This window comes from Phenylobacterium sp. RIFCSPHIGHO2_01_FULL_69_31, from assembly GCF_001824475.1.
Taxonomy (GTDB): domain Bacteria; phylum Pseudomonadota; class Alphaproteobacteria; order Caulobacterales; family Caulobacteraceae; genus Phenylobacterium.
This window is the reverse complement of the sequence record NZ_MHXN01000032.1, coordinates 1-177,258: the sequence shown is the minus strand read 5'-3', so window position 1 is coordinate 177,258 and position 177,258 is coordinate 1. Positions and strand designations below refer to the sequence as shown.

The 177,258-nt window shown below is 69.2% G+C and carries 169 protein-coding genes, 2 tRNA genes, 1 pseudogene and 1 riboswitch; of the genes and pseudogenes, 103 read left to right on the top strand and 69 right to left on the bottom strand.

The genetic code is table 11. The features are described 5' to 3' along the window. Positions 1 to 81: 81 nt before the first annotated feature. Together A2790_RS17480 and pyk are read right to left on the bottom strand one after the other, a co-directional pair. Positions 82 to 420: a hypothetical protein gene (locus A2790_RS17480; protein ID WP_293394123.1), complete on the bottom strand. Its 339-nt coding sequence runs from the start codon at positions 418 to 420 to the stop codon at positions 82 to 84. 61 nt (positions 421 to 481) lie between these two features. Then, positions 482 to 1,897 (bottom strand): pyruvate kinase, encoded by a 1,416-nt coding sequence (gene pyk / locus A2790_RS17475; protein ID WP_293394138.1) that lies wholly within the window; start codon positions 1,895 to 1,897, stop codon positions 482 to 484. 167 nt (positions 1,898 to 2,064) lie between these two features. Here pyk and A2790_RS17470 point away from each other — a divergent pair, with 167 nt between their 5' ends. Then, on the top strand, positions 2,065 to 2,415 hold the full coding sequence (locus A2790_RS17470) for a DUF1428 domain-containing protein (RefSeq protein ID WP_293394120.1): 351 nt from the start codon (positions 2,065 to 2,067) through the stop codon (positions 2,413 to 2,415). 160 nt (positions 2,416 to 2,575) lie between these two features. After that, entirely contained in the window at positions 2,576 to 4,408 is a 1,833-nt protein-coding gene (locus tag A2790_RS17465; protein ID WP_293394117.1) for a PBP1A family penicillin-binding protein, read from the top strand. A gap of 73 nt (positions 4,409 to 4,481) precedes the next feature. Here A2790_RS17465 and A2790_RS17460 read toward each other — a convergent pair whose 3' ends face one another. After that, on the bottom strand, positions 4,482 to 7,313 hold the full coding sequence (locus A2790_RS17460; RefSeq protein WP_293394114.1) for a TonB-dependent receptor: 2,832 nt from the start codon (positions 7,311 to 7,313) through the stop codon (positions 4,482 to 4,484). A 151-nt stretch (positions 7,314 to 7,464) separates the two neighbouring features. On the opposite strand from A2790_RS17460, the gene A2790_RS17455 reads away from it, so the two are divergent. Continuing rightward, the gene (locus tag A2790_RS17455) at positions 7,465 to 7,785 is read left to right on the top strand and encodes a helix-turn-helix transcriptional regulator (protein ID WP_293394111.1); all 321 of its coding nucleotides are present in this window, start codon (positions 7,465 to 7,467) and stop codon (positions 7,783 to 7,785) included. On the opposite strand, the gene A2790_RS17450 is transcribed toward A2790_RS17455, so the two are convergent. Together A2790_RS17450 and A2790_RS17445 are read right to left on the bottom strand one after the other, a co-directional pair. Next, positions 7,782 to 9,206 carry a mannitol dehydrogenase family protein gene (locus A2790_RS17450; protein WP_293394108.1) on the bottom strand — a complete coding sequence of 475 codons (1,425 nt, stop codon included), beginning with the start codon at positions 9,204 to 9,206 and terminating at the stop codon, positions 7,782 to 7,784. The genes A2790_RS17455 and A2790_RS17450 overlap by 4 nt on opposite strands. Next, positions 9,207 to 10,691, bottom strand: a complete 1,485-nt coding sequence (locus A2790_RS17445) for an altronate dehydratase family protein (protein ID WP_293394105.1) — start codon at positions 10,689 to 10,691, stop codon at positions 9,207 to 9,209. Between the two features lie 132 nt (positions 10,692 to 10,823). Between A2790_RS17445 and A2790_RS17440 the strand changes: the two genes are divergently transcribed. Further along, positions 10,824 to 11,876, top strand: a complete 1,053-nt coding sequence (locus A2790_RS17440) for a LacI family DNA-binding transcriptional regulator (RefSeq protein ID WP_293394102.1) — start codon at positions 10,824 to 10,826, stop codon at positions 11,874 to 11,876. An 8-nt stretch (positions 11,877 to 11,884) separates the two neighbouring features. On the opposite strand, the gene A2790_RS17435 is transcribed toward A2790_RS17440, so the two are convergent. Beyond that, entirely contained in the window at positions 11,885 to 13,162 is a 1,278-nt protein-coding gene (locus A2790_RS17435; protein ID WP_293394099.1) for an MFS transporter, read from the bottom strand. Further along, complete coding sequence (locus tag A2790_RS17430; RefSeq protein WP_293394096.1) at positions 13,140 to 14,009, bottom strand: 2-keto-4-pentenoate hydratase; 870 nt, start codon at positions 14,007 to 14,009, stop codon at positions 13,140 to 13,142. The genes A2790_RS17435 and A2790_RS17430 overlap by 23 nt, the downstream gene beginning before the upstream one ends. 234 nt (positions 14,010 to 14,243) lie before the next feature. On the opposite strand from A2790_RS17430, the gene uxaC reads away from it, so the two are divergent. Genes uxaC through A2790_RS17405 form a run of 5 tightly spaced genes read left to right on the top strand, consistent with a single transcriptional unit; the run spans position 14,244 to position 19,073 of the window. After that, the gene (gene uxaC / locus A2790_RS17425) at positions 14,244 to 15,692 is read left to right on the top strand and encodes a glucuronate isomerase (RefSeq protein ID WP_293394093.1); all 1,449 of its coding nucleotides are present in this window, start codon (positions 14,244 to 14,246) and stop codon (positions 15,690 to 15,692) included. Positions 15,693 to 15,705: 13 nt separating this feature from the next. Continuing rightward, on the top strand, positions 15,706 to 16,542 hold the full coding sequence (gene kduI, locus A2790_RS17420) for a 5-dehydro-4-deoxy-D-glucuronate isomerase (protein ID WP_293394090.1): 837 nt from the start codon (positions 15,706 to 15,708) through the stop codon (positions 16,540 to 16,542). After that, complete coding sequence (gene kduD, locus A2790_RS17415) at positions 16,539 to 17,300, top strand: 2-dehydro-3-deoxy-D-gluconate 5-dehydrogenase KduD (RefSeq protein WP_293394087.1); 762 nt, start codon at positions 16,539 to 16,541, stop codon at positions 17,298 to 17,300. The genes kduI and kduD overlap by 4 nt, the downstream gene beginning before the upstream one ends. Positions 17,301 to 17,331: 31 nt before the next feature. Further along, a complete protein-coding gene (locus A2790_RS17410) occupies positions 17,332 to 18,003 on the top strand; it encodes a bifunctional 4-hydroxy-2-oxoglutarate aldolase/2-dehydro-3-deoxy-phosphogluconate aldolase (RefSeq protein ID WP_293394084.1) in 672 nt (223 codons plus the stop codon). Further along, complete coding sequence (locus A2790_RS17405; RefSeq protein WP_293394081.1) at positions 18,003 to 19,073, top strand: sugar kinase; 1,071 nt, start codon at positions 18,003 to 18,005, stop codon at positions 19,071 to 19,073. The genes A2790_RS17410 and A2790_RS17405 overlap by 1 nt, the downstream gene beginning before the upstream one ends. Before the next feature lie 4 nt (positions 19,074 to 19,077). Here A2790_RS17405 and A2790_RS17400 read toward each other — a convergent pair whose 3' ends face one another. Further along, on the bottom strand, positions 19,078 to 20,595 hold the full coding sequence (locus A2790_RS17400; protein ID WP_293394135.1) for a carboxylesterase/lipase family protein: 1,518 nt from the start codon (positions 20,593 to 20,595) through the stop codon (positions 19,078 to 19,080). A gap of 143 nt (positions 20,596 to 20,738) precedes the next feature. Between A2790_RS17400 and A2790_RS17395 the strand changes: the two genes are divergently transcribed. Further along, positions 20,739 to 22,361 (top strand): pectate lyase, encoded by a 1,623-nt coding sequence (locus tag A2790_RS17395; protein ID WP_293394078.1) that lies wholly within the window; start codon positions 20,739 to 20,741, stop codon positions 22,359 to 22,361. Between the two features lie 10 nt (positions 22,362 to 22,371). Here A2790_RS17395 and A2790_RS17390 read toward each other — a convergent pair whose 3' ends face one another. After that, positions 22,372 to 23,334: an alpha/beta hydrolase gene (locus A2790_RS17390; protein WP_293394075.1), complete on the bottom strand. Its 963-nt coding sequence runs from the start codon at positions 23,332 to 23,334 to the stop codon at positions 22,372 to 22,374. 68 nt (positions 23,335 to 23,402) lie between these two features. On the opposite strand from A2790_RS17390, the gene A2790_RS17385 reads away from it, so the two are divergent. The 3 genes from A2790_RS17385 to A2790_RS17375 are packed head-to-tail and all read left to right on the top strand — an operon-like array spanning position 23,403 to position 27,700. Then, the gene (locus A2790_RS17385; RefSeq protein WP_293394072.1) at positions 23,403 to 24,368 is read left to right on the top strand and encodes a DUF885 family protein; all 966 of its coding nucleotides are present in this window, start codon (positions 23,403 to 23,405) and stop codon (positions 24,366 to 24,368) included. Further along, positions 24,365 to 27,022, top strand: coding sequence for a phosphoenolpyruvate carboxylase (gene ppc / locus A2790_RS17380; RefSeq protein ID WP_293394069.1), 2,658 nt, complete (start codon positions 24,365 to 24,367; stop codon positions 27,020 to 27,022). Before A2790_RS17385 ends, ppc begins: the two co-directional genes overlap by 4 nt. Positions 27,023 to 27,061: 39 nt before the next feature. Next, entirely contained in the window at positions 27,062 to 27,700 is a 639-nt protein-coding gene (locus A2790_RS17375) for a hypothetical protein (RefSeq protein WP_293394067.1), read from the top strand. On the opposite strand, the gene A2790_RS17370 is transcribed toward A2790_RS17375, so the two are convergent. Next, entirely contained in the window at positions 27,697 to 28,626 is a 930-nt protein-coding gene (locus A2790_RS17370; RefSeq protein WP_293394065.1) for an aldo/keto reductase, read from the bottom strand. The genes A2790_RS17375 and A2790_RS17370 overlap by 4 nt on opposite strands. A 61-nt stretch (positions 28,627 to 28,687) precedes the next feature. On the opposite strand from A2790_RS17370, the gene A2790_RS17365 reads away from it, so the two are divergent. Continuing rightward, positions 28,688 to 29,497 (top strand): enoyl-CoA hydratase/isomerase family protein, encoded by an 810-nt coding sequence (locus A2790_RS17365; protein WP_293394063.1) that lies wholly within the window; start codon positions 28,688 to 28,690, stop codon positions 29,495 to 29,497. 77 nt (positions 29,498 to 29,574) lie between these two features. Beyond that, positions 29,575 to 30,654, top strand: coding sequence for an alpha/beta hydrolase (locus A2790_RS17360; RefSeq protein ID WP_293394061.1), 1,080 nt, complete (start codon positions 29,575 to 29,577; stop codon positions 30,652 to 30,654). 21 nt (positions 30,655 to 30,675) lie between these two features. Here A2790_RS17360 and A2790_RS17355 read toward each other — a convergent pair whose 3' ends face one another. The 5 genes from A2790_RS17355 to A2790_RS17335 all read right to left on the bottom strand — a co-directional run bounded on the left by A2790_RS17355 (position 30,676) and on the right by A2790_RS17335 (position 34,162). After that, positions 30,676 to 31,440, bottom strand: a complete 765-nt coding sequence (locus A2790_RS17355; protein ID WP_293394059.1) for an SDR family NAD(P)-dependent oxidoreductase — start codon at positions 31,438 to 31,440, stop codon at positions 30,676 to 30,678. Next, on the bottom strand, positions 31,437 to 32,165 hold the full coding sequence (locus tag A2790_RS17350) for an SDR family oxidoreductase (RefSeq protein WP_293394057.1): 729 nt from the start codon (positions 32,163 to 32,165) through the stop codon (positions 31,437 to 31,439). The genes A2790_RS17355 and A2790_RS17350 overlap by 4 nt, the downstream gene beginning before the upstream one ends. A 3-nt stretch (positions 32,166 to 32,168) precedes the next feature. After that, positions 32,169 to 32,981, bottom strand: a complete 813-nt coding sequence (locus A2790_RS17345) for an enoyl-CoA hydratase-related protein (protein ID WP_293394055.1) — start codon at positions 32,979 to 32,981, stop codon at positions 32,169 to 32,171. 83 nt (positions 32,982 to 33,064) lie between these two features. Continuing rightward, entirely contained in the window at positions 33,065 to 33,448 is a 384-nt protein-coding gene (locus tag A2790_RS17340) for a nuclear transport factor 2 family protein (RefSeq protein WP_293394053.1), read from the bottom strand. A 120-nt stretch (positions 33,449 to 33,568) separates the two neighbouring features. Continuing rightward, on the bottom strand, positions 33,569 to 34,162 hold the full coding sequence (locus A2790_RS17335; RefSeq protein ID WP_293394051.1) for a TetR/AcrR family transcriptional regulator: 594 nt from the start codon (positions 34,160 to 34,162) through the stop codon (positions 33,569 to 33,571). 120 nt (positions 34,163 to 34,282) lie between these two features. Between A2790_RS17335 and A2790_RS17330 the strand changes: the two genes are divergently transcribed. From A2790_RS17330 to A2790_RS17290, 9 genes are all read left to right on the top strand, one after another. Beyond that, the gene (locus A2790_RS17330; protein ID WP_293394049.1) at positions 34,283 to 35,248 is read left to right on the top strand and encodes an alpha/beta hydrolase; all 966 of its coding nucleotides are present in this window, start codon (positions 34,283 to 34,285) and stop codon (positions 35,246 to 35,248) included. Positions 35,249 to 35,250: 2 nt separating this feature from the next. After that, positions 35,251 to 36,048, top strand: a complete 798-nt coding sequence (locus A2790_RS17325; protein WP_293394047.1) for an enoyl-CoA hydratase/isomerase family protein — start codon at positions 35,251 to 35,253, stop codon at positions 36,046 to 36,048. 1 nt (position 36,049) lies between these two features. Continuing rightward, entirely contained in the window at positions 36,050 to 36,685 is a 636-nt protein-coding gene (locus A2790_RS17320) for a glutathione S-transferase family protein (RefSeq protein ID WP_293394045.1), read from the top strand. After that, complete coding sequence (locus A2790_RS17315) at positions 36,682 to 37,476, top strand: glutathione S-transferase family protein (protein ID WP_293394043.1); 795 nt, start codon at positions 36,682 to 36,684, stop codon at positions 37,474 to 37,476. Before A2790_RS17320 ends, A2790_RS17315 begins: the two co-directional genes overlap by 4 nt. Positions 37,477 to 37,549: 73 nt before the next feature. Next, entirely contained in the window at positions 37,550 to 39,961 is a 2,412-nt protein-coding gene (locus A2790_RS17310) for a M1 family metallopeptidase (RefSeq protein ID WP_293394041.1), read from the top strand. After that, positions 39,958 to 40,464, top strand: a complete 507-nt coding sequence (locus tag A2790_RS17305) for a DUF6702 family protein (RefSeq protein WP_293394039.1) — start codon at positions 39,958 to 39,960, stop codon at positions 40,462 to 40,464. The genes A2790_RS17310 and A2790_RS17305 overlap by 4 nt, the downstream gene beginning before the upstream one ends. Positions 40,465 to 40,604: 140 nt before the next feature. Then, complete coding sequence (locus A2790_RS17300; protein WP_293394037.1) at positions 40,605 to 42,452, top strand: AMP-binding protein; 1,848 nt, start codon at positions 40,605 to 40,607, stop codon at positions 42,450 to 42,452. Then, a complete protein-coding gene (locus A2790_RS17295; protein WP_293394035.1) occupies positions 42,453 to 43,364 on the top strand; it encodes a glutathione S-transferase family protein in 912 nt (303 codons plus the stop codon). 12 nt (positions 43,365 to 43,376) lie between these two features. Further along, the gene (locus tag A2790_RS17290; RefSeq protein ID WP_293394033.1) at positions 43,377 to 44,234 is read left to right on the top strand and encodes a crotonase/enoyl-CoA hydratase family protein; all 858 of its coding nucleotides are present in this window, start codon (positions 43,377 to 43,379) and stop codon (positions 44,232 to 44,234) included. A 4-nt stretch (positions 44,235 to 44,238) separates the two neighbouring features. Here the strand turns inward: A2790_RS17290 and A2790_RS17285 are convergent, their stop codons facing one another. Then, positions 44,239 to 44,520 (bottom strand): hypothetical protein, encoded by a 282-nt coding sequence (locus A2790_RS17285; protein ID WP_293394031.1) that lies wholly within the window; start codon positions 44,518 to 44,520, stop codon positions 44,239 to 44,241. A 260-nt stretch (positions 44,521 to 44,780) separates the two neighbouring features. After that, entirely contained in the window at positions 44,781 to 45,524 is a 744-nt protein-coding gene (locus tag A2790_RS17280; RefSeq protein WP_293394029.1) for an SDR family oxidoreductase, read from the bottom strand. Positions 45,525 to 45,587: 63 nt separating this feature from the next. On the opposite strand from A2790_RS17280, the gene A2790_RS17275 reads away from it, so the two are divergent. Together A2790_RS17275 and A2790_RS17270 are read left to right on the top strand one after the other, a co-directional pair. Beyond that, the gene (locus tag A2790_RS17275) at positions 45,588 to 47,594 is read left to right on the top strand and encodes a TonB-dependent receptor (protein WP_293394027.1); all 2,007 of its coding nucleotides are present in this window, start codon (positions 45,588 to 45,590) and stop codon (positions 47,592 to 47,594) included. Between the two features lie 85 nt (positions 47,595 to 47,679). Further along, positions 47,680 to 48,627 carry an alpha/beta hydrolase gene (locus A2790_RS17270; protein WP_293394025.1) on the top strand — a complete coding sequence of 316 codons (948 nt, stop codon included), beginning with the start codon at positions 47,680 to 47,682 and terminating at the stop codon, positions 48,625 to 48,627. A gap of 7 nt (positions 48,628 to 48,634) precedes the next feature. Here the strand turns inward: A2790_RS17270 and A2790_RS17265 are convergent, their stop codons facing one another. Both A2790_RS17265 and A2790_RS17260 read right to left on the bottom strand, forming a co-directional pair. After that, positions 48,635 to 49,849 carry an LLM class flavin-dependent oxidoreductase gene (locus A2790_RS17265; RefSeq protein WP_293394023.1) on the bottom strand — a complete coding sequence of 405 codons (1,215 nt, stop codon included), beginning with the start codon at positions 49,847 to 49,849 and terminating at the stop codon, positions 48,635 to 48,637. An 87-nt stretch (positions 49,850 to 49,936) separates the two neighbouring features. After that, positions 49,937 to 50,947: a DNA topoisomerase IB gene (locus A2790_RS17260; protein WP_293394021.1), complete on the bottom strand. Its 1,011-nt coding sequence runs from the start codon at positions 50,945 to 50,947 to the stop codon at positions 49,937 to 49,939. A 71-nt stretch (positions 50,948 to 51,018) separates the two neighbouring features. On the opposite strand from A2790_RS17260, the gene rlmJ reads away from it, so the two are divergent. From rlmJ to A2790_RS17230, 6 genes are all read left to right on the top strand, one after another. Beyond that, the gene (gene rlmJ / locus A2790_RS17255; protein WP_293394019.1) at positions 51,019 to 51,846 is read left to right on the top strand and encodes a 23S rRNA (adenine(2030)-N(6))-methyltransferase RlmJ; all 828 of its coding nucleotides are present in this window, start codon (positions 51,019 to 51,021) and stop codon (positions 51,844 to 51,846) included. Positions 51,847 to 51,916: 70 nt separating this feature from the next. Beyond that, complete coding sequence (locus A2790_RS17250) at positions 51,917 to 52,441, top strand: hypothetical protein (protein WP_293394017.1); 525 nt, start codon at positions 51,917 to 51,919, stop codon at positions 52,439 to 52,441. 37 nt (positions 52,442 to 52,478) lie between these two features. Then, entirely contained in the window at positions 52,479 to 53,042 is a 564-nt protein-coding gene (locus A2790_RS17245; protein ID WP_293394015.1) for a sugar transferase, read from the top strand. A gap of 43 nt (positions 53,043 to 53,085) precedes the next feature. After that, the gene (locus tag A2790_RS17240; RefSeq protein WP_293394013.1) at positions 53,086 to 55,194 is read left to right on the top strand and encodes an AsmA family protein; all 2,109 of its coding nucleotides are present in this window, start codon (positions 53,086 to 53,088) and stop codon (positions 55,192 to 55,194) included. Between the two features lie 46 nt (positions 55,195 to 55,240). Further along, the gene (locus tag A2790_RS17235; protein WP_293394011.1) at positions 55,241 to 55,747 is read left to right on the top strand and encodes a cytochrome c; all 507 of its coding nucleotides are present in this window, start codon (positions 55,241 to 55,243) and stop codon (positions 55,745 to 55,747) included. Positions 55,748 to 55,749: 2 nt separating this feature from the next. Beyond that, on the top strand, positions 55,750 to 56,421 hold the full coding sequence (locus A2790_RS17230; RefSeq protein ID WP_293394009.1) for a cytochrome b/b6 domain-containing protein: 672 nt from the start codon (positions 55,750 to 55,752) through the stop codon (positions 56,419 to 56,421). A gap of 41 nt (positions 56,422 to 56,462) precedes the next feature. Here A2790_RS17230 and A2790_RS17225 read toward each other — a convergent pair whose 3' ends face one another. Further along, a complete protein-coding gene (locus A2790_RS17225; protein ID WP_068878108.1) occupies positions 56,463 to 56,795 on the bottom strand; it encodes a hypothetical protein in 333 nt (110 codons plus the stop codon). Between the two features lie 172 nt (positions 56,796 to 56,967). On the opposite strand from A2790_RS17225, the gene A2790_RS17220 reads away from it, so the two are divergent. The 4 genes from A2790_RS17220 to A2790_RS17205 all read left to right on the top strand — a co-directional run bounded on the left by A2790_RS17220 (position 56,968) and on the right by A2790_RS17205 (position 59,953). Beyond that, positions 56,968 to 57,723: a hypothetical protein gene (locus tag A2790_RS17220; RefSeq protein WP_293394007.1), complete on the top strand. Its 756-nt coding sequence runs from the start codon at positions 56,968 to 56,970 to the stop codon at positions 57,721 to 57,723. 53 nt (positions 57,724 to 57,776) lie between these two features. Next, positions 57,777 to 58,919 (top strand): L-lactate dehydrogenase, encoded by a 1,143-nt coding sequence (locus A2790_RS17215; RefSeq protein WP_293394005.1) that lies wholly within the window; start codon positions 57,777 to 57,779, stop codon positions 58,917 to 58,919. Between the two features lie 111 nt (positions 58,920 to 59,030). Next, the gene (locus A2790_RS17210; protein WP_293394003.1) at positions 59,031 to 59,210 is read left to right on the top strand and encodes a hypothetical protein; all 180 of its coding nucleotides are present in this window, start codon (positions 59,031 to 59,033) and stop codon (positions 59,208 to 59,210) included. A 38-nt stretch (positions 59,211 to 59,248) separates the two neighbouring features. Beyond that, entirely contained in the window at positions 59,249 to 59,953 is a 705-nt protein-coding gene (locus A2790_RS17205) for a phosphatase PAP2 family protein (RefSeq protein ID WP_293394001.1), read from the top strand. On the opposite strand, the gene A2790_RS17200 is transcribed toward A2790_RS17205, so the two are convergent. Then, positions 59,950 to 61,230, bottom strand: coding sequence for an amidase (locus A2790_RS17200; protein WP_293394000.1), 1,281 nt, complete (start codon positions 61,228 to 61,230; stop codon positions 59,950 to 59,952). The genes A2790_RS17205 and A2790_RS17200 overlap by 4 nt on opposite strands. A gap of 47 nt (positions 61,231 to 61,277) precedes the next feature. Between A2790_RS17200 and A2790_RS17195 the strand changes: the two genes are divergently transcribed. Then, complete coding sequence (locus A2790_RS17195; protein ID WP_293393998.1) at positions 61,278 to 62,693, top strand: AMP-binding protein; 1,416 nt, start codon at positions 61,278 to 61,280, stop codon at positions 62,691 to 62,693. A 44-nt stretch (positions 62,694 to 62,737) separates the two neighbouring features. Further along, on the top strand, positions 62,738 to 63,508 hold the full coding sequence (locus tag A2790_RS17190) for an SDR family oxidoreductase (RefSeq protein ID WP_293393996.1): 771 nt from the start codon (positions 62,738 to 62,740) through the stop codon (positions 63,506 to 63,508). A gap of 3 nt (positions 63,509 to 63,511) precedes the next feature. Here A2790_RS17190 and A2790_RS17185 read toward each other — a convergent pair whose 3' ends face one another. Then, the gene (locus A2790_RS17185; protein WP_293393994.1) at positions 63,512 to 63,913 is read right to left on the bottom strand and encodes a hypothetical protein; all 402 of its coding nucleotides are present in this window, start codon (positions 63,911 to 63,913) and stop codon (positions 63,512 to 63,514) included. Positions 63,914 to 64,066: 153 nt separating this feature from the next. On the opposite strand from A2790_RS17185, the gene A2790_RS17180 reads away from it, so the two are divergent. The 4 genes from A2790_RS17180 to A2790_RS17165 all read left to right on the top strand — a co-directional run bounded on the left by A2790_RS17180 (position 64,067) and on the right by A2790_RS17165 (position 70,384). After that, a complete protein-coding gene (locus A2790_RS17180; protein WP_293393992.1) occupies positions 64,067 to 64,885 on the top strand; it encodes an acyl-CoA thioesterase domain-containing protein in 819 nt (272 codons plus the stop codon). Positions 64,886 to 64,983: 98 nt separating this feature from the next. Then, a complete protein-coding gene (locus A2790_RS17175; protein WP_293393990.1) occupies positions 64,984 to 67,095 on the top strand; it encodes a M13 family metallopeptidase in 2,112 nt (703 codons plus the stop codon). A gap of 4 nt (positions 67,096 to 67,099) precedes the next feature. After that, positions 67,100 to 67,912, top strand: a complete 813-nt coding sequence (locus A2790_RS17170) for an RNA methyltransferase (protein WP_293393988.1) — start codon at positions 67,100 to 67,102, stop codon at positions 67,910 to 67,912. A 66-nt stretch (positions 67,913 to 67,978) separates the two neighbouring features. Then, complete coding sequence (locus tag A2790_RS17165; protein WP_293393986.1) at positions 67,979 to 70,384, top strand: ATP-binding protein; 2,406 nt, start codon at positions 67,979 to 67,981, stop codon at positions 70,382 to 70,384. Between the two features lie 3 nt (positions 70,385 to 70,387). Here the strand turns inward: A2790_RS17165 and cysN are convergent, their stop codons facing one another. Both cysN and cysD read right to left on the bottom strand, forming a co-directional pair. Next, positions 70,388 to 72,292 (bottom strand): sulfate adenylyltransferase subunit CysN, encoded by a 1,905-nt coding sequence (gene cysN / locus A2790_RS17160; protein WP_293393984.1) that lies wholly within the window; start codon positions 72,290 to 72,292, stop codon positions 70,388 to 70,390. Further along, positions 72,292 to 73,245 carry a sulfate adenylyltransferase subunit CysD gene (gene cysD, locus A2790_RS17155; RefSeq protein WP_293393982.1) on the bottom strand — a complete coding sequence of 318 codons (954 nt, stop codon included), beginning with the start codon at positions 73,243 to 73,245 and terminating at the stop codon, positions 72,292 to 72,294. Before cysD ends, cysN begins: the two co-directional genes overlap by 1 nt. A gap of 288 nt (positions 73,246 to 73,533) precedes the next feature. Between cysD and A2790_RS17150 the strand changes: the two genes are divergently transcribed. Continuing rightward, positions 73,534 to 74,838, top strand: coding sequence for an MFS transporter (locus tag A2790_RS17150; RefSeq protein WP_293393980.1), 1,305 nt, complete (start codon positions 73,534 to 73,536; stop codon positions 74,836 to 74,838). A gap of 143 nt (positions 74,839 to 74,981) precedes the next feature. On the opposite strand, the pseudogene A2790_RS24455 reads toward A2790_RS17150, so the two are convergent. Then, positions 74,982 to 75,086, bottom strand: a pseudogene (locus A2790_RS24455) (N-acetyltransferase); the annotation flags it as partial. 422 nt (positions 75,087 to 75,508) lie between these two features. Next, entirely contained in the window at positions 75,509 to 76,372 is an 864-nt protein-coding gene (locus A2790_RS17140) for a glycosyltransferase (protein ID WP_293393976.1), read from the bottom strand. Between the two features lie 141 nt (positions 76,373 to 76,513). On the opposite strand from A2790_RS17140, the gene A2790_RS17135 reads away from it, so the two are divergent. From A2790_RS17135 to A2790_RS17115, 5 genes are all read left to right on the top strand, one after another. After that, entirely contained in the window at positions 76,514 to 78,025 is a 1,512-nt protein-coding gene (locus A2790_RS17135; RefSeq protein ID WP_293393974.1) for an AlkA N-terminal domain-containing protein, read from the top strand. After that, positions 78,006 to 78,524: a methylated-DNA--[protein]-cysteine S-methyltransferase gene (locus A2790_RS17130; protein WP_293393972.1), complete on the top strand. Its 519-nt coding sequence runs from the start codon at positions 78,006 to 78,008 to the stop codon at positions 78,522 to 78,524. Before A2790_RS17135 ends, A2790_RS17130 begins: the two co-directional genes overlap by 20 nt. Positions 78,525 to 78,754: 230 nt before the next feature. Next, positions 78,755 to 80,764, top strand: coding sequence for a right-handed parallel beta-helix repeat-containing protein (locus A2790_RS17125; RefSeq protein WP_293393970.1), 2,010 nt, complete (start codon positions 78,755 to 78,757; stop codon positions 80,762 to 80,764). An 82-nt stretch (positions 80,765 to 80,846) separates the two neighbouring features. Then, entirely contained in the window at positions 80,847 to 81,812 is a 966-nt protein-coding gene (locus A2790_RS17120; RefSeq protein ID WP_293393968.1) for an endonuclease/exonuclease/phosphatase family protein, read from the top strand. 82 nt (positions 81,813 to 81,894) lie between these two features. Continuing rightward, positions 81,895 to 82,128 carry a hypothetical protein gene (locus A2790_RS17115; RefSeq protein ID WP_293393967.1) on the top strand — a complete coding sequence of 78 codons (234 nt, stop codon included), beginning with the start codon at positions 81,895 to 81,897 and terminating at the stop codon, positions 82,126 to 82,128. 205 nt (positions 82,129 to 82,333) lie between these two features. Here A2790_RS17115 and A2790_RS17110 read toward each other — a convergent pair whose 3' ends face one another. Continuing rightward, complete coding sequence (locus A2790_RS17110) at positions 82,334 to 83,191, bottom strand: hypothetical protein (protein ID WP_293393965.1); 858 nt, start codon at positions 83,189 to 83,191, stop codon at positions 82,334 to 82,336. 101 nt (positions 83,192 to 83,292) lie between these two features. Between A2790_RS17110 and A2790_RS17105 the strand changes: the two genes are divergently transcribed. The 5 genes from A2790_RS17105 (at position 83,293) to A2790_RS17085 (ending at position 90,953) form a co-directional block, all read left to right on the top strand. Next, positions 83,293 to 84,606 (top strand): SLC13 family permease, encoded by a 1,314-nt coding sequence (locus A2790_RS17105; protein ID WP_293393963.1) that lies wholly within the window; start codon positions 83,293 to 83,295, stop codon positions 84,604 to 84,606. A 107-nt stretch (positions 84,607 to 84,713) separates the two neighbouring features. After that, positions 84,714 to 85,139 carry a hypothetical protein gene (locus tag A2790_RS17100; RefSeq protein WP_293393961.1) on the top strand — a complete coding sequence of 142 codons (426 nt, stop codon included), beginning with the start codon at positions 84,714 to 84,716 and terminating at the stop codon, positions 85,137 to 85,139. 50 nt (positions 85,140 to 85,189) lie between these two features. Next, positions 85,190 to 86,497, top strand: coding sequence for a TolC family protein (locus A2790_RS17095; protein ID WP_293393959.1), 1,308 nt, complete (start codon positions 85,190 to 85,192; stop codon positions 86,495 to 86,497). After that, positions 86,497 to 87,759, top strand: a complete 1,263-nt coding sequence (locus A2790_RS17090) for an HlyD family efflux transporter periplasmic adaptor subunit (protein WP_293393957.1) — start codon at positions 86,497 to 86,499, stop codon at positions 87,757 to 87,759. Before A2790_RS17095 ends, A2790_RS17090 begins: the two co-directional genes overlap by 1 nt. Before the next feature lie 11 nt (positions 87,760 to 87,770). After that, positions 87,771 to 90,953, top strand: a complete 3,183-nt coding sequence (locus A2790_RS17085; protein WP_293393956.1) for a CusA/CzcA family heavy metal efflux RND transporter — start codon at positions 87,771 to 87,773, stop codon at positions 90,951 to 90,953. Between the two features lie 62 nt (positions 90,954 to 91,015). On the opposite strand, the gene chrA is transcribed toward A2790_RS17085, so the two are convergent. From chrA to A2790_RS17060, 5 genes are all read right to left on the bottom strand, one after another. Then, positions 91,016 to 92,389, bottom strand: a complete 1,374-nt coding sequence (chrA, locus tag A2790_RS17080; protein ID WP_293393954.1) for a chromate efflux transporter — start codon at positions 92,387 to 92,389, stop codon at positions 91,016 to 91,018. Then, the gene (locus A2790_RS17075) at positions 92,386 to 92,520 is read right to left on the bottom strand and encodes a hypothetical protein (protein WP_293393952.1); all 135 of its coding nucleotides are present in this window, start codon (positions 92,518 to 92,520) and stop codon (positions 92,386 to 92,388) included. Before A2790_RS17075 ends, chrA begins: the two co-directional genes overlap by 4 nt. A 258-nt stretch (positions 92,521 to 92,778) precedes the next feature. Then, positions 92,779 to 92,853, bottom strand: a tRNA-Val gene (locus A2790_RS17070). 18 nt (positions 92,854 to 92,871) lie between these two features. Next, on the bottom strand, positions 92,872 to 93,582 hold the full coding sequence (gph, locus tag A2790_RS17065) for a phosphoglycolate phosphatase (RefSeq protein WP_293393950.1): 711 nt from the start codon (positions 93,580 to 93,582) through the stop codon (positions 92,872 to 92,874). Continuing rightward, the gene (locus A2790_RS17060) at positions 93,572 to 95,830 is read right to left on the bottom strand and encodes a transferrin receptor-like dimerization domain-containing protein (protein ID WP_293393949.1); all 2,259 of its coding nucleotides are present in this window, start codon (positions 95,828 to 95,830) and stop codon (positions 93,572 to 93,574) included. Before A2790_RS17060 ends, gph begins: the two co-directional genes overlap by 11 nt. Positions 95,831 to 95,941: 111 nt before the next feature. Here A2790_RS17060 and glmU point away from each other — a divergent pair, with 111 nt between their 5' ends. The 6 genes from glmU to A2790_RS17030 all read left to right on the top strand — a co-directional run bounded on the left by glmU (position 95,942) and on the right by A2790_RS17030 (position 103,556). After that, positions 95,942 to 97,291, top strand: coding sequence for a bifunctional UDP-N-acetylglucosamine diphosphorylase/glucosamine-1-phosphate N-acetyltransferase GlmU (gene glmU, locus A2790_RS17055; protein ID WP_293393948.1), 1,350 nt, complete (start codon positions 95,942 to 95,944; stop codon positions 97,289 to 97,291). Next, on the top strand, positions 97,288 to 97,974 hold the full coding sequence (gene rpiA / locus A2790_RS17050; protein ID WP_293393947.1) for a ribose-5-phosphate isomerase RpiA: 687 nt from the start codon (positions 97,288 to 97,290) through the stop codon (positions 97,972 to 97,974). Before glmU ends, rpiA begins: the two co-directional genes overlap by 4 nt. A 9-nt stretch (positions 97,975 to 97,983) precedes the next feature. Next, a complete protein-coding gene (gor, locus tag A2790_RS17045) occupies positions 97,984 to 99,369 on the top strand; it encodes a glutathione-disulfide reductase (protein ID WP_293393946.1) in 1,386 nt (461 codons plus the stop codon). Between the two features lie 34 nt (positions 99,370 to 99,403). After that, the gene (locus A2790_RS17040) at positions 99,404 to 100,600 is read left to right on the top strand and encodes an O-antigen ligase family protein (RefSeq protein ID WP_293393944.1); all 1,197 of its coding nucleotides are present in this window, start codon (positions 99,404 to 99,406) and stop codon (positions 100,598 to 100,600) included. Between the two features lie 73 nt (positions 100,601 to 100,673). Continuing rightward, on the top strand, positions 100,674 to 102,053 hold the full coding sequence (locus A2790_RS17035; RefSeq protein ID WP_293393942.1) for a class II 3-deoxy-7-phosphoheptulonate synthase: 1,380 nt from the start codon (positions 100,674 to 100,676) through the stop codon (positions 102,051 to 102,053). Between the two features lie 147 nt (positions 102,054 to 102,200). Beyond that, positions 102,201 to 103,556 (top strand): MATE family efflux transporter, encoded by a 1,356-nt coding sequence (locus A2790_RS17030; protein ID WP_293393940.1) that lies wholly within the window; start codon positions 102,201 to 102,203, stop codon positions 103,554 to 103,556. Here the strand turns inward: A2790_RS17030 and A2790_RS17025 are convergent. Together A2790_RS17025 and A2790_RS17020 are read right to left on the bottom strand one after the other, a co-directional pair. Beyond that, a complete protein-coding gene (locus A2790_RS17025; protein ID WP_293393938.1) occupies positions 103,553 to 104,461 on the bottom strand; it encodes a cobalamin biosynthesis protein CbiG in 909 nt (302 codons plus the stop codon). The genes A2790_RS17030 and A2790_RS17025 overlap by 4 nt on opposite strands. 70 nt (positions 104,462 to 104,531) lie before the next feature. Continuing rightward, positions 104,532 to 105,533, bottom strand: coding sequence for an NADP-dependent oxidoreductase (locus tag A2790_RS17020; RefSeq protein ID WP_293393936.1), 1,002 nt, complete (start codon positions 105,531 to 105,533; stop codon positions 104,532 to 104,534). Positions 105,534 to 105,621: 88 nt separating this feature from the next. Here A2790_RS17020 and A2790_RS17015 point away from each other — a divergent pair, with 88 nt between their 5' ends. Genes A2790_RS17015 through A2790_RS17005 form a run of 3 tightly spaced genes read left to right on the top strand, consistent with a single transcriptional unit; the run spans position 105,622 to position 107,429 of the window. After that, positions 105,622 to 106,545 (top strand): Gfo/Idh/MocA family oxidoreductase, encoded by a 924-nt coding sequence (locus A2790_RS17015; RefSeq protein ID WP_293393934.1) that lies wholly within the window; start codon positions 105,622 to 105,624, stop codon positions 106,543 to 106,545. A 39-nt stretch (positions 106,546 to 106,584) separates the two neighbouring features. Further along, positions 106,585 to 107,061, top strand: a complete 477-nt coding sequence (locus A2790_RS17010) for a glutathione peroxidase (protein ID WP_293393932.1) — start codon at positions 106,585 to 106,587, stop codon at positions 107,059 to 107,061. Positions 107,062 to 107,063: 2 nt separating this feature from the next. Then, positions 107,064 to 107,429 carry a globin gene (locus A2790_RS17005; RefSeq protein ID WP_293393930.1) on the top strand — a complete coding sequence of 122 codons (366 nt, stop codon included), beginning with the start codon at positions 107,064 to 107,066 and terminating at the stop codon, positions 107,427 to 107,429. A gap of 43 nt (positions 107,430 to 107,472) precedes the next feature. Here the strand turns inward: A2790_RS17005 and A2790_RS17000 are convergent, their stop codons facing one another. Next, the gene (locus A2790_RS17000) at positions 107,473 to 110,217 is read right to left on the bottom strand and encodes a TonB-dependent receptor (protein WP_293393928.1); all 2,745 of its coding nucleotides are present in this window, start codon (positions 110,215 to 110,217) and stop codon (positions 107,473 to 107,475) included. Between the two features lie 493 nt (positions 110,218 to 110,710). Here A2790_RS17000 and ilvD point away from each other — a divergent pair, with 493 nt between their 5' ends. Beyond that, the gene (gene ilvD / locus A2790_RS16995) at positions 110,711 to 112,441 is read left to right on the top strand and encodes a dihydroxy-acid dehydratase (RefSeq protein ID WP_293393926.1); all 1,731 of its coding nucleotides are present in this window, start codon (positions 110,711 to 110,713) and stop codon (positions 112,439 to 112,441) included. Between the two features lies 1 nt (position 112,442). After that, the gene (locus A2790_RS16990) at positions 112,443 to 113,132 is read left to right on the top strand and encodes an aspartate/glutamate racemase family protein (RefSeq protein WP_293393924.1); all 690 of its coding nucleotides are present in this window, start codon (positions 112,443 to 112,445) and stop codon (positions 113,130 to 113,132) included. On the opposite strand, the gene A2790_RS16985 is transcribed toward A2790_RS16990, so the two are convergent. From A2790_RS16985 to xth, 3 genes are read right to left on the bottom strand one after another with little or no spacing between them, the layout of a single operon-like run. Continuing rightward, positions 113,129 to 113,821 carry an NnrU family protein gene (locus A2790_RS16985; protein ID WP_293393922.1) on the bottom strand — a complete coding sequence of 231 codons (693 nt, stop codon included), beginning with the start codon at positions 113,819 to 113,821 and terminating at the stop codon, positions 113,129 to 113,131. The two genes, A2790_RS16990 and A2790_RS16985, sit on opposite strands and share 4 nt — an antisense overlap. A gap of 31 nt (positions 113,822 to 113,852) precedes the next feature. Next, positions 113,853 to 114,515 carry a hypothetical protein gene (locus tag A2790_RS16980; protein WP_293393920.1) on the bottom strand — a complete coding sequence of 221 codons (663 nt, stop codon included), beginning with the start codon at positions 114,513 to 114,515 and terminating at the stop codon, positions 113,853 to 113,855. Positions 114,516 to 114,558: 43 nt separating this feature from the next. Beyond that, positions 114,559 to 115,338: an exodeoxyribonuclease III gene (gene xth / locus A2790_RS16975; RefSeq protein WP_293393918.1), complete on the bottom strand. Its 780-nt coding sequence runs from the start codon at positions 115,336 to 115,338 to the stop codon at positions 114,559 to 114,561. Between the two features lie 123 nt (positions 115,339 to 115,461). Here xth and A2790_RS16970 point away from each other — a divergent pair, with 123 nt between their 5' ends. Then, on the top strand, positions 115,462 to 116,217 hold the full coding sequence (locus A2790_RS16970) for a hypothetical protein (protein WP_293393916.1): 756 nt from the start codon (positions 115,462 to 115,464) through the stop codon (positions 116,215 to 116,217). Here A2790_RS16970 and erpA read toward each other — a convergent pair. After that, positions 116,209 to 116,541, bottom strand: coding sequence for an iron-sulfur cluster insertion protein ErpA (erpA, locus tag A2790_RS16965; RefSeq protein ID WP_293393914.1), 333 nt, complete (start codon positions 116,539 to 116,541; stop codon positions 116,209 to 116,211). The genes A2790_RS16970 and erpA overlap by 9 nt on opposite strands. A gap of 78 nt (positions 116,542 to 116,619) precedes the next feature. On the opposite strand from erpA, the gene A2790_RS16960 reads away from it, so the two are divergent. The 13 genes from A2790_RS16960 to A2790_RS16900 all read left to right on the top strand — a co-directional run bounded on the left by A2790_RS16960 (position 116,620) and on the right by A2790_RS16900 (position 127,942). After that, positions 116,620 to 117,801: a deoxyguanosinetriphosphate triphosphohydrolase gene (locus A2790_RS16960; protein WP_293393912.1), complete on the top strand. Its 1,182-nt coding sequence runs from the start codon at positions 116,620 to 116,622 to the stop codon at positions 117,799 to 117,801. A gap of 3 nt (positions 117,802 to 117,804) precedes the next feature. After that, entirely contained in the window at positions 117,805 to 118,029 is a 225-nt protein-coding gene (locus A2790_RS16955; RefSeq protein WP_068874117.1) for a hypothetical protein, read from the top strand. A 110-nt stretch (positions 118,030 to 118,139) separates the two neighbouring features. Beyond that, the gene (locus A2790_RS16950; RefSeq protein ID WP_293393910.1) at positions 118,140 to 118,961 is read left to right on the top strand and encodes an SPOR domain-containing protein; all 822 of its coding nucleotides are present in this window, start codon (positions 118,140 to 118,142) and stop codon (positions 118,959 to 118,961) included. Then, positions 118,958 to 119,965 (top strand): beta-N-acetylhexosaminidase, encoded by a 1,008-nt coding sequence (gene nagZ / locus A2790_RS16945; RefSeq protein WP_293393908.1) that lies wholly within the window; start codon positions 118,958 to 118,960, stop codon positions 119,963 to 119,965. Before A2790_RS16950 ends, nagZ begins: the two co-directional genes overlap by 4 nt. Next, a complete protein-coding gene (locus A2790_RS16940) occupies positions 119,962 to 120,771 on the top strand; it encodes a ScpA family protein (protein ID WP_293393906.1) in 810 nt (269 codons plus the stop codon). The genes nagZ and A2790_RS16940 overlap by 4 nt, the downstream gene beginning before the upstream one ends. After that, positions 120,768 to 121,406 (top strand): SMC-Scp complex subunit ScpB, encoded by a 639-nt coding sequence (scpB, locus tag A2790_RS16935; protein ID WP_293393904.1) that lies wholly within the window; start codon positions 120,768 to 120,770, stop codon positions 121,404 to 121,406. Before A2790_RS16940 ends, scpB begins: the two co-directional genes overlap by 4 nt. A gap of 102 nt (positions 121,407 to 121,508) precedes the next feature. Further along, positions 121,509 to 121,712 carry a twin-arginine translocase TatA/TatE family subunit gene (gene tatA / locus A2790_RS16930; protein WP_293393902.1) on the top strand — a complete coding sequence of 68 codons (204 nt, stop codon included), beginning with the start codon at positions 121,509 to 121,511 and terminating at the stop codon, positions 121,710 to 121,712. A gap of 73 nt (positions 121,713 to 121,785) precedes the next feature. Beyond that, positions 121,786 to 122,319, top strand: coding sequence for a Sec-independent protein translocase protein TatB (gene tatB, locus A2790_RS16925; protein ID WP_293393900.1), 534 nt, complete (start codon positions 121,786 to 121,788; stop codon positions 122,317 to 122,319). Continuing rightward, positions 122,316 to 123,206 (top strand): twin-arginine translocase subunit TatC, encoded by an 891-nt coding sequence (gene tatC / locus A2790_RS16920; protein WP_293393898.1) that lies wholly within the window; start codon positions 122,316 to 122,318, stop codon positions 123,204 to 123,206. Before tatB ends, tatC begins: the two co-directional genes overlap by 4 nt. Positions 123,207 to 123,277: 71 nt before the next feature. Next, a complete protein-coding gene (gene serS / locus A2790_RS16915; protein ID WP_293393896.1) occupies positions 123,278 to 124,558 on the top strand; it encodes a serine--tRNA ligase in 1,281 nt (426 codons plus the stop codon). Then, entirely contained in the window at positions 124,555 to 125,328 is a 774-nt protein-coding gene (gene surE, locus A2790_RS16910; protein ID WP_293393894.1) for a 5'/3'-nucleotidase SurE, read from the top strand. The genes serS and surE overlap by 4 nt, the downstream gene beginning before the upstream one ends. 2 nt (positions 125,329 to 125,330) lie before the next feature. Then, the gene (locus tag A2790_RS16905; protein WP_293393892.1) at positions 125,331 to 125,993 is read left to right on the top strand and encodes a protein-L-isoaspartate(D-aspartate) O-methyltransferase; all 663 of its coding nucleotides are present in this window, start codon (positions 125,331 to 125,333) and stop codon (positions 125,991 to 125,993) included. A 107-nt stretch (positions 125,994 to 126,100) separates the two neighbouring features. After that, positions 126,101 to 127,942: a LysM peptidoglycan-binding domain-containing protein gene (locus A2790_RS16900; RefSeq protein WP_293393891.1), complete on the top strand. Its 1,842-nt coding sequence runs from the start codon at positions 126,101 to 126,103 to the stop codon at positions 127,940 to 127,942. A 7-nt stretch (positions 127,943 to 127,949) separates the two neighbouring features. Here the strand turns inward: A2790_RS16900 and A2790_RS16895 are convergent, their stop codons facing one another. Beyond that, positions 127,950 to 128,789 (bottom strand): ATP-binding protein, encoded by an 840-nt coding sequence (locus A2790_RS16895; protein WP_293394132.1) that lies wholly within the window; start codon positions 128,787 to 128,789, stop codon positions 127,950 to 127,952. Positions 128,790 to 128,910: 121 nt separating this feature from the next. Between A2790_RS16895 and yajC the strand changes: the two genes are divergently transcribed. The 6 genes from yajC (at position 128,911) to A2790_RS16865 (ending at position 133,647) form a co-directional block, all read left to right on the top strand. Further along, a complete protein-coding gene (gene yajC / locus A2790_RS16890; protein WP_293393889.1) occupies positions 128,911 to 129,261 on the top strand; it encodes a preprotein translocase subunit YajC in 351 nt (116 codons plus the stop codon). 18 nt (positions 129,262 to 129,279) lie between these two features. Continuing rightward, positions 129,280 to 130,881, top strand: coding sequence for a protein translocase subunit SecD (gene secD / locus A2790_RS16885; protein WP_293393887.1), 1,602 nt, complete (start codon positions 129,280 to 129,282; stop codon positions 130,879 to 130,881). Between the two features lie 14 nt (positions 130,882 to 130,895). Next, a complete protein-coding gene (gene secF / locus A2790_RS16880; protein WP_293393885.1) occupies positions 130,896 to 131,858 on the top strand; it encodes a protein translocase subunit SecF in 963 nt (320 codons plus the stop codon). A gap of 8 nt (positions 131,859 to 131,866) precedes the next feature. Next, positions 131,867 to 132,226, top strand: coding sequence for an Mth938-like domain-containing protein (locus A2790_RS16875; protein ID WP_293393883.1), 360 nt, complete (start codon positions 131,867 to 131,869; stop codon positions 132,224 to 132,226). Between the two features lie 82 nt (positions 132,227 to 132,308). Then, positions 132,309 to 132,923 carry a hypothetical protein gene (locus tag A2790_RS16870; RefSeq protein WP_293393881.1) on the top strand — a complete coding sequence of 205 codons (615 nt, stop codon included), beginning with the start codon at positions 132,309 to 132,311 and terminating at the stop codon, positions 132,921 to 132,923. A gap of 61 nt (positions 132,924 to 132,984) precedes the next feature. After that, on the top strand, positions 132,985 to 133,647 hold the full coding sequence (locus tag A2790_RS16865) for a squalene/phytoene synthase family protein (protein WP_293393879.1): 663 nt from the start codon (positions 132,985 to 132,987) through the stop codon (positions 133,645 to 133,647). A 3-nt stretch (positions 133,648 to 133,650) separates the two neighbouring features. Here A2790_RS16865 and trmFO read toward each other — a convergent pair whose 3' ends face one another. Then, positions 133,651 to 135,054 carry a methylenetetrahydrofolate--tRNA-(uracil(54)-C(5))-methyltransferase (FADH(2)-oxidizing) TrmFO gene (gene trmFO / locus A2790_RS16860; RefSeq protein WP_293393877.1) on the bottom strand — a complete coding sequence of 468 codons (1,404 nt, stop codon included), beginning with the start codon at positions 135,052 to 135,054 and terminating at the stop codon, positions 133,651 to 133,653. Between the two features lie 121 nt (positions 135,055 to 135,175). On the opposite strand from trmFO, the gene A2790_RS16855 reads away from it, so the two are divergent. Beyond that, on the top strand, positions 135,176 to 136,048 hold the full coding sequence (locus A2790_RS16855) for a hypothetical protein (protein ID WP_293393875.1): 873 nt from the start codon (positions 135,176 to 135,178) through the stop codon (positions 136,046 to 136,048). Between the two features lies 1 nt (position 136,049). Here A2790_RS16855 and A2790_RS16850 read toward each other — a convergent pair whose 3' ends face one another. Continuing rightward, positions 136,050 to 136,661 carry a glutathione S-transferase family protein gene (locus tag A2790_RS16850; protein ID WP_293393873.1) on the bottom strand — a complete coding sequence of 204 codons (612 nt, stop codon included), beginning with the start codon at positions 136,659 to 136,661 and terminating at the stop codon, positions 136,050 to 136,052. Between the two features lie 79 nt (positions 136,662 to 136,740). Here A2790_RS16850 and A2790_RS16845 point away from each other — a divergent pair, with 79 nt between their 5' ends. Next, positions 136,741 to 138,519 carry a DUF885 family protein gene (locus tag A2790_RS16845; protein ID WP_293393871.1) on the top strand — a complete coding sequence of 593 codons (1,779 nt, stop codon included), beginning with the start codon at positions 136,741 to 136,743 and terminating at the stop codon, positions 138,517 to 138,519. Between the two features lie 30 nt (positions 138,520 to 138,549). Here A2790_RS16845 and uvrA read toward each other — a convergent pair whose 3' ends face one another. From uvrA to A2790_RS16820, 5 genes are all read right to left on the bottom strand, one after another. After that, entirely contained in the window at positions 138,550 to 141,450 is a 2,901-nt protein-coding gene (gene uvrA / locus A2790_RS16840) for an excinuclease ABC subunit UvrA (RefSeq protein WP_293393869.1), read from the bottom strand. A gap of 180 nt (positions 141,451 to 141,630) precedes the next feature. Then, positions 141,631 to 142,221, bottom strand: coding sequence for a DUF4893 domain-containing protein (locus A2790_RS16835; protein ID WP_293393867.1), 591 nt, complete (start codon positions 142,219 to 142,221; stop codon positions 141,631 to 141,633). 25 nt (positions 142,222 to 142,246) lie between these two features. Then, the gene (locus tag A2790_RS16830) at positions 142,247 to 142,582 is read right to left on the bottom strand and encodes a hypothetical protein (protein ID WP_293393865.1); all 336 of its coding nucleotides are present in this window, start codon (positions 142,580 to 142,582) and stop codon (positions 142,247 to 142,249) included. Between the two features lie 80 nt (positions 142,583 to 142,662). Further along, positions 142,663 to 143,202, bottom strand: coding sequence for a DUF1203 domain-containing protein (locus tag A2790_RS16825; protein ID WP_293393863.1), 540 nt, complete (start codon positions 143,200 to 143,202; stop codon positions 142,663 to 142,665). Positions 143,203 to 143,230: 28 nt separating this feature from the next. Continuing rightward, on the bottom strand, positions 143,231 to 143,923 hold the full coding sequence (locus tag A2790_RS16820) for a 2OG-Fe(II) oxygenase (protein ID WP_293393861.1): 693 nt from the start codon (positions 143,921 to 143,923) through the stop codon (positions 143,231 to 143,233). Positions 143,924 to 144,099: 176 nt separating this feature from the next. Between A2790_RS16820 and A2790_RS16815 the strand changes: the two genes are divergently transcribed. Further along, positions 144,100 to 145,686 carry an ABC-F family ATP-binding cassette domain-containing protein gene (locus tag A2790_RS16815; protein ID WP_293393859.1) on the top strand — a complete coding sequence of 529 codons (1,587 nt, stop codon included), beginning with the start codon at positions 144,100 to 144,102 and terminating at the stop codon, positions 145,684 to 145,686. On the opposite strand, the gene A2790_RS16810 is transcribed toward A2790_RS16815, so the two are convergent. From A2790_RS16810 to A2790_RS16800, 3 genes are read right to left on the bottom strand one after another with little or no spacing between them, the layout of a single operon-like run. Continuing rightward, positions 145,683 to 145,973 (bottom strand): DUF1330 domain-containing protein, encoded by a 291-nt coding sequence (locus A2790_RS16810; RefSeq protein ID WP_293393857.1) that lies wholly within the window; start codon positions 145,971 to 145,973, stop codon positions 145,683 to 145,685. The two genes, A2790_RS16815 and A2790_RS16810, sit on opposite strands and share 4 nt — an antisense overlap. Beyond that, the gene (locus tag A2790_RS16805) at positions 145,970 to 146,398 is read right to left on the bottom strand and encodes a PaaI family thioesterase (RefSeq protein WP_293393855.1); all 429 of its coding nucleotides are present in this window, start codon (positions 146,396 to 146,398) and stop codon (positions 145,970 to 145,972) included. The genes A2790_RS16810 and A2790_RS16805 overlap by 4 nt, the downstream gene beginning before the upstream one ends. Further along, the gene (locus A2790_RS16800) at positions 146,398 to 146,904 is read right to left on the bottom strand and encodes a 6,7-dimethyl-8-ribityllumazine synthase (RefSeq protein WP_293393853.1); all 507 of its coding nucleotides are present in this window, start codon (positions 146,902 to 146,904) and stop codon (positions 146,398 to 146,400) included. Before A2790_RS16800 ends, A2790_RS16805 begins: the two co-directional genes overlap by 1 nt. Positions 146,905 to 146,988: 84 nt before the next feature. Then, positions 146,989 to 147,140, bottom strand: a riboswitch (FMN riboswitch). A 134-nt stretch (positions 147,141 to 147,274) separates the two neighbouring features. Between A2790_RS16800 and A2790_RS16795 the strand changes: the two genes are divergently transcribed. Further along, the gene (locus A2790_RS16795) at positions 147,275 to 147,652 is read left to right on the top strand and encodes a VOC family protein (protein WP_293393851.1); all 378 of its coding nucleotides are present in this window, start codon (positions 147,275 to 147,277) and stop codon (positions 147,650 to 147,652) included. Between the two features lie 4 nt (positions 147,653 to 147,656). Here the strand turns inward: A2790_RS16795 and A2790_RS16790 are convergent, their stop codons facing one another. Next, entirely contained in the window at positions 147,657 to 148,037 is a 381-nt protein-coding gene (locus A2790_RS16790) for a group 1 truncated hemoglobin (protein WP_293393849.1), read from the bottom strand. A 104-nt stretch (positions 148,038 to 148,141) separates the two neighbouring features. Here A2790_RS16790 and A2790_RS16785 point away from each other — a divergent pair, with 104 nt between their 5' ends. Continuing rightward, complete coding sequence (locus tag A2790_RS16785; protein WP_293393847.1) at positions 148,142 to 148,573, top strand: Rrf2 family transcriptional regulator; 432 nt, start codon at positions 148,142 to 148,144, stop codon at positions 148,571 to 148,573. Here A2790_RS16785 and A2790_RS16780 read toward each other — a convergent pair. Genes A2790_RS16780 through A2790_RS16770 form a run of 3 tightly spaced genes read right to left on the bottom strand, consistent with a single transcriptional unit; the run spans position 148,570 to position 150,436 of the window. Continuing rightward, the gene (locus tag A2790_RS16780; RefSeq protein ID WP_293393845.1) at positions 148,570 to 149,013 is read right to left on the bottom strand and encodes a flagellar basal body protein; all 444 of its coding nucleotides are present in this window, start codon (positions 149,011 to 149,013) and stop codon (positions 148,570 to 148,572) included. The two genes, A2790_RS16785 and A2790_RS16780, sit on opposite strands and share 4 nt — an antisense overlap. Continuing rightward, entirely contained in the window at positions 149,013 to 149,327 is a 315-nt protein-coding gene (locus A2790_RS16775) for a rod-binding protein (protein ID WP_293393843.1), read from the bottom strand. The genes A2790_RS16780 and A2790_RS16775 overlap by 1 nt, the downstream gene beginning before the upstream one ends. After that, positions 149,327 to 150,436, bottom strand: a complete 1,110-nt coding sequence (locus tag A2790_RS16770; RefSeq protein ID WP_293393841.1) for a flagellar basal body P-ring protein FlgI — start codon at positions 150,434 to 150,436, stop codon at positions 149,327 to 149,329. The genes A2790_RS16775 and A2790_RS16770 overlap by 1 nt, the downstream gene beginning before the upstream one ends. 189 nt (positions 150,437 to 150,625) lie before the next feature. Here A2790_RS16770 and A2790_RS16765 point away from each other — a divergent pair, with 189 nt between their 5' ends. The 4 genes from A2790_RS16765 to A2790_RS16750 all read left to right on the top strand — a co-directional run bounded on the left by A2790_RS16765 (position 150,626) and on the right by A2790_RS16750 (position 154,241). Continuing rightward, positions 150,626 to 151,060 (top strand): flagellar assembly protein FliX, encoded by a 435-nt coding sequence (locus A2790_RS16765; protein WP_293393839.1) that lies wholly within the window; start codon positions 150,626 to 150,628, stop codon positions 151,058 to 151,060. 93 nt (positions 151,061 to 151,153) lie between these two features. Continuing rightward, on the top strand, positions 151,154 to 151,582 hold the full coding sequence (gene dksA, locus A2790_RS16760; RefSeq protein WP_068874152.1) for an RNA polymerase-binding protein DksA: 429 nt from the start codon (positions 151,154 to 151,156) through the stop codon (positions 151,580 to 151,582). Positions 151,583 to 151,709: 127 nt separating this feature from the next. Beyond that, complete coding sequence (locus A2790_RS16755; protein ID WP_293393836.1) at positions 151,710 to 152,129, top strand: VOC family protein; 420 nt, start codon at positions 151,710 to 151,712, stop codon at positions 152,127 to 152,129. A gap of 66 nt (positions 152,130 to 152,195) precedes the next feature. Continuing rightward, positions 152,196 to 154,241, top strand: a complete 2,046-nt coding sequence (locus A2790_RS16750; protein WP_293393834.1) for an NAD(+) synthase — start codon at positions 152,196 to 152,198, stop codon at positions 154,239 to 154,241. Between the two features lie 9 nt (positions 154,242 to 154,250). Here the strand turns inward: A2790_RS16750 and A2790_RS16745 are convergent, their stop codons facing one another. Beyond that, the gene (locus tag A2790_RS16745) at positions 154,251 to 154,397 is read right to left on the bottom strand and encodes a hypothetical protein (protein WP_293393832.1); all 147 of its coding nucleotides are present in this window, start codon (positions 154,395 to 154,397) and stop codon (positions 154,251 to 154,253) included. 98 nt (positions 154,398 to 154,495) lie between these two features. Here A2790_RS16745 and A2790_RS16740 point away from each other — a divergent pair, with 98 nt between their 5' ends. Then, positions 154,496 to 155,443: a LysR substrate-binding domain-containing protein gene (locus tag A2790_RS16740; RefSeq protein WP_293393830.1), complete on the top strand. Its 948-nt coding sequence runs from the start codon at positions 154,496 to 154,498 to the stop codon at positions 155,441 to 155,443. On the opposite strand, the gene A2790_RS16735 is transcribed toward A2790_RS16740, so the two are convergent. Further along, positions 155,440 to 156,264 (bottom strand): outer membrane beta-barrel protein, encoded by an 825-nt coding sequence (locus tag A2790_RS16735; RefSeq protein ID WP_293393828.1) that lies wholly within the window; start codon positions 156,262 to 156,264, stop codon positions 155,440 to 155,442. The genes A2790_RS16740 and A2790_RS16735 overlap by 4 nt on opposite strands. 137 nt (positions 156,265 to 156,401) lie before the next feature. Continuing rightward, positions 156,402 to 157,004 carry a TIGR00730 family Rossman fold protein gene (locus tag A2790_RS16730; RefSeq protein WP_293393826.1) on the bottom strand — a complete coding sequence of 201 codons (603 nt, stop codon included), beginning with the start codon at positions 157,002 to 157,004 and terminating at the stop codon, positions 156,402 to 156,404. Between the two features lie 176 nt (positions 157,005 to 157,180). Here A2790_RS16730 and A2790_RS16725 point away from each other — a divergent pair, with 176 nt between their 5' ends. Then, positions 157,181 to 159,010 (top strand): ABC transporter ATP-binding protein/permease, encoded by a 1,830-nt coding sequence (locus A2790_RS16725; protein WP_293394129.1) that lies wholly within the window; start codon positions 157,181 to 157,183, stop codon positions 159,008 to 159,010. Here the strand turns inward: A2790_RS16725 and A2790_RS16720 are convergent. The 5 genes from A2790_RS16720 to A2790_RS16700 form a co-directional block, all read right to left on the bottom strand. Beyond that, positions 159,007 to 159,435: a group III truncated hemoglobin gene (locus tag A2790_RS16720; protein WP_293393824.1), complete on the bottom strand. Its 429-nt coding sequence runs from the start codon at positions 159,433 to 159,435 to the stop codon at positions 159,007 to 159,009. The genes A2790_RS16725 and A2790_RS16720 overlap by 4 nt on opposite strands. Then, positions 159,435 to 160,127 (bottom strand): alternative oxidase, encoded by a 693-nt coding sequence (locus A2790_RS16715; RefSeq protein ID WP_293393822.1) that lies wholly within the window; start codon positions 160,125 to 160,127, stop codon positions 159,435 to 159,437. Before A2790_RS16715 ends, A2790_RS16720 begins: the two co-directional genes overlap by 1 nt. 128 nt (positions 160,128 to 160,255) lie before the next feature. Then, complete coding sequence (locus A2790_RS16710) at positions 160,256 to 160,729, bottom strand: GNAT family N-acetyltransferase (protein WP_293394126.1); 474 nt, start codon at positions 160,727 to 160,729, stop codon at positions 160,256 to 160,258. Positions 160,730 to 160,795: 66 nt separating this feature from the next. Then, positions 160,796 to 164,032 (bottom strand): efflux RND transporter permease subunit, encoded by a 3,237-nt coding sequence (locus A2790_RS16705; RefSeq protein WP_293393820.1) that lies wholly within the window; start codon positions 164,030 to 164,032, stop codon positions 160,796 to 160,798. Positions 164,033 to 164,059: 27 nt separating this feature from the next. Beyond that, positions 164,060 to 165,124, bottom strand: a complete 1,065-nt coding sequence (locus tag A2790_RS16700) for an efflux RND transporter periplasmic adaptor subunit (RefSeq protein WP_293393818.1) — start codon at positions 165,122 to 165,124, stop codon at positions 164,060 to 164,062. Positions 165,125 to 165,391: 267 nt separating this feature from the next. On the opposite strand from A2790_RS16700, the gene A2790_RS16695 reads away from it, so the two are divergent. Next, a complete protein-coding gene (locus A2790_RS16695) occupies positions 165,392 to 165,832 on the top strand; it encodes a VOC family protein (protein ID WP_293393816.1) in 441 nt (146 codons plus the stop codon). Here A2790_RS16695 and A2790_RS16690 read toward each other — a convergent pair whose 3' ends face one another. The 3 genes from A2790_RS16690 to A2790_RS16680 all read right to left on the bottom strand — a co-directional run bounded on the left by A2790_RS16690 (position 165,833) and on the right by A2790_RS16680 (position 167,462). Then, complete coding sequence (locus A2790_RS16690; protein ID WP_293393814.1) at positions 165,833 to 166,660, bottom strand: hypothetical protein; 828 nt, start codon at positions 166,658 to 166,660, stop codon at positions 165,833 to 165,835. 31 nt (positions 166,661 to 166,691) lie between these two features. Then, the gene (locus tag A2790_RS16685) at positions 166,692 to 167,273 is read right to left on the bottom strand and encodes a DedA family protein (RefSeq protein WP_293393812.1); all 582 of its coding nucleotides are present in this window, start codon (positions 167,271 to 167,273) and stop codon (positions 166,692 to 166,694) included. A gap of 113 nt (positions 167,274 to 167,386) precedes the next feature. Beyond that, positions 167,387 to 167,462, bottom strand: a tRNA-Asn gene (locus A2790_RS16680). 362 nt (positions 167,463 to 167,824) lie between these two features. On the opposite strand from A2790_RS16680, the gene A2790_RS16675 reads away from it, so the two are divergent. After that, the gene (locus tag A2790_RS16675; protein ID WP_293393810.1) at positions 167,825 to 169,240 is read left to right on the top strand and encodes a Mur ligase family protein; all 1,416 of its coding nucleotides are present in this window, start codon (positions 167,825 to 167,827) and stop codon (positions 169,238 to 169,240) included. On the opposite strand, the gene A2790_RS16670 is transcribed toward A2790_RS16675, so the two are convergent. Next, a complete protein-coding gene (locus A2790_RS16670; protein WP_293393808.1) occupies positions 169,237 to 169,575 on the bottom strand; it encodes a gamma-glutamylcyclotransferase family protein in 339 nt (112 codons plus the stop codon). The genes A2790_RS16675 and A2790_RS16670 overlap by 4 nt on opposite strands. A 1-nt stretch (position 169,576) precedes the next feature. Further along, a complete protein-coding gene (locus A2790_RS16665) occupies positions 169,577 to 170,929 on the bottom strand; it encodes an acyl-CoA dehydrogenase family protein (RefSeq protein ID WP_293393806.1) in 1,353 nt (450 codons plus the stop codon). A 115-nt stretch (positions 170,930 to 171,044) separates the two neighbouring features. On the opposite strand from A2790_RS16665, the gene A2790_RS16660 reads away from it, so the two are divergent. From A2790_RS16660 to A2790_RS16650, 3 genes are all read left to right on the top strand, one after another. Further along, positions 171,045 to 172,040 carry a phosphotransferase family protein gene (locus tag A2790_RS16660; protein ID WP_293393804.1) on the top strand — a complete coding sequence of 332 codons (996 nt, stop codon included), beginning with the start codon at positions 171,045 to 171,047 and terminating at the stop codon, positions 172,038 to 172,040. After that, positions 172,037 to 172,402 (top strand): DUF6285 domain-containing protein, encoded by a 366-nt coding sequence (locus tag A2790_RS16655; RefSeq protein WP_293393802.1) that lies wholly within the window; start codon positions 172,037 to 172,039, stop codon positions 172,400 to 172,402. Before A2790_RS16660 ends, A2790_RS16655 begins: the two co-directional genes overlap by 4 nt. 134 nt (positions 172,403 to 172,536) lie before the next feature. Continuing rightward, a complete protein-coding gene (locus tag A2790_RS16650) occupies positions 172,537 to 172,938 on the top strand; it encodes a hypothetical protein (protein WP_293393800.1) in 402 nt (133 codons plus the stop codon). Positions 172,939 to 172,953: 15 nt separating this feature from the next. On the opposite strand, the gene A2790_RS16645 is transcribed toward A2790_RS16650, so the two are convergent. Then, positions 172,954 to 173,505 carry a hypothetical protein gene (locus A2790_RS16645; protein WP_293393798.1) on the bottom strand — a complete coding sequence of 184 codons (552 nt, stop codon included), beginning with the start codon at positions 173,503 to 173,505 and terminating at the stop codon, positions 172,954 to 172,956. Between the two features lie 372 nt (positions 173,506 to 173,877). On the opposite strand from A2790_RS16645, the gene A2790_RS16640 reads away from it, so the two are divergent. Next, positions 173,878 to 174,672: a serine protease gene (locus tag A2790_RS16640; protein ID WP_293393796.1), complete on the top strand. Its 795-nt coding sequence runs from the start codon at positions 173,878 to 173,880 to the stop codon at positions 174,670 to 174,672. 245 nt (positions 174,673 to 174,917) lie between these two features. Here A2790_RS16640 and A2790_RS16635 read toward each other — a convergent pair whose 3' ends face one another. Further along, positions 174,918 to 175,391: a GatB/YqeY domain-containing protein gene (locus A2790_RS16635; RefSeq protein ID WP_293393794.1), complete on the bottom strand. Its 474-nt coding sequence runs from the start codon at positions 175,389 to 175,391 to the stop codon at positions 174,918 to 174,920. A 99-nt stretch (positions 175,392 to 175,490) separates the two neighbouring features. Between A2790_RS16635 and A2790_RS16630 the strand changes: the two genes are divergently transcribed. Beyond that, on the top strand, positions 175,491 to 175,835 hold the full coding sequence (locus A2790_RS16630; protein WP_293393792.1) for a TfoX/Sxy family protein: 345 nt from the start codon (positions 175,491 to 175,493) through the stop codon (positions 175,833 to 175,835). Positions 175,836 to 176,139: 304 nt separating this feature from the next. After that, a complete protein-coding gene (locus A2790_RS16625; protein ID WP_293393789.1) occupies positions 176,140 to 176,391 on the top strand; it encodes a hypothetical protein in 252 nt (83 codons plus the stop codon). Positions 176,392 to 177,258: the final 867 nt, after the last annotated feature.

Here is a 177,258-nt window from a genome sequence, read left to right as displayed (position 1 = left end):
AGCCCCGCGGAAACGCGGGGCTTTTTTGTTGGCCGGCGATCAGACCGATCGACAGCGCCACGCTAGCGGCCCCCGCGGCCCTCAGCGGCGCGGCGACAGGCCGAGCGGCGCGGGGGTTTCGCGCCTTTCGCGACCCCACAGGGGATCGTCTTGTCCGCTGCGGATCGTCGTCTGGACGTCGCCGAAGCCATAGGTCGTCGTATTCCGATAGACGGACGTGGAGCCCGAAAAGCCTGACGGGCCCCCGGCGGCGGGGCGCCCACCGCCGGCCCACCCGTCCTGCAGGCGAGGCGCGGAGCCATCGGCCGGCTTAAGGTGCTGCGCGGCGTCGCGGCTGGGCGGGGCGGAAGAGATCGTCAGCGCCAAGCAAGGCGTGGCGGCCAGCGCGGCGAGACCGGAGACGAGGGCGAACAGCCGCATGTGATGCTCCTTGATGTCGGCGCCGAGCCTGTGGCCGCGAGGCGTGCGCGTCAAGCGCCGCTCAGGTGACCTGGGCGACGCGGAGCGAGTTGGTGCCCCCGGAGCGGCCGAACGGGACGCCGGCGATGACCACGATCTCCTCGCGCCGCTTGGCGAAGCCGCTCTTCAGGGCGAGCGCCGCGGCCTGGGCCACGGTCTCGGTCATGGTGTGCGCCGTCTCGGACGTCAGGGCATGCACGCCCCACACGAGCGCCAGCCGGCGGGCGGTATCTAGACTTGGCGTCAGCCCGAGGATCGGCACGTCGGGACGCTCGCGGGCGATCCGCATCGCCGTGCGGCCCGACAGGGAAAAGGCCGTGACCGCCTTGGCGTCGATCGTCTCGGCGACCTGGCGCGCGGCGGCGCAGATGGCGTCGCCCGCCGACTTTTCCGGCGTCGGGCGCATGGCGGCCCGGGCGGCCTTCAGGTCATCGTCGTCCTCGGTGCGGGCGATGATGCGATCCATCATCCGGACCGTTTCGACCGGATACTTCCCAGTGGCGCTCTCCGCCGAGAGCATCACCGCGTCGGCCCCGTCGAAGACGGCCGTCGCGACGTCGGACGCCTCCGCCCGGGTGGGCGTCGGGTTCTCGATCATGCTCTCCATCATCTGGGTCGCCACCACCACCGGCCGACCGTAGCGATGGGCGGCGCGGATCAGGCGCTTCTGGATCAGCGGCACGTCCTCGGCCGGCAATTCGACACCCAGGTCGCCGCGGGCCACCATGATGGCGTCCGACAGGCGCAGCACCTCGTCGATCGAGGCCAGCGCCCCCGGTTTTTCGATCTTGGACAGGATGAAGGCGCGGTCGCCGACCAGCTCGCGCGCCTCGGACACGTCTTCGGGACGCTGGACGAACGACAGGCCGATCCAATCGCAGCCATGTTCGAGGGCGAACGCCAGGTCCGAGCGGTCCTTCTTGGTGAGCGCCGGAATGGGCAGGGTCAGCCCCGGCAGATTCACACCCTTGTGGTCCGAGAGCCGGCCCCCGGCGATCACCCGCGTGTCCAGGAACTCCGGCGTCTGGCGCGTCACCTCGAGGCGCACCCGGCCATCGTCCAGCAGCAGCACCGAGCCCGGGCTGGCGGCCGTCATGATTTCCGGGTGCGGCAGTTGCACCCGCTGGCCATCGCCCGGCCGCTCCTGCAGGTCGAGGCGAAGGGTCCGGCCCCATTGCAGAACGACGGCGCCCCCGGCGAAGCGGCCCACGCGCAGCTTGGGCCCCTGCAGGTCGGCCAGGATGCCGATCGGCCGGCCGGTCTTCTTCTCCACCTTGCGGATCCGCTGGATGACCTCGGCGTGGCCCTCCTGGGCGCCATGGCTGAAGTTCAGGCGGAAGACGTCCGCGCCCGCGCGAAACAGCTCCTCGAGCCGCTCGGGACTGGAGGACGCCGGCCCGATCGTGGCCACGATCTTCACCCGCCGGCGCCGTCGGATCGCTTCAGCCACGCGGTTTCCTTTTCTGTCCCCGAATCCAGGTCCGTAACCTTACGTCACGGGCATCTGCCAGCAAGGAACCGCCGGCGAAACATTCTGTTTCGCGATGTCGGACATTCGCCGCGTTCTGCGTCCTAGGATCAAGTCACAACGGATGGAGGATCCCGATGCCCTACGTCGATGGTTTCGTGCTCGCGGTGCCCAAGACCAATATCGAGGCTTACAAGGCCATGGCTCGGACGGCGGGCGACGTGTGGATGGAGCACGGTGCGCTCAGCTACGTCGAGACGATTGGCGACGACGTGCCGTACGGCGAACTGACGTCGTTCCCCCGCGCCGTCCAGGCGAAGGACGACGAGGTGGTCGTGTTCTCGTGGGTCACCTATGCCGACCGCGCGACGCGTGATGCGGTGATGGCCAAGGTCATGGCGGACGAGCGCCTGAAGAGCCCCGACCAGATGCCGTTCGACGGTAAGCGGATGATCTTCGGCGGGTTCCAGAGCTTCATGGAGCTCTGAAGGCCGAGGCCGGCCGTGGAGGCGGCGTGCAGACGGCGTCCGGTTGCCGCGCAGCCGCCTCCATTACCGCGAATTATGTTGGCCCCACCGGCGGGGCGGGACACACAAGAGCCGCAAGGGCGGGCTTGAGGGAGCTTCGCCCTGAGGAGCTGCCTGAGCCTTGCTGTCCCTTCTCGCCGCTTCGTCCCTGCAGTTCGCGCAGGCGCCCGAGTTGCCGCGCATGCCGCCGATCGAGCGGGCGCCGCAGATCACCTACCTCGACCGCAACGGCGGACAGATCGGCGTACGCGGCGGGCGGTATGGGCTGCCCGTGGACGTCGGCAAGCTGCCTGCCCACGTGCCGGCCGCCTTCGTCGCCATCGAGGACCGGCGGTTCTACGAGCACACCGGCTTCGATCCGCGGGGCATAGCGCGGGCCGTGGTGGCGGGGCTGAGCGAGGGGCGGGCGACCCAAGGCGCCTCCACGATCACCCAGCAGCTGGCCCGCAATCTGTTCCTGACCCAGGAGCGGACGCTGGAACGCAAGGCGACAGAGCTGGTGTACGCGGTCGAGCTGGAGCGCACCTACAGCAAGAAGCAGATCCTCGGCCTCTACCTCAGCCGCGTCTATTTCGGCGCCGGGGCCTACGGGTTGGAGGCGGCCGCCCAGCGCTATTTCAACAAACCGGCGGCGAAGCTCTCGATCAAGGAAGCCGCCATGCTGGCCGGCGTCCTGAAGTCGCCGAGCGGCTATAATCCGGTGGACCAGCCCGAGCGATGCCTGGAGCGAGCCAACCTGGTGCTGGCCGCCATGGTCGAGACCGGAGCGATCACGCCCGCGCAGCGTGCCAAGGCCGCGGCCCAGAAGCCGAAAGTCTGGAAGACGCCCCCGGCGGGCCCGTCGCAATACTTCGTGGACTGGGTGGATGGCGAGGTGCGCCGGATGGTCCCGAAGCTGACCCGCGATCTCGTCGTCGAGACGACCCTGGACCAGACCATGGAGCGTGCGGCGGGCGAGGCGGCGCGCAGCGTCACGGCCCGCTACAAGGCGCAGTCGGCCGAGCAGGCGGCGATCGTGGCCATGGACGGCTCGGGCCGGGTGAGGGCGCTGGTCGGCGGCACGGACCACGCGGCCGCGCCGTACAATCGCGCCGTCAGCGCACGGCGGCAGGCGGGGTCGGCCTGGAAGCCGTTCGTCTATCTGACCGCCCTGGAGCAGGGGCGTACGCCCGAGACGCCGGTGATCGACGAACCGGTGACGATCAACGGTTGGACGCCCAGCAACTATGAGGTGGGCAACTATCTGGGCCCGATCACGCTGGAGACTGCGCTGGCCAAGTCGGTCAATACGGTGGCTGCGCGCCTGGCCGACGAGGTGGGTCGCCCGCAGGTGGCGGCGACGGCCCGCCGCATCGGTATCGCCTCGGCCGTGAACACCGATCCCGCCATGTCGCTCGGCACGACGCTGGTCTCCCCGCTGGAGATGACCCAGGCCTATGCGGCGTTCTCGAATGGCGGCGCCCGGGTGCAGGCCTATGGGATCGAGCGCATCCGGCAGGGCGGGACAGTGATCTACCAGAAGCGGCCGCCCGCGCCCGTCCAGGCGGTCGCCAACCCCGCGCTCAGCGACCTGAACCGGATCCTGCGGACGGTGATGGTCTCCGGCACCGGTAGCCGCGCCGTCGTGCCGGGCTACGACCTAGCGGGCAAGACGGGGACGACCTCCGACTACAAGGACGCCTGGTTCTGCGGCTACACGGGCGGGTTCGCAGCCTGCGCCTGGATGGGGCGCGACGACGCCCGCCCCATGGGGCGGATCAGCGGGGCGACCGCGCCGGCCGAGATGTGGCGCAGCTTCATGACCACGGCGCTGAAGCGTGTTCCGGCGCAGGCGATCCCGCCCGGCCCGCCCGCGCCCGTGCCGACCCCACCCGTGGAGGTGGCGACGACGCATGTGGAGGAGGCGCCGCAGCCGGCCCAGGCGGCCCCGCCTACCGAGCCGCCGACGGACTGAGCGGCGACAAAAAAGGCCGGGCGAAGGATCGCCCGGCCTGTTCTGCTTCCAAGAGCCGTTGCGGCTTTCGAGACTACATCCGATAGCGGACGCCGAAGATGATCGTGCGGCCGAAGTGGTTGTTCTCGTACGCGCGGTTGGCCTCCTTATCGACGTAGCGGTCACGGTAGTCGTCGGTCAGGTTGATCCCCTCCAGCGACAGCTCGAGCTGCTCGGTCACGCGATACTTCACCGAGGCGTCGACGTTCACCGACGAGTTGTAGCCCTCGAAGATGTTGCCGGTGCCGCTCGCGTTGTCGACGAAGCCCGAGCGATAGGCGATCGAGGCGCGGGCGCTGAACTTGCCCTCTTCGTAGTAGAGGGTGGCGTTGTAGGCGCGCTTGGCCAGGCCATAGAGCGTTGAGTCGACGTCGGTGCCCGGCAGGGCGCCGCCCGGCGTCGTTGCCGGACCCGAGACGCGATAGGTGACGTTAGAGTCCACGAAAGTGGCGTTCGCGATGCCGCCGAAGTTGGCCCAGAAGCCCGGCAGGAAGCTGAACGGCGCCTGGATGGCCAGTTCGACGCCCTTCAGGCTGCCGCCGCTGCCGTTCTCGATCGAAGAGATCGTCCAGGCTTGTCCCTCAGGGTTCGACGCCGCCGGCGAGCTCGGGTTGATGATCGAGGTCGGGAGGCCGGTGGAGGCGAAGGTGCCGGTCCGCGTGACGCCCAGGGGGAAGGACTGGATATCCTTCTTGAAGAACGCGACGGACGCCAGCGCCTGGGGCGCGAAGTACCATTCCAGGCCCACGTCGTAGGCCTTCGCCCGGAACGGATCCAGGTTCGGGTTGCCGAAATTGACGCGGTAGTTGAAGCCGTCGACGGTGCCGCCCGGCGTCAGGTTACCGAGGTTCGGCCGGGTCATCACCTCGGACGCCGCGGCGCGGATGATGATGTCCTCGGTGGGGAAGATGGCGAGGTTCACGGCCGGAAGCCAGTCGTGATACTTGCGCTTCACCGTAACGGCGACGCCGTTGTTCAGGCCCGTGGAGGACTGGTCTGTCTCCATGTAGCGGAGACCGGCATTGGCCGCGAAGCGCAGGCCGGCGATCTCGCCCTTGAAGTTCCCCTGCACGAACCCGCCGGTGTCTTCCTCGCGCACCGAGCGGATGTTGCCGGCGTCGATGGCGGCGGTGCGGCCATAGAGGCCCGTCAGGTTCGCGGCGGCGTCGATGTCCGGCACGATCCAGGTCGTGGTGGTCCCCGACGGCTGACCGGCGCTGCCCAGGTTCACGGTCCGGCTCAGCGCCGAGGTCGCGCGATAGCCGTAGACCGCGTTGGCGCCGAACACGCTGGAGGGCGTGCAGGTGATGGTTCCGAGCACCACGTCCGGTCCCGCCGTCGTGCGGGTCGGGCAGACGACGGTGTCGCGGGTGTAGGCCTCCAGGTCGAAGTCGAAGCGGCGGTAAACGGCGCCCGCGACGATCTGAATGCCGTCCGTGAGGTCCCACTCGACGTTGCCGGACAGGGTTTTGAACTTGTTGGTGTTGTTCGATGGCCGGTCGCGCAGCTCGGAGAGCTGGAAGTTCGCAGGATCGGTCACGCTGGTGCCGAAGGTGAGGAGCGGGCTGCGGGAGTCCGTATAGTCGTAGCGGTAGCCCGCCGCGTCGCGATCATCGAACACGAAGGTCGTTTCGACGGGGATGTCGGCCGCCGACTTCGAGATACCGGCCAGCAGGGTTCCCCGGAAGTTGTCCGTGAACTCGTGCGTGGCGTTGACGCTGAACTGGTAGAATTCGGTCTCGGACTTGCGCAGGTAGTTCTCGGTCCGCACCCAGGCGTCGTCGAACGTGCCGGCGACGATGTCGTTGGTGGTGGGATCGATGGTCAGATTCCGCGCGTCGATCGAGCGCTCGTTGGAGCGGAACAGGACCTCTGCCCACTGCTCGGTGCGCGTCTCGCGGAACCGCGAGTAGAGGCCGTCCAGCGAGACCTTGGTGCGTTCGGTCGGCGCCCACTGCAGGCTGCCGGTGAGGCCGATCCGCTCACGATCGTGGCCCACCTTGCCATAGCGCGGGATCCGGGGGTGGAACGCCAGGGCGGCGGCGTTGCAGCCGGCGCTCGGCACATAGGTCCCGCCGCTGTTTGGCGTCGTGAAGCAACGGACGCCGTCGACCGAGTCAAACCGCGCCTGCGCCCAGCGGACGGTGTTGTTGCCGAGCTCTAGCGTGTTGTTCTGGGTGTAGGCGGCCGAGAGCGAGGCGCCGAAGACGCCGTCCTCGGAACGCCACGCCACCAGGCCGGCCAGTCGCGGCCCGATGTCGTCACTGAGGTCGTTGTACTGGCCCTGGGCCGAGGCCACGAAGGTCAGGCCGTCCTTGCCGGCGAGGGGGTTGCCCGTGTTGAGGTCGACCACGGCGCCCAGCGAGCCCTCGTCGAGCGAGGCCTCGGCGGTCTTGTGAACGACCAGGGAGTTGAAGAGCTCGGAGGCGAAGACGTTGAAGTCGAACGCCCGCTCACGGTTGGGGCTGGCCCCGTCGGTCGAGGTGGCGATGGCCTCGAGGCCGTTGACGCGGACGCGCGTGAACTGGCCGGAGAGGCCGCGAACCGTGATGGCCCGGCCTTCGCCGCCGTCGCGCTGGATCGAGATGCCGGGAATGCGCTGCAGCGACTCGGCGAGGTTCTGGTCCGGGAACTTGGCGATATCCTCGGCGACGACCACGTCGACGGAGGAGACGGCTTCGCGCTTCACATTGATCGCGGCGTCGAGCGATTGCCGGAAGCCGGTGACGACGATCTCGTCGACCTCAGCCGGCTCGGCTACCGGCGCCGTCTGAGCGGCGGCTTGGCCCGCAACGCTCACGCCCAGGGCCAGAATGGACGCGCCGCAAACCAGCTGGCGCAGGCGGATGTCGCCCGGTCGCATCATAGATACCTCCCCTGCCACGGAAGCTACGCCCCCGGGTGACCGTCCTCGCGGCCTTGTTGTCCTCGGCCGGCGCACGTTGCCATGACACCGGTGTCATATTAGCCTGGAATCATGCGCTCCGATTTGGAACCAATCCAGGCGTGGAGGGAACATGCCTTTGGCTGACACCGGTGTCAACATCATGACGGCGTCACTTGCCCGGACGCCCAGACGCCCGAACCCCGTGTTCTCCGACGAGTACGAGGTCGTGCGCGCCGTACTGATCGGCGCCCGCCGAGAGGCGGGGCTGAGCCAGCGCGCCCTGGCCGCGCGCCTGGGCAAGACGGGGTCGCACGTGGCGATGATCGAGCGGGGCCAGCGCCGTGTCGACCTGCTGGAGTTCTGCCGCATCGCCGACAGTCTGGGAGTTTCGGCCGACGCGCTGGTCTGCCGGATCGCCGAGCGGCTGGGCGCGCTGAAACGCGCCGCCTAGAGCTTGAGCGCGGCTTCCAGGTCGGCGTAGGCGTGGGCCGCGGCGCTGCGGAACGGGTGTTGCCCGACGAGCGCCGGCGGAAAGACGCTCTCCAGCGCCAGGAAGCGGTCCACGTCCGCGTCCGAGCCATCGCAGGATGCAGCGACCGCCGCCAGGGTGTCGGCCAGAGGGTCGACCAGGGCGGCGCCGGCGCGATGCTGGCGGACCACGAAGCGCATCCAGGCGGCGACGCCCACCGCCAAGCGGTCCACCGGACGGCCGGCCGCCAGGGCTTCCGAAGCCGTTTCCAGCAGGCGGAAGCGCAGCTTCTGGGAACCGTCCCAGGCGATCTGGGACAGCCTGTGGACGATGGCGGGGTTGCGGAATCGGGTCAGCACCTCGCCGACATAGGCGGGGACATCGAGTTCCGGAGCGTCGAGGCTGGGCGCCACGTCCTGGCGCATCATCCGTTCGACGAAGCTGGCCAGACGCGGGTCGCCCATGGCGCCGGACACCGTCTCGTGGCCGAGGTCCAGCCCGGCGTAGGCCAGGGTGGAGTGGGCGCCGTTCAGCAGGCGCAGCTTCGCCCGCTCGAAGGGCGCGACGGCGCGGGCGACAGTGACCCCGGCGCGCGCGAACAGGGCAGCGTCGGCGCCCAGGCTGTCTTCCACGACCCATTGGACGAAGCGCTCGCGCTGGACCGGCCAGGCGTCCGTGAGGCCGAGCGCGGCCGCGACCTGCTCGCGCAGGGCGTCGTCGGTCGCCGGGGTGATCGAATCGACCATGCTGCACGGAAAGGCGGCCTTGGCCTCGATCCACGCCGCCAGGTCGACCTCGCCGCGCGCTTCGGCGAAGCGGATCACGCCGCGCCGCAGCTTCAGGCCGTTGTCCGAGAGGTTGTCGCAGCTGATCGTCGTGAACGGCGGCCGGCCGGCGGCTTTGCAGCGACGCAGCGCCTCGGTGATCCAGCCCACGAGACTCACGGGCCGACCGGGCGTTTCGAGGTCGCGGCGGATGTCGGGGTGACCGAGGTCCAACTCGCCGCCGGTCGTCAGGCAGTAGCCCTTCTCGGTCACGGTCGAGGTCACGTAGCGCGCTTGGTCGAGCCGGGCGAACACGGCCTCCGGATCCTCCGGCGCCACCAGCACCTCCGCGATGGAGCCGATGACCTGCACGGCCGGGTCGGCTTCCTTCTCCGCCAGGGCGTAGAGGCCGTTCTGCGGGGCGAGGGCGTCCCGGACATCCGGGCTGCGCAGGGATACGGCGCAGATGGCCAGGTCCGGCTGCCAGGCCAGCATCCGGTCGAAGTACCAGGCCTGGTGCGCGCGGTGGAACGCGCCGGGGCCGAAGTGGACGACGCCAACACGGGTGGCCGTCCGGTCATAGGCGGGGGTCCGGACGGGCGCGCGGACCTGCGCGAGGGTGAGGTTCGAGAGACGCATCTAGAGGGTGACGCCGCGCTTCCAGAGGGCGATCTCGCGCTCCCCGTTCTCTTCGGCGCGCGTCGGTTGCCCGGAGGCCGTGGCCAGGACGAGGTCCATCAGCCGGTCGGCGGCGGCCTCGACGCTCTCGCCGGCGACGATGCGGCCGGCGTCGAAGTCGATCCAGCGCGGCTTGCGCTGGGCCAGGCCCGAATTGGTGGCGATCTTGAGCGTGGGAGCCGGGAAGCCCAGCGGCGTGCCGCGGCCGGTGGTGAACAGGATCACCGTGGCTCCGGCGGCCGTCAGCGCAGTGGATGAAACGGCGTCGTTGCCCGGCGCTTCCAACAGCACGACGCCCCGCGCGTGCGCCTGGCCCCCATAGCGCACGACCTCGGTCACCGGACCACGGCCGCCCTTCTGCACGGCGCCCAGTGACTTCTCCTCGAGGGTGGTGATGCCGCCCTCGATGTTGCCGGGGGAGGGGTTCTCGCTGACCGGTTCGCCATGGCTCAGGAAGTAGCCCTTGAAGTCGTTGACCACGGCGGCGACGTCCTCGAACACCTCGCGGTCGGTGGCGCGGGCCATCAGCAGGCGTTCGGCGCCGAAGATCTCGGGGATCTCGGTGAGGATCGTGGTTCCGCCCGAGCCGCACACCTGGTCGGCGATGCGCCCGACAAGGGGATTGGCGGTCAGTCCGGAGAAGCCGTCGGACCCGCCGCACTTCACCCCGAGGACGAGGTCCGAGACGGGGCAGGGCTCGCGCCGGTCGTGCTCGGCGACCGCCACCAGTTCCCCGACGGCCGCCAGGCCTTCCTCGATCTCGTCGCCGGCCGACTGGGCCGTGAAGGCGCGCAGGCGGGAGCGGTCCAGGTCGGGGGCGGCGTCGAGCAGCGCCTGCAGCTGGTTGCTCTCGCAGCCGAGGCCCAGGATCAGCACGCCGCCGGCGTTGGGATGCCCCGCCAGGGCTGCGATCATCGTGCGGGTGGCGTCGAGGTCGCCGCCGAGCTGGGAGCAGCCGAGCGGGTGGGTGAGGGCGTGCACGCCGTCGACCCTGCCGCGGAACCGGCGGTCGGCGGCCTCCGCGATCTTCTGCGCCGTCCGCGCCACGCAGCCCACCGTGCACAGCACCCAGATCTCGTTGCGGACGCCCACCCGGCCGTCCGCGCGGCGATAGCCCTGAAAGGTGGCGGGCGAGGGGGGCGGCAGCGTCTCGGCGGGGGCCGGCTCGTAGGCATAGGTCTCCACGCCCGCAAGCGCCGTGGCCAGGTTGTGGCTATGGACGTGGGCTCCCGGCGCGATGGCCTGGGTCGCCCGGCCGATGGGCCAGCCGAACTTGCGCACCGGCTCGCCGGCGGCGATCGCCCGCAGCGCCACCTTGTGTCCGGCCGGGATGTCTCGCGCAGCGACGACGCCGTCCGCGACCCGATCCCCAGCCGCGACCGGACGCAGGGCGACCGCCACGTCGTCCCGCGGATCGATCACGAGGGTTGCGGAAAGGTCGCTCATCGCGCGATGGTAACCGGTGTCATCCAAATCTCAAGCTTGGCCGGCTTGCAGTTGCGGCCCGGCGCAGGCCAGGGAATATGGATAGCGCGCTGCGCGTTCGAAGGATCGGTCCGACTGCCCGTGAAGCCTCCTATGAGCAAACCGCGCGCGCCTGAGGACGGGGGCGTGGAGTCGCGCCGCCGGCCGACCATCAACGACATCGCGCGCCTTGCCGGGGTTTCGAAGAAGACGGTCTCGCGGGTCATCAACGCCTCGCCCTTCGTGCGCGCCGACACCCGCGAGCGGATCGAGGCGGTTATCGCGGAGCTGGGCTATGCGCCGGATCCCCAGGCCCGGGGCTTGGCCTATGGCCGCGCCTTCCTGATCGGCCTAGTCTACGACAACCCCAACCCGCAATACGTCGTGAACATGCAGCTCGGCCTGCTCGACGGCATGAAGGGCTCGGGGTTCGAACTGGTGGTCCATCCCTGCGATCGCGCGAGCCCAACGTTTCTGGACGACCTGCGCAGCTTCGTGGAACGGCAGCGGCTGTTCGGCGTGGTGCTGACCCCGTCGGTCTCCGAGGACGAACGGGCCGCGGCCCTGATGGCCGAGATCGGCTGCGCCTATGTCCGCGTGGCCTCGGTCAGCTTGGACCGGCCGGAACACATGATCGAGACCCGCGACCGGCTGGGCGGTCGCGAGGCGGCGGCGCACCTGGCCGAGCTGGGCCATACGCGCATCGCCTTCGTCTCGGGCCCCCCGACCTTCCGCTCGTCGCACGAGCGGCGCTCCGGCTTCGAAGAGGCGCTCGAGGAGCGGGGCCTTCACCTGGCGAAGGCCTACGCGGTGGAGGGCGCCTATACCTACGAGTCCGGGATCGAGCGCGGCCGCGAACTGCTGGCCATGTCGCCCCGCCCGACGGCGATCTTCGCCGGTAACGACGAGATGGCCGCCGGCGTCCTGCAGGCGGCGCGCCAGGCGGGACTGCGGGTGCCGGAGGATGTCTCGGTCATCGGCTTCGACGACTTCCAGATCGCCTCGCGGCTATGGCCGACGCTGACCACTGTCCGCACCCCGACCCGCGAGATCGGCCGTCTGGCCGTGGAGCGGCTGATGGGCCGCGACGACGATGGACGCGATCCCAAGAGCCGCCTGCCGTCCCTGGTTGTGCGGGACTCCACCGGAGCCCCGCCGAACGACTGAGCCGCGCCTCAGAGCTTCACCGGCTCCATCTTGGGCGTCAGCAGGTGCACCACCAGCAGCGCCAGCAGATAGGCCGAGGCGGCCAGGATGAAGATGGGCGTATAGCTGCCGATCTGCTCCAGGACGTAGCCGGCGTACTTCGACATCGCCATGCCGCCGACGGCGCCGACCATGCCGCCGATGCCAATGACCGAACCCACCGCCGAACGGGGGAAGACGTCGCTGGGCAGGGTGTAGAGGTTGGCCGAGAAGCCCTGGTGGGCCGCCGTCGCCACCCCGATGATCAACACCGCGACCCACAGGTTGGAGGCCATGGCGGCGCCTGCGACCGGAACGGCCAGCAGGGCGCAGATTAGCATGGTGGTCTTGCGGGCCCGGTTGATCGACCAGCCCATCTTCATGAACCGCGACGACAGCCAGCCGCCACCCACGCTGCCCACGTCGGACAGCAGGTAGATGGCCACCAGGGGCGGACCGAAGGTCTTCAGGTCCAGACCGTGGCGCTTGCCGAGGAAGTCCGGCAGCCAGAACAGGAACATCCACCAGATCGGGTCGATCAGGAACTTGCCGATCGCGTAGGCCCAGGTCTCGCGGTAGCCGAGCAGGCGGGTCCACTTCACCTTCTCCACCGGATCCGGCGGGTCGCTCTCGATGTGGGCCAGTTCCGCCGCCGAGACCTTCTTGTGCTCACGGGGCCGGCGATAGACCAGGAGCCAGATCGGCAGCCAGATCAGTCCGAGCAGCCCCGTAACGATGAACGTCATCTGCCAGCCGAACGCCAGGGTGAGGCCTGGGATCAGGAGGGGGGTGACGATCGCGCCGATGTTGGTGCCGGCGTTGAAGAGGCCTGTGGCGAAGGCGCGTTCCTTCTTGGGGAACCACTCGGCCACCGCCTTGATCCCGGCCGGGAAGGCGCCGGCCTCGCCGAGGCCCAGGATAACGCGGCTGGCGATGAAGCCGCCGAAGCCGCGGGCGCCGGCCGTGGCCATGTGGCCGATCTGCCAGATGAGGAACGCGATGCCGAAGCCCCACCGGGCCCCGATGCGGTCCATGATCCCGCCCCAGGCGAGGTAGGCCACCGCGTAGGCGGCCTGGAAGTAGAGGACGAGGTCCGCGTAGTCCGTCTCGCTCCAGCCGAACTCGGCGGTCAGGTCGGCCTTCAGGAGGCCGATCGTCTGGCGGTCGACGTAGTTGATGACCATCGCCATGAAGAGCAGGGCGACGACCACCCAGCGGTAGCGGCCCATGGCGGCGGGGGGAGCGTCAGTCCGCGCGGCGGTGGTCATGGGTCTCTCCTCCAGGACCTTCGGTCGGAACGGCGGGAACCGCGAAGCAGCGGATCTCGTTCAGGTCGCCGAAGGTGATGCGGGCCGTTTGTCCGACCTCGATGTCATGAATGCCGCTCGCCGCGCCGGTCGTCACCAGCTGGCCGGCTTTCAGCGGGCGGCCGCGGGCGGCGCAGGCGGCCAGCAGGAAGGCCAGCGAGCCCGGCGGGCCGCCAGGGATGGACTCGGGCGAACCTTCGCCGACGAGCTGCCCTTCGACATAGGCGTGGCAGGGCGGGATCAGGTCGGGGCGCTCGCGCCACCCGGGCACGGCGCGGCCCAGGATCAGGCCGGCGTTGTTGCCGAAATCGGAGGCGACGATCCGAGGCCCCAGGACGTTGATGGTGGCGAGCGGGCTGCCGGCGAATTCCACCCCGACAAGGAGGTCGCCGACGTAGTCCAGCGCCTCCTGCGGCGTCCACTCCAGCTTGTCGGCCGGCGCGTCGCGCCCCATGCGATAGATGTACTCGGCCTCCACCGCCGCGAAGCCGCCCGGGATGACGGGCAGGGGCGTGGGGTTGGCGGCGTCGGCCTGCCAGACGTTGCGCGCGAACACCGGGCCCATGACCCGTTGGGCGTTGAGCTCCGCCTGCAGCTCCAGCGGAATGCGGCCGACCTTCCAGCCTGCGACCTGGTCTGGCCACAGGCCGATAGCCTGTTCCTGGACCTGGTAGCCGGCGTCCATGTCCGTGGGCAGCGGGCCGGGGAAGTCGGGCAGCGCGCGCGCGCCGAGGCGCGCGTCAACGAACTGGCGCGCGACGGCCGGCGGGTCAAACGCGGTCGCGGCCTTCGCCGCCGGAACGGTCACTTGCTTCTTATCCTCCGGCCGGTCCGTCTCGAAGGACTTAGCGGCGCTGTTCTCTTCCTTGGGCCAGGACTCCCTGGCCGGGTCGGCTGCACATTGTGCGAAGAGGTAACCGGTGTCAATTTGGTCCGGAGAAGACAATCGGCACAGGACGCGGTAGTCGGATACGGCGGGCGCAATTGGCTTGCGCGGCAGAATGACACCGGTTACCTACGCGCCAATAGGGAGGAACGGCCGATGACAAGGCCCCTGACGCTGAACCCGGACCGGCTGTTCCCTGCCGAGCCCGCCACCCGGGCCGTGGCGCAGCCCCTCTATGCGCAGGTCAAGGACCTGCCGATCATCAGCCCGCACGGCCATACCGATCCTGAGTGGTTTGCGGGCGATGCGCCGTTCGCCAACGCCACCGAACTGCTGCTGGCGCCCGACCACTACCTCTACCGGATGCTCTATTCGCAGGGCGTCGCGCTCGAGGACCTGGGCGTGCCGTCGCGCAAGGGGCCCAGCGGCGCCGATCCGCGCGCGGCTTGGCGGATCCTGGCGGCCAACATGCACCTGTTCCGCGGCACGCCCTCGTCCATGTGGCTCGACCACGTGTTCGCCGAGGTGTTCGGGTTCGACGTGCGCCTGAGCGCCGAGACCGCCGACCTCTATTTCGACCGCATCGGCGAGGCGCTGGCCACGCCGGCCTTCCGGCCGCGGGGGCTGTTCGAGCGGTTCAACATCGAGCTCCTGGCGACCACCGAGGCGCCGACCGATCCCCTGAAGCACCACAAGGCCATGCGCGCCTCGGGCTGGAAGGGGCGGGTGGTCACCGCCTATCGCCCCGATCCCGTGCTGGACCCCGAGCACGAGGACTTCACCGCAGAGATCCAGCGCTTCGGCGAGATCAGCGGGGAGGATGTGCAGTCCTGGAGGGGCTACCTGGCGGCCCATCGGGTCCGCCGGCAGGCGTTCATGGAGATGGGCGCCACCTCAACCGACCACGGCCATCCCACGGCCCAGACCGCCGACCTCTCGGAAGCCGAGGCCGAGGCCCTGTTCCGCAAGGTCCTCGGCGGGACGTTCACGCCGGCCGAGGCTGAGCTGTTCCGCGCCCAGATGCTGACCGAGATGGCGAAGATGAGCCTGGACGACGGGCTGGTCATGCAGATCCACCCCGGCAGCTTCCGCAACCACAACCGCGGGCTCCACGGCGCCTTCGGCCGCGACAAGGGCGCCGACATCCCGACGCGGACGGACTACGTCCGCGCGCTGAAGCCGCTGCTCGACCGGTTCGGCAACGACCCGCGGCTGTCGATCATCGTCTTCACCCTGGACGAGAGCGTCTATGCGCGAGAGCTGGCCCCGCTGGCCGGCCACTATCCGGTGCTGAAGCTGGGCCCCGCCTGGTGGTTCCACGACAGCCCGGAGGGCATGCGCCGGTTCCGCGAGCAGACCACCGAGACGGCGGGCTTCTACAACACGGTCGGCTTCAACGACGACACCCGGGCGTTCCTGTCGATCCCCGCACGCCACGACGTGGCCCGGCGGGTGGATGCGAGCTTCCTGGCGAAGCTGGTGGCCGAACACCGCCTGGACGAGGACGATGCGGCCGAGACCATCGTCGACCTGGCCTACAACCTGCCCAAGCGGGCTTACAAACTCGACGAGCCGGCGGCGGAACGCACGCCCGAGCTGGTCTGACGGGAGAGCGCAAGTGTTCAAACGCATCTATCACGCCACCCATCCGGACATGATGGAGGGCGTCGACAACGAGACCCTGCGTCAGCGCTACCTGGTCCAGGACCTGTTCGTCGCCGGCGAGGTGGTGCTGAACTATACCCACTACGAGCGCTTCGTGATCGGCGGCGCGGCCCCGGGTGCGGGCGCCCTCAGGCTGCCCGATCAGACCGAGCCTGAGAGCGCCAAGGGCCATCCGTTCCTGGAACGCCGCGAGATGGGCGTGATCAATGTCTCGGACGTGGCCGGCACGGTGACGGTGGACGGGACGGCCTATCCCCTGGCGCCAAAGGACTGCCTGTACGTGACCATGGGCGCCAAGAACGTGACCTTCGAAGGTGAAGGGGCGCGCTTCTACATCGTCTCCACCCCGGCCCACGCGGCGTTCGAGACCAAGAAGCTGGCCCTGGCCGACGCCGTCCCGCTGGAGCGCGGCGCGCTCGAGACCTCGAACGAGCGGACGATCTACCAGCTGGTGGTGCCGCAGACCTGCAAGTCGGCGCAGCTCTTGCTGGGCCTGACGATCCTCAACACCGGCAGCGTGTGGAACACCATGCCGCCGCACCTGCACGACCGCCGTAGCGAGATCTATTTCTACTTTGGCCTCGGCGAGAACGACCGGGTCTTCCATTTCATGGGCGAGCCGGACAATGCGCGCCACATCGTGATGGCCAACGAGGAGGCAGTGATGTCGCCGCCGTGGTCGATCCATATGGGCTCGGGCACCTCGAACTATGCCTTCATCTGGGCCATGGGCGGGGAGAACCTCGACTACACCGACATGAACGTCCTCGACATCTGCCAGCTGAAATGAGCGCGAACCCCTTCGATCTCACGGGGCAGGTGGCGCTGGTCACCGGCGCCAACACGGGCCTCGGCCAGGCGATCGCCGTCGGCATGGCGCAGGCGGGGGCCGACATCGTGGCCGTGGGCCGCAGCGCGCCCGACGAGACGGCCGAACTGGTGGCCCAGGCGGGGCGCAAGCTGCACGCGGTGGGCGCTGACCTGTCCACCACCGAGCCGATCGGCCGGGTCGTGTTCGAGGCCTATGCCGCGGCCGGCCGCCTGGACATCCTGGTCAACAACGCCGGCATCATCCGGCGGGCCGACAGCCTCGACTTTACGGAAGAGGACTGGGATGCGGTGATCGACACCAACCTCAAGACCGTCTTCTTCCTGAGCCAGGCGGTGGCCCGGCGCTGGGTGGCCGACGGCCGCGGCGGCAAGATCATCAATGTCGTCTCGATGCTCAGCTTCCAGGGCGGAATGCGGGTGCCCTCGTACACGGCCGCCAAGAGCGGGCTGGCGGGCGTCACCAAGACCCTCTGCAACGAGTGGGCGGCCAAGGGGATCAACGTCAACGGCCTGGCCCCCGGCTATTTCGCCACCAACAACACCGCGGCCCTGCAGGCCGACGAGACCCGCAACCAGCAGATCCTGGACCGGATTCCGGCCGGGCGCTGGGGGCAACCGGCCGACCTCGCCGGCGCGGCGGTCTTCCTCGCGAGCCGCGCAGCGGATTACATGCACGGCGCCATCGTCCCCGTGGACGGCGGCTGGCTGGCCCGCTGAGCCGGCTCCAAGCGTAGGGAAGGACCGCCCAATGGCCCGCGATCGCCTCGCCGTGCTGAACGCCATGATGGACCAGGGGGTGATCCCGGTCTTCTACCACCCGGACCCCGAGGTCTGCGTGCGGGTGATCCAGGCCTGCGCCAACGGCGGGGCCAAGTGCATCGAGTTCACCAACCGCGGCGATTTCGCCAGCCAGGTCTTCCTCGATGTGACGCGCCACTTCGCCAAGGCCGACCCCAGCGTGATCATGGGCGTGGGCTCGGTGGTGGATGCGCCGACGGCGGGGATCTACATCGCCAATGGCGCGAACTTCGTGGTGGGGCCGCTGCTGAACCCCGACGTGGCCAAGGTCTGCAACCGACGCATGATCCCCTATTCGCCGGGCTGCGGCACGGCCAGCGAGATCGGCCAGGCCCAGGAACTGGGCTGCGAGATCGTGAAGGTCTTCCCCGGCGGCTCGGTGGGCGGGCCGGAGTTCGTGAAGGCGGTGCTGGGCCCCATGCCCTGGACCAAGATCATGCCCACCGGCGGCGTCGACGTGGCTGAGGCCTCGCTGAGGCCCTGGTTCGACGCCGGCATCGTCGCCTGCGGCATGGGCTCGAACCTGATCACCAAGGCGCTGCTGGACGCCGGCGATTATGCGGGCATCGAGGCCCGGGTCCGCGACACGGTGCAACTCATCAAGACGATCCGGGGCAAGTGATGGCGGGCGGGGGGCTGACGATCCGGCCGGCGGCGGACTGCCGCTGGGACTGCGCGGCCCTCGGCGAGGTCATGCTGCGGTTCGACCCGGGCGAGGGGCGCGTGCGCAATGCGCGCAGCTTCCAGGTCTGGGAAGGCGGCGGCGAGTACAACGTGGCCCGCGCCATGCGCAAGGCGTTCGGCCTGCGGGCGACCGTGGTCACCGCCTTTCCGGACAATGACGTCGGGCGCCTGGCCGAGGACTTGATCCTGCAGGGCGGCGTCGACGTCAGCCACGTCATCTGGCGTGCGTACGACGGCGTCGGCCGCAACACCCGGGTCGGGTTCAATTTCACGGAACGCGGCTTTGGCCTGCGCCCGGCGCTAGGCGTCTCGGACCGGGGCTACTCCGCGGCCTCCCAGATCGCGCCGGGCGAGGTGGACTGGGACGGCCTGTTCGGGGCCGAGGGCGTTCGCTGGTTCCACACGGGGGGCATCTTCGCCGCCCTGGCGCCCCAGACGCCGCAGGTCGTGCTTGAGGCGGTCCGGTCCGCCCGCCGTCACGGGACGGTGGTGTCCTACGACCTCAACTATCGCGCCTCGCTTTGGAAGGCGCTGGGCGACCCGGCCGCGGTCCAGGCCCTGAACCGGGAGATCGCCGCCCAGGTGGACGTGATGTTCGGCGACCCGGCCGGCTTCAAGGCCTGCCTCGGCTACGACGCGCCGACCGACTTCCCGGCCTTCGCCGAGGCGGTGGCCGGCGAGTTCGGTTTCAAGGTCGTGGCCAGCACCCGGCGCACCGCCCAGTCGGCCAGCGCCAACGACTGGGGCGCGGTCCTGTGGATGGACGGGACGGTGGTGAGCTCGGAGACGCGCGCGAACCTCGATGTGTTCGACCGGGTGGGCGGCGGCGACGCCTTCGCCTCGGGCGTGGCCTATGCGCTGCTGCAGGGCAAGGGCGCCCAGGCGGCGGTCGACTACGGCGCGGCGCACGGGGCGCTGGCGATGACGACGCCGGGCGACGCCTCGATGGTCGACGTGCGCGAGATCGAGGCGGCGATCGGCGCCACCGGCGCCGCGGTCATCCGCTGAGGCCTCAGGTCCCCGCCTGGACGAACGGGACCTTCTCGAACAGCCGCCGCTCGGCGCCGCGCGGGTCGTCGACCAGCTTCGACGGCGTGTCGAACACCATCGTCTGCCGCCGCTTCAGGTCGTAGCGCGCCCACCGCGGGATGGCCCGGCAGTTGGGATCCCCGCTGCGGGCGAAGGCCAGGAAGGCCTCGCTCATCTGGTCGGCCATCGCCTGCGCCTGTTGGCCCTTGGCCGAGGCGCCGGGCTTGGCGAGGTTGTCGAACACCATCTGGATGTCGCTGGCGTGGGGCGCCCGCAGTCGTTCGCCGGCGGCGGGGAAGTCGAACTGGTAGACGAAGGCGGGCGTGCCGGCCCTGGCGCGCTCCTCCGCCTCGATGATCGCCGCGCGCCAGGATCGGGCGGCGGTGGTGGCGCTGAACAGGACATCGGAGGGGTTGTAGGTCGGGTAGAGCCGCCGATATTCGGCGATCACCGGCTCCGGCAGGATGTCGATCCGCATCGTCTCCTGGGTCAGCCGTCCGGGCAGTTCATCCCAGGTCACCGAGAAGTTCCGCGGATCGCCTCCCAGGAAGGCGCGGGTCTCGTCATGCGTGTTGCCGATGATCATCGGGATCTTCGCCGACTGGGCCGGGGCGTCGGGATAGAACGGGTGGCGCTTCAGGGAGCGCTCGTCCAGCACGGGCCCGAAGTACAGGCCGCCAAAGCCGAGGACGGGATCCTCGGCGGCCAGCGCCTCGACTAGGCGCTCGACGGGCAGGGTTCGCAGGGCGCCGGCCGCCTCGGGCTTCAGCTTCAGCGCGTCCAGATAGGCCAATGTGCGCCGGGTCGCGTTGCCGGGACCCGAGGCGGTGACCTGCTGGCCGCTCATGGTGGCGGCGCGGTGGAAGAGGCCGGCCGCCGTGGGGGTGGCCATCATGGTGGCGATCTTGGCCCCGCCGCCGGATTGGCCGAAGACCATCACCTTGCCCGGGTCGCCGCCGAACTCGGCGATGTTGTCGCGGACCCACCGCAGCGCCAGGATCAGGTCGAGCTGGCCGGCGTTGCCGCTGTCGGCAAGCTCGGGGACCAGGCGGGCGAGATAGGCGTAGCCGAAGGCGTTCAGGCGGTGGTTCACGGTCACCACCACCACGTCGCCGCGCCGGCACAGACGGACCCCGTCGTAGAGCGGCGACGAGCCCGAGCCGCTCGAATAGGCGCCGCCATGCAGATAGACCATCACCGGTCGCCGGCCGCCGTCGCGCAGGGCGGGGGTCCAGACGTTTAGGAACAGGCAGTCTTCGCTGACCGGCTCGCCGACGCGTCCCCGCTGGGGCGAGGCGGGGCCATAGGCGGTAGCGTTCGCGACCTCGGTCCAGGGCGCGGGGGCGACAGGAGGCTGGAAGCGGCGGGGGCCCGTGTCGGCGCCGTAGCGGATGCCGCGAAAGCCGATGACGCCGTCGTCCACATAACCTCTCACGGGGCCATGCCGGGTCGTGGCTACGGGCGAGGGCTGCGCCTGCGCGGCGCGGGGGCTCAGCGCCATCGCCGCCACACCGAGACCGGCCACGACCGCGCCGCGCCGGGTAAGCTCACCAACCATGGAATCCGCCCTGTTTGCGTGTTTTGAGCACTATGACACCGGTAGCAATCCGCGCTACATCCGTTTCAACGAGAGAGGAAACAGGCATGGTTCGGGGCGTATTGGCCGGGCTCGTCGGCGCTTTGGCCTTGGTTCTTTCGGGCGCCGCGTTCGCCCAGTCCCCGACGCCGGCCCCCAGCCGCGATCAGGCGCTGGCCGCCATGAAGACGGCCACCACCTTCATGGTCGAGAAAGTCGCCTACAACGGCGGCTACGTCTGGTCCTACACGCCCGACATGAAGCGCCGGTGGGGCGAGCTGGAGGCCAAGCCCACCATGATCTGGGTGCAGCCGCCCGGGACGGCGACCATGGGCCACCTGTTCCTCGACGCCTATCACGCCACCGGCGACGACTATTACTACCGCGCGGCGGAGAAAGCCGCCGAGGCGCTGATCTGGGGCCAGCACCCCAGCGGCGGCTGGCACTACATGATCGACTTCGGCGGCGAGGCCTCGATGAAGGACTGGTACGCCACCTATGGCCGCAACGCCTGGCGGATGGAGGAATTCCAGCACTACTGGGGCAACGCCACCTTCGACGACGCCGGCACGTCCGAGGCCATGCAGTTCCTGCTGCGGCTGTACGTCGAGAAGCGCGATCCGAAGTGGCGTCCGGCCCTCGAGAAGGCGGTCAACTTCGTGCTGGAGAGCCAGTACCCGATCGGCGGCTGGCCGCAGCGCTATCCGCTAAAGAACGAGTTCAGCCACCACGGAAAGCCGGACTACACCAGCTTCATCACCTTCAACGACGACGTGGCCGGCGAGAACATCAAGTTCCTGGTCATGGTCCACCACGCGCTGGGGGACGCGCGCGCGATGGACGCCGTGACCCGGGCGATGAACAGCTTCATCGTCACCCAGCAGGGTCAGCCCCAGCCGGGCTGGGGCCTGCAGTACACCGTCCCGGACCTCAAGCCCGTGGGCGCGCGCACCTACGAGCCGACGGCGCTGGCCACCCACACCACGGCGAACAACGTCAGCCAGCTGATGAGCTTCTACGAACTGACCGGCGACACCAAGTTCCTGGCCCGCGTGCCCGAGGCTCTGGACTGGCTGGACAAGGTGAAGCTGGCCAAGCCGCGGCCGGACGGCCGGACCCATCCCACCTACATCGAGATCGGCACGGACCGGCCGATCTACGTCCACCGCCGCGGCTCGAACGTCGCCAACGGCGAGTACTACTGGGACTACAGCGATCAGAAGACCCTGGCCCACTACGGCGCCTGGCGGAAGATTGACGTCGCCGGCCTGCGCGCCCGCTACGAGCGCCTGAAGCGGACGCGCCCCGAGGACGTGACCCGGGACTCGCCATTGATGGCCAAGGGCCTCGTGCCCCTGCCCAAGTACTTCGCCACGCGCGATTTGGAGACCTATGACCTGAACGTCCGCGCGCAGGGCGGGACCAAGGCGGTCGGCGGCGAGGCGGCCGGCAAGCTGATCGCCGGGCTGAACGCGGAGGGCTATTGGCCGACGCCCCTGGTCGCCACGAGCAATCCCTACACCGGCGCCGCGCCGCCGGCGAAGGCCGACGGGGACTATTCGACCACCCACGTGGGCGACGCGACCGACACCTCGCCGTACCCGACGGACAAGCCGGTCCTGGGGATCTCCACCGGGACCTACATCCAGAACATGACCACCCTGATCGACTATCTGGACCAGGCGCGCTGACGGCCCGGACTCAGGCCGTCTTGAGCCACCCCCGCCGCGCGGCCCAGGCCAGGAACAGGTCGGGCCAGCCATGGGCGGGCTTGCCACGCGCCAGATAGATCCCGAACCCGTGGCCGCCTTCCTCGAAGATGTGCGCCTCGGCCGGGACCTTGGCCGCGTGCAGGGCCGACAGGTAGTTCAGGCTGTTCTCCACCGGCACCGAAGCGTCGTCCGCCGCATGGATGAGGAAGGTCGGCGGGGTCCCGGCGGTGACCTGGCGGTGAGGCGAGTAGGCCGCCTCCGCCTGTGGCGACGGTGCGGCGCCCAGGAGCGCGGTCCGCGATCCGCCGTGGGCGTGAGGCAGGGACATGTCGATCACGGGATAGAGCAGGGCCGACAGGTCCGGCCGCGCCGACAGGCGGTCGGCTTCGTCGACCAAGGCATAGACCGCGCGGCCGTAGCCCGTGGCCAGGCTGGCCGCCAGATGGCCGCCCGCCGAACAGCCCAGGAAGGCGACGCGGGCCGGGTCGACCCCGTAGCGCGGCGCGGCGGCGCGGACCAGGCGGACGGCGCGCTGGGCGTCCTGGAGCGGGGTGTCGGAGGGGCTGGCCCACCCCTCGGCCGGCAGCCGGTAGCGCAGCACGAAGCTGGTCACCCCAGACTCCGCGAGGCGCCGGGCGATCTCGAACCCCTCCTTGTCGATCACCACCCGGATGTAGCCGCCGCCGGGTGCGATCACGCAGGCCGCGCCGTTGGGCCGGGCCGGCCGGAAGACGGTCAGCAGGGGCTCGCCGATGCCGGTGACGTAGCGGTCCCGGAACCCCGAGGTGGGCGTGCGGTCGGTGATGACCTCGCGGGGCAGGGCGGCCAGCGCGCCGGGCGGTCTACCGGGCCAGAGCTTGAGGGTCTCCGTGGGATCGGCGGCCTGGGCCAGCGCCGGCGTGGCGGCGGCCGTGGAGGCGAGGGCGAGGAGCGTTCGGCGGTCCAAATCCATAATGACACCGGTAGCATTCGTGTTTTCCGGGGGCTAGACACATCCCCATGTGGACTCGCCGATCCCTCTTGGCCTCCGCCGTCGCGCTGAAGTGCAGTCCTGCCGGCGCCGCCGACTATGCGCAGGCCCTGGCGGACGCCTGGGGCGCTCCGGTGGACCCGCGTATGGCTCACAACCACGCCCTCATCGAGATCCGACGGCTGCGGGCGCGGGCGGATCGGCTGCTTCGCGCCCAGGGGCTGGCGGGCGGGAGCGTGGCCGAGCGGATCCGCACACTCTTTGCAGACCAGCGCCATCTCTATGCCGACGGCGACGCGGGCCGCGACCGCGCCGTGGCCGACATGAACGCCCGGCTCGTCGCGCTGCGTCCCCGGCTGGCGCGGGCTTTCGGCGAGCTCGCGATCCCCGCCGCCGAGGTCCGCCGCATGTCGCCCGCCGACGAGGCCCAGGGCCGCGGCGGCTATCGCGAGCCCGCGGCCTACTTCGTCGACCTGAAGGCGATCCGCGAGCGGCCGGCGTGGACCCTGCCCAGCGTCGCCTTCCATGAGACCGTGCCGGGGCACGCGCTGCAGGTCGCGCTTCAGTCGCCGGATCTGGCCCGGCAGCGCTTTCTCAGCGTCTATTCCGAAGCCTGGGCGACCTATGCCGAACAACTCGCCGCCGACCTGGGCGCCTACGCCGGCGATCCCCTGGGCGAGATCGGCTACTTGCACTGGCGGCTGTTCCGGATGGCGCGGATCGTCGCCGACACCGGGCAGGGCGCCTTGGGTTGGAGCGCGGACCGGGCCGTGGAAGCCATGACCGAGTTGCAGGGGCGGTCGATCGCCTTCACCACCATCGAGGCGGACGTGGCGCGGATGCGGCGGCAGCCGGGCGTCTATGCCGCGCAGGGACTGGGCGCCCTGGAGATCGCGCGCCTGCGGCCGAAGCGCATGGCCGCCTGGCCGGCCTTCCACCGGGCGATCCTGGCTGACGGCCCCTATCCCTGCGCTATGCTGCGCGCCGTGGTGCGTTCGAAGGAGCTGGGCCGATGATGGACATGAAGGTCGCCCCGGTCCCGGAAGCCGCCGCCGGCGCGGCGGTTCACTACCTCGAGGACCTGTTCGAGGAGGTCATCCGCTACCTGGACGGCGAGGACGCTGCCGCCCTGGTCAAGCGCGCGCGCGAGGTCGCCCGGCAGGACGATGAGGAGGCGCTGGAGGCGCTGTTCTCGACCCTGCGGCCGGACCAGGCGGTCTATCTGGCCCGCGCCTTCACCTGCGCCTCGCTACTGTCGAACCTGGGCGAGGACGTGGTCGGCCGCCGCCGCTCGGTGGAGGCGGAGATGGAGGCGGGTGAACTGCCTCACACGCTCACCGACGCCGCCCAGCGTCTGGGCCCGAAGGCTGCGGCGCGGATCGTCCCGCGGATGGCCGTGGCGCCGGTGCTCACCGCCCACCCCACGGAAGTCCGCCGCCGGGCGGTGGTGGAACGGGAGGCCGAGATCGCGCGGCTGATGTCCCTGCGCACCCATCACCTTCTGCCGCCTATCGAGAAGCGGCTGCGCGAGGACCTGTTCCGCGAGCTGGCGCTGCTGTGGAAGGCGCGGATGCACCGGCCGGACCGGATCAGCCCGGCGGACGAGATCCGCAATTCCCTGGCCATCGTCCGGCGGTCCATCCTGCCGGCCCTCTCCGAGCTCTATGAGGGCTGGAGCGAGCAGTTCGAGATGGCAACGCCCCTGACCCTCGGATCGTGGCTGGGCGGCGACCGCGATGGCCATCCCGGCGTGACCGGCGAGACCCTGAAGCTCGCAATGCGCTCGCAGGCGCGCCTGATCCTCAACCACTATTCGGACGAGGTACGCCGGCTCTGGTTCGACCTCGCCGTCAGCGTCGACCTGACCCCGGCCAGCGCCGGCGTGCTGGCCCTGGCCGAGGCCTCGCCGCACGCGGGCCGCGACGACGCCCATCGCAAGGACGAGCCCTATCGGCTGGCGCTCCAGGAGGTCTGGGACCGGCTGTCCGCCACCGCCAACCGCCTGGCGGGCGGATCATGGCCGACCACCTCGCCGCACTATGAGGCGTCGGCGGACTTCGTGGCGGACCTGGAGACGATCCGCCAATCCATCCGCACCCACATGGGCGAGCGGGTCGTGGGCGCGCGCCTGCGGACCCTGATCGCGGTGGCGCGGGCCTGTGGCTTCCACCTGCTGTCCATCGACCTGCGCCAGAACGCCGACGTCCACGAGCGGATGATCCACGAGCTGTACGTTCGGGCCGGCGTCAACATCGACTACCTGGGCTCGGACGAGGCCGAGCGGGTGCGCGTGCTGACCAAGGAGCTCAGCCACGACCGTCCGCTGCGCTCGCCGTTCCTGGACTACAGCGACGAGACCATGCGCGAGCTGGGCGTCCTGGACGCCGCCGCCGAGGTGGTCCGCCTCTACGGCGAGAAGGCGCTGGGCGCCTACATCATCTCCAAGACCGCGACGCTCTCCGACGTGCTGGAGCCGCTGGTGCTGCTGAAGCAGGCCGGCCTGGTGCAGGGCGGCGACAAGGGCCGCAGCGCCATCCGGGTCGCCCCCTTGCTGGAGACCATCGGCGACCTGGAGCACGGACCCGTGCTGCTGAAGGAGTGGCTGTCGCTGAGCCTGCCGCCCGAGATGTTCGGCGAGCCGAAGTGGCGCGAGGTGATGCTGGGCTATTCCGACAGCAACAAGGACGGCGGCTACGTCGCCTCGCGCTACAACGTCACCAAGGCCGCGGCCGTGCTGGCGGCCCAGGCGCGGACCCAGGGCGTCGACCTCTGGTACTTCCACGGTCGCGGCGGCTCGGTGGGACGCGGAGGCGGGCCGGCCGCGCAGGCGGTGATGGCCCAGCCGACCGGAACGGTGAAGGGCCGGTTGCGCCTGACCGAGCAGGGCGAGATGATCTCCCGCCGGTTCGGGGACGAGCCCACCGCGCGGCGGAACCTGGACAGCCTGGTCGCCGCCGTCGCCATGGCCAGCGCCCGATCCGCTGACGATGCGGAGGCCGGCTCGGAGCGGCTGGAGGCGCTCAGCCACGCCTCGTTCGAGGCCTATCGCGAGCTGGTCTACGACACGGCCGGCTTCGAGGACTTCTTCTGGGGAGCCACCCCCATCGCCGAGATCGTCGGGCTGAACATCGGCAGCCGGCCCGCCTCGCGCACCGCCAGCCGCCGGATCGAGGACCTGCGGGCAATCCCCTGGGTGTTCTCCTGGTCTCAGGCGCGCTTCATGCTGCCGGCCTGGTACGGCTTCGCCGGCGGGGCGGCCAAGGCGGGCATGTCGGCGGACGACCTCCGCGCGCTGGCCGACGACAACCTCTTCGCCTCGATGATCTCCAACATGGAGGTGGCCCTGGCCCAGTCCGACATGGCGATCGCCGCCAAATACGCCGCCCTGCATCCGGGTGCGGCCGGCAAGGCGATCTTCGAGCGGATCCGGGCCGAGCATGAGGCGGCCTGCGAACTGGTGCTGGCGATCCGCGGCGGGACCCGCCTGCTGGACAACCACCCGCAGATGGCCGAGTCGGTGGCGCTCGCCGCCGAGGTGGTGGATCCGCTGAACCACTTGCAGCTCGAACTGCTTGCGCGCCGCCGCGCCGGGGACGACGACCCGCAGCTGAAGCTGGCGATCCAGCTGACGGTGGCTGGCGTCGCGTCCGGCCTCAGGAACACCGGCTAGTCGCCACACCGGCGCCGCGATGCTAGGCGAACCAGCGCCATGCGAACGCTTGCCCTTGCCCTGATCCTGACGGTCCCCGCTGCCGCGGCCACGGCCGAACCGCTGCAGGAGGCGCGCTCGGCAACGTCGGCCTGCCTTGCCGCGGTGATCGACAATGCGCCGGTGGAGGACATCGACGGCGACGACGTCACCATCCGCCGCGGCAAGGACCCGGTGAGCTGCACCGTGCGGGTGACAGCGGGCGAGCCCGTTCAGATCCAGGATGCGGTGCAGGCGGCCATCAAGCGTCGGCCCGAACTGCTGGTCCCGGCCAAGACGCGCTGGGAGGCCGGCAGCTGGGCGTTCCGCGAGACTTGGTGCAACCTGCCGGGCCGCCGGGCGCTGGCCGTGTTCGTCAGCACCAACAAGCCGGGCCACCAGCCGGTGCTGACCGCCACCGTGTTCGAGACGCCGAAGCGTGACGAGCGCTGCGATCGCGACCTGGGCGTGCAGGCGGTGGCGGTGAACGACCCGCCGCCCGCCGAGGCCGCTCCGCCGCCCACGGCGTCGAACGCGCAGGGCCATGCGACCGCGCCGGTCGAAACGGCCGCCGCGGCGGCTCCGGCCGAGACTGCCAAGCCGAAGAAGAAGCAGAGCTGGCTGCGGAAAATCCCGGGGCTGGCGCGCCCCGAGAACTAGGCGGCGGCCACGGCCTCCACGATCCGGCGCCGTTGCGCCGCGTCAGGAAGCGGTCCGGTCGCGGCGCCCAGGTTGTCCAGCACGTAGCATGGGTTCCGCGTGCCCGGGATGGCGCAGGTCACCGCGGGATTGGCCAGCACGTACTTCAGCAGCACCTGGGCCCAGCTGGTCGCCCCGATCTCGGCGGCCCAGCCCGGCAGCGGCAGCCGGCGCACGCGCCCAAACAGGTCGCCGCCGGCGAAGGGGCGGTTGATCAGCACGGCCAAGCCCCGCTCCGCGGCCAGGGGCAGGATCCGCGCCTCGGACGACCGCTCGGCCACCGAGGCGTTGATCTGGATGAAGTCGAGCTCGTGCCGGCGCATGGCGGCTTCCAGGGCGTCGTAGGCGCTCTCGTCGTAGTGGGTGACGCCCACGTACCGGATCGTCCCGGCCGCCTTGGCCGCGCGCAGGGTCGGCATGTGCACCTCGAGATCGAGCAGGTTGTGCACCTGCATCAGGTCGATGACCGGCGCCCGCAGCTTGTCGTGTGACGCGGCGATCTGGGCCTCACCCGCCGCGCGTCCCCGGGTCCAGACCTTGGTCGCGAGGAACAGATCCGGCCGCAGCCCGCGCTCGGCGGCCAGGGCGCCGATGGCCGCCTCGGCGCGGCCGTACATGGGCGAGGAGTCCACCACCCTGCCGCCGGCGCGGGCGAAGGCGGCCAGCGCCTCGCCGGCCTGGTCCCAGTCAGGGCCGCCGGTCGCCACGTCGAACGCCTGCCAGGTGCCGAGGCCGACGACGGGCAGCGCTTCGCCCGAGGCGGGGACCTTGCGCGTCAGCAGCGGCTTGGTCGGCATCTTCGGCTCCTGCGCCTCGGCGTGTGCGCGACCGCAGCCGGCCACGGCGAGGGCCGCGGCCGAGACGATCTCGCGTCGGTTCCAGCGCATGGGGGCTACCGCCGGACGGCGGCTCCGTTCCAAGATGGCGCAAATCCTGGGGGAAGCGACGATGGGCGACAAGCTGTTCGACACCGATTGGCGGACGATCCGCGTGCAGCGGCGAGAGGCGATGGTCGAGGTGGCCCTGGCGCGGCCCGGGGCCCGTAACGCGCTGAACGGCGAACTGATGGAGGAATTGACCGAGGCGGCGGCGCTGCTGCGGCTGCGCACCGACGTGCGCGCCGTGATCCTGACGGGGGCGGACAGCTATTTCTCGGCCGGGGCTGACCTGTCGGCCAGCCAGGCGCGGACGGCGCTGCCGCTCATCGAGAGCCGCCGCGCCGTCATGGCCGGTCCCGACATGTGCCGGGCCTGGCGCGAGATCGAGGCGGTGACCATCGCAGCCGTCGAGGGCTATTGCATCGGCGGCGGGGCGGCGCTGGCGCTGTCGTGCGACTTCCGGGTGATGGGCGAGGGCGCCTACCTACGCCTGCCGGAGGTTCCGCTGGGCATGAACATGAGCTGGCGCAGCATCCCCGGGATCGTCGCCCTCGTGGGTCCGTCGCGGGCCAAGCAGTTCGTGATGTTCGGTGAGACGGTCGATGCGGCCAGATGCCTGGATTGGGGCTTCGCCGACGAGGCCGTCGCCGCGGGTGAGGCGCTCACGGCCGCCCGCCGGTGGGCCGAAAAGGTCGCGGTCCTGCCGCCGATCCCCGTCCGGATGACCAAGGAGGCGGTGAACGCGGTGGCCGGCGCCACGGCGCAGGCGTCCATCTACATGGACCGCGACCAGTTCCTCCTTGCCACCTCCACCCAGGATTACCGGGAGGGCGTGGCGGCCTTCCGCGAGAAACGGCCGGGCAGGTTCACGGGCGGCTAGACGCCCGGGGCGACGCACCCGAATCTTGGCGCGCCCGTCGTTGGAGTCTGCCGTCCGTGGTTCTTGTCCCCGTTTTCATGGCCGCCGCTGTCGCCGCCACCCCGCCCTCGGCGCCGGACACCTATGCGCCGGGCCGGGCCGCCATCGCGGACCATCACAAGCTGGTGTCCCCCAAGGCGGTGCAGGAGCGCTTCGAGGTCGAGCTGAACGGGACGAAACAGGCGGTCAGCGTCCGCGGCGCCGATCGCGACAACCCCATCCTGCTTTGGGTTCACGGCGGGCCGGCCGCGCCGGAGACGCCCACAGCCTGGATGTGGCAGCGGCCCTGGGAGGACTTCTTCACGGTCGTGCAATGGGACCAGCGGGGGTCGGGGCGGTCGTATCAGCTCAACGATCCGGAGGCCCTTAAACCGACCCTGAAGCCGGAGACCTATGTCGAGGACGCCGTCGCGCTGATCGAGCACCTGAAGGCGCGCTACGGCAAGCGCAAGGTGATCCTGCTGGGCCACAGCTGGGGCTCGGTGGTGGGCCTGAAGGTGGCCGCGCAGCGTCCAGACCTGCTCCATGCCTATGTCGGGATGGGCCAGGTCATCAGCTTCCGGGAGAACGAGCGCGTGGGCTACGCCTGGTCGCTGGAGCAGGCGCGGAAGGACGGCAACGCCGAGGCCGTCCGTGAACTGGAGGCCATCGCGCCCTATCCCGGCGACGGCCCGCTGGACGTGGCGAAGATGACCACCCAGCGGAAGTGGTCGGTCCACTACGGGGGCCTGGCCATGCATCGCAAGGACGCCGACTTCTACTTCCGCGCCCGGCGGCTGTCGCCCGAGTACACGCCGGAAGAGCGGGTCGCGATCGGGGCCGGCAGCGAGCTCACCATCGGGACCATGTTCCCCACGCTGGCGACCACCAGCATGGCGGAGATCGGGCGACTCAACGTCCCCGTCTACATGCTGCTGGGCCGGGGCGACTACACCACGCCCTCGACCATCACCGCGGCGTGGATGAAAGCGCTGAAGGCTCCGCGCAAACAGGTCTTCTGGTTCGAGAACTCGGCGCACCTGCCCATGGTCGAGGAGCCGGGCCTGGTGCTGCGCGCCGTGGTCGCGCACGTCCGGCCCGAGGCGGTGCGTGCGGGCGACGGGCCGAAGCTGGATTGACGCGCGGCCGAGGGCTGGGCCTCAGGCGTTGCGGGCCATCAGGCCTCCGTCGACGGGTATCGTCGTCCCGGTGATGAAGGACGCCGCCGGCAGGCACAGGCTTAGCGTCATATGGGCTACTTCTTCCGGCCGGCCGTAGCGGCGCAGCGCCGTGCGGCGGCGGGCATAGGCCTGCTTGTCCTCTTCGGAAATCGCCTCGGTCATGCCGGTCAGGATCGGGCCGGGGCAGATGCAGTTGACCGTGATCCCTTCCGGCCCGAGCTCCACGGCGAGCGCGCGGGTCAGGCCGGTGACCCCCGCCTTGGCGGCGGCGTACGGGCTGTCGCGGCTGGTGGCGCCCAGGGCCTCGGTGGAGGCGATGTTGACGATGCGGGGGGCGTGCGACTTGCGCAGATGGGGCAGGGCGGCGCGGATCAGCCGCTGCTGCGCGGTCAGCAGGATCGCCAGGGACCGTGTCCAGATCGCGTCGTAGCCCTCGGAATCGATGGGCGAAAACGCGGAGATCCCGGCGTTGTTGACCAGGATGTCCAGGCCGCCGAACCGCTTCGCTACGGCCTCGACGGTCAAGGCGATGGCGGCGGCGTCCGCCACGTCGAGGGTCCAGGCCTCGGCGCTGTAGCCGCGGTGGACCAGGTCGTCAGCGACCTCACGCACGCTCTCGGCGGCGATGTCGGTGCAGGCGACATGCGCGCCCTCCGCGGCGAACACCTCGGCGGTGGCCCGGCCCATGCCCGAGGCCGCGCCGGTGACGAGGACGACGGAGCCCGCGACGGAACGGCTGGTCATAGCGAAAGGCCTCCATCGACGATCAGGGTCTGGCCGACCACGTAGCCGGCCAGCGGCGAGGCCAGCAGCAGGGCGGCGCCGGCCATGTCCTGAGGCGTGCCCATGCGGCCCAGAGGGATCGAGCGCAGGGCCCCTTCGAGCCGCTCGGGGTGTTCGGTGGTCACCTTGGTCAGCTTGGTGTCCACCAAGCCGGGCGCGAGGCCGACGACCCGGATGCCTTCCGGCGCCCACGCCTCGCCGAGGGTCTTGGTCAGGCTGACCGCGCCGGCCTTGGAGGCGGCGTAGGCGGGATTGCCCCGGTTGGAGGTATAGCCGGACACCGAGCTGACGATGATGATCACGCCCTTGCGCGCGGCCAGCGTCGACCGGAACTTCCGCGCGCAGTCCATCAGGCTGTCGAGGTTCACGGCCATCACCCGGTCCCAGCCCGCGGGCTCGAACTCGGCTCTGCGGTACTGGACCGTGCCCTGGCAGAGGACCAGAACGTCCAGGGGCTCGATCGCCGGGGCGGCGGCGATCTCCTCGCGCACGCCGACGTCGACCTTGGCGTAGCCCAGGCCCTCCAGATCGGAGCCTTCGATCCCGTCGTAGTCGGCCGCCGAGGGCCGCGTGCCCCAGACATGCACCTGAGCGCCCCGCTGGCGGAAGCCGTGGGCCACGCCGTTGCCGATGCCGCTGGAGCCGCCCACCACGAGGACGGTCTTGCCGGTGAAGTCGAGGTCCATGCCTTAGCGCCCCTGGAAGACCGGCTGGCGCTTCTCAAGGAAGCTGGCGACGCCTTCCCGGTGGTCTTCGGTCTGCATCAGGAGGCGGATCTTCTCTATGGCCCAGGCCCCGATCTCTCGCGGGTCGCCGTAGGCGAAACGGCTGAGACCTGCCTTAAGGTGACGCACGGCCAGGGGCGGGTTGGCGGCGATCCGGCCGGCCAGGTTGCGGGCGGCGGGCAGCAGCGCCTCATGGGCCGTCACCTGGCTGACCAAGCCGATACGCAAGGCCTCGGCGGCGTCGAACACATCGCCTGTGAACAGCAGCTCGGCGGCCTTGGCCGGGCCGACGACGGCGGGCAGACGGTAGAAGCCGCCTACGTCGCAGACCAGGCCGCGCTTGACGAACAGCTCGCCGAACTTCGCCTTCTCGGACGCGAGGCGGATGTCGGCGAACAGCGCCAGTTCCATGCCCCAGCCGACGGCCGCCCCGTTCACAGCGGCGATCACCGGCTTGTCGCACTCGAGCGCGGCGATGGCCGCTGGCGTGGCCTGATAGGTGACGGGCAGCGAGCGCTTCGACACCGGCTTGGGCCCGGCCATGATCTCGCCGACGTCGTCGCCTGAGCAGAAGGCGGGGTCGGCCCCGGTCACGATCACGCAGCGGACCTCGTCGTCCGCCGCGCTCAGCCGAAACGCCTGCTCAAGCTCGTCATAGGCTTGGTAATTCAGGGCGTTGCGCCGCTCCGGGCGATCCAGCGCGACGGTGGCGACATGGTCATCCAGCGTGCAGCGGACGTGCGCGAAACCGGCGCTCTTCTCGGTCAGCGAGACCATGGGCGCTCCTCCCTTGCCGGCCGACTGTTCGTCCGGGGGAGGGCAAGGTCAACGGTGACGCCCCGTCACCGCCGACCACCACGTCAGGCGAGACCGGCGCCCGCGAGCGCCGCCTGGGCCTCGGCCGGGTCCAGGAAGACTTCCTTGCGCGTGACTTCGCCCGCCGCGTTCACGTCCACGACGTCCACCATCTTCACGCGGGCCTTCTTGTCGGCGGACCCCAGAACCATGGTGTAGTCGAAGACCCAGCGGCCATCGCCAAACAGCGTGCGATGGGCGGGCTCGAACGCCAGGCCAGGATACGTCTCGAACAGACCCTCCACGTGGCGGCGGATGTTCTCGCGGCCAACGACGGCAGGCGAGCCGTCGTGCAGAAGGAATACGGAATCGATCGAGTGCAGGCTGGCGATGCGGGCCGCGTCTCTCGTCTCCCATCCCACGTGGTAGCGGTCGAAAGCTGCTTTCATCGCGGCTTGGGCGGAAGGGACTTGAAGGGTCGCCGTCGACATGGGGGTGCTCCGTCTGGGGAACGCCATGTTGCATACTCGCAGTATGCAAGGCAACTTGCAGACCCGAAGTATGCAACACTAGTTGCTTGCAGCCAGGCCTGCGAGGAGTGACTCGATAGTGCGCCCATAGCGCTCCACGACCGGCTCCGGGTCGGCGGCGCTGCCGCTGGCGAGGGCGGCCTCCATGATCGCGCCCATGATCACGCGGGTCGCCGCCTCAGTCTGCTCGGCGTCTGCAGCCGGCCCCAGCAGGTAGGCGACACCAGCCCTGACGCGCCCGGCGAAGTGCCGGTCGTCGGTCTCGCGCCAGCGCTGCCATCCCATCACCGAGGGGCCATCCGCGAGCAGGAGCCTGCGGATCCGAGGGTCGTTCGCCAGGCGCAGATAGGCCACCGCCCCTGTCGCGATGGATCGCGGCGAGGGTGGTCCCCGCGATCCTGCCGCCAGCTCGTCGAGCCGCGCGGCGATCGTGGCCTGCACCTCGTCGATCAGGTGTTCGAACAGATCCTGCTTGGAGGCGAAGTGGTGGTAGCAGGCGCCCTTCGTCAGGCCGGCCGCCGCCGCGATCATATCGATGCTGACGGCCTCGTAGCCCTGCGTCGCGAACAGCTCGCGCGCGGTGTCGAGGATCCGCCGAATGGTCGCGGCGCTACGGTCTGCCTGTCGAGCCATGCTGAACCATGCATCGGGTCGCCGCCGCGCCGGGTCAAGCTGCGTCTGATCCTGCCGCACGGTCAGCCTTGCCAGCGTCCGACGGCCGGGGAACATGGGTCAAACGATACGGGGAAACGCATGCCGGAATTCCGCACCATCGACACCGGTCGGGCAAAGCTACGCGCCGCCGTCGAAGGAGAGGGGCCGCTGGTCGTCATGGTCCACGGCTTCCCCGAGAGCTGGTATTCCTGGCGTCACCAGATCGGTCCCGTCGCAGCGGCCGGCTACCAGGTAGCCGCGATCGACGTACGCGGCTATGGCGGCTCGGATAAACCCAAGCGCGTTGACGCCTACTCGATGCAGGAGCTCACCGCCGACGTGGCCGGCGTGGTTGAAGCGCTGGCGCCGGGCCAAAAGACGATCCTGATCGGCCACGACTGGGGGGCGCCCATTGTCTGGAACACCGCGCTGACCCGTCCGGACGTGATCTCCGCGGTTGCGGGCCTGTCGGTGCCCTACACGGGCGTGCCGACCCGGCCGTTCACCGAGATTTTCACCGAGCTGTTCACCAGCAAGGGCCACTTCTTCTACCAGGCCTGGTTCCAAGAGGTGGGGCCGCCGGAGGCCGAGGCGGAGGCGGACGTCCGCGACTTCCTGCGCAAGTTCTACTACGGCATCGCGGGCGAGGCGCCCGACGGCTCGTGGCCGCAGAAGAAGCACGGCGCGAGCATGCTGGAGGGCATGACCGACCCCGAAGTGTTCCCGGCCTGGATGAGCGCCGAAGACCTCGATTACTACGTCGGCGAGTTCAAGCGGTCGGGCTTTTTCGGTCCCATCAGCCGCTACCGGAACCACGAGCGCGACTTCGAATGGCTGCAGGCCTTCAAGGATCGCAAGATCGAGCAGCCCAGCCTGCTGATCGGCGGGGATCGTGATCCGGCGTTCAATGGCTTCGGCCGCATCCCCGATCCGTCGGCGCTGATGCGCATGCACGTGACGGACCTGCGGGGCGCCCACGTGCTGCCGGGCGTCGGGCACTGGACCCAGCAGGAGCGGCCCGCCGAGGTCAACGCACTCCTGCTCGACTGGCTGAAAGGGCTCTGAACATGGCCGATCTGGAACTGCGCCAGGAAGGTGAGGTGGTCTGGGCGACCATGAACCGGCCCGACCGCCTGAACGCGCTGAGCCGTAACCTGGTGACCGAGCTGCGCGAGTTCTTCGTCGGCCTCTACTGGCGCCGCGACGTGCGGGTGGTGGTGCTGCAGGGGGCGGGGAACGCTTTCTGCGCCGGCCTCGATCTGAAAGAGCGGGGCGATCCGCAAGGCTCGCGCTCGATCGGCGCCGGCCTGACCCGCCAGCGGGAGATCAGCGAGATCGTCATCGCCATGCGGCGCTGCCCGCAGCCCATCGTGGCCTGCGTGAACGGGGCGGCGGCCGGCGGCGGCTTTGCCCTGGCCCTGGCGTCCGACGTGCGGATCGCGACGCCGAAGACGCGCATGAACGCCGCCTTCATCCGCATCGGGCTGTCCGCCTGCGACATCGGCGTGAGCTACTTCCTGCCGCGAATGGTCGGCTCATCCGTGGCGGCCGAGTACATGCTGACGGGTCGCTTCATCGACGCCGAGCGGGCCTATCAGCTGGGCCTCGTCAGCCGGATCGTCGAACCCGAACAGTTGGAGGCGGAGGCCAGAGGGTTCGTGGACGACATGCTGCACGCCACGCCGCTAGGCCTGCGCCTGACCAAGGAGGCGCTGAACCACGCCATCGACGCCCAGGGGCTGGAGGCGGCCATCGCCATGGAGGACCGCAACCAGATCCTGGCCAGCTCGGACGGCGACTTCCAGGAGGGCGTGCAGGCGTTCCTGGAGAAGCGACGGCCGAACTACGCGCAGCGGGAAAGCTAGGATGATCGAGCTTTGGCATTGTCCGGACGCCCGGTCGTTCCGGCCGCTGTGGGCGCTGGAAGAGCTGGGGCTGCCCTACGAGCTGCACCTGTTGCCGTTCCCGCCACGCGTGCGACAGCCGGAATACCTGGAGGTCAATCCGCTGGGAACCATTCCGGCGATGAAGGACGGCGAGACCTTCATGACCGAGAGCGCGGCGATCGTGCAGTACCTGGTCACCCGCTACGGCCCCAGCGATCTGGCCGTGCCGGCGGACGATCCGGCCTATGGCGCCTGGCTCAACTGGCTGCACTTCGGCGAGGCGACCCTGACCTTTCCGCAGACGCTGGTGCTCCGCTACCGCCAGTTCGAACCGGGCCAGGCCGAGGTGGTCGCCGACGACTATGCGAAGTGGTTCCTGAGCCGCCTCCGGCACGTGGATCGCGCCCTAGAAACGAGCGACTGGCTCTGCGCCGGGCGCTTCACGGCCGCTGATATTTCCGTGGGTTATGCGCTGTTGCTCGCGCATTCGCTGAAGCTGGACGACAGGATCTCGCCCGCGACCAAGGCCTATTGGCAGCGCCTCAAGTCGCGGCCGGCGTTCCTGGCGGCGAAGGCGGCGCAGAAGATGGATCTTTCGGAGGCGCTGTCGTCGTGATCACGCTCTACGACCACCCGTTCTCGCCCTACGCCCAGAAGGTCAAGATCTCACTCCGCGAGAAGGGCTTGGCGTTCGAGGCGCCGACGCCGGGCGGGCTCGGGGCGGGCGGCGCGCAGGGTGCGTTCGTGGAGGCCAGCCCCCGGGCCGAGGTGCCCGCGCTGGTGGACGGCGACGTCCGGATCTTCGATTCAACCATCATCCTGGAGTACCTCGACGACGCGTATCCGGAGCCGGCGATGCGTCCGGCGTCGGCCGCCGAGCGCGCGCGGGTGCGGATGCTGGAAGAGGTGATGGACACTCACTTCGAGGCCATCAACTGGGGGCTCTCCGAGATCCGTTGGTTCCGCCGCGCGGAAGGTGAGGCGGCAGAGGCGCTCATCGCTGCGGCCCGGGCGCAGACGGACGGCTTCTACGCCTGGCTGGAGAAGGAACTCGCCGACCGTGAGTGGTTCAACGGCGAGGCGTTCGGCTGGGGCGATCTGTCGGTGGTTCCCTATCTCAACGGCTCGGTCGGCCACGGCCATCCGCCGCCGGACGGCTCGAAGCTGGCGGCCTGGCTGGCGCGGGCAAATGCCCGGCCGTCGGTGGCGGCCTGCGTCGCCGACATCGCCGCGCTCAACGCGGCCGGCGTCTCCATGACTGACGTGGCCGAGCTGGTGGAGCGGGGGCTCTTCAGGCGCGAGTATCGCGACCATCGCCTGGAATGGATGATCAAGTCAGGCGGCGTGGAGGTGGTGCTGAAGGGACTTGACCGCGGAAACATCCGTTTCGCGCCGCCGTTCGGCTGAAGGCCTCCGACCGCTTGCCAGCGGGCCGGTTTTGCCCGAATGCACGTCCAGTAGCCGGGGGCGTGACAGGTCGATGAACAGGTTCGTTGTTTGGGTGTGCGCGGGCCTCGTGGGCGCGCTGGCGGCTTCGGCCGCGATGGCTGATCCGGTCCGGCAGACCAAGGCCCCGTTCCAGGACGCCTTCCGTCAGCTGGAAGGCGAGGAGTGGCCGACCCCCAACGACTATCGCACCGCGAGCGGCGCGCCCGGCCACCGCTACTGGCAGCAGAAGGTCGACTATCGGATCCAGGCCCGCCTGGACGAGGCGACCAAGACGGTCACCGGCAAGGCGACGATCACCTACAAGAACAATTCGCCGGATCGGCTGACCTATCTGTGGCTGCTGCTGGACCAGAACATCTTCCGGCGGGACAGCATCGCCGAGCGCACGGCGACGGTCGGCTCCGCGGACGAGGTCAGTCTCGCGGCCCTGCGGCGGATCCAGATGTTCAAGGACTGGGAGGGCGGCTTCAAGCTGACCTCGGTGAAGGACGGCAGCGGCCGGACCATCCCCCACAAGGTGGTGGACAGCCTGATGCGGCTGGACCTGGCCCAGCCCCTGGCCTCGGGCGCCTCCACGACCTTCACGATCGAATGGTCCTACCGGATGGTCGAGACCAAGGTGGTGGGCAGCCGCGACGGCTATGAGTGCTTCACCAAGCCGGACGAGGACGGCAACTGCCTGTTCCTGGGCGCCCAGTGGTTCCCACGACTGGCGCGCTACACCGACTACGAGGGCTGGCATAACAAGGCCTTCTTGGGCGCCGGCGAGTTCACCCTGGAATTCGGCGACTACGAGGTGGCCCTGACGGTGCCGAACGACCACGTGGTGGCGGCCACCGGCGACCTGACCAACCCGGGCGCGGTGCTTACCGCCGCCCAGCGCCAGCGCCTGGAGCAGGCTCGCACCGCGAAGGAGCCGGTCTATATCGTCACCCCGCCCGAGGCGCTGGCCGCCGAAGGCCGCAAGCCCACGGGCGAGAAGACCTGGGTGTTCCAGGCCGACAACGTGCGCGACTTCGCCTGGGCCTCGAGCCGCAAGTTCGTGTGGGACGCCATGGGCGTGCGCCAGGACAGCGCCGAGCGGCCGCTGGTCATGGCCATGAGCTTCTATCCGAAGGAGGCGCGGCCGCTATGGGACGCCTGGTCGACCAAGGCGATCGCGCACACGCTGGACACCTACAACGACTTCGCGTTCCCCTATCCGTACTCAAAGGCCCAGTCGATCAACGGCATCAACGGCGGCATGGAGTACCCGATGATGACCTTCAACGGGCCGCGCCCGACGAAGGACAAGAAGACCGGGGACCTGACCTATACCGAGCGCACCAAGGCCGGGCTGATCGGCGTCATCATCCACGAGATCGGGCACACCTACTTCCCGATGATCGTCAATTCCGACGAGCGCCAGTGGACCTGGATGGACGAGGGCTTGAACACCTTCCTGGAGTTCCAGGCCGAGAAGCGCTGGTCCAAGGACTTCCCGGCCTACGACGGCGAGCCGCGGCACATCGTCGAATACATGGTCAGCCAGAACCAGGTGCCGGTGATGACCCAGTCGGACTCGCTGCTGCAGTTCGGCCCGAACGCCTATTCCAAGCCCGCCACGGCCCTGGTCATCCTGCGCGAGACCGTGCTGGGGCGGGAGCTGTTCGACAAGGCGTTCAAGGATTACGCCACTCGCTGGCGGTTCAAGGGGCCGACGCCCTACGACTTCTTCCGCACCATGGAGGAGAGCAGCGGGGTCGACCTCGACTGGTTCTGGCGCGGCTGGTTCTATTCCACCGACCACGTGGACATCGCCCTGGACGGGGTGACGGCCGGCAAGGTGGAGCCCGCGGACGCCGAGGCCCGCGCCAAGGCGCGGCGCGAGCGGGTCGCCGCCGAGCCGCCCAGCCTGACCGAGAGCCGCAACACCGAGCCCACCTATGCCGAGCGCGACCCGAAGGTCCGCGACTACTACGACACCATCAACCGGAACGACGCGACCGCGGCCCAGCGCAAGAAGGCCAAGGAAGCCGACGAGGACCTGACGCCGCAGGAGCGTGTGGCCCGGAACCAGACCGACACCTTCTACCGCTTCCGCTTCCGCAACGTTGGCGGCCTGGTGATGCCGGTGATCCTGAAGCTGGACTTCACCGACGGCAGCACCGAGACGGTTCGCATCCCGGCCGAGATCTGGCGGCGCAACAGCAAGCAGGTCACCTGGCAGTACGTCACCGCCAAGACCCTGAAGCGCGCGGAGCTGGACCCGCTTTGGGAGACGGCTGATGCGGACCGGGACAACAACCTGTTCGAGGGTTCGGGCGTCGACAAGATCCTGAAGCTGTCGCCGTCCCGCCCGGACGACGAGAACAAGCTGAAGGACAACGAGCTGCGCGTCGCGCCCGACAGCCTGGCGCCGCTGCCCGCGACGAAGCCCAAGACGGCGGACGCACCGAAGTGAGGCGGCTGCTCGCCGTCGGCGTCGCCGCCTTGCTGGCGCTGCCGGGCGCGGCCGCCGCGCACCGGGGCCATGCCTCGCTGAGCGTGGTGGAGATCGACGCCGCCACCGGCGCGGTGACGATCACGCACCGGATGGCCGCGCACGACGTGGAGCCGGCGCTGGCGGTGATCGCGCCCGACGCCCAGCAGAGCCTGGACGACGCCGACGCCCTCAAGGCGCTGGAGGTCTATGCCGGGCGGGTGTTCAGGCTGTGGGACGCCGAGGGCCGGGCCGTCAGGCTCCAGCATCGCCGCACGAACCTGGCCGGCGACAGCGTGGAGCTGGTCTATGCGGCGCAGTTGCCGGCGCCGGTGCAGGCGGTGACGGTGGACTCCGGGCTTCTGGAGGAGGCGCACGCCGACCAGGAGAACCAGGTCAACGTCCGGCGGAGCAAGGTCACCCGAACCGTGCTGTTCCGGGTCGGCGATGCGCCCCAGCAGGTGGTTTTCGAAGGCGGTCGCTGACCGCGGCTGCAAGGCTCCGGTCGCCCGGCAAGGTTTCCCAGGCGGCGCCCAATCGGCGCGTCGTTGACGTGGCGTCCCCGTTGCAGGCGCGCGCCGTTGGCATAGGCTTGGGACAACCAACCATAACCGGGAGGACGGGCATGAGCCCCGCCGACGATCAAGGCGCCGCCGTCGCCGCGCCGCCGCCCTTCAAGCCGTTGCCCCAGAAGGCGCCGGACGTCAGCATCGAGCGATCCGCCGACGGGACCTACTACGTCCGTTCGAACCACCCGCCGGCCGAGGGTCCGCGCTCCATCGCCCACCTGCTGGCTGAACGCGCCGCCGCGCACCCCGACCGCCCCTACATCCTGCAGCGCGCGCCGGGCCATGGGCCCTGGCAGGGCGTGACCTATGGCGAGGCCAAGCGCGCCGCCGACGGCATCGCCCAGTGGCTCCTGGACCAGGGCCTCACGGGCGAGGACAGCGTGATGGTGCTCTCCGCCAATTCGGTGGAACACGCCCTGATGATGCTGGGCTGCTACACCGCCGGTGTCCCGATCGCGCCGATCAGCCCGGCCTATAGCCTCATCTCGAGCGACCACGCCAAACTGAAGCACTGCTTCGCCACGGTGAAGCCCCGGGTGGTGTTCGCCCAGAACAGCGAGATGTTCGCCCGCGCCTTCGAGACGCTGAAGGCGCAGGATCCGACCCTGCGCTTCGTCACCGTCGACGGCGGGGCCGGGACCACGGCGCTGTCCGAGCTGACCGCCACCGCGCCGACGGCGGCGGTCGAAGCCTCTCGCGAGGCGCTGAACCACGCCACCGTGGCCAAGTACCTGTTCACCTCCGGCTCGACCGGCATGCCCAAGGGCGTCCCGCAGACGCATGGCATGTTCGCCGGCGTGATCGCCGGGATGGAGGGGCTACGGGACGAGCCCTCGGACCCCGAGGTGATCCCGCAGGGGCTGGAATGGATGCCCTGGAGCCACATCTCGGCCGGCAACATCAGCTTCAACGGGGCCATGTGGTCCGGCGCGACCCTGCACCTCGACGAGGGCAAGCCGATCCCGGGGATGTTCGAGACCACCATCAAGAACCTCTACGAGATTTCGCCGATGACCTTCGGCTCGGCGCCTGTGGCGTTCGGCATGCTGGTCGAGGCGATGGAGCGCGACCCGGCGCTCCGGAAGAGCTTCTTCAAGAACCTGCGCAGCGCCGGCTATGGCGGAGCGACCCTGTCGACCGACGTCTCCGAGCGGCTGCAGGCCCTGGCGATCGCCGAGACCGGCCACCGCATCCCGCTGACCACCATGTACGGCGCGACCGAGACTCAAGGGATCACGGTGGTCCATTGGATCACCGAGCTGGTCGGGCTGATCGGCCTGCCCCTGCCGGGCATCACGCTGAAGCTTGTGCCGAACGGCTCCAAGCTGGAGGTGCGGGTGAAGGGCCCGACGGTCACCACCGGCTACCACAACGACCCCGAGAAGACGGCCGCGGCCTTCGACGAGGAGGGGTTCTACAAGCTGGGCGACGCCTGCCGGTTCCTGGACCCCGAGCGCCCGGAGCTCGGCCTGGTGTTCGACGGGCGCGTGACCGAGGACTTCAAGCTGGACAGCGGCACCTGGGTGTCGGTCGGCACCCTGCGGCCGGACCTGGTGGCGGCCTGCACGCCTTACGCCTTCGACATGGTCATCGCCGGCCAGGACAAGCCTTTCGCCAGCGCCCTGATCTGGCCGTCCCCGGCGGCCCTGCCGACCCTGGGCGACAACCCCATCGAAAAGCTCAAGGCCGAGCTCAAGGAACGCATCGCAGCGTTCAACGCCACGGCGGGCGGCTCGTCGCGCCGGATCGGCCGCTTCATCGTCATGCTGGAGCCGCCGTCGATCGACGCGGGTGAGATCACGGACAAGGGCTATGTGAACCAGCGGGCCACTCTGGAGCGCCGTCACGCCCTGGTGGAGGCCATATACGCCAACCCGCCAGGCGAGGGGGTCGTGGTCGTCTAGATGACCGCCGAGCTCATCCTCCACCACTACGACACCTCGCCCTTCTCGGAGAAGGTGCGGTTGCTGTTCGGCATCAAGGGCCTGTCCTGGCGCTCGGTGATCCAGCCGGTGATCATGCCGAAGCCCGACCTGATCCCTCTGACCGGCGGCTACCGGCGCATCCCGGTGATGCAGATCGGGGCGGACGTCTACTGCGACACCCAGGTGATCCTGGCCGAGATCGAGCGGCGCCATCCCGAGCCGCGGGTGGTCACCGGGGTCGACTGGGCGGTGAACCTGTGGGCCGACCGCCTTTGGTTCCAGGCCAGCGTGGCTCTGATCTTCGCGGAGATGGGCGAGCGGGTCCCCAAGGAATTCATCGCCGACCGCGAGAAGCTGTCGGGCCGGCCGTTCGACGTGTCCGCCATGAAGGCGGCGGCGCCGTTCATGCGCCAGCAGTGGCGGGCCTATGCGGGCTGGATGGAGGACGGGCTGGCCGACGGGGACTTCCTCGGCGGGGCGAAGCCGTCGCTGGCGGACGTCGCCGCCTGGATGAACGTCTGGTGGCTGGGCGCGGCAGCGCCCGCCGTGGCGGACGAGATGATGGTCGGCCTGCCGCGGACCCAGGCCTGGCGCGACCGACTGGGCGCCATCGGGCACGGGAAGCGCCAGGAGATGGCGCCGTCCGACGCGCTGCAGGCCGCCACGGCGGCGGCCCCGGCGGACGAGGGGGTCTGCGCTGCGAACGATCCCACCGGGCTTCGGAAGGGCGACGCAGTGGTCGTCCAGGCCGACGACTATGGGCGCGACCCCGTCGAGGGCGTACTCGTGAACCTGACCAACGACCGGATCACCCTGGCCCGCGAATGCGGCGAGCTGGACGTGATCCACGTGCATTTCCCGCGCGCGGGCTACGTCCTCGTGAAGCGGTAGGAGGAGCAGACCATGAACGACCGCGTGAAGGTGGAGATCCAGGACGGCGTCGCCGACGTGCGCCTGGTGCGGACCGACAAGATGAACGCCCTCGACAACGCCATGTTCGAGGCCCTGATCCAGACGGGCGAGCAGCTGAAGGGCGAGCAGGGTCTGAGGGCGGTGGTGCTGTCGGGCGAGGGGCGGGCGTTCTGCGCCGGGCTCGACATGGGCAACTTCCAGGCGATGGCCTCGGGCGAGCGCGAAGGGGGCAAGGGCACGGCCGGACCGCTGCTGACCCCGAAGCGCACCCCCGGCGGATCGAACCGCGCGCAACACGCCGTGATGGTCTGGCGCGAGATTCCGGTCCCGGTGATCGCGGCGGTGCACGGTGTGGCGTTCGGCGGCGGCTTCCAGCTCGCCTTGGCGCCCGACATGCGCTTCGTGGCGCACGACACCAAGATGTCGGTGATGGAGATCAAGTGGGGCCTGGTGCCCGACATGGCCGGCATGGTGCTGATGCGCGGCCTGGTGCGCGACGACGTGGCCCGCGACCTGACGTACTCAGGCCGAATCTTTACCGGTGAAGAGGCGCTGGCCATGGGTCTGGCGACGCGGGTGTCCGAGCATCCGCTGGCCGAGGCGTTGGCCTATGCGAAGGACGTCGCAGGCCGCAACCCGCACGCGATCCGGGCGGCCAAGCGGCTCCTGAACTTGGCGGCCCAGGGCGATCAGCACGAGATCCTGCTGGAAGAGAGCCGTGAACAGGCGGCGCTCATCGGCTCGCCCAATCAGGTCGAGGCCGTCATGGCCAACATGCAGAAGCGTGCGCCGAACTTCACCGAAGCCGAGGTCGAGACCCCGGCGCCGGTTCCGTTCGGCGCTCGCTAGGGTCTTAGCGCGAGGCCAGCTCGAGGCCGGCGGCGGCGGCGAGCGCCGGGTCGTTGGCGCGCGTCACGGCGTCGGCCACCGCGTGCTTGAAGCACGAGGCGTACATTTCGCGCGGGAACGAGGCGCCCACGACGGCCTGCTGGCAGACCTTCTTGGCGGCCTTGGCGATGTCGGCGTGCAGTTGCTCGGTGGTCTTGCCGGCGACGGCGACCTTCATCGACTGAGCGCTGGCCGGCGCGGCGACGAGCATGGCGGCCGCGGCGGCGATGGTCAGGGTACGGATCATGATGTTCTTCCGGGACAAGGGTTTGCCAAACCCCTTTCCGGCGTTCCCCTCGATGGGCCGGGAGACTGACGCTCACCGTGTCCACCACCGATGCGCCATGATTCCGCCGCTCCGCGCCCGACGCAAGCGCTAAGTTGCTGCGACGCAGCAACAATGGTGCGATGCAAACAGAACGGCGTTAAGTTACGGGCGCCTGCCCCTCGGACGCCCGTTAATTTGGGCGCCTTTCCACGGCTAAGGTTGCGACGCCCTGTCGCAACTCAGCCACGGCCCACGAACGGCATCTGAGTCGCCATAACGGTCATGAACTGGACGTTGGCCGACAGCGGCAGCCCCGCCATGTAGAGGACCGCGTCGGCGACGGCCTGCACATCCATAGTCGGCTCGACCTTCAGCGAACCGTCCGGCTGGGGGACGCCCTTGGCCATGGCGCGGGTCATGTCGGTGGCGGCGTTGCCGATGTCGATCTGGCCGCAGGCGATGTCGTAGGCGCGCCCGTCCAGCGAGGTCGAGCGGGTCAGACCGGTGATCGCGTGCTTCGTGGCGGTGTAGGCGATCGAGCGCGGGCGGGGCGCGTGCGCCGAGATCGAACCGTTGTTGATGATCCGCCCGCCGCGCGGATCCTGATCCTTCATAAGGCGAAACGCGGCCCGGGTGCAGAGGAAGGCGCCCGTGAGGTTCACGTCCACCACTCGGCGCCAGTGCTCGATGGAATGATCCTCCAGCGGCGTGGGCGGCGCGCCAGTCCCGGCGTTGTTGAACAGCAGATCCAGCCGCCCGAAGCGGGCCTTCGTCGCCTCGAACAATGCGTCGACCGAATCGGGATCGGCCACGTCCGTCGGCTGGACCAACGTGGCTTCCGCCCCGGCAAGATCGGCTGTTTCCTGCAAGACATCGGCGCGTCGACCGGCGAGTGTAACGCTCCATCCGGACCGAACGAGCGCCAAGGAAACTGCCCGCCCGATTCCGCTGCCCGCCCCCGTGACGATGGCGACCTTAGCCATTGCGCTCTCCATCCCGCCTCATTAGCCCTCGCGGCGCCTGCCGCACCAGCCAGACGAGCCAGCATGCCCGATATCCCGCCGCCCCCGGCTCCGGAAGTCGAGATCGTGGTCGTCCATCCGCCCCGGCTCGCGCCGCTGGGCGGGGAAGCCGCGTTCAGCGCCATCCGCATTGCGCCGGAGGCCCTCCGAGGCGAGCCGCGCCTGGACGAGGCGCTGAAGAGCGCTCCGGGCGTCTCGCTGTTCCGCCGCACCGGCTCGGGCGCCGCCAATCCGACGACCCAGGGCCTGTCGCTTCGCGCCATCGCGCCCTCCGGCGCCGGCCGGGCGCTGGTGACCCTCGACGGCGCGCCGCAGAACGATCCGTTCGGCGGCTGGGTGATCTGGAGCGGCCTGCCGTCCGAGGGGATCGAGAGCGCCACCGTCGTGCGGGGGGCGGGGGCCGGCCCTTATGGCGCGGGCGCCCTGACCGGCGTCGTGGCGCTGGAGGAGCGGGCCACGCCTGAAGGCCTGGCAAGTTTCGATGTCTCGGCCGGGGAGCGTGGCAGCTACCGCGCCGCCGTGGTGGCCGGCGCCCCAGGTGTTCTGGTGACGGCGGCGGGCTCCAGGACGGACGGGTACTATGCCGTGCGCGGCGCCCGGCGCGGGGCCGCCGACACGCGCCTCCGCCTCGACGACGCCTCGGTGGCGGTGCGGTTGCAGCGCGAACTCGGGGACGTGCAGGCGGCGGTTCGTCTATCGGCCTTCCAGGTGAACCAGGAGGCGGGCCTGCGCGGCGCGCGATCGAACAGCACAGGGATGTCGGCCGCAGTCACTCTGGCGCAGCCTGCGACCGAGGGCGTCGGCGGCTGGCGGCTGCAAGGCTGGGTGCGCAAGAGCGACCTGGAGAACAGTTCGGTGGCGGTCGCGGCGGGCCGGGTCGCCACGACGCCGGCCAACGACCAGTACAACACCCCCGCCACCGGCTACGGCCTGAACGCCGCCTGGCAGGGTCGGCAGGGGCCGCTCAACTGGGAAGTGGGCGCAGACGTGCGCCTGGCGGACGGGACCGAGCACGAGCGGTTCCGGTTCATGAACGGAGCTTTCACCCGCGAGCGCGAGGCCGGCGGCAAGACCCTGGTGGCCGGCGCCTATGTCGAGGCGGCGCTCGACCAAGGGCCGTGGCTGCTCACCGGCGGCGTGCGGCTGGACCGCTCGCGCGCCTACGACGCCGTCCGCATCGAGCGCGACACGGCCACGGGCGCGGTCACGCTGGACCAGGCCTCGCCGAACCGCTCGGACACGACGCCCACCGGCCGCGTGGGGGTGCGCTATGCGTTCAGCGACGACCTCCACCTGCGAGCCGCGGCCTACGCGGGTTTCCGCGCCCCGACCCTGAACGAGCTGCACCGGCCGTTCCGGGTGGGCAATGACATCACCGAGGCGAACCCGACGCTGAAGCCGGAGACGCTGCAGGGGATCGAGGCGGGCCTTGGCGGGACCGCGGCGTCGGTCCGCTGGTCGGCAGGCGCGTTCTACAACCTGCTCAAGGACCCTATCGCCAACGTGACGATTGGCGCCGGGCCGGGGACCTTCCCGGTGGCCGGCTTCGTGCCCGCCGGCGGAACCCTGCGCCAGCGCCGCAACGCCGGCGAGATCGAGGCCTGGGGGCTGGAAGGCGAGGCGTCGGGCGATATCGGCGCCGCCTTCGGGTGGCGCGCCGCAGCGGCCTATACCGACGCCGAGGTGGATGGCGGAACCGCCACGCCGCAGCTCACGGGGCTCCGCCCGGCCCAGACGCCGAAATGGACGATCACCGGGGGGCTGCGCTTCCAGCCGCTGGAAGCCCTGACGCTGAGCGGCGACGTCCGATACGAGAGCGCCCGGTGGGAAGACGACCTGAACAGCCGTCGGCTCTCCGCCGGGTTGCAGGTCGACGCGCGGGCCGCCTGGCGGATCGCGGAACACGCCGAGGTCTACCTGGCCGCCGAGAACCTGTTCGACGAGACCATCGAGGTGGGCGAGACGGCGGACGGGGTCGAGAGCTATTCCGCGCCCCAGACCCTCCGGATCGGGTTCAGCTACCGGCGCTGACGCGCGCCGGCGGGTGAGATGGATCAAGGCGGGATGGCGGCCCGGCTGCGAAGCTGGTGACCTCTGACGCGGGGATCGCAGCACCATGCGCCGTTCCTTCTATGCCGCGCTGGCCGTGCTGGCGATCGGTGGCGCCGCGATCTTCGCCGCCTTCCGCCACGATCTATCGGCGGCGCAGGATCGGCTCGCGGGGCGCAGCGAGATCATGCCGACCTCGCACGGGCGGCTGGAATACGCGGTGGCGGGGACCGGGCCGGCCGTCCTCGCCATCCACGGTGCGGCCGGCGGCTTCGACCAGGCGCTGGACATGACCGGCGCCCTCACGACGCGGGGCTATCAAGTCATCGCACCCTCTCGGTTCGGCTACCTGCGCTCGGATCTGCCGTCGGCGCTCACGACGGAGATGCAGGCCGACGCCTATGTCGAGCTGTTGGACCGGCTCGGCGTGGAGAAGGCGGCGGTGGTCTCCATCTCCGCTGGCGCCTGGTCGGCGCTGCAGTTCGCCGCGCGCCACCCGGATCGATGCCGGGCGGTCATCCTGCTGGTTCCGGCCGATTTCCTGCCGGAGGGGACCAAGATCCGCGGCGGCCCCTTGGCGGACGCGATGTTCAAGTCGGACTTCGTGGCCTGGGCGCTGCTCAAGGCGACGCCCGTCGCGCCCGGGGCGTTGAGCGAGATGATGCTCGGCACGGACGCCGCCGTCGTGCGGAGCGCATCCGCGCAGGAGCAGGCCCGCGTGCAGCAGGTGCTGGACCACCTGCTGCCGATCCGCGCGCGCAGCGCCGGGATGCGGTTCGACATCGAGACGGCGGCGGGCCGCAGGGCCTATCCCATCGGAGAGGTCGACTGCCCGCTGCTCGCGATCAGCGCAGAGGACGACAGGTTCGGGACCGCCGCCCGGGCCCGCGAGATCGCCCGGCTAGCGCCGGACGGCCGCGCCCTGGTCTTCTCCACCGGCGGCCATGCGCTGGCCGGCCGCTTCGACGAGACCCTGAACGCGATCACGGCCTTCCTGGGCACGACGTCGCCTTAGGCGGGGGTCACTCGCCCTTGGCCGGTGGCGTCGCAGCTCCGACCAGGGCGGCGAGCTCCGGGCGGATGTCGGCCGCGCCCTTCTCGGCGATGTGCTGGGCGATGCGGGCGCCCATGGCGGCCATGGTCTGGCCCGTGAACTCCGCCTTGTTCCCGCCAACCCAGGCGATGGAGGCCTCGCGGTTGTCGTTGAGCTGCTGGAACCGCGGCGCGACATAGCGGGCGAAGAGCTCGTAACTGCGCTTCTTGGCCTCCCAAGGCGCCCAGTTGTGGTCCATCAGCAGGAAGGCGCCGAAGCCGCCGCTCTGGTCGACCAACTGCTGGATGCGGGCGGCCGCATCGTCCGGCGTGCCGATGATGGCCGTGCCGCTCTCGACCAGCGCCTTCACCGGATCGGGGCCCTCGGGGACCACCGGCAGGTTGGCGATCTCGCGGAAGTAGTAGATCCACTTGTCCAGGCCGAACCGGCACTCTTCCATGGCCTGCTCGCGGGTGGGAGCGATGTGCATCGGGCCGACGAGACGCCAGGCCGAACGGTCCATGGTCTTACCGTGGTCGCCGGCCATCTCGGTGGCGATGTGCCAGTTGGAGGCCAGGGCGTTAAAGGCCGCCGTGCCGGTGGCCCCCAACGACAACAGGCCGAGCCCGTGCCGTCCGGCCGCGCGGGCGCCGGTGGGCGAGACCTGGCTGGCCACGGCGATCTCCACCGAGGGCCGGGAGTAGGGCGTCATCTGCAGGCGGGCCTGCCAGAGCTCGAACCAGTCGGACTTGTGGGTGACTTCCTCGCCCCGCAGCAGGCGGACGATCACCTCCAGCGCCTCGTCCATGCGGTCGCGCTGCTTATCCGGCGGAATGCCCATCATGCGGGCGTCCGAGATCAGGGCGCCCGGGCCGACGCCGAACATCATCCGGCCACGGGTCATGTGGTCGAGCTGGTTGATCCGGTCGGCCAGCATCAGCGGATGGTGGTAGGGCAGGGACGAGACGCCCGTGCCCAGCCGGATGTGCTTCGTCCGTTCGGCGGCGAAGGCGATGAAGACCTCGGGGCTCGCGATCAGCTCGTAGCCGGCCGAGTGGTGCTCTCCGAACCAGGCTTCCTCGAAACCCAGGGCGTCCATGTGCTGGACCAGCTCCAGGTCGCGTTCCAGGGCGAGGGTGGGGTTCTCTTCCACCGGGTGGAAGGGCGCGATGAAGGCGCCGAAGCGCAGGCGCGGGGCGAGCATGAGTATCCTCCGACAGCGCGGTTCGCCCGCGCCTTATCGGCGATCACCATAGCCATGGTTGCCGAGGGCGGCGAGACTGCCGCAGCGTCAGCGCGCCGCCTCCAGGAACCGGAGTACCGCGAGCTCGAACGCGCGCTCCTCCTTGCCCGGCTTCAGGTCGAGATTGCCTTCGGCGTACGCGTCCAGGATGGCGGGGTGGATGTAGGCGCTGCGGGCCACCGCCGCGGTGTTCCCGAGGAGGCCGGCCACGGCCTTCACGCAGGTGTTTACGTTGCGTTTGGCCGCCGACAGGTCGGCGCACTCCGGCATGGTGAGGGCGCGGGCCGCCGCGACGGTGCCGGCCCAGGTTCGGAAGTCCTTGGCCGAGAAGTCGTCGCCCAGGGCCTCGCGGATGTATGCGTTGACGTCGGCGCTCTCGACTGCTCGGCGCTGGCCGTCCTCGTCGAGGTATTGGAACAGGCGCTGCCCCGGCAGATCCTGGCAGGCCTTGACGACCCGAGCCAGGCGGCGGTCGTTGAAGCGGGTCTGGTGGACCTTGCCGCTCTTGCCCTTGAACTCGAACACCGCCCCCGTCGTCCTCACCTTGGCGTGGCGATCGCGCAGGGTCGTCAGGCCGAAGCTCTTGTTGGTCTTGGCGTATTCTTCGTTGCCCACCCGGATGAGGGTCATCTCCATGACGCGGATCACGGCGGCGAGCACCTTCTCGCGGGGCAGGCCGCGGCGGGCGAGGTCCTCCTCCACCCGCTTGCGCAGGCGAGGCAGCGCCCGGCCGAAGGCGAGCAGGCGGTCGTACTTGCCTGCGCCGCGCTCGGCCTGCCAGCGGGCGTGATAGCGATACTGCTTGCGTCCCCGCGCGTCGCGACCGGTGGCCTGGATGTGGCCGTTGGCCCGCGGACAGATCCACACGTCCGTCCAGGCCGGCGGGATCGCGAGCGCGCGGATGCGGTCCAGGGTCTTCTCGTCCGAGACCGGCTTGCCGTCCGGGTCGACGTAGTTGAAGCCGTTTGCGCGCGCGGGCTTGCGGCGCAGGCCCGGGTCCTGGTCGGTGACGTAGGTCAGTCCCGCGGGGACCGGCGTTTCGTTCATGTCCTTCGGCATCCCAGCCCTCCACCGGAGCTGCGGCAACGTGGTATGGCCACGCCGGTTCCTCCCTCAACCCCCGGATCGCCTTGAACTATCGCCACGCCTTCCACGCCGGGAACTTCGCCGACCTGGTGAAGCATGCCGGACTGCTGCGCTTCCTGGCGGACCTGACGGTCAAGGGCCCGCCGCTGACCGTGATCGACACCCACGCGGGACGCGGGCTCTACGACCTGGCTGGCGGCGAGGCGAAGAAGTCGGGGGAAGCGGAAGCTGGGGTCGTGCGCCTGATGGACGCGAAGGACGCCCCAGCCGAGTTTGCGCCCCTCATCCAGGCGGTGAGGGGCCTCAACGCCGACGGCGGCGTTCGGCGCTACCCGGGCTCGCCCTGGTTGATCGCGGACGCGCTGCGGCCCGCCGACCGCTACATCGCCTGCGAGCTCCGGGCCGACGAGCACGATGCGCTGCGCGTGGCGCTGCGGGGACGCCAGAACATCCGCACCCTGAACCAGGATGGCTACGCGGCGGCGGTGGCGGAGTGCCCCCGGGCCGGGCGGGTCCTCGTGCTGATCGATCCGCCGTTCGAGAAGCCCGACGACTACCAGCGGATCGTGGAGACCCTGGCTGCGCTGCGGCGGAAAAACGCCGACGCCCAGGCGCTGGTCTGGCTGCCCATCAAGGACCTGGAGACCCTCGACAGCTTCCTCCGCGACCTCGAGGACGAGGTCGACGCCCCGATGGTGGTGGCCGAGACCCGCATGCGGCCGCTCAACGACCCGATGAAGATGAACGGTTGCGCCCTGGTGGTGATGGGCGGCTCCGACCTCACCGCGCCGCTTGCCGCCATCTGCGGCTGGACCGCGCAAGTCTTGGGCGCCGGCGGGAGCGCCCGGGTCTACCGCCTTTCGCCACAATAGTTTCGCAACTGCGAAGCCACGGCAGGTGTTATGTTGCGGCGCACAATTCCGTGCCGCAAGGAACTCTTCCATGGCGTCCTTCGACCTTCCCGAAATCCCGCAACCCCGCGTGAGCCCGGCGCTTCTGGTCGGCGTGGCCTCGCCGCTCTGGAGCTACTTCGGGGCTGCCGCCGCCGGCGGGCTGGCCTATTGGTGGATGACCCAGTGGGCCCGCCCCGTGAACCTCGAAGCGCTGATGGGCGCCGCGAAGGCGCTGCCCACGCCCGAGCCGCTGTTCGAACCCGCCGTCGAGGTCGTCGAGGCGCTGGTCGAAGCGACCGAGCAGGTCCTGGAAGATGCCGGCGACGCGCTGCTTGAGGCCGCGCCCCTGGCCGTCGGCGGCGAAGCCGCGCCGATCAGCCCGCTGATGGAGTCCGCCGCAGCGCCGGCGATCGACCCGGGACCGGAGCTCATCGCCGACCCCGCCCCGTTCGAACCGGCCGCCGAGCCGGTGCTCGAAGCCGCCCCCGAGCCCGTGATCGAGGAGCCGGCTCCCGTCGGCAGCGAGCCCGCCCTCAAGCCTCGGGGCAAGAAGGCGCCTTCCACCGAAGCCTGACGTGGCGCGGCGGCCCGCCGGACGCTAACAACGGCGGGTGGCGAAGCGGGCTTTCGATATTGTGGTGGCGCTGGCCGGGCTGGCCATAGGCTGGCCGGTCCTGCTGGCGCTCGGCCTCGCGGTCCGGATGACCAGCCCCGGCCCGGCCATCCACTGGTCCCGACGCGTTGGCCAGCACAACCGCGAATTCGTCATGCCGAAGTTCCGCTCCATGCGGACCGACACGCCGGACGTCGCCACGCACCTGCTGGAGGACCCGGGCCGTTGGGTCACGCCCCTGGGCCGCTTTCTGCGCAAGTCCAGCCTGGACGAGCTGCCGCAGCTCTGGAGCGTTCTGGTCGGCGACATGAGCCTGGTGGGGCCGAGGCCCGCGCTGTTCAACCAGTACGACCTCATCGAACTGCGCACGCAGTCGGGTGTCGAACGCCTGCGCCCCGGGGTCACCGGCTGGGCGCAGGTGAACGGCCGCGACGAGCTGCCGATTCCGGAAAAGGTGAAGCTGGACCGCGAGTACCTGGAGCGGCAGTCGTTCGGCTTCGACCTGGCGATCATCCTGGCCACCGCGCGGGCCGCGCTGACGGCGCGTGGCGTAAGTCACTAGATTTTCGGCGAAACGGACCGGAGCGCGGCGCGTTGAAGCGCCCGTGAGCCAGCAACCCGTTCCCTCCGCCCCGCCGCGCCGCGGGAGCAAGGCGCGCCCCCAGCCGGGCGCACGCCGACCCCTGCGGGAGCGGCTGTCGCATCCGCGGCTCACGCCCCCGAAGCTAACTCCGCCGACGAAGAAGGCCCTGGGATGGACCGGCGGGATCCTGGCCGTCCTGGCGCTCGCGATCGCCATACTCATCCTCATCTGGGACTGGAACTGGTTCCGTGGGCCGCTGGAGCGCATCGCCTCGGCGCGGATGCACCGCGAGGTGACCATCGCGGGGGACCTGAACGTCAATCTCTGGTCCTGGCGGCCCAGCGCCACGGTCGACGGGATCTCCATCGCCAATCCGGCCTGGGCTGGGCAGGGGAAGATGGGCACCATCGACCGCCTGCGGGTCCGCGTCCGGCTCGTGCCGCTGCTGTGGGGCAAGGCCGACATCCGGGTGCTGGCGGTGGAGCGGCCCAACTTCAGCCTGTTGGCCGACGCGAAGGGCCGCAAGAACTGGGACTTCTCGGACGGCCGGGCGAAGGCGCCTATGAACCTGCCGCCGGTCCAGCGCTTCGTCATCCGGGATGGCCAGCTCAAGTACCTAGACGCCCAGCGTGACATTCGTTTCCAGGGCACGATCAACGCCCGCGAACGGCTGGGCGCCGACAATCGTGGGTTCGAACTGACCGGCCGCGGCACGATCAATGGCGCCCCGTTCCGCGCCGACGTGGTCGGCGGGCCGCTGCTGAATATCGAGCGCGACAAGCCGTATCCTTTCGATGTGGACCTACGGGCGGGTCAGACCTACATCACCGCTCGTGGCGCGGTGCCAAAGCCCTTCGACATGGGCCGCTTCTATATGAACGCCACGGCCCGCGGGCCCGACATGGCCCAGCTCTTCCCGCTGACGGGCGTCGCCCTGCCCAACACTCCGCCGTACAGCCTGCGCGGGCGTCTCTCGCGCGACGGCCTGGTATGGAAGATCGACAACCTGGGCGGCCGGGTGGGTGACAGCGACCTGTCGGGCGACGTCTCGGTCGATACCGGCCGCGAGCGCCCGTTCCTGAAAGCCGACCTCAGCTCCCAAAGCCTGGACTGGGACGACCTGGGCGCGCTCTTCGGCGCGGCGCCGAAGGTGGGGCCTGGCGAAACCATCTCGCCGGAGCAGGCCGCCATCGCGCGCACCATGACCGCGCAGCAGCGGCTGCTGCCGGACGCGCCGCTGGACGTCAGCCGGATCCGGGCCATGGACGCGGATGTGAGCTACCGCGCCGTCTCGATCCGCGACACGCCGGTGAAGCTGAACTCCGGTTCGGTGCGGGTGCGCCTCGAGGGCGGGCTGCTGCGGGCCCAGCCCCTGAAGCTGGATCTGCCACGCGGCCAGGTCAGCGGGCACGTCAACCTCGACGCCCGCAAGGCCACGCCGGTGACCGATCTCGACCTGCGGCTGACGAATTCACGCATCGAGACCCTGATACCGGTCCAGTTCCAGGGTGCGCCGGCTCTGACGGGCTCGCTCGTGGGCCGCGCCAGGCTGACGGGGGAAGGCAACAGCGTTCACAAGGCGTTCGCCAGCGCCGACGGGGAGGTTATGGTCGTGGCGCCGGGCGGGGAGATCCGCAAGGCGTTCGCCGAACTGATGGGCGTCAACGTCGTCAAGGGGCTGGGACTTCTGAACAAGAAGGACACCACGCCGATCCGCTGCGCCGTGGCGCAATTCGAGACCCGCGACGGGGTGATGCGGGCCAACAACATCGTCTTCGACACGGGGCCGGTGCTCGTGACCGGCAAGGGCTCGGTGAACCTTGGCGCGGAGCGGATGGACCTGCGCTTGCGCGGCCAGGATAAGAAGTTCCGCCTGGTCCGTGTGCTGATGCCCGTCACGATCAAGGGACCACTGATGGCGCCCAAGCTTGGCGTCGAGCCTGGGTCGGCCATCGCCCAGGGCGGGGCGGCGGTGACCCTGGGGTCATTGCTGTCGCCTCTGGCCGCGATCCTGCCGTTCATCGACCCGGGCCTGGCGAAGGACGCCAACTGCGCAGCGTTGCTGGGAGAAGCGCAGGCGGACGGCGCGCCGGTCAAGTCCGCGCCGAAGGCGTTGACGGCCAAGCGTTGAGACCCTCAATCTCGACCGCATCAATAGGCCAAAAAGGATGAGCGGCATGGCGTGGGCGATGAGCAAGGGGTGGGCGCTGGCCCTCGCGGTCGGCATCGGCGCGGCGGTGGCGGCCGGCGGGGCCGTGGCCCACGACGACAAGCTGCCGGCCAACGCCAGTCCGGCCACCAAGGCTGCCTACGCCCGGCATGAGAACTTCCGGAAGATGGGTGCGAGCTTCAAGGCCCTGAACGACGAGCTCCGGAAAGGTGCGCCCAACAAGACGGTGGTGGCGACGAACGCCAAGGCGCTGTCCGGCCTGGCCAACCAGCTCCCCACCTGGTTCCCGCGAGGCAGCGGCGTGGAAGCTCGTCCGATGAGCGAGGCCCGGCCCGAGATCTGGCGCGACGCCGCCGGTTTCACCGCAGCGTCCTCCAACCTGCAGACCCAGACCAACAAGCTGAACCAGCTGGCGGCGGCGGGCGACATCGACGGCGTGAAGGCGCAGGTCCGCGCCACGGGCGGCGCCTGCAAGGCCTGCCACGACAAGTACCGCCAAGAGAAGAAGGACTAGCGGTGGCCGAGCCTTCGGGCGGGGTCCGGGCCACGCTGTGGGACGGTCCGGTGCGGATCGTCCACTGGCTGCTGGTCGTGCTGATCGCGTTTTCCTGGTGGGCCTCCGAGGACCACATGAACTGGCATCGGTGGAGCGGCTACGCGATCATCGGGCTCGTGGTGTTCCGCCTCTACTGGGGCGTTGCCGGGGGCGGGGCCGCCAGGTTCTCCAGCTTCGTGAAGGGGCCGAGGGCCGTGGCGGCGTACGCTGCTACGGTGGGACGGCGGGACGTGGCGACGACGCCGGGCCACAATCCGCTCGGCGCGCTCAGCGTCCTGGCTATCCTCGCCGTGCTGCTTGTGCAGGTCGGCACGGGGCTCTTCGCGGTGGACGTCGACGCGTTCGAGGGTGGGCCGCTCTCGGATCGGGTCAGCTTCGATCTCGGCCGGCAGATCGCGGAGTGGCACGAGCTCAGCTTCCGGGCGCTCCAGGCGCTGGTTGTCCTGCACGTCGCCGCGGTGCTGTTCTACTGGATCTGGAAGCGGACGAACCTGATCGGGGCCATGGTCACCGGCAAACGGACGCTCCCCAGCGATCCAGGCCTGACTCGCGCCCCCGCATGGCGACTGGCCGCAGGCGTCGTCCTGGCGACCGCCATCGCCTGGGCGCTTTCGAAGGGCTTTAGGTTCTAGCTTGGGCGGATGGCCGGGCGGGCCCGGCCATCTTCCAGAGATCAGCTGCGGCCAGCGGCGTCGCGCAGGCAGTTGAGCCAGGCGTCCTCGCGCAGCTTCTCGGCTTCACGCAGCTTGGTTTCGGCCTCGCGGACCGCGGCGTCATGCTTGCGCCATTCCAGGACCGCGCCTTCACGCGCCTCGCGGGCCGCTTCCAGCGAGCCGAAGCGGGCCAGGACTGCGCGGGTGGAATAGTTCACCGGCGGCCCCACCGTCTCGCGATCGGGATAGAAGCCGGTGATCGAGTCGGCGGTTTCGCTGTCGATGTGGAACACGTCGGCCCAGCCCGCGTGATGGCGCATCAGGGCCCAGGGTCGTTCGATCCGGTCGCTCACCGATAGTCTCCGTCGAAGGTGTCCGATTCCGCCGGGGCGGTTGTCACATGCCCTTTAGCGCGACCCTTGGTCCCGTCCAACGCCGGGATGAGGTTTTTGGCTTCCCTCGCGCCGCGTCAGCGTGAGAAATCCGGCCCATTGATTTGATCCATTGAGCGTGTGGGCTTCGACTTTGAGCAAGATCACGATCGGCCGCCAATTCTGCGGCCCGCCGAACTCCGGCAATGGCGGCTATGTGTGCGGGGTGCTTTCCAAGGGACTGGACGGTCCGGTGACAGCGGTCCTCCGCGCGCCGATCCCCCTCGACTCCGAATTGAATCTGGAAACGCGGGGCGGCGCCAACGTCCTGCTGGGCGAGGCCGATGCGGTCATCGGCCAAGGGGGGCCGGCGACCCAGGCGCTGCCCGAGCCACCGCCGGCGCCGAGCCTGGAGGCGGCCCGCGCGGCGGCCGAGCGCCATATCGGTCTGACGAACCGCGTGCATCCGATCTGTTTCACCTGCGGCACGGGGCGGGAGGAGGGTGATGGCCTGCGCGTGCTGCCCGGCCAGCTGGAGGGTGCGGAGACCGGCCTCGTGGCCTGCACCTGGACGCCGCATCGCAACTTCGCCGCCGCCGACGGGACCGTGGGAGCAGAGGTGGTCTGGGCCGCGCTCGACTGTCCGGGCTACTTCGCCTGGGTCGAGAGGGAAGGCCGCCACGGGGCCCTCTTGGGCACCATGACCGGCGAGGTGGTCGCGCCCATCAGGGCGGGGGAGGAGTACATCGTCCTCGCCTGGCCGATCCTGAAGGACGGCCGCAAAGAGATCGCCGGCACCGCCTTGTTCGACGCCCAGGGGCGGCTAGTGGCCCGCTCGCACCAGGTGTGGATCGTGCTGGGTCCCCGGCCCGCGACGGCCGCCCCGGCCGCGGAGGCGGCAGGCGCCTGAGCCTTGCGCCGCGCGCCGGGGGGTTCCACAACCGCCCGGCGGGGAGGGCCCACATGAAGGCGGCTTCGGTCTCGGACTATCGCGAGCTGGCGCGGCGCAGGCTGCCGCACATCTTCTTCGAATACATCGACGGCGGCTCCTACGCCGAGGAGACGCTGCGGCGCAACGTGGCCGACCTGGAAGCGATCGCCCTGCGCCAGTTGGTGATGCGCGACACCACCAAGCTCGACATGACGGTCCAGACCCTGGGCCAGACCTTGAAGATGCCCGTGGGGCTGGCGCCGGTCGGCATGGCCGGCATGTACGCCCGGCGCGGCGAGACCCAGGCCGCGCGGGCGGCGGCGGCGGCGGGCGTGCCCTTCTGCCTCTCGACCGTAGGCGTCTGTTCCGTCGAGGAGGTCGCGGCCACCGGCGCGCCGCCCTGGTTCCAGCTCTACATGCTGAAGGACCGCGGCTACATGCGCGAGCTGCTGCAGCGGGCCAAGGCCGTGGGCTCGCCGGTGCTGGTGTTCACGGTGGACCTGCCGACCCCGGGCTCGCGCTATCGGGACATCCGCTCCGGCTTCTCGGGCGCTGGACCCTTGCGAGCGGCGCTGACCCAGGCCTGGGACGGGATCACCCACCCTGGCTGGACCTGGGATGTGTTCGTCCATGGGCGCCCCCATACCCTGGGCTCGGTCCAAGGCGCTGTGACCGAGGGGCGGCGGGTGACGGACTTCCTGGCCTGGATCGCCAAGAACTTCGACCGGTCGGTCACGTGGAAGGACATGGACTGGGTGCGAGAGACTTGGGACGGCCCGATCGTGGTCAAGGGCGTCCTGGATCCCGAGGACGCGCGCGACGCGGTGCGCGCCGGCGCTCAGGGCCTGGTGGTTTCCAACCACGGCGGCCGCCAGCTCGACGGCGTGAAATCCTCGATCTCCGCCCTGCCGCGCATCGCCCAGGCGGTGGGGGGCGACGTGGAGGTCTACATGGACGGCGGCGTCCGCTCCGGCCTGGATGTGCTGAAGGCCCTGGCGCTGGGTGCGAAGGCCTGTTTCGTCGGTCGCCCATGGGCGTGGGCGTTGGGTGCGGGCGGACAGCCGGCGGTCGAGAAGATGCTGGACGTCCTCAGGGCCGAGTTGGCGGTCGCCATGATCCTCACCGGCTGCACCGATGTCCGAAACGCGGGCAGGAGCCTGCTCGACGAGGGGTAGGATCGCGCCTGGCGCGAGCGTTGTTCGCCATCAGGCGAATTCTATTGTGCAGTGCGAAACCCTTTGCCTACCTTGCGAGTTCTGGACCCGCTTGGGTTTCGGAGGACGGGCATGCGTGACGAAAAACTCCTCGCCTATTCCCTCAGCCATGACGCCGATGTCTGGCGCTGGTCCGTATATGACGAGGATGGCGTGACGGTGGCCGACGGGGCGCACGATACGCAGGCGGCCGCGCAGGCCGCCGTCGACAACACCCTCCGGTCGGCCGGCAGCGACTTCCTGACGGCGTGACCGTTGCCCGGACAGGACGGGATCACTAGCCTGACGACATGGTGAGGCTGACGCCGGCGCAGCTGTGGCGTTTCGTGAAGCGTTTCGAGGCGCGCGTCCTGATCGGACTCGTGCTGGCCACAGGCGCGCTCTGGACATTCCTGAATCTCGCCGAGGAGATGTCGGAGGGCGAGATCGATGCCGTCGACCGGCGGCTGATCCTCATGCTGCGCAATCCGGCGGACCCCAGCGACCCCATCGGCTCGCGGAACGTCGAGGAGGCGGTCCGCGACATCACCGCGCTGGGCGGCACCGCGCTGGTGGTGGTGATCACGGTCGTTTCGGTCCTGGCCTTCCTTTTCCATAAGAAGCGCATCCACGCGCTCGTCATGGCGGGCGCGGTGCTGGCGGCCTGGGCGTCGAGCGACCTGAGCAAGATGCTGTATGGACGGCCGCGGCCCGACCTCGTCCCGCATGAGGCCTATGTCTATTCGGCGAGTTTCCCGAGCGGTCACTCGACCATGTCGACGGCCGCCTTCCTGACCCTGGCCATGCTGGTCGCGAGCCTGGAGCCGCGTCGGCGCAGCAAGGCGCTGGCCTATGTGCTGGCCGCGTTGGTGGTCGTGGGCGTCGGCTTCAGCCGGGTCTATCTCGGCGTCCACTGGCCCAGCGACGTGCTGGGCGGCTGGTGCCTGGGCGCGCTCTGGGCCCTGGTCGGCTGGATCGTGCTCCGAGCGCTGCACGCCCCAACGCGGGGCAGCTAACTGGTGAAACCCGCCAAGTCGGGCGTGCGGCCATTCCAGCCTGAAACCTTCTCGAAGGCCGCGCCCATCGCCACCACGGAGGCCTCATCGCGCGGGCGACCCAGGATCTGCATCCCCACCGGCAGGCCGGCGTCGGTCAAACCGCAGGGCACGCTGATGCCCGGCAGGTCCAGGTAGTTGGCCGCCCGCGTGAGGCGGCTGAGCGGCGAGACCGTCTCGTCCACGGCGTCGATAGGCGGCGCCGGGATCGGGCAGGTGGGGCAGGCCAGGGCGTCGTAGCCCGCCAGCCAGGCGTGAAACTCTTGCTGGTCGGCCTCACGGCGCAGATGCGCCTCGGCGAGGCGCTCGTCCGAGATCTCACGGCCGGCTTCGAACCGGCGGACGATCCAGGGATCCATGATCTCGCCGTAGGCCTCGATCCGGTCCTTCCAGATGCGCCAGCCTTCGCCGGCCATCAGCATGCCGTTGGGCGTGAACGAGTGATCCAGGGTCTGTGGCGGGCTGACGATCTCCACGGCAAGGCCGGCGCTGCGCAGGCGGTCGAGCGCGTCCAGATAAAGTCGTCCGATTTCCGGATGGACCTCGCCCAGCGCGTCCAGTGGGATGGCGGCGAGGCGACGTCCGCGGACGTCGGTGCTGAGCGCCGTCTCGGCGTCGAACGGGCCGCGCACGGCCGCCTCCCCGTCGGGGCCGGAGATGACCGCCAAGGCCCTCGCCGCCGTCGCCACGTCGCGCGCCAGCACCCCCACCGTATCGAGGGCCGGGCTGAGCGGATGGACGCCTTTCAGGCTGACCAGCCCGCGCCCGGGCTTCAGGCCCACCACGCCGCAGGTCGCCGCCGGGATGCGCACCGAGCCGCCGGTGTCGCTGCCCAGGGCCGCGTCGCAGAGACCTGCCGCGACCGCCACGGCCGACCCGGACGAGGAGCCGCCGGGCGCGCGATGCACCTCGGAGTCCCAGGGATTCCACGGCGCGCCGACCGCCCGGTTGGTGCCCCAGCCGCCGTAGGCCAGTTCCACCGTATGGGCCTTGCCTACCGCCACATAGCCGGCCTGCAGCAGCCGCTCGACGACCGCGGCGTGGTGCGCCGGGCTGGGATCCAGCGGTACGCGCGCACCCCCGCCGGTGGGCACGTCGGCCACGTCGAACAGGTCCTTTATCGCGATGACAGGGCCGGTGGCTGCATCGCCCGTCAGCGGCGGGTCGAACACCTGCACGAAGGCCTTCAGGCGGCCGTCGTAGCGGCGGATGCGGGCGAGCGCCTCGTCGGGAGTCATGAGTAGGACTATCGCAAGCGCCGTTCCGGCGCGCTAGGAGGGCCGCCATGCCGCAAGCCTCCGCCAATCTCTACGACCTACTGGCCAGCCGCTTCCCCGCTGACCGTTCGAGACCCTGTTTCCTGCTGAGCGACGGTGGGGAGATCAGCTACGGGGCGCTGGAAGCGGGCGCCGCGCAGGTGGCGGGGCGGCTGGTCGCTGAGGGCGTCCAGGCCGGCGACCGCGTGGCGCTGCAGGCCGATAAGAGCGCCGAAGCCATCATGATCTACCTGGGCGTGCTCAAGGCGGGGGCCGTGTTCCTGCCGCTCAACAGCGCCTACACGCCGAGCGAGGTCGACTATTTCCTGCAGGACGCCGAGCCGAAGGTGTTCGTCACCGACCCGCCGGCCTGGATCGCCGAGGCCGCGGCGTTCGCGCCTCTCGAAACGAGCGTGCCCCGCGCCGGCGGTGACCTGGCCTCGCTGATCTACACCTCGGGCACCACGGGGCGCTCCAAGGGGGCGATCCTGAGCCACGGGAACCTGGCGGAGAACGCTCTGGCGCTGCATTCCGCCTGGGGCTTCACCTCCGACGACGTCCTTCTGCACGCCCTGCCGATCTTCCACGTCCACGGGCTGTTCGTGGCGCTGCATTGCGCGCTGCTCAGCGGCTGCCCCATGGTCTGGCTGCCGAAGTTCGCCGATGCGGAGGTGCTGGCCGGTCTCGACCGTGCGACGGTCATGATGGGCGTGCCCACGTTCTACACCCGGCTCCTCACCAACCCCGGCTTCACGCGAGAGAAGGCCGACGGCGTGCGGCTGTTCATTTCGGGCTCTGCGCCCCTTCTGCCCTCGACGTTCGCCGAGTTCGAGGCGCGAATCGGCCAGCGCATCCTGGAGCGCTACGGGATGAGCGAGGCGGTGATCATCACCACCAACCCGCTGCGCGGCGAGCGGATCGCAGGCTCGGTGGGCTATCCGCTGCCCGGCGTCGAGCTTCGCATCGGCGGCGGCGAGGAGACCGGCGTCATCCAGATCCGTGGGCCCAGCGTCTTCTCCGGCTACTGGCGGATGCCGGAGAAGACGGCCGAGGAGTTCACCGCCGACGGCTTCTTCATCACCGGCGACGTGGGCCGCCAGGACCCCGATGGCCGGGTCTGGATCTCGGGCCGCGCCAAGGACCTGATCATCTCGGGCGGCTACAACGTCTATCCCAAGGAAGTGGAACTGGTGCTGGATGAATTGCCCGGCGTCGTCGAGAGCGCCATCATCGGCGTGCCGCACCGGGATTTCGGCGAGGGCGTTGTGGCGGTGGTGATGGGGCAGGGCGACGAGGCGGCGATCATCGCCGAGGCCCGGCGGCAGCTTGCCGCCTACAAGGCGCCCAAGCGGGTGGTGTTCGTGGACGATCTGCCGCGGAACGCCATGGGCAAGGTCCAGAAGAACCTGCTGCGCGAGCGCTACGAACGCCTGTTCGAGGACTGAGAGTTCGGGCAGGTTCCCGGCCGCAACCAAGGGAAGGGAACGGTATGGACCTGCAGCTCAAGGGCAAGAACGTCGTGGTCACCGGCGCGACGCGCGGCATCGGGCGGGCGATCGCCGAGTGCTTCGCCGACGAGGGCGCCAACGTGGCCATCTGCGCCCGCAAGGCCGATCAGGTCGCCGAGACGGTTGGGGCGCTGGAGGCCAAGGGCGTGAAGGCGTTCGGCCAGGTGGTGGACATCGTCGACGGTCCGGCCCTGAAAGCCTTCATCGGCGCGGCCGCCGAGGCGCTGGGCGGGATCGACGTGCTGGTCTCCAACGCCAGCGCCCTGGTCAATGGCAACGGCGAGGACACCTGGAAGGCGATGTTCGACGTCGACATCCTGGGCGCCGTCCGAACCTTCGAGGCGGCTCGTCCGCACCTGGAGAAGGCCGCGGCAGCGACTGGCGACGCCTGCTTCCTGATCACCTCGTCGATCTCGGCGGCCGAGGCCAGCCGGCCTGACGCCTACGGGGCCATGAAGGCGGCGCTCATCCACTTCGCCAAGGGCGTGGCGCGGGAAGAGGCCCCGAAGAAGGTGCGCTGCAACGTGGTCTCGCCGGGCACGGTGTTCTTCGAGGGCGGCGTCTGGGGCCAGGTGAAGGCCGGCATGCCCGACTTCTTCGAACAGATGATCAAGCGCAATCCCACCGGCCGCATGGCGACGCCCGAGGAGATCGCGGCGGCCGCGGTGTTCCTGGCCAGCCCGCGCTCGGCGTTCACCACCGGCATCAACATGGTGGTCGACGGCGCGATCTCGAGCCGCGCGAACTTCTAGGCTCTAGCCGGCCTCGGTGGCCCGGCGCCCGCCGGGCCGCACGTCGCCCTGCTGGACCTGTCGCAGCCGCGCCACATAGATCGGGCCAGCAGCCATCGCCACGCCCAGAACGTCGGCGGTGACCTTGATGGGGGAGATCATCTCGCCCGCCACGCAGGGCGCCAGTTCGGCCAGCAGCACCACCCACGCCGCCACCAGCGGGATGTCGCCGCGACGGATGTAGGGCATCAGCGCGTAAGCGGCGGCCGTGCCGACGTAGAACAGCAGCAACCGCGCCAGAAACGGCTCGGTCAGCGGGCTGAGCGATAGCGCGAGCATGACCGCGCCCATGGCCGCGCCGACCGGCGCGTAGAAGGCGCGGGGGAGGGCTGACGGGGCCGGCAGGGAGAGGGGCCGTTCGAACATCTTGGCCCACAGGGTAAATGACGCCCGTCACCTCACGCTTAATCTTCTTGGTTAGGAGGGTCTGAGCGAGTTCCCGCCATGCGTGTGTCGGCAGCCGTCGCACGTCGAGAGCGGCACTTGCGTCGGCGCGGGCGACGCGCTTTCAGAGTGCCGATGGACAAGCTCTTCTTCGACCTGCGGCCCACGCACAATCCGCATCGCTGGTACCTGCCGGTGGATCCGTCGATCTGCGTGGGGCCGCCGGGCAGCCTGTTCATGTTCGGCGGCGTGGGCATGGCGTCCGCTGTCGCTGCGCTTGAGAGGACCACGGGGCGCCCGCTGATCTGGGCGACGGCGCAGTACCTGGGCTTCGCCCGGCCGGGGAGCGTTGTCGACATCGACGTCTGGACCCCGGTCCAGGGCAAGTACAACACCCAGGCCAACACCAAGGGCCACGTCGACGACAAGGAGATCATCTCGGTGAGCGCCGCCCTCGGCAGCCGTCCGAGCGAGATCTCGGGGCAGTGGTCCGAGGCGCCCGTCGTGCCGCCGCCGGAGGACTGCGAGCCCAGCAACCACTGGCGCGCGGCCACCGAGGGCCTGCACAGCCGCATGGAAGTGCGGATCGCCAAGGGCCGCTCGGGCGTGGACCGGATCGGCAATCCGGAGCCTGACGGGCGGACGCTGCTCTGGGCCCGGCCGCGGGAGGGCTTCGCCATCGACGCCAGCATGCTCGCGGTCATGGCGGACTTCGTGCCCCAGGGCGTGGGCAACGCGCTGGGCAAGAACGCCGGCGGCAACAGTCTCGACAACACCCTGCGGATCCGGCGGATCGTGCCCACGGACTGGGTGCTGTGCGACATCCGGATCAGCGGCGTCTATGGCGGCTTCGGCCACGGCTCGATGCACCTCTATGCCCAGGACGGCGAGCTGATGGCGACGGCCAGCCAGTCGCTCATCGTCCGGGTGCGGGACAGCGCGGAGGACCGCTGACCATGACAAACCTGTAACCCACAGCGCCTGTTACGGCGGGGTATGGAGACGAAAACCGGGTGCGGCCAACGTCCCGCGCCCCAGGGAGCCTCGTCCGCATGATCCTTCGCCCGTTCTGGTTCGCCGCAGCATCGGCCGCCGTCCTCCTGTCCGCCTGCGCCACCACTGCGCCGCCTTCGACCGAGGCGCCGATCACCGCGCCCGCTCCGGCCCCGAAGCCGCAGGCCCAGGTGGGGACCTTCGGCTTCGACGTCGCGGGCATGGACACCTCGGCCGCGGCCGGCGACGATTTTTTCCGTTACGCCGTCGGCAAGTGGGTGGACCGCACCGAGATCCCTGCCGACCGATCCAGCCTGACCAGCTTTGCGATCATCAGCGAGACGGCGGCCACCCGCACGCGAGCGATCATCGAGGAGGCCGCCCGGGCCAATGCGCCCGCGGGGTCGGACGCACGCAAGATCGGCGACTATTTCGCGAGCTTCATGGACGAAGCGCGGATCGAGGCCCTGGGCGCCGCGCCGCTCAAGCCCGAACTGGACGCTATCGCCGCCATCCGCAGCCGCACGGACTTGTCGCGCGCCCTTGGCGCGAGCGTCCGCGCCGACACAGACGCCCTGAACGCGACCAACTTCTACACCGAGCGGCCCTTCGGGGTCTGGATCGCCGAGGACCTGGACGACACCTCGATCTACCGGCCCTACCTCATGCAGGGCGGCCTCGGCATGCCGGACCGTGAGTACTACCTCGCCGATACGCCGCGCTTCGTCGAACTGCGCGGCAAGTACGTGGCCCATATCGCGGCGATGCTGAAACTGGCCGGCTATTCCGACCCAGAGGCGCGGGCGAAGCGGGTGATGGCGCTGGAGACCGCCATCGCCAGGACCCACGTCCCGGTGGACCAGAGCGCCGATGTGGCCAAGTCCAACACGGTCTGGACCCGCGCCGAACTGCCCACGAAGGCGCCGGGGATCGACTGGGATGCCTTCCTGGGCGCCGCGGGCATGGCGGATCAGCCGCGCTTTGGCGCGTGGCAAGCCAGCGCGATCTCCGGCATGGCCAAGCTGGTGGACGGGCAGCCGATCCAGGCCTGGCAGGACTACCTCGCCTTCCACACAGTCGAGCGGGGAGCCCCATACCTCTCCAAGGCCTTCGTGGACGAGCACTTCGCCTTCAATGGCCAAGCCCTCTCGGGCGCGCCGCAGCAGCGGGAGCGGTGGAAGCGCGGCGTGGACTTCACGTCCAACGCCCTGGGTGAGGCCGTCGGCAAGCTCTACGTCGAGCGCCATTTCTCGCCGCAGGCCAAGGCTGAGGCGCAGGAGATGGCCGAGAACGTCCTCAAGGCCTTCGGGCAGCGGATCGACCGCCTGGAGTGGATGACGCCCAAGACCAAGGCGCGCGCCAAGGCCAAGCTGGCGAACTTCCGGGTCTATGTGGGCTATCCCGACCGCTGGCGGGACTATTCCGGCCTGTCGATCGTCCCGGGCGACGCCTACGGCAACTGGAGCCGCGGCGTGCTGTTCGAGTACCGGCGCAACCTGGCCAAGCTGGGCAAGCCGGTGGATCGGACCGAGTGGTTCATGACCCCCCAGACCGTGAACGCGCTGTTCGCGCCCAGCCAGAACTCGATCATCTTCCCGGCCGCGATCCTCGAGCCCACCTTCTTCGACCCCAATGCGGACGCCGCCGTGAACTACGGGGCCATCGGGGGGGTGATGGGCCATGAGGTTAGCCACGGCTTCGACGACACCGGCGCCCTGTTCGACGAGGAGGGCAACCTGAAGAACTGGTGGGAGCCGGAGGACATGGCCCGCTTCAAGGCCGAGGCCCGCAAGCTGGCCGACCAGTACAGCGCTTACGAGCCGCTGCCCGGCGTGCGCATGAACGGCGAGCAGGTGCTGGGCGAGAACATTGCCGACGTGGCGGGCCTCGCAGCGGCTTACGACGCCTATCGGCTCTCGCTGAAGGGCGCCGCGCCGCAGACCATCGACGGGTTCACGGCCGACCAGCGCTTCTTCCTCGGCTGGGCGCAGAATTACCGCTCGAAGTTCCGCGAGCCGACCCTGCGGCGGATGGTGGTCACGGGCGTGCACTCGCCGGGCCCGTGGCGGGCGTTGACGGTGCGCAACCTCGACGCCTGGTACCCGGCGTTCGACGTCAAGCCGGGCCAGAAGCTGTACCTGGCGCCGGACGACCGCGTGAAGGTCTGGTAGCGGCTTGCCGACCATCGTCCGCATCCGCGACGCAGGCGATCCGCGCCTCGAAGTCTATCGCGCCGTCCGCGAGCGAGACCTCGCGGGTCGCGAGGGCCTGTTTGTCGCCGAGGGCCGGGTCGTGCTGGAAAAGGCGGTGGCCGCCATGCCGGAGGCCATCGCCTCCGTCCTGGTGACCGACGCGCGGCTCGAAAGCCTGGCGGAGATCCTCGCGGGGCTGCCCGCCGGCACGCCGGTCTATGCGGCAGGCCAGGGGGCCATGGACGAGGTGGTGGGCTTTCCCATCCACCGCGGCATCCTGGCCGTCGGGCGGCGGCCGGACCGCGACCCGGCCACGCTGCTGGCGGGCATGCCGCCCGAGGCCCTTGTGGTGGGTCTGGTCGGCATCGCGAACCACGACAACATGGGCGGAATTTTTCGCAACGCGGCGGCGTTCGGCGCGGCCGCGGTCCTGCTGGACGACACCTGCTGCGATCCGCTCTACCGCAAGGCGATCCGGGTCAGCGTGGGCGCCGCCCTGACTGTGCCCTTCGCGCGCGCCGGCACGGCGGCCGCCCTGATGGCCGGCCTGGGCCGCGCGGGGTTCGAGACCCTCGCCCTGTCCCCTCGCGGCGCGGTCGAACTGGCCGACTTGCGCCGTCCTCCAAAGGCCGCCGTGCTCTTCGGGGCCGAAGGGCCCGGCCTGCCGGAGGCGGTTCTGGCGGAGGCTCGGGGCGTACGCATTGCGATGGCCGGCGGCTTCGACTCCCTTAACGTCGCAACTACCAGTGGCATCGTGCTGCATCACCTGGCCGCGCAACGGAATAGGCCCGTTTAAAGAGGCGCTTAACGGAAACCATCGATACTCCAGCCGGATCGTCGGAAAGACGGTCGGGGGGAGTGAATGGGCCGCGAGCCGGGGCGAAACGCAGCGACGACACCGATCGATCTGGAGGGGTCCAGGGCGGTGTTCGACCGTGCGACACGGCTCGCGCGGTCGCTGTTCGGCGACGTCGACAGCCAGGTCACCCTGAAGCTCGAGACCGGTTTCTGGCGCAGCCGCAGCCAAGAGACGGTGCCCGACGCGGCGTCGGTCCGCGAGGTGATGCGGCGGGGCGAGGTGGTCTGGTCCGCAGACTGCGCTGCCGACCCGCGGTTCCGGAACGACCCTGCTGTGATCAATCCGCCCCACGTCCGCTTCTACGCCGGGGCGCCGATCCGGCTTGCGGACGGCTCGACGCCGGGCGCGCTTTCGGTGCTGGGCCTGGAGCCGCGTCCCTACGACCCGTCCCTTGCGCGCCGGCTGCAGGACCTCGCGGATTTCGTCGCCGACGAGTGGGCGCGGGTCAGCGCCACCCGCGGGCAGGTTGGCGCAGAGCGAACCATGTCGGCCGTGGTGAAGGCCATGCCCGTGGCGGTGGTTCTCACCGACCGTGATGCCCGGGTGCAGTACGCCAGCCCCGCGTGGATGAAGGCCCGCGGACTCGAGGGCGTCGAGGTGGTGGGCAAGACGCTCTTCGAACTGCGTCCGGACATCTTCGAGCCGTGGCGCGAAGGCATCTTCTTCTGCATGGATGGCAACAACCGCTCGATCGAACGTGTGCCGTTCCCGACGCCCGACGGCGGCCAGGGCTGGGCCAAGGTCGAGCTCGCCCCCTGGGTCGACACCGAGGGGGACGTCGGCGGCCTGATCATCACTTCCTACGACATCACTCACATCGTCGAGGCGCTGGAGCGCACCGAGCGGTCGGAGCAGCGGCTGAAGGTGGCGTTGGAGAGCGCCGAACTGCACGTCTACGAGATGGATTACGTGCGCCGCGAGCTGTTCAAGGCGGGGGCGGAAGACACCTTCTTCGAGGAACCGAAGACCTACCAGGATCTCTTCGACGACATCTTCGCGTCGGTCGATCCCCGCGACAGGGCGTCGGTCGTCGAGGCCTGGGCGCGCCACGAGGCCAAGGGCGCGCCGTATCGGCCCGAGTATCGGGTCGCGCGGTCGGACGGGCGGGAGGTCTGGGTCCAGGGGTCGGCGCGCCTGGTCACCAACTCGGAGGGCAAACCGATCCGGCTGGTCGGCGCCCTGCGCAACATCACCCGCCAGAAGGCCGACGAACTGGCGCTGGTCCGAGCCAAGGAAGAGGCGGAGGCCGCAAACCGCGCCAAGAGCGCCTTCCTGGCCACCATGAGCCACGAGATCCGCACGCCGCTCAACGGGGTGCTGGGCATGGCCCAGGCGATGGCTGCGGACGAGGCGCTCTCCCCCCTTCAGCGCGAGCGGATCGACGTGATCCGCCAGTCCGGCGAGAGCCTCCTGACCATCCTCAACGACGTGCTCGACCTTTCAAAGATCGAGGCTGGCAAGCTCGATCTGGAGAGTGCGCGGTTCGATATCGACGAGGTCGCCAAGAGCGTCCACGCCACCTTCCAGGCCATTGCCGAGACCAAGGGGCTGGACTTCGAATTCTGCGTCGATAAGGCCGCGAAGGGGATCTACGAGGGCGACCAGGTTCGCGTGCGCCAGATCCTCTGGAACCTCGTCTCCAACGCGCTGAAATTCACCGAAAAGGGTGGCGTGAAGGTTCGGATCGGCCGTCGGGACGAGGCCCTGTCTCTGACGGTCTTCGACTCCGGCATCGGGATGACCGCCTTCCAGCTCGCCGGCCTCTTCCGCAAGTTCGCCCAGGCCGACGCGTCCACGACCCGCAAGTACGGCGGCACGGGCCTGGGCCTGGCCATCTGCCGCGAGCTGGCCGAGGCGATGGGGGGCACGGTCAGCGCCACCAGCGCGCCCGGGATGGGCTCGACCTTCACGGCCGTCCTGCCGCTGAAGAAGGTCGCCGGCGCGGCGGCCAAGCCGCGGAAGCCTCCGAAGGCCAGGACCCACCGCGCCGCGCCCGCCGAGGACCGGCCGGTCCGCGTCCTCGCCGCGGAGGACAACACGATGAACCAGTTGGTGCTCAAGACCCTGCTGGCGCAGATCGGGATCGAGCCCGAGATCGTCGCCGACGGCCGGGCCGCCGTGGAGGCCTGGGAGCGGGAAGCGTGGGACGTGATCCTGATGGACGTCCAGATGCCCGTGATGGACGGGCCGACGGCGACCGGGCTGATCCGCGCACGCGAACGGTCGGAAGGCCGCGCCCGCACCCCCATCGTCGCCCTCACGGCCAACGCCATGCCCGACCAGATCGCGGAATACCTGCAGTCTGGAATGGACGCCTTCGTCGCCAAGCCGATCGAAGCCCAGCGACTGTACGAAGCCCTCCAGATCGCCATCGACGGCCGCCGCAACGACGAAACCGCGGCGGCTTGACCCTCAGATCCCCGGATCGAACCCGGCCTCGAGCCAGCCGAAGATTGCTTCGGCTGCCTGTTCGGCGGTGAGTTGGGTGGTGTCGATGCGGATCTCGGCGTTCTCGGGCGCCTCGTAGGGGCTGTCGATGCCGGTGAAGTTCTTGAGCTCGCCCTTGCGGGCCTTGGCGTAGAGCCCTTTCACGTCCCGCTTTTCGGCCTCGGCCAGGGGGGTGTCGACAAAGACCTCGACGAACTCGCCTTCGCCCAGAAGCTCGCGCGCCAGCCGCCGTTCCGCCCGGAAGGGCGATATGAACGAGACCAGTACGATCAGGCCGGCGTCCACCATCAGCTTGGAGACCTCTGCCACGCGGCGGATGTTCTCCACGCGATCCTCGTCGGTGAAGCCGAGGTCGCGGTTAAGGCCATGGCGGACGTTGTCGCCGTCCAGCAGATAGGTGTGGCGACCCTCGGCGGCGAGACGCTTTTCCAGCAGGTTGGCGATGGTCGACTTGCCGGAACCGGAGAGACCGGTGAACCAGACCACGCGCGCCTTCTGCCCCTTGGCCGCCGCGCGCGCGGCCTTGGAGATGTCGGTGGCCTGCCAGTGGATGTTCTGGCTGCGGCGCAGGGCGAAGTGCAGCATGCCGGCGCCCACCGTGCGATTGGACATCCGGTCGATCAGGATGAAGCCGCCCAGATCCTTGTTCTCGGCGTAAGGGTCGAAGGCGATCGGAGCCGAGAGCGAGAGGTTGGCGACGCCGATCTCGTTCAGCTCCAGCCGGGTGGCCGCCAGCTTCTCCAGCGTGTTGACGTTCACCTTGTGCTTGGGCTCGGCGACCTGGGCCGATACCGTCCGCGTCCCCAGCTTCAGCAGGTAGGGTCGCCCCGGCAGCAGAGGCTCGTCGTCGAACCAGACGATGGTCGCCTCGAACTGGTCCGCGACCTCCGGCGGCTGACCGGCGATCGACAGCACATCGCCGCGGCTGATGTCGATCTCGTCGGTGAGCGTAATGGTCACGGACTGGCCGGCGACGGCCTCGGGCAGGTCGCCGCGCAGGGTCACGATACGCTCGACCGTGCTCTCGCGGCCGGAGGGCAGGGCCTTCACCCTGTCGCCCGGCTTGATGACGCCGGAGGCCACCAAGCCCGAGAACCCGCGGAAGTCGAGGTTCGGACGGTTCACCCACTGTACCGGCATCCGGAACGGCTTGGCCTGCAGGTCGTCCTCGATGGGCGCCTCTTCCAGCCACCGCATGAGCGGCGGGCCGGAATACCAGGGCGTCTTGTCCGAGGGCTCGGTGATGTTGTCGCCCTTGAGCGCCGACATCGGGATGGCCGTGAAGGCCTTGATGCCGATCTGGGCGGCGAAGTCGTGGTATTCGGCCAGGATGGAGTCGAACACCTCCTGGCTCCAGCCCACTAGGTCCATCTTGTTGATCGCCAGCACCACGTGCCGGATGCCCAGCAGGCTGACCAGGTAGCTGTGGCGGCGGGTCTGGGTCAGCACGCCCTTGCGCGCGTCGATCAGGATGATGGCCGCGTCCGCCGTCGAGGCGCCGGTGACCATGTTGCGGGTGTACTGCTCGTGGCCGGGGGTGTCGGCGACGATGAACTTGCGCTTGTCGGTGGAGAAGAACCGGTAGGCGACGTCGATGGTGATGCCCTGCTCACGCTCGGCGGCGAGGCCATCGACCAGCAGGGCGAAGTCGATATCGCCGCCCTGGGTGCCCACCCTCTTGGAGTCGGCCTCGAGGGCCGCGAGCTGGTCCTCGAAGATCATCTTGGAGTCGTAGAGCAGCCGGCCGATCAGGGTCGACTTGCCGTCATCCACCGAGCCGCAGGTGAGGAACCGCAGAAGGCTCTTGTGCTCGTGCTGGTGCAGGTAGGCGCCGATATCCTCGGCGATGAGCGCAGACTGGTGGGCCATCAGAAATAGCCCTCCTGCTTCTTCTTCTCCATCGAGGCGGCTTGGTCGTGGTCGATCATGCGACCCTGACGCTCGGACGTCGTCGTGAGCAGCATCTCCTGAATGATCTCGGGCAGGGTGGCCGCCGTGCTCTCGACGGCGCCGGTGAGGGGGTAGCAGCCCAGGGTGCGGAAGCGGACCGACTTCATCATCGGCGCCTCCCCCTCGCGCAGGGGCATCCGCTCGTCGTCCACCATGATCAACGTGCCGTCCCGCTCCACCACCGGCCGTACGTCGGAGAAGTAGAGCGGCACGATCGGGATCTGCTCCAGGTGGATGTACTGCCAGATGTCCAGCTCGGTCCAATTGGAGATCGGGAACACCCGGATGCTCTCCCCAGGGTTTTTGCGGGCGTTGTACATCCGCCAGAGTTCGGGCCGCTGGTTCTTCGGATCCCAGCGGTGCTGGGCCGAGCGGAAGGAGAAGATGCGCTCCTTGGCGCGGCTCTTTTCTTCGTCGCGCCGTGCGCCGCCGAAAGCCGCGTCGAAACCGTACTTGTCCAGCGCCTGCTTCAAGCCCTCCGTCTTCCATACGTCGGTGTGGACGGCGCTGCCGTGCGTGAAGGGGTTGATGTTCTGGGCGACCGCGTCGGGGTTCTTGTGGACCAGCAGCTCGAAGCCGAGCTCCTTGGCCATCCGCTCGCGCATCTCGTACATCGCCCGGAACTTCCAGGTGGTGTCCACGTGCAGGAGCGGGAAGGGCGGCTTCGACGGATAGAAGGCCTTGGCCGCCAGGTGCAGCATCACGGCCGAGTCCTTGCCGATCGAATACAGCATCACGGGCCGCTCGCACTCGGCCACCACCTCACGCATGATGTGGATGCTCTCGGCTTCCAGGCGCTGGAGGTGGGTCAGGGTCTTGGAGGACAAGGCGCCTTCCAGGTTTTCTGAACGGGTGAGGACGCTGGCGTCCATGGGCGGACCTTACATCAAAGCGAATGAAACCCGCGCGCTAAGGCGGGCGGGGCGGCCCCGGTCGTTGAGTTAGCGGCGGGACCGAGACGAGGCAAGGCGAGCGGCCCCCAGGAATTCTTGGGGTGACGACAGCGTAGGTGGACGCTGCAGGCGGCTTGCAGCCCTGAAACGCAATGCCGCTTGGCGGTCGCCACTGGGGCATGCCACAACCTTTTCCATGGAAGCGCGTACCCGTTTTTCGAGCCGGAACGCCGGCCGGGGCGGCCAGGGTTGGGGGCGGTTTTTCAAATGAGCGCAGCGACTTCGACGCCGGCGAAGGCGTCCCCAGGGTACAGCTACTTCGTCGTCTGGTTCCTGGCGATCGTCTACACGCTCAACTTCCTGGACCGGCAGATCGTGTCGATCCTGGGCAAGCAGATCTCCGCCGAACTCAATCTCAGCAAGACGGAATTCGGGCTGCTGGGCGGGACGTCCTTCGCCCTCCTCTACACCACCTGCGGCATCGGTGTGGCCTACCTCGCCGATCGGATGAGCCGCACCTGGATCATCGCGGCGGCCTGCGCGATCTGGAGCCTATTCACCGCGCTCTGCGGCACGGCGCAGAACTTCCTGCAGATCCTCCTCTACCGGATGGGCGTCGGCTTCGGTGAGGCCGGCGGCTCTCCCCCGTCCTACTCGCTGATCTCGGACTATTTCCCGGCGGAGCGGCGCGGGACGGCGCTCGCGATCTATTCGCTGGGCGTGCCGATCGGATCGATGCTGGGGGCCTTCGCAGGCGGAAAGCTGGCGCTCGCCTATGGCTGGCGTACGGCGTTCTTCGTGGTCGGAGCGCCGGGAATCGTTCTGGCCGTCCTGATGCTGCTGCTCGTTCGCGAGCCGAAGCGGGGCGGCCTCGACGTGGTCATGGACGGCGCGGCGGAGCATCCTCCCGCCCCGCCGCTGCTGAGCGCGATCGGCAGCTTCTTCGCCAACCGCACCCTGGTCCTGACGGCTGTGTCCAGCGCCATGTCGGCCTTCGTCGGCTACGCCGGCCTGGTCTGGAACCCGCAGTTCCTCGAAGGCGTGAAGGGCATGTCGGCCGCCGACGTGGCCACATGGTACGCTCTGGCGCTGGGCGCCACCGGCGTGGTGGGCACGGTGGCGTCCGGCTGGCTCGTCGACAGGCTGGGCCACAAGGATCGCCGCTGGTTCGCCTGGGTGCCGGCCATCGCCTTCGCCCTGTCGATCCCGTTCTGGTTCGGCATGCTCTGGGCGCCCACCTGGGAGCTGGCCATGCTGTTCCTGCTGGGGCCGATGCTGATGAACCAGGCCTATCTCGCGCCGGCGCTGACGGTCGCCCAGAACGCGGTGGCCCCGGCGCAGCGCACCATGACCGGCGCCATCCTGCTCTTCGTCCTGAACCTCGTGGGCCTGGGCGTCGGGCCGGTCTACGTGGGCTGGATCGCCGACAAGATGGAACCCGCGCACGGCGACCAGGCCCTCGCCTACGGATACGCCGGCGTCATCCCCTTCGTGGTGCTGACCGTGGTCGCCCACCTGGCCGCCTCGGTGTCCATCGCCCGCGACAAGCGGCTGGCGGCAGCGCTGGGCTAGGCCCGGGGCAATCCCAACTGCGCCAGTTTGGCGGCAATCGGATGCATGATCGCATCGGGCGCGCGGCGGACGAGCTCCGCGAGTTCCGCCTTGTCGAGCTCCCACCAGCGGGAGGCTTCGAGGGCCGCCTGAGTCTCAGGATCGAAGCGATATCGGACGACCTTCGCTGGCATGCCCGCCATGATCGCATAGGCCGGCACGTCCTTCGTCACCACGGCCCCCGCGCCGATGATCGCGCCGCGCCCGATGTGCTTGCAGCCCGGAGTGACGGTGACGTTGTGCGAAAGCCAGACGTCGTCCTCGATGATCAGCCAGGGCGGATCCAGCGGATTCTCGGAGACGACTCCGAGAGCTGGATCATAGAGGTAGGGGTGGGTGGTCAGCGCATCCATTGGATGGTTGGAGTCCAACACTCGGGCCGACCTCGCGAACGAGCAGTAGCGCCCGATGCGCGTGCGCGCGGGAAACCGCCAGCGATCAAAGCAACCATAGGAATAAAGGCCGACCTCGACTCCGAAGCTCTCGGAGAACCACTTCCGCAGTTCGAGATTCTCGTACTCGTTTCGCGTCAGAAGCTTCAACTTGACCTTCTCGAGCGCCGACCTCATCAGACCCATGCGTGTTCCTCAGGTGAGATTGCGATACTGCAGTCAACGCCGTAAGCGACCCGCTAACGCGCATTCATCAAGATCCGGATGTAGTCCAGTCCGCGCCAAATCCGCGCGCGGAACAACATGACGCTCGCCTTCAATCGGTCGCCGGGTTTTGAGAGAGCGGGACTGAGCAGGACTTTGGGCAAGTGCGCCACTGCGGACAACGGCATCGCCAGGGCCAGGATCAGCCACTTAAGGCGCCCTCCGGGTTTGGCTGACGTCAGGCCGAAGGTTTCCTCGTTCAAGCGCCGCCATTTCCGCACGAGCTCCGGCCAAGTGCGGCGTGCCGGATGTCCGACGACCGCGTCGGGGGCGTAGCGGATCCGGTACCCCAGGTCGCGGGCGCGGAGGCACCAGTCGAGGTCTTCGGATACGCCTGTCCGGAATCCGCCGACCGCGTCGAAGACTCTCCGCGGGCACAGGAGATTGGCCGTTACCGTAAAGCGCTTGCGAAGGACGTACATGCGGTTGTCGAAAGCGAACACGCGCTCGAACGCCTCGGCTGCGGTTAGGTCTTCCTCGTCTGCGACCAACACCCGCATGCCGCCGCCGACGAAGTCGGCGTCGTCGAGCGCAGCCAGGCCACGTTCCAGCCATTCTGGCGCGGGCAGGCAGTCTGAATCGGTGAAGGCCAGCACCTCCCCAGTGCAGGCGGCGACGGCGCCATTTCGCGCTGGACCGGCGCCCTTCTCGGTCACGATGACCAGGCGGGCTCGGCCATCGATAACGCGGGCGATCTCCGCTTCACCTTGAGGCGAGTCGTTGTCGGCAACGACGATCTCGTCGGGCGCCACGCTCTGTGACGTCAGCGCGGCCAGACAGGCGTCCAGGCCCGCCGGGTCGTTGTAGTGAGGGACGATGACGCTGACGCTTTGTCGCATGGTGATCGTTCCATAGCCCAATTCGATTGCGGTGAGTTAACCGCGGCGGCGCCGTCCGGCGGCAGCCTCGGCTCCCCTTCGATCTATGTCCGAAAACCGCGAGACATCGGCGGGCCCCGCGCCCATCTTCCGGCCATGGACATGGATTTCGAAGCCTGCCGCCGCGCCTTCGTCACCCGCGACCCGCGGTTCGACGGTCGGATCTTCGGCGCGGTGAAGACGACCGGCATCTACTGCCGGCCGATCTGCCCTGCGCGCACGCCCAAGCCACAGAACATGACCTTCTATCCGACGGCGGCGGCCGCGCAGGAGGCGGGTTACCGTCCCTGCCTGCGCTGCCGGCCGGAGGCGTCCCCGGATCTCGGCGCCTGGCGCGGCACCTCCAACACCGTCTCGCGCGCCCTGGCCCTGATCGAGGGCGGCGCCATGGACACCGGCGACGTGGACGCCCTGGCCGGCCGGCTGGGGGTCGGCGAGCGCCAGTTGCGGCGCCTGTTCCGCCAGCACCTGGGCGCCTCTCCCGTGGCGGTTACGCAGACGCGACGCGTCCTGCTCGCCAAGCAATTGATCCAGGAAACCCGCCTGCCGATGGGCGAGGTGGCGCTGGCGTCGGGCTTCGGCAGCGTGCGCCGGTTCAACGAGACGTTCCAGCAGCTGTTCGGCCGCCCCCCCGGCGAGCTGCGCCGCTCGAAGCAGGCGGAGACCCCCGCGGCCGACGGCATCCTCGTGCGCCTTCCCTACAAGCCGCCCTACGACTGGGACGCGATCATCCGCTTTCTCACCGATCGCGCCATCCCGGGGATCGAGCGGGTGGAGCCCGGGCGCTATGCCCGAACCCTGGCCATCGACGGCGCCTGCGGAGTCGTGATCGTCACGCCCCGCAGCGACGGCGCCTTGCAGGCTGAGGTCCGGTTCCCGAAGCTCAAGTCGCTGCCGGCCGTGATCGCGCGCGTGCGCCGGGTCTTCGACCTGTCGGCCGACCCCACGCTGATCGGCGCTCACCTGAGCCAGGATCCGGCGCTGGCCCCCTTGGTGGCGGCCCGCCCGGGCCTGCGCGCGCCCGGGGCCTGGGACGGGTTCGAACTGGCGGTTCGCGCCATCCTGGGCCAGCAGATCACGGTGAGCGCCGCCCGCGGCCTCGCGGCCAAGCTGGTGGCGGCCTACGGCGAGCCGATCGAGGACCCCGCCGCGGCGGACCTGGGTCTGACCTGCGTCTTTCCGTCGCCGGGGCGGCTCGTCGGCCAGGATATCGCGGCTCTCGGCATGCCGAAGGCCCGCGGCGCGGCGCTGGAGGCCCTGGCCCGGACCGTGGCGGCCGACCCGGCGATCTTCACGCCCCGCGCGGACCTCGAAAGCGCGATCGCCGCGCTTAAGGCTCTGCCCGGCGTCGGCGAATGGACCGCGCAGTACATCGCCCTGCGGGAGCTCCGCGAGCCCGACGCCTTCCCCCAGGCCGACATCGGCCTGATGCGGGCGATGGCCGACGAGGCGGGGCTCCGGCCCACCGCCGACCAGCTCCTCGCCCGCAGCGAGGCCTGGAGGCCGTGGCGGGCCTATGCCGCCCAACACCTGTGGGCCGCAGACCCGGGCCTCGCGGCCGCCAAGGGCGCCGCCTCCAAAAGGACTAAGATCGATGACCGCCAGGCTGCCTGAAACCCTCACCCTCGACCGTATTCCCACCCCCATCGGCACGGCGCTGGTGGTCACCGACGAGGCCGGCGTGCTGCGCGCCTTCAACTGGACGGACTATGAGCCGCAGATGCGGAGCTGGATCGGGCGCCGGTATCCCAAGGCCACATTGGCCGAAGGGCAGGGGCCGCTTCGGCCGAGGTTCGAGGCCTACTTCGCGGGCCGGACGGATGCCGTCGACGGCATCCGGTGGGATGGCGGGGGCACCGACTTCCAGAAGAAGGTCTGGGAGACCCTCTGCACAATCCCGGCAGGGCAGACCTGGAGCTACGCCCAGCTCGCCGAGACGATCGGGCGGCCCACGGCGGTCCGCGCCGTCGGGTTGGCGAACGGCTCCAACCCGGTAGCTCTGGTCGTGCCCTGTCATCGGGTGATCGGGTCAAATGGCTCGCTGACCGGCTACGGCGGCGGCCTTCATCGCAAGCGCTGGCTCTTGCAGCATGAGGGTGTGCTTTCAGTCTAGGAGCTGCCGATCAACTGAATACCGAAGATACGACAACTGGTGAGGCAATGAATATCAATTGCGGTGAACCTTGAGCATGGTTAGCAAATCTATAACCTGTAGATAAGTTAACCAGCCAGATAAACCATTCCGAAATCGCGACGCCGTACCTTCCAGAGTGAATGGTGGGGTACGAGCTGGCGGCGGAGATCGCGCCTCGCACCCATGGGAATACTCTCTGGAGGTGTTAGGTGGTCAGTATCATCGTCAAGGATTCGGCGGGCTTGGTCAGCGCTCTGAAGGCGGCGCAGAGCGGGGATGTCATCCAGTTGGCGCCGGGGACCTACTCGCCGTTTGTTCTGTCAGGCCTGAAATTCGATGCGCCTGTGACGATAACGTCTCTCGATCCCGGCAACCCCGCCAAGCTGACGGGGTTGAATGTCAAAGGCTCCGAAGGGCTCGAATTCAACAGCCTGGAGTTCGTCGTCGGCGGCACGGTGGACAATCCATTCCAGGTCAGCGGCTCGGCCAATATCGGCTTCGACAACTTGAACGTGCATGGCTCGCTCGACGGAAACGCGCAAAATGACGTCGCTGCGTTCCTGATCCGGGACAGCAAGAACGTTGAGGTGACCAATAGTGAATTCCAACAATTACGGCACGGCGTTGCGCATCTTAATACCGACGGACTGAATGTCTCGGATAACTACTTCCATGATATACAAACGGATGGTGTTCGAGGCGGCGGTTCATCGCACGTAGTCGTCAGTGGAAACTACTTTACGAATTTTGATCCGGTGGATGGTGATCATCCTGATGCCATTCAGTTCTGGACTGGAAACACCTCGGCGTCCGCCACTGACATTGCCGTCACTGGAAATGTGATTGTGCGTGGCTCCGGGGCCGCGGTCCAGGGCATCTTTTTCCGCGATCAGGTTGGCAACCTCCCCTACGAGGGTGTCGTTGTGAGTGGCAACCTCGTCGTCGGTGGAATGCCGAACGGCATTGCAGTGAGCGGTGGCAACAACGTCATCGTCGACAACAACGTTGTTGTCGGCCTGCCCGACCAACGATCATGGATCAGCACCGGCGGTGCGAGCAACGTCACCCTCTCGAACAACACGTCGACCTACTACCTCACGGACGGTACCTCCGGTCTTGTGCAGGACAACAATGCGACGATTGCTTCGCCAACGGACGGTGGCCGTGCTGCGCAGGTGGACTGGCTGTCGAGCCATAGCATGGATTTCAGCAGGATTTCCGGCGCAGCGGCCTTTGGAGACGCTGCTACGAGCTCAACGATCCTGAGCGCCAGCAACCTGACCACTTCGGTTCTGGACGCGGCGGCCTTGGATGCCGTGAAGCAGATGGAGTTGGCGCGCCTCCAGTTGGTCAAAATCGCCGGTACAGCGGCGGGGGACCGGCTCGGCGCTGACGGCCTCCACGACATGATCATCGACGGTGGCGCCGGCAACGATGTTCTTACCGGTGGCGGCCTTGGTCACAACACCCTGATCGGCGGAGCGGGAGACGACACCTTCTACGTAGGCTCGGTCTTCGATGTCGCGGTGGAGGCCGCAGGCGGTGGAACCGATCTGGTTGTCGCAAGCATAGACTTCTCGCTTGCTGACAATATCGAGGGCCTTCGTATGACCGGCGGAGCCACGTATGGCGCAGGCAACGAGTTGGATAACCGTATCACGGGTACGAGCGGCGACAACGAGATACGCGGCGCTGGTGGCGCAGATCTGCTACAGGGGATGGACGGGAACGACGGCATCGATGGCGGTGCGGGAAACGACAACCTCAACGGTGGGGCGGGCCAGGATACCCTCCTGGGCGGCGCCGGCGCGGATAAATTGCTAGGCGGAGACGACGCGGACACCCTGGCTGGCGGCTCGGGCATCGATACGTTGGAAGGCGGTACCGGAGCCGACACGATGTCTGGGGGCGCTGACGCGGATCAATTCTTCTTCCGCCAAGGTGATCTGTCGATGAATCCGGATTTCATCGTCGACTTCAACGCAGGGGAGGGGGACAGGATCGCAGTCTCCATGATCGACGCGAACGTCAACCTCGCCAATGACCAGAAGTTCATCTTCATCGGTACGTCGGCCTTCCATAAGGTGGCTGGCGAACTGCGCTACGAGGTAAGCCAAGGGCACGCGACGGTGATGTTCGATACAAACGGAGATGGCGCCGCCGATATGATGCTGCGGGTAGGCGCGACCAGTCTCCAGGGGTCAGACTTCATGCTTTAACGGGCGCTTGGGTCCGCCTGGCAAGATGGCTGGATCCAAGCGTAGTCTTGACACGGACTTTGGCGCTGTGGCGCATCGCTTGATGCCGATCTTGATTTTGGTCGCGACAAGCTGCGCCGCTGCGTTGGGTGTTTCTTCGGCAGCCTTGTCGCTTTTGGCGCATGGCGGCCGCGTATCGACGCGGCTCGACATCCTGACCCATTTCGCGCCGATCTACCTTGCCATGGCGCTGGTCGCCTTGCCGATGTGCTTTGCCGCAACGCGCGAGCTGCGCTTAGGACTTGCCCTTTGCGCCGTTGCCGGCCTTGTGACGAGTGGGGCGCTCCTTTTTCCGGAGTACCTTCGGGAAGGCCGCGCCGGTTCGCCAGCTGAAGGCGGGCAGCGCCTGAAGGTGGTCCAGTTCAATGCTTGGGGCGGCAATGCCGCGCCGGAAGCGGCGGCAGCGTGGATCTTTGCTCAAGATCCAGATGTTGTAGTCCTGCAGGAAGGTGCTGCGGTCGCTGCGGCTTTGTCCGCAATGGGAAAGCTCCATGGGACCTGCGTCGGTTGTCCGGTGACGATCCTGACCCGGGGTAAACCCCTAAGCAGCGCTTCAGGTGTCCCCATTGGCCGCGACTTCAGCTATCTGCTTGCGGTGAACGTGGAAAGCGAGTGGGGCGCCTTCACGGTGGTCGGGGCGCACTGCTTCTGGCCGGTGTTTAGAACGCTGAGCGAGGCGCAAGCTGTCGACCTGCGGAAGCTGGTCGCTCGCTACCCCCGCGAGCGGATGATCATCGCCGGCGACTTCAACTCAACGCCCTGGTCCTTTGCACGCCGCCGCGATGACCGCGACTTCGGACTGATCCGCCGCACGCGTGCGCTGTTCACGTGGCCTGCCGGCAAGATCAGCCACAATCGGTTGCCCGCGCCATTCCCTTATCTTCCCATCGATCACGTCTATGCCGGGCCCGGCTGGGCCACGGTCAGTGTCGAGCGGGGGCCCCGTCTCGGCTCGGATCACTATCCCGTGGTCGTCACCCTGGCGCCTCGGGACGTCGCCGCCAGATGACAAACATTTCACGTTCCGGCCGCTCCCGTTTTCCGCGGACCTGCCGTATAGCAGCGGTAGGCGGAATCGCGGGGGTGGGCCCATGGCGACATTGACGGAAATGGTGGCCGCGGTCGTCGTGCATTCGTCGGCGGCCGCCTTCTCGCATTTCGGTGTGACCATCGACACGCCGAAGGTCGAGGCGCCCCGGCCGGCCGCCTCGGCGGCGGACCAGCGTACGATCGCCCGTTCGCCTCGGCAGGCCCCGCCTGCCGAACGGGTCCTAAAGGCGAACTGCTCCGAGCCGCACGCCCGGACTCCGGTCGTCAGGGCCTGACGTTCCGCGGCGCCGCCGCTCCCGGTCATTTACGGCTTGAGTTGGCCCTGCGCGCCGAAGACACAGCGGCAAAGTAATAGCTGCTCGTGGCGAGTGTATCACGGGGATGATGTGTCTCATCCGCCCCTCTCGCGGTGATCCCACCGCCAGACAATCATTCCCCGGTGCGTCAGCCGCCAAAGTCGTCGAAGTATCCGACCACAACCTAATCCCGCCATTCGGCGAGCAGCTCGCCGTCGGGTGTTTCGAACGCGACCCGATCGAGCGCCACAGCATAGACGCAGACGGGCCGATGTTCGGAGGACTCGCTCCAGCAACGGATGGCGCCGCCCGTGGGGAAGGCGGCCAGTCGGCCCTCCAGCACAAGGCTGTAAGAGGCGGAGAGCGGGAGCGGTTCGTCGTCGGGCACCTTGCGGACGAGTTCGTAGGGGCGCTCGGCGCGCCGTCGCAGCCGCGAGGCGCCCACCTCGGAGATCGTGGCCAGTCCCAGTGTCGGGGGCGAGGGCGGCGTGGGGGTGGCGGAGGCGGGCCGGTCCCGGCGCGGCGGGCAGGTGTCTGTGCGCGTCCAGGGGCGCGGAACCCAGAAGGTCTCGAGCGCCTCGATGGTCTTGGCCTCGGGCGACTGCGTCACCAGCGGGTGGCGGGCAAGGTCGACCGGCCGGGCGACAAGCTTGAGCGTCCGCCGCTCGGCATCCACCTCATAGTGCGCCTGAGCTCTCCCGCTACCGATCTGCGGCCCCTCGCAGCCAAAGGGTATCCGTAGGCTGAAGCGGCGGTCGACGAGCGTGTCCCGACCGCCCGACGGCGCTCCCGGCGAGGCGGCGGCTCTGGCCTCCGCTTCCAGAATGAGATCGGTTCGGCTCAAGGGCGGCGGCGTCGTCTTCACCGGGGGCAGGGCGGTGACGGGGGGCGGCGCGTCGGGCGCCGCGGCGACCGGCGCGGCGGGCGGCTGCCGCGATGGCGCCCACCAGGTCGCCCAAAGGGCCAACCCCGCAACGCCGATGATCGCCAGCAAGGCCAGAAGGCCGAGGCGGCCACGAACACCACGTCTGTTGTCTGCCATGCGCCCATAGTAGCAGACGTATCGAAGGCCGCACGATGGCGGCGCAGTCGAGCCCAGGGTTTCGCCATGACCGCTCTCAAGTCGAAGCTCGCCATCGTGCGATGACGCTCCCCCAGGCCATCTCGCTAGCGGTTCTGCTCCTGGTGGTCGCCGCCCTGATCCAGGGGAAGGTGCGGGCGGACGTGGTCGCCCTGTCCGGCGCGGCGGTGCTGCTGGCCACCGGCACCCTCCGGCCAGCGGAAGTCCAGGGCGCGTTCGCGAGTCCGGCGATCATCGCCCTCGCGTCCCTGTTCGTGATCGCCTACGCGATGGAGATCTCGGGCCTTCTCGACCTGATGATCCGGATGGGCGGCCGTCTCTGCGCGCGGATCGGCGCGGCCGGAATCTGGATCATGATCGTGTTTTGCGGGGCCGCGTCTGCGTTCCTGAACAACACGCCCATCGTGGTGCTTGCCGCGCCGGTCGTGCGCGACGTCTCGCGGTCCATCGGCGCCTCGCCCCGGCGGTTCCTCATGCCGCTGTCGTACGTGACGGTGCTTGGAGGCTGCTGCACCCTCATCGGCACCTCCACCAACCTGCTCGTCAACGACATGGCCCGCAGTGGTGGGCAGCCCGCGTTCGGCCTCTTCGAGATCACCGGGCCGGCTCTGGCCGTGGCTGCAGTGGGCGGCCTCTACCTGCTGCTGTTCGGCGCCCGGCTCATGGGCCAGGACCCCGGCGGCGAGGACGTGACCATGGAGGCGGCCTTGAAGACGAGCGAGGCGCGCCACGCGGACGTCTCCGTTGGCGACCCGCGCCTCTTCGCGGGTCACCGGCCGTTCCAGCCTCGCAAGGCGCTTGCGGCGCTCGCGGTCTTCGTCGGCGTCGTTGCCGTCGCGGCGGCGAACCTCGCCCCCATCGCAGCGGCCGCCTTCACCGGCGCCGTCGTCCTCATCCTCCTCCGGATCATCACCGCCGAAGAGGCCTACAGCGGCATGCGTCCCGAGATCCTGCTGCTGATCGCAGGCATGGTCGTGATCGGCATCGCGCTGGACGTGACCGGGCTTGCGGCGGCCTCCACGGACGCCCTCATCGGCGTTACCCGCGACCTCAGCCCCTTCTGGGCGCTGGTCCTGCTCTATGGCGGGACGCTGTTCCTGACGGAGGCGCTCTCGAACGCGACGGTGGCGGTGCTGATCACCCCGGTCGCGGTGGCCCTGGCGGAGAGCCTCGGCGTCAGCCCGCGGCCCTTCCTGGTGGCCGTGATGATCGCCGCCAGCGCCGCCTTCGCCACCCCGTTCGGCTACCAGACCAACGTCCTGGTCTACGAAATGGGGCGCTACAGCTACATGGATTTCGTCCGCGTCGGCCTGCCGCTCAACCTGATCACCTGGGCCGCCGCCGTCCTGGCCATTCCCGTCTTCTTCCCGTTCTAGCGCTCGGCCGACCGAATCGCGCACCCCTCTGCGCCGAGGCCCGGAGTCGCCGCAAACGCTCTTGCGGCGCCCCGTCGCGCGATCTACGACGGCAAGACGGGAGTTCCATGCTCGCATCCTTGCGCCTCAGGTCCGTGCGGCACGCGCTGGTCATCATGCTGATGATCCTGAGCGGGCTTGTGGTCGTGGAACGCGCGCAGGCGGTGATCAACGGCGTTCAGCACGCCCTGGCCATCGACCATGTTTCTCCCCTGCTGGAGTTGGCCGCGGCTGACCATGATCACGACCATAGTCATGAGCACGGTCAGGCCAGCGCGACCGGCTCCGCGGACGCGGACGATGAAGACCAAGGGCCAGGCCCTCATCACCACCATTCGGAAGGCCCCCAGGTCGCCGCCCTGACTTCGCCGCTCGTCGTCGAGGTTGCCCGGGCGCGCTCCGAAGCCCTCTTCATACCTGCCGATGCGGGCTCGCCGCAGTCCCGGATCTTCGGCCTCGAACGGCCCCCCAAGACTCTCAGCGAACGAGCCTGACTGGCGCGGCGATCAGGCCGCGCGTCTGATTCGCAGCTTCGAGAGAGACCATGCACCTTCGATACCGCGGTCGCGCATCGGCGCGGCCAGGGTTGGCGTTGATCGCCGGCCTGCTTCTCACCGTGACGGGCCCCTCGGCCGCGCTCGCGCAGTCCTCGGCCGTCGCGGCCCCTCCGATCCTCGACCTCGGCGAGGCCCTGGCGCGGGCCAGCGCGGCCGATCCCGCGGCGACGGGCTGGGACGCGCGCCTCGGCGCGGCCCAGGCGAGCGTCCGCCAGGCGGGGGTCAAGCCGAACCCCTCCCTTGGCTTCGAACTGGAGGATCTCGCGGGCAGCGGCACGTACTCCGTGCTGGATCGCACCGAGGCGACGCTGAGCTACCAGCAGACGCTGGAGCGCGGCGGTAAGCGGGAAGCGCGGATCGGGCTCGCCCGCGCCGGCGCCGAGGTGACCCGCCGCCGCCGCGACGTTCGCCGCCTCGACCTCCTGCGCGACGTCCAGGTCGCCTATGCCGAGGCGCTGTCCGCCGAGGCGGATCTGCTGATCGCCGAGGCCCGGCTCGTCGCGGCGCAATCCGCACAGACTGACGTCGACCGGCGTGTGCGCGCCGCCCGCGATCCGCTGTTTGCAGGCTCCCGCGCCGAGGCCGCCACGGCCCAGGCCGAGATCGAGCGCGACCAGGCGCGCGCCGCGGCCCGAAACGCGCGTGACGTCGTCGCGCGGTACTGGGGCGGCGCCGCGGATTTCGCCCTGAACCTCGAGACGTTCTTCGGCGCCGTCCCGCCGTCTGGCGACCGGGCGGTCGCGGTCGCCGACCTTGCGCTGCTGGAGGCCGAGCGCGACGTGGCCACGTCCAATGTGCGGCTAGAGCAGTCCCGCGCGGTGACGGATCCCACGCTCCGGGCCGGCTTCCGGTACTTCGGCGACGGCAACGACGTGGCGCTCGTCGTGGGCGGGACCCTGCCGTTGCGGCTCCACGACAACAACAAGGGCGCGATCGACCGGGCCATCTCAGAACGAAGCGCCGCGGAGGCCGACATCACGGCCGAGCGCGTGCTTCGCGAGCGCGAGATCGCCCGGCTCATGGCGAGGATGGCGGCCTCGGCCACCGAGTCGGAGCGGCTGCGCGCCGAGGTCATTCCGGTCGCTATCCGGGCTGTCGAACAGGTGCGCGACGGCTTCAACCGGGGCGGCTTTCAATACATGAACGTGGCCGATGCCGAGCGTGCGCTGGCCGATGCGCGGGCCCGCCGCGTGGCGGTCCTGCGGCAATTCCATCTGGATCAGGCGGCGCTCGACCGCCTGACCGGGCGCCATGCGGCGCTCGCTTCCTCGAACCTCAATGCGGAGCGTCGCTGATGCGCGCCAACCAAACCCGGCGGCGCGCCCGCCACTCGGCCGTGCTGCTGCTGCTGTCCGTGACCCTCGCGGCTTGCGGCCAGGGGGCGCCCAAAGCCCCCGACGCCGAAGCCCACAAGGCGGCGGCCGCCGAGTACGAGCGGGGCCCGCACCGCGGCCGCCTCCTGCGCGACGGCGACTTCGCCCTGGAGATCACCCTCTACGAGGAGGGGCCGGCCCCGCTGTTCCGGCTCTACGCCTACCGGGACGACAAGCCCATCGATCCCAAGGGCGTGCAGGTGAGCATCGCGCTTACCCGCCTTGGGCCGAAGGTCGACCGCTTCACCTTCGTGCCGGAGGCGGACTATCTGACCAGCCCGGCCATCGTTCATGAGCCGCACTCGTTCGATGTGAGCGTCTCGGCCACCCATGCGGGCAAGGCGCACAAGTGGGCCTATTCCTCCTACGAGGGGCGCGCCACGATCAGCGCCGATGCCGCCCGTGCGGGCGGCGTGACGACCGAGAAGGCGGGTTCGGCCGTCCTCGGCGAGAGCCTGCCGATCAACGGACGTGTGGAGATCACCCCTGAGGGGCAGGCCGACGTCATCGCCCGTTATCCCGGCCGGGTGGTCAGCCTGAACGCCGAGCTCGGTCAGCGCGTGAAACGGGGCCAGGTGCTGGCGCGCGTGGAGTCCAGCGAGAGTCTGCAGACCTATTCGGTGACGGCGCCCATCTCCGGGGTGATCGTGAAGAAGAACGTCACGGCGGGCGGCATCACCGGCAATGAGCCGATCCTGGTGGTCGCCGATCCGAACCGGCTGCATGCGGAGTTCTTCCTCTATCCGCGCGATGCCGAGCGGGTCCGCGTGGGGCAGGCCGTGGACGTGGTGAGCCTGGCCGGCGACCACCGCTACACCGGCCGGATCGAGGCGATCCTGCCCACGGCGGACCTTACCAACCAGACCCTCATAGCCCACGTCGACCTGCCGGGCGCCGGCGAGGCGTGGCGGCCCGGCCTGGGGGTCAAAGGGACAGTCTCCGTGGGCGCCACGGCCGCGCCGCTGGCGGTGCGCACCAAGGCTATCCAACCCTTCCGCGACTTCGAGGTGGTCTACGCCAAGGTCGGGAACACCTACGAGGTGCGGATGCTGGAGATCGGCCGCCGCACCCCCGAGTGGACCGAGGTTCTGGGGGGCCTCGAGCCCGGGACCGAATATGTGGTCGACGGCGCCTTCCTCATCCGCGCGGACATCGAGAAGTCCGGCGCGAGCCACGACCACTAGGAGCGCGCACCATGCTTGAACGCATCATCGCGCTCTCGATCCGCTTCCGGTGGGCCGTGCTCGCGCTCGCGCTGATGTTCGGGGCGGTCGGCGTCTGGAGCTTCCAGCGCCTGCCCATCGACGCCACGCCGGACATCACCAACGTGCAGGTGATGATCAACACCGAGGCTCCCGGCTTCTCGCCGCTGGAGTCGGAGCAGCGCATCACCTTCCCGGTGGAGACCGCCGTCGCCGGTCTGCCGGGCCTGCAGTACACCCGCTCCGTCTCGCGCTACGGCCTCAGCCAGGTCACGGTCGTCTTCGAGGATGGCACGGACATCTACTTCGCCCGCCAGCTCGTCAACGAGCGGCTGCAGGCGGCGCGGAGCCAGTTGCCGGAGGGCCTGACGCCCGAACTCGGGCCGATCGCCACCGGCCTCGGCGAGATCTTCATGTACACGCTCGAGGCCAAGCCGGGCGCGCGAAAGCCCGACGGCACGGCCTATACCCCGGAGGACCTGCGCACCCTGCAGGACTGGGTGATCCGGCCGCAGCTCCGCAACACTCCCGGCGTCACCGAGGTGAACACCATCGGCGGCTTCGAGCGGCAGTACCACGTGACGCCCATCCCCGAGCGGCTGGCTGCCTACGACGTCAGCATGTCGGAGATCGTGGAGGCGCTGGGCCGGAACAACGCCAATGTCGGCGCCGGCTACATCGAGCGGTACGGCGAGCAGTATCTGGTCCGGGTGCAAGGCCAGGCCGGCACGCGCGAGGACCTCGGCGCGATCCTGGTCGCCAACCACAATGGCGTGCCGGTCCGCATCGCCGACGTGGCAGACGTGATCATGGGCGAGGAGCTGCGCACGGGGGCGGCGACCGAGAATGGTCGCGAGGTGGTGCTGGGCACCGTCTTCATGCTGGTCGGCGAGAACAGCCGCACGGTGGCCCAGGCCGCGGCCAAGCGTCTGGAGGAGGCCGCCAAGGCCCTGCCGCCCGGCGTGGTGGCCGAGCCGATCTACGACCGCACCGACCTCGTGGAGCGCGCCATCAGGACGGTGGAGACCAACCTCGTGGAAGGGGCGCTGCTGGTCATCGTGGTGCTGTTCCTGCTGCTCGGGAACATTCGGGCTGCGCTGATCACCGCCGCGGTCATTCCGATCACCATGCTGATGACCATCACCGGCATGGTGCGGGCCGGGGTCTCGGGCAATCTCATGAGCCTGGGGGCGCTGGACTTCGGCCTGATCGTCGATGGGGCGGTGATCATCGTCGAGAACTGTCTGCGCCGCTTCGGCGAGGCGCAGCACAACCTCGGCCGCCTGCTGACCCGCCAGGAGCGGTTCGACCTGGCGGCGTCCGCGTCGGGCGAGGTCATCCGCCCGTCGCTGTTCGGCGTGCTGATCATCACCCTCGTCTATGTGCCGATCTTCGCCCTCACCGGGGTGGAGGGGAAGATGTTCCACCCGATGGCGATCACCGTGGTGATGGCGCTGAGCATTGCCCTTGTCCTGTCGCTCACCTTCGTCCCAGCGGCGGTGGCGCTGTTCGTCACCGGCAAGGTCGCGGAGAAGGACTCCGTCTTCATGCGGGGCGCCCGCCGGCTCTACGAACCTGCACTGGACATGGCGCTGCGCCTCCGCGTGCCTTTCGTGGCCGCCGCGGTCGCGCTGGTCGTGATCTCGGGCCTTGCCGCCAGTCGGATGGGGTCGGAGTTCGTGCCGAGCCTCGACGAGGGCGACATCGCCATGCACGCGCTGCGCATTCCCGGGACCAGCCTGAGCCAGGCCATCCAGATGCAGACCGCGCTGGAGAAGCGCATCGCGCAGTTCCCGGAGGTGGAGCGGGTGGTCGCCAAGATCGGCACCGCCGAAGTCGCCACCGACCCTATGCCGCCGTCGGTCGCCGACACCTTCATCATGCTGAAGGATCGCAAGGACTGGCCGGACCCACGCAAGCCGAGGGCGAAGCTGGTGGAGGAGATGCAGGCCGCCGTCGCCCAGATCCCGGGGAACAACTACGAGTTCACTCAACCGATCCAGATGCGGTTCAACGAGCTCCTGTCGGGCGTGCGGGCGGACGTCGCGGTCAAGGTATTCGGGGACGACCTCGACCAGCTCCTGGCGCTCGGCAATGAGATCAAGGGCGTGGTCGAAGGGGTCGAGGGCGCGGAGGACGTGGGCTTGGAACAGGTCACCGGCCTGCCGGTGCTGCAGATCACGCCGGACCGCGCCGCCCTGGCGCGGCTCGGCATCGCCATGGCCGACGTGCAGGAGGTGGTGCAGACCTCGGTGGGCGGCGTGGTCGCCGGCCAGGTCTTCGAGGGCGACCGCCGCTTCGACGTGGTGGTTCGGCTGCCGGAGGCGGTTCGCGAGAACACCGACGCCATCGGGCGGCTGCAGATCCCGGTCCGGAGCGCCGGCGGACGCTCGTTCGTGCCGCTGGAGGAGGTCGCGACCATCGCGGTGGAGAAGGGGCCGAACCAGATCAGCCGCGAGAACGGCAAGCGCCGGGTGGTGGTCGCCGCCAACGTCCGCGGCCGCGACCTGGGCTCGTTCATCACCGAGGCGCAGGCCAAGGTCGGCGCGGAGGTGGAGGTCCCGGCCGGCTACTGGATCAGCTACGGCGGCACCTTCGAGCAGCTGATCTCGGCCGCCAAGCGGCTGCAGCTGGTGGTGCCGGTGGTGCTGGCGCTGATCTTCGGCCTGCTGTTCGCGCTGTTCCGCTCGGTGAAGGACAGCGCCATCGTCTTCTCCGGCGTGCCCCTGGCGCTGACCGGCGGGATCGCGGCGCTGCTGATGCGCGGCATGCCGCTCTCGATCTCGGCCGCCGTCGGCTTCATCGCGCTTTCGGGCGTGGCGGTTCTGAACGGCGTGGTGCTGGTGAGCTTCATCCGCGGGCTGATCGAAGAGGGCAAGTCGCCGTTGGACGCCGCCAGGGAAGGGGCTCTGACCCGGCTCCGCCCGGTGCTGATGACGGCGCTGGTGGCGAGCCTGGGCTTCGTCCCCATGGCGCTGAACGTGGGCCCTGGGGCCGAGGTCCAGCGGCCGCTGGCGACGGTCGTCATCGGCGGCGTCATCTCGTCCACCCTGCTGACCCTGCTGGTGCTGCCCGCGCTCTACAGTCTCGTGCACGGGCGGGACCGGGCGGGCGACCGGCGGGCGCCAGCGTGGCTCGACCACCTGCCGTTCCGCAACGGCCGCAAGGCAGTGTGATCGCCCGTGGTCGGGTGGCGGTCGGCCGGGCGTCGAAGAGGTCTTCCGGTGGCAGGCGTGCGCTACCCCTGTACGACGCCGGTCAGGTAGAGGCCCACGCCGGCCGCCGCGCAGCCGAGCAGCAGCGGAATCACGCCCACCTTGAAGCGGAAGGCGGCGATGGCCGCGGCGGCGGCCAGCAGCAGGCTGGGCAGGTTCACCGAGGCGGGCACCGGCAGGTCTAGCGACAGCGGGCCGGCCGCCACCTCCCGAACCTCGGCGAAGAGCACGTGCAGCCCGAACCAGATCGCCAGGTTCAGGATCACGCCCACCACTGCCGCCGTGATGGCCGCCAGGGCCGCATTCAGCGCCCGCGCCCCGCGCAGGGCTTCCACGAACGGCGCGCCCAGGAAGATCCAGAGAAAGCAGGGGACGAAGGTCACCCAGGTGGTCAGGACGCCGCCCAGCACGCCGGCCGTCAGAGGGCTCATGCCGCTCGCGCCGCGATAGGCGCCCATGAAGCCCACGAACTGGGTGACGATGATCAGCGGGCCGGGGGTCGTCTCCGCCATGCCGAGACCGTCCAGCATCTCGCCCGGCCTCAGCCAGCCGTAGGTCTGCACGGCCTCCTGGGCGACATAGGCCAGCACAGCGTACGCGCCGCCGAACGTCACCACCGCCATCTTCGAGAAGAAGACCGCGATCTCGGCGAAGACGTCGTCCCAGCCGAGCGCGAAGCCGAGGCCGAGCACGGGAATCGCCCAGAGGAGGGCCAGGACGGCCCCGATCTTCAACGCCCACGCCAGGTCCGGGCGGGCGTGGTCCGGTGTCTCCTCACCCAGGATCGTATCGGCGTCCGCCACCTCGTTCGTCATCTTGGGGCCATGCCCGCCGCCGATGAGGAACGCCTTCACCCCGGCGCGCCCGCCGAAGAAGCCGATTACCCCGGCCGCGAGGATAATGACCGGGAAGGGGAGGTCGAAGGCGTAGATGCCGATGAACGCCGCGGAGGCCAGGCCGATCATGACCGGGTTCTTCAGCGACCGGCCCCCGACCCGGATCACGGCCTGGACCACCACCACCAGCACCGCCGCCTTGAGACCGAAGAAAAGGGCGCTCACCGCACCGACGTCGCCGTACAGCGCGTAGAGGATGCTGAGGCCCATGATGGCGACGAAGCCCGGCAGCACGAACAGCACGCCGGCGATCAGGCCGCCCAGCGTCCGGTTCATCAGCCAGCCGATGTAGATGGCCAGCTGCTGGGCCTCGGGCCCAGGCAGGAGCATGCAGTAGTTCAGCGCGTGCAGGAACCGGCGCTCGCCCAGCCACCGCTTCTCCTCCACGAGGATGCGGTGCATCACCGCGATTTGGCCCGCGGGGCCGCCGAAACTCAGCGCCGCGATGCGGGCCCACGTCCTGGTCGCCTCGGCCAGCGACACCTTGCCGCCCGCGTTCACGAGCAGACCTCTGCGCGACGCAGCTTCGCCGCGATGGCGTCGTCCAAGGTCATCACGATGTCGGCCAGCGCCGCATCAGCGAGCGCAAGCATGGTCGTCCGTCGGCCGAGGTATATGGGGAACAGGCCCATTCGCGTCTCCAAGCGGAGGTGCGCGGTGGTTGGGCCTCAGCCTGACCGGGACACCGCTTCATCCCGGGCTCCTGAAAGCTACGGGGCGGCGGGGGACAATTCAACATCTGACGCGGATCGCCGCCGTGATCGCCTCATCGCGTCGAGGGGGGCGCGACGTTCGACCCTTCGAGCCTGGCGGGCAGCCGCCTGTTGCCTCGCTTCCCGGGCCGCAAAGGCCAGGCGAGGATAGAAGCCCATGGAATGTCGGGAAGAAAATGGTGGATGCGACAGGGATTGAACCTGTGACCCCCTCGGTGTGAACGAGGTGCTCTCCCGCTGAGCTACGCATCCGCCGCAGGAAGGCGGGGGCTATAACCGACCGGCTTGCGCGCCGCAAGCGCCCAACAGCCGCACGCAGGCGTCGGGCAGTTCGTCGAAGCTGTGGATAAGGATGTCCGGGTCGAGGTCGGCCGCCGGGACCTCGGTGTAGCCGAAGCTGACCAGGATCAGGCCGGCCTTGGCCGCGCGGGCGGCACCGGCGTCGGTGAAGGCGTCGCCGACCATGATGGCGCGGGTCATGTCCCCGCCTACGGCGTCGACCGCGGCCTGCAGGTGGCGCGGATCGGGCTTGATCGCGGGGGCGGCGTCGGCCCCGATCACCGCCTCGAAGCGGCTGGCGAGGCCCAGTGTCTCCAGCAGCGCCACCGACAGGTCCGTGCGCTTGTTGGTGCAGACGCACAGCTTGGCGCCTGCGGCCCGCAGCGCGTCGAGGGCGGCCTCGCACCCGGGGAACGGCCGGCTCTCGTCGGCGATGTGGTCCAGGTAGTGGGCGATGAAGCGGTCGAACAAGGGCTGCACGCGGGCGGGGTGCAGATGCTGGCCCGCCGCCTCGAAGCCCCGCTCGATCAGCCACCGGGCGCCGCGGCCGATGAACGGGCGCGCCTCGTCCAGGGGCAGGGCGGGCAGGCCCTCGTCCCCCAGGAGGACGTTCAGCGTGCCGATCAGGTCGGGCGCCGTATCCACCAGGGTGCCGTCGAGGTCGAAGGCGACCACCGCGCCGCGCAGGATGTCAGCCCCCATTGATCACCGCCGTCGCCGCCTCGAGCCCGGCGGCGTAGTCGCTCAGCGCCTCGGCGGTGAGGCCGATGTAGCGGGTCGCGTCCTCGAAGCGCCGCTCCTCGATGGCCTCGCGGATGCCAGGCAGGGTCTTGGCTCCGTAGCCGGTGAAGCGGCCGGGGGCGTAGATCATGTTCTTGTAGTACGGCCGGAACGGTAGGCCCTGCTCCCGCAGCAGCCGCTGTTCCAGCGGCAGGAGCGCGGCGCCCAGCTTCGTCTTCTGCGCAGCGGACAGGCCGGAGCCCTTCGCGGCCAGGGCGCCGTCGAACGTCGCGGCGCTGGCCTTCAGGCGGGCCAGGGCGGCGTCCATCGGCGTGAAATCCAGCGCTGGCGAGGCCGGCAGGGTCGCTGGGTCGCCGCGCGGAATCGTCGGGTCGTCGGCGAGCTTGTAGGCGCCCGAGGCGAGCAGGCGGCTGCGGGCGGCGGCCTGGTCGCGCGTCGTGTCGGCCAGGCGCTTCACCTCGTCGAGGTAGCCCGCGACGGTCCCGGCGAAGTCGCCGTAGCGCTGCACCGTCGTCTCGGCGTCGGCCATCCGCAGCACCATGCGGCCGGCCACCTTGGCCAGGGCGCCGGCATAGGCGTGGCCCGGGTCCACGAACCGGCTGTGGTGCTCGTAGGTGTCGTAGGCCGAGTGGTAGACGCCGCCCGAGTCGCCTTCACCGCCGAAGCCCACGTTCAGCGAGGCGATGCCCAGGTTCTGCAGGAAGGTGGAGTAGTCCGAGCCCGAGCCCAACGGATCCAGGGGCAGGTCCCGGGCGGGATCGGCCGCGATCTTGGCCAGGGCCACGGCCCGCGGAGTGGCGCCGGGCGCCTCGCCCTGGACGGCGAGGCCGGCGCGGGCCCGTTCGCCCACGCTGACGCCGGTCTGCGGGTCCTTCACGTCGGCCGCCACCTGGTTCACGAAGTGCTGCAGCGAGTGGCTGCCGCCCACGTCCAGGAAGCCGCGGCTGTTGCTGTCCGAGTTGATGTAGACGAGCGCCTTCCTCTTCAACTCGGCGGCGTGGGTCTCGGCCCATTCTGTGGATCCCAGCAGCATCGGCTCCTCGGCGTCCCAGCTGGCGTAGACGATGGTCCGTTTCGGCTTCCAGCCGGCCTTTGCCAGGGCGCCCAGCGCCTTGGCCTCGCCCATCATGGCCACGTGGCCCGAAAGCGGGTCGGTGGCGCCGAACACCCAGCCGTCACGGTGGTTGCCTCGGACGATCCATTCGTCCGGCCTTTGGCGGCCCTTGAGGGTGGCGATCACGTTGTAGGCCGGCTTCAGGCTCCAGTCGGAGGCGACCTTCAGCCGGACCTTGGCCGTCTCGCCGCCGCCCACGTGGTAGGTGAGGGGCAGGCCGCCGCGGAAGCTCGGCGGCGCGACCGGCCCGTCCAGCGCCTTCAGCAGCATCTGCGCGTCGCCGTAGGACAGCGGCAGGGTCGGGATCTTCAGGATCGTCTCGGCCTGTTCTCTGGGAACGCGCTTGGCGTCCTTGGTCGAGCCGTAGCCCGGCGTCGTGGGATCGCCCGGAAAAAGGGTCATGTCCGCGACCGAGCCGCGCTGGACGCCGTTGGCCGGCCGCGCCGCGCCCTTGGGATAGACGTCGTCCGCCGAATAGCCGTCGTCGCGCGGGTCGGAATAGATGATTGCGCCGACCGCGCCGTGCTCCTGCGCCAGCTTGGGCTTCAGCCCGCGCCAGCCCTGGCCGTAGCGGGCGATGACGATCTTGCCCTTCACCGAGACGCCGAGCCGCTGCAGCGCCTCGTAGTCGGCCGGCATGCCGTAGTTCACGTAGACCAGCGGGGCAGTGACGTCGCCGTCGCCCTGGAAGGCCACATAGGCCGGGAGCTGGTCCTTGGTGCGGCTCGAGCTCTCGTCCCCAGGGATCGGCGCCTCGGTCAGGGTGGCCTTGAAGGGCGCGCCCGCGCCGGCGGTCAGCTCGAGCAGCACCTCCTTGGGCGTCGGATACAGCACCCAGGCCGTCTCGATCCGGGCGTCCCAGCCCCAAGCCTTGAACTGGGCCAAGGTCATCTCGGCGTTCTTCTTGTTGTGCGCCGAGCCCACGTGGATCGGCTCGGCCGACATGGTCTTGAGCCAGCCGCCCATCTCGGCGTTGTCGATCAGGCCGTCGAACCTGGCCTCCAACGCCGCATCGGCCGATTGCGCCGCGGCCGGGGCGAGCGCGACGAGCGCGGAGGCGGCCAGGAGGGTGGCGAGACGCGGGCCGATTTTCATGGAGACTCCCTGACAGGACGGGGCGGAGGCTAGCCCGCGGTCGCGCGCCGCCACAAGGCTTGCTAAGCGGGGGGGCGAACGAAGACTCGATGACTGCCTTGGGAGCGCCGAATGACCGCCAGAGCCGCCGTGATCATGGCTGCCGGCCACGGCACGCGGATGAAGTCACGGACGCCCAAGGTGCTGCACAAGGTCGGCGGCCGCACCTTGCTGGACCGGATCATCGACACGGTGCAGGCGGCGGGCTGCGAACGCATCCACGTGGTGGTGGGTACGATCCCCCAGGTCCGGGACCTGGTGGTGAAGCGCCTTGGGGAGGCCGCCGTGGTGGTCCAGGACCCGCCAAAGGGCACCGGCCATGCGGTGCTCTGCGCCGAGGCGGCGCTGGCCGATTTCGACGGCGACGTGCTGGTGGTCAACGCCGACCCGCCGCTGCTGCAGGCCCAGGACCTGGAACCGCTCTTCACCCTCCGCCAGAACGGCGCCTCGCTGGCCTTGCTGGCGTTCGAGCCGGTCGACCCGCTGCTCTATGGGCGGGTGATCCGCGGCGCGGACGGCCATGTGATGCGCATCGTCGAGCCCAGCGAGGCCAGCGATTCCGAGAAACAGGTCCGCCTGTGCAACGCCGGCATGTACCTGGCCGGCCGCGACGACCTGTTCCGCTGGCTCTCGCGGCTGACCGACGACAACCCGAAGCGCGAGTATTTCCTGACGGGCATCGTGGCCGAGGCGGTGGGGGAAGAGCGGCTGGTCCGCGCGCACACCGCGCCGGAGACCGCCGTCATGGGCGCCGACACGCCCATGCAGCTCTCGCAGGCCGAGGCCGAGTTCCAGAGGCGGCGGCGCGCGCACTTTCTGGCCGAGGGCGTGGCCATGACCGCGCCGGAGACGGTGTTCTTCGCCTGGGACACGCAGGTCGCGGCAGGCGCCACGATCGAGCCCTATGTGGTCTTCGCGCCGGGCGTGACGGTCGAGACGGCGGCGGTCATCCGCGCCTTCAGCCACCTGGAGGGTTGTGTGGTCCGCGAAGGCGCCCTGATCGGCCCCTACGCCCGCCTGCGGCCGGGCGCCGACATCGGCGAGGACGCCCACATCGGCAACTTCGTCGAGGTCAAGAAGGTGACGGTGGGCAAGGGCGCCAAGGCCAATCATCTCAGCTACCTGGGCGACGGCACGGTGGGCGCGGGCGCGAACATCGGCGCCGGGACGATCTTCTGCAACTACGACGGCTTCTTCAAATACGACACCCACGTAGGCGAAGGCGCGTTCATCGGCTCGAACTCGGCGCTGGTGGCGCCGGTCAGGATCGGGGCGGGCGCCTACACGGGCTCGGGCTCGGTGATCACCGAGGACGTGGAGCCCGACGCCCTGGCCATCGGGCGGGGCAAGCAGGCGCAGAAGGAAGGCTGGGCGGCGAAGTTCCGCAAGAAGATGGCGGAGAAGAAGGCGGCCCGGAAATGAACGACGCCGACGCCCAGAAGCGGGCCGCCGGCGAGGCTGCCGCGGCCCTGGTGGAGAGCGGCATGGTCGTCGGCCTGGGCACCGGCTCGACGGCGGCCTGGTTCGTCCGCGCCCTGGCCGCCCGGGGACTCGACATCGTCGGCGTGCCGACCTCGCAGGCCACCGCGGACCTGGCGGCCAGCCTCGGCGTCCGGCTGGGCGAGCTGGGCGAGACGCGGACCATCGACCTCACCGTGGACGGCGCCGACGAGATCGGCCCCGGCCTGTCGCTGATCAAGGGCGGCGGCGCGGCCCTGCTGCGCGAGAAGCTGGTCTGGGAGGCCTCGAAGTCCTGCGTGGTCATCGCCGACGCGGCCAAGACCGTGAAGACCCTCGGAAAATTCCCGCTTCCGATCGAGGTGGTGGCGTTCGGCCACAAGACGACGGCGCTCAGGATCTGCGACGCCCTCTCGGAATGCGAGATCGGCATCGCGCCGGTGCTTCGCCGAAAGGACGGCGAGCCTGTAAGAACCGACGGCGGAAACCTTATCTATGACGCTCACTGCGGTCGGATCGAGGAACCGGCGGCCCTGGCGGCGGCGCTGAAGAGCGTCACTGGCGTCGTGGACCACGGGCTGTTCCTCGACCTCGCCGATCGCGCACTTGTCGGCACGCCGGACGGCGTCGTCGAGCTGGAACCTTAGGAGCTGCCGGTGGCGGACTACGACTACGATCTTTTCGTCATCGGCGCCGGCTCTGGCGGCGTGCGCGCGGCCCGGGTGGCGGCCATGTCGGGCGCCAAGGTGCTGGTGGCGGAGGAGCACCGCGTGGGCGGCACCTGCGTGATCCGCGGGTGCGTGCCGAAGAAGTTCATGGTCTACGCCTCGGAGTTTTCAAAACAATTCGAGACGGCGCGGGGCTATGGCTGGACCGTCGGCGAGACCAGCTTCGACTGGCCGAAGTTCCTGATGGCCAAGGATGATGAGATCGCCCGCCTGTCGGGCATCTACGTCCGCAACCTGCAGAACGCCGGCGCCGAGCTGGTGCACGGCAAGGCCTGGCTGGTGGACCGTCACACGGTCGAGGTGGAGGGGCGGGGCCGCGTCACCGCGAAGAAGATCCTGATCGCCACCGGTGGCCGCCCGTGGATGCCGCATGACCTGCCGGGGATCGAGCACGCGATCACCTCGAACGAGGCCTTCCACCTCGAAGAGCTGCCGAAGCGGATCGTGATCGTGGGCGGCGGCTACATCGCCGTGGAGTTCGCCGGGATTTTCAACGGCCTGGGTGTCGAAACGACCCTCGTTCATCGGGGCCCCAACCTGCTGCGCGGCTTCGACGACGACGTCCGCGCGTTCGTGGCCAGCCAGATGGAAGAGCGCGGGATCAAGATCCGGCTGGGCGCCCAGATCGCGAAGATCGAGAAGACCGAGGGGGGCCTGATCGGCGCTTGCGTCGACGGCCACAACCTCACGGCCGACGTGATCATGTTCGCCGTGGGACGGGAGCCCTACACCGAGGGGCTGGGCCTGGAGGCCGCGGGCGTCGCACTGGACGACACCGGCGCGGTCAAGGTGGACGACTACTCGAAGACCAACGTGGACAACATCTGGGCAGTGGGCGACGTCACCAATCGGATCAACCTGACCCCGGTGGCGATCCGCGAGGGCCAGGCCTTCGCCCTGACCGAGTTCCACGGTCAACCGACCCGCTTCGACCATGAGATGGTCGCCTCGGCGGTGTTCTCGCAGCCGCCGGTGGGGTCGGTGGGCCTGTCCGAGGCCGACGCCCGCCACCAGTACGGCCCCAAGATCGACATCTACCTGGCCAACCTGCGGCCGATGAAGGAGACCTTCTACGGCGGCCACACCCGCGCACTGCTCAAGCTGGTCGTGGAGCAGGGCAGCGAGAAGATCTTGGGCTGCCACGTGGTGTCCCCCGACGCGCCCGAGATCATCCAGATGGCGGCTGTGGCCCTGAAGATGGGCGTGACCAAGCCTCAGTGGGATTCGACCTGCGCCGTGCATCCAACGCTCGCGGAGGAACTGGTCACCATGCGCGAGAAGCACCTGCCGCCGTCCCTCGGCCAGGTGGCGTGATCCTGCCGCGCGAAGGCCTTGCGGGGCGGCGCCGGTGAGTCTGGCGTCGGACGGCGACCCGCCGCGCGCCGCGTCCTGGAGCGCAGGCGTGTGGTGCGGCTGGGTGCTCGTCGGCGCGGCGGCGCTTACGCCGCTGTTCGCATGGCTGGGACCGCTGGGGTTTGCGCCGCTGCTGGGCCTGGTCGGGCTGTTGTGCCTGGGGCCGTTGCGCATCGGCCCGCGGGAGGCGCCGCTTGCGGTCGTGTTGCTGGCGGGCGTCGCCTGGGCCGCGTTCTCGACGTTCTGGAGTCCGCACCGGCCGTCCGAACTCGAGGACAGCGTCGCCCTCAAGCTTCTGCTGCAATTGCCCCTCTACTGGGCGGCCTGGGTCGCGGCGCGGCGCGCCGATCCGGCCCTGCGCCGGCTGGCGCTGCGCATCTTCGCCTGGGGCCTGGCGGCCTATGGCGCCGTGCTGCTGGTCGAGGCCTTCACCGGCGCGGCGATCTACCGGGGCCTGCGCGAGCTGATCAACGACCCGATCCGGCCGGATCTGGGGCGCAAGAACGTGGCCCAGGGAAGCTTCGTCCTGGCCCTGCTCTGGCCGGTGGCTGCGGTCGGCGGATATAGGGCAGGGGCGCCGGCGTGGCTGGCCGCGCCCATGGCGCTGGGAACCCTGTTGCTGGCGCACAATTTCGGGTCGGATGCGCCGGTGCTGGCGGTCGGCCTTGCCGTGCTCGTCGGGGCCCTGGTCTGGATCTGGCCGCGGAGGGCGCCCAAGGGGCTGGCGCTGGGCGCCGCCGGCCTCGTGATCGCCATGCCGCTCCTGATCCTGGCCATGCTCGTGTTGGGGCTCGGTCGGGGCCTGCCGGAGTCGTGGGAACAGCGGGTCGGATACTGGGGCTACGCTATTGCCCGCATAGCGGACCACCCGTTCCGCGGCTGGGGTCTCGACGCCAGCCGGGCGTTCAGCCCCCACATCCAGCTGCACCCGCACAACGGGCCGCTGCAGGTCTGGCTGGAACTGGGCATGGTCGGCGCCGCGGCCGCGGCCCTGGCCTGGGCCTTCGTCTTCCGCCGTCTCGCCCGGGACGCGCGCAGCTTGACCGCCGCCGCGACGGCGGGCTCAGCCTCGGTCTACCTGCTGTTCGGTGTCGTCAGCTTCGGCGTCTGGCAGGAGTGGTGGCTGGCCCTGGCGGCGCTCACTGCGGTCATCGCCACCCTGGCCGACGCCGAGGAGACTGCGGCAAGCTAGGCATCGACGCCCGGGGCCGTTCCGAGTAAAACGCCCGGCCCGCCGAACAACCGGCGGTTCCTGAGTGAAGACGATGACCGAACACTGGACGCCCGCATCCTGGAGAGGAAAACCCGCCAAGCACATCCCGTCCGATTATCCGGACATGGCCGAGCTTTCGCGTGTTGAGACCACCCTTCGCAAGATGCCGCCGCTGGTGTTTGCAGGCGAGGCCCGCCGGCTGAAGAGCCTCCTGGGCGACGTGGCGGCCGGCAAGGCCTTCCTGCTCCAGGGCGGCGACTGCGCCGAGAGCTTCAAGGAATTCGCCGCCGACAACATCCGCGACACCTTCCGCCTGATCCTGCAGATGGCGGTGGTGCTGACCTTCGCCGGCGGAAAGCCGGTGGTGAAGGTGGGCCGCATGGCTGGCCAGTTCGGCAAGCCGCGCTCCTCTCCGGTGGAGAAGATCGGCGACGTGGAGCTGCCGTCCTACCGCGGCGACAACATCAACGGCATGGAATTCACGCCCGAGGCGCGGATCCCGGATCCGCAGCGGCTGATGCAGGCCTACAGCCAGTCGGCGGCGACGCTGAACCTGCTGCGGGCGTTCGCGGGGGGCGGCTATGCCGACCTCTACAACATCCACCGCTGGACGCTGGGCTTCGTGAACGACAGCCCGCAGGGCGCGCGATACCGCGAGCTCTCCGAGAAGATCAGCGAGTCCCTGACGTTCATGGCCGCCATCGGCGTGACCCCGGAGACGCATCCCGAGATGCACCGGGTGGAGTTCTTCACCAGCCACGAGGGCCTGCTGCTGGGCTTCGAGGAGGCGATGACCCGCGTCGATAGCACCTCGGGCGAATGGTACGACACGTCGGCCCACCTGCTGTGGATCGGCGAGCGCACCCGCCAGCTGGACGGCGCCCACGTGGAGTACTTCCGTGGCATCAAGAACCCGATCGGCGTGAAGGTCGGCCCGACGCTGGAGCCGGACGAACTGCTGCGGCTCATCGACGTGCTGAACCCGAAGGACGAGGCTGGCCGCCTGACGCTCTACGGCCGCTTCGGCTACGACAAGATCGAACAGCGCCTGCCGACCCTGTTGCGGGCGACCCAGGGCCGCAAGGTGGTCTGGGCGATCGACCCGATGCACGGCAATACGCTGACGGCCAACAACGGCTACAAGACCCGGCCGTTCGACCGGATCCTGTCGGAGGTGAAGTCCTTCGTCGACGTCTGCAAGGCCGAGGGGACCCACCCCGGCGGCGTGCACCTGGAGATGACCGGGCAGAACGTCACCGAGTGCCTGGGCGGCGCCCGCGCGCTGGCCGAGGGCGACCTGGCTGACCGCTACCACACCCACTGCGACCCGCGCCTGAACGGCGAGCAGGCCCTGGAACTCGCGTTCCTCGTGGCCGAGCGCCTGAAGGACGACCGCGTGGACCTGTCGCAGCGTGTGGCGGTCAACATCTGACAGTGGCGGGTGCGCCCAACTGGGCGCGCCCGTTGTGCCTTCACGGCCACGGCCAAGCACGGACGGCTGACGACGGCCAAGCTGGGCTTGCCCTGTTTTGGCGCCGGCGCCAGTCTCCGGGCCTCTTTGACAACCGGAACCTCTGCCATGGACCGCTCGGCGGCCCAGGAGCCCTCGCTCGTCCGCGCCGACCTCACCCAGCTCCTGACCCTGTCGGGGCCGGTCGTGCTGTCGCGCCTGGGCATCATGGCGATGGGACTGGTGGACGCGATCGTGGTCGGCAACTACTCGGCCCGGGAACTCGGCTACCACGCCCTGGCCTGGGCGCCGACCAGCGTGATCCTGACCATGGCGGTAGGCCTCATGGCCGGCGTCCAGGTGATGACCGCGCGGCGGATCGGGGAGGGGCGGCGCGACCTCACAGGGGCGGTCCTGCGGCGGGGCCTCGTCTACAGCTTCTGGATCGGCATCGTCTCGACGGCCGCCCTGCTGGCCCTCGGACCCGTCTTCCTGAAGTCCATCGGCCTGGAGCCGGACCTGGCCAATGGCGCGAGCCGGGCGCTGCTGATCTTCGCGCTGTCGCTGCCGGGGTACACGATCAGCGTCGCCGCCAGCTTCTGGCTGGAGGGGCTGTCCCGGCCTGGCCCGGCCGCCTGGGCGATGTGGGCAGCGAACGTCGTCAATCTGGTGCTCAACCTGCTGTTGGTGCCCGGAACCTTCGATCTGCCGGCCCTGGGTGCGGTGGGCGGCGCCTGGGCGACGGCGGGGGCGCGGACTTTCCTGGCGCTGGCCATGCTGACCTACATCGCCCGCATGCCGGAGGCCCGTGCGCTGGGCGTCTTCACTAAGCCCGAGATCGACCGGCCGGGCGCCCTGCAGCAGCGTCGGATCGGCTATGGGGCGGGCATCTCCAACTTCTTCGAGGTGGCGGCCTTTGCCAGCATGAACATCATCGCCGGCTGGATTGGCGGCCTCGCCGTGGCGGCCTGGGCCATCGTGCTGAACGTGGCGGCGATCGTGTTCATGGTGCCGCTGGGCCTTGCCACCGGCGCGGCGGTGCTGGTGGGCAAGGCCTATGGCGCGCGCGACCTCGCCGGCGTCAACCGCGCCGGCGTCATCTGCTTCGTCGTCACCTTGGTGTTCGGTGTCCTGGTGTCGCTGGCGATCTGGCCGACGGCCGAGCTGATCTCGCGCGGCTACACCCGCGATGCGGCGACCATCGCCATGGCCGCACCGGCCCTGATCCTGTCGTGCCTATTCTTCATCCCGGACGCGCTGCAGGTGGTCACGGCCCAGTCGTTGCGCGCGCGGGGTGACGTCTGGCTTCCGACCACCACGCACCTGGCCAGCTACATCGGCGTCATGATGCCCCTGGCCTGGTACCTGGCGATCCCCATGAAAATGGGCCTGATCGGCATCACCTGGGCCGTGGTCGCCGCCAGCTTCCTGGCCTGCGGCTTCCTCCTGACCCGCTTCTGGGTGCTCAGCCGCCGCCCGCTCTAATAGCCGCCCGCGCCCAGGATCCACCCCTCTTCGCGCTCGGCGTCGAGCACGATATCGGCCGCCGTGCCCTTCGGCGGTCCGAACAGGGGGGCCAACTTGTTGGCCTCGTCCAAGCGGGCGAAGTGTTCGGCCGTCGTGCGCACCTGGGTCAGGTCCTTGACCTCGCCCGGGGCGCCCTGCGGTTTCAGCATCGACGGATAGACCTCGGCGACCACGGCTTCGACGCCCGCCAGGTCGGCTTCGGTCAGGGTCTTGAAGCCGGTTTCGAACGGCCAGGCCCGGATGGCCTCCTCGCCGCGGGTGAGCTTCAGCCGGCGCACGAACGGGATGCCCAGGATCGCCTGACCGCCCACCGAGCCGTTGTAGTAGAGCTTCCAGATCGAAGCCGCACCCTTGGCCGCGAGGTCCGCATGGCGGTACTCGGGCAGGTCGCCCGGGCCATGCTCGCGCGTGCGCTTGGGCTGCAGCGTGGTCAGGGCGTCCTTGGGCGGGCAGCCCCAGAAGGGGAACGGGCCGCCGGTCATGCGGCGGTTGATCTCGGAGCCGACGCCGAAGCGGTTGTTGGTGTTGTCGGCCTTGTCCTTGACCATCTTGTTGAGCTGGTCCCAGGTCGCGCGCCAGGGCTGCTCGCCGGGCAGGCTCAGCGCCGCGGCGAAGCCGCGCGGAAAGCCCAGCGGGAAGTCGAAGCCGACCAGCGCCCGCTCGCCGCGCTTCTTCAGGTCGTCGAGGATAGCGTTCAGCCGAGTCTCGGCTTCCGCGCGCGTGGCGGGATTGAAACTCTCGAACGCCATGCGGAAGCGGATGTCGCGCTTCAGCACACCGATCCAGATGGAGTCCGCCCCCGTGGTGGGCTTGGACGCCGCACTCCAGTCGACGATCACATAGGCGCTAAACAGGCGCGGCACGGCCGGGCTCCAGATACTGAAAAAGGGAGGACGAGGGGTTCTACGCCCTCATCCGCGCCGGTCCAACGCCCTAAGCGAGCTTCACCAGCATCTTGCCCAGGTTCTCGCCCGAGAAGAGGCCGATGAAGGCGTCGGGGGCCTTCTCGATCCCCTCGACGACCGTCTCCTTCCAGGTGACCTTGCCGGCCTTCACCCACCCGGACAGATCCTCGACGTACTTCGGCATCATGTCGAAGTGATGGGAGACGATGAAGCCTTCCATGCGGATGTTCTTGCCGATCAGCTGGGCCAGGTTGCGCGGTCCCGGCGGCGGCTCGACGGCGTTGTACATCGAGATCATCCCGCAGATGGCGAAACGGGCGAACAGGCGGGCGGAGTTCAGCGCCGCTTCCAGGTGCTCGCCGCCGACATTGTCGAAATAGACATCGATGCCGTCCGGCGCGGCCGCCGCAAGGGCGGCGCTGAGGTCCTTCTCGGCCTTGTAGTCGATCACGTGGTCGACCCCGATCTCCTTCAGGAAGGCGGCCTTCTGCGCCCCGCCCGCCGAGCCGATGACGGTGTGCCCCTTGGCCTTGGCGATCTGGGCGACCATCGAGCCCACCGCGCCGGCCGCGCCCGACACGAACACCACGTCGCCGTCCTTCAGCGCCGCGATCCGCAGCAGGCCGGCATAGGCGGTGAGGCCCGGCATGCCCGCCGCGCCCAGGAAGGCCTGCGGCGGCAGGCCCCGCGGGTCCAGCTTCTGGACCTTGTCCGCGCCGGTGGTGAAGCCTTCGCGCCAGCCGAACCCGGACTGCACCAGATCGCCGACCTTGAGGGCCGGGCTGTTCGAGGCCACCACCTCGCCAATGGCGCCGCCGTCCATGACCTTGCCGAGGGCGAAGGGCGGCGCATAGCTCTTCACGTCGTTCATGCGCCCGCGCATGTAGGGATCGACCGTCATCCAGAGGTTCTTGACCTGGACCTCGCCCTCGCCCGGGGGCGGCAGATCCACGCTCGCGAGCTCGAAGTTGTCGGCGGTGGGCACGCCCCGCGGGCGGCTCTTCAGGCGGATCTCGCGGACGGTGGTCATCGGCTTCCTCTCGAGTCTCTGGTTTCAAACAGCTGTACGACTCCGGTCGGGTGGCGTCGAGGCCGCGGCGCGTGCTAACGGCCGCCCCATGAGCGAGACCTTGCGCGGCGGCGTGATCGGGGCGGGCGTTTTCGGCGGCTACCATGCGCGGCAGTACGCCCGACTGGAGGGCGTAACCCTCGTCGGGGTCTACGACACACACCCCGACAGGGCGGCCAAGGTCGCCATGCCGCTCGGCGCACGGGCCTATGCCGATCTCGACGCCTTCCTGGCCGAGGTGGACGTGGTGACCATCGCCTCGCCCGCCACCCACCACGCCGACCAGGCGCTGGCCGCCATCGCGGCGGGCAGGGCCGTCTATGTGGAGAAGCCGATCGGCGTGAGCGTCGCCGAGGCCGACAAGGTGAGGGCGGCCGCCGCGGCCAAGGGCGTCGTCGTCGCCTGCGGCCATCAGGAGCGGGTCGTCTTCCGCGCCATGGGCCTGCTGGACGCGCCCGAGCAGCCGCTCAGGCTGGAGGCGCTGCGGCACGGTCCGCCATCGGACCGCAGCCGCGACGTCTCGGCGGTGCTGGACCTTATGATCCACGACATCGACCTCTGTCTCGCAATCGCGGCGGCGGAGCCCGTCACCGCCGAGGCCGAAGGCGCGCGGGGCCCCGACGGCGTCTGGGATGCGGTCCGCGCCGAAGTCAGTTTCGACAGCGGATTTGCGGCGATCCTGGACGTCTCCCGCCTGGCCGAGGCCCGCCGGCGGACGATGCGCATCGTCTACCCATCGGGCGAGGTCGAGATCGACTTCATGGCGCGGACCTTCCGCAACACCACGCCCTTCGCGCTCAACCCGGACTTCGCCGAAACCCCCGCCGCCAAGGATCCGCTGGGCGCCAGTGTCGAAGGGTTCCTGCAGGCCGTCCGCGGCGAGGCTCCGCGGCCGATCGTGACCGTGGACGAGGCCATCGCCGCTCTGGATCTGGCGATCGCGGTGGAACAGGCGTTGGAGGACGCCGCGTAACGGCGATAGGGTCCCGTCCAAACGACCCGGGAGGCCTTCTTGCCCAGCGCGCACGACTTCACCTTCGACAAGATCTCCGGCGGCGAGCTTCCGCTTAGCACGTTCAAGGACAAGGCCGTCCTGGTCGTGAACACCGCCTCAAAGTGCGGGCTCACCCCCCAGTACGACGGCCTTGAGAAGCTGTACTCGGACTACAAGGACAAGGGCCTCGTGGTCCTGGGCGTGCCCTGCAACCAGTTCATGGGCCAGGAGCCGGGCACGGAGGCCGAGATCGAGACGTTCTGCAGCACGACCTTCGGCATCGACTTCCCGATGACCGGCAAGGTGGACGTGAAGGGCGACGACGCCCACCCCTTCTACAAATGGGCCGAACAGCAACTGGGTGAGCCGGCCGTGCCGGTGTGGAACTTCCACAAGATCCTGATCGGCAAGAACGGCGAGGCAATCCGCGCCTTCGGTCCGCGCACCGAGCCGCTGGACGGTGAGGTCACCCGCGCCATCGAGGCGGCGCTCTGAGCGTGGATCCGATAACCGCGTCGCTGGAACTGGTCGGCGACCCGTCCGATGCCATCTACGCGCGCCTGTTCGAGCGGTTTCCGGAGACCAAGGAGCGCTTCGATCGCGATGTCAGCGGCTCGATCCGGGCCGAGATGCTGACCATGGTCTTCGACTGCCTGATGAACCCGGCCGGGCCGTATCAGACGGGCCTGGTCCGGACGGAGCGCGTGAACCATGACGGCTTCGGGACGCCGGCCAAGGTGTTCGACAGCCTGTTCTGGATCGTCCGCGACGTCTGCCGCGAACGCGCGGGCGCGGCGTGGACGCCGGAGACCGAGGCGGCGTGGACGAGCCAGATCGAGCGGCTGCTGGCCGCCTCGAAGTGATGGGAGCGCCCCGCCGGCCGGCGGGGCGCTCCCGGTTTCAGCCTTAGAAGCGGTACTGCAGTTCGACGCCGTAGATGCGCGGCGGTGTCAGCTCGAACACCTGCGCCCCGTTCGGGAAGCGGTCGGACGCCACGGTGGCGCTGTTGTTGCGCTGTGAGGCGGCCACGGCGGCGGCATAGCCGTCGTCGTTGAAGACGTTCTTCACGTAGGCGATCACGGTGTACTTGCCGTCGGTGGGGGTCCAGATGGCCCGCAGGTCGACCTGGTCCCACGATGGCGCGGAGTTGTACTCCCGCTCGAAGACGTTGGCGTACGACTTCGACCGGTAGAGATAGGTGGCGCCGAGGGTCAGGTCGCCCGGCTCCATGTCGATCGTGTAGGTCCCGTTAAGCGCCAGCTTGTGCTTCGGCGCCTGGGGTAGGGCGTTGCCGACGACGCTGACGGCGCCGGTGTTGATATTGTCGTTCACGTCGACGAGGAGGGCGCTCTTCTTGATCTTCGTCGGGTTGTAGCCGTAGTCCAGCGTCAGCCGCAGCGGTTCTGTCGGCCGCCAGATCACGCTGAGCTCGCCGCCCTTCGAGACCGACTTCGCGACGTTCACGAACTGGGTGACGTTGGTGGCGCCCACCCGCACGGCCACCGGAGCCTGCAGGTTCTTGTAATCCAGATAGAAGACGGCCAGGTTGACCTGCAGGTTGGCGCCGAAGTTCTTCTTCAGGCCCGCCTCGTAGGCGTTCACCGTCTCCTCGTCCGCCTTGGGGTCGGCCAGGAAGCCGCCGGCCGAGAAGCCGAAGGCCTTGTAGCCGCGGCTGTAGCGGACATAGGCGAGAGTGTCGGGATCCGGCTCCCACTGAACGCCGGCCGTGCCGGTCACGGCGTCGGAGGTATCGGAGAGGCCGCGGCTCGCTACGCCGTTGGGGCCGATGACGTACTGGCGGCAGACCTGCGCCGCCCCCGTGCCCGTGCAGACCGACGGCGTGGAGACGCCCTCAATGGGGCCCGCCGTGCTCTTCGGCGCCAGGGCGTCCGTCAGGTCCATGGCCCCGTTGCCGAGACCACCCAGAGGGGCCAGGGCGTTGCCGAGGCCAAGCGCCTGACCCACGGCGGGAAGGGCGGTGAGGTTGCCGAGCAGGCTACCCCAATTGGCTGCGGTGCCGGGCCCGAAGGCGCCGAGGCCCAGGGCCGGATAGAGGCTGGGATAGCAGGCGTCGGAGTTGCAGACGATCCGCCGGAACTCCGTCCCGAACTTCTTGTCCTTGGTGTAGCGCAGGCCGCCGGTGAACTTGACCGTCTCGGTGGCCTGCCAGTCGATCTGGCCGAATACCGCCTTGCTGCGGGTCGTGAGGCTGTAGTTGCCGGTGGACCAGATGTTGTCGGGGTTGGGCGCGGCGCCCAGGATCGGCGTCTGCAGGGAAGACGGCCCGACAAGGAAGAAGTCCGCCGTGCTGCCGGTCCCGCTGTATTTCTCGTTGTAGTAGAAGGCGCCCACGATCCACTGCACGGGCCCGTCGTGCGTGGATGAGAAGTTGATCTCGTGACTGTACCACTTGGGGTACTCGAAATAGTGGTAGCCGTTGTTCGCGTTCACCGTCAGCGGCGAACAGTTGACGCTTGAGGCGCCCGCCGCGAACAGCGCGCCGACCGTGCCGCAGATCGAGCCCGGCGCCAGCGGGATCTGGAACGACTGCACGCTGGTGGCGTCGGTGTCGCCGTACAGATCGTATTTGTATTCCTGGAAGCCGCCCACGTATTTCACGTCGATCGACGGCAGGTGGTAGACGAAGTTGGTCGTCAGCGAATTCACGTCGCGCAGCCGCACGCGCTGCGGGATGTTCGAGTTGAACAGGTGGTTGTCGACCAGCGCCGGGTTCGAGGTGGTGGTCGAGCCGTTGAACTGGCGCAGGCTCCCCGGAACGATCCCGTTGACGCCGGTCTCGGGCGTGTAGCCGTGCGCCGAGTTGTAGACGATCGAGAAGTTCGGATCGGTCCGCCCGGTCTCGTAGGGGCCATTGAGATAGCCCGCCCGGGCGCCGGGGCCGCCGCGATTGTGCCAGACCAGCGTCTTGTAGGAGACCCAGATGTCGGCGTTCTCGCCGAGGTCGGCTTCGAGCTGCGCCTGGACCTGGTATTCGTCGCGCTTGCTGCCCTCCGAGGGCTGGCCGGCGTTGACGTTCTTGAAGTAGCCCTTCCGCTGGTCGAGCTTGTAGCCTGAGACGCGGAACCGCAGGTTGTCCGCGATGGGGCCGGACACCGCCATCTGCAGGTTGGTGAAGTCGTAGTTCTCGGCGATCGCTCGGACCTCGGCGTAGAAGTCCTCGGTGGGCCGCACGGAGATCACGTTGACCGTGCCGCCGATGGCGTTGCGGCCGTACAGGGTGCCCTGCGGGCCGCGCAGGATCTCCACCCGCTCGACGTCCAGGGGCGGACCGCCCGCCAGGACGGTCGAGGTGGTGAACAGGCCGTCGATGTAGATCGACACCGCGCCGTCCACAGCGTGGACGTTCGTCAGGCGGCCGATGCCCCGCATGCTCGATCGGTCGTTGGACGACTGGTAGACGAAGCCGGGCGTGAAGTTGGTCAGGTCCTGGACGGTGCTGATCCCGACCAGGTCGCGCTGTCGACTGGTGAAGGCCGATATGGCCACCGGCACGTCCTGCAGGCTCTGCTCGCGCTTCTCGGCGGTAACGACCAGCTCCTCGATGACGTTGGCGCCCTGGGCGTAGGCCGGTGCGCCTATGGCGGCGGCCAGCAGGGCGCTGGACGCCAACAGTGTGGGTCTGAATTTCATGAACTGCCTCCCCGCAGCTTGATGAGCGCTATTGACTGCGCTTCAAGCTGAGGCTGAAGCAGCGGGGGAGGAGCGTCAACGCAAATGACGTGCGATAACTGAATAACAATCAGGTTCGAGAGTCGGGTGATAGTTGGAATGCGATGAGGACTTGTAAGTGGATGGGGGATGCGCAATCATTGACGTACTTCTGACTTTGTTCATCCCAATAACAACCTGAAGGCGCGCCGTTTGCGCGCCTTCTTTGCTTTTAAGTGGCGTAAATTCGCCTTGGACCAGCTTGAATTTCGCAGTCGCGAAATTGCTTTGAAACCTTAGGAAGTAAGGGTTCGGGCCGTTTGGCGTGCAGCGCGTTACCCGCGATGCAACATCGTTACGTCGCGTCGCGGGCCACACACGCAGAAGTGGAGTTTGGCGCCCGCGGTCCTTCGGGCCTTCCGTCATGCCGCCGCGGACCTTAGAGAGGGCGCGCTCGCCAAGTCGGAGGCCCGTGATGCATCGCAAGCCGGACGGATCCTGGGATAAGTCCAGGTTGCCCAGCCGCCACACCACCGAGGGGCCGTCGCGCGCGCCCCACCGGTCCTACTACTACGCCATGGGGCTCGGCAGCCGCGAGATCGCCCAGCCCTTCGTGGGCGTGGCCTCCTGCTGGAATGAAGCGGCCCCCTGCAACACCGCTCTGATGCGCCAGGCGCACGCGGCGGCGGAGGGCGTGAAGCGGGCCGGCGGGACGCCGCGCGAGTTCTGCACCATCACCGTGACCGACGGCATCGCCATGGGCCACGAGGGCATGCGCAGTTCGCTGGTCAGCCGTGAGGTCATCGCCGACTCGGTCGAGCTGACGATGCGGGGCCACGCCTACGACGCCCTCATCGGCGTCGCTGGCTGCGACAAGAGCCTGCCGGGCATGATGATGGCCATGCTGCGCCTGAACGTGCCCAGCGCCTTCATCTACGGCGGCTCGATCCTGCCGGGCAGCTGGCACGGCCGCGACGTGACCGTGCAGGACGTCTTCGAGGGCGTCGGCAAGCACTCGGCGGGCCAGATGAGTCTGGAAGATCTCTGCGACCTGGAGCAGCACGCCTGCCCGGGCGACGGCGCCTGTGGCGGCCAGTACACGGCCAACACCATGGCCTGCGTCTCCGAGGCCATCGGCCTGGCCCTGCCGCTGTCGTCCGCGCTGCCCGCGGCCTACCTGCATCGCGACCAGTACGCCGAGGCCACCGGCGAGGCGGTCATGGCGCTGCTGGAGCGTAACCTGCGCCCGCGCGACATCTGCACCCGCGAAGCGTTCGAGAACGCCGCCGTCGTGGTGGCGGCCACCGGCGGCTCCACCAACGGCGGTCTGCACCTGCCGGCCATGGCGCACGAGGCGGGGATCCGCTTCACCCTGCGCGACGTGGCCGAGATCATGAAGAAGACGCCGTACCTGGCCGACCTGATGCCCGGGGGCCGCTATCCGGCCAAGAAGATGGGCGAGGCGGGCGGCGTGCCGATGCTGCTGCGCACCCTGCTGGACGCAGGCCTGATCCACGGCGACTGCATGACCGTGACCGGCAAGACCATCCGCGAGAACCTGGAAGGCGTGGTCTTCGACGAGACGCAGGACGTCATCCGCCCGGTCTCGAACCCGCTGTCGCCCACCGGCGGCGTGGTGGGCCTGTGGGGCTCGCTGGCGCCCGACGGGGCCATCGTGAAGGTGGCCGGCCTGAAGCACACCAAGCACCGCGGCCCAGCCCGGGTCTTCGACGGCGAGGAGGCCTGCTTCGCCGCGGTCGAGTCTCGCCAGTACAATGAAGGCGATGTCCTGGTGATCCGCTACGAAGGACCCAAGGGCGGCCCCGGCATGCGCGAGATGCTGTCCACCACCGCGGCGATCTACGGCCAGGGCGTGGAGAATATCGCCCTGATCACCGACGGCCGTTTCTCGGGCGCGACGCGCGGGCTTTGCATCGGCCATGTGGGCCCGGAGGCGGCCGCCGGCGGGCCCATCGGCCTGGTCAAGGACGGCGACATCATCGCCATCGACGCCGACGCCGGCACGATCGAGCTGGAGGTCAGCCCTGCCGAGCTCGAGCATCGCCGCCGCGAATGGACGCCGCGCCGGACCAACTACCAGTCGGGCGCCCTCTGGAAGTTCGCCCAGGGCGTCGGCCCGGCCCACCTCGGCGCGGTCACCCATCCGGGCGCCGAGGCCGAGACCCACGTCTACGCGGACCTCTGAGGTGAAGACCATCGGCGTGATCGGCGGGATGAGCGCCGAGAGCACCGCGATCTACTATCGCGAACTTAACCGCCTGGTGCGCGAGCGGCTGGGCGGTCTGCACTCGGCCGAGCTGCTGATCCGCTCGGTCGATTTCGCGCCCATCGCCGAGCTGCAGGCCGCGGACCGCTGGGACGAGACGGGCGCGATCCTTGCGGATGCGGCGCGGAAGCTGGAGGCGGCGGGCGCGGACGTGATCCTGCTCGCCACCAACACCATGCACCTGAACGCCGAGGCGATCCGAGGGGCAATCGGCGTGCCGTTCCTGCACATCGGCGACGCGACGGCCGCGGCGCTCAAGGCGTGGGGCGTGCGGCGGCCTCTGCTGCTGGCCACGCGCTTCACCATGGAAAAGGCGTTCTATAAGGATCGGCTGGCCGCCGCCGGGCTCGATCCGCTGGTCCCGGACCAGGCCGATCGCGACCGACTGCAGGCGATCATCTACGACGAGCTATGCCAGGGCGTGGTGCGCCCGCAGTCCACCGCCGCCGGCCTGGAGATGGTCGCCCGCGGACGGTCCGCCGGCGTCGACGGCGTCATCTTCGGCTGCACCGAGGTAGGCCTGCTGCTCTCGCCCGACCAGATCGACGTGCCGGTCGTCGACACGACTCTGGTCCACTGTGAGGCCGCGGTGAACTTCGCCTTGGCTTAGGGCAGGGCGCTTACCCCGAAGAGCAGCGGGTGGGTCCAGGTCAGGACCGCCCAGATCACCACCGCCAGGGCGAGGCGCCACAGGCCGATCTCGGTGACCCGCAGGGTCTGTCGACCGCTCAGGATCGCGGCGAACGGAACGTTGGATGTCTGGGTGGCGAAGGCGTCCCAGGTGGGCCCCAGGGTCCGCTTGCGCTTGGCGTCGATGCTGGCCGTTCCGAACAGCGCCAGCAGGAACATCGCGCCGAACAGGACGAGCGAGGCCCGGTCGCCATTCACCAGCAGATGGCCCAGCGCCCAGATCGCGACGCCCCACAGGAACGGGTGGCGCGTGATCCGCAACATGCCTTTCACCGCGTCGGGCCGGGCCAGCACGCCCTCCTGCCGCACGCTGGTGGGATTGGGGGTGGTCAGGCCCGGTACGATCAGCAGCATGGCCACGAGCTGCAGGCCGAGCTGGATGTGTCGTGTGGCTGGCGTAAGGCTCCAATAGGCGGCGTTCCACGCCTCGCCCCGGGCGTCGCCGAAGGCCATGCCCAGCCAGACCAGGCCGGCCAACGAGGCGGCGGAGAACAGGCCCATGTACAGGTTCTGCCCCAGGCGGCCGGTCAGAGCGTCGCGCATCCGGGTGCCGGACACCAGCAGGTGAAGCAGGACGAAGAAGGCGGCGGCGGCGAGCAGGTTCGTCATGGCGCATCCTCGCGCTTATGAATTTACACCGTCAACGAATAACATCCTCGGCATCGTCTTCATAGGAGTCGTCGCCGAACAGCGGGCCCACGGGCTCGCGGCGAGCCGTCGGGGCGGGCGGCGGAGCCGGGGGCGCGGCGGCGCTCGGGACGGGTGGCGCGGGCTTGGCGACGGGACGGCGCAGGATGGACTCCATCCGCGCCATCCAGCGGTTGGCTTCCTGCAACGCCTCGTCGGCCTGGAGCCGGCCGCGGCGACCTTCATCCTCGACGAGCCAGAGGTCGATCTCGAAGTCGGGATGGCCGGGGTCGTCGAAGACGAACCTTAGCCGGACGCGCTCTTGCGGGTCGGACAGCTGGTCCAGCGCACGGCGCGGCTCGCCCCGGAACGCGCGAGCGGCCACCTGCCGGTCCACGATCAGCTCGGCGCCGACCAGTTCGTCCAGGCGGTAGGTGAGCTGCCAGCCGCCACGATCCCAGGTGACCACGACCAAGTTGCGCGTCAGGTCGAAGCCGATGCCGACGCCGCGGCCCCGCGCCACCAGCATCGGCTGGGGCACGGCGCCCAGCGCCTGGGTCAAGGTGCGGCGGATCCGGCGGGCCTCGTCGAGGAACCAGACGCAGGCGCCGCCCAGGAGCGTCATCGCGCCGCCCAGGAGCGCGAGCAGCGTCAGGAGCCGCGCGACCTCGTCCATCTAACGAGGCTACGCCGTTTCACTGAGTCGGCTAAGGCCGGGGTTAGCCGTCCAGCTCCACCACGAGCGGCACGTGGTCCGACGGTTTTTCCCAGGCGCGCACGTCGCGGTGGATAGAGACGCCCACCAGCCGGTCGGCGGCTTGGGGCGAGAGCAGGGCATGGTCGATGCGGATGCCGTTGTTCCGCTGCCAGGCGCCGGCCTGATAGTCCCAGAAGGTGTAGGCTCCGGGCGCCCCGTCGGCCTGCAGATAGGCCTCTGTCAGGCCCAGGCTCTTCAGCGCCCGGAACGCCGCGCGGCTCTCGGGCTGGAACAGGGCGTCGCCCGTCCAGTTGGCGGGAAACTCGGCGTCGCGCGGCTCGGGGATCACGTTGTAGTCGCCGGCCAGGACGAACGGCTCCTCCAGGGCCAGCAGATCGCGGGCGTGCGCGTTCAGCCGCGACATCCAGCCCATCTTGTAGGCAAACTTCTCGGTGGCGATGGGATTGCCGTTGGGCAGGTAGATCGACGCCACGCGCACCGGCTCCGGTCCGGAGACCAGCGCCTCGATGTAGCGGGCCTGCTCGTCGGTCTCATCGCCCGGCAGGCCGCGCCGGACGTCCTCCAGAGGCGTCTTCGAAAGGAGGGCCACGCCATTGTAGGTCTTCTGGCCGTGGACGGCGACGTTATAGCCAAGTCGTTCAAAGGCTTCCGACGGGAACTTTTCGTCGACGCACTTGATCTCCTGCAGGCAGACGACGTCCGGCTTGGCCTCCTCGAACCACCGGACCACCGTCTCCAGCCGGGCGTTGACCGAGTTCACGTTCCAGGTGGCGATGCGCATCGAGGGCTCCGGCGAAGTCGGTGGCGAACCTAGGGGCGCGTGGCGCGTCGCTCAACGGCTTTGGTGGGCCGCTTGGCGACGCCGGCTTGACCGTCGAGGCCGGGCGTGGCCCCTGGTGCGCCCATGGCGTCGTCAAAGCCCCTCGCGATCCTCATCGCCCTCGTCGCCAGCGCGGCCCAGGCCCAGGACGTCCCGCCGATCATCCCGCCGCCAAAGCCCGAGGTCGCCGCCGCGGTGCCGCCCTGCCAGCCGCAGTCGCTGGTCAGCATGACGGTGCGCAACATCACCCCCGGGCTGCAGGCGGCGGACCACCGGGCGCAACCCCGGCGGATCTGGCGCAAGGGCGGGCGCCATCTACGCACCGTGGAGCAGCCGGTGGTGGCCGCCAGCGTACAGGATCCGAAGGAGCCCATGGCCCGCCAGGCGTTGTTCCTGGTCTCCGAACCAGACGTGTGGATGATCGACCTGGCCAGCCGCACGGGCGGGCACACGCTGGACAAGGGGCCGGTGTACGAGGTCCGCGCGCCGATCCTGCCAGCGGGTTCGCCGCCGCAGTTCATGGCGCTGGAGTACGGGTGCGAGGCCGAGTTCGTCGCCGTCCGCGCGCCGGTGGCGCAGAGGACGATCCGATGGGGCGCGGTGGCGGCCGGCATCCATACCTACACCCTCGGGACGCACAGCCTGGCGATCCTGATGGACGACCGCTCGGGCGAGCCGTTCATGATCACCTATGTGCGCGACGGCCGGCCCGCCTACATCATCCGCTATGATGAGTACCGGCGCGGCCTGCCCGACGATCCCGAGCTGTTCCGCCCGCCCGCGGACGTGAAGATCACCGAGACCGAGGCCCTGCCGCCCGGTTCGCGGCCGCTAGATTGAGAAGCTGACGCCGCAGCCGCAGCTGGACTTGGCGTTCGGGTTGCGCACGCGGAATTCGGCCCCGGCCAGCTCGTCGACGAAATCGATCTCCGAGCCCTTCAGCAGCGCCAGGGACACCACGTCCACCAGGGCCGCGGCGCCGTCGCGTTCGATCCTGAGATCGTCGTCCTCCGCAGTGTCGACGAGGTCGAACTGGTACTGGAAGCCCGAACAGCCGCCGCCCTCGACGGCGACGCGCAGCATCACGTCGCGGCCTTCCGCGGCGCCGATGGCGCGGATGCGTTCCGCCGCGGCGGAGGAGAGGGTGAGGTCGGTCGTGGTCATGCTCTGTTAGACGAATGTCTGCCGTGGACTATATGAGGGCCTGCGCGGCCCCGACCAAGGGGCCCTGAATAGAATGGTTTGATGGCGTCACCTATCCCTGCTCGCGCTCCGTTCGCGGAGAACCCGGCCGCCTCGCGCGGCCGCAAGGTTCCCGAGGCGGCGAGCCGCACCCGCACCGACTTCGCCCGCGACCGCGACCGGATCATCCATTCGACGGCGTTCCGCCGGCTGAAGGAGAAGACGCAGGTGTTCGTGGCGCACGAGGGCGACCACTTCCGCACGCGGCTGACCCACAGCCTGGAGGTGGCCCAGATCGCCCGCTCCCTGGCGACGGCGATGGGCCTGGACCCGGACCTGGCGGAGACCATCGCCCTTGCCCACGACCTGGGGCATCCGCCCTTCGGCCACGCCGGCGAAGACGAGCTTCAGGTCCAGATGCAGGGCTACGGCGGCTTCGACCACAACGTCCAGACGTTCCGGGTGGTGACGAAGCTGGAGCGCCGCTACCCACGCTTCGACGGCCTGAACCTGACGTGGGAGACGCTGGAAGGGGTCATCAAGCACAACGGCCCCGTGGTCGACCAGCTGGCCAAGCCGTCCTGGAGCGCGATCTCCGAGTTCGACGCCCAGTATGGTCTGCGCCTGGACACCTGGGCCTCGGCCGAGGCCCAGGTCGCGGCCCTGGCCGACGACATCGCCTACAACAACCACGACGTCGACGACGGCGTCCTCGCCGGCCTGTTCAATCTGGACGAACTGGCCGAGGTGCCCCTGATCGGGCCGCATGTCGTCAGCGCGCGGGCCGACTATCCCGATTGCGAGCCGGGCATCCTACGGCTCGAAGCCGTGCGCCGGATGATCGGCGCCATGGCCGACGACGTCATCGCCGAGACCGGCCGTCGGGCCGCCGCCGGCAAGGTCGGCTCGCCCGAGGACGTGCGGATGCTGGGCCATGCCCTCGTGTCGTTCTCCCGCGACATGGTGGAGGACCTCGGCGCCCTGCGGGCGTTCCTGATGGAGCGGATGTACCGGCACTGGAAGGTGAACCGCACCCGCAGCCAGGCACGCCGGATGCTGGCCGAGATGTTCCAGCTGTTCATGGCCGAGCCCGACGTCCTGCCGGCCGAATGGTTCGCCCGCGCACAAGGCCGCGACGAAGCGGGGCGGGCGAGGGTGGTCTGCGACTATATCGGCGGCATGACCGATCGTTTCGCCATCGAGGAGCACCGGAAGCTGTTCCATCTCGACGTCTGGGGCTGAAGCGTGACGGTGCTGTCCGTCCGCGGGCCGATCTTTCACTCGCCGGGCGACGAGGGCGCCTTCTACTGGTGGCTGAAGAAGATCTCGGCCGTCCAGCGCGCCGCGAACCGGGGACGCAACGTCGAGATCCAGCTTCGGCCCGGCAAGGCTTCGGGCGACGAGGTGCGGGAGCTGCGGGCGCTGTTCCATCGCTATGGCATGGACACCACCGATCTCGAGGGCCTGTAGTCTCACCCACAGAAATCGGCGGCCCGCCACACTCCGGTCCTTGCGACCTCCGATAGACTGTCTCCGAACGCGCGCGATTCGCGCTGTTTGAGCCTCTCGGAGCCCTCGCGATGTCCGACCACGAGCGCGGCGCCTATACGCCGCCCACCGCCGACGCCCCGCTGAGCTTCGACCCGCGCGAGCCTGTGCGCGGCGCCCGGCCGATCCCGTTCACCCTGATCCTCAGCGTGCTGGTCTTGGCGGCGCTGGTGGCGGCCATCTTCGTCTTCTACCAGTCGGGCGTGCGCCAGGCGGGCCAGGCGCCGCAGACGGTGGGCGAGCCGGTCGCCGGCATCAAGTCCGCTGCGCCGCCGGAGGCGCAGCCGCAGGATCCCGCCGCCGGGCTGCAGATCTACCGCTCTGACGAGAGCGCCCCGATGGAGACGGTGGCGCCCACGTTCACGCCGCCGCCGGAGGAGCCCGCGCCGCGGCCCATGCCCACGCCCAAGGTCGTGGTGACCCAGGCGCCGCCCGTCCAGGCCGCCCCGCCGCCCGCCACCTCCCAGGCGCTGAAGCCGGCCATACCGCCGGCGCCTGTTCAGAAGGCCGCGCCGGCTCCGGCCCAGAAGGTCGCCGCCGCGCCGCCCGCGCCGAAACCCGCGCCGCCAGCCGTCCAGAAGACCGAGCCGGCGCCGGCCGCCAAGCCCGCCGCCGGCGGGGCCGTGGTGCAGATCGGCGCCGTCTCGTCCACCGCCCTGGCGGACAAGGCCTGGAAGGACGCCGTCTCGGCCGTCCCGGGCCTCGGCGCCGGCAAGGGCAAGAGCGTCGAGAAGATCGAGAAGAACGGCGGCACGCTCTATCGCACGGCGGTCACCGGCTTCGCCTCGCGGGCCGACGCCCAGGCCTTCTGCGCCAAGCTCCAGGCCGCCGGGAAGAGCTGCTTCGTCCGGTGACGATCGGGGCCTGCATCCTGGGCTGTTCGGGCCCGATGCTGACGCCGGCCGAAAAGGCGTTCTTCGCCGATGCACGTCCCTGGGGGTTCATCCTCTTCGCCCGCAATGTCGAAACGCCGGCGCAGGTGAGGGCGCTGACGACCGCCCTCCGCGAGGCGGTCGGCCGTGACGAGGCGCCGATCCTGGTCGACCAGGAGGGCGGGCGGGTGCAACGCCTGCGTCCCCCCCACTGGCCGGCTTACCCCTCGGCGCGGGCCTATGCCGCGCTGGGACGTCCCGAGATCGCCCGCCTCGGCGCGCGACTAATGGCCCACGACCTGGCCGCCGTTGGCGTCGACGCCGACTGCCTCCCGGTCCTGGATGTTCCGGCGCCGGACGGGCACGAGGTCATCGGCGATCGCGCCTATGCCGAGACGCCGGATGAGGTGGCCGTTCTCGGCCGCGCCGCGGCCGAGGGCCTCATCGCCGGCGGGGTTCTGCCGATGCTCAAGCACATTCCTGGCCACGGCCGGGCCCGCGCCGACAGCCATCAGGCGCTGCCGGTGGTCGAGGCCCCGTGGGATGAGCTCGACGGCTGGGACTTCGCGCCATTCCGCGCGCTTTCGGACATGCCGATGGCGATGACCGCGCACGTGGTCTACGCCGCGATCGATCCGCGCCGGCCGGCGACCCTGTCCTCCACGGTGATCCGCCGCGCCGTGCGCAAGGCGATCGGTTTCGACGGGCTCCTGATGAGCGACGACATCTCGATGGGCGCGCTCTCCGGCGGATTCCGCGAGCGCGCCGAGACTGCGCGCGCCGCGGGCTGCGATGTGGTGCTCCACTGCAACGGCGACATGGGCGAGATGCAGGCCGTTGCCGCAGGAGCCGGTGTTCTGAGCGGGCAGGCCCAGCGCCGCGCGGGGGCCGCGCTGGCGCGCCGGCCCCGGACGCCCGAACCGTTTGATGTGGCCGAGGGCCGCGCTCGCTTCGCTGCGGCGTTCGGCGGTAGGCTGGCGGCATGAGCGGCGGCTTCCAACCTTCTCTCGACTTCGCCGCGGCCAGCCACGCGGCCGAGGACGGCGAGGCGCTGATCGTCGATCTCGAGGGGTACGAGGGGCCGCTGCACGTCCTGCTGGCGCTGGCCCGCACCCAGAAGGTCGACCTGCTGCAGCTTTCGATCCTGAAGCTGGCCGAGCAGTACCTCGCCTTCGTGCAGGAGGCGCGCCGCCGCCGCTTCAGCCTCGCCGCCGACTACCTCGTGATGGCGGCCTGGCTCGCCTACCTGAAGTCGCGCCTGCTGCTGCCCAAGCCCGAGCAGCCGAAGGCCGAGGAGCCGCCCGCCGAGGAGATGGCCCAGCGCCTGGCCTTCCGCCTGGCCAAGCTCGAAGCGATGCGGAACGCCGCCGAAAAGCTGATGACCGGACCGCAACTGGGCCGGGATGTCTTCGGCCGCGGCGACCCCGAGGCCATCCGCATCGTTCCGTCAGGGCGACTCGAAGGCGACCTCTACGGCCTGATGAGCGCCTATATCGCCCAACGCCAGAAGGAGGCGCAGCGGAGCTACAAGCCCCAGGTTCCGACTGCCTATCCCCTGGAGGACGCCCGCGACCGCCTGCGCCGCCTGCTGCCCGACCTCGACCGCTGGACGCCCTTGACCGGGGTCGCGCCGATGGGAACCCCGACCGCCGGGCCCAGCCGCGCCTCCTATGTGGCCTCGACCCTCTCGGCCAGCCTGGAGCTGGTGAAGGAGGGGGCGCTCGAAGCCCGCCAGTTGGAGGCATTCGCCGACATCTATCTGCGGGCCCGCAAGGGTGGGGTGGCGGCATGAGCGAGACCGCGCGCGAGATCGAGGCCCTGCTGTTCGCCGCCTCCGGGCCGCTGACGGTCGAGGACCTGGCCAAACGACTTCTGGAGGGCGCCGACGTCGAGGGCGGCCTCGCCGAGCTTTCCGATCTCTACGCAGGCCGCGGCGTGGTGTTGGCCAACGTCGCGGGGGGATGGCGCTTCCAGACCGCCGAGGACCTCGCCTGGCTGATGACCGAGGAGCGCGACGAGCCGCGGCGCCTCTCGAAGGCCGCGCAGGAGACGCTGGCCATCATCGCCTACCACCAGCCCGTCACCCGCGCGGAGATCGAGGCCGTGCGCGGCGTGCAGGCCAGCCGGGGCACCCTGGACGTCCTGCTGGAGCTGGGCCTCGTTAAGATGCGCGGCCGCCGGCGCACCCCGGGCCGCCCGGTCACCTTCGGCACCACCGACGCCTTCCTGGAACACTATGGCCTGGCCAGCCTCGCCGACCTGCCGGGCATGGCGGAGATGAAGGCCGCGGGCCTGCTGTCGCTGGACCTGCCGCCCGATTTCGCCATGCCCGATCCCAACGCGCTGGGCGCCGACGAGGACCCGCTGGAGGCCGACGCGCCCGAATTCCATGTCGATTTCCTGGGCGAGGACGAGCCCGCGCACTGAAGCACGCACGCCGCGTTGGCTTGGCGGCGGCGGACGGACTATATAACCCCCGAGACAACGGGCGCGCGGCATCGGGGCCGCCGCCCAAGGAGAGTTTGGCGCATGGGCGCACTCAGCATCTGGCACATCCTTCTGATCGTCGTCGTGGCGGCGCTGCTGTTCGGCGGCCGCGGCAAGATCTCGGGCCTCATGGGCGACACCGCCAAGGGCATCCGCGCCTTCCGCGACGGCCTGAAGGGCGACGACACCTCCGAGGAGGCGGCTAAGCCGCTTCCGAAGGACGACAAGGACAGCGCGCGGGGCTGATCGCCCGCCGCTCCACGGCAATTTCGCGCCGGCCGCCCTGATCGTGGCCGGCGCTTCTGTTTAGGCCACCGCCATGCTTCCCGAAGTCGGCGCGTCCGAGCTCATCGTCATCGCCATCGTGGCGCTGATCGTCGTGGGCCCCAAGGACCTGCCCATCCTGCTCCGGCGTTTCGGTCAGTTCATGGCCAAGCTGCGCGGCATGGCGAACGAATTCCGCGCCAGCTTCGACGAGATGGCCCGCCAGTCCGAGCTCGACGACCTGCGCAAGGAGGTCGAGGCCATGCGCCGCGGCCAGTTCGGCGACCTGACCGACCATAACCAGGAGATGCGCTCCACGATCGGCGAGATCGAGCAGAGCATGTCCGACGTGGGCGTCCAGCTGCATCCGCCCATGAGCTATCAGTACGACACGACCGAGGCGCCGCCTCCGCCGCTGGAGATTTCCGAGGCCTCTGCGCCGGAGACGAAAAAGCCTGCGACAAGGAAGAAGGCCGCCGCCAAGCCGGCCCGCAAGGCGCCGGTCAAGGCCAAGGCCAAGGCGGAGGTCGAGATCGTCCAGGCGCCCAAGCGCAAGCGCGCCAGCAAGATCGTCGAGGGCGGCGCGTGAGCTACGACGCCGACGAAGCCGAAATCGAGGCCTCCCGGGCCCCGCTGCTGGACCACCTGGTCGAGCTCCGCCAGCGGCTGATCATCTGCGTAGTGGCGATCGTCGTGGGCTTCGCCGTCTGCTTCGCCTTTTCGGAGCAGATCTATCGCTTCCTGCTCCACCCCTTCGCCATGGCCGCGGCCATGTATGCGGAGTCCCGGCAGGGGCACTCGGCCGGACCGTTCGATCTCCTGTTCGTCCTGCTGGGGATGAAGGACGCGCCGACCGCCACCGGCGACCTTCGGCTGATGTTCACGGCGCCGCTGGAGTTCTTCTTCACCAAGCTGAAGCTGGCGGGCTTCGGCGCCGTGGTGCTGACGTTCCCGGTGCTGGCCTGGCAGGTCTACGCCTTCGTGGCGCCGGGCCTCTACAAGCGCGAGCGATACGCCTTCCTGCCCTTCCTGATCGCGGCCCCGATCCTGTTCCTGATGGGCGCGGCGCTGGTCTATTTCCTGATCCTGCCGTTCGTCCTGTGGTTCTCGCTGAGCCAGCAGATCATGGGCGCGGGCATTGCGGTCGAGCTGCTGCCCAAGGTGTCCGACTACCTCACCCTGGTGACGACCCTGCTGCTGGCCTTCGGCCTCTGCTTCCAGCTTCCCGTGGTGCTCACCCTGCTGGGCCTGGCCGGGATCGTGAACTCGGCCATGTTGTGGAAGGGCTGGCGCTACGCCGTCTTCGCCGTCGTCGTGGTGGCCGCGATCGTGACCCCGCCGGACCCGATCAGCCAGCTCATGCTCGCGACGCCGATCATCCTTTTGTACTTCGTCTCCATCGGCTGCGTGAAGCTCATCGAACTGCGCCGGAAGAAGGAAGACGCCTCGGCCGGGACCGACATCGTCGCCACGTGAGCGGGCTAAGGGTTGGCGCGCCTCCCGACGCGCTCTAGAGAAACCGCTTCCCTCATCCCCCAGCGGCGCCCATGCACGACATCCGAGCCATTCGCGAAACCCCCGAGCTTTACGAGAAAGCCTGGGCGGCGAAGGGCCTGTCCGGGAAGGTGGCCGAGATCCTCGACCTGGACGCCCGGCTCCGCGCCGCCCAGACGGCCGGCCAGGCGGCGCAGGCCGAGCGAAACGAGGCCTCCAAGAAGATCGGCCAGGCCAAGGCCCAGAAGAACGAAGCCGAGGCACAGGCGCTGATGGCCCGCGTCGAGGCCCTGAAAGCTGGCCAGGCCCAGCACGCCGAGGCCGAGCGGGAGGCGGGCGAGGCGCTGAAGGACATCCTGGCCTCGCTGCCCAATATCCCGGCGCCCGATGTGCCGGTCGGGGCGGACGAGCACGACAACGTGGAGGTCCGCCGCTGGGGCGAGCCGTTCGCCATCGCCAACCCCAAGGACCACGTCGACCTCGGCGAGGGGCTGGGCCTCCTGGACTTCGAAGCCGCCGTCCGTATGTCGGGCGCCCGGTTCACGGTTCTGAAGGGCCAGCTCGCCCGCCTGGAGCGGGCCATCGGCCAGTTCATGCTGGACCTACAGACGCAGGAGCACGGCTACCTGGAGGTCGCCCCACCGCTGCTGGTGAACGACGCGGCCGCCTATGGCACCGACAAGCTGCCGAAGTTCGCCGACGACCTGTTCCAGACCACCGACGGCCGCTGGCTCATCCCGACGGCCGAAGTGCCGCTCACCAGCCTGGTGATGGACCAGATCGTGGCGGAGGAGGAGCTGCCGCTGCGCTTCACCGCCCTGACCCCCTGCTTCCGGTCGGAGGCCGGCGCCTCGGGGCGCGACACCCGCGGGATGATCCGCCAGCACCAGTTCAACAAGGTCGAGCTGGTTTCGATCGTGGCCCCGGAAAAGTCCGACGAGGAGCATGAGCGGATGGTCGGCTGCGCCGAGGCGGTGCTGAAGCGGCTCGAGCTTCCTTTCCGCACCATGCTGCTGTGCACGGGCGACATGGGCTTCGGCGCGCGCAAGACCTACGACCTGGAGGTCTGGCTGCCCAGCCAGGGCAAGTACCGCGAGATCAGCTCCTGCTCGAACTGCGGCGACTTCCAGGCCCGGCGCATGGACGCCCGCGCCAAGAAGGCCGGCGAGAAGGGGACGCGGTTCGTCCATACGCTGAACGGCTCCGGCCTCGCCGTGGGCCGGACGCTGGTGGCGGTCATGGAGAACTACCAGGACGAGGGCGGCCGGATCGCCATTCCGCAGGCGTTGCACCCCTACCTGCCGGGTCTCACCCACATCGGGGGCCAGGCTTGAGGATCCTCATCACCAACGACGATGGCATCCATGCGGACGGCCTGGAGGCGCTGGAGCGGATCGCGGCCCGGCTGTCGGACGATGTCTGGGTTGTAGCGCCTGAGTACGAGCAGTCGGGCGCCAGCCGGGCGCTGACCCTGGCCGATCCGATCCGCGTGCGGCAGCTGTCCGAGCGCCGCTTCGCCACCACGGGCACGCCCACCGACTGCGTCATGCTGGGGATCAACGACCTGGTCCCCGGCGGCCGGCCGGACCTGGTGCTGTCGGGCGTGAATCGCGGCGCGAACCTCGCCGAGGATGTCACCATGTCGGGCACCGTGGCCGGCGCCATCGAGGGCATGGCCCTGGGCGTGCCCTCCATCGCGCTCTCCCAGATGGGCTTCTACGAGCCGGGCCAGAGCTTCGAGGCGGCCGAGACCTTCGGGCCCGGGATCATCAAGCGCCTCGTCGAGCTGGGCTGGCCGAACGACGTGGTCCTCAACATCAACTTCCCGAACGGCGCGGTCGAGAACATCAAGGAGGTCGAGGTCACGCGCCAGGGCTTCCGCGACTTCCAGGTGCGCCACGCCGAGAAGCGGCTCGATCTGCGCGGACGCGACTACTATTGGGTGGGCTTCCGCCAGGAGCGCTCCAGTCCGCCGGAGGGCACCGACCTGAGGGCGCTTTACGATGGCAAGATCTCGGTGACCCCGCTGCACATCGACCTGACCCATACCGCCACTGTCCACGAACTGAAGGGGCAGCTGGGCGGCGTGCCGCCGAAGGCTTGACCATGGCCGAGCGGGATGACGACGACACGCCCGAAACCCGCATGGCGCGCCTGCTGCTGGCCCTGCGCTCGCAGGGCGTGACAGACGCCAAGGTGCTGTCCGCCATCGAGACCACGCCACGGCCCCTCTTCACGCAGGAGCTGTTCAAGGAGCGGGCGTTCGAGGATTCGGCCCTGCCGATCGCCTGCGGCCAGACCATCAGCCAGCCGTTCATCGTGGGGCTGATGACCCAGGCGCTGAAGGTGGATCGGCGTGACCGGGTGCTCGAGATCGGCACCGGCAGCGGCTATCAGACCACCATCCTCTCGAAGCTGGCCCGGCTGGTTTACACCGTCGAGCGCTATCGCACCCTGATGCGGGAGGCCGAGGCCCGGTTCAAGGAACTGGGCCTGACGAACATCATCACCCGGTTCGGAGACGGTGGGGAAGGTTGGCCCGAGCAGGCGCCTTTTGACCGCATTATGGTCACAGCCGCGGCGCCGGGAGAGCCCAAGGCTCTGCTTTCGCAACTGAAACCGACCGGCATCCTCGTGGCGCCGATCGGCAAGGGGCCGGTCCAGGTCCTGCGTCGGTACACCGGCGACGGGCATGGGGGCTTCCAGGTCGAGGACCTGATCGACGTCCGCTTCGTCCCGCTGCTGGAAGGCGTGGCGAAGGAACTCTGACCTTTTCGTGTTGCGAGGCTTTTGCGGGTTGGCGGGGGCGCCGGCTCGTCGCCATCATCCCACCTCACGCCCCGAATGATTCTTATTCGAGCTACCCCGGAGCGGCGATGACGCATCTCATCCAACGAACGGCCCTGATCCTGCTCGCGGGAACGGCGCTCACCGCCTGCGGTACGCCGCGCTACGCCGTGAACGCGCCCGTGATCCAGGTTCCGCCGCCGGCTGTCCCGGTCGCCGCGCCGCCGCAGCAACTGGCCGCGGCGGAGGATGCGCCGGCCGACGTCGCCCGTCCGACGCCCAAGGTGGAATCCCGCGAGCTCGCGCCATTGCCCTCGGCCCCCCGGCCGGCGCTGGCCCAGGCGTCGCCCGAACCGCCGGTCCTGGCCCTCGCACCGCCGGCCGAGGATGCGGCGGCCCGCGTCCGCGGGTCCGCGCCCGCCACGTACAAGGTCAAATCCGGCGACACGCTCGCCGAGATCGCCGACCGCCTCGGCACGACCATCGCGGACCTGGCCGAGGCGAACGGCCTGAAGAAGCCCTACCGCCTGCAGCCCGGCCAGGTGCTCAAGAATCCGAAGGCCCCGAAGGCGAGCGCCGCGAGCAGTTCCAGGTCCAGCGGCTCCGGCGGGGCGACCTACACCGTCCGCTCGGGCGACACCCTGTTCGGCATCGCCCAGCGCAACGGCACAACCGTCCAGGCTCTGCGCGAGGCCAACGGCCTGGGCGCCAGCTCCTCGATCATGCCCGGCCGGAAGCTGAAGCTGCCCGGCGGCGAGGCCGAGGCGGCCGGCGACGACCCTGCGCCCGCGGAGCGGCCCGAACCGCGCACCCGCCGCCCGCAGGCCGAGGCGCCGCCGGCCGAGGTGGTTGAGCTGGAAGGCCGCACGATCACCAATCGCGAGGTCACCGGCCGGGTGGTCGAGATCTCGATCCCCGGCAAGTCCTACAAGGTCAAATCGGGCGACAACCTGGAACGGATCGCCGGCCGCCTGGACAGCGACGTCGCCGAGCTCGCCAAGATCAACAAGCTGAAGAAGCCCTACCGGATTCAGCCCGGGCAGACGATCCGCGGCCCGGGCAGCACCGCCAAGGCCTATGTCGTCGGCCGTGGCGACACCCTGTCCGAGATCGCGCGCCGCTTCAGCGTCACCGAGGCCGAGCTGCGCAGCGCCAACGGCCTGCGCCGGGGCGCCAGCGTCGCGCCGGGCCGCCGGCTGCGCCTGCCCGCGGGCTATCGCGACCGGGGGCCGCTGACGACCACGACCCGCGTCCCGGATCGCGTGGCGCCGACGCCTGCGCCGCCGCCGCCCGAGCCGACGCCCGCCCTGCCGTCCAGCCCGCGGCCCTATGAGGGTACGGCGCGGCCGCCGTCGTCGTTCGATACGCCGCCCCCGGTCGGCCAGACCTTGCCGCCGCCCCGCTCGGCGCCCCGTCCCCCGACCGTGGTCATGCCTGGCCAGCCTCAGCCTTATCGCCCGCCGCCCGGCGGCGTGCCGGGCGCGCCGGTCGCCAGCCCGCCGGTGTCCGACGCTCAGATCAGCCAGATGGGCCGCGGCCTGTTCGCCTGGCCGCTGCAGGGGCAGGTCCTGTCCGGCTTCGGCGGTCGTGGCGGCGGCGTGCGCAACGACGGCCTGAACATCCGGGCCAGCACCGGCGACCCGGTCCGCGCGGCCGCGGCCGGCGACGTGGTCTATGCGGGCGACCAGGTCCCGGGCTTCGGCAACCTGGTGCTGATCAAGCACGCCGACGGCTGGGTGACCGCCTATGGCCACCTCAGCCGCGTCGAGGTGCGGATGCAGCAGAAGGTTGAGCAGGGGCAGCAGATCGGCCTGGCGGGCTCGTCCGGCGGCGTCTCGGAGCCGCAGCTGCACTTCGAGATCCGCTACGCGCCGACCCCGCAGGAGCGGGCGCGCCCCGTCGACCCGACGCTGGTCCTGCCGCCGCGCTGACCCGCGCTCAGAGTGGGAGCGGCTTGCCCAGCTCGCCGGCCAGGTCGCGGATGAACTGCCACGCGACCCGGCCGGAGCGCGAGCCGCGCAGCTGCGCCCACTGCAGGGCGCGGCGCTCAAGGTCGGGGACCGTCAGGCCGAACCGCCGGGCGTAGGCGGTCACGGCGCTCAGGTAGGTCGGCTGGTCCATCGGCGGGAAGCCCACCCACAGGCCGAAACGGTCGGAGACGCTGACCTCCTCCTCGGCGTCCTCGGCCGCCGAAACCAGGCCGCGGTCTTCCTGGTGGCCGCGCGGCATCAGGTGGCGGCGGTTGGACGTAGCCACGAACAGAACATTGCCCGGCGGCCCAGACACGCCGCCCTCCAGCGCCGACTTCAGCGCCTTGGCCGCCGCGGCGCCTTCCTCGAACGAAAGGTCGTCGCACAGGACCACGAAGCGCTCGGGCCGCGTCCGCAAGGCGTCGAAGAGCGCGGGCAGGGCGGTGACCTCGTCGCGATCCACCTCCACCAGCTTCAGGGCGGCGTTCTCGGCCGCGACCGCCATGAACGCAGCCTTGGCCAGCGAGCTCTTGCCCGTGCCCCGAACGCCCCACAGCAGGGCATGGTTGTAGGGCAGGCCGGCGGCGAAGCGCTCCAGGTTCTCCAGGAACCGGGTCTTCTGCCGGTCGACGCCCACCAGGCTGTCCAGCGCCAGCGGATAGTCGGGGGCCGGATGAAAGGCGCCGGTCTGCGGATCGTGCCGGAAGAGCCGCGCCCCCCCGAATCCGGCCGTGCCCACGGCCGGCGGCGCCAGGCGCTCCAGGGCCTCGGCGATACGGGTAAGCAGCGGCGTCAGGTCCCGATCCATGAGGAGCAGGCCATACACGTAGGCGTTCCATTGCAAAAGCAGGCCCGTCCGCATAGCTTCCGCCGACTTTGGCGGGCCCCCATATGGGAGGGCGCTCGCCTGCGCATTTTTCGGAGAGGCTATGTTCGCCACCCCTGCCTACGCCCAAGCCGCCGGCGGCGCCGCTGGAGGCGGCCCTGAAGCGATGCTGCTGCAGTTCCTGCCGCTCATCGCCCTGGTCGTGCTGTTCTATTTCCTGATGATCCGGCCGCAGCAGCGGCGGATGAAGCAGCATCAGGCCATGCTCGGCGCCCTGAAGCGTGGCGATACGGTGGTGCTGTCCTCGGGCATGATCGGCAAGATCGTGCGCGTCGAAGACAAGGAAGTCGGCGTCGAGATCGCCACCGGCGTCACCGTGAAGGTGGTCAAGGGCATGATCTCCGACGTCCGGGCCCGCGGCGAGCCTGCGCCGGCCAACGACTCCAAGGCCTAAGAAAGTAGACGCCTTCCGATGCTGACCCTTTCGCGCTGGAAGGTCCTGCTGGTCGTCCTGTCCGTGGTGCTCGGGGCGCTCTTCGCGTTGCCCAACGCGCTGCCCCAGGATGTCCGGGACGGACTGCCGGCCTTCATGCCGAAGAAGACCCTCAACCTCGGGCTCGACCTGCAGGGCGGGTCGTACCTGTTGCTCGAAGTCGACACGAACGCGCTGCGTTCCGAACGCCTCACCAACATGCTCGAGGATGTCCGGACCCAGCTTCGCGAGGAGCAGATCCAGTTCACCAACCTTGCGGTGGTGAACGGCGCCGTGATGGTCCGGATCACGGACGCCGCACAGGTCGGCGCGGCGACCAAATTGCTGCGTGAGAACATCGGCACGGTGCTGCAGGGCGTCGTTGGTGGCCGCGACGTTCGCGTCTCGACCGAGGCGGACCAGCGGCTGCGGTTGGAGTTCGTACCGGAGGCCTTCGAAGCCGAGGCCGTGCGCGCGGTCGAACAGTCCCAGGAGATCATCCGCCGCCGGATCGACGAACTGGGCACGCGCGAGCCCAGCATCACGCGCCAGGGCACGAACCGCATCGTCGTGGCTGCTCCGGGCGAAAGCGATCCGGAGAAGCTGAAGGCGATCCTGGGCCAGACGGCCAAGCTGACCTTCCAGATGGTCGACGAGACCGCGGACATCGTCCAGGCCCAGCAGGGCCGGGTGCCGCCCGGAACCGTCCTGCTGCCCGGCGACGACATCCAGCCGGCTTACGTGGTCAAGCGCCGCGCCCTGGTGACCGGTGAGATGCTGACCGACGCCCAGGCGGGCTTCGATCCGCAGACCGGGCGACCGGTGGTCAACTTCCGCTTCAACGGCCAGGGCGCCCGGCGTTTTGCCGACGCCACGTCCCAGAACGTGGGCAAGCGATTCGCCATCGTCCTCGACGACAAGGTGATCTCCGCACCCAACATCAACGAGCCGATCACGGGTGGATCCGGCCAGATCAGCGGCAACTTCACCGCCGAGAGCGCCAACAACCTCGCGATCCTGCTTCGCGCGGGCGCACTGCCCACGCGGCTCAATGTCGAGGAGCAGCGCACCGTGGGCGCCGAGCTCGGCGCCGACGCCATCGAGGCCGGCAAGATCTCCACCATTGTCGGCTTCGTTGCGATCCTGGCGTTCATGCTGCTGGCCTACGGCTTCCTGTTCGGCGGGATTTCGGTGGTGGCCCTGCTGGTGAACGGCCTGCTGATCATCGCCGCCATGAGCGTGACCCAGGCCACCCTCACCCTGCCGGGCATCGCGGGTCTGATCCTGACCCTGGCCGTGGCCGTCGACGCGAACGTGCTGATCTACGAACGCATGCGCGACGAGGTCCGGGCCGGCCGCAACGTGGTGACCGCCATGGACGCCGGCTTCTCGCGAGCCATGAGCACCATCATCGACGCCAACCTGACGACCCTCCTGGCGGCCCTTATGATGTTCCAGTTCGGGGCCGGTCCGGTGAAGGGCTTCGCCTGGACCCTTTCGATCGGCGTGATCACCTCGGTGTTCTCCGCCGTCCTCATAACCCAGGTGCTTCTGGCCTGGTGGTTCCGCGCCACCCGACCGAAGACCCTGCCGATCGCTTAAGGGAGGCCCGCGCCATGTGGCCCCTGATCAAGATACTTCCCGTGAAGACGAACTTCGAGTTCGTCCGGTTCGCGCGCCTGGCCGCCGTGATCTCCATCATCGCCGTGATCGCCTCACTGGCGAAGGCGATGATCCCGCTCGAGCCGCCCTGCGGCGGCCTGAACTGCGGCATCGACTTCAAGGGCGGGACGATCCTGGAACTCACGACGGGCGCAAAACCCGTCGACCTCCCGGTGGCCCGCGCGACGCTCGAGCGGATGGATCTGGGCGATGTCCAGGTGCAGACCTTCGGCGCGCCCAATGAAGCCGTGGTTCGCTTCCAGACCCCTGACAACGCCAGCCCGGCCCAGACGGTGGACCGGGTCAAAGCGGCGCTCACCACCGCGCTGGGGGAAGTCACCTTCAAGCGAACGGACGTGGTGGGTCCCAAGGTCTCTGGAGAGCTGTTCCAGAGCGGCCTGCTGGCCCTCTTGCTCTCGATCGGCCTGATGCTGGTCTACATCTGGTTCCGCTTCGAGCTGCAGTTCGGGATCGGGGCCGTGGTCGCCCTGTTCCACGACGTGTTCCTGACGTTCGGCGTGCTGGCCTTCGGCGGGCTCGAGTTCAGCCTCACGACCGTCGCGGCGATCCTGACCGTCATCGGCTACTCCATGAACGACACCGTCGTGGTGTTCGACCGCCTTCGCGAGAACCTGCGCAAGTACAAGCGCATGCCGCTTCGCGAGGTGATCGACCTCTCCATCAACGAGACGCTGTCGCGGACGGTGATCACCGGCTTGACCGCGCTGCTCGCGCTGGGCGGCCTGGCGATCTTCGGCGGTCCGACGTTGTTCGGCATGTCGATCGTCCTGATGTTCGGTATCGTCATCGGCACCTACTCGTCGATCTACGTGGCGGCGCCCGTGATCCTCCTGTGGGGCGTGCGTCGCGACGACGAGCCGGCCGAGGCGCTGAAGCCCGCTGTGCCGCGCCCCTGAGGCCGGCCGTGGCGCGCAACGCCCCCAGCATCGACGCCTATGGCGACGGCGGCTTCCGCCTCGCCGGCGAGCGGCACGACGGCTCGGTCCTGATCCTGTCGGATGAGGCGCGGAGCTGGGGCGTGGCGAGCCTGGATCAACTGTCGCTTGAGGCGCTGCGGCCGGTGCTGGACGCTGGCGCCGCGGAGGTGGAGTTCGTCCTCCTCGGCGTCGGCGCGCGAAACGCCATGCCGCCGCGCGAGATTCGCGAGGGCTTGCGGGCGGCCGGCATCGGCCTGGAGTTCATGGACACGCCGGCGGCGGCGAAACTCTACAATTTGCTGACGGCCGAAGGACGCCGCGTGGCGGCCGCCCTGATCGCCGTCTGACCTCGGCGGTCCCCCTCGCTTCCAGCCTGAAACGAAACGCCCTATAGGTGCGGCAGGGCAGGGACTTAAGAGGGTTAGTTACATGGCCGGACTACTCGCCAATTTCCGAAATACCATCATCGTCAGCACGATCCTGGCGTTGATCCTGGTCGGCGCCTACGCCGCCGGGCCGCAAGGGACGGGGCCCGCCTTCTGGCAGGGCGTGTTCCGCTGGCTGCATGTGTTCTTCGGCATCCTCTGGATCGGGCTGCTGTACTATTTCAACTTCGTCCAGATCCGGAAAATGCCCGACATCCCGGCCGAGCTGAAGCCGGCGGTCTCCAAGTACATCGCCCCCGAGGCGCTGTTCTGGTTCCGCTGGGCCGCGGTGGCCACCGTCGTGATGGGCCTCGCCATCGCCGGCGTGCGCGGCTACTCGGCCGAAACCCTCTCGCTGGGCCTCGCCGGCGGCTACGACCCGACGCTCGACCGGCAGTACACGCTGCTGGGCCTGGGCATGTGGCTGGGCATCATCATGATGCTGAACGTTTGGGGCATCATCTGGCCGAACCAGAAGCGCGCGCTGGGCATCGTGGAAGCCGACGCCGACACCAAGGCCAAGGCCGCACGGATGGCCATGCTGGGCTCGCGCACGAACCTGCTGCTCTCGATCCCGATGCTGGCCTCGATGACCATGTCGCAGACCGTCTTCGGCTAGACTGCGAGCAAGCTTTCGAGAAGGCCCGCCCTCGCGGCGGGCCTTTTTCGTTGTGAGAGCCATGAGCGACGATCTCGACGACCTGATCCGCCGGGTAGACCCCGACCGCTGGCTCTCCAGCCGGTTCGTGGCCGCTGCTCCCCTGCGCGCCGACGTCCTCGCCATCTACGCCTACGACCACGAGCTGGCGCGGGCCCCCAGGGTGGCCTCCAACCCGATCCTGGGCGAGATCCGCCTGACCTGGTGGCGCGAGATGCTGGACGAGGTCTACGAGGGCCGGCCGGTGCGGCATCACCCGACCGCCCAGGCGCTGGCCGCGGCCATCGCCCGCCGCCATCTGCCCCGCGAGCCGCTGGAGGCGATGATCGACGCGCGCTACCGCGAACTGGACGCCACGCCAATGGAGCCGAAGGAAGCGTTGGCCTGGGCGCGAGACACCGGCGGGCGGGCGGCGGAACTCGCCGCGATGATCCTGGCGCCGGGCGAGGATTCTGGACCCGCGCGAGCCGGCGGTGCGGCATGGGCCCTGGCGCGCCGGGCCGCCGAGGCGCCGGCTTTGGCTGCAATCTCCCGAAAGACGATGGAGGGCGCCCGCAAGGCCGTCCGTGCGCTCGCGGCGCCGGCGTTCCCGGCCGTGGCCCACGCGGCGCTGGCGGGACGCCGCCGCGCTCCGTTGTCCGACCGGCTGCGGGTGGTCTTCGCGGTGGCCCGCGGACGGATCTGACGCCTATTCGGCGGCTTCCAGCGCCGGGGCCCCCTCGACCCAGGCCTTGAGGTCGGCCAGCGCGCGCTCGCCCATCGCCCGCTTCTTCAGCCGGGTCTTCTCCTTGGCTCCCAGCCGGCGGCCCTCGGCGTCGCGCTTCGGGGCTTCCATCGGCGGGAGCAGGCCGTAGTTGATGTTCATCGGCTGGAAGCTGCCCTTGCCGCTTTCCAGGTGGCCTCCGGTGATATGGCCGACCAGCCCGCCCAGCGCCGTGGTGGCGGGCGGCGCCTCGATCGGCCGCCCTAGGCGCTCGGCGGCGGCGAAACGGCCCGCCAGCAGTCCGACCGCCGCGCTTTCCACATAGCCCTCCACGCCCGTCACCTGGCCCGCGAACCGCAGGCGCGGCTGGGCCTTCAGGCGCAGGTTCCGATCCAGCAGGCGCGGCGAGTTGATGAAGGTGTTGCGGTGCAGGCCGCCCAGCCGCGCGAACACGGCCTTCTCCAGACCCGGGATCATCCGGAAGATCTCGGTCTGCGCGCCATGCTTCAGCTTGGTCTGGAAGCCGACCATGTTCCAAAGCGTCCCGAGCGCGTTGTCCTGGCGCAGTTGCACCACCGCATACGCCTTTTCCTCCGGCTTGTGGGCGTTGGTCAGACCCACCGGCTTCATCGGACCGTGGCGCAGCGTTTCGCGGCCGCGCTCGGCCATCACCTCGATGGGCAGGCAGCCGTCGAAATAGGGGACGTGCTCCCAGTCCTTGAATTCTGACTTGGGGCCGGCCAGCAGGGCGTCGATGAACGCCTCGTACTGGTCCTTGTCCATCGGGCAGTTGATGTAGGCCGCCGCATCGCCCCCGGGTCCTTCCTTGTCGTAGCGCGACTGGCGCCACGCCACGCCCATGTCGATGGACTCGAAGTTCACGATCGGCGCGATGGCGTCGAAGAACGACAGCTGGCCTTCGCCCGTCAGGTCCAGGATCGCCTGGGACAGGGCGGGCGAGGTGAGGGGCCCCGTGGCCAGGATCACGCTGTCCCACTCCGCGGGCGGCAGGCCGGCGACCTCCTCCCGGGCGATGGTCACCAGCGGATGGGCCTCCAGGCGCGCCGTAACGGCCTCGGAGAAGCCCTCGCGGTCTACGGCCAGGGCGCCGCCGGCCGGCACCTGGTGCGCAGCGCCGGCGCTCATGATGATCGAGCCCAGCGCCCGCATCTCGGCGTGGAGCAGGCCAACGGCATTGCCGGTCCAGTCGTCGGCGCGGAAGGAGTTGGAGCACACCAGTTCGGCCAGCTTGTCGGTCTGGTGCGCATCGGTGCCGCGCACGGGGCGCATCTCGTGCAGCACCACGGGCACACCCGCCTGCGCGATCTGCCAGGCGGCCTCCGAGCCGGCCAGGCCGCCGCCGACGACGTGGATTGGGGTCATTGTCATGCGTGGCGTACTAGCAACGAACGGCAAGGATCGCGAGCGGGGCCTTGCACGCTTAACAGACCCGACGGCAAGGTTCGGCCGAAAGGCGCCCGCCGAGTCGGGCGCGGGCCAGACAGGACGAATGACCAGGTTTTCTCCCAGCGACGCGGCCATGGAAGGCTTCCGCCTGACCAAGGAACACCCGGGCGTGATGCTCGCGTGGAGCGCGGTCTATTTCGGCGGCATCCTGCTGATCGCCATGGTCATGATGGCCACCCTGGGCCCCCAGTTCATTACCCTGGCGCGCAAGGGCCAGCTCAGCTCGAACGACCTGGAGGAGGTGGCGAACCTCCTGGCCGCGTCCTGGCCGGCGTTCCTGTTGGTCTTGCTGATGACGGCGCTCCTGATGTCGATCATCGCCGCGGGTGTGATGCGCCTGGTCCTGCGGCCTCAGGAGCATGGGTTCGCCCACCTGAAGGTCGGCCGCACCGAACTGAAGCTGACGGCCGCCAACCTGATCTGCATCGGCCTCTATGCCCTGTCCGTGGTGGTGGGCCTGGTGTTCACCGCCGGCGCGTCGCAGTTCGGCTCGGTGGGCGCGGTGCTGGCGGTCGCGCTGGTGCTGGTGTTCGGGATCTGGATCGGCGTGCGGCTCTCGCTGCTGCTGCCCACCGTGTTCGAGACCGGCCGCGTTTCGCTGAAGCTGGCCTGGGCGCGGACCAAGGGCCACTTCTGGCCGCTGTTCGGCATGATCGTGCTGGCGGTGATCTTCTACGTGATCGTCTGGATCCTCTTCAGCATCATCAGCTTCGCCGTGGTTGAGCTGTCGGGCGGCGAGTCGGCGATGCAGGACATCGGCCGCCTGACACCGCTCACGGCCATCGCCGCCATGATCACCCTGGTGATGCAGCTGCTGCTGCAGGTGCTGCAGATCGTGATGATCTACGCCCCGTTCGCGGTGGCCTACCGCGAGCTGGTGCTGGAAGACACCCCGCCCGCGGAAGACTTCGCCTGAGCTAGGCCCCGGCGCTGGGACGGGTGCTCACGCGCGCATGCCAGGCCTTCAGGTTCGAGAATTCATCCTCGAGCGGCAGCCCGATCCAGGTGGCGAAGTCCACCGTGGACAACAGGCAGATGTCGGCCATGGAGTAGGTGTCGCCGGCCACGAAGGCCTTGCCCCCCAGTTCCCGGTCCAGCCACTTCTGAGCGCCTTTGTAGGTCTCGGCGTTGGACTCGCCGAAGTCCTTGTACTGGGTCAGCAGCGCCGCCGTGAACTTGTGGGCGTGGCGCCAGTAGTTGCCGACCGGGCTCATCACCGTGAACTCGATCCGGCGGATCCACATGTCGATCAGCGCCTGCTCCACCGGCGTGGTCCCGAACAGCGGCGGCTCGGGGTTGGTCGCCTCGAAGTAGCGGCAGATCGAGACGGTCTCGGAGATGCAGGTCCCGTCGTCCAGCTCCAGCGTCGGGATCTGGCCCATGGAATTCTTCGCCCGGAACTCGGGGCTCTTGTGCTCCCGCTTCATCAGGCTGACCGGCGTCTCGGGCAGCTCGATCCCCTTCTCGGCCAGGAAGATGCGCACGCGCCGCGGATTCGGCGCCGGCATCGGCGCGCCATAGAGGATCATCTGCTTGTTCCACCCTGATGTTGTTGGCGGCTAGGCTATTTCGAACAACTGTTCGCGCCTAGTGCCCAAGGAGTAACCCATGCCCAGTCGCCGCGATTTCCTGCTTGGAGCCAGTGCGGCGGCGGTAGGCGCGGAGCGAGCGCTCGCGGCCCACGGCGATGCGGCTCTCGTGGCGCTGCTCTCGCGCCACATGGACGAGTATCTGGCGTTGGCGCCGGAGGCGGCGGCATCGCTTCTCACCGATTCCCGCGCGAAGGCCGCTCGCGGGCGGCTGAACGACCGCTCGCCGGCCGGGAAGGCGGCCGAGGTCGCCGCCGCCCGCCGCTGGAGGGCCGAATTGAAGCGCATCGACCGGGGCGCCCTGAGCCCGGCCCGGCAGGTGGATCACGATTGCGCCGCCTTCGCTTACGAGATGCTGGATGAGGTAGGCGCCCGCTACGGCTTCCAGGACCACGCCCTGCGGCCCGGGCCCTACCTCGTGAACCAGATGGCCGGCGCCTACTACTGGCAGCCTCAGGACTTCGCGCGGGAACCCATCGCGACCCGCGAGGACGCCGACCTCTACCTGTCGCGCCTCGCCGATTTCGCCCGGGTCCTGGATGGCGAAAGCGAAGGCATCCGGAAGGACGCGGCCGCAGGTGTCACGCCGCCGGACTTCATCATCGACAGGACCGTGGCCCAGCTTGTGGACCTGCGCTCGACCGCCTCGGCCGCGTTGACCGACGGCCCGACCGCGCGGGCCGCCAAGGCGGGCGTCTCCGGTGTCGACGTGGCGGCGCGGGAGATTCTCGATGGGCGCGTGATGCCGGCGCTGAACCGTCAGATCGCCGCCCTGCGCGCGCACCGCGCCACGGCCTCTTCGGAGGCGGGGGTATGGCGGCTGCCGGATGGCGCGGCCTGGTACGCGCTGGCGCTGCGCTCCAACACCACCGTCGCGACGCCGCCGGAGGAGATGCACCGACTGGGTCTCGCGACCTTCGAGGCGTTGCGCGGGCAGCTCGACGGCATGTTGCGGGCCCAGGGGTTTGCCACGGGCACGGTCGCCGAACGGATCAAGGCGCTGGACCACGATCCACGGCAGCTCAAGCCGAACACCGACGCGGGTCGCGCGGAGATCCTCCAGTTCTCGCGGGACCATCTGGCGCGGCTCCACGATCTGCTGCCGCGCGGCTTCCGAACGCTGCCGGACCGCGACATCACCGTAGAGCGCATCCCTATGGCGATCGAAGCGGGGGCGCCGGGCGCCTACTATGAAGGCCCGCCCGCCGACGGCTCGCGGCCTGGCGTCATCTCGATCAACCTCAAGACCACCGAGGAATGGCCCACCTGGCGGCTCAAGACCCTGATCCATCACGAGGGCGACCCCGGCCACCATCTCCAGAACGGCGTCTTCGTCCGCGCCGCCGGGCCGGGCATGCCCCTCAACAAGCGCTTCGCCCAGTTCTCGGCCTATGTGGAGGGCTGGGCCCTCTACGCCGAGCAGGTCGCCGTGGAGATCGGGGCTTATGACGCCGATCCCTTCGGCCATATCGGGGCGGTCCAGTCGGCGCTGTTTCGGGCCGCGCGGATCGTCGTGGACACCGGGATCCACCACAAGCGCTGGTCCCGCGCCGAGGCGACCCGCTGGATGGTCGAGAACGCCGGCGAGCAGCCCGCCTCCGCCCAGCGCGAGATCGACCGCTACTGCGTCTATCCTGGCCAGGCCTGCGCTTTCATGGTCGGGCGTCTGGAGCTGATGCGCACCCGAGAGACGGCCCGCCGCCGCCTGGGCCCCGCCTTCGATGTCCGCGATTGGCACGAGGCGGTGCTTCGTGCCGGCCCGATGCCCATGGAGGTTCTGGCGCGGGCGATGGGGTGAACATCGCCCTGCGCGTCACGGTGTAGGCGTCTAGGCCCTGACTAGTCGCTTCTTCCGCTCGCCCTTGCGCTGGCGGTGGCGTTCCAGGAGTTCGCCGAGGTAGCGGCCGGTCCAGCTGCGGGGCTCGGCCGAGACCTGTTCGGGGGTGCCCTGGGCGACGATCTCGCCGCCGCCGTCGCCGCCCTCGGGCCCGAAGTCGACCAGCCAGTCGGCCGTCTTCACGACGTCGAGGTTGTGCTCGATGACCACCACGGTGTTGCCCTGGTCGGCCAGCTCGTGCAGCACCTCGAGCAGCTTCTTCACGTCCTCGAAGTGCAGGCCGGTGGTTGGCTCGTCCAGGATGTAGAGCGTCTTGCCCGTGGCCCGGCGTGACAGCTCCTTCGAGAGCTTCACCCGCTGGGCCTCGCCGCCGGACAGGGTCGTCGCCTGCTGGCCTACCTTCACATAGCCAAGGCCGACGCGCTTCAACGTCTCCATCTTGTCCCGGATCGGCGGCACCGCCTTGAAGAACTCGGCCGCCTCCTCGACGGTCATGTCCAGGGTGTCGGCGATGCTCTTGCCCTTGAACAGGATCTCCAGCGTCTCGCGGTTGTAGCGGCGGCCGTGGCAGACGTCGCAGGTCACATAGACGTCCGGCAGGAAGTGCATCTCGATCTTGATCAGGCCGTCGCCTTGGCAAGCCTCGCAGCGGCCGCCCTTGACGTTGAAGCTGAAGCGGCCCGGCCCATAGCCGCGCGCCTTGGCCTCCGGCAGGCCGGCGAACCAGTCCCGGATCGGCTGGAACGCGCCGGTGTAGGTGGCCGGGTTCGACCGCGGCGTGCGGCCGATGGGCGACTGGTCGATGTCGATGACCTTGTCGAAGTTCTCCAGCCCCTCGATCCGCTCATGGGGAGCGGGCGCGTCCGAGGCGTTGTGCAGTCGCCGCGCCGCAGCCTTGTAGAGCGTCTCGATGGTGAAGGTCGACTTGCCCCCGCCACTGACGCCCGTGATGCAGGTGAACGTGCCCACCGGGATTTCGGCGGTCACGTTCTTCAGGTTGTTGCCGGTGGCGCCGACGACGCGGATCACCTTCTTCTTCGAGATCGGCCGGCGGTCGTCGGGCACGGCGATCTCGCGCGTCCCGACCAGGTACTGGCCGGTGATGCTGTTCGGGTTGGCCATGATGTCGGCCGGCTTGCCCTCGGCGATGATCTCGCCGCCGTGGACGCCCGCGGCGGGCCCCATATCGATCACATGGTCGGCGGTGAGGATCGCCTCCTCGTCGTGCTCCACCACCAGCACCGAGTTGCCGAGGTCGCGCAGGCCCTTGAGCGAGGTCAGTAGCCGGGTGTTGTCGCGCTGGTGCAGGCCGATGCTGGGCTCGTCCAGGACGTAGAGCACGCCGGTCAGACCCGAGCCGATCTGGCTGGCGAGGCGAATGCGCTGGCTCTCGCCGCCCGACAGGGTGCCGGACGAGCGGGACATGTTCAGGTAGTCGAGGCCCACGTTGACCAGGAACCGCAGGCGGTCGTTGATCTCCTTCAGGATCCGCCGGGCGATCTCCATCTGCTTGTCGGTGAGTTGCCCATCCAGGCTCTCGAACCATTCCTGCGCGTGGCGGATCGACAGGCGGGAGACTTCGCCGATGTGCTGGCCGGCGATCTTCACGGCCAGGGCCTCGGGCTTCAGGCGATAGCCCTCACAGGCCAGGCACGGCGTCTCGGACTGGTAGCGGCCCAGCTCCTCGCGCACCCAGGCGCTGTCGGTTTCGCGCCAGCGGCGCTCCAGGTTCGGCAGCACGCCTTCGAAGGTCTTGTTGACCTCGTACTTGCGGGCGTTGTCGTCATAGACGAAGCGGATCTTCTCGGCGCCGGAGCCGTAGAGGACCACGTTCTTCGCCGGCTCGGGCAGCTTCCACCACGGCTCGTCCATGGAGAAGCCGTAGTGGCGCGAGAGCGCCTGCAGGGTCTGGGTGTAGAGCGGCGAGGGCCCCTTGGCCCAGGGCGAGATGGCGCCCTTGTGCAGGCTCTTGTCTTTGTCCGGCACCACCATGTCGGCGTCGAAGGCCAGCTTCGCGCCCAGGCCGTCGCACACCGGGCAGGCGCCGTACGGATTGTTGAACGAGAAGAGCCGTGGCTCGACCTCGCTGATCGTGAATCCGGAAACCGGGCAGGCGAACTTCTCGGAGAACAGCAGCCGCTTCGGCTCGTTCTCGGTCGGGTCCTTGTCGGCCCGTTCGGCCACGGCGATGCCGTCGGCCAGCTTCAGCGCGGTCTCCAGGCTGTCGGCGTAGCGGGCGTCCTGGCCGGGCTTGGTGACGATCCGGTCCACGACGATGTCGATGTCGTGCTTGAACTTCTTGTCGAGGGCGGGAGCGTCCTCGATCAGCATCAGCTCGCCGTTGACCTTCACCCGCTGGAAGCCGGCCTTCTGCCACTCGGCGAACTCCTTGCGGTATTCGCCCTTGCGGCCGCGCACCACCGGGGCCAGCAGGTTGAGACGCGTGCCGTCGGGCAGTGCGTTCAGCTTGTCGACCATCATCGAGATGGTCTGGCTTTCGATCGGCAGGCCGGTGGCGGGCGAATAGGGCACGCCCACCCGCGCCCACAGCAGGCGCATGTAGTCGTGGATCTCGGTCACCGTGCCCACGGTGGAGCGAGGATTGCGGCTGGTGGTCTTCTGTTCGATCGAGATGGCCGGCGACAGGCCCTCGATCAGGTCCACGTCCGGCTTGCTCATCAGCTCCAGGAACTGGCGCGCATAGGCCGACAGGCTCTCGACGTAGCGGCGCTGGCCTTCGGCATAGATCGTATCGAAGGCGAGCGAGCTTTTCCCCGAGCCGGAAAGGCCGGTGATCACCACCAGTTCGCCGCGCGGGATATCGACGCTGACGTCCTTGAGGTTGTGCTCGCGCGCACCGCGCACGCGGATGAGATTGTGCTGGTCGGCCATACTGTCCCGGAAACACGGAGAGCCCGCGGAAGGGTCCTTCCGCGAGGCCGCCTAATGTAGGTGACGGAACTCAGGGATAACATGGGAACGGACGGGGAACAAAGGGCCTGCGTCATCCCGCGCAGCGTGGCTGCTGACAGGACGGTGTCAGCAGGGCGAGGACGCCTCAGGCTGGAGCCTTCAGCGGGTGCGGCGCAGTTCCAGGATGTCGAGCTTGGATTCGTAGGCGGGCCACGGGAAGGCGATCCGCCAGCGATCCTCGCCGATCCGGCGCACCTCGCCGATCAGGTCGCGATCCGGATCGGCGCCATAGCGGGGCGTTCGGACCTCGTCGCCGAGCGACAGCACGCCCACGAAACGCGCCTTTCGCCGGCCGTCGGGGCATATCAGCCCGCTCTGCCGCTGGGAGCCGGTGGTCTTGCGCAGGATCAGGTCGCCGCCAGGCGTCAGCGTCACCTGACATCTGAACCAGCCATAGGCGATGTACGGCAGCATGCCTTCGCTGCCCGCGCCCAGCTTGATGGTGCGGCACTGGTACCGGCCCGGCGTCGGTTGCGGCCGGTTCAGGTTCACCCTCGGATCGGCGATCGGACCCAGGCGGCGCAGCTCTTCGGCCGCGCCACCCTTGATCGCGTCGTCGCGGGCCCCCTTCCACGCCATATCGAGCCGGGAAAGCCGTTCTTCGTCGTCGCGCGTGGGCACGCAGGTCATCTCCTGCGCCGCGGCCGAGGTCGCGAGCGCGCAGAGGGCGGGGACCAGAAAACGGATCATGGGCGAAGCGCGGCCGCGCAGGCGGTCAGAACCTGCGCTTGAACGCTAGCTTCGTGGGTCCGACGCGGAAACCCTCGTCGTCGGTCCAAGCATCCTTTGCCTGCACGTCGACCTCGGGGGCATCGGCCGGATCGATGGTGGCGTTCAGCTTCAGCGGCTTGCGCGCCGCTCGTGACACGACGAACGGGGTCGACCGCAACGAGGTCGCTTCACGATCCAGGTTGAGCGCCGGAACGCGCGGCTGGCTGCGCATCTGAGGGGCGGAGGCCACCACCGTGGCGGGCCAGGCCTGGGCGAGGGCGGAGGCCGGGGTGGCGGCGACTGCGGCGACGACCATCAGCAGCGTCAGCGGGCGGTCCAATTCATGTGCTCCAGCGTGTAACCGCCCGGCAGAACCCTCTCAGATCACTTTGGTTTCAGCTTGTTACGATCACCTAAACGTCAGGCCCGGTCGATGCGCGCGGCATAGCAGCCGGCGCCCGCGTAGTGGGCGTGCAGGTAAGCTGCCTTAGGGTCGGCCAGCAGGCGCGGCGCCGCCACCGCCAGTTCGGCCGTAGGCACGAGGTCGGCGTCGACCATCATGCCCGCCGCGTCGAACGCCCGAAGCGAGAGGAACTTGCGGGCGCGAAACGCCGCGGGGATCTCGCCCGGCGCAAACGTGGTGTCCGTGGCAGCCTCGCGCACGAAGATCGCGTGGCGCGAGCGGAAGGGCGTGTCGGCGGGCTGGTGTTCGTAGTTGAGCAGCAGGACGCTCTCGCCGATCTCGGCGTCGACCAGCGTCACGCGACAGGGCGCTCCGGGTCCCTCGACGGTCTGCCGAAGGATCCCACGCTGCGCCAGTTCGGCGCTCGAGAGCGCGAAGAGCGGCTGGAATTGCGCGACGGGCAGGGCGCTGACGACGAACGAGATCTCTAGGGGTCTCCTTGTTCGCCTGGAACATCGGACCGCCGCCCACTTGGGCCAATGTGGCGACGCCAACACATGTCCGAAAGCCGCTAGCGAGAAGGCGTCAGGCGGCGTCGTGGAAGATGACGCCCAGCGTGTGGCGCCGGCCGGCTCGCAGGCGGCTCACCCCGTGCCGCAGGTTCACGCGATAGACGCCGCGGGCGCCGGCGACGGGCCGGTGGTGCACCGGAAAGACCACGGCGTCGCCTTGGCGCAGGGGCACGACCTCGACGCGCGACTGCATCCGCGGCCGCTGTTCGGTCAGGGCGAACTCGCCGCCCTCGAAATCCCGGCCCGGCTCGGACAGCAGTACCGCCGCCTGCAGCGGGAAGACGTGCTCGCCGTAGAGGTCTTGGTGCAGGCAGTTGTAGTCGCCCGGACCGTAGCGGAGGAGGAGCGGGGTGGGCCGCAGCTGTCCTGCGGCATGGCAGCGCGCGAGGTAGTCGTCATGGGTGGCCGGATACCGCGCCCGCTCGCCCAGGGCGGCGTTCCACCGGTTGGCGATCTGCGCCAGCGGCGGGTAGAGGCGGGCCCGGAGCTCGGCCACGTGCTCAGGCAGGGGATAGGCGAAGTATCGGTATTCCCCCTTGCCGAATCCGTGCCGGGCCATGGTCACGGTGGACCGGAAGCCGTCGCCCTCGTACCGGGCGGCCATCGCGTCGCACTCGGCGGGGGTCAGCAGGCCGGGCAGCAGGGCGCAGCCGTGGGCGTTGAGATCCCGTTCCGCCGCGCTCCAGTCGATGTCGTCGATCCTCATGCGCGGGACATGGCCGCCCCTCCGCCCGGCGCCAACCCGCGGATCGGATGGGAGGTCCGGATTGCGCCATCGACAAGGCCCGCCTAAATAACGCGCTCCGCCAAGAAGGAGCAGGCCGATGCGGCTGACGCTGGACAACCCGACCGCCCGTTGTGTCCACGCCGCCGAGATCGCCCATGTCTTCGCCCTTCGTCACTCTGGACGCCCTCAGCGGCGCCACGCCTGACGGCCGTCCGCTTTTCGACAACTTGACCCTCGCCTTCGGGGCCGAACGCACCGGCCTCGTGGGCCGCAACGGCGTGGGCAAGTCGACCCTGCTGCGGATCATGCTGGGCGAGCTTGCGCCTTCAGCAGGGGCCGTGGCCGTGCGTGGCCGGATCGGCCTGCTGCGGCAGGCCCTGGAGCCGCCGCCGGGGGCCAGCGTCGGCGACCTGATGGGCGTGAGCGAGGGCTTGGCCCGCCTCCGCCGCATCGAAGCCGGGCAGGGGAGCGAGGACGACCTCGCCGACGCCGACTGGACGCTGGAGGCCCGCCTGGACACGGCCCTGGCCGAGGTGCGTCTGGACGGCCTGGACCTTGACCGGCCTGCGGCCTCGCTGAGCGGCGGCCAGGTGACCCGGGCCATGCTCGCCGGCCTCATTGCCGCCGAGCCGGACCTGCTGATCCTGGACGAGCCGACCAATAATCTCGATGCCGAAGCCCGCACCCTCGTCGCGGAGGTCCTGGGCCGCTGGCGGGGCGGGGCGATCGTGGTCAGCCACGATCGGGCTCTGCTGCGCCGGATGGACCGGATCGTCGAACTCACGACCCTGGGCGCGCACGTTTACGGCGGCGGCTATGACCTCTATGCCGCGCGCAAGGCCGAGGCGGAGGCCGCCGCTGCCCGGGACCTCGCCGACGCCCAGAAGGCGGCCGCCCGCGTGGCGCGGGAGGTGCAACTCACGGCGGAGCGAAAGCAGCGCAAGGACTCGGTTGGCAAGCGGGCCCGGGCCAAGGGGGATGCGCCCAAGATCCTCCTCGACGCCCGGCAGCAGCGCGCCGAGGCCAGCGGCGCCCGCGAGCGCCACGTGGCCGATCGCCTGAAGTCCGAAGCCGCCGAGGCGCGTGCCGCCGCGGACGCCAGGGTGGAACGGGTCCGCAGGCTCGCCTTCGAGCTCCCGCCCTCGGGCCTCGCCTCGGGCAAGACGGTCCTGGCCCTGGACGGCGTCGGGTTCGGCTATCCGGGGCGCCCACCTTTGCTGACGGACCGGTCGTTGCGGATCGTCGGTCCCGAACGCGTGGCGGTCTCAGGCTCCAACGGGTCGGGTAAGACCACGCTGATCCGGCTCGCGGCGGGCGAGCTGGAGCCCACGGCCGGGACGATCGTCCGCGGCGTCGAGGCGGCGTTCCTCGACCAGCAAGCCGCGCTCCTCGGCGACGCCGCCAGCCTGGTCGCCGCCTTCCGAAGGCTGAACCCGGCGTCCAGCGACAATGCCGCCCGCGCCGCGCTGGCCCGGTTCCTGTTCCGCAACACCGCCGCCGACAAGCCGGTGGCGTCTTTGAGCGGCGGCGAGCGCCTGCGGGCCGCGCTGGCCTGCGTGTTGCTGGGCGATCGGCCGCCCCAGCTCCTGATCCTGGACGAGCCCACTAACCACCTGGACCTGGACTCTATCGGCGCCGTCGAAGCCGCGCTTGCCAGCTACGACGGCGCCTTGCTGCTGGTCAGCCACGACCGCGATTTTCTCGCGGCCGTGGGGGTGCAGCGGGAGATCGAGCTGGGCTAGCCGATCCCCTCGCTGAGCACGACAATCGCGTCCGAGCCCGCGATGCGGTCTTCGGCGATCTTCCGGTACTCGGGCGAGGCTGCCCAGGTGCGGGCCGCGCTGGCGTCGTCGAACGCCAGGACGACCAGCTTGCGGCCGTCCCAGTCGCCTTCCATGACCTCGGGCTGCTCGTTCGAGACCAGCAGCCGCCCGCCGTACTGCCTGAGCACCGGCATGAACCCTGCGGAGTAGCGGCCGTAGGCTTCGCGGTCATGGATGGCCACACGGGCCACGACAAAGGCCGTCATGCCGCCACCTGCTTCCGCACCACGCGGAACACGGCGTTGGCCCTGGCGCAGGGCTGGCCGTCGGCGGTCACGAACGCCTGGGTGAAGCACAGCGTGCGCCCCGGGTTCACGAACACCGTATCGAACTCCAGCCACTGGCCCACGAGCGCCGAGCCCAGGAAGTCGACGGTGAGGTTCACCGTCACCAGGCTGGCCAGGTCCCCCAGCCTGCGCACGCACGAGAGCCCCATCGCCGCATCGGAGATCGACGAGATGAGGCCCCCGTGGACGAAGCCGCGGCTGTTGCAATGGTCGTCGCGCACCCGCAGGGCCAGGACCACGGTGTCGCCCGAGTAGCGCCGCCAGATCGGCTCCCACGGACGGGTGGCGGGCGCGCTGCGGTCATGCCGTTCGAAGCCGGCCGGGATGTTGAGCGGGGCCTCCATCACGCGGCCGCCAGTCGAGCCAGGCTCTCGAGCGTGCCCTGGCAGGCCCGCGCGGCCTCGGCGCCCTTGAGCCGGAAGTGGTCGTGGAAGAAGGCGTTGTGGACCTCGGTCTCCTGGTAGTGGTGCGGCGTCAGCACCACCGAAAACACCGGCGTCTCGGTGTCGAGCTGCACGCGCATCAGCGCCTGGACCACGGTGGTGGCCACGAAGTCGTGCCGATAGATGCCGCCGTCCACCACGAACGCCGCGCCGACGATAGCGGCGTAGCGGCCGGTGCGGGCCAGCGTCTGGGCGTGCAGCGGGATCTCGAACGCCCCGGGCGTCTCGAAGCGCTCGACCGTCTCGGGCGGGAAGCCCAGGCGTTCGAACTCCTCGACGAAGCCGGTGTAGGCCTGGCGCACGATGTCCGCGTGCCAGAGCGCGTGGACGAAGGCGATGCGGCCGGCGCGGAAGGCGCCGTTGGCGGTGGGAAACTCCAGCGTGGGCTTGGAGGCAGCTTGGGTCATGGTCTTCTCCCTGACCGGGTTCAAAGGACCACGACTCAGGGGGCAGGCCGCGCACGCGGAGGCGGAGTCCGCCCCTCGCGACACGACCGTTCTCATAACCGGACTATGACCGTCGGCCCCGGGATCGCACCGGGTCTGCTCGTCCCTTCCGGCCGAAGCCGGAAAGCGCCCGCGGGCTCGTCCCCCGAAGGGGCATTACCGCCGGTGGGGAGTTTCACCCCGCCCTGAGAACGTAGACCGCCGGCACATCCGACGGCCCGACCAGCATAGGCGCCTTCCGCCGCGCGAAACAAGTGTTTGAAATGAACTGCGGGGCTTGCCGCGACCCGAGCGCATCCACAGCTAAGCCTCAGTCTGGAGGAGGCTTCCCATGTTCGACCATCTGTCCCTCGGCGTGCGCGATCTCGCGGCCGCGCGCGCGTTCTACGACGCCTTCTTCGCGCCGCTGGGCGCCGCGGTCGCGTCCGCCAGCGCCAAGGAACTGGCGTATGGCCCGGGCGGGCAGGCGGGTCTGTTCTATCTCTATCCGGTGAGCGGCGAGCAGGTGGCGGGCCTTGGCGCCCACCTGGCGTTCACCGCCGACAGCCGCGTGGCGGTCGACGAAGCCTATCGCCAGGCCATCGCGCATGGCGCGACGGCGATCCGCGCCGCCGGCCCGCATCCCGACATTGCACCCGGCTACTACGGCTGCGTGATCCTGGATCCAGACGGCAACAAGCTGGAGATCGTCGCCGGCGCCATGCACTGACCGATCAGGCGGCGACCGGCTGGCGCCCCAGGACGTCGTCGCGGACCGACTCGGCGATGGCGGCGACTTCGGCGATCTCGGCCGCCCCGACGCCAAGCTCGCGCAGGGTGGCGGCGAGGTTTTCGACCACGGCGTCGAAGTGGCCGTCGTTCAGCCCGCGGGTCACCAGGCTTGCGTGGCCGCGGCGCATGTCCTCGCCCGTGTAGGTGTTGGGCCCGCCGAACGCCATGACCAGGAAGGCGCGCTGCTTCCCGATCTGCTTCTGCATGTCCACGCCATCGAAGAAGTGCGCGATGCGGTCGTCCGCCAGCACCTTGCCGTAGAAGATGTCGACAGCGGCCTTCACGGCGGCGGTTCCGCCGATGCGTTCATAGAGCGTGGTCATAGGTCCCCTGGAGAAGTGGTATCTAAGATGCCATTTTTAGAAGTGGCGCCCGATATACCGCTTTCGGCGTGGTCGCAAGACCGAACCATGCTTGAGTGTTCTCCATGCGTCTCAGCCTGCACACCGACTACGCCCTGAGGTCGCTGATCTATCTCGCGAGCATGCGGGAGGAGGCGACCACGGCGGCGGCCATCGCGGCATCGTACCGGATCTCGAAGAACCACCTGGTGAAGGTGATCCAGCGCCTGCGCGACCTGGGCTACGTGGACACGGCGCGTGGGCGGGGCGGCGGTGTCCGGCTGGCGCGGGACCCGGCCCAGATCCGCCTGGGTGAGGTGGTTCGCCGCACGGAGGACCTCGACGAGATGGTCGAGTGCTTCAACCCCGAGACCAACACCTGTCCGATCTCGCAGGCGTGCCTGTTGCCCCGGCGCCTGAATGAGGCGCTACAGGCCTATCTGGCGGTGCTGGACCGCTACACGGTGGCGGACGTCTCGACGAACCGCGTTCAGCTGGCCGCCGTCCTGGGCCACTAGGCCCGCTTGTTGAGCGTGATCGCGGTGGCCGACGCGCCGCCCGCCTGGACCCCGCCGGCGCCGTAGACGCTGGCCTGGCTGCGCTGGCTGGCGACCTCCTCGGCGATGCACCTGACCAGCCCCTCGGTGACCGTGCGCGCCGCCTCGATGGCGCGGCCCTGGCGCGCCAGCACGGCGTCGAAGGCCTCGGTCGCGCGGATGAGGCGCGTGCGGGCCTCCAGCGGCGCGGCGTCGACCAGGCGGCGGTCCGCGCGGACGCGGGTGCTCTCGTGCCGGTAGAGGTTGGCGAGACGCGAGGTCTCTTCCAGCAGCGCGGCGGCGTCCTGCGGCCGGCGCTGTTCGAACGCCAGGGCCTGCTGGGCGATCAGCTCCGTCAGGCGCTCGGTCAGGATGATGAGCTGGTCGACGCGGTCGGCGGCGTCGGTGGCGGCGATGGCCATTACTGGAGCCCCTGCAACTTCAGGATTTCACGCTGGACGGTGTCGGCCAGGCCGATGCCGCCGGACTTGGCGACCTGCTTGCCCATGGCCTCGGTCATCATCGAGCGGAACATCTCTTCGCCCGCGCCGCCGCCGAAGGGGCCGTCCGTCTCCAGGCCCTGGAACATGTGCTGGAACATGGTCGACAGGAACTGGGCCTCGAACTTCTGGCCGGCGTCCCGCGCCTTCGACTTGGCGAGGTCGGCGGTCGTGGCCTGGACGGTCGGCGTCAGCAGGTTGGGAGAGATCGTCGGCGGCGAGATCGGACCGGCCATTACATCACCTCGATTTCGGCCTGCAGCGCGCCCGCAGCCTTGATGGTCTGCAGGATGGAGATCATGTCGCGCGGCGTGACGCCCAGGGCGTTCAAGCCCGCCACCAGGTTGGCCAGCGAGGCGCCGGACCGCACCGTCAGGAATTGCCTGCCGGTCTCTTCCGACACGCTGATGTCCGACTGCGGCACCACCGTCGTCTCGCCGCCCCGGGAAAAGGCCCCCGGCTGGCTGACCGCCGGCTGTTCGCGCACCGTGATGGTCAGGTTGCCCTGCTGGATCGCCACCGTGGAAACCCGCACGGCGTCGCCCATGACGATCACCCCGGCGACCTCGTCGATCACCACCTTGGCGCCGTTGTCGGGCTCGACGGTCAGGTTCTCCACCTGGGCCATGAAGCTCACCATGTCCTGGCCCGCCGGCGGGCGGATCGAGACGATGGTCGGGTTCTCGGCCACCGCCGAACCCGCATAGGCGACGTTGATCACGTCGGCGATGCGCCGGGCGGTGGTGAAGTCGGGGTTGCGGAGCGTCATCCGCATCTGGCCCATGTTGGCCAGCCGGAAGCCGATCTCCCGCTCGACGCTGGCGCCACCGGCGATGCGGCCGGCGGTGGGAACGCCCTTGAGCACCGTCGAGCCCGAGGCGCCGCCCGCGCTGACCGAGCCGGTCTGCACCGTACCCTGCGCGACGGCATAGGCCTGGCCGTCGGCGCCCATCAGGGGCGTGACCAGCAGCGTGCCGCCGAGCAGGCTCTTGGCGTCGCCCAGGGCCGAGACCGAGGCGTCGATCTGCGCGCCCGGCGCGGCGAACGGCGGCAGCTTGGCGGTGACCATCACCGCGGCCACGTTCTTGGTGTTCAGGTTGGCGTCCCGGACGTTGACGCCCAGGCGCTCCAGCATCGCCTCGAGGCTCTGCTTGGTGAAGGGCGCGTTGCGCAGCGCATCGCCCGTCCCGTTCAGCCCGACGACGATGCCATAGCCGACGAGCTGGTTCTCGCGTACGCCTTCGAACTCGACGATGTCCTTGATCCGGGACTTGGCGAGCGCCGGCTGGGCCGCGAAGGCCGCCGCGGCGAGGACGATGACGGAGAGGAGTCGGACCGGACGCATGTCGACCTTCGGGCGCAAATGTTCGCGAACCCCAACGCCAGAACCGTGCCAACCGGAAAACGCAATGAAAACAGCACGGCGCGCGGCGGGTGGGCAGTTTCGACTAGGCAGAAAGCGCCTCCCGTTAACCATGCTTCAAGCTTGCGCGCCGATGGTGCCCACTGAGAGTAGAGGACTGGCGTCCATCCCATGAAAGTCACCGGAACAGGCGGTCTGTCGCAGGCGTCGGGCGCCAAGCCTGCCGCGCGGGCAGGCGGCGGCGCGGGCTTCCAGTTGTCGGGCGTCGCGACGCCCGCGGCGCCGACCCAGGTCTCCGGCGCGTCCGGGGTCTCCAGCGTCATGGGCGTGGAGGCGCTCCTGGCCCTGCAGGACGTGGAATCCCCGACCGAGCGCAAGCGACGCTCCGTCCGCCGCGCCGGCCGTCTCCTTGATCAACTTGACGGCATCAAGGTGGCGCTTCTGGGCGGCGAGCTGTCCCAGAGCCAGCTCGACAGCCTGGCCCGGGCCGTCCGCGAGCAGCGCTCAGCGACCGAGGACCCGCAACTGGAAGCGGTTCTGGACGAGATCGAGACGCGTGCGGCGGTAGAGCTGGCGAAGCTGGAGGCGGCACGTGGCGGTGGATAAGAGTCCACGGCGCTTCGGCGACGTTGAAACCATCGGTCGTTTTGCTATACAGCCGGCGCGTGTCTCAGGGGTACCAGGGGGCGTGAGGTTTTCATGAAAACAGCCACGGTTTTGGCTGAGAGTCCTGACTACCGTCCTTCCGAGGACGAGGAGTTCATGAACGAGCGTCAGCTTGAGTATTTCAAGCAGAAGCTTCTGGCGTGGAAAGAAGACATCCTCCGCGAATCTCGCGAGACGCTGTCCCATCTCCAAAAGGAAACTGAGAATCACCCGGACCTTGCGGACCGGGCGTCCTCCGAGACCGATCGCGCTCTTGAGCTTCGTACGCGGGACCGTCAGCGTAAGCTCATCTCCAAGATCGACGAGGCCCTGCGCCGGATCGAGGACAACTCGTACGGCTATTGCGAAGAGACCGGAGAGCCCATCGGGCTGGCCCGCCTCGACGCGCGGCCGATCGCGACGCTGAGCCTCGAGGCCCAGGAGCGGCACGAGCGCCGCGAACGCGTCCACCGCGACGACTGATCGCCGGCTGACGCGGCGCCGTAGCCGGTCGCCGGATTGACGGCGGCGCAGCGCATCCGTGGCGATCCAGCGGCCACCGGCCGCAGATCCATGCGTTATGCCCCCGCGAGCCGGCGGGAGACGCGCGATGGTGAAGGTTCTGGGCATTGACCATCTGGCCATCCGGGTGAGCGATTTCGCCGCCTCGAAGGCCTTCTACGAAAAGCTGTTCGCCTTCCTTGAGTTCGAGGTGCTCGACGCGTTCGAGGACTCCATGGGCTGGACCAACGGGTCGACCCGTTTCTGGATCGGCCAGGCGGAGGAGGGGCGTCGTCACCGCCACCGCACCGGCGACGTGGGCTTTCACCACTATGCGTTCGCGTTGCAGAGCCGCGCCGAAGTCGACGAGCTTGAGGCGTTCGTGAAGAGCCTGGGCGCCACCATCGTCGACCCGGCGGGCGAGTACTACGAGGACTACTACGCCGTCTTTTTCCTCGACCCTGACGGGCTGAAGCTGGAGGGGATGAAGTACGGGGAGCGGACCGCCCACGCCAAATCCGGCGGTTGAGGTTTTGCTCAGACCTTCGATCCTATATATGCTCAAAGTGAGCATTAGTCCGGACGGGAGCTGTCGGTGACGCAGGCGTTCCACTCGATCCACGCGCACGGCTTCGTCCGGGCCGCCGTGTGCACGCCCGCGGTGCTGCCGGGAGATCCCGGCTTCAACGCGGCCGAGACCCTGCGCATGGCGCGCCAGGGCGACGTCGAGAGCTGCGACCTGATGCTGTTCCCGGAACTGGGGCTGTCGGCCTACGCGATCGACGACCTGTTCCTGCAGGACGCGCTCCTGAAGCGGGTGGAGGCGGAAATTGCCGCGCTGTGCGATGCGAGCAAGACGCTGAAGCCGGTCTTGATCGTCGGCGCCCCGGTGGTGGCGAACGGCCGGCTCTACAACTGCGCCGTCGCCATCTCTCGCGGCCGTATCCTTGGCGTGACGCCGAAAAGTTTCCTCCCCAACTACCGGGAATATTACGAGAAACGCTGGTTCGCGCCCGGCGCGGGCGTCACCGGGCTCGAGATCCGCCTGGCCGGCCAGAACGTCCCCTTCGGCACGGATCTGATCTTCGAAGCCGAGGACCTGGCGGACTTCGTCTTCCACCTGGAGATCTGCGAGGACTTCTGGGCGCCCCAGCCCCCCTCGACCGCGGGGGCAATGGCGGGCGCCCTGATCCTCTGCAACCTGTCGGCGTCGAACATCGTGGTGGGCAAGGCCGACGATCGCGAGATCCTCTGCGCCAGCCAGTCCATGCGCTGCCAGGCCGCCTATCTCTATTCGGCCGCAGGGCCGGGCGAGAGCACCACCGATCTCGCCTGGGATGGTCAGGCCTCGATCCATGAACTGGGCCGCCGGCTGGCCCAGACCGACCGCTTCCCGGCCGCCTCGCAGATGGCCGTGGCCGACATCGATGTGGAGCGGCTGCGGCTGGAGCGGATGCGCACGCCGACCTTCAACGATGGCGCGGTCGCCGCCGGCCATCCCGAGACCCGCTTCCGTCGCATCCGGTTTGCCCACCAGCCGCACTTCGGCGACGTGGGCCTGATCCGGCCGCTGGACCGCTTCCCGTTCGTTCCGGACGATCCCGCGCGGCTGGACAAAGACTGCTACGAGGCCTTCAACATCCAGGTCCAGGGCCTGGCCAAGCGCATCCAGGCCACCAAGTCTAAGCACATCGTCATCGGCGTCTCGGGCGGCCTCGATTCCACCCATGCCCTGATCGTCGCGGCCAAGGCCTTCGACGCGGTCGGACTGCCGCGTGAGAACATCCTGGGCTTCACCCTGCCGGGCTTCGCCACCAGCGAGGGGACCAAGTCGAACGCCTGGGCGCTGATGAAGGGGCTGGGCGTCACCGGCGAGGAGATCGACATCCGGCCGACAGCCCGGCTGATGCTGGAGGAGATGGGCCATCCCTTTGCGAACGGGGAACCGGTCTACGACATCACCTTCGAGAACGTGCAGGCGGGGCTGCGCACCGACTACCTCTTCCGCCTGGCCAATCAGCGGAACGGCTTCGTCCTGGGCACCGGCGACCTGTCGGAACTGGCCCTTGGCTGGTGCACCTACGGCGTTGGCGACCAGATGAGCCACTACAACGTCAACGGTTCGCTCGCGAAGACCCTGATCCAGCACATGATCCGCTGGGTCGTGAAGACGAAGCAGTTTGACGAGGGCCCGTCGGCGACGCTGCTGTCGATCCTGGGCACCGAGATCTCGCCCGAGTTGGTGCCTGCCGACGCGAGCGGCGCGATCCAGAGCACCCAGGCCAAGGTCGGCCCCTACGAACTCCAGGACTTCAACCTGTTCTACATCACCCGCTTCGGGCTGCGGCCGTCCAAGGTGGCCTTCCTGGCCTGGCACGCCTGGCGCGACGTGGCGCGGGGCGACTGGCCGGAAAACTTCCCGACGGAGGCGCGCAACGCCTACGATCTGGCGACCATCAAGCGGTGGCTCGGGGTGTTCCTGTTCCGCTTCTTCGAGATCAGCCAGTTCAAGCGCTCGGCCATGCCCAACGGGCCGAAGGTGATCTCGGGCGGGGCCCTCTCGCCCCGCGGCGACTGGCGCGCCCCCAGCGACGGCAATGCCCGCGTCTGGCTGGACGAGCTGGACGCCAACGTTCCGTAGACCTGGGGATCAGCGCGCGGCCGGCTGGCAGGCGGTCGTCGAGCGCGCGGTCCTGCGCCCGCCCCACCTGCGCGCCAGCCAGCGGTACAGCGGAACCACGCCGTCGACCCAGTAGCCGAATGGAACGTCCTTATGGATGCGGTGCAGTTCTTCCATGACCGGTTCCCTTCCAGGGCTTGTCTCTGAAGGGGAACATGATCGTGAGTGGGCTTCTGTTCAAAGCGGTTCTCCTGCTGTATCCATAAGTCAGCCTTATGTCAGATCCGCTCGCCACCCTGCCGCTCAGCGCGATCCGCGTGTTCGAAGCCGCCGCCCGGCTGGGCAGTTTCACGCGCGCCGCGGAGGAGCTGGGCATGACCCAGGCGGCCGTCAGCTGGCAGGTGAAGGCGCTGGAGAAGCGGCTGGATCAGGCCCTGTTCCGCCGCCTGCCGCGCGAGGTGGCCCTCACGCCGGCGGGCGAGCGCCTGGCCCGCGGCGCCACCGAGGCCATGGGCGCCCTGCGCAGCGCCGTCGGCGACATCACCGAGAGTGGCGCGGGCGTGCTCTCGATCACGGTCCTGCACACCTTTGCCACCCAGTGGCTCGCGCCGCGGCTGGGCGCCTTCCAGGTGGCGCATCCGGAAATTGCCGTGCGTCTGGACTCCTCGCAGCGGCTGGTCGACCTGATGCGGGAGACGTTCGACGTCGGCATCCGCGGCGGCCGGGACGGGCAGTGGCCGGGTCTGGAGTCGGTGTTCCTGTTTCCCTCGGCCCAGACCGTCCTGGCCACGCCCCAGGCCATGGCCGCCCTGGGCCCAAATCCCCGGCCCGAGGACCTGCTGCAGATCGAGTGTGTCGGCTCGGCGGCGGAGTGGGGCGCGTGGTACGCGAACGCCGGCGTGGCGCGCGGGGCGCCGGAGCCCGGGGGCGGGCCGCGGATCACGGCGGACACCCAGGTCCTGGAAATCGCGACGGCGATGGCGAACGGCTCGGTGGCGATCGGTTCGCCCGTCATGTTCGGCGCCGACATCGCCGCCGGCCGGCTGGTGCAGCCCTTCGAGATCTATATCGGCGATGTGGGCGGCTACTGGCTGGCCTACCCGCAGGATCGTCGGCGCGCGCGCAAGATCGCAGCGTTGCGGGCCTGGCTCCTCGACCAGGTGCGCGCCGATCCCGCGGCCCAGCGCCAGCTGGCGCGCCGGGCCGCGGGCGCCGCAGCCTAGAAGCGGTAGCTCGCCGTCACGCGGTAGCTGTCGAACTTGAACTTGTCCGACGTGCGCAGGAAGTCGGTGCCGGCCGTGTTGGTCAGCAGGAACGGGTTGGTGGCCGCCGTCGTGCCGGTGTTGCCCGCACGGACCACATAGTCGTCGTCCTTGAGGCTGGTGCGCAGCCATTCCAGGCCCACTGTGACGTTCGGCGTGAGCTTGCGCTCGTAGCCCAGGCCGATCTGGTAGCCGTTCGCATCGCCACCGCCCGAGCGGGTGAAGCTGTTGACCCCGTTGGTCGTGTTGAAGCTGTGCTTCAGGTTGCCCCGGGCGTAGCCGCCGGTGGCGTAGAGAAGGCTGTCGCCCATGGCATAGCCGCCCCGGGCGCGCACGGCCCACAGGTCGTTGAGCTTGCGGTTGAAGGCATAGCCCGCCGGCGTCGTCGAGAACGCGGTCACCGCGTCGTTCAGCTGGACCTGGGTGTATTCCACCAGGCCCCCGACCACGAACGCGCCCATCTGATAGTCGTAGCCCAGGCGGGCGCTGAGCTCGACGTCCGTGTCGTCGTCCTTGCGGCAGCCGCCGGCCGCGGCGTTCGTGCTGTACGAGCCGCCGCAGAAGCCGGGCGAGAAGGCGTTTGCGCCGGCCGCGGTGCTGACCGTGTCGCCGTAGCGGCCGTCAAGGTTGGTGTCGAAGCCGATCGTCTCGCCACCGCTTTCCTTGCGATCGGCAAGGCCGGCCGACACGCCGACATAGACGCCGGTCCAGGAGGCGTCCTGCGCCTGGGCGGCGCCGGCGAGCAGGGTGAGGGAGGCAGCGGCGAGAAGCAGGTTGCGCATAGGGAGGGTCATCCGTTTCTTGGTTCTGGACGGCCCGTGGCGCGTCCGACCCTTGCCCTACGCGCGGCGGCGGGCGTCGGATGCGTCAGGCTGACGCATCCCTCCGGTCGTGTGACTTTCGTCCCACAGTTGTGAATTCAGCCCCGGCGGCCGACCGCAGCTTCGGACGGATAGGGCTCGCGGCCCTGGCCCAGCAGGGCGGGGACCACCTCGTCGACGGTCTCCACCGAAACCCAGGCGGCCATGAACTCGGGCGGGGTCAGCTTCTCGTCGACGGTGTGCTGGAACAGCTTGAACAGCGGCTCCCAGAAGCCGCGCGGGTTGTAGAACACCACCGGCTTGGCATGCAGGTCCAGGCGGCGCCATGAGAGCAGCTCGACCACCTCCTCAAGCGTGCCGATGCCCCCCGGCAGGATGACGAAGCTGTCGGACCGCTGGAACATGAGCATTTTCCGCTCATGCATGTTGTCGACGATGATGTGCTCGACCATCTCGAGCGCGCGTTCCTTGCCCACCAGGAAGGTGGGGATGATCCCCAGCACGTCGCCGCCGGCATGGTGCGCGCCCCGCGCCACGGCGCCCATGAGGCCCACGCCACCGCCGCCGTAGACCAGCCTTATGCCCGCATCGGCCAGCGACTTGCCCAGAGCTCCGGCCGCATTGAGGAATTCCGGGTCCGCCTCGTCGGAGGAGCCACAGAAGACACAGGCTGATTCCAGGCGTTGGCTCCGACGCCGCATACGCAGTACTCCAGGGAAATCTCATGGGGCCGCTTGCCGACACGGCGCGCAAGCCCAATTAGCTAGGTTCAGGGTTAAGGAGTTTCGGACACGTCGTGAAGAGGGGCTCGCGTTACATCCTTGCGTGTCCTGTGGACATGCCGACCGCCGGGACCTGAGCTTTGGTCCACGCCCACATGGCCCATTCCCGGTTCAGCGGACCGGGCGCCGTCGAGCCGGAAAAGGCGCGCTTCGACTTCTGGAAGTCCATGGCCGACCTGGCCGCGCTGGTCATGCGCTCCGGCGCGCCCCAGCTGCGCCTGCGGATCGCCGCGGCCCTCGTGCTGGTCTTCGTCGGCAAGCTGTGCGGCGTCCTGGCGCCCGTCATGCTGGGCGACGCCATCAACACCCTGACGCCAGCCCAGCAGGGTGGGGTGGTGCTGGGCGCCAGCTTCATCGGGTTGGCCATCGCGTTTGCGGCCCTGCGGCTGGTGGCGGCCTGCGCGCCCTTCGCCCGCGACGCCGTCTTCACCCGGGTCTCCCAGTCCACCATGGCCCGCGCCGCGGTGGAGAGCTTCGGCCACGCGCTCTCGCTGTCGCTGGACTTCCACCAGACCAAGCAGAGCGGGACGCTGTCGCGCATCATCGACCGCGGCGCGCGGTCCACCGACTTCCTGATCCGCAGCCTGATCTTCAGCCTCGGGCCGACGTTCGTCGAGCTGATCCTGGCCATCGCGGTGATGGTGGTCCGGCTCGACTGGCGGTTCGCGATCACCGCCTTCGCCACCCTGGTCTTCTATGCTGTGGTGACGTTCAAGATCACCGACTGGCGCCTATCGCATAGGCGCGACCTCAACGAGGCCGAGAACCGCGCCGCGGGCCTCTCGGCCGACGCCCTGATCAACTACGAGACCCTGAAGGCCTTCGGCGCCGAGACGCGGCTGGTCGACAGCTACGGCCAGGCCATGAGCCGCTATGTCGACGCCAGTTCCAAGGCCAACGGTTCGCTGAACCTGCTCAACGCGGCCCAGTCCCTGATCCTGAACGTGGGTCTGGCGGCGATGACGGTGATGGCCGGCTACGAGGTCACCGGCGGCCGTCTCCAGGTCGGCGACATCACCATGGCGATCCTCCTCCTGTCGGGCCTCTACGCGCCCCTGGGGATGCTGGGCTTCCAGTACCGCGAGATCCGCCAGGGCCTGATCGACATGGAGCAGATGGTCGACCTGCAGCAGATCCGGCCCGACATCGTCGACGCCGAGGCCGCGCGGCCTCTGCCGCCGGCCAGCGGGCAGGGGGCGGCCATCGCCTTCGAGGACGTCAGTTTCCGGCACGACGCCCGCTCGTCGGGCCTGCTGGGCGTAAGCTTCGTCGCCCAGCCCGGCCAGACCGTCGCCCTGGTCGGCCCCTCAGGCGCCGGCAAGACCACCGCGGTCCGGCTGGCGATGCGGCTGCTCGACCCTCAGGAAGGCCGCGTCACCATCGACGGCGTCGACATGCGCGAGGTGCGCCAGGCCGAGCTGCGCCGCGCCGTGGCGCTGGTGCCGCAGGACGTGGCCCTGTTCAACGACACCCTTTTCGCCAACATCGCCTTCGCCCGGCCCGACGCCAGCGCCGAGGACGTGCGGGCCGCCGCCGACGCCGCGGAGCTGGGCCCCTTCATCGACGGCCTGCCGAACGGCATGCAGACGCGGGTGGGCGAGCGGGGCCTGAAGCTGTCGGGCGGCGAGCGCCAGCGCGTCGGCATCGCCCGGGCCCTGCTGGCCAATCCGCGGCTGCTGATCCTGGACGAGGCGACCAGCGCCCTGGACGGTCCCACCGAGGCCGCGATCCAGGAGACCCTGCGCAAGGTGAAGGCGGGGCGCACCACCCTGGTGATCGCCCATCGCCTCTCGACCATCGTCGACGCCGACCAGATCGTGGTCCTGCGCCGCGGCCGGATCGTCGAGCGGGGAACCCACGCCGAGCTCCTCGCCAACCAGGGAGAGTATGCGGCCCTCTGGCGACGCCAGACGCGAGAGGCCTAGCCGGGCCGGGGCGCGTGCAGCGGCGGCAGCTCGCCGCGGCTGACCGCCAGGCCCAGGGCCAGGCTGTGGCCGATCATCCGGGACTTCTCGATGAACAGCTCGGCCGCCTCCGGCGGGCACACCTCGCGCGCGGTGCGGGCGAAGAGGTCCAGCCACAGGGCGAAATGCTCGTTCCTGATATCGGGGCGGCGCGCGTGGGCCGCCATGGGCGAGCCCTTGAACCGACCGGTCATCAGCAGCACCGACGACCAGAAGTCGCACAGCTTGGCCAGGTGCTCGTCCCAGTCGTCGATGGCGGCGTTGAAGATCGGGCCCAGAACGGGGTCGAGGCGCACCCGCCCGTAGAACGTGTGCACCTGCGCCTTGATCAGGTCCTCGTCGATCCCGGCGGCGACGCCGGGACCGATGCGGAGCTTGCCGTCCATCAGGCGGCCTCGCGCCAGTGGGGCTCGAGCTGCTGGTGCGGCCAGGCGGCGGGGATGATCACCGGCTCGCTGATGCCCGCCAGCTCGTTGGCGAAGCTGTGGTTCACGTCGCGGTGGTGGGCCTCGTCCGCCCGCACCACCTCGACCACGTCACGCAGGGTGGCGTCCTCGGGCAGGCCCCAGTACTGCTTGGCGATGGCCGGCGCGGCGACGTTGGCCGAGCGGCCCTCGTCGATCTCGGCGAGGTAGTGGGTGTAGCTGATCACCGCCTCTTCCTCGAAGTAGCCGACCACCCGGTGCGCCGTCTTCGGCGAAATCAGGTAGAGGCCGAAGAAGAACAGGTAGAACACCCACTGGGCGGCCACGACCACGAAGCGCTCGAACGCCGTCGGCTTGGCGACCTCGATGAAGGTCATCAGGTGCATGCGCTCGTTCTCGGCCTCGTCCATCAGCGTCTTGATCCAGCCGCGGTCGCTCTCCATCCGGCGCAGGCACTTCAGGTGGTTGAGCGTCGCGCCGACCATGCCCGGCACCGCCGCGACGGTCTCCAGCACCACGGCCCGGTGGCCATAGCGCTTGGCGAAGAAGGTGTCGGCGCAGAACCGCAGCGCCTTGACGAAGCCGAACGCGATCCGGTCGGAGGCGCCCTTCGGCCGATGGGTGACGGTGAGGTCCACGATCGGGGCAGGCATCGGAAATCCCTTGAAAACGTCGCGGCCGGGGGAGGCGACCGCTCTTGGGATTGAGATAGCCAACCGCGTGGTTCGCAACCATTCGGGACCGTCCCCTACGTGTCGCTACGGAGACTTGGCCGTACGGTCTAGGCCAGGACCTTGCCCATCCGCACCAGCGGCACCGGAGCGCCGCCGCGGGCGTCCTCGATGGTTTCGATGTCCTCGTAGCCGCACTGGCTGTAGAGGGCCCGGCCCGACAGCGTTGCCATCAGCTCCACGCGCCTGAACCCCTCGGCGCGGGCCGCCGCCTCGCAGAGGTCGAGGATCAGTCGGCCGACGCCCCGGCGGGCGAAGGCGGGGTGGGTGTACATGGCCCGCACGCGCGCCGCCTCGGTCGCGGGATCCAGGAGGGCGGCGTCGCGGCCGGGCGTGTGGTCGCCGCCATAGAGGGTGGCCCGCCGGCTCCAGCCGCCGCAGCCGGCGATGCGCCCATCCGCCTCGACCACGAAATAGGTGCCGTCCAGCAGGAGCTGGCGGTCCAGCCCCATGATCATGCGGCTGGATTCGATCTGGGCCGGCTCCAGGAACCCGCGCTGCAACTCGGCGATGGCGGCATCCATCACCTCGGCCAGCGCCTCGGCGTCCGCAGGTCCGGCGATGCGGTGCGTCAGTCCTGCGGCCACGGCTTACTCGGCGGCGCGGGGCACGTCGTCGTTGCCGACACGCGGCTGCTCGGCCCGAGGGCGCGGCGCGGGCTTGCCGAACACCCGCTCGCGCATCCAGCCGAACCGGCGCGAATAGACCTTCGGCGCAGCCAGCATCACCGGGGTCAACACCAGCGTCAGCAGGGTGGCGAAGGACAGGCCCCACACCACCGCGGCCGAGAGCTGGACCCACCATTCCGAGCCTGGCGCCTTGTACTCGATGTGCCCGGTGTGGAAGTTCGGGTGCACCTGGAACATCAGCGGCAGCAGGCCCACCACCGTCACCAGGGTTGTCAGCAGCACCGGCCGGAACCGCTGGGCTGCCGCGCGGATCGCCGCCTCGTCCGCCATGTAGCCCGCGTGGCGCAGGTGATAGAATGTATCCACCAGCACGATGTTGTGGCCGACGACCACCCCGAACAGGGCCACGACGCCGGTCCCCATCATGATCACCGACACATAGTCGAAGGTGTGGGCCAGGTTCACCTGAACGCCCAGCAAGACCCCGACTGTCGACAGGATCACCGCCGATAGCGTCACCAGCACCCCGTAGAAGCTGTTGAACTGCCAGAGCAGGATCACGAACATCATGAACAGCGAGGCGGCCATGGCGACCATGAAGAACTGAGCCGCCTCGGCGCCTTCCTCGTCGGCCCCGACGAACTTCCAGGTGACCGCCGGATCGATCGGCGCCTTCTCGAGCCAGGGCTTGAGCTGGGCGATCTTCTGGTTGGCCGCCACGCCGTCGATGGCGTTGGCCTGGACGATGACGATCCGCTGGCCGTCGCGCCGCATGATCTGGGTGACCTGCTGCGCCGGCACCCGCTTGATGAAATAGCCGGCGGGCACCGGGCCGGTGGGCGTGGTGATCTTGAGCTGCTCCAGGGCCGCCACGTTCCGCGCGCTGGGCGGGAAGCGGACGCGGATGTCCAGCTCGTCCTCGGCGTCGTCCGGACGATAGCGGCCCATCAGCACGCCGCCGGTCAGGAACTGGATGGTCTGGCCCACCGACAGGACGTCGACGCCGTATCGGCCGGCGGCCTCGCGGTCGACCGCCAGGTTCCACTCGATGCCGGGCGAGGTGCGGTTGTCCTCCAGCTCGATGAGCTGCGGATCCTCGGCCAGCTTGGCCTTCACCATGTCGGCGGCGCGGTTCAGGGCGGTGGGGTCGTGGCTCTGCAACTGGACCTGGATGTCCTTGCCGACCGGCGGGCCGTTCTGGGGCCCTCGCACCTCGATCTGCAACCCGGGAATGTCCTTCACCCGGTCGCGGACCGCGTTCTCGATGTCCTTGCCGCGCAGGCCGAGGGCCAGCCGGTCCTCGTAGTCGAGGAAGTCCACGCGCACCCGGCCGATGGTGTCGTTAGGCGAGGAGTTCGGCCCGCCGCTGGTCGAGAAGCCGCCGGAGCGGACGTAGAACGACTCCACGCCCTTGATCCCGATCAACCGGTTCTCGGCCTGGCGCACCAGGGCGTCCTGGGCCTCGGGCGAGAGGTTGCCGCGGGCCTTCACGAAGACCTGGGTGAACTCCGGATCGTCCTCGAAGAAGAACTCCGTCCGGTGCGGCGTCTTGGCGTACCAGAACCCGATGGCGACCACGACTAGGAGGGCGGCCAGCAGCGAGCGGCTGGGGTGGGCGGCGAGGGTGGTGAGCGTCCGGGCGTACCAGCCCATGAAGCCCTTCATCTCGCGCGGATCGCCATGCTCGGACTTCACGATCTCGGCCAGGTGTTCCTCGTCGATCGCCGCCTTGCGGGCGAAGATCGAGCCCAGCGCCGGCGTGAAGATCAGCGCCACGAAGATCGAGGCCCCCAGGACGAAGAACAGGGTCAGCGGCAGGAAGCTCATGAACTTCCCGGCGATCGAGTTCCAGAACATGAAGGGCACGAAGGCGCACAGCGTCGTGAGGGTGCCGTTGGCGACCGGCCAGAACATCCGCTTGCCGGCCGCGGCGAAGGCCTCCTCCTTGGGCAGGCCCTCGGCCATGCGCCGGTCGGCGTACTCCACAACCACGATGCCGCCGTCCACCAGGATGCCCACGGCCAGCACCATGCCGAACATGACCATCATGTTCAGCGTTACGCCCATGCCGTTGATCATCAGGAAGGCCAGCAGGAAGCAGATCGGGATCGAGACGCCGACCATCAGGCCCTGCCGGATCCCCAGGCTGGCCACGATGATCATCATGACCAGCAGGCTGGCCATCATCAGCCCGCTTTCCAGCACCACCAGGGTCCGGCCGATGAACTCGCTCTCGTCGTAGATGTAGTCGAGCTGGACCGTGGCCGGCCACCGCTTGGCCTCGGCCTCGGTGACCTTCTTCACCGTCTCCACGGTGTCGAGGATGTTGGCCCCGCCCCGCTTGGAGACTTCAAGGATGAAGGCGGGCTGGCCGTTGAACCGGCTGATCGAGCTGGCTTCCTTGAAGGTGCGCCGCACCTCGCCGATGTCGCCCACGGTCACCAGGCGGTCGCCGTTCTTCTTGATCGGCAGGGTCAGGATGTCCTGCGGATCCTCGACCACGCCGGGCACCTTCACCGCGAACTGGCCGCTGCCCGAGCGCAGGCTGCCGGCCGGCACCAGCTGGTTGTTACGCCCGATCACCTGGGCCAGCTCGCCCGTGGTGACGTTGTAGGCCTCCATCCGCAGCGGATCGATCTCGACCTCAAGCACCTCCTCGCGGCCGCCGCTCATGAAGACCTCGAGCACCCCCTCGGTCGCCTCCAGGCGCTCCTTCAGGCTGCGGGCCACCCGGTGCAGTTCGCGCTCGGGCGCCGCGCCCGAGATCACGATGCCGATGATCGGCTCGCCCGAGAAGTTGGCCTCCTGGATGATCGGTTCTTCGGCGTCGGGTGGGAACTTGCCGCGCGCCAGGTCGACCTTGGCGCGGACGTCCTCCAGCGCCTTGTCCTTGTCGAAGTCGGCCTCGAACTCCAGGGTCACGACCGCCATAGACTGGCGGGCGACCCCGTTCATCGACTTGATGCCCTGGATCGTCTGCAGCTCCAGCTCGATCGGCTTGACCAGCAGGCGCTCGGCGTCCTCGGGCGAGACGCCGGGGTAGGGGACCACCACCGAGATGTAGGGCAGGTCGATGTCGGGTTCGGACTCCCGCGGCATCGACAGATAGGCGAACAGGCCGAACAGGGCGGCGATCAGCGTCACCCCCAGCACGACCTTGCGCCGCTTGATGGCTCCGTCGATCAGCGGACCGATCATCAGCTTTCCCCTTGGCCGGCCGAGGTCCTAGCGGACCTGGGCGACCCGAACCTTCTGGCCATCCGCCACGAACGACTGGCCGACGGTGATGACATTGACCGAGCCCTTCAGCCCGCTGATCCACATGCCGTCCGGCGTCTCGTCCAGGACGGTGACGGGGGAGAAGGCCACGCGGCCGTCGGCCAGGACATAGCGCACCCCCTGGCGGCCCGCCGCATCCAGCACCAGGGCGGATACGGGCACCAAGTGAGCTGCGCCGGCGCCGGCGGCGATTCGCAGGTCGGCCGACAGGCCCGAACGGACCGCGTTGCCGGGGTTCGGGACGATCACTTCCAGGTGGTAGGTGCGCGTCTGCGGGTCGGCGTCGCGGGCCACGTAGCGGACGCGGCCGTTCAGCGTCGTGCCGTCCACCAGCCGCGCGCGGGCGGGCGCGCCGGCCCGCAGGCGGGCGGCCTCCGTCTCCGGCGCATCGCCCACGATCAGCAGCGGGTTGAGCTCGATCATCGTCCCGCAGGCCTGGCCGGGCGCGAGGTAGGTCCCGATCTCGGCGTCCCGCTTGTCGAACACGCCGGAGAAGGGCGCGCGGATGTCCACCTGGCGCAGGGCGATCTCGGCGGCGCGGACCTGGGCCATGGCGGCGTCCAGGTTGGCCTGGGCCTCCAGCACCTGGGTCTCGGAGCGGTAGCCCTTGGCCGCCAGCTCGGCGGCGGCCTTGCGCTGCAGCTGGCGCGACTTCAGCGCCGCGCGCGCCTGGTCCAGGCTGGCCTGGCGGGCGTCGACGGACAGGCGGCACAGCACCTGGCCCTGCTTCACGAACCCGCCTTCGGCGGCCGGCGTGGCGGCGACGACGCCGGCGGTCTCGGAACGGACGACGACGCTGCGGGCCGCTTCCGTGCGGCCGCGCATCACCACCTCGAGCTCGCGAACCGTCTCGGGTGTCAGTTTGGCCTGTACGCTGGGCATAGCGTTGGCCGCCGGGGCCTTGGCCTCGGCCTTCTCCGCCCCGCCGCCGAACAGCGAGCGCACGACGAAGAAGAGCACCACCACGGCCACCAGGACCATGATGAAGACATACTGTGGCTTCAAACGCATAAAGCTGTATCCCCGATCTCAGCTGCGTGCGCGGTACGCCCAGTCACACACGATCGCCGACTTTGCGCGGCCTGCCGTGCTTGTGATGCCGCCGTTATGTCAGCGCAAATGAAATTGCGGTCACGAACGATGGCGGGTGTAATCTGACGCAGCGAGCCGAGATTGCAATTGACCTGACAGTCGCGCTTAGCGCGAGTCCATTCATAAGATTTTACAACGTACGACGAAGCGGCGCCAGTAGCCGCCCGAACTGAGGACGAATCGACGGTGAAATACCTGCACACCATGGTCCGCGTGACCGATCTCGACGCTTCGCTGGACTTCTACTGTGACAAGCTCGGGCTTAAGGAAGTCTCCCGCGTGGAGAACGAGGCTGGGCGCTTCACCCTGGTCTTCCTGTGCGCCCCCGGCGACGAGGCGGCGGCCCGCGAAAGCAAGGCCCCGACGGTTGAACTCACCTACAACTGGGATCCGGAGGCCTACCAGGGCGGCCGCAACTTCGGGCACCTGGCCTATGCCGTCGACGACATCTACGCCGCCTGCCAGCGCCTGAAGGACGGCGGGGTGGTGATCAACCGGCCGCCGCGCGACGGGCGCATGGCCTTCATCCGCTCGCCGGACAACATCTCGATCGAGCTGCTCCAGACCGGGGCCGCGCTGCCGCCGGCCGAGCCCTGGGCCTCGATGCCGAACGTGGGCGCCTGGTAGCTACCCCAGCCACCGCGCCAGGTTCGTGAAGTAGCGCAGGGTCTCGGGCAAGGCGCTGGGATCGCGAATCATGCCGTCGCCCGGCGCCTCGTCCACGAAGCTGGGGCAGCCGTCGCGCGGGTCCAGGTTGTAGTCGCAGTAGTGGTGGAAGGTGCTCTGCGCCAGCGCCCGGCCGCCGTCGGGACCCGCCTCGAACGCCACGGCGATGTTGAATGGGCGGCGAGTGGCCCGGCTCAGGCCCCGCGCCACGACCCGGGCCGAGAGATCGTCGGTCGGCGCGCCGACCGCGCCCTCGTGCGGATGGGCGGGCAGGTGGCGAACGCCGTCGAACAGCGGATGGGCCGGCGCCAAGACCTCGACATCCTGGAAATCGCCGTTCGCGCCGGAGTGGTAGTTCGGCCAGTCGATGTTGGTGGTGTAGGGATCGTCGCGGCAGTTGCGGCTGTCGTCGGGGTCGGGGTTCTTCGAGTGGAAGTAGTGGGCCTTGCCCACCCCGCCCAGGGTGCAGACCGAGACGCCCAGGTCCATGTGATCACGCGTCACCATCAGCCCGCGGCCCGCCTTCCGGAACCTGCCGATCGCGGCGCATTCCTCGGCGTTCAGGCCGTCCCCTTCGTCCACGGCGAACAGCCACAGCTGGCTGAAGTCCGAGCGGTCCAGCCCGCCCAGGACCGGATCGGTCTGTCCGGGCGGCGCGGCCCGGTCCCGAGCCACGACCTCGGTGTCCGGCAGGCTCGCCAGGTGCTCGCGCAGGCGTGAGAACCGGCCGATATGCCAGTTGTCCGGCTGCGTCTCGATGGTGGTCTGCAGGAGGATGCGGATGGCCATGGCGGTAGGCTAGCACCGCCGCCGCCGACCGTCAGGGCTGGAGGCGCTCCTGGTCCGTCCAGATGCGCCAGCGCCAATAGGCGAGGCCGCCGATGACCACGACCGCGGCAACCGCGGCGGCGATCGGGGCGGCGTGGGCGAACATCCCGTGCAGCAGCGCCATCACCGCTGGCCCGAACGCATAGCCCAGGGCCACGAACACGCCGGCCCACAGCCCGGCGGCGATGGCGTTCAGGATCGCGAACTTGCGCGTCGATACGCTCGACACCCCGACCGCCAGCGGCCCCGCGGCGCGCAGGCCATAGATGAAGCGGAAACTGAGGATGAAGCCGGTCGGATAGCGCTCGATCAGCACCAGGGCCTTGTCGAACGCGGGCTTGGCCGCCGCCCGCTTGACCCATCGTGTGTGCCGGAAGCTGCGGCCCAGCACGAATAGCAGATAGTCCACGATCCCGGAGCCCAGCGCCGCGGCCAGCACCACCACGGCCGGCGACAGGATCTCCTGGCGCGCCATCACGCCGCCGGCGATCACGGCCGTCTGTCCCTCCACCGCGGCGCCCAGGGCGATGGCGAACGGGCCCAGGGCGGCCAGGTGTTGCGCAAGATCGGTCATGCCGCCGGGGGGAAAGGGGTGGACGCGTCGGATATGGGAACGCGCCAAAGCGCTGCCAGATGCGGCGAGGCGACGCGCCAGGATATCTTCGCGATGTCCGGAAGGCTTCGAAGTGGCTCCCCGAGCAGGACTCGAACCTGCGACAAGTCGGTTAACAGCCGACTGCTCTACCAGCTGAGCTATCGGGGATCACGTCGAGAGGGCGGGCGTATACTGCGACCCGATGGGTTGCGCAAGCCGCCAGACGGCTTGTCACAGCGCCGCAATCCTCCCCCGCCTCGGCGACCGCTACTCGCGCGAAAAAAAGAGCCCGGCGCGGACGCCGGGCTGAAATCAGTTTCGGTGATGGTGGGGTGTCTTCAAAGAAGACGACGTCAAACTCTGCCGCTGTGGTTAAGGGCGAGTTAACCGCCGCCGGCCGCTGGAACCTTCCCTTAAGCCCAAGGCCAAGCTTGCTCGCCCCACGGCCAAGCGTTGGATTGTCGCGCGGGGCTGGACGAACGCGGCGGATCGGTCGATCACCTGACTTAAGTCTTTGAGAAGAGGGGCGGATGCGCATCCATTTCACCGGCATCGCGGGCGCGGGCATGGCCGCGGCGGCGCTGATGATGCGCGAGGCGGGGCATTCGATCACGGGATCGGACGAGGACGTCTTCCCGCCGATGTCGACCTACGTCGAGGGCCTGGGCTTCCCGGTGACGTGGCGATTCGATTCGGCGAATCTGTCCGAGGGGCTCGACCTGCTGGTCCTGGGCGCCAGCGCCAAGCTGGGCGGCGAATCGAACGTCGAGGTGCAGGAGGCGCGCCGGCGCGGCGTGCGCGTCACGACCTTCCCCGAACTGGTGGGCGAGGCGACGGCCCTGCGCCGCAACACCGTGGTCGCCGGCTCCTTCGGCAAGTCCACCTGCACGGCGCTCCTGGCCCATGTCCTGCGCGAGAGCGGCGTCGACGCCGGCTGGATGGTCGGCGCCATCTCGCCCTCGCTCCCCGACACCGGCCATTGGGGCGCGGCGCCCGAGGTGATCCTGGAGGGGGACGAGTACATCGTCGGCCCGACCGACCGGCGCTCCAAGTTCGTGCTCTACCACCCCCGCGACGTCCTCCTGACCTCGCTGATCCACGACCACGTGAACGTCTTCCCGACCTTCGACGACTACGTGAAGCCGTTCGTGGAACTGCTGCGCCTGCTGCCGGGCGAGGGGCTGCTGGTCGCCCGCGAGCACCCGGCCATCCGCGCCATCGCCGGCGAGGCGGCCGCCCGCATCGTCTGGTACGACACCGTTCCCTGCGACGGCTGGTATCCAGAGGCCGTGACCTTCGGCGAGACCTCGTCCTTCGACCTTGTCGGACCCGGCGGCCGGCGCGTGAAGCTGACCACGACCCTGCTGGGCGAGCACAATGTCGAGAACATCGTCGGCGTGGGCGCCTATCTGCTGGAGCGCGGCCTGGTGAGCGAGGCGCAGCTCGCCCGCGCCGTCGCCAGCTTCAAGGGGATCCGCCGCCGCTTGGACCGCCTGACCCGGCGTTCGGCCGTGCCGGTCATCGAGGGCTTCGGCTCGTCGTACGAAAAGGCCCGCTCGGCCATCGAGGCCATGCTGCTGCACTACCCGCACCGGCCGCTGACCGTGGTGTTCGAGCCGCACACCTTCTCCTGGCGCAACCGCGAGGCGCTGCCCTGGTACGACACGGTGTTCGAGGGCGTGGCCCGGGCGCTGATCGCGCCGCCCCCGCACCACGGCGAGGCCAGCCACAGCCAGTCCAGCTTCGCGGAGATCCTGGCCCGGGTCGCCGCCGCCGGCGTGCCCGTGGAGGGCGTCGAGACGGCCGAGGCCGCCATCGCCGCGCTGGACCGCCTGTCGGGCGACGAGGTCGTGCTGCTGCTGTCCTCGGGCCCGCTCCTGGGCCTGGCCGACCGCCTGCCGGCCGTGTTCGACGAGCGCTACGGCGCCCAGGAAGCCGCCGCCTAGGGCTCCGGCCTCAGGGCGTAGATGTGCGCCTGGACGCGATAGGTTCCCAGGTCCACGTCCACCGGGACCCGCTCGTATTCCTCGCCCTCGAAGGCGTCCAGCCGGTCCCAGTGGTCGGGCAGGTCCTCGGAGGTGAAGAGCTGCACCATCACCTCCGGGCCCATGGGGTCGGGGCGAAGGCCCGGATAGCCCGCCGCCGCGCCCCACCCGGAGTCCACCAGCCAGCCGCGCACGACGCCCGGCTGCCAGCCGCCGCCCAGGCCCGCGAGCTGGTGGTGGTTCGCCTGGCCGGGCGCCAGCGACCCGTAGACCGCCAGGCGGTGGTCCCGGTTCACCTCAGCGCGACGCGTTGTGGTGCGCGGGGACCGGCTGGACGTACTCTCCGCCCTGGGCCGCCTCCTGGTCGTTGAACAGCCGGCGCTTGGGCCCGAGATAGCCGAACAAATAGGCGGCCACCTTGCGCATCTGGATCTCCTCCGAGCCCTCGGTGATCCGGTAGCGGCGGTGGTGGCGATAGATGTGCTCGAAGGGCTTGTGCCGCGAATAGCCCATGCCGCCGTGGATCTGCATCGCCCGGTCCGCCGCCTCGCAGACCAGGCGGTTGCCCCAGTAGTTGCACATGGAGACCTTGTCCGAGATCGTCCGCTCGATCTCCTTGTGGTCCATGCGGTCCATTTCCCAGGCGGTCTTGCGGATCAGCAGCCGCAGCATCTCGCACTGGGTCTGCAGCTCCACCAGCGGCCACTGGATCGCCTGGTTCTCGGCCAGCGCCTTGCCGAAGGGCTTGCGGGTCCGGGCGTATTTCACGCTCTCGTCGATGCAGTACTGCGCCGCCCCCAGGCTGGAGGCCGCCTGCCGGATCCGGTTCTGGTGCACGAAGCTCTGGCCCAGCCCCAGGCCCCGGTCGATCTGCCCCCAGTAGCTGTCCTCGGGCACCCAGACGTTGGTGAAGCTGACCCGCGGGTGGTCCGTGGGCATGTTGAAGGTCCACATGTACTCCTCGACCTTCACCCCGGGGGTGTCGGCGGGCACGATGAAGCAGGTGATGCCTGTGGCATCTCCATCTTTTCCGGACGTTCTGGCGAAGACCATCACGTGGGTGGCCACGTGCATGCCCGTGGTCCACATCTTTTCGCCGTCGATCCGCCAGCCCGGCTTGCCGTCGCGGTCCTCGCGCACGGCCCGGGTCTCCATGAAGGTGGCGTCCGAGCCGTGGTTGGGCTCGGTCAGGCCAAAGCCCGTGCGCATGCCGCCGTTCAAGAGCTTGTCGGCGTCGCGCTCGTACTGGGCGTTGGTGGCGAACTCCTTGAACATCAGGATGAAGGGGTTGTTGCCGACGATCGAGTGCTCGGTCTGCAGGTCGTTGAAGAGGCCCAGCCCCTTGGCCGCCAGGTGCTCGCGGATCACCGCCATGGCCAGCTGGCTGCCGCCCTTGCCGCCCATCTCCGGCGGCCAGGCATAGCGCAGGTGCCCCGCCTCGTCGGCCAGCTTGCGGGCCTTGGCCAGCAGCTCCTCCCACTCCTTGCGCGGCAGGCCCTGGTTGTCCCAGTCGGTCCGGGCGTGCTCGCGCCGGTGGTCGAAGAACCGCTCGTTGTCGTCCTGGGCCTGCAGCGGCGCGATGACCTCCTCGATGAAGCGGTCCAGCTCCGCCAGATAGTCCACGAGGTCCTGGGGCAGGTCGAAGTTCATGGCCGTTTTCTCCCAACGCGTTCTTGGGCGGGATTGACGTCGGGAGAGCCGTTTACAAGCCGTCCGATCGCCCGCCAGATCATGGCGCAGGATTAGACCAAGGTTCCGTCAGGTCATGGAATTGGATGTTCGCGCAGCGCTTGAAAAGCTCGCCCGAAGACTGGGCGGGGAGGGTGCGAAACTGACCGAGGCCGGCCGGCTTTCCGGCGGCGCCAGCATGGAAACCTGGGCCTTCGCCTTCGAGGCGCCGGGCGGGGCCGAGCGGCTGATCCTGCGCCGCCGTAGCGCCCCGTTCGACGAGGAGACCGCCCGCTCGGTCAGCCTCGCCACCGAGGCCAAGCTGATCCAGGCCACCGGCGCCAACGGCGCCCGCGTGCCCCAGGTGCGCCATGTCTGCGACGAGGCCGACGGCCTGGGCGAGGCCTATGTCATGGTCCGCGTCGACGGCGAGACCCTGGGCAAGAAGATCGTCTCCGATCCGCGCTTCGACGCCGTCCGCCCGGGTCTCGCGCGCCAGTGCGGCGAGTCCCTGGTGGCCATCCACCGCACGCCGCCGCCCCCCGGCCTGAACCTCAAGGCCGTGGACGGGACCGCCGAGCTCGACCGCTACGAGGAGGTCTATCGCGCCACCCGGGCCGAGCGGCCGATCCTGGAGCTGGCGTTCCAGTACCTGCGCAAGCACGTGCCCGCGCCGGTGGAGCCGGTGCTGCTGCACGGCGACTTCCGCAACGGGAACATCATGTTCGACCCCCAGGCCGGGGTTGCGGCCATCCTCGACTGGGAGTTGGCCCACATCGGCGACCCGGCCGAGGACATGGGCTGGATCTGCACCAACTCCTGGCGCTTCGGCCGGCCGGACCGGCCCGTGGGCGGCTTCGGCGAGTACGAGGACCTCCTGGCCGGCTACGCCTCGGCCGGCGGGCGGCGCATCGAGCTCTCCCGCGTGCGGTTCTGGCAGATGCTGGGCTCCCTGCGCTGGGGCGTCATGTGCCTGACCATGTATCTGAGCTGGCGCGACGGCATCACCAAGTCGGTCGAACGGCCCATGATCGGCCGGCGCGTGTCCGAGACCGAGGCCGACCTGGTCGTCTTGCTGGAGGAAGGCCTGTGATCACCCACCCGCGCACCGACGAACTCGCCGAGTCCGTCCGCCTCTGGATCGACGAGATCCGCCCCACGCTCGACCCCCGCAACGCCTTCCTGGCCCGGGTCGCCGCCAACGCCATGGCCACCATCGCCCGCGAACTTATGCAAGGCCCCGCCGCCGAGGCCTCCGCCGTCGCCGGCATGGCGGCCGTCCTGGGCCACGACGGAACCTTCGCCGAACTGAACAGCGAGCTCTGCGCCCGCATCCGCGCGGGCGAGCTCACCGTCGAAACCCCCGGCCTGCTCACCGCCCTGGCCGCCATCGCCCGCAACCAGATCGCCATCGACCAGCCCAGCTACAAACCCGAAGGCACGCCCGCGGCCTAGGCGCCGACGATACTGAGGCTTCCCGGCGCGTACGGAGAGGGCAAGCCGAAACGAGCTTGCCAAGGTCGGCTCAACCTTCACTGTTCATCAACGGTGAGTGAAGTGGGGCGCGCGTGAGAGGTGTTGCTGCGACGATGTCCGTGGCCGTTGCCTGCTGGGCAGCGCAAGCGCGAGCGGCGGACGAATTCGTTTATGTCGTCAATGGCGCCGGCGCGCCATTGCAGGTGGTGGTTGATGGCCAGGCCTTTCCCCCGATGGATCACCTGATGGCTGTGAACGTGCGGGCAGCGCCGGGCCGACACATCATTGCCGCGGGTGAGCCCAAGCCGATCGTTCAGGGCCAGATCCAGTCGGTGGGGACGTCCATCTCCCCGGACCTACGGGCGGATGCAGGTATCGTCGATCAGCAGAAGCGCACGTTCTGGTGCTTCATTGTCGGCAAGCAGGCCGACGGCGCCCTCCGGATAATCTCGCCGAGCCAGCCCACGTGCGCGGAGCTTGTCCGCAGAGGTGTCGGCGATCGGCAACTGAAGTAGACGCGTCGGGCGCGGCTAGGAGGTCACCTCCAGGCCGAACGCCTCGCAGATGCGCGCTGCGTTTTCGGCCGGGCTCGCGTGCGTCGTGTCGAGCGTCAGGTCGTAGTCGACACCGTTGTGAACGCGCCCGTACTGCCAGCGCGAAAGTCCCAATTCCCGATCCCCGCGCCGTCGCTCGCGCGCCTCCAGCACGTCCAGCGGCGCGAAGAGGCCCACGAACCGCAGGTCGTGCCGGGCAAGAAGCGCGCGATACTCCAGATGCTCGTCGCCCAGCATCACCTCGTCGACGATCAGGTCGTTGCCCTGATCGGCCAGCGCGGCCACGGCATGGCGCATGCCGGCCAGCGCCCGCTCCAGGACCGGCCCCGTCCGGATCTCGACCGAGGGGCCGCCGTCCGCCTCGCCCGTCTCGAAAACCAGACCGTCCGCGTGACCCACCAGCTTCATCGGCATCATCTGGATGAACGCGTCCATCGCGACGTGAAGAAGCGGCCGGGCGGCGATCGCCTGGAGCGCCCGCGCGGTTGAGCTCTTGCCGACGCTCCCGACGCCATTCAGGACGATCACGCAACTCCGCCCCACGACTTCTGCCCTCCGTCTATCGAATTGCACACGGCAACGGCCGCTGGATCAACCGGCGGGCGTACGCCGACCACGGGTGGAACCCCGAACCTGCTAGCCATCTCGAAAGCGACATAGCGTGAATGTCCGCATCCTGGCCAAATGCCAACGGCAGCAACCGACCCATCTCGGCCATTCTGTATGTCTGCTCTCCATGAGCGCCACAGCGTCCCGATCAATAGATTTCAGGACCACCTAATGCCCCCAGACGGATCGATCCAGGCAGCGGTCCTACCCCCCTTCGAGGATTGGGCAGAAGGCTTTCAAATCCTCGTGGCGCACGGCGCGATTGCAGCCCGACCTGGCCGGATAGACACCTTGGAAGAGGCAATCGAAGCCTTTGATGGCCGAGTGCTTACGGTGCATGGCTTCGACAACGGCGTCGCCCATGTTCTGGGGTCTGCCGTCATGGTCGGCGAAGGCATCGCTATCGGCGCGTCACACGTTTTTCAAGAATATGCCCAACGGTTCCGTCCAGCGATGTTGACGGAGCGATGCTATCTTGCAGGGTTCAGGAAGGGCCAATTGCAGCTTTGGAAAGTTCAACAAGTCTTGGCTGAATCATCGACAGACGTTGCGATCTTGACACTCGCGCTCTGCGGCACCCAGACGTCTCCGATCCATGTCCACACTTGCGACATCTCGATGCGGTTCCCGTCCCTAGGCGACGGACTCTTGGTCGTTGGATATTCCGCCGACAACGAGGGTGCCTTCTTGCCGGCAGGCGACAACGTCATCACGATCCACGGGACGATGAGATCGTCAGCCGGTCAGGTTACGGCGATTTATCCCGAAGGTCGCGATCGGTTGCTTCTGCCATTTCCGTGCTTTGAGTTTGTCGCGGATGTCCGGGGCGGTATGAGCGGTGGCCCGGTCTTTAATGATAGGGGGCGCCTTGTGGGCGTCGTTTCCACGTCCTTGCTGGACGAGCAGGGCAACGACCATCGATGTTGGGCAGCGTCCTTGGCTCCCATCATGGCAGATACGTTTCAGCCCAGATGGCCTCATTGGCTATTTCCTGAGCCCATTCGAGTCATCGATCAGGCAAGAGTTCATGATCGTGATCGGTTCTCCATCGACCACGTCGGCAATTGGCATCTCAAATTGGATTGACCGGAGGCGACCGGCAGCGAAGTTCTGTTGACGCTGTAACGTCCGCTTTCCACCCACATCGGCGCTTCGCGATATCCGCTCTCTGGCCCGAAGCGGATCGCCCGTCTGAATGACCGCCCGGCGCGATGAGGAGACATCGGGACCAGCGCGAGAAGCAGACATTGCGCTTCCGATCCCTGAGGCGTCCGTTCCGAGCCACAGCGGAGGTTGGGAGAGCTTAGCTCCTGAAGGAGGGGCCCCCTCCTTCAACTCCTGGCCAACGCGCTGGCCGCCTTGCCGTCATACCGGCCGCCGAAGCTCGTCTTCAGGTGGGCCATGATGCTCCCGACGTTGGCGTCGGGGTTCTTGGCCCGGAAATCGTTGATGGCCTCGCGCAGTTCCGCGTCCGTCATCTGCTTCGGGCTATACGAGGACAGGATCGCCAGTTCGGTTTCAGCCGCCTTGGTGCGCGCGTCGACTTTCGACGCATCGCCACCGGCGTCCACCAGGCGCGCGCGCTCGCTGCCAAGGTTCTCCAGCGTCAGTTTCGTGTTCTTCAGGAACTTCGCGACGGTTGCGGCGACCTTTTCGTCCGTGACGTCCGTTATGCCGCGCTTGAACTCCTCGGTCGTGATCTGCGTCGCTTCGCCGATCAGCGTGGTGAGCAGGTCAGCCTTCAGACGGTCGTTCGACTTGCGGGCCGAGAGTTGGTCAGCCTTGAGCTGGTCGAGCAAAGCCATGTCGCCGTCCTTTCAATTCACGCTATTCGGTCGCTGTGGTGGGCGAAGGGGGCGCCGTTCGAGCCTCGTCAACCGGCCATCCACGGAGCACAATAAGCCATGGCGACCGACCGCAAGACAGTGGACTACATCGTCGATCAGATGTCGAAGGCAGGGGCCGTTTCCGCCAGGCCGATGTTCGGGGAGTACGGTGTCTACTGTGACGGCAAGATGGTCGCGATCATCGGCGACGGGCAGCTCTTCATCAAACCGACCCCGTCCGGTCGCGTCTTGGCCGCGGACGCCGAAGAGGTCCCACCCTACCCCGGCGCCAAGCCCCACCTGCTGATCGATGCGGAACGCTGGGAGGGTCAGGACTGGCTCAGTGATCTCGTGCGCGCGACGGCGGCCGAACTACCCACCCCTAAGCCAAAGCCGGCCAAGGCGCCCAAGAAGACCAGCTAGCCACCGCCAGACAACAAGGTCTCTTCGGCGCCACTAGCGGTCCTTCGCTTCCGGCCAGCAACCGGACATTCGCGGGCTAGGTCGCGAGAGTCTTTTTTCGGCGCGACGCTATGGACCGGGTTCGACCCTTAGCGGACCTTCAACCTCGCAGCGCGTAGTGTCGGATATGCGCGCATTCGTTGCTCCGATATCGATCTTCGCCGCTCTGTCAGCGACACCCGCGTCTGCTTGCTTGGAGATTGTGACGCCTCGGGCAGAGGCGCGAGCTTTCAATCAAGCCGACGTCGTGGTCAGGGTGCGGGCCTTGACCGAGGACTATTTGGCCGTCCCCAACACACCGTCCTTGAGGGTTGGCGTCGCCACCGGCCAAGTCATTGAGGTGCTGAAAGGCCGCGCAGAAAACGGCAACGTCATCACCTACCGCGTGGTCGACGGTGAAGGCCACGGGCCGACGTGTCCCGCCCGGCGGTTCACTCGCCCGGGCGGCAGCTATAAACTTTACCTAAAGCAGGCGGCCGACTGGGGTCCCCCGACCATTCTCCTTCCGACCGATTGAGGCATCGAGAGCCCAATTGGCCGCATCCCCCCTCTCATGCGACCGCTGGGTCTGCTTACTGGCAGGCGCGCAACGGTATCTCTCCGGCAGAGGCGCGGGCAGATCGCGACCATATGCGACGTTCGCAGGATCTGCTTGGCGGACCATCGCGATAACCGGCGCGCCACGCGCGCCATCAGTCGTCAGTGGATACGCAGCCACCGCCGCCATGTTCTGTACGCAGCGACCCAAGTTTGGCGATGCTTGTCCGCGCTTCGGTGAGAAGCCGAAGCCTATTGCTGTCCGACGTCTGGCGATCGCCTCATCGAGCGCCGCTGTCATGCTGGCTCGCTCGGCAGGTGCGATTTCGAAAGGACATGCGTTGCCACCGCCGCGCCGCGGCTCGGACGGGTGAAATGGAAACCTCAAGCGCCCATCGCCATGCCAAGACATCACTCGACCGGCTCCGCCGCGAGCGTTGTGGCAAGCGCGATCCGGAACGAGCCAGAGGCTCAAGCCTAGTTCTCGGTCGGCGCGCCAGTTGATCGCCCCAGACTGAGTGCCTTCGCACCAATTCCAGGTAAGCCCTTCAAGGGGAGTGATGCCTGCCCAGACAGTCGCCGGCACTCCATCTGGCCTCGGCCAGAGATAGAGCGATCCTGCGGAAGCGAGGCCGATGCAAAGGCCCAAAGCCATCGTGATCGCGACAGGTCGCGAAGTCCCGATAGGCCGCAGGGAAACTGGGCCACAGAGGCCTCGGAACAGTACAGCTTGAGTGTGAACGTCCGCTTTCCACCCTGTGTGGACGGCTCTCCGTCGGCAAGGGTGTTCTTGAGCTGTTGCAGAGCTGGTCGGTGCGGCCATGTGTTCGGCCTGTCGATGCGGCGC

Coding starts and splice junctions, on each gene's coding strand:
- A2790_RS17260 (WP_293394021.1), bottom strand. CDS start 50,947: ATGCCGAAGGACATGAACGAAACGCCGGTCCCCGCGGGACTGACCTAC.
- A2790_RS16775 (WP_293393843.1), bottom strand. CDS start 149,327: ATGGCCGGTCCGATCTCGCCGCCGACGATCTCTCCCAACCTGCTGACG.
- A2790_RS17445 (WP_293394105.1), bottom strand. CDS start 10,691: ATGAGCGACCTTTCCGCAACCCTCGTGATCGATCCGCGGGACGACGTG.
- A2790_RS16810 (WP_293393857.1), bottom strand. CDS start 145,973: ATGACGGCCTTTGTCGTGGCCCGTGTGGCCATCCATGACCGCGAAGCC.
- A2790_RS17290 (WP_293394033.1), top strand. CDS start 43,377: ATGAACGACCGCGTGAAGGTGGAGATCCAGGACGGCGTCGCCGACGTG.
- A2790_RS16665 (WP_293393806.1), bottom strand. CDS start 170,929: ATGAACTTCGACCTGCCCCAGGACCTCGTGGACTATCTGGCGGAGCTG.
- A2790_RS17410 (WP_293394084.1), top strand. CDS start 17,332: ATGGCCCGCGATCGCCTCGCCGTGCTGAACGCCATGATGGACCAGGGG.
- A2790_RS16770 (WP_293393841.1), bottom strand. CDS start 150,436: ATGCGTCCGGTCCGACTCCTCTCCGTCATCGTCCTCGCCGCGGCGGCC.
- A2790_RS17035 (WP_293393942.1), top strand. CDS start 100,674: ATGACCGAACACTGGACGCCCGCATCCTGGAGAGGAAAACCCGCCAAG.
- A2790_RS16705 (WP_293393820.1), bottom strand. CDS start 164,032: ATGATCGGTCCGCTGATCGACGGAGCCATCAAGCGGCGCAAGGTCGTG.
- A2790_RS17285 (WP_293394031.1), bottom strand. CDS start 44,520: ATGATCCGTACCCTGACCATCGCCGCCGCGGCCGCCATGCTCGTCGCC.
- A2790_RS17060 (WP_293393949.1), bottom strand. CDS start 95,830: ATGAAAATCGGCCCGCGTCTCGCCACCCTCCTGGCCGCCTCCGCGCTC.
- A2790_RS16720 (WP_293393824.1), bottom strand. CDS start 159,435: ATGGACGGCAAGCTCCGCATCGGTCCCGGCGTCGCCGCCGGGATCGAC.
- scpB (WP_293393904.1), top strand. CDS start 120,768: ATGAGCGAGACCGCGCGCGAGATCGAGGCCCTGCTGTTCGCCGCCTCC.
- A2790_RS17210 (WP_293394003.1), top strand. CDS start 59,031: ATGCGTGACGAAAAACTCCTCGCCTATTCCCTCAGCCATGACGCCGAT.
- A2790_RS17140 (WP_293393976.1), bottom strand. CDS start 76,372: ATGCGACAAAGCGTCAGCGTCATCGTCCCTCACTACAACGACCCGGCG.
- A2790_RS16900 (WP_293393891.1), top strand. CDS start 126,101: ATGACGCATCTCATCCAACGAACGGCCCTGATCCTGCTCGCGGGAACG.
- uvrA (WP_293393869.1), bottom strand. CDS start 141,450: ATGGCCGACCAGCACAATCTCATCCGCGTGCGCGGTGCGCGCGAGCAC.
- A2790_RS17085 (WP_293393956.1), top strand. CDS start 87,771: ATGCTTGAACGCATCATCGCGCTCTCGATCCGCTTCCGGTGGGCCGTG.
- A2790_RS17280 (WP_293394029.1), bottom strand. CDS start 45,524: ATGGCTAAGGTCGCCATCGTCACGGGGGCGGGCAGCGGAATCGGGCGG.
- A2790_RS17175 (WP_293393990.1), top strand. CDS start 64,984: ATGATCCTTCGCCCGTTCTGGTTCGCCGCAGCATCGGCCGCCGTCCTC.
- A2790_RS17190 (WP_293393996.1), top strand. CDS start 62,738: ATGGACCTGCAGCTCAAGGGCAAGAACGTCGTGGTCACCGGCGCGACG.
- A2790_RS17265 (WP_293394023.1), bottom strand. CDS start 49,849: ATGCTCGCCCCGCGCCTGCGCTTCGGCGCCTTCATCGCGCCCTTCCAC.
- A2790_RS16795 (WP_293393851.1), top strand. CDS start 147,275: ATGTTCGACCATCTGTCCCTCGGCGTGCGCGATCTCGCGGCCGCGCGC.
- A2790_RS17455 (WP_293394111.1), top strand. CDS start 7,465: ATGCCTTTGGCTGACACCGGTGTCAACATCATGACGGCGTCACTTGCC.
- gph (WP_293393950.1), bottom strand. CDS start 93,582: ATGGGGGCTGACATCCTGCGCGGCGCGGTGGTCGCCTTCGACCTCGAC.
- A2790_RS16800 (WP_293393853.1), bottom strand. CDS start 146,904: ATGACCCAAGCTGCCTCCAAGCCCACGCTGGAGTTTCCCACCGCCAAC.
- A2790_RS17185 (WP_293393994.1), bottom strand. CDS start 63,913: ATGTTCGAACGGCCCCTCTCCCTGCCGGCCCCGTCAGCCCTCCCCCGC.
- A2790_RS17270 (WP_293394025.1), top strand. CDS start 47,680: ATGCGCCGTTCCTTCTATGCCGCGCTGGCCGTGCTGGCGATCGGTGGC.
- A2790_RS17320 (WP_293394045.1), top strand. CDS start 36,050: ATGATCGAGCTTTGGCATTGTCCGGACGCCCGGTCGTTCCGGCCGCTG.
- A2790_RS16735 (WP_293393828.1), bottom strand. CDS start 156,264: ATGCGCAACCTGCTTCTCGCCGCTGCCTCCCTCACCCTGCTCGCCGGC.
- A2790_RS16740 (WP_293393830.1), top strand. CDS start 154,496: ATGTCAGATCCGCTCGCCACCCTGCCGCTCAGCGCGATCCGCGTGTTC.
- A2790_RS16785 (WP_293393847.1), top strand. CDS start 148,142: ATGCGTCTCAGCCTGCACACCGACTACGCCCTGAGGTCGCTGATCTAT.
- A2790_RS17330 (WP_293394049.1), top strand. CDS start 34,283: ATGCCGGAATTCCGCACCATCGACACCGGTCGGGCAAAGCTACGCGCC.
- A2790_RS16820 (WP_293393861.1), bottom strand. CDS start 143,923: ATGAGGATCGACGACATCGACTGGAGCGCGGCGGAACGGGATCTCAAC.
- A2790_RS17075 (WP_293393952.1), bottom strand. CDS start 92,520: ATGGGCCTGTTCCCCATATACCTCGGCCGACGGACGACCATGCTTGCG.
- xth (WP_293393918.1), bottom strand. CDS start 115,338: ATGCGCATCGCCACCTGGAACGTGAACTCGGTCAACGCCCGGCTGGAG.
- erpA (WP_293393914.1), bottom strand. CDS start 116,541: ATGACCACGACCGACCTCACCCTCTCCTCCGCCGCGGCGGAACGCATC.
- A2790_RS16745 (WP_293393832.1), bottom strand. CDS start 154,397: ATGGAAGAACTGCACCGCATCCATAAGGACGTTCCATTCGGCTACTGG.
- A2790_RS17115 (WP_293393967.1), top strand. CDS start 81,895: ATGGCGACATTGACGGAAATGGTGGCCGCGGTCGTCGTGCATTCGTCG.
- A2790_RS16710 (WP_293394126.1), bottom strand. CDS start 160,729: ATGGATGCCGCCATCGCCGAGTTGCAGCGCGGGTTCCTGGAGCCGGCC.
- A2790_RS17215 (WP_293394005.1), top strand. CDS start 57,777: ATGAAGGCGGCTTCGGTCTCGGACTATCGCGAGCTGGCGCGGCGCAGG.
- A2790_RS17030 (WP_293393940.1), top strand. CDS start 102,201: ATGGACCGCTCGGCGGCCCAGGAGCCCTCGCTCGTCCGCGCCGACCTC.
- A2790_RS16855 (WP_293393875.1), top strand. CDS start 135,176: ATGACCAGGTTTTCTCCCAGCGACGCGGCCATGGAAGGCTTCCGCCTG.
- A2790_RS16805 (WP_293393855.1), bottom strand. CDS start 146,398: ATGGAGGCCCCGCTCAACATCCCGGCCGGCTTCGAACGGCATGACCGC.
- A2790_RS16980 (WP_293393920.1), bottom strand. CDS start 114,515: ATGGACGAGGTCGCGCGGCTCCTGACGCTGCTCGCGCTCCTGGGCGGC.
- yajC (WP_293393889.1), top strand. CDS start 128,911: ATGTTCGCCACCCCTGCCTACGCCCAAGCCGCCGGCGGCGCCGCTGGA.
- A2790_RS17200 (WP_293394000.1), bottom strand. CDS start 61,230: ATGACTCCCGACGAGGCGCTCGCCCGCATCCGCCGCTACGACGGCCGC.
- A2790_RS16940 (WP_293393906.1), top strand. CDS start 119,962: ATGAGCGGCGGCTTCCAACCTTCTCTCGACTTCGCCGCGGCCAGCCAC.
- glmU (WP_293393948.1), top strand. CDS start 95,942: ATGACCGCCAGAGCCGCCGTGATCATGGCTGCCGGCCACGGCACGCGG.
- A2790_RS16895 (WP_293394132.1), bottom strand. CDS start 128,789: ATGGATCGGGACCTGACGCCGCTGCTTACCCGTATCGCCGAGGCCCTG.
- A2790_RS17360 (WP_293394061.1), top strand. CDS start 29,575: ATGGCCGCCGCTGTCGCCGCCACCCCGCCCTCGGCGCCGGACACCTAT.
- A2790_RS16630 (WP_293393792.1), top strand. CDS start 175,491: ATGGCGACCGACCGCAAGACAGTGGACTACATCGTCGATCAGATGTCG.
- A2790_RS16675 (WP_293393810.1), top strand. CDS start 167,825: ATGCGCATCCATTTCACCGGCATCGCGGGCGCGGGCATGGCCGCGGCG.
- A2790_RS16870 (WP_293393881.1), top strand. CDS start 132,309: ATGGCCGGACTACTCGCCAATTTCCGAAATACCATCATCGTCAGCACG.
- A2790_RS17015 (WP_293393934.1), top strand. CDS start 105,622: ATGAGCGAGACCTTGCGCGGCGGCGTGATCGGGGCGGGCGTTTTCGGC.
- A2790_RS17090 (WP_293393957.1), top strand. CDS start 86,497: ATGCGCGCCAACCAAACCCGGCGGCGCGCCCGCCACTCGGCCGTGCTG.
- A2790_RS17250 (WP_293394017.1), top strand. CDS start 51,917: ATGGCGTCCTTCGACCTTCCCGAAATCCCGCAACCCCGCGTGAGCCCG.
- A2790_RS17150 (WP_293393980.1), top strand. CDS start 73,534: ATGAGCGCAGCGACTTCGACGCCGGCGAAGGCGTCCCCAGGGTACAGC.
- tatA (WP_293393902.1), top strand. CDS start 121,509: ATGGGCGCACTCAGCATCTGGCACATCCTTCTGATCGTCGTCGTGGCG.
- A2790_RS16815 (WP_293393859.1), top strand. CDS start 144,100: ATGTCTTCGCCCTTCGTCACTCTGGACGCCCTCAGCGGCGCCACGCCT.
- A2790_RS17375 (WP_293394067.1), top strand. CDS start 27,062: ATGCGAACGCTTGCCCTTGCCCTGATCCTGACGGTCCCCGCTGCCGCG.
- A2790_RS17390 (WP_293394075.1), bottom strand. CDS start 23,334: ATGGATTTGGACCGCCGAACGCTCCTCGCCCTCGCCTCCACGGCCGCC.
- A2790_RS17470 (WP_293394120.1), top strand. CDS start 2,065: ATGCCCTACGTCGATGGTTTCGTGCTCGCGGTGCCCAAGACCAATATC.
- A2790_RS16835 (WP_293393867.1), bottom strand. CDS start 142,221: ATGATCCGTTTTCTGGTCCCCGCCCTCTGCGCGCTCGCGACCTCGGCC.
- A2790_RS16765 (WP_293393839.1), top strand. CDS start 150,626: ATGAAAGTCACCGGAACAGGCGGTCTGTCGCAGGCGTCGGGCGCCAAG.
- A2790_RS17165 (WP_293393986.1), top strand. CDS start 67,979: ATGGGCCGCGAGCCGGGGCGAAACGCAGCGACGACACCGATCGATCTG.
- A2790_RS17350 (WP_293394057.1), bottom strand. CDS start 32,165: ATGGACCTCGACTTCACCGGCAAGACCGTCCTCGTGGTGGGCGGCTCC.
- A2790_RS16690 (WP_293393814.1), bottom strand. CDS start 166,660: ATGGCCATCCGCATCCTCCTGCAGACCACCATCGAGACGCAGCCGGAC.
- A2790_RS17130 (WP_293393972.1), top strand. CDS start 78,006: ATGACCGCCAGGCTGCCTGAAACCCTCACCCTCGACCGTATTCCCACC.
- A2790_RS16970 (WP_293393916.1), top strand. CDS start 115,462: ATGGCGTCGTCAAAGCCCCTCGCGATCCTCATCGCCCTCGTCGCCAGC.
- A2790_RS17405 (WP_293394081.1), top strand. CDS start 18,003: ATGGCGGGCGGGGGGCTGACGATCCGGCCGGCGGCGGACTGCCGCTGG.
- A2790_RS17020 (WP_293393936.1), bottom strand. CDS start 105,533: ATGACCACCGTCCGCGAGATCCGCCTGAAGAGCCGCCCGCGGGGCGTG.
- secD (WP_293393887.1), top strand. CDS start 129,280: ATGCTGACCCTTTCGCGCTGGAAGGTCCTGCTGGTCGTCCTGTCCGTG.
- secF (WP_293393885.1), top strand. CDS start 130,896: ATGTGGCCCCTGATCAAGATACTTCCCGTGAAGACGAACTTCGAGTTC.
- A2790_RS16660 (WP_293393804.1), top strand. CDS start 171,045: ATGGAATTGGATGTTCGCGCAGCGCTTGAAAAGCTCGCCCGAAGACTG.
- A2790_RS17355 (WP_293394059.1), bottom strand. CDS start 31,440: ATGACCAGCCGTTCCGTCGCGGGCTCCGTCGTCCTCGTCACCGGCGCG.
- A2790_RS17235 (WP_293394011.1), top strand. CDS start 55,241: ATGGCGTGGGCGATGAGCAAGGGGTGGGCGCTGGCCCTCGCGGTCGGC.
- A2790_RS17460 (WP_293394114.1), bottom strand. CDS start 7,313: ATGATGCGACCGGGCGACATCCGCCTGCGCCAGCTGGTTTGCGGCGCG.
- A2790_RS17335 (WP_293394051.1), bottom strand. CDS start 34,162: ATGGCTCGACAGGCAGACCGTAGCGCCGCGACCATTCGGCGGATCCTC.
- A2790_RS17450 (WP_293394108.1), bottom strand. CDS start 9,206: ATGCGTCTCTCGAACCTCACCCTCGCGCAGGTCCGCGCGCCCGTCCGG.
- A2790_RS17365 (WP_293394063.1), top strand. CDS start 28,688: ATGGGCGACAAGCTGTTCGACACCGATTGGCGGACGATCCGCGTGCAG.
- A2790_RS16850 (WP_293393873.1), bottom strand. CDS start 136,661: ATGATCCTCTATGGCGCGCCGATGCCGGCGCCGAATCCGCGGCGCGTG.
- A2790_RS17095 (WP_293393959.1), top strand. CDS start 85,190: ATGCACCTTCGATACCGCGGTCGCGCATCGGCGCGGCCAGGGTTGGCG.
- A2790_RS17180 (WP_293393992.1), top strand. CDS start 64,067: ATGGACAAGCTCTTCTTCGACCTGCGGCCCACGCACAATCCGCATCGC.
- rpiA (WP_293393947.1), top strand. CDS start 97,288: ATGAACGACGCCGACGCCCAGAAGCGGGCCGCCGGCGAGGCTGCCGCG.
- A2790_RS17395 (WP_293394078.1), top strand. CDS start 20,739: ATGGTTCGGGGCGTATTGGCCGGGCTCGTCGGCGCTTTGGCCTTGGTT.
- A2790_RS16700 (WP_293393818.1), bottom strand. CDS start 165,124: ATGCGTTTGAAGCCACAGTATGTCTTCATCATGGTCCTGGTGGCCGTG.
- A2790_RS17370 (WP_293394065.1), bottom strand. CDS start 28,626: ATGCGCTGGAACCGACGCGAGATCGTCTCGGCCGCGGCCCTCGCCGTG.
- A2790_RS16865 (WP_293393879.1), top strand. CDS start 132,985: ATGAGCGACGATCTCGACGACCTGATCCGCCGGGTAGACCCCGACCGC.
- A2790_RS16685 (WP_293393812.1), bottom strand. CDS start 167,273: ATGACCGATCTTGCGCAACACCTGGCCGCCCTGGGCCCGTTCGCCATC.
- A2790_RS17300 (WP_293394037.1), top strand. CDS start 40,605: ATGAGCCCCGCCGACGATCAAGGCGCCGCCGTCGCCGCGCCGCCGCCC.
- A2790_RS17435 (WP_293394099.1), bottom strand. CDS start 13,162: ATGACCACCGCCGCGCGGACTGACGCTCCCCCCGCCGCCATGGGCCGC.
- A2790_RS16730 (WP_293393826.1), bottom strand. CDS start 157,004: ATGCGGCGTCGGAGCCAACGCCTGGAATCAGCCTGTGTCTTCTGTGGC.
- A2790_RS17325 (WP_293394047.1), top strand. CDS start 35,251: ATGGCCGATCTGGAACTGCGCCAGGAAGGTGAGGTGGTCTGGGCGACC.
- cysD (WP_293393982.1), bottom strand. CDS start 73,245: ATGGACGCCAGCGTCCTCACCCGTTCAGAAAACCTGGAAGGCGCCTTG.
- cysN (WP_293393984.1), bottom strand. CDS start 72,292: ATGGCCCACCAGTCTGCGCTCATCGCCGAGGATATCGGCGCCTACCTG.
- A2790_RS16905 (WP_293393892.1), top strand. CDS start 125,331: ATGGCCGAGCGGGATGACGACGACACGCCCGAAACCCGCATGGCGCGC.
- A2790_RS17120 (WP_293393968.1), top strand. CDS start 80,847: ATGCCGATCTTGATTTTGGTCGCGACAAGCTGCGCCGCTGCGTTGGGT.
- uxaC (WP_293394093.1), top strand. CDS start 14,244: ATGACAAGGCCCCTGACGCTGAACCCGGACCGGCTGTTCCCTGCCGAG.
- ilvD (WP_293393926.1), top strand. CDS start 110,711: ATGCATCGCAAGCCGGACGGATCCTGGGATAAGTCCAGGTTGCCCAGC.
- trmFO (WP_293393877.1), bottom strand. CDS start 135,054: ATGACAATGACCCCAATCCACGTCGTCGGCGGCGGCCTGGCCGGCTCG.
- A2790_RS17275 (WP_293394027.1), top strand. CDS start 45,588: ATGCCCGATATCCCGCCGCCCCCGGCTCCGGAAGTCGAGATCGTGGTC.
- A2790_RS17440 (WP_293394102.1), top strand. CDS start 10,824: ATGAGCAAACCGCGCGCGCCTGAGGACGGGGGCGTGGAGTCGCGCCGC.
- kduD (WP_293394087.1), top strand. CDS start 16,539: ATGAGCGCGAACCCCTTCGATCTCACGGGGCAGGTGGCGCTGGTCACC.
- A2790_RS17295 (WP_293394035.1), top strand. CDS start 42,453: ATGACCGCCGAGCTCATCCTCCACCACTACGACACCTCGCCCTTCTCG.
- A2790_RS17345 (WP_293394055.1), bottom strand. CDS start 32,981: ATGGTCTCGCTGACCGAGAAGAGCGCCGGTTTCGCGCACGTCCGCTGC.
- A2790_RS17310 (WP_293394041.1), top strand. CDS start 37,550: ATGAACAGGTTCGTTGTTTGGGTGTGCGCGGGCCTCGTGGGCGCGCTG.
- A2790_RS17195 (WP_293393998.1), top strand. CDS start 61,278: ATGCCGCAAGCCTCCGCCAATCTCTACGACCTACTGGCCAGCCGCTTC.
- A2790_RS17105 (WP_293393963.1), top strand. CDS start 83,293: ATGACGCTCCCCCAGGCCATCTCGCTAGCGGTTCTGCTCCTGGTGGTC.
- serS (WP_293393896.1), top strand. CDS start 123,278: ATGCACGACATCCGAGCCATTCGCGAAACCCCCGAGCTTTACGAGAAA.
- A2790_RS16845 (WP_293393871.1), top strand. CDS start 136,741: ATGCCCAGTCGCCGCGATTTCCTGCTTGGAGCCAGTGCGGCGGCGGTA.
- A2790_RS17100 (WP_293393961.1), top strand. CDS start 84,714: ATGCTCGCATCCTTGCGCCTCAGGTCCGTGCGGCACGCGCTGGTCATC.
- A2790_RS16715 (WP_293393822.1), bottom strand. CDS start 160,127: ATGCCTGCCCCGATCGTGGACCTCACCGTCACCCATCGGCCGAAGGGC.
- A2790_RS16755 (WP_293393836.1), top strand. CDS start 151,710: ATGGTGAAGGTTCTGGGCATTGACCATCTGGCCATCCGGGTGAGCGAT.
- A2790_RS17000 (WP_293393928.1), bottom strand. CDS start 110,217: ATGAAATTCAGACCCACACTGTTGGCGTCCAGCGCCCTGCTGGCCGCC.
- A2790_RS17135 (WP_293393974.1), top strand. CDS start 76,514: ATGGATTTCGAAGCCTGCCGCCGCGCCTTCGTCACCCGCGACCCGCGG.
- A2790_RS17400 (WP_293394135.1), bottom strand. CDS start 20,595: ATGGCGCTGAGCCCCCGCGCCGCGCAGGCGCAGCCCTCGCCCGTAGCC.
- A2790_RS17205 (WP_293394001.1), top strand. CDS start 59,249: ATGGTGAGGCTGACGCCGGCGCAGCTGTGGCGTTTCGTGAAGCGTTTC.
- A2790_RS17110 (WP_293393965.1), bottom strand. CDS start 83,191: ATGGCAGACAACAGACGTGGTGTTCGTGGCCGCCTCGGCCTTCTGGCC.
- A2790_RS16650 (WP_293393800.1), top strand. CDS start 172,537: ATGTCCGTGGCCGTTGCCTGCTGGGCAGCGCAAGCGCGAGCGGCGGAC.
- dksA (WP_068874152.1), top strand. CDS start 151,154: ATGAAAACAGCCACGGTTTTGGCTGAGAGTCCTGACTACCGTCCTTCC.
- A2790_RS17340 (WP_293394053.1), bottom strand. CDS start 33,448: ATGAAAGCAGCTTTCGACCGCTACCACGTGGGATGGGAGACGAGAGAC.
- A2790_RS16635 (WP_293393794.1), bottom strand. CDS start 175,391: ATGGCTTTGCTCGACCAGCTCAAGGCTGACCAACTCTCGGCCCGCAAG.
- A2790_RS17480 (WP_293394123.1), bottom strand. CDS start 420: ATGCGGCTGTTCGCCCTCGTCTCCGGTCTCGCCGCGCTGGCCGCCACG.
- A2790_RS16725 (WP_293394129.1), top strand. CDS start 157,181: ATGGCCCATTCCCGGTTCAGCGGACCGGGCGCCGTCGAGCCGGAAAAG.
- A2790_RS16780 (WP_293393845.1), bottom strand. CDS start 149,013: ATGGCCATCGCCGCCACCGACGCCGCCGACCGCGTCGACCAGCTCATC.
- tatB (WP_293393900.1), top strand. CDS start 121,786: ATGCTTCCCGAAGTCGGCGCGTCCGAGCTCATCGTCATCGCCATCGTG.
- ppc (WP_293394069.1), top strand. CDS start 24,365: ATGATGGACATGAAGGTCGCCCCGGTCCCGGAAGCCGCCGCCGGCGCG.
- A2790_RS16985 (WP_293393922.1), bottom strand. CDS start 113,821: ATGACGAACCTGCTCGCCGCCGCCGCCTTCTTCGTCCTGCTTCACCTG.
- A2790_RS16950 (WP_293393910.1), top strand. CDS start 118,140: ATGTCCGACCACGAGCGCGGCGCCTATACGCCGCCCACCGCCGACGCC.
- A2790_RS16790 (WP_293393849.1), bottom strand. CDS start 148,037: ATGACCACGCTCTATGAACGCATCGGCGGAACCGCCGCCGTGAAGGCC.